General features: G+C 68.5%; 215 protein-coding genes and 3 pseudogenes (2 of these 218 cut by a window edge). 113 read left to right on the forward strand and 105 right to left on the reverse strand.

What is annotated here, in order from left to right:
- The 3 genes from kdoO to AC1RAA_RS03655 all read left to right on the forward strand — a co-directional run.
- Positions 1-178 carry the final stretch of a Kdo hydroxylase KdoO gene (kdoO, locus tag AC1RAA_RS03645; protein WP_492726539.1) on the forward strand. It extends 692 nt beyond the left edge of the window, so only the last 178 of its 870 coding nucleotides appear in the window; its start codon lies beyond the left edge, outside the window; the stop codon is at positions 176-178.
- A gap of 66 nt (positions 179-244) precedes the next feature.
- Positions 245-721 (forward strand): transcription elongation factor GreA, encoded by a 477-nt coding sequence (gene greA / locus AC1RAA_RS03650; protein WP_056518766.1) that lies wholly within the window; start codon positions 245-247, stop codon positions 719-721.
- Between the two features lie 5 nt (positions 722-726).
- Entirely contained in the window at positions 727-1149 is a 423-nt protein-coding gene (locus tag AC1RAA_RS03655) for a DUF4149 domain-containing protein (protein ID WP_159271914.1), read from the forward strand.
- Positions 1150-1183: 34 nt separating this feature from the next.
- Here AC1RAA_RS03655 and AC1RAA_RS03660 read toward each other — a convergent pair whose 3' ends face one another.
- Positions 1184-1903: a glycosyltransferase gene (locus AC1RAA_RS03660; RefSeq protein ID WP_167395020.1), complete on the reverse strand. Its 720-nt coding sequence runs from the start codon at positions 1901-1903 to the stop codon at positions 1184-1186.
- Between the two features lie 41 nt (positions 1904-1944).
- Positions 1945-2424, reverse strand: a complete 480-nt coding sequence (locus AC1RAA_RS03665) for a YhbY family RNA-binding protein (protein ID WP_062471564.1) — start codon at positions 2422-2424, stop codon at positions 1945-1947.
- 33 nt (positions 2425-2457) lie between these two features.
- Between AC1RAA_RS03665 and AC1RAA_RS03670 the strand changes: the two genes are divergently transcribed.
- The 5 genes from AC1RAA_RS03670 (at position 2458) to AC1RAA_RS03690 (ending at position 7962) form a co-directional block, all read left to right on the forward strand.
- Positions 2458-3126: an RlmE family RNA methyltransferase gene (locus AC1RAA_RS03670; protein ID WP_095947720.1), complete on the forward strand. Its 669-nt coding sequence runs from the start codon at positions 2458-2460 to the stop codon at positions 3124-3126.
- Between the two features lie 166 nt (positions 3127-3292).
- Positions 3293-5209 carry an ATP-dependent zinc metalloprotease FtsH gene (gene ftsH / locus AC1RAA_RS03675; RefSeq protein ID WP_062471558.1) on the forward strand — a complete coding sequence of 639 codons (1917 nt, stop codon included), beginning with the start codon at positions 3293-3295 and terminating at the stop codon, positions 5207-5209.
- A 115-nt stretch (positions 5210-5324) separates the two neighbouring features.
- Positions 5325-6137, forward strand: coding sequence for a dihydropteroate synthase (gene folP / locus AC1RAA_RS03680; protein WP_307693724.1), 813 nt, complete (start codon positions 5325-5327; stop codon positions 6135-6137).
- The gene (glmM, locus tag AC1RAA_RS03685; protein ID WP_492726542.1) at positions 6134-7471 is read left to right on the forward strand and encodes a phosphoglucosamine mutase; all 1338 of its coding nucleotides are present in this window, start codon (positions 6134-6136) and stop codon (positions 7469-7471) included. The genes folP and glmM overlap by 4 nt, the downstream gene beginning before the upstream one ends.
- The gene (locus AC1RAA_RS03690; protein ID WP_159271911.1) at positions 7468-7962 is read left to right on the forward strand and encodes a GNAT family N-acetyltransferase; all 495 of its coding nucleotides are present in this window, start codon (positions 7468-7470) and stop codon (positions 7960-7962) included. The genes glmM and AC1RAA_RS03690 overlap by 4 nt, the downstream gene beginning before the upstream one ends.
- Before the next feature lie 103 nt (positions 7963-8065).
- Here AC1RAA_RS03690 and AC1RAA_RS03695 read toward each other — a convergent pair whose 3' ends face one another.
- From AC1RAA_RS03695 to lexA, 9 genes are all read right to left on the reverse strand, one after another.
- Complete coding sequence (locus AC1RAA_RS03695; RefSeq protein ID WP_062471546.1) at positions 8066-9343, reverse strand: acyl-CoA dehydrogenase family protein; 1278 nt, start codon at positions 9341-9343, stop codon at positions 8066-8068.
- Positions 9344-9377: 34 nt separating this feature from the next.
- Complete coding sequence (locus tag AC1RAA_RS03700) at positions 9378-10484, reverse strand: phosphotransferase (protein ID WP_492726545.1); 1107 nt, start codon at positions 10482-10484, stop codon at positions 9378-9380.
- A 12-nt stretch (positions 10485-10496) separates the two neighbouring features.
- A complete protein-coding gene (locus AC1RAA_RS03705) occupies positions 10497-11216 on the reverse strand; it encodes a Crp/Fnr family transcriptional regulator (protein WP_062471540.1) in 720 nt (239 codons plus the stop codon).
- A 60-nt stretch (positions 11217-11276) separates the two neighbouring features.
- Positions 11277-12056, reverse strand: coding sequence for an oxepin-CoA hydrolase, alternative type (locus tag AC1RAA_RS03710; RefSeq protein WP_062471537.1), 780 nt, complete (start codon positions 12054-12056; stop codon positions 11277-11279).
- Positions 12057-12082: 26 nt separating this feature from the next.
- Positions 12083-13603 carry a 3-hydroxyacyl-CoA dehydrogenase gene (locus AC1RAA_RS03715; protein ID WP_492726547.1) on the reverse strand — a complete coding sequence of 507 codons (1521 nt, stop codon included), beginning with the start codon at positions 13601-13603 and terminating at the stop codon, positions 12083-12085.
- A gap of 133 nt (positions 13604-13736) precedes the next feature.
- Positions 13737-14897, reverse strand: coding sequence for an MFS transporter (locus tag AC1RAA_RS03720; protein WP_492726549.1), 1161 nt, complete (start codon positions 14895-14897; stop codon positions 13737-13739).
- A gap of 4 nt (positions 14898-14901) precedes the next feature.
- Positions 14902-15909: a D-2-hydroxyacid dehydrogenase family protein gene (locus AC1RAA_RS03725; RefSeq protein WP_062471528.1), complete on the reverse strand. Its 1008-nt coding sequence runs from the start codon at positions 15907-15909 to the stop codon at positions 14902-14904.
- A 158-nt stretch (positions 15910-16067) separates the two neighbouring features.
- Positions 16068-16451, reverse strand: coding sequence for a hypothetical protein (locus tag AC1RAA_RS03730; protein WP_492726551.1), 384 nt, complete (start codon positions 16449-16451; stop codon positions 16068-16070).
- 143 nt (positions 16452-16594) lie between these two features.
- Positions 16595-17278, reverse strand: a complete 684-nt coding sequence (gene lexA, locus AC1RAA_RS03735; protein ID WP_056581233.1) for a transcriptional repressor LexA — start codon at positions 17276-17278, stop codon at positions 16595-16597.
- 73 nt (positions 17279-17351) lie between these two features.
- Between lexA and AC1RAA_RS03740 the strand changes: the two genes are divergently transcribed.
- On the forward strand, positions 17352-18338 hold the full coding sequence (locus AC1RAA_RS03740) for an asparaginase (protein WP_492726553.1): 987 nt from the start codon (positions 17352-17354) through the stop codon (positions 18336-18338).
- Positions 18339-18368: 30 nt separating this feature from the next.
- Here AC1RAA_RS03740 and adk read toward each other — a convergent pair whose 3' ends face one another.
- From adk to AC1RAA_RS03770, 6 genes are all read right to left on the reverse strand, one after another.
- Positions 18369-19025 (reverse strand): adenylate kinase, encoded by a 657-nt coding sequence (adk, locus tag AC1RAA_RS03745; RefSeq protein ID WP_062471515.1) that lies wholly within the window; start codon positions 19023-19025, stop codon positions 18369-18371.
- A gap of 135 nt (positions 19026-19160) precedes the next feature.
- Complete coding sequence (gene kdsB, locus AC1RAA_RS03750) at positions 19161-19934, reverse strand: 3-deoxy-manno-octulosonate cytidylyltransferase (protein ID WP_070060548.1); 774 nt, start codon at positions 19932-19934, stop codon at positions 19161-19163.
- Positions 19931-20113 carry a Trm112 family protein gene (locus tag AC1RAA_RS03755; RefSeq protein WP_013541700.1) on the reverse strand — a complete coding sequence of 61 codons (183 nt, stop codon included), beginning with the start codon at positions 20111-20113 and terminating at the stop codon, positions 19931-19933. Before AC1RAA_RS03755 ends, kdsB begins: the two co-directional genes overlap by 4 nt.
- Positions 20094-21089 carry a tetraacyldisaccharide 4'-kinase gene (gene lpxK, locus AC1RAA_RS03760; RefSeq protein WP_492726555.1) on the reverse strand — a complete coding sequence of 332 codons (996 nt, stop codon included), beginning with the start codon at positions 21087-21089 and terminating at the stop codon, positions 20094-20096. Before lpxK ends, AC1RAA_RS03755 begins: the two co-directional genes overlap by 20 nt.
- Entirely contained in the window at positions 21090-21515 is a 426-nt protein-coding gene (locus AC1RAA_RS03765) for an ExbD/TolR family protein (protein WP_062471507.1), read from the reverse strand.
- A gap of 145 nt (positions 21516-21660) precedes the next feature.
- Positions 21661-22293, reverse strand: coding sequence for a MotA/TolQ/ExbB proton channel family protein (locus AC1RAA_RS03770; protein WP_492726558.1), 633 nt, complete (start codon positions 22291-22293; stop codon positions 21661-21663).
- Positions 22294-22605: 312 nt separating this feature from the next.
- Here AC1RAA_RS03770 and xseA point away from each other — a divergent pair, with 312 nt between their 5' ends.
- Positions 22606-23919: an exodeoxyribonuclease VII large subunit gene (gene xseA / locus AC1RAA_RS03775; RefSeq protein ID WP_492726560.1), complete on the forward strand. Its 1314-nt coding sequence runs from the start codon at positions 22606-22608 to the stop codon at positions 23917-23919.
- Positions 23920-23969: 50 nt separating this feature from the next.
- A complete protein-coding gene (locus AC1RAA_RS03780) occupies positions 23970-24551 on the forward strand; it encodes a superoxide dismutase (RefSeq protein WP_095745206.1) in 582 nt (193 codons plus the stop codon).
- Positions 24552-24620: 69 nt separating this feature from the next.
- Here AC1RAA_RS03780 and AC1RAA_RS03785 read toward each other — a convergent pair whose 3' ends face one another.
- The 3 genes from AC1RAA_RS03785 to AC1RAA_RS03795 form a co-directional block, all read right to left on the reverse strand.
- Complete coding sequence (locus tag AC1RAA_RS03785; RefSeq protein ID WP_082548869.1) at positions 24621-25091, reverse strand: DUF192 domain-containing protein; 471 nt, start codon at positions 25089-25091, stop codon at positions 24621-24623.
- Positions 25092-25182: 91 nt separating this feature from the next.
- The gene (locus tag AC1RAA_RS03790; RefSeq protein ID WP_070060553.1) at positions 25183-25371 is read right to left on the reverse strand and encodes a hypothetical protein; all 189 of its coding nucleotides are present in this window, start codon (positions 25369-25371) and stop codon (positions 25183-25185) included.
- Between the two features lie 152 nt (positions 25372-25523).
- Complete coding sequence (locus tag AC1RAA_RS03795) at positions 25524-25862, reverse strand: hypothetical protein (protein ID WP_062471494.1); 339 nt, start codon at positions 25860-25862, stop codon at positions 25524-25526.
- A gap of 219 nt (positions 25863-26081) precedes the next feature.
- Here AC1RAA_RS03795 and icd point away from each other — a divergent pair, with 219 nt between their 5' ends.
- From icd to AC1RAA_RS03840, 9 genes are all read left to right on the forward strand, one after another.
- Positions 26082-27341, forward strand: coding sequence for an NADP-dependent isocitrate dehydrogenase (gene icd, locus AC1RAA_RS03800; protein ID WP_062471491.1), 1260 nt, complete (start codon positions 26082-26084; stop codon positions 27339-27341).
- A gap of 203 nt (positions 27342-27544) precedes the next feature.
- Complete coding sequence (gene tssL, locus AC1RAA_RS03805; protein WP_492726563.1) at positions 27545-28498, forward strand: type VI secretion system protein TssL, long form; 954 nt, start codon at positions 27545-27547, stop codon at positions 28496-28498.
- A 142-nt stretch (positions 28499-28640) separates the two neighbouring features.
- A complete protein-coding gene (locus tag AC1RAA_RS03810) occupies positions 28641-28841 on the forward strand; it encodes a hypothetical protein (protein WP_492726565.1) in 201 nt (66 codons plus the stop codon).
- Between the two features lie 140 nt (positions 28842-28981).
- Positions 28982-29341 carry an ATP-dependent Clp protease adapter ClpS gene (clpS, locus tag AC1RAA_RS03815; RefSeq protein ID WP_062471456.1) on the forward strand — a complete coding sequence of 120 codons (360 nt, stop codon included), beginning with the start codon at positions 28982-28984 and terminating at the stop codon, positions 29339-29341.
- Positions 29342-29408: 67 nt separating this feature from the next.
- Positions 29409-31730 (forward strand): ATP-dependent Clp protease ATP-binding subunit ClpA, encoded by a 2322-nt coding sequence (gene clpA / locus AC1RAA_RS03820; RefSeq protein ID WP_062471453.1) that lies wholly within the window; start codon positions 29409-29411, stop codon positions 31728-31730.
- Between the two features lie 100 nt (positions 31731-31830).
- Entirely contained in the window at positions 31831-33279 is a 1449-nt protein-coding gene (cls, locus tag AC1RAA_RS03825) for a cardiolipin synthase (RefSeq protein WP_062471451.1), read from the forward strand.
- Positions 33280-34719 (forward strand): exodeoxyribonuclease I, encoded by a 1440-nt coding sequence (gene sbcB, locus AC1RAA_RS03830; protein WP_492726568.1) that lies wholly within the window; start codon positions 33280-33282, stop codon positions 34717-34719.
- Positions 34720-34736: 17 nt separating this feature from the next.
- Positions 34737-35171: a DUF3574 domain-containing protein gene (locus AC1RAA_RS03835; protein ID WP_492726570.1), complete on the forward strand. Its 435-nt coding sequence runs from the start codon at positions 34737-34739 to the stop codon at positions 35169-35171.
- Entirely contained in the window at positions 35158-35709 is a 552-nt protein-coding gene (locus AC1RAA_RS03840) for a GNAT family N-acetyltransferase (protein ID WP_492726573.1), read from the forward strand. The genes AC1RAA_RS03835 and AC1RAA_RS03840 overlap by 14 nt, the downstream gene beginning before the upstream one ends.
- On the opposite strand, the gene AC1RAA_RS03845 is transcribed toward AC1RAA_RS03840, so the two are convergent.
- Together AC1RAA_RS03845 and AC1RAA_RS03850 are read right to left on the reverse strand one after the other, a co-directional pair.
- On the reverse strand, positions 35706-36215 hold the full coding sequence (locus tag AC1RAA_RS03845) for a GNAT family N-acetyltransferase (protein WP_492726576.1): 510 nt from the start codon (positions 36213-36215) through the stop codon (positions 35706-35708). The genes AC1RAA_RS03840 and AC1RAA_RS03845 overlap by 4 nt on opposite strands.
- A 10-nt stretch (positions 36216-36225) precedes the next feature.
- Complete coding sequence (locus AC1RAA_RS03850) at positions 36226-37290, reverse strand: DUF72 domain-containing protein (RefSeq protein WP_492726578.1); 1065 nt, start codon at positions 37288-37290, stop codon at positions 36226-36228.
- 61 nt (positions 37291-37351) lie between these two features.
- Here AC1RAA_RS03850 and AC1RAA_RS03855 point away from each other — a divergent pair, with 61 nt between their 5' ends.
- The 8 genes from AC1RAA_RS03855 (at position 37352) to AC1RAA_RS03890 (ending at position 43804) form a co-directional block, all read left to right on the forward strand.
- Positions 37352-38830, forward strand: coding sequence for a sensor histidine kinase (locus tag AC1RAA_RS03855; protein ID WP_491513772.1), 1479 nt, complete (start codon positions 37352-37354; stop codon positions 38828-38830).
- Positions 38827-39483, forward strand: a complete 657-nt coding sequence (locus tag AC1RAA_RS03860; RefSeq protein WP_095745220.1) for a response regulator transcription factor — start codon at positions 38827-38829, stop codon at positions 39481-39483. Before AC1RAA_RS03855 ends, AC1RAA_RS03860 begins: the two co-directional genes overlap by 4 nt.
- Before the next feature lie 116 nt (positions 39484-39599).
- Complete coding sequence (locus AC1RAA_RS03865) at positions 39600-40100, forward strand: GlcG/HbpS family heme-binding protein (RefSeq protein WP_056581174.1); 501 nt, start codon at positions 39600-39602, stop codon at positions 40098-40100.
- The gene (locus AC1RAA_RS03870; protein WP_492726581.1) at positions 40100-40798 is read left to right on the forward strand and encodes an ankyrin repeat domain-containing protein; all 699 of its coding nucleotides are present in this window, start codon (positions 40100-40102) and stop codon (positions 40796-40798) included. The genes AC1RAA_RS03865 and AC1RAA_RS03870 overlap by 1 nt, the downstream gene beginning before the upstream one ends.
- 65 nt (positions 40799-40863) lie before the next feature.
- Positions 40864-41499, forward strand: a complete 636-nt coding sequence (locus tag AC1RAA_RS03875) for an FMN-binding negative transcriptional regulator (RefSeq protein ID WP_492726585.1) — start codon at positions 40864-40866, stop codon at positions 41497-41499.
- 1 nt (position 41500) lies between these two features.
- On the forward strand, positions 41501-41725 hold the full coding sequence (locus AC1RAA_RS03880) for a hypothetical protein (protein ID WP_062480063.1): 225 nt from the start codon (positions 41501-41503) through the stop codon (positions 41723-41725).
- Positions 41715-42830: a tRNA adenosine(34) deaminase TadA gene (gene tadA / locus AC1RAA_RS03885; protein WP_492726588.1), complete on the forward strand. Its 1116-nt coding sequence runs from the start codon at positions 41715-41717 to the stop codon at positions 42828-42830. The genes AC1RAA_RS03880 and tadA overlap by 11 nt, the downstream gene beginning before the upstream one ends.
- A complete protein-coding gene (locus tag AC1RAA_RS03890; protein ID WP_492728316.1) occupies positions 42815-43804 on the forward strand; it encodes an LD-carboxypeptidase in 990 nt (329 codons plus the stop codon). The genes tadA and AC1RAA_RS03890 overlap by 16 nt, the downstream gene beginning before the upstream one ends.
- A 52-nt stretch (positions 43805-43856) precedes the next feature.
- Here the strand turns inward: AC1RAA_RS03890 and AC1RAA_RS03895 are convergent, their stop codons facing one another.
- Positions 43857-44192 (reverse strand): hypothetical protein, encoded by a 336-nt coding sequence (locus AC1RAA_RS03895; protein WP_062480058.1) that lies wholly within the window; start codon positions 44190-44192, stop codon positions 43857-43859.
- Positions 44193-44523: 331 nt separating this feature from the next.
- Here AC1RAA_RS03895 and AC1RAA_RS03900 point away from each other — a divergent pair, with 331 nt between their 5' ends.
- The 3 genes from AC1RAA_RS03900 to AC1RAA_RS03910 all read left to right on the forward strand — a co-directional run bounded on the left by AC1RAA_RS03900 (position 44524) and on the right by AC1RAA_RS03910 (position 46360).
- The gene (locus tag AC1RAA_RS03900) at positions 44524-45471 is read left to right on the forward strand and encodes an adenylate/guanylate cyclase domain-containing protein (RefSeq protein WP_062480056.1); all 948 of its coding nucleotides are present in this window, start codon (positions 44524-44526) and stop codon (positions 45469-45471) included.
- A gap of 122 nt (positions 45472-45593) precedes the next feature.
- Entirely contained in the window at positions 45594-45944 is a 351-nt protein-coding gene (locus AC1RAA_RS03905) for a hypothetical protein (RefSeq protein WP_492726589.1), read from the forward strand.
- Between the two features lie 185 nt (positions 45945-46129).
- Positions 46130-46360 (forward strand): hypothetical protein, encoded by a 231-nt coding sequence (locus AC1RAA_RS03910; RefSeq protein ID WP_070060568.1) that lies wholly within the window; start codon positions 46130-46132, stop codon positions 46358-46360.
- A gap of 19 nt (positions 46361-46379) precedes the next feature.
- Here the strand turns inward: AC1RAA_RS03910 and AC1RAA_RS03915 are convergent, their stop codons facing one another.
- The 5 genes from AC1RAA_RS03915 to AC1RAA_RS03935 all read right to left on the reverse strand — a co-directional run bounded on the left by AC1RAA_RS03915 (position 46380) and on the right by AC1RAA_RS03935 (position 53024).
- Positions 46380-46733, reverse strand: coding sequence for a response regulator (locus tag AC1RAA_RS03915; protein WP_454900534.1), 354 nt, complete (start codon positions 46731-46733; stop codon positions 46380-46382).
- A gap of 91 nt (positions 46734-46824) precedes the next feature.
- The gene (locus AC1RAA_RS03920; protein ID WP_492726592.1) at positions 46825-48045 is read right to left on the reverse strand and encodes a hybrid sensor histidine kinase/response regulator; all 1221 of its coding nucleotides are present in this window, start codon (positions 48043-48045) and stop codon (positions 46825-46827) included.
- Positions 48035-48649, reverse strand: coding sequence for a chemotaxis protein CheB (locus tag AC1RAA_RS03925; RefSeq protein WP_062480044.1), 615 nt, complete (start codon positions 48647-48649; stop codon positions 48035-48037). Before AC1RAA_RS03925 ends, AC1RAA_RS03920 begins: the two co-directional genes overlap by 11 nt.
- The gene (locus AC1RAA_RS03930) at positions 48646-49476 is read right to left on the reverse strand and encodes a CheR family methyltransferase (RefSeq protein WP_062480071.1); all 831 of its coding nucleotides are present in this window, start codon (positions 49474-49476) and stop codon (positions 48646-48648) included. Before AC1RAA_RS03930 ends, AC1RAA_RS03925 begins: the two co-directional genes overlap by 4 nt.
- A gap of 47 nt (positions 49477-49523) precedes the next feature.
- On the reverse strand, positions 49524-53024 hold the full coding sequence (locus tag AC1RAA_RS03935; RefSeq protein ID WP_492726594.1) for a response regulator: 3501 nt from the start codon (positions 53022-53024) through the stop codon (positions 49524-49526).
- 141 nt (positions 53025-53165) lie between these two features.
- On the opposite strand from AC1RAA_RS03935, the gene AC1RAA_RS03940 reads away from it, so the two are divergent.
- The 6 genes from AC1RAA_RS03940 to bioD all read left to right on the forward strand — a co-directional run bounded on the left by AC1RAA_RS03940 (position 53166) and on the right by bioD (position 60192).
- Positions 53166-55505, forward strand: coding sequence for an ATP-dependent DNA helicase (locus tag AC1RAA_RS03940; protein WP_492726596.1), 2340 nt, complete (start codon positions 53166-53168; stop codon positions 55503-55505).
- A complete protein-coding gene (locus AC1RAA_RS03945) occupies positions 55483-56103 on the forward strand; it encodes an alpha-ketoglutarate-dependent dioxygenase AlkB (protein ID WP_492726598.1) in 621 nt (206 codons plus the stop codon). The genes AC1RAA_RS03940 and AC1RAA_RS03945 overlap by 23 nt, the downstream gene beginning before the upstream one ends.
- A gap of 83 nt (positions 56104-56186) precedes the next feature.
- Positions 56187-56498 (forward strand): plasmid stabilization protein, encoded by a 312-nt coding sequence (locus tag AC1RAA_RS03950; protein WP_492726600.1) that lies wholly within the window; start codon positions 56187-56189, stop codon positions 56496-56498.
- 298 nt (positions 56499-56796) lie between these two features.
- Positions 56797-58221: an adenosylmethionine--8-amino-7-oxononanoate transaminase gene (locus tag AC1RAA_RS03955; protein ID WP_492726602.1), complete on the forward strand. Its 1425-nt coding sequence runs from the start codon at positions 56797-56799 to the stop codon at positions 58219-58221.
- The gene (gene bioF, locus AC1RAA_RS03960) at positions 58205-59437 is read left to right on the forward strand and encodes an 8-amino-7-oxononanoate synthase (protein ID WP_492726604.1); all 1233 of its coding nucleotides are present in this window, start codon (positions 58205-58207) and stop codon (positions 59435-59437) included. The genes AC1RAA_RS03955 and bioF overlap by 17 nt, the downstream gene beginning before the upstream one ends.
- Positions 59434-60192 carry a dethiobiotin synthase gene (gene bioD, locus AC1RAA_RS03965; protein ID WP_492726606.1) on the forward strand — a complete coding sequence of 253 codons (759 nt, stop codon included), beginning with the start codon at positions 59434-59436 and terminating at the stop codon, positions 60190-60192. Before bioF ends, bioD begins: the two co-directional genes overlap by 4 nt.
- Here bioD and AC1RAA_RS03970 read toward each other — a convergent pair.
- Positions 60175-61227, reverse strand: a complete 1053-nt coding sequence (locus tag AC1RAA_RS03970) for an aldo/keto reductase (protein ID WP_492726608.1) — start codon at positions 61225-61227, stop codon at positions 60175-60177. The genes bioD and AC1RAA_RS03970 overlap by 18 nt on opposite strands.
- Positions 61228-61463: 236 nt before the next feature.
- On the opposite strand from AC1RAA_RS03970, the gene AC1RAA_RS03975 reads away from it, so the two are divergent.
- Positions 61464-62447 (forward strand): AraC family transcriptional regulator, encoded by a 984-nt coding sequence (locus AC1RAA_RS03975; RefSeq protein ID WP_492726610.1) that lies wholly within the window; start codon positions 61464-61466, stop codon positions 62445-62447.
- A gap of 159 nt (positions 62448-62606) precedes the next feature.
- Positions 62607-63836 carry an SAM-dependent methyltransferase gene (locus tag AC1RAA_RS03980; protein ID WP_070060579.1) on the forward strand — a complete coding sequence of 410 codons (1230 nt, stop codon included), beginning with the start codon at positions 62607-62609 and terminating at the stop codon, positions 63834-63836.
- A 21-nt stretch (positions 63837-63857) separates the two neighbouring features.
- On the opposite strand, the gene AC1RAA_RS03985 is transcribed toward AC1RAA_RS03980, so the two are convergent.
- Positions 63858-64064, reverse strand: a complete 207-nt coding sequence (locus AC1RAA_RS03985) for a dodecin (protein WP_062482179.1) — start codon at positions 64062-64064, stop codon at positions 63858-63860.
- A 176-nt stretch (positions 64065-64240) separates the two neighbouring features.
- Between AC1RAA_RS03985 and AC1RAA_RS03990 the strand changes: the two genes are divergently transcribed.
- The 15 genes from AC1RAA_RS03990 (at position 64241) to AC1RAA_RS04060 (ending at position 81329) form a co-directional block, all read left to right on the forward strand.
- Entirely contained in the window at positions 64241-64441 is a 201-nt protein-coding gene (locus AC1RAA_RS03990; RefSeq protein ID WP_492726612.1) for a hypothetical protein, read from the forward strand.
- 115 nt (positions 64442-64556) lie between these two features.
- Positions 64557-65564 carry an LLM class flavin-dependent oxidoreductase gene (locus AC1RAA_RS03995; RefSeq protein ID WP_492726614.1) on the forward strand — a complete coding sequence of 336 codons (1008 nt, stop codon included), beginning with the start codon at positions 64557-64559 and terminating at the stop codon, positions 65562-65564.
- A gap of 40 nt (positions 65565-65604) precedes the next feature.
- A complete protein-coding gene (locus AC1RAA_RS04000; RefSeq protein WP_492726616.1) occupies positions 65605-66945 on the forward strand; it encodes an LLM class flavin-dependent oxidoreductase in 1341 nt (446 codons plus the stop codon).
- Positions 66945-68165: a M20 aminoacylase family protein gene (locus AC1RAA_RS04005; protein ID WP_492726618.1), complete on the forward strand. Its 1221-nt coding sequence runs from the start codon at positions 66945-66947 to the stop codon at positions 68163-68165. Before AC1RAA_RS04000 ends, AC1RAA_RS04005 begins: the two co-directional genes overlap by 1 nt.
- Entirely contained in the window at positions 68162-68698 is a 537-nt protein-coding gene (locus AC1RAA_RS04010) for a GNAT family N-acetyltransferase (protein WP_492726620.1), read from the forward strand. Before AC1RAA_RS04005 ends, AC1RAA_RS04010 begins: the two co-directional genes overlap by 4 nt.
- A complete protein-coding gene (locus AC1RAA_RS04015; RefSeq protein WP_492726622.1) occupies positions 68695-70509 on the forward strand; it encodes an amino acid ABC transporter permease/ATP-binding protein in 1815 nt (604 codons plus the stop codon). The genes AC1RAA_RS04010 and AC1RAA_RS04015 overlap by 4 nt, the downstream gene beginning before the upstream one ends.
- 38 nt (positions 70510-70547) lie before the next feature.
- Complete coding sequence (locus tag AC1RAA_RS04020) at positions 70548-71471, forward strand: ABC transporter substrate-binding protein (RefSeq protein WP_492726625.1); 924 nt, start codon at positions 70548-70550, stop codon at positions 71469-71471.
- 12 nt (positions 71472-71483) lie between these two features.
- Positions 71484-72410, forward strand: a complete 927-nt coding sequence (locus tag AC1RAA_RS04025) for an ABC transporter substrate-binding protein (protein ID WP_492726627.1) — start codon at positions 71484-71486, stop codon at positions 72408-72410.
- Positions 72411-72429: 19 nt separating this feature from the next.
- The gene (locus tag AC1RAA_RS04030) at positions 72430-73473 is read left to right on the forward strand and encodes an LLM class flavin-dependent oxidoreductase (RefSeq protein WP_492726630.1); all 1044 of its coding nucleotides are present in this window, start codon (positions 72430-72432) and stop codon (positions 73471-73473) included.
- Positions 73474-73592: 119 nt separating this feature from the next.
- On the forward strand, positions 73593-74543 hold the full coding sequence (locus tag AC1RAA_RS04035; RefSeq protein WP_492726632.1) for a sulfurtransferase: 951 nt from the start codon (positions 73593-73595) through the stop codon (positions 74541-74543).
- Positions 74544-74670: 127 nt separating this feature from the next.
- Entirely contained in the window at positions 74671-75882 is a 1212-nt protein-coding gene (locus AC1RAA_RS04040; protein WP_492726634.1) for a YeeE/YedE family protein, read from the forward strand.
- 165 nt (positions 75883-76047) lie between these two features.
- Positions 76048-77637, forward strand: coding sequence for an ABC transporter substrate-binding protein (locus tag AC1RAA_RS04045; protein ID WP_492726636.1), 1590 nt, complete (start codon positions 76048-76050; stop codon positions 77635-77637).
- Positions 77638-77644: 7 nt separating this feature from the next.
- A complete protein-coding gene (locus AC1RAA_RS04050; RefSeq protein ID WP_070060589.1) occupies positions 77645-78610 on the forward strand; it encodes an ABC transporter permease in 966 nt (321 codons plus the stop codon).
- A 20-nt stretch (positions 78611-78630) separates the two neighbouring features.
- Positions 78631-79572, forward strand: a complete 942-nt coding sequence (locus AC1RAA_RS04055; protein ID WP_492685633.1) for an ABC transporter permease — start codon at positions 78631-78633, stop codon at positions 79570-79572.
- Entirely contained in the window at positions 79569-81329 is a 1761-nt protein-coding gene (locus tag AC1RAA_RS04060) for a dipeptide ABC transporter ATP-binding protein (protein WP_492726638.1), read from the forward strand. Before AC1RAA_RS04055 ends, AC1RAA_RS04060 begins: the two co-directional genes overlap by 4 nt.
- Positions 81330-81336: 7 nt before the next feature.
- Here AC1RAA_RS04060 and AC1RAA_RS04065 read toward each other — a convergent pair whose 3' ends face one another.
- From AC1RAA_RS04065 to AC1RAA_RS04075, 3 genes are read right to left on the reverse strand one after another with little or no spacing between them, the layout of a single operon-like run.
- Complete coding sequence (locus AC1RAA_RS04065; protein ID WP_492726641.1) at positions 81337-83235, reverse strand: esterase/lipase family protein; 1899 nt, start codon at positions 83233-83235, stop codon at positions 81337-81339.
- Positions 83232-84245: an Lnb N-terminal periplasmic domain-containing protein gene (locus AC1RAA_RS04070; RefSeq protein ID WP_492726643.1), complete on the reverse strand. Its 1014-nt coding sequence runs from the start codon at positions 84243-84245 to the stop codon at positions 83232-83234. The genes AC1RAA_RS04065 and AC1RAA_RS04070 overlap by 4 nt, the downstream gene beginning before the upstream one ends.
- A gap of 60 nt (positions 84246-84305) precedes the next feature.
- Positions 84306-86999: a bifunctional acetate--CoA ligase family protein/GNAT family N-acetyltransferase gene (locus AC1RAA_RS04075; RefSeq protein WP_062472839.1), complete on the reverse strand. Its 2694-nt coding sequence runs from the start codon at positions 86997-86999 to the stop codon at positions 84306-84308.
- Positions 87000-87318: 319 nt separating this feature from the next.
- On the opposite strand from AC1RAA_RS04075, the gene AC1RAA_RS04080 reads away from it, so the two are divergent.
- On the forward strand, positions 87319-88680 hold the full coding sequence (locus tag AC1RAA_RS04080) for a homoserine dehydrogenase (RefSeq protein WP_492726645.1): 1362 nt from the start codon (positions 87319-87321) through the stop codon (positions 88678-88680).
- A gap of 6 nt (positions 88681-88686) precedes the next feature.
- Here the strand turns inward: AC1RAA_RS04080 and AC1RAA_RS04085 are convergent, their stop codons facing one another.
- From AC1RAA_RS04085 to AC1RAA_RS04100, 4 genes are read right to left on the reverse strand one after another with little or no spacing between them, the layout of a single operon-like run.
- A complete protein-coding gene (locus AC1RAA_RS04085; RefSeq protein ID WP_492726647.1) occupies positions 88687-89394 on the reverse strand; it encodes an MOSC domain-containing protein in 708 nt (235 codons plus the stop codon).
- Positions 89391-90083 (reverse strand): glutamine amidotransferase, encoded by a 693-nt coding sequence (locus tag AC1RAA_RS04090; RefSeq protein WP_492726649.1) that lies wholly within the window; start codon positions 90081-90083, stop codon positions 89391-89393. The genes AC1RAA_RS04085 and AC1RAA_RS04090 overlap by 4 nt, the downstream gene beginning before the upstream one ends.
- A gap of 22 nt (positions 90084-90105) precedes the next feature.
- Entirely contained in the window at positions 90106-90657 is a 552-nt protein-coding gene (locus tag AC1RAA_RS04095; protein WP_492726651.1) for a redoxin family protein, read from the reverse strand.
- Between the two features lies 1 nt (position 90658).
- Positions 90659-91207 carry a carboxymuconolactone decarboxylase family protein gene (locus AC1RAA_RS04100; protein WP_492726653.1) on the reverse strand — a complete coding sequence of 183 codons (549 nt, stop codon included), beginning with the start codon at positions 91205-91207 and terminating at the stop codon, positions 90659-90661.
- Positions 91208-91302: 95 nt separating this feature from the next.
- Here AC1RAA_RS04100 and AC1RAA_RS04105 point away from each other — a divergent pair, with 95 nt between their 5' ends.
- Positions 91303-92187 (forward strand): AraC family transcriptional regulator, encoded by an 885-nt coding sequence (locus AC1RAA_RS04105; protein WP_492726654.1) that lies wholly within the window; start codon positions 91303-91305, stop codon positions 92185-92187.
- A 4-nt stretch (positions 92188-92191) separates the two neighbouring features.
- Here AC1RAA_RS04105 and AC1RAA_RS04110 read toward each other — a convergent pair whose 3' ends face one another.
- The gene (locus AC1RAA_RS04110) at positions 92192-93379 is read right to left on the reverse strand and encodes a M20 aminoacylase family protein (RefSeq protein WP_492726656.1); all 1188 of its coding nucleotides are present in this window, start codon (positions 93377-93379) and stop codon (positions 92192-92194) included.
- Positions 93376-94374, reverse strand: a complete 999-nt coding sequence (locus AC1RAA_RS04115) for a tripartite tricarboxylate transporter substrate binding protein (protein ID WP_095947658.1) — start codon at positions 94372-94374, stop codon at positions 93376-93378. Before AC1RAA_RS04115 ends, AC1RAA_RS04110 begins: the two co-directional genes overlap by 4 nt.
- Positions 94375-94505: 131 nt before the next feature.
- Between AC1RAA_RS04115 and AC1RAA_RS04120 the strand changes: the two genes are divergently transcribed.
- On the forward strand, positions 94506-95393 hold the full coding sequence (locus AC1RAA_RS04120; protein ID WP_095745258.1) for a LysR family transcriptional regulator: 888 nt from the start codon (positions 94506-94508) through the stop codon (positions 95391-95393).
- Between the two features lie 12 nt (positions 95394-95405).
- Here the strand turns inward: AC1RAA_RS04120 and AC1RAA_RS04125 are convergent, their stop codons facing one another.
- Positions 95406-97724: an ATP-binding protein gene (locus tag AC1RAA_RS04125; RefSeq protein ID WP_492726659.1), complete on the reverse strand. Its 2319-nt coding sequence runs from the start codon at positions 97722-97724 to the stop codon at positions 95406-95408.
- 50 nt (positions 97725-97774) lie between these two features.
- Positions 97775-98452: a response regulator gene (locus AC1RAA_RS04130; RefSeq protein ID WP_492726661.1), complete on the reverse strand. Its 678-nt coding sequence runs from the start codon at positions 98450-98452 to the stop codon at positions 97775-97777.
- Between the two features lie 351 nt (positions 98453-98803).
- On the opposite strand from AC1RAA_RS04130, the gene AC1RAA_RS04135 reads away from it, so the two are divergent.
- The 8 genes and pseudogenes from AC1RAA_RS04135 to AC1RAA_RS04170 all read left to right on the forward strand — a co-directional run bounded on the left by AC1RAA_RS04135 (position 98804) and on the right by AC1RAA_RS04170 (position 104992).
- Positions 98804-99523: a DUF1120 domain-containing protein gene (locus tag AC1RAA_RS04135; RefSeq protein WP_492726663.1), complete on the forward strand. Its 720-nt coding sequence runs from the start codon at positions 98804-98806 to the stop codon at positions 99521-99523.
- 101 nt (positions 99524-99624) lie between these two features.
- A complete protein-coding gene (locus tag AC1RAA_RS04140) occupies positions 99625-100320 on the forward strand; it encodes a DUF1120 domain-containing protein (RefSeq protein WP_492726665.1) in 696 nt (231 codons plus the stop codon).
- A 274-nt stretch (positions 100321-100594) separates the two neighbouring features.
- Positions 100595-101311 (forward strand): fimbria/pilus chaperone family protein, encoded by a 717-nt coding sequence (locus tag AC1RAA_RS04145; protein ID WP_492726667.1) that lies wholly within the window; start codon positions 100595-100597, stop codon positions 101309-101311.
- Between the two features lie 107 nt (positions 101312-101418).
- Positions 101419-102758: pseudogene (locus tag AC1RAA_RS04150) on the forward strand (fimbria/pilus outer membrane usher protein); the annotation flags it as partial.
- A pseudogene (locus AC1RAA_RS04155) lies at positions 102645-103118 on the forward strand (fimbria/pilus outer membrane usher protein); the annotation flags it as partial. The pseudogenes AC1RAA_RS04150 and AC1RAA_RS04155, both read left to right, overlap by 114 nt.
- Before the next feature lie 3 nt (positions 103119-103121).
- Positions 103122-103463 (forward strand): FimD/PapC C-terminal domain-containing protein, encoded by a 342-nt coding sequence (locus tag AC1RAA_RS04160; RefSeq protein ID WP_492728317.1) that lies wholly within the window; start codon positions 103122-103124, stop codon positions 103461-103463.
- Positions 103460-104032, forward strand: a complete 573-nt coding sequence (locus tag AC1RAA_RS04165) for a DUF1120 domain-containing protein (RefSeq protein ID WP_492726669.1) — start codon at positions 103460-103462, stop codon at positions 104030-104032. The genes AC1RAA_RS04160 and AC1RAA_RS04165 overlap by 4 nt, the downstream gene beginning before the upstream one ends.
- A gap of 87 nt (positions 104033-104119) precedes the next feature.
- Positions 104120-104992 (forward strand): winged helix-turn-helix transcriptional regulator, encoded by an 873-nt coding sequence (locus tag AC1RAA_RS04170; RefSeq protein ID WP_492726671.1) that lies wholly within the window; start codon positions 104120-104122, stop codon positions 104990-104992.
- A gap of 16 nt (positions 104993-105008) precedes the next feature.
- Here AC1RAA_RS04170 and AC1RAA_RS04175 read toward each other — a convergent pair whose 3' ends face one another.
- A complete protein-coding gene (locus AC1RAA_RS04175; RefSeq protein ID WP_062472868.1) occupies positions 105009-105971 on the reverse strand; it encodes a LysR family transcriptional regulator in 963 nt (320 codons plus the stop codon).
- Positions 105972-106169: 198 nt separating this feature from the next.
- On the opposite strand from AC1RAA_RS04175, the gene AC1RAA_RS04180 reads away from it, so the two are divergent.
- The 8 genes from AC1RAA_RS04180 (at position 106170) to AC1RAA_RS04215 (ending at position 112522) form a co-directional block, all read left to right on the forward strand.
- Positions 106170-107501 (forward strand): MFS transporter, encoded by a 1332-nt coding sequence (locus AC1RAA_RS04180; protein ID WP_070060608.1) that lies wholly within the window; start codon positions 106170-106172, stop codon positions 107499-107501.
- A gap of 50 nt (positions 107502-107551) precedes the next feature.
- Complete coding sequence (uraD, locus tag AC1RAA_RS04185; protein ID WP_095947650.1) at positions 107552-108106, forward strand: 2-oxo-4-hydroxy-4-carboxy-5-ureidoimidazoline decarboxylase; 555 nt, start codon at positions 107552-107554, stop codon at positions 108104-108106.
- Positions 108099-108614 carry a hydroxyisourate hydrolase gene (locus AC1RAA_RS04190; RefSeq protein ID WP_492726673.1) on the forward strand — a complete coding sequence of 172 codons (516 nt, stop codon included), beginning with the start codon at positions 108099-108101 and terminating at the stop codon, positions 108612-108614. The genes uraD and AC1RAA_RS04190 overlap by 8 nt, the downstream gene beginning before the upstream one ends.
- Positions 108615-108662: 48 nt before the next feature.
- Complete coding sequence (gene uraH, locus AC1RAA_RS04195) at positions 108663-108998, forward strand: hydroxyisourate hydrolase (RefSeq protein WP_062472877.1); 336 nt, start codon at positions 108663-108665, stop codon at positions 108996-108998.
- Between the two features lie 19 nt (positions 108999-109017).
- On the forward strand, positions 109018-109509 hold the full coding sequence (locus tag AC1RAA_RS04200) for a nucleoside deaminase (protein ID WP_492726676.1): 492 nt from the start codon (positions 109018-109020) through the stop codon (positions 109507-109509).
- A 100-nt stretch (positions 109510-109609) separates the two neighbouring features.
- Complete coding sequence (locus AC1RAA_RS04205) at positions 109610-110221, forward strand: TetR/AcrR family transcriptional regulator (protein WP_157755062.1); 612 nt, start codon at positions 109610-109612, stop codon at positions 110219-110221.
- 53 nt (positions 110222-110274) lie between these two features.
- The gene (locus AC1RAA_RS04210) at positions 110275-110724 is read left to right on the forward strand and encodes a nuclear transport factor 2 family protein (RefSeq protein ID WP_492726678.1); all 450 of its coding nucleotides are present in this window, start codon (positions 110275-110277) and stop codon (positions 110722-110724) included.
- A 100-nt stretch (positions 110725-110824) separates the two neighbouring features.
- Positions 110825-112522, forward strand: coding sequence for a long-chain fatty acid--CoA ligase (locus AC1RAA_RS04215; RefSeq protein ID WP_492726680.1), 1698 nt, complete (start codon positions 110825-110827; stop codon positions 112520-112522).
- Here AC1RAA_RS04215 and AC1RAA_RS04220 read toward each other — a convergent pair.
- Complete coding sequence (locus AC1RAA_RS04220) at positions 112514-113452, reverse strand: LysR family transcriptional regulator (protein ID WP_492726682.1); 939 nt, start codon at positions 113450-113452, stop codon at positions 112514-112516. The two genes, AC1RAA_RS04215 and AC1RAA_RS04220, sit on opposite strands and share 9 nt — an antisense overlap.
- A gap of 130 nt (positions 113453-113582) precedes the next feature.
- Between AC1RAA_RS04220 and AC1RAA_RS04225 the strand changes: the two genes are divergently transcribed.
- Positions 113583-113990, forward strand: a complete 408-nt coding sequence (locus AC1RAA_RS04225) for a RidA family protein (RefSeq protein WP_492726684.1) — start codon at positions 113583-113585, stop codon at positions 113988-113990.
- A gap of 208 nt (positions 113991-114198) precedes the next feature.
- Here AC1RAA_RS04225 and AC1RAA_RS04230 read toward each other — a convergent pair whose 3' ends face one another.
- The 6 genes from AC1RAA_RS04230 to mltG all read right to left on the reverse strand — a co-directional run bounded on the left by AC1RAA_RS04230 (position 114199) and on the right by mltG (position 118869).
- Positions 114199-114879, reverse strand: coding sequence for an ankyrin repeat domain-containing protein (locus AC1RAA_RS04230; protein ID WP_095745272.1), 681 nt, complete (start codon positions 114877-114879; stop codon positions 114199-114201).
- Positions 114876-115682 (reverse strand): TatD family hydrolase, encoded by an 807-nt coding sequence (locus AC1RAA_RS04235; protein ID WP_492726685.1) that lies wholly within the window; start codon positions 115680-115682, stop codon positions 114876-114878. Before AC1RAA_RS04235 ends, AC1RAA_RS04230 begins: the two co-directional genes overlap by 4 nt.
- Positions 115683-115767: 85 nt before the next feature.
- Complete coding sequence (locus AC1RAA_RS04240; RefSeq protein WP_062472893.1) at positions 115768-116151, reverse strand: PilZ domain-containing protein; 384 nt, start codon at positions 116149-116151, stop codon at positions 115768-115770.
- Positions 116148-117170: a DNA polymerase III delta subunit-related protein gene (locus tag AC1RAA_RS04245; RefSeq protein WP_095947640.1), complete on the reverse strand. Its 1023-nt coding sequence runs from the start codon at positions 117168-117170 to the stop codon at positions 116148-116150. The genes AC1RAA_RS04240 and AC1RAA_RS04245 overlap by 4 nt, the downstream gene beginning before the upstream one ends.
- On the reverse strand, positions 117167-117838 hold the full coding sequence (tmk, locus tag AC1RAA_RS04250; RefSeq protein ID WP_492728319.1) for a dTMP kinase: 672 nt from the start codon (positions 117836-117838) through the stop codon (positions 117167-117169). The genes AC1RAA_RS04245 and tmk overlap by 4 nt, the downstream gene beginning before the upstream one ends.
- Positions 117839-117843: 5 nt before the next feature.
- Positions 117844-118869 (reverse strand): endolytic transglycosylase MltG, encoded by a 1026-nt coding sequence (gene mltG, locus AC1RAA_RS04255; protein ID WP_492726687.1) that lies wholly within the window; start codon positions 118867-118869, stop codon positions 117844-117846.
- 138 nt (positions 118870-119007) lie between these two features.
- Between mltG and ygfZ the strand changes: the two genes are divergently transcribed.
- Entirely contained in the window at positions 119008-119934 is a 927-nt protein-coding gene (gene ygfZ, locus AC1RAA_RS04260; RefSeq protein ID WP_492726690.1) for a CAF17-like 4Fe-4S cluster assembly/insertion protein YgfZ, read from the forward strand.
- Between the two features lie 146 nt (positions 119935-120080).
- Complete coding sequence (locus tag AC1RAA_RS04265; RefSeq protein WP_492728321.1) at positions 120081-121010, forward strand: hypothetical protein; 930 nt, start codon at positions 120081-120083, stop codon at positions 121008-121010.
- 15 nt (positions 121011-121025) lie between these two features.
- Here the strand turns inward: AC1RAA_RS04265 and AC1RAA_RS04270 are convergent, their stop codons facing one another.
- The 3 genes from AC1RAA_RS04270 to AC1RAA_RS04280 are packed head-to-tail and all read right to left on the reverse strand — an operon-like array spanning position 121026 to position 123744.
- Positions 121026-121910, reverse strand: a complete 885-nt coding sequence (locus AC1RAA_RS04270; protein WP_492726692.1) for a YbgC/FadM family acyl-CoA thioesterase — start codon at positions 121908-121910, stop codon at positions 121026-121028.
- Complete coding sequence (locus tag AC1RAA_RS04275) at positions 121907-122821, reverse strand: alpha/beta hydrolase (RefSeq protein ID WP_492728323.1); 915 nt, start codon at positions 122819-122821, stop codon at positions 121907-121909. The genes AC1RAA_RS04270 and AC1RAA_RS04275 overlap by 4 nt, the downstream gene beginning before the upstream one ends.
- A gap of 50 nt (positions 122822-122871) precedes the next feature.
- Positions 122872-123744 carry a 2-keto-4-pentenoate hydratase gene (locus tag AC1RAA_RS04280; RefSeq protein WP_492726694.1) on the reverse strand — a complete coding sequence of 291 codons (873 nt, stop codon included), beginning with the start codon at positions 123742-123744 and terminating at the stop codon, positions 122872-122874.
- 63 nt (positions 123745-123807) lie between these two features.
- On the opposite strand from AC1RAA_RS04280, the gene gbd reads away from it, so the two are divergent.
- The 7 genes from gbd (at position 123808) to AC1RAA_RS04315 (ending at position 132800) form a co-directional block, all read left to right on the forward strand.
- Positions 123808-124944: a 4-hydroxybutyrate dehydrogenase gene (gene gbd / locus AC1RAA_RS04285; protein WP_070060622.1), complete on the forward strand. Its 1137-nt coding sequence runs from the start codon at positions 123808-123810 to the stop codon at positions 124942-124944.
- Between the two features lie 176 nt (positions 124945-125120).
- On the forward strand, positions 125121-127463 hold the full coding sequence (locus AC1RAA_RS04290; protein WP_492726697.1) for a type VI secretion system Vgr family protein: 2343 nt from the start codon (positions 125121-125123) through the stop codon (positions 127461-127463).
- Between the two features lie 24 nt (positions 127464-127487).
- On the forward strand, positions 127488-127925 hold the full coding sequence (locus tag AC1RAA_RS04295) for a hypothetical protein (RefSeq protein ID WP_492726699.1): 438 nt from the start codon (positions 127488-127490) through the stop codon (positions 127923-127925).
- A 6-nt stretch (positions 127926-127931) separates the two neighbouring features.
- Positions 127932-130589: a DUF2169 family type VI secretion system accessory protein gene (locus AC1RAA_RS04300; RefSeq protein WP_492726703.1), complete on the forward strand. Its 2658-nt coding sequence runs from the start codon at positions 127932-127934 to the stop codon at positions 130587-130589.
- On the forward strand, positions 130586-131710 hold the full coding sequence (locus AC1RAA_RS04305; RefSeq protein ID WP_492726707.1) for a pentapeptide repeat-containing protein: 1125 nt from the start codon (positions 130586-130588) through the stop codon (positions 131708-131710). Before AC1RAA_RS04300 ends, AC1RAA_RS04305 begins: the two co-directional genes overlap by 4 nt.
- Positions 131707-132393, forward strand: coding sequence for a DUF3540 domain-containing protein (locus AC1RAA_RS04310; protein ID WP_492726709.1), 687 nt, complete (start codon positions 131707-131709; stop codon positions 132391-132393). The genes AC1RAA_RS04305 and AC1RAA_RS04310 overlap by 4 nt, the downstream gene beginning before the upstream one ends.
- Positions 132394-132413: 20 nt before the next feature.
- Complete coding sequence (locus AC1RAA_RS04315) at positions 132414-132800, forward strand: DUF4150 domain-containing protein (protein WP_056580973.1); 387 nt, start codon at positions 132414-132416, stop codon at positions 132798-132800.
- 15 nt (positions 132801-132815) lie between these two features.
- Here AC1RAA_RS04315 and AC1RAA_RS04320 read toward each other — a convergent pair whose 3' ends face one another.
- The 5 genes from AC1RAA_RS04320 to AC1RAA_RS04340 all read right to left on the reverse strand — a co-directional run bounded on the left by AC1RAA_RS04320 (position 132816) and on the right by AC1RAA_RS04340 (position 139270).
- The gene (locus AC1RAA_RS04320) at positions 132816-133802 is read right to left on the reverse strand and encodes a tripartite tricarboxylate transporter substrate binding protein (RefSeq protein WP_159272713.1); all 987 of its coding nucleotides are present in this window, start codon (positions 133800-133802) and stop codon (positions 132816-132818) included.
- 95 nt (positions 133803-133897) lie between these two features.
- Entirely contained in the window at positions 133898-134974 is a 1077-nt protein-coding gene (locus AC1RAA_RS04325; RefSeq protein ID WP_492726711.1) for a phospholipase, read from the reverse strand.
- A 40-nt stretch (positions 134975-135014) separates the two neighbouring features.
- Positions 135015-137390, reverse strand: coding sequence for a Tex family protein (locus AC1RAA_RS04330; protein WP_070060629.1), 2376 nt, complete (start codon positions 137388-137390; stop codon positions 135015-135017).
- A gap of 79 nt (positions 137391-137469) precedes the next feature.
- The gene (locus AC1RAA_RS04335) at positions 137470-138384 is read right to left on the reverse strand and encodes a sensor histidine kinase (RefSeq protein ID WP_492726713.1); all 915 of its coding nucleotides are present in this window, start codon (positions 138382-138384) and stop codon (positions 137470-137472) included.
- Between the two features lie 91 nt (positions 138385-138475).
- Positions 138476-139270 carry a LuxR C-terminal-related transcriptional regulator gene (locus AC1RAA_RS04340; protein ID WP_062472928.1) on the reverse strand — a complete coding sequence of 265 codons (795 nt, stop codon included), beginning with the start codon at positions 139268-139270 and terminating at the stop codon, positions 138476-138478.
- A 379-nt stretch (positions 139271-139649) separates the two neighbouring features.
- Between AC1RAA_RS04340 and AC1RAA_RS04345 the strand changes: the two genes are divergently transcribed.
- The 8 genes from AC1RAA_RS04345 (at position 139650) to AC1RAA_RS04380 (ending at position 145350) form a co-directional block, all read left to right on the forward strand.
- A complete protein-coding gene (locus tag AC1RAA_RS04345; RefSeq protein WP_492726716.1) occupies positions 139650-140342 on the forward strand; it encodes a hypothetical protein in 693 nt (230 codons plus the stop codon).
- A gap of 78 nt (positions 140343-140420) precedes the next feature.
- Positions 140421-141455 (forward strand): hypothetical protein, encoded by a 1035-nt coding sequence (locus AC1RAA_RS04350; protein ID WP_492726717.1) that lies wholly within the window; start codon positions 140421-140423, stop codon positions 141453-141455.
- A gap of 23 nt (positions 141456-141478) precedes the next feature.
- Positions 141479-141817 carry a hypothetical protein gene (locus AC1RAA_RS04355; RefSeq protein WP_062480212.1) on the forward strand — a complete coding sequence of 113 codons (339 nt, stop codon included), beginning with the start codon at positions 141479-141481 and terminating at the stop codon, positions 141815-141817.
- Between the two features lie 93 nt (positions 141818-141910).
- Complete coding sequence (locus AC1RAA_RS04360; protein WP_095745288.1) at positions 141911-142420, forward strand: hypothetical protein; 510 nt, start codon at positions 141911-141913, stop codon at positions 142418-142420.
- A 56-nt stretch (positions 142421-142476) separates the two neighbouring features.
- Positions 142477-142839 carry a GIY-YIG nuclease family protein gene (locus AC1RAA_RS04365; RefSeq protein WP_492726718.1) on the forward strand — a complete coding sequence of 121 codons (363 nt, stop codon included), beginning with the start codon at positions 142477-142479 and terminating at the stop codon, positions 142837-142839.
- Positions 142836-143276, forward strand: coding sequence for a MarR family winged helix-turn-helix transcriptional regulator (locus AC1RAA_RS04370; RefSeq protein ID WP_492726719.1), 441 nt, complete (start codon positions 142836-142838; stop codon positions 143274-143276). Before AC1RAA_RS04365 ends, AC1RAA_RS04370 begins: the two co-directional genes overlap by 4 nt.
- Before the next feature lie 68 nt (positions 143277-143344).
- Complete coding sequence (locus AC1RAA_RS04375) at positions 143345-143917, forward strand: DUF2239 family protein (protein WP_070060635.1); 573 nt, start codon at positions 143345-143347, stop codon at positions 143915-143917.
- Complete coding sequence (locus AC1RAA_RS04380) at positions 143914-145350, forward strand: MATE family efflux transporter (RefSeq protein ID WP_492726721.1); 1437 nt, start codon at positions 143914-143916, stop codon at positions 145348-145350. Before AC1RAA_RS04375 ends, AC1RAA_RS04380 begins: the two co-directional genes overlap by 4 nt.
- 18 nt (positions 145351-145368) lie before the next feature.
- On the opposite strand, the gene AC1RAA_RS04385 is transcribed toward AC1RAA_RS04380, so the two are convergent.
- Entirely contained in the window at positions 145369-145845 is a 477-nt protein-coding gene (locus AC1RAA_RS04385; RefSeq protein WP_095947618.1) for a VOC family protein, read from the reverse strand.
- Between the two features lie 285 nt (positions 145846-146130).
- On the opposite strand from AC1RAA_RS04385, the gene AC1RAA_RS04390 reads away from it, so the two are divergent.
- Positions 146131-147327: a serine hydrolase domain-containing protein gene (locus tag AC1RAA_RS04390; protein WP_492728325.1), complete on the forward strand. Its 1197-nt coding sequence runs from the start codon at positions 146131-146133 to the stop codon at positions 147325-147327.
- A 1-nt stretch (position 147328) separates the two neighbouring features.
- Here AC1RAA_RS04390 and AC1RAA_RS04395 read toward each other — a convergent pair whose 3' ends face one another.
- The 14 genes from AC1RAA_RS04395 to AC1RAA_RS04460 form a co-directional block, all read right to left on the reverse strand.
- Complete coding sequence (locus AC1RAA_RS04395; RefSeq protein ID WP_492726724.1) at positions 147329-149719, reverse strand: TonB-dependent siderophore receptor; 2391 nt, start codon at positions 149717-149719, stop codon at positions 147329-147331.
- A 127-nt stretch (positions 149720-149846) separates the two neighbouring features.
- Positions 149847-150863: a FecR family protein gene (locus AC1RAA_RS04400; protein ID WP_492726727.1), complete on the reverse strand. Its 1017-nt coding sequence runs from the start codon at positions 150861-150863 to the stop codon at positions 149847-149849.
- 69 nt (positions 150864-150932) lie between these two features.
- Entirely contained in the window at positions 150933-151442 is a 510-nt protein-coding gene (locus AC1RAA_RS04405; RefSeq protein WP_492726730.1) for an RNA polymerase sigma factor, read from the reverse strand.
- Between the two features lie 211 nt (positions 151443-151653).
- Complete coding sequence (locus AC1RAA_RS04410) at positions 151654-153090, reverse strand: PAN domain-containing protein (protein ID WP_492726733.1); 1437 nt, start codon at positions 153088-153090, stop codon at positions 151654-151656.
- Between the two features lie 173 nt (positions 153091-153263).
- On the reverse strand, positions 153264-154748 hold the full coding sequence (locus AC1RAA_RS04415) for a flavin-containing monooxygenase (protein ID WP_492726736.1): 1485 nt from the start codon (positions 154746-154748) through the stop codon (positions 153264-153266).
- Positions 154749-154767: 19 nt separating this feature from the next.
- Complete coding sequence (locus tag AC1RAA_RS04420; protein WP_492726738.1) at positions 154768-156378, reverse strand: MFS transporter; 1611 nt, start codon at positions 156376-156378, stop codon at positions 154768-154770.
- Positions 156379-156440: 62 nt separating this feature from the next.
- Positions 156441-157070: a PqiC family protein gene (locus AC1RAA_RS04425; RefSeq protein WP_062480234.1), complete on the reverse strand. Its 630-nt coding sequence runs from the start codon at positions 157068-157070 to the stop codon at positions 156441-156443.
- Positions 157067-158728: a PqiB family protein gene (locus AC1RAA_RS04430; protein ID WP_070060642.1), complete on the reverse strand. Its 1662-nt coding sequence runs from the start codon at positions 158726-158728 to the stop codon at positions 157067-157069. Before AC1RAA_RS04430 ends, AC1RAA_RS04425 begins: the two co-directional genes overlap by 4 nt.
- A complete protein-coding gene (locus tag AC1RAA_RS04435; protein WP_062480247.1) occupies positions 158725-159462 on the reverse strand; it encodes a paraquat-inducible protein A in 738 nt (245 codons plus the stop codon). Before AC1RAA_RS04435 ends, AC1RAA_RS04430 begins: the two co-directional genes overlap by 4 nt.
- Positions 159463-159464: 2 nt before the next feature.
- Positions 159465-160109: a paraquat-inducible protein A gene (locus AC1RAA_RS04440; RefSeq protein WP_062480238.1), complete on the reverse strand. Its 645-nt coding sequence runs from the start codon at positions 160107-160109 to the stop codon at positions 159465-159467.
- A 20-nt stretch (positions 160110-160129) separates the two neighbouring features.
- Positions 160130-161560, reverse strand: coding sequence for an MFS transporter (locus AC1RAA_RS04445; RefSeq protein WP_492726741.1), 1431 nt, complete (start codon positions 161558-161560; stop codon positions 160130-160132).
- Between the two features lies 1 nt (position 161561).
- On the reverse strand, positions 161562-162779 hold the full coding sequence (locus tag AC1RAA_RS04450) for a multidrug effflux MFS transporter (RefSeq protein ID WP_167395025.1): 1218 nt from the start codon (positions 162777-162779) through the stop codon (positions 161562-161564).
- 99 nt (positions 162780-162878) lie between these two features.
- Positions 162879-163490: a pyridoxamine 5'-phosphate oxidase family protein gene (locus AC1RAA_RS04455; protein ID WP_492726745.1), complete on the reverse strand. Its 612-nt coding sequence runs from the start codon at positions 163488-163490 to the stop codon at positions 162879-162881.
- Positions 163487-164590, reverse strand: a complete 1104-nt coding sequence (locus tag AC1RAA_RS04460; RefSeq protein ID WP_492726747.1) for an MFS transporter — start codon at positions 164588-164590, stop codon at positions 163487-163489. Before AC1RAA_RS04460 ends, AC1RAA_RS04455 begins: the two co-directional genes overlap by 4 nt.
- Before the next feature lie 150 nt (positions 164591-164740).
- On the opposite strand from AC1RAA_RS04460, the gene AC1RAA_RS04465 reads away from it, so the two are divergent.
- Together AC1RAA_RS04465 and AC1RAA_RS04470 are read left to right on the forward strand one after the other, a co-directional pair.
- Entirely contained in the window at positions 164741-165625 is an 885-nt protein-coding gene (locus tag AC1RAA_RS04465; RefSeq protein WP_492726749.1) for a LysR substrate-binding domain-containing protein, read from the forward strand.
- 78 nt (positions 165626-165703) lie between these two features.
- Positions 165704-166924, forward strand: coding sequence for an MFS transporter (locus tag AC1RAA_RS04470; protein ID WP_492726752.1), 1221 nt, complete (start codon positions 165704-165706; stop codon positions 166922-166924).
- Between the two features lie 10 nt (positions 166925-166934).
- Here the strand turns inward: AC1RAA_RS04470 and AC1RAA_RS04475 are convergent, their stop codons facing one another.
- A complete protein-coding gene (locus AC1RAA_RS04475; RefSeq protein ID WP_492726754.1) occupies positions 166935-167492 on the reverse strand; it encodes a methylated-DNA--[protein]-cysteine S-methyltransferase in 558 nt (185 codons plus the stop codon).
- Between the two features lie 252 nt (positions 167493-167744).
- On the opposite strand from AC1RAA_RS04475, the pseudogene AC1RAA_RS04480 reads away from it, so the two are divergent.
- The 5 genes and pseudogenes from AC1RAA_RS04480 to AC1RAA_RS04500 form a co-directional block, all read left to right on the forward strand.
- Positions 167745-168221: pseudogene (locus AC1RAA_RS04480) on the forward strand (GspH/FimT family pseudopilin); the annotation flags it as partial.
- Between the two features lie 121 nt (positions 168222-168342).
- Entirely contained in the window at positions 168343-169056 is a 714-nt protein-coding gene (locus AC1RAA_RS04485) for a PilW family protein (RefSeq protein WP_492726756.1), read from the forward strand.
- Positions 169053-169661, forward strand: coding sequence for a pilus assembly PilX family protein (locus AC1RAA_RS04490; RefSeq protein ID WP_492726758.1), 609 nt, complete (start codon positions 169053-169055; stop codon positions 169659-169661). The genes AC1RAA_RS04485 and AC1RAA_RS04490 overlap by 4 nt, the downstream gene beginning before the upstream one ends.
- Positions 169662-169665: 4 nt before the next feature.
- Positions 169666-170169 (forward strand): type IV pilin protein, encoded by a 504-nt coding sequence (locus AC1RAA_RS04495; protein ID WP_492726760.1) that lies wholly within the window; start codon positions 169666-169668, stop codon positions 170167-170169.
- Positions 170170-170218: 49 nt separating this feature from the next.
- Positions 170219-174067 carry a pilus assembly protein gene (locus AC1RAA_RS04500; RefSeq protein ID WP_492726762.1) on the forward strand — a complete coding sequence of 1283 codons (3849 nt, stop codon included), beginning with the start codon at positions 170219-170221 and terminating at the stop codon, positions 174065-174067.
- Between the two features lie 27 nt (positions 174068-174094).
- On the opposite strand, the gene AC1RAA_RS04505 is transcribed toward AC1RAA_RS04500, so the two are convergent.
- A complete protein-coding gene (locus AC1RAA_RS04505; protein WP_492726764.1) occupies positions 174095-177151 on the reverse strand; it encodes an FAD-binding and (Fe-S)-binding domain-containing protein in 3057 nt (1018 codons plus the stop codon).
- 9 nt (positions 177152-177160) lie between these two features.
- Entirely contained in the window at positions 177161-177874 is a 714-nt protein-coding gene (locus AC1RAA_RS04510) for a GntR family transcriptional regulator (protein WP_492726766.1), read from the reverse strand.
- A 121-nt stretch (positions 177875-177995) separates the two neighbouring features.
- On the opposite strand from AC1RAA_RS04510, the gene AC1RAA_RS04515 reads away from it, so the two are divergent.
- The 3 genes from AC1RAA_RS04515 (at position 177996) to AC1RAA_RS04525 (ending at position 181424) form a co-directional block, all read left to right on the forward strand.
- Positions 177996-179240 (forward strand): pyridoxal-phosphate-dependent aminotransferase family protein, encoded by a 1245-nt coding sequence (locus AC1RAA_RS04515; protein ID WP_062471396.1) that lies wholly within the window; start codon positions 177996-177998, stop codon positions 179238-179240.
- A 130-nt stretch (positions 179241-179370) separates the two neighbouring features.
- Positions 179371-180348: a Bug family tripartite tricarboxylate transporter substrate binding protein gene (locus AC1RAA_RS04520; RefSeq protein ID WP_070060655.1), complete on the forward strand. Its 978-nt coding sequence runs from the start codon at positions 179371-179373 to the stop codon at positions 180346-180348.
- A gap of 311 nt (positions 180349-180659) precedes the next feature.
- The gene (locus AC1RAA_RS04525) at positions 180660-181424 is read left to right on the forward strand and encodes a fumarylacetoacetate hydrolase family protein (RefSeq protein WP_492726769.1); all 765 of its coding nucleotides are present in this window, start codon (positions 180660-180662) and stop codon (positions 181422-181424) included.
- Here the strand turns inward: AC1RAA_RS04525 and AC1RAA_RS04530 are convergent.
- On the reverse strand, positions 181373-182335 hold the full coding sequence (locus AC1RAA_RS04530; protein ID WP_492726772.1) for a LysR family transcriptional regulator: 963 nt from the start codon (positions 182333-182335) through the stop codon (positions 181373-181375). The genes AC1RAA_RS04525 and AC1RAA_RS04530 overlap by 52 nt on opposite strands.
- Before the next feature lie 90 nt (positions 182336-182425).
- Here AC1RAA_RS04530 and AC1RAA_RS04535 point away from each other — a divergent pair, with 90 nt between their 5' ends.
- Positions 182426-183622 (forward strand): MFS transporter, encoded by a 1197-nt coding sequence (locus tag AC1RAA_RS04535; protein WP_492726774.1) that lies wholly within the window; start codon positions 182426-182428, stop codon positions 183620-183622.
- Here the strand turns inward: AC1RAA_RS04535 and AC1RAA_RS04540 are convergent.
- Positions 183586-184425, reverse strand: a complete 840-nt coding sequence (locus AC1RAA_RS04540; protein WP_492726776.1) for a dienelactone hydrolase family protein — start codon at positions 184423-184425, stop codon at positions 183586-183588. The genes AC1RAA_RS04535 and AC1RAA_RS04540 overlap by 37 nt on opposite strands.
- A 156-nt stretch (positions 184426-184581) precedes the next feature.
- On the opposite strand from AC1RAA_RS04540, the gene AC1RAA_RS04545 reads away from it, so the two are divergent.
- Positions 184582-185562, forward strand: coding sequence for a GlxA family transcriptional regulator (locus tag AC1RAA_RS04545; RefSeq protein ID WP_492726778.1), 981 nt, complete (start codon positions 184582-184584; stop codon positions 185560-185562).
- A 27-nt stretch (positions 185563-185589) separates the two neighbouring features.
- Positions 185590-186117, forward strand: a complete 528-nt coding sequence (locus AC1RAA_RS04550; RefSeq protein ID WP_492726780.1) for a GNAT family N-acetyltransferase — start codon at positions 185590-185592, stop codon at positions 186115-186117.
- A gap of 12 nt (positions 186118-186129) precedes the next feature.
- Here the strand turns inward: AC1RAA_RS04550 and AC1RAA_RS04555 are convergent, their stop codons facing one another.
- Positions 186130-186771: an ABC transporter ATP-binding protein gene (locus AC1RAA_RS04555; RefSeq protein WP_492726782.1), complete on the reverse strand. Its 642-nt coding sequence runs from the start codon at positions 186769-186771 to the stop codon at positions 186130-186132.
- A 50-nt stretch (positions 186772-186821) separates the two neighbouring features.
- Positions 186822-187727, reverse strand: coding sequence for a LysR substrate-binding domain-containing protein (locus tag AC1RAA_RS04560; protein WP_492726784.1), 906 nt, complete (start codon positions 187725-187727; stop codon positions 186822-186824).
- Between the two features lie 134 nt (positions 187728-187861).
- Here AC1RAA_RS04560 and AC1RAA_RS04565 point away from each other — a divergent pair, with 134 nt between their 5' ends.
- Positions 187862-188548, forward strand: coding sequence for an FMN-dependent NADH-azoreductase (locus AC1RAA_RS04565; RefSeq protein ID WP_492726786.1), 687 nt, complete (start codon positions 187862-187864; stop codon positions 188546-188548).
- Positions 188549-188581: 33 nt separating this feature from the next.
- Here the strand turns inward: AC1RAA_RS04565 and AC1RAA_RS04570 are convergent, their stop codons facing one another.
- The 22 genes from AC1RAA_RS04570 to AC1RAA_RS04675 all read right to left on the reverse strand — a co-directional run bounded on the left by AC1RAA_RS04570 (position 188582) and on the right by AC1RAA_RS04675 (position 214324).
- Positions 188582-189487 (reverse strand): SDR family oxidoreductase, encoded by a 906-nt coding sequence (locus AC1RAA_RS04570; protein WP_062471360.1) that lies wholly within the window; start codon positions 189485-189487, stop codon positions 188582-188584.
- 109 nt (positions 189488-189596) lie between these two features.
- On the reverse strand, positions 189597-190535 hold the full coding sequence (locus tag AC1RAA_RS04575) for a glutathione S-transferase family protein (protein ID WP_492726788.1): 939 nt from the start codon (positions 190533-190535) through the stop codon (positions 189597-189599).
- A 32-nt stretch (positions 190536-190567) separates the two neighbouring features.
- Positions 190568-192208 carry an isovaleryl-CoA dehydrogenase gene (locus tag AC1RAA_RS04580; RefSeq protein ID WP_492726790.1) on the reverse strand — a complete coding sequence of 547 codons (1641 nt, stop codon included), beginning with the start codon at positions 192206-192208 and terminating at the stop codon, positions 190568-190570.
- A 96-nt stretch (positions 192209-192304) separates the two neighbouring features.
- On the reverse strand, positions 192305-193321 hold the full coding sequence (locus AC1RAA_RS04585; protein ID WP_492726792.1) for an NADP-dependent oxidoreductase: 1017 nt from the start codon (positions 193319-193321) through the stop codon (positions 192305-192307).
- Between the two features lie 24 nt (positions 193322-193345).
- On the reverse strand, positions 193346-193816 hold the full coding sequence (locus tag AC1RAA_RS04590) for a PaaI family thioesterase (protein WP_082817985.1): 471 nt from the start codon (positions 193814-193816) through the stop codon (positions 193346-193348).
- 1 nt (position 193817) lies between these two features.
- Positions 193818-194618: an SDR family oxidoreductase gene (locus tag AC1RAA_RS04595; protein WP_095745325.1), complete on the reverse strand. Its 801-nt coding sequence runs from the start codon at positions 194616-194618 to the stop codon at positions 193818-193820.
- Between the two features lie 70 nt (positions 194619-194688).
- Entirely contained in the window at positions 194689-196086 is a 1398-nt protein-coding gene (locus AC1RAA_RS04600) for a DUF2252 domain-containing protein (RefSeq protein ID WP_492726794.1), read from the reverse strand.
- On the reverse strand, positions 196076-196378 hold the full coding sequence (locus tag AC1RAA_RS04605; protein WP_062471343.1) for a Dabb family protein: 303 nt from the start codon (positions 196376-196378) through the stop codon (positions 196076-196078). The genes AC1RAA_RS04600 and AC1RAA_RS04605 overlap by 11 nt, the downstream gene beginning before the upstream one ends.
- A 21-nt stretch (positions 196379-196399) precedes the next feature.
- On the reverse strand, positions 196400-196639 hold the full coding sequence (locus AC1RAA_RS04610) for a hypothetical protein (protein ID WP_492726796.1): 240 nt from the start codon (positions 196637-196639) through the stop codon (positions 196400-196402).
- A gap of 2 nt (positions 196640-196641) precedes the next feature.
- Complete coding sequence (locus AC1RAA_RS04615; protein WP_492726798.1) at positions 196642-198495, reverse strand: acyl-CoA dehydrogenase; 1854 nt, start codon at positions 198493-198495, stop codon at positions 196642-196644.
- Positions 198496-198513: 18 nt separating this feature from the next.
- Entirely contained in the window at positions 198514-198993 is a 480-nt protein-coding gene (locus AC1RAA_RS04620) for a PaaI family thioesterase (RefSeq protein WP_492726800.1), read from the reverse strand.
- A 2-nt stretch (positions 198994-198995) separates the two neighbouring features.
- Positions 198996-200171, reverse strand: a complete 1176-nt coding sequence (locus AC1RAA_RS04625) for an acetyl-CoA C-acyltransferase (RefSeq protein ID WP_062471327.1) — start codon at positions 200169-200171, stop codon at positions 198996-198998.
- Positions 200172-200220: 49 nt separating this feature from the next.
- Entirely contained in the window at positions 200221-201699 is a 1479-nt protein-coding gene (locus tag AC1RAA_RS04630) for a M20 family peptidase (RefSeq protein WP_492726802.1), read from the reverse strand.
- Positions 201700-201724: 25 nt separating this feature from the next.
- The gene (locus AC1RAA_RS04635) at positions 201725-203827 is read right to left on the reverse strand and encodes a 3-hydroxyacyl-CoA dehydrogenase NAD-binding domain-containing protein (RefSeq protein WP_095745330.1); all 2103 of its coding nucleotides are present in this window, start codon (positions 203825-203827) and stop codon (positions 201725-201727) included.
- A gap of 237 nt (positions 203828-204064) precedes the next feature.
- Positions 204065-204760 carry an ABC transporter ATP-binding protein gene (locus AC1RAA_RS04640; RefSeq protein ID WP_062471318.1) on the reverse strand — a complete coding sequence of 232 codons (696 nt, stop codon included), beginning with the start codon at positions 204758-204760 and terminating at the stop codon, positions 204065-204067.
- A gap of 1 nt (position 204761) precedes the next feature.
- Positions 204762-205538: an ABC transporter ATP-binding protein gene (locus AC1RAA_RS04645; protein WP_492726804.1), complete on the reverse strand. Its 777-nt coding sequence runs from the start codon at positions 205536-205538 to the stop codon at positions 204762-204764.
- Positions 205539-206864 carry a branched-chain amino acid ABC transporter permease gene (locus AC1RAA_RS04650; protein WP_492726806.1) on the reverse strand — a complete coding sequence of 442 codons (1326 nt, stop codon included), beginning with the start codon at positions 206862-206864 and terminating at the stop codon, positions 205539-205541.
- Positions 206865-206868: 4 nt separating this feature from the next.
- Complete coding sequence (locus tag AC1RAA_RS04655) at positions 206869-207822, reverse strand: branched-chain amino acid ABC transporter permease (RefSeq protein ID WP_095745331.1); 954 nt, start codon at positions 207820-207822, stop codon at positions 206869-206871.
- 83 nt (positions 207823-207905) lie between these two features.
- Entirely contained in the window at positions 207906-209147 is a 1242-nt protein-coding gene (locus AC1RAA_RS04660) for a branched-chain amino acid ABC transporter substrate-binding protein (protein WP_062471306.1), read from the reverse strand.
- A 201-nt stretch (positions 209148-209348) separates the two neighbouring features.
- On the reverse strand, positions 209349-210578 hold the full coding sequence (locus AC1RAA_RS04665) for a branched-chain amino acid ABC transporter substrate-binding protein (protein ID WP_062471303.1): 1230 nt from the start codon (positions 210576-210578) through the stop codon (positions 209349-209351).
- Between the two features lie 140 nt (positions 210579-210718).
- Positions 210719-212362: a 3-(methylthio)propionyl-CoA ligase gene (locus AC1RAA_RS04670; protein ID WP_492726808.1), complete on the reverse strand. Its 1644-nt coding sequence runs from the start codon at positions 212360-212362 to the stop codon at positions 210719-210721.
- A gap of 117 nt (positions 212363-212479) precedes the next feature.
- Positions 212480-214324, reverse strand: coding sequence for a carboxylesterase/lipase family protein (locus AC1RAA_RS04675; protein ID WP_492726810.1), 1845 nt, complete (start codon positions 214322-214324; stop codon positions 212480-212482).
- 149 nt (positions 214325-214473) lie between these two features.
- On the opposite strand from AC1RAA_RS04675, the gene AC1RAA_RS04680 reads away from it, so the two are divergent.
- The 6 genes from AC1RAA_RS04680 to AC1RAA_RS04705 all read left to right on the forward strand — a co-directional run bounded on the left by AC1RAA_RS04680 (position 214474) and on the right by AC1RAA_RS04705 (position 219262).
- Positions 214474-215565 carry an AraC family transcriptional regulator gene (locus AC1RAA_RS04680; RefSeq protein WP_492728327.1) on the forward strand — a complete coding sequence of 364 codons (1092 nt, stop codon included), beginning with the start codon at positions 214474-214476 and terminating at the stop codon, positions 215563-215565.
- A 73-nt stretch (positions 215566-215638) separates the two neighbouring features.
- The gene (locus AC1RAA_RS04685; protein WP_492726812.1) at positions 215639-217120 is read left to right on the forward strand and encodes a protein adenylyltransferase SelO; all 1482 of its coding nucleotides are present in this window, start codon (positions 215639-215641) and stop codon (positions 217118-217120) included.
- Complete coding sequence (gene msrB / locus AC1RAA_RS04690; RefSeq protein ID WP_070060682.1) at positions 217117-217530, forward strand: peptide-methionine (R)-S-oxide reductase MsrB; 414 nt, start codon at positions 217117-217119, stop codon at positions 217528-217530. The genes AC1RAA_RS04685 and msrB overlap by 4 nt, the downstream gene beginning before the upstream one ends.
- On the forward strand, positions 217527-218066 hold the full coding sequence (locus AC1RAA_RS04695; RefSeq protein WP_062471286.1) for a septation protein A: 540 nt from the start codon (positions 217527-217529) through the stop codon (positions 218064-218066). The genes msrB and AC1RAA_RS04695 overlap by 4 nt, the downstream gene beginning before the upstream one ends.
- Positions 218063-218347 carry a BolA family protein gene (locus tag AC1RAA_RS04700; protein ID WP_492726814.1) on the forward strand — a complete coding sequence of 95 codons (285 nt, stop codon included), beginning with the start codon at positions 218063-218065 and terminating at the stop codon, positions 218345-218347. Before AC1RAA_RS04695 ends, AC1RAA_RS04700 begins: the two co-directional genes overlap by 4 nt.
- A gap of 129 nt (positions 218348-218476) precedes the next feature.
- Positions 218477-219262 (forward strand): peptidylprolyl isomerase, encoded by a 786-nt coding sequence (locus tag AC1RAA_RS04705; protein ID WP_062471282.1) that lies wholly within the window; start codon positions 218477-218479, stop codon positions 219260-219262.
- A gap of 49 nt (positions 219263-219311) precedes the next feature.
- On the opposite strand, the gene AC1RAA_RS04710 is transcribed toward AC1RAA_RS04705, so the two are convergent.
- The 3 genes from AC1RAA_RS04710 to AC1RAA_RS04720 are packed head-to-tail and all read right to left on the reverse strand — an operon-like array spanning position 219312 to position 222397.
- Positions 219312-220298, reverse strand: a complete 987-nt coding sequence (locus tag AC1RAA_RS04710; RefSeq protein ID WP_070060683.1) for a Bug family tripartite tricarboxylate transporter substrate binding protein — start codon at positions 220296-220298, stop codon at positions 219312-219314.
- Between the two features lie 37 nt (positions 220299-220335).
- Positions 220336-221694, reverse strand: coding sequence for an amidase (locus tag AC1RAA_RS04715; protein WP_492726816.1), 1359 nt, complete (start codon positions 221692-221694; stop codon positions 220336-220338).
- Between the two features lie 16 nt (positions 221695-221710).
- Complete coding sequence (locus AC1RAA_RS04720; protein WP_492726818.1) at positions 221711-222397, reverse strand: DUF2848 domain-containing protein; 687 nt, start codon at positions 222395-222397, stop codon at positions 221711-221713.
- Positions 222398-222520: 123 nt separating this feature from the next.
- Here AC1RAA_RS04720 and AC1RAA_RS04725 point away from each other — a divergent pair, with 123 nt between their 5' ends.
- The gene (locus AC1RAA_RS04725) at positions 222521-223204 is read left to right on the forward strand and encodes a GntR family transcriptional regulator (RefSeq protein ID WP_492726820.1); all 684 of its coding nucleotides are present in this window, start codon (positions 222521-222523) and stop codon (positions 223202-223204) included.
- Between the two features lie 111 nt (positions 223205-223315).
- Here the strand turns inward: AC1RAA_RS04725 and purL are convergent, their stop codons facing one another.
- Positions 223316-226499 carry the 3' portion of a phosphoribosylformylglycinamidine synthase gene (gene purL / locus AC1RAA_RS04730; RefSeq protein ID WP_492726822.1) on the reverse strand. The gene runs 785 nt beyond the window's last position, so only the last 3184 of its 3969 coding nucleotides appear in the window; its start codon lies off the right edge, out of view — the gene reads right to left on this strand; the stop codon is at positions 223316-223318.

Consider the following 226499-nt stretch of genomic DNA (forward strand, 5'->3'; position numbering starts at 1 on the left):
GGCGAAATTCCCGCCGGGTTCGGTGTGGGTGTGCTTCTCGGACCAGACCTCGCACGCCGTGATGGCGGGCCAGTACATGCTCGAGCAGACCCTTCATCTGGCCGCATCGAAGCAATACAATCCCGAATCGAGCCCGCTCGCCATCCTGAGCCGGCTGACCGGACGCACACTCGTCTGATCAATTCCCTCAATCGACCGCCGAACGGCAGCGTTCGGCGGTTTCGCTTTATGGAGAACCAACAACATGGCCACCATTCCGATCACCAAGCGCGGCGCTGAAAAACTGCGCGCCGAACTGCACCAGCTCAAGACGGTCGACCGTCCCTGGGTCATCAACGCCATTTCCGAGGCGCGTGCCCAGGGCGACCTGAGCGAAAACGCCGAATACGAAGTCGCCAAGGACCGCCAGGGCTTCATCGAAGGGCGCATCCAGGAAGTCGAAGGCAAGCTCTCGGCCGCGCAGATCATCGACCCGAGCGAGCTCGATGCCGGCGGCAAGGTGGTGTTCGGCTCGACCGTCGAACTCGAAGAAGAAGAGTCGGGCGATGCCGTCAAGTACCAGATCGTGGGCGAAGACGAAGCCGACCTGAAGCTCGGCCTGATCAACATCTCCAGCCCGATCGCACGCGCGCTGATCGGCAAGGAAGAGGGCGACACGGCCGAAGTGCAGGCGCCGGGTGGCCTCAAGCGCTACGAGATCGTGGCGGTCCGCTACCTCTGAGTCGGATGAAAGACCGCGTCGCGCTGATGCTGGCGGCCCTCTGGTGGGGCAGTCTCAGCACCATCGGTTTCCTGGTGGTGCCGATGCTCTTCGCCCGGCTCGGCAACCCGGCGGTGGCGGGCAATTTCGCGGCCCAGCTGTTCGAGGCGCAAAGCTGGATCGCCATCGGCTGCGGGCTGATCCTGCTGATCCATTTCCGCCAGAAGGCCGATGATGGCATGACCAAGCCGGTGTTGACGGCCATCTTCCTGGTGCTGGCGGCGCTGCTGCTGGCGCTGTTGCAGCAGTACGCCGTGGCGCCGCGCATCGTGGCGCGCGACAACCTCAAGCTGTGGCACGCCGTGGGCACGGGCATGTATTTCGTTCAGTGGGTGTGCGCCGGCACGTTGCTGTGGCGCATGGGCGGCGCCGTTCGGGCGCCACGCTGAACCGGGGCGGCGACACGCATCGCCGCCTCCGGCTTTACTCTTTCCAGTGCTTGGCGACCCAGCTCGCCGGCCGGATGTAGCGGAAGGCGCGGTTGCGCCGTCCCGCCAACGCATCGGGCGGGTTGCACTCGCCGTGGAACACCATCACACGGGCGCCTTCGGGCACGAAGGGCTCTTCCCAGTAGTTGGTCGGCCAGGTCGGGATGCCGTGGTACTTGAAGCTCGGGCACCAGGCCGCCGGCCAGTAGGCCAGCTTGCCCTGCTTGTGCAGCACGTCCGACAGGTAGGCCTGTTCGTTGCGGTATTCGGCCTGCACCTTGTCCATGTTGGCGCGGAAGTACGCCAGCACGTCGGCATGGGCGCCCAGCTCGAAGCGGTAGACCGATGAATTGCCCGTGATCCGCTCGCGCCGCCAGGGGCGGGCGTAGTCGTGAATGATCAGGAATTCGCCGGGTTGCTCGAAGAAGGCGTCCAGGCTGCCGACGATCACCACGTCGACGTCCAGGAAGAGGGCGGTGCCGCGCAGGCCGTGCAGGTCCTGCTCGAAGGTCGTGAGCTTCTTCCAGGCGCCGTCACGCTGGCCCGGGGCCAGCTGGAGGTTGAGCGGCGGAATCGGCAGGCACGTCACTTCGGGGCGGATGCCGTTGCCATCGTCGGTCAGGCAAACGAACTTGAAGTCGCCGCTGAGGTGGCGGCGCACCATGGCGTAGAGCCGGTTGACGTACTCGGGGCCGTACTTGGTGCCCCACTTCATGCAGAGGATATGGCGCTGGGCGCCTTGCGCTGCCACCAAGTTCAGTCCGCCTGGTTGCGTTTCTTGGCCGACAGCGGGCGCTTGGCCTTGGCGCGCTTGATGGTGCCGCCAGGGGTGAGGCGCTGGTTGCCGAGCACGCGCAGGGTCTTGATTTCGGGGCGCTGGCCGCCACGCTTGCTGTACTTGACGATCTTGACGTCGCGCGGGCCGGGCATGCGGTCTTCGTCGATGACGCGCTCTTTTTCGGGCTTCGGACGCCACAGCACGAGCAGCTTGCCGATGTGCTGGATTGGGGCGGCGTCGAGCTCGTCGGCGAGCTCCTGGAGCATGGCGTCGCGGGCGAGGCGGTCGTCGGAGAAGACGCGCACCTTGATCAGGCCATGGGCCTTCAAGGCCGCGTCGGCCTCCTTTTTCACGGCAGGGGTGAGCCCGTCTCCACCGACCATGACGATCGGATCCAGGTGGTGAGCTTCGGCGCGGTGCACCTTGCGCTCGGCAGGGGTAAGTTGAATGGCGGGCATCCCCGTATTATCGACGCGTACACGAACACCCTCATGAGCACTAAAGCCAAAAGCAAAAAAGTCAACAAGGCGTGGCTTCACGACCACATCAACGACCCCTACGTGAAGCTCGCGACCAGAGAGGGCTACCGCGCCCGCGCGGCTTACAAGCTCAAGGAAATCGACGAGTCGCTCGGGCTGGTCAAGCCCGGCCAGCTGGTGGTCGACCTCGGCTCGACCCCGGGCGCCTGGAGCCAGTACCTGCGGCGGCGCATGTCGCCCGGCGGGGCGGCGGTCGGCGATCTCAACGGCACCATCATTTCGCTCGACCTGCTGCCGATGGAGCCGATCGAGGGCGTGACCTTCCTGCAGGGCGATTTCCGCGAAGACGCGCTGCTGGCGCAGCTCCTCGCGGTGCTGGACGGCCGCAAGGCCGACCTGGTGGTGTCCGACATGGCACCCAACCTGTCGGGCATCCACTCGGCGGACGCCGCCCGGGTGGCGCACCTGATCGAGCTGGCCATCGACTTCGCCCAGCACCACATGAAGCCCGAAGGGGCATTGGTGGCCAAGGTCTTCCACGGCAGCGGGTACGACGAATTGGTCAAGATGTTCAAGGCCAATTTCCGCGTCGTGAAGCCGCTCAAGCCCAAGGCATCGCGCGACAAATCGGCCGAGACCTTCCTCATCGGCAGGGGATTGAAGGCGCTCGATACGCATTGATACCTTGCCGTGGGGTGCCCTCCAGGGGCGCAAACCCTTGTCAGCCTATGGCTGCTATAGGGAAATGTCCGCTTTTCGCAGCTTGAAAAGCCTAAAATGGGGCGCAATTGCGTACCCTCAGCGCGTATTTCATATTCCCGTCACGCGCTTTCGACTGGAGCTTCGTTTGAACAATCAGTGGTTTTCCAAAGTTGCCGTATGGCTCGTCATTGCCATGGTGTTGTTCACTGTGTTCAAGCAGTTCGACACCCGCGGTGGCGTCGGCTCGGGAACGGTGAGCTATTCCGAGTTCCTGGACCAGGTCCGCAACAACCAGATCAAGAGCGCCATCATTCCTGAAGGCGCCGGCGGCGGCGAGATCGTCGCTGTCACCAACGACGATCGCAAGATCCGCACGACCGCCACGGTCCTCGACCGCGGCCTCGTGGGCGACCTGATCGACCACAACGTCAAGTTCGACGTCAAGCCGCGCGAAGAGGGCTCGCTCCTCATGACCCTGCTGGTCAGCTGGGGCCCGATGCTGCTGCTGATCGGCGTGTGGATCTACTTCATGCGCCAGATGCAGGGCGGCGGCAAGGGCGGGGCGTTCAGCTTCGGCAAGAGCAAGGCCCGCATGATGGACGAGAACAACAACACGGTCACTTTCGCCGACGTCGCAGGCTGCGACGAGGCCAAGGAAGAAGTCCGTGAAGTCGTCGACTTCCTCAAAGACCCGCAACGCTTCCAGAAGCTCGGCGGTCGCATTCCGCGCGGCCTGCTGCTGGTCGGCCCTCCGGGCACCGGCAAGACGCTGCTGGCCAAGTCGATCGCCGGCGAAGCCAAGGTGCCGTTCTTCTCGATCTCGGGTTCCGACTTCGTTGAAATGTTCGTCGGCGTGGGTGCGGCCCGCGTGCGCGACATGTTCGAGAACGCCAAGAAGAACGCGCCCTGCATCATCTTCATCGACGAAATCGATGCGGTGGGTCGCCAGCGCGGCGCCGGTCTCGGCGGCGGCAATGACGAGCGCGAGCAGACCCTCAACCAGATGCTGGTCGAGATGGACGGCTTCGAAACCAACCTCGGCGTGATCGTGGTGGCTGCCACCAACCGCCCCGACATCCTCGACGCCGCGCTGCTGCGTCCGGGCCGTTTCGACCGTCAGGTGTACGTCACGCTGCCCGACATCCGCGGCCGCGAGCAGATCCTGGCCGTCCACATGCGCAAGGTCCCGCTGGGCCAGGACGTGAACCCGAGCGTCATCGCCCGCGGCACGCCCGGCATGTCGGGTGCCGACCTGGCCAACCTGTGCAACGAAGCCGCCCTGATGGCCGCCCGCCGCAATGCGCGCGTGGTCGAGATGCAGGACTTCGAGAAGGCCAAGGACAAGATCTTCATGGGCCCCGAGCGCAAGAGCATGGTCATGCCCGAGGAAGAGCGCCGCAACACGGCCTACCACGAGTCCGGCCACGCCCTCATCGGCAAGCTGCTGCCCAAGTGCGACCCGGTCCACAAGGTCACGATCATTCCGCGTGGCCGCGCCCTCGGCGTGACCATGAGCCTGCCGTCGCAGGACCGCTACAGCTACGACCGCGAGTACATGCTGAACCAGATCAGCATGCTGTTCGGTGGCCGCATCGCCGAAGAAGTGTTCATGCACCAGATGACCACCGGCGCCAGCAACGACTTCGAGCGCGCGACCTCCATCGCCCGTGACATGGTCACGCGCTACGGCATGACCGACGCGCTGGGCCCGATGGTCTATGCCGAGAACGAAGGCGAAGTGTTCCTGGGCCGCTCGGTCACCAAGACCACGAACATGAGCGAACAGACCATGGAAAAGGTCGACGGCGAGGTGCGCCGCATCATCGACGAGCAGTACGCCCTGGCGCGCCGCCTGATCGAAGAGAACAGCGACAAGATGCACGCCATGGCCAAGGCGCTGCTCGAATGGGAAACCATCGACAGCGAACAGCTCGACGACATCATGGCCGGCCGCGCACCGCGCCCGCCCAAGGACTGGACGCCGCGCATCCCGCCTTCGGGCAGCGGCGGCAGTGGTGGCACGCCGGCCGTCAATCCTGACCCGGCGCCGACCGCCGCTTGAGGTGAGCTTGAAATCAAGCAACAACGGGGCCCCTGGCCCCGTTTTCCATGGTGAGCCAGATGCTGCGGTTTGGCAGACCTCGCGTTTCAGGATTGACCTCGCGCAGCCGCGCGTGATGGGCATCGTCAACGTCACGCCCGATTCCTTCTCCGACGGCGGCGCGCACGCGTCGACCGAGACTGCGCTGAAGCACTGCGAGCAACTGCTGAAGGAGGGCGCCGACATCCTCGACATCGGCGGCGAATCGACCCGCCCCGGCAGTCCCGCCGTGCCGCTGGACGCCGAGCTGGCGCGCGTGCTGCCCGTGGTGCGCGAGGCCGTGAAGCTGAACGTGCCGCTGTCGATCGACACCTACAAGCCCGAGGTGATGCGCGCCGTGCTCGACCTGGGCGCGGACATCGTCAACGACATCTGGGCCCTGCGCCAACCCGGCGCGCGCGATGCCGTGGCGGCGCACCCGACCTGCGGCATCTGCCTGATGCACATGCACCGCGACCCGCAGACCATGCAGACGCTGCCGATGCAGGGCGACGTGATTCCCGAGGTGCTGGCTTTCTGGGACGCGCAACTGGCGCCCCTGACAGCGCTGGGCATCGACCCCGCGCGCATCACGCTCGATCCGGGCGTCGGTTTCGGCAAGAGCGTGGCGCAGAACTTCGCGCTCCTCGGTCGGCAGCGGGAATTGTTGGCAACCGGTTACCCCTTGTTGCTAGGTTGGTCCCGCAAGTCCTCCATCGGGGCCGTCACCGGCATCGACAATGCATCCGGGCGTACCGTGCCCAGCGTGGCAGCCGCCGTGCTGGCCGTGGACCGGGGTGCGGCGGTCGTGCGGGTGCACGACGTTCGCGACACCGTCGCCGCCCTCGCCGTATGGCGTGCCATGCGCGCGGAAGCACCGCAAGAACACCTTCAAAGAGCAACAACATGACCCGTAAGTATTTCGGCACCGACGGCATCCGCGGCACGGTCGGCCAATCGCCCATCACCCCCGATTTCGTGCTGCGCCTCGCGCACGCCGTGGGCCGCGTCCTCAAGAAAACCCAGGCCCGTCCCACGGTGCTGATCGGCAAGGACACCCGCATCTCGGGCTACATGCTCGAGTCGGCGCTCGAGTCGGGCTTCAACTCCGCCGGCGTCGACGTGGTGCTGCTCGGCCCGCTGCCCACGCCGGGCGTGGCCTACCTCACGCGCGCCCAGCGCGCCAGCCTGGGTGTGGTGATCAGCGCCAGCCACAACGCCTTTCCCGACAACGGCATCAAGTTCTTCAGCGCGCAGGGCACCAAGCTCGACGACGCCTGGGAGCTGGCTGTCGAGGCCGCGCTCGAAGAGGAACCCGTCTGGGTGGATTCGGCCAACCTGGGCAAGGCCCGCCGCCTCAACGACGCGGACGGCCGCTACATCGAGTTCTGCAAAAGCACCTTCGCCAACGACCTGTCGCTGCGCGGCATGAAGCTGGTGGTCGATGCCGCCCACGGCGCGGCCTACCAGGTGGCGCCGAACGTGTTCCACGAACTGGGCGCGGACGTCACCAGCATCGGCTGTGCGCCCGACGGGCTCAACATCAACAAGGGTTTCGGTGCCACGCATCCCGAGGCATTGGTTGCCACGGTGACGGCGCAGAAGGCGGACTACGGCATTGCGCTGGACGGCGACGCCGACCGGCTGCAGCTGGTCGACGCCAGCGGCCGCCTGTTCAACGGCGACGAGCTGCTGTACCTGATGGTGGCCGAGCGCATCGCGCGCGGCGAGAAGCCGGCGGGCGTGGTCGGCACGCTCATGACCAACAAGGCCGTCGAGATGGCCCTGCGCGCACAAGACATCGAGTTCGTGCGCGCCAAGGTCGGCGACCGCTACGTGCTCGAAGAACTCGACAAGCGCGGCTGGCTGCTCGGCGGCGAGGGCTCGGGCCACCTGCTGGCACTTGACCGCCACACCACGGGCGACGGCATCGTCAGTGCGCTGCAGGTGCTGCAGGCCTGCGTGCGCAGCGGCAAGACGGTGGCGCAGCTGCTCGAAGGCGTGACGCTGTTCCCGCAGACGCTGATCAACGTGCGCCTCACACCCGACCAGGACTGGAAGAGCAACGCAGCGCTCGCCAGCGAAACGAAGCGCATCGAAGCCGAGCTGGGCGATGCGGGCCGCGTGCTGATCCGTGCGAGTGGCACCGAGCCGCTGGTGCGCGTGATGGTCGAGGCGCGCGATCCGAAGCAGTCGCAGTCCTGCGCCGAGCGCCTCGCGGCCACGCTCAAGCCTGCCGCATGACGACGGCGGGCCGCATCGAAATCCGCCTGGCCGACTACCGCGATCCGCTGCAGGCGGCGGCCGTGGTCGAGCTGCTCGACAGCTACGCGCGCGACCCGGCCGGTGGCGGCACGCCGTTGCCCGCGTCGGTGCGCGAGGGCCTGCCTGCCGCGCTGGCGGCGCGGCCGCAGGCGTTCAGCGTGCTCGCCTACGACGGCGACACGCCCGTGGGTCTCATCAACTGCATCGAAGGCTTTTCGACCTTCGCCTGCCAACCGCTGGTCAATGTGCATGACGTGGTCGTGCGCGCCAGCCACCGCGGCCAGCGCGTGGCGCAGCAGATGTTCGTGCAGGTCGAGCAGGAAGCCCGGCGTCGCGGCGCCTGCAAGCTCACGCTCGAGGTGCTGTCGGGCAATGCGCCCGCGCTGCGCAGCTACGAGCGCGAAGGCTTCGTCAGCTACCAGCTCGATCCGGAATTCGGCCACGCCGTCTTCCTGCAGAAGAAGCTCTGACCGAACCAGGCCAATGAAAATGCCGCCGACGCGCAAGGCGTGGGCGGCATGGCCGGAACAGAAAGAGAAGGGCGCGGCGATCGCGCCCTTTCTTTTGTCTGGATCAGAAGCGCGTGACAGGCGCGTCGGCGGTAGCGCCCGACTTGTCGGCAGCGTACTTGCCCAGCTCCCACTTGGCGATCGCGTTGCGGTGCACTTCGTCCGGGCCGTCGGCAAAGCGCAGCGTGCGCGCCTGCGCATAGGCCGAGGCCAGCGGGAAGTCGTCGCACATGCCGCCGCCGCCGTGGACCTGCATGGCCCAGTCGATGACCTGGCAGGCCATGGTGGGCGCCACCACCTTGATCATGGCGATCTCGGTGCGCGCGACCTTGTTGCCGGCCACGTCCATCAGCCAGGCGGCCTTGAGCGTGAGCAGGCGGGCCATGTCGATCTTGCAGCGCGCTTCGGCGATGCGTTCCTGCGTGACGGTCTGCGAGGCGACGGTCTTGCCAAAGGCCACGCGCGACGAGGCGCGCTTGCACATCAGCTCGAGCGCACGCTCGGCCAGGCCGATCAGGCGCATGCAGTGGTGGATGCGTCCGGGGCCAAGGCGACCCTGGGCGATCTCGAAGCCGCGGCCTTCGCCCAGCAGGATGTTGCCCACCGGCACGCGCACGTTCTCGAAGTACATCTCGACGTGGCCGTGCGGCGCGTCGTCGTAGCCCATCACGTTCAGCGGGCGCACGATGCGGATGCCCTTGGCATCGGCCGGCACGATGACCATGCTCTGCTGCGAGTGCTTGGGCGCTTCGGGGTCGGTCTTGCCCATGGTGACGAACACGGCGCAGCGCGGATCGGCGGCACCGGAGATCCACCACTTGTGGCCGTTGATGACGTACTCGTCGCCCTGGCGCTCGATGCGGGTGGCGATGTTGGTGGCGTCGCTGGAGGCGACGTCGGGTTCGGTCATCGCGAAGGCCGAGCGGATCTGGCCTTCGAGCAGCGGCTTGAGCCAGCGCGCCTTGATCTCTTCCGAGCCGTAGCGGGCGATGGTTTCCATGTTGCCGGTGTCGGGCGCCGAGCAGTTGAAGGCTTCGGAGGCCCATGGCACCCGGCCCATGATCTCGGCCAGCGGGGCGTATTCCTGATTGGTCAGGCCCGCACCCTCATAGCCCGAGGCCGAGGCGCTGTCGACCGGCAGGAACAGGTTCCACAGGCCTTGTGCCTTGGCCTTGGCCTTGAGCTTCTCGACGGTCTGCAGGGCGCTCCAGCGCTTGCCGGCGACCGTGTTGGCGGCCAGTTCGGCGCTGTACTCGGCTTCGGCCGGGTAGATGTGGTCTTCCATGAAGGCGAGAACGCGCTTCTGAAGCTCCTTGGTTTTGGCCGAATATTCGAAATCCATGCTGTCTCCTGGTGGGGTTAAGGGGGAGGGCTGGCTATGCCTTTTGGGCAAATTGCCAGGCCATCTCGGCCATCGGCCGTGCGCCACGGGCGGACGCCACGGCTTGCTCGCTCGATGCGGTACCGGCTTCGACGCGTTTCGCAATGCCCTGCAGGATGGCGGCCATGCGAAACAGGTTGTAGGCCTGGTAGAAATTCCAGTCGGGCGCCAGCGCCTCGGGCGTGCTGATGCGCGTGCGCTCGCAATAGCGGGCGATGTATTCGCTCTCGGTGGGAATGCCCAGCGCCGCCACGTCCACGCCGCCGATGCCGCGGCCGGTGGTGGGGGGCATGTGCCACGACATGCAGTGGTAGCTGAAGTCGGCCAGTGGGTGGCCCAGCGTGGAGAGTTCCCAGTCGAGCACCGCGATGATGCGCGGCTCGGTGGCATGGAACATCACGTTGTCCAGGCGGTAGTCGCCATGCACGATCGAGACCTTGCTCTCGTCGCGTGCGCTCGCCGGCATGTGGGCGGGCAGCCAGTCGATCAGGCGCTCCATGGCCTCGATGGGCTGCGACAGTTCACCGGCGCCGTCGGCTGAGGCCTTGTACTGCTTGCTCCAGCGGCCGATCTGGCGCTCGAAGTAGTTGCCGGGCTTGCCGTAGTCGCCCAGGCCGCGGGCGGTGAAGTCGACCGTGTGCAGCGCCGCGATGACGCGGTTCATTTCGTCGTAGTAGGCCGCGCGTTCGGCGTTGCTGAAGCCGGGCAGCGACTGGTCCCACAGCACGCGGCCCTGCATGAACTCCATGATGTAGAAGGCGCGGCCGATGATGGACTCGTCTTCGCACAGGCAGTACATGCGCGGCACGGGCACGTCGGTGCCCTGCAGGCCGCGCATGACCTTGTATTCGCGCTCGACCGCATGGGCCGAGGGCAGCAGCTTGGCGACCGGGCCGGGCTTGGCGCGCATCACGTAGCTCTGCGTGGGCGTGACGAGCTTGTAGGTCGGGTTGGACTGACCGCCCTTGAACATCTCGACCGTCAGCGGACCGTGGAAGCCCTCGAGGTTCTTTTCGAGCCAGGCCGCAAGCGCGTCCACGTCGAAGGTGTGCTGTTGGGACACCGCGCGGGTGCCGATGAAACTGGAGAAGTCCTGGCTCATGTCGAATCTTTTTTAGTTGTCTGCTTCAGAGATGTGCATCAGCGCCGAGCGGTCCAGCACGACCAGTCCGGCCGGCTCGATCCGGATGGTGCCCTCGCGCTCCATCGTCTTGAGTTCCTGGTTGACCCGCTGGCGCGAGGCGCCGAGCAGCTGCGCGAGTTCTTCCTGCGCCAGTTGCAGGCCGATGCGCGTCTGGCTGCCGTCGTCCAGGTTGGGCACACCGTAGCTGCGCACCAGGTGGATGAGCTGCTTGGCCAGGCGTGCGCGCAAGGGCAGGGTGTTGAGGTCTTCCACCAGCCCGAACAGCGTGCGGATGCGGCGCGCCTGCAGCCGCATCAGCGCTTCGTACAACTCGACGTGCGTGGCCAGGATCTTCTGGAAATCGGCCCGCGCCACGCACAGCACGGTGGTGTCGCCGTGCGAGTACGTGTCGTGCGTGCGCCGCTCCCCGTCGAACATCGCCACGTCGCCGAACCAGATGCCCGGCTCGACGTAGGTCAGCGTCACCTGCTTGCCCGACACCGCGGTCGAGCTCACGCGCAACGCCCCCTTGGCACAGGCGATCCAGTGCTCGGGCGGGTCGCCGCGCGCGGCGAGCAGGTCGCCGTCCTTGTAGCGTTTGACAAAGGCGCATCGGAGGATGTCGTGCCGTAGCGATGGAGATAGGGAAGAAAACCAGCGACCACTGTTGATCGCTTCACGTTCTTCGATGGTAAGAATGGGGTCGTCCATGGTCTGTCCTCTCGGCGACTGAAAAGCTGTGGGGTGTCTCGGGAGCGACGCCGTCAGGCGTCACTCGTAACGTGGCGGTGTCTTGTCGAGGAACGCGGCAATGCCGATGCCCGCGTTCGCGTGGTGCAGGTTGCGCACGAAATGATCGCGCTCCTGCGATAGCTGCGACGCCAGTGTGGCGCCGCGCGCGTCGCTCAGCAGCTCCTTGATGCTGGCCAGCGAGTTCGGTGCGCGCGCGTTCAGGCGGGTGGCCAGGGCCAGCGCGCCGGCCAGCGCCTGTCCGCTGTCGGTGAGCTCGTTGACGAGGCCGAAGGCATGCAGGCGCGCGGCCTCGATGCGCTCGCCGTTCATCAGCCATTCGCTCGCCAGCTGGCGCGGCAGCGCCTGCCCGAGGTGCCAGCTGAGGCCGCCGTCGGGCGACAGCGCCACATTGCTGTACGAGGCCGCGAACACGGCGTCGCGCGCGGCCACGACGAAGTCGCAGGCCAGCGCGAGCGAGAAGCCGGCGCCGGCCGCCGCACCCTCGACAGCCGCGATGACCGGCTTGGGAAAGGTGCGGATCGAGTCGATCCAGTTGTGCAGGCCCTCGATGCTCTCGGCCTGCACGGAGCGGTCGAGCTGGCGGTTGGCCAGCAGTCGCTGCAGCGAGCCGCCGGCGCAGAACCACGCGCCTTCGCCCACGATGACGACGCTGCGGATCTCGTCGCTGCTCTCGGCGCCGTTCAGCGCCTCGATGCCGGCGGCATAGATCTCGGGGCCCAGTGCATTGCGCTGGGTCGGGTTGACGATGGTCAGCACCATGGTGCTGCCTTCGCTGGTGCTCTTGAGTTCGGCGGTCATGGCGTGTGTGCCTGTTCGTTCGTTATTTATTCTTCTTCGTGCAGCAGGCTCAGGCCCAGCGCGCCGCGGCGGCGCAACCACGGGCTCGGGCGATAGCGCGGGTCGCCATACACGGTCTGCAGGTTGAACAGCACCTCGAGCATGTTGGTCGGTCCGTAGAGGTTGCCCATGGCGAGCGGGCCGCGCGGATAGCCCAGGCCCAATTGCACGGCGGTCTCGAGGTCGGCCGGCGTGCACACGCGCTGCTGGCACATGTCGGCGGCGATGTTGACGATGGCGCCGATCACGCGCTGCGTGACGAAGCCGCCGCTATCGCGGATCACGCTCACGGCCTTGCCGTCGCGCGCGAAGAGGGCGTGCGCGGCGTCGCGCACGTCGCGGCGCGTGGCCGGGTTGGTGGCGAGCACGCGGCGCTTGGTGGCGGCGTCGTCGATCAGCATGTCGATGCCGACGGTGCGCGTGGCGTCCAGCCGCTCGACCGCCGCGACCGTCGTCACGTCGAAGCCCAGCGGCGCGACCAGGATGATCGACTGCGGTGCGGGAGCGCTGCCGCTGTCGATCTGCGCACCCAGCGTGTTCACCAGGCGCAGCAGTTCGGCGCGGCGCGCGGCACGCGGCGACACCCAGACCGCGGGCGTGCCTTCGATCACCGGCGCCGGCGCCTCGGGCGTCTGCTGCATCACGCCGTCTTCATAGCGGTAGAAGCCTTCGCCGGTCTTGCGGCCGAGTGCGCCAGCGGCCAGGCGCTGCGCGGTGATCACGCTCGGGCGGAAGCGCGGCTCTTCGAAGTACTGATGGTAGATCGACTCCATCACCGGGTGCGACACGTCGAGCGCCGTGAGGTCGAGCAGCTCGAAGGGGCCGAGGCGAAAGCCCGCCTGGTCCTTCAGGATGCGGTCGATTGTCGCGAAGTCGGTCACGCCTTCGCCGACGATGCGCAGCGCCTCGGTGCCGTAGCCGCGGCCCGCGTGGTTGACGATGAAGCCGGGCGTGTCCTGCGCCTGCACGGCGCTGTGGCCCATCTGCGTGGCGTAGCCGGCCAGCTTCTGGCAGACCTCGGGCGAGGTCTTGAAGCCCGCCACCACCTCGACCACCTTCATCAGCGGCACGGGATTGAAGAAGTGGAAGCCCGCGAAGCGCGCAGGGTGCTGCAGGCCGGCCGCGATGGCCGTGACCGACAGCGACGAGGTGTTGGTGACCAGCGTGGCGGTGGGCGCGACCACGTCCTCGAGCTCGCGAAACAGCGTGCGCTTGACCTCGAGGTTCTCGACCACGGCCTCGACCACGAGGTCGCAGCCTGCGAGCGCCTGCATGCCGTTGACCGCCTTCACGCGTGCCACGTAGGCGTCGCGCGTGGGGGCGTCGATCTTGCCTTTCTCGTGCAGCTTGTTCCATTGGGCGGCGAGGGCTTCGCGGCCGCGCTCGGCGGCGCCTGCGAAGCTGTCGAGCAGCAGCACTTCGCTGCCGGCCTGGGCGGCGATCTGCGCGATGCCGCGCCCCATGGCGCCGGCGCCGATCACGCCGATTCGGGGGTAGTTCACTGTCATGGGATCAAGGTTCTCATGGGTTGGTGGGTGTCCGGGGCGGCCGCGTCGGCGCGGGTGCGCGACACGGACGAAAGCTCCGATTTTGCAATCTCGCGGGAGGCCCGCGCCCCGGGTGTTACGCGGGGCATCGGAATCAGGCCGGGCGGCGGCTGCGGTCGATGGCGATGCTCAGGCCCATGGCCAGCAGCATCAGTGCAAAACCGACCCGGCTCATCCACTCGGTGGCGTCGTTCGCCAGCAGCCAGCCGCCGAGCGCCGCGCCCAGGGCCTGGCCGATGTAGATGCCCGAGCTGTTGAGCGCCACCGAACCCGGCGCCAGGGCAGGCGCCAGCCCCACGAGGCGCGCCTGCTGCGAGGAGTTGGTGGCGAAGCAGCCCAGGCCCCAGGGCACGAGCACCACCGCCAGCCACGCCAGCGTGCTGGCCAGCGGCCACAGCAGCAGGCTCAGCGCGATCAGCCCGGTCGTCAACAGCACCATGCGCCCGGCGCCGACGCGATCGATGTAGCGGCTCACCACCATGTTGCCCAACAGGCCGAAGGCGCCGAACAGCGCCCACATCAGGCTCAGCGTGTTGGCATCGGCGCCGAAGCCCTGCTTGAGCAGCGGGCCGAAATAGCTGAACAGCACGAACTGGCCGACGCCCTGCAGCGCCGTGACCGACACGATGCCCATCAGCACCGGGCTGCGCAGCACGCGCGACCAGGCGGCGGCCGTGAGCGCGGCGGGCCGGATGCCGCTGGGCAGTGTGAGCCAGACCGAGGCCGCGCTCACCACGCTGAGCGCCGCGCTGGCCATGAAGGCCATGCGCCAGCCCAGGTGGCCGCCGATCAGCGCGCCGATCGGCAGGCCCAGCACCGAGGCCACCGACCAGCCGAGAAAGACGAAGGTGACGGCGCGCCCGCGCTGCTCGGGCGGCACCAGCATGCCGGCGCAGGCCGCGGCCTGGGGCGTGAAGATGGCGGGCGCGATCACCGTCAGCATGCGCACCGGCAGCAGCGCGCCGAAGCTGGGCACGAGCGCCGCGACCACGTGCCACGCGGCGTACCAGAGCAGGGTGAGGGCCAGCAGCTTGCGGCGGTCCCAGCCGGCGACCGCGGCGGCCAGCAGCGGGGCGCCCAGGCACATCACGAAGGCGGCCGCGCTGATCAGCTGGCCTGCGGTGGCGACCTTGATGGCCAGCGAGGCGCTGATCTCATTGAGGGTGCCGGGCACGACCATCACGCCCGTGCCGATCACGAAATTGCCGGCCAGCAGCGCCCAGAGCGCGCCTCGCTGCGGCGCGGGCCGGCTCATGCGTTCACCGCCGGACCTGCAGCGCGCCGGGGTTCACGATGTTCGTGGGGTTGCCCTTGATGAAGCTCACGACGTTGTCGAACGCCTGGCCGAAGTAGCTTTCGTAGCTTTCCTGCTCGACGTAGCCGATGTGCGGCGTGCAGATGCAGTTCTCCAGGCGCAGCAGCGCATGGCCCTGCAACGGCGGTTCGCTCTCGAACACGTCGATGGCCGCCAGCCCGGGGCGGCCGCGGTTGAGGGCGGCCAAGAGGGCATCGGCTTCGACCAGCTCGGCGCGCGAGGTGTTGACGAACAGCGCCGTCGGCTTCATGCGCGAGAGGTCTTCGAGCTTGACGAGGCCCTGGGTGTCCTCGTTGAGCCGCAGATGCACCGACAGCACGTCGGCGGCGGCAAAGAATTCGTGGCGGTTCTGTGCCACCTGGAAGCCGTCGGAGCGCGCCTTGGCGCAGCTGGCCTCGCGGCCCCAGATCACGACCTGCATGCCGAAGGCCTGCCCGTAGCGGGCCACCAGCTGGCCGATGCGGCCGTAGCCCCAGATGCACAGCGTCTTGCCCTTGAGCACCGAGCCCACGCCGAAATTCGGCGGCATCGATGCCGACTTGAGGCCCGACTGCTGCCAGGCCCCGTGCTTGAGGTTGCTGATGTACTGCGGCAGGCGGCGCATGGCCGCCATGATCAGCGCCCAGGTGAGTTCGGCGGGCGCCTGCGGCGAGCCCGAGCCCTCGGCCACCGCCACACCGCGTTCGGTGCAGGCCGTGACGTCGATGTGGCCGCCGACGCGCCCGGTCTGGGAAATCAGCTTGAGCTTGGGCAGCTTCTCGATGAGCTGGCGGGAGATCTGGCTGCGCTCGCGGATGAGCACGATGACGTCCGCATCCTTGAGGCGAACCGACAGCTGACCGATGCCCTTGACCGTGTTGGTGTAGACCTTGGCGGCGTAAGCGTCCAGCTTGGCAGCGCACTGCAGCTTGCGCACGGCGTCCTGGTAGTCGTCGAGGATCACAATGTTCATGGCATGCCATTGTGCCTCGCAGCATCGGCACGTCGCACGTGTGAACGTTTGGATACCCCATGCCAGATGGCGCCCGGGAGGCCTGTTTCAGACCATTGGGGGTGAATCCGCCATGCGCGTGCGGGGCGCGCAGGCACGGCGGGTTCGTTCGCACCTTCTCAGTGCAGGTGGCTGGGGCGGTGCGTGCCGCTCCCGGTTTCTGCAGCTTCGAGTGCGGCGAGCCGGTCGAGTTCGGCACACACGTCGGCCATGCGGCCGGAAATCACGACCCGGTTGGCGCAGCCGCGCTGCGTGCCTTGGCGGTCGACCACGCGGACCACGCGCAGCGGACGGGCGGGCGCTGCGGCGGCGGATGGCGAACTGGCAGGTGCGGAGCCGCCAGCGGGGCGCGCCGTGCAGACCGGGCGAATGGCCACGTAGCGCAAGCCGGCCGCTGCGTCGCCGCTCTCACCATTCGAAGGGCGGCGGGCGGGCATCCAGCGGGTGGCCAGCGATTGCAGGGGCGACCAGAGGTCGGCGATGGCGAGGAGGGCGATTCCCATGTGAACTCCAAAAAAGTATGAGGTTGAACACAGGCAGGATTTCTTGAATCGGCCACGACAGGGTGATGGCGACTTCGCGCCATACGCCCGCCACCTGTCGCGGCCGGATGAGGTGCTGCTGCGTGTGGGCAGCAGGCCCGGGGCTACATCAGCATCGTGTTGCGGATGAGGCCGACCGCGAGGCCTTCGATTTCGAAGGGCTCGCCGGGCTGGACGATGATGGTCGGGTAGTCGGGGTTCTCGGCGTGCAGCTCGATCACCTGCTTGTTGCGCTTCAGGCGCTTCACGGTGACTTCTTCGCCGAGGCGCGCCACCACGATCTGGCCGTTGCGCGCTTCCTTCGTGGCCTGCACGGCGAGCAGGTCGCCGTCCATGATGCCGGCGTCGCGCATCGACATGCCGCGCACCTTGAGCAGATAGTCGGGTTGGCGCTGGAAGAGCGTGTTCTCGACGTAGTAGGTCTGGTCGACGTGCTCTTGCGCGAGGATGGGCGAACCCGCCGCGACGCGGCCGATGAGCGGCAGCGCGAGCTGGGCCATGCCGGGCAGCGAAAGCGAGAACTGGTTGCCTTCGCGGTGGCGCGTTTCGTGGAGCGAGCGCAGCGCATCGCCCTTGAGGCGGATGCCGCGCGAGGTGCCGCTGACCAGTTCGATGACGCCCTTGCGGGCCAGGGCCTGCAGGTGCTCCTCGGCGGCATTGGCCGACTTGAAGCCCAGCTCGTTGGCGATTTCGGCGCGCGTCGGCGGCGCACCGGTGCGTGCGATGGCGGCCTGGATCAGGTCCAGGATCTGCTGCTGGCGGGCGGTAAGCTTCACTGCGAACTGCATAGTGGTTTCCTTGCGGCACTGGCTAGATATCCAGTACCTGTATTTTTAACCAGTTTTCAAAAGTTGACAAGCCATGACTCATTCCTCTTCGTCCGAGACGCGCCGCGTGGTCGTGCTGGGCACCGGCGGCACCATTGCCGGCAAGGCCGCCAGCAGCGGCGACAACATCGGCTACACCGCCGGGCAGGTGGGGGTGGCGGACCTGCTGGGCGGCATCGAGGCGCCGGCCGGCGTGGCGCTGGTGGCGGAGCAGGTCGCGCAGCTCGACAGCAAGGACATGGACGCCGACACCTGGCGCCAGCTGGCCGCGCGCTGCGCACACTGGCTGGCGCAGCCTGATGTGGCCGGCATCGTGATCACGCACGGCACCGACACGCTGGAAGAGACCGCCTTCTTCCTGCACGCCGTGCTCGCGCCGGCCAAGCCGGTGGTGCTGACCTGCGCGATGCGCCCGGCGACGGCCCTGTCGCCTGACGGTCCGCAGAATGTCCGCGACGCACTCGCTGTGGCCTCGACGCCCGGCGCGCAGGGCGTGACGGTGGTGTGTGCGGGCGCGATCCACAGCGGCCTCGATGTGCAGAAGGTGCACACCTACCGCCTTGATGCCTTCGCGTCGGGCGATGCGGGGCCGGTCGGCTATGTGGAAGAGGGCGAAGTGCGGCGCGTGCGTGCGTGGCCGCAGGGGGCGCCGTTCGATGCGGCGCGGCTGGAGGCGGTGTTGAAGCCGTGGCCCCGCGTCGAGATCGTCATGAGCCACGCGGGCGCGAGCGGTGCGATCGTGGAGGCGTTGCTGCTCCCGTCGGCTGAGCCCTTGCGCGGGCTGGTCGTGGCCACGACCGGCAATGGCACCGTGCACCACGCGCTGGAAGCCGCAGCGCTGAAGGCGCAGGGCGGTGGCTTGGTGGTGTTGCGTGCCACACGCTGCGCGAACGGACGCATCCTGCCGAAACCCGGCGACGGGCTGCGGGACGCAGGCGCACTCACGCCGGTGAAGGCGCGGGTCGCGCTGGTGCTGGAACTTTTGGGAGTGGCCGCCCTGCCGGAGGCGGAGGGCGGCTAGGAGAAAGAGGCTGACGAATCAGCCGCTGAATCAGCTGTTCAGTGCGGCAAGCGCGCGCTGTGTGATCTCGTCGACCGTGCCCACGCCCTGGATGGCGCGGTACTTCGGCGCGGCGGCCGGGTCGGTCTTGGCCCAGGCCGAGTAGTAGTCGACCAGCGGACGGGTCTGCTGGCTGTAGACGTCGAGCCGCTTGCGCACGGTCTCTTCCTTGTCGTCTTCGCGCTGGATCAGCTCTTCGCCCGTCACGTCGTCCTTGCCTTCCACCTTCGGCGGATTGAACTTGACGTGGTAGGTGCGGCCCGATGCCGGGTGTGAGCGACGACCGCTCATGCGTTCGATGATGTCACCGAAGGGCACGTCGATCTCGAGCACGTAGTCGAGCTTCACGCCGGCCGCCTTCATGGCGTCGGCCTGCGGAATGGTGCGTGGGAAGCCGTCGAACAGGAAGCCGCCGTTGCAGTCGGGCTGCGCGATGCGTTCCTTCACGAGGTTGATGATCAGGTCGTCGCTGACCAGTGCACCCGAATCCATGATCGTCTTGGCCTGCAGCCCGAGGGGGGTGCCTGCCTTGACCGCGGCGCGCAACATGTCGCCGGTCGAGATTTGGGGAATGCCGTATTTCTGGCAGATGAAGGTCGCTTGCGTGCCTTTGCCTGCTCCGGGCGCGCCCAGCAAAATAAGTCTCATGGTGTCCTCGGAAGGTTCTTAGATTTTGTGTCGCGCCCCATGCGCGCCCTCAGGCGCGCCGAGGCGGAATTGCATCGAGGATAGCATGCGTCCCCGTGACAAATTGCCGCCGTCTCCCTCGGGGCGGCCTGCAGCTCACGCAGGAGAGCCGGCCGCGAAGACGGCGCGCACGCGCGCCAGGTCTTCGGGCGTGTCGATCCCGGGGCCCGGTGCCACATCGCTCACATGCACCGCGATGCGGTGTCCGTGCCACAGCGCGCGCAACTGTTCGAGCGCCTCGGTGGCTTCGACAGGGGCGGGTGACAGCAATGGAAATTGCCGCACGAAGCCTGCGCGATAGCCGTAGATGCCGATGTGGCGCAGCGGCGCGGGGCTGGGCAGCACCGACGGCGCCGCACCGCCCGACGAGCCGTCGCGCCACCAGGGGATCGGTGCGCGGCTGAAGTACAGCGCATGGCCCTGTGCATCGAGCACGGCCTTCACCACGTTCGGGTTCATGAAGTCGGCCAGCGAGTCGATCGCGTGGACGGCGGTGCTCATCGCGGCCTGCGGACGCGCGGCCAGCGTGGCAGCAACGGCGTCGATCAGCGCGGGGTCGATCAGCGGCTCGTCGCCCTGCACGTTGACGACGATCGCGTCACCGTCGAGCCCGAGCTGTTCGCAGGCTTCGGCCAGCCGGTCGGTGCCGCTGGGGTGGTCCTGGCGGGTGAGCAGGGCCTCGACGCCGTGCGCCTTGCAGGCGTCGATGATGGAAGCGTCATCACCGGCTACCACCACGCGAAGGGCGCCGGACTGGCGGGCACGTTGCGCCACGCGCACGACCATCGGCAGTCCGGCGATGTCGGCCAGCGGTTTGTTGGGAAGTCGCGTCGAAGCCAGCCGGGCCGGCACCAGAACGGTGAAGCTCACAGGCCCAGCTCTTCGTCGGACAGCGTGCGGGCCTCGTTCTCGAGCAGCACCGGGATGCCGTCGCGCACCGGGTAGGCCAGGCGGGCGCTGCGTGAGCAGAGTTCCTGCTTCTCGGCGTTCCAGGTCAGCGGGCCCTTGGTGACGGGGCAGACGAGCAGTTCAAGCAGCTTGGTATCCATCGAGCGATGATAGCTTCGCGTCGAGGGCGGCGAAGAACACCGGCGAGGGTTCGAAGTGCAGCGGCACGGCGAGCGCGTCGGGCACCTGCTGCCAGAGCTTGACGGCGTCTTTTTCCGTGCAGACGAGGGGCAGGGCGGGACCGGCTGGTCGTTGCCAGCCGCTGAAATCGTGGTGGTCAGGCAGCGCGAGGGTGTCTGCGAGCGTCAGGCCGCGAGCACGCAGCATCGTGAAGAAGGCCTCCGGCCGCGCGATGGCGGCGAGCGCGATCAGGGGCTGGCCGGCGAGCGTGTCGAGCTGGATGCGCCGGCCGTCCTTCGCGAGGGCGTACGGCGCCAGTTCGCGGGTGGCGGTGTAGCCATCGGCGAAGGCGGGCCGCTCGCCGCTGTGCAGCAGCAGGTCGCAGCGACGCGGCCACGGCTCGCGCAGGGGGCCGGCGGGCAGCAGCCAGCCGTTGCCGACACCGCGGTCGTCGAACACGCAGATCTCGATGTCGCGCGCCAGCGCCAGGTGTTGCAGGCCGTCGTCGCTGACGATGACCTGCGTGGCCGGGTGCCGTTCGAGCAGGGCGCGTGCGGCCTCGATGCGCTGCCGGGCCACGAAGACCGGCGCGCCAGTGGCATGGTGGATCAACGCGGGTTCGTCGCCGACGTCCTGCGGATCGCTGTCGGCCTGGACTTCACGGCAGTCGTCGGTGCGGCGGCCGTAGCCCCGTGACACCACGCCCACCCGCAGGCCACGCGCCTGAAGGTGGCGCACGACGGCCATCACGACCGGTGTCTTGCCGGCTCCACCCGCGATCACATTGCCGACCACGATCACGGGTACCGGCACGCGTCCGGTTTTCTGCCAGCCCCATCGATAGAAGGCGCGCCGCAACGCGAAGAGGGCGCCGTAGACCTGCGACAGCGGCCACAGCAGGCAGGCCAGCGCACCGCGGCGCAGCCAGGCATCCTGCAGCCGCGCGCCGGTCGACACTCAGTGACCGGCCTGGGCCGTCGACTGGGCGGCGAAGGTGATCTGCATCAGGCCGGCACGGCGTGCGGCCTCCATCACCGTCACCACGGCCTGGTGCGGGCTGGCTGCGTCGGCGCTGATGATCACGACGCTGTCCTTGCCGCCGGTGGCGGCGGCGCCGAGCGCGGCGGCCACGGTGTCGACGCTGCGGTCCGCCAGCGGCGACTTGTTGATCACGTAGCGGCCGTCAGCCGACACCGCCACGATCACCTCTTTCGGGTAGTCGCGCTGCGCGTCGACGTCCGCCGTCGGCAGCCGCAGCTGCATCTCGGTGAACTTGCTGTAGGTGGTCGACAGCATCAGGAAGATCAGCACGACCAGCAGCACGTCGATGAACGGGATCAGGTTGATCTCCGGCTCGTCGCGCGCGCCGTGGCGAAACTGCATGCGGCCCCGAGTCATAGGCTCACCCCCAGGCTGCGCGCACTTCGTGTCGCTACGCCAACCCCCTTCCGGGGGCGACACCTGCGGCCCGGCGAAGCCGGTTCCGCGGTGTCCCTGGTGTGGCGGCCGTCGGTTGCTGCGATGGCCGTCATTTGCGAAGTGCGTTCAAGTGGCGCGCGAAGCGCTCGCCCGAGAGTTCGAGGTTCAGCAGGTACTCGTCGACGCGGCTGCGGAAGTAGCGCCAGAAGATCAGCGTGGGAATGGCCACGATCAGGCCGAAGGCCGTGTTGTACAGCGCGATCGAGATGCCGTGCGCCAGCTGCGCCGGGTTGCCTGAACTGACCGCACCGCTGCCGGGCGACTGCGAGCCGAAGATCTCGATCATGCCGATCACCGTGCCCAGCAGGCCGAGCAGCGGCGCGGCCGAGGCGATGGTGGCCAGCGCCGGCAGGTAGCGCTCCAGCTTGTGCGCCACGGTGCGGCCCGAGGCCTCCATGGCGGCGCGCAGGTCTTCTTCGGTGCAGCGCGGGTTGGCGTTCAGCGCGCGCAGGCCGGCGGCCAGCACCTGGCCGAGCATCGAGTTGCTTTCCAGTTTGGTCACGACATCCGGGCCGGGAACCGCGCCGCGCGACACGGTGATGGTCTCGTCCAGCAGCTTCGGCGGCAGGACCTTGACGGTCTTGAGGCTGGTGAAACGTTCAATGACCAGCGCGAGTGCGATGACCGAACAGGCGAGCAATGGCCAGATTGGCCAGCCCGCGGCAACAATGATGGAAAACAAGAAAATCCTCCGGCCCGTAGACTGCAAATGCGCGGCGATTATCCACCGAGCCACCATCGGCTCGCGGCTTGTTTGCGTGTCGGCAAGGACGCACAGATTCTGTGGATAACTTTGTGATTAACCCATCGCGCAATGTCTCCGAACCCGCATGGGACGGGCTTTCCGTTAGATCGATTGAATTTTGAGCAGCACTTTTTTAAATGAAATCAACAGCTTGCACGAGAACTCGTGCATCTGTTCCACCATACCCCTCCAAAGTGGGGGGCGCGACGCCCGTTGTGGAAGAGTGGCGCTCGGCGGCGGAGGGGCGCGATGAGCTTCAGGGAGCCGAATGCCGCGCCCGGGCCGCGCGTGTGGGCCGTGGGCGCGCTGTGCCGCGCGGTGGCCGATGCGCTCGATGCGCGCTTCAACCCGGTCTCGGTGCGCGGGGAAATTTCGGGTTTCTCGCGCGCATCGAGCGGTCATTGCTATTTCTCGCTCAAGGACGAATCCGGCCAGCTGCGCTGCGCGATGTTCCGTCGCGCGGCGAGTCTGCTCGACTTCACGCCGCGCGACGGCGACCAGGTCGAAGTGCGCGGCCGGCTGGCGGTGTACGAACCGCGCGGCGATCTGCAACTAGTGGTCGAAAGCCTGCGGCGCGCGGGGCAGGGCGCGCTGTTCGAGCAGTTCCTGCTGCGCAAGGCGCGCCTCGAAGCCGAGGGCCTGTTCGATCCGGCGCGCAAGCGGGCGCTGCCGTCCATGCCACGCGCCGTGGGCGTCGTCACCTCGCTAGGCGCTGCGGCGCTGCATGACGTCGTGACCGCGCTGCGGCGGCGCGTGCCACATATTCCCGTGGTGCTGGCGCCGTCGGCAGTGCAGGGCGCCAACGCGCCGGCCGAACTGGTGCGCGCCTTGCAGTCGCTCTACATGCTGGAGCCGGCTGTCGACGTGATCTTGCTGGTGCGCGGTGGCGGCTCCATCGAGGACCTCTGGGCCTTCAACGACGAAACGCTGGCGCGCACCATCGTGCAGAGTCCTGTGCCGGTGATCAGCGGCGTGGGGCACGAAACCGATTTCACCATCGCCGATTTCTGCGCCGACCTGCGCGCACCGACGCCGACGGCTGCCGCCGAACTCGTCAGCGCGCCGCGCGACCTGTGGCTCGGCGCGCTCGACCTGCTTGACGAACGGCTCGGCGATGCGCTGGGCGGGCGGCTCGACGTGCTCGGCCAACGGCTGGACCAGGCGGCCGCGCGGCTGGGCCGCCCCTCGGGCCTGGTCGCGCGCCAGCAGTTGCGGCTGGCGCACCACGCGCAGCGGCTGCACTACGCGGTGCTGTCGCGCCGGGAGCGATTGGCGCAGGTGCCGCAGGCCATCGCCACCGATTTCTCCGCGAAGTTCGCGCGCTCGCTGACGCAGCGGCGCGAGCGGCTCGAACGCGTGGCCCTGCGCCTGCGGCTGCTCGACCCGGCCCTGGTGTTGCAGCGCGGCTATGCCTTGCTGACCGACGGCGAAGGCCGCGCGGTCGTCAGCGCAGGCAGCCTGCAGGCCGGCGATGCCGTCGTCGCGCGCCTTTCCGATGGCTCGGTCGACCTGACCGTGACGCCCGGCGGCGCAACGGGAACACGTCTGACGCCGTCCCCCTGATTACTTCCTAGAATCCTTCATTCCCCACAACCAACCCACGAGAAAAAACCATGGAACATGTGCTCCCACCCCTGCCGTACGCCATCGACGCACTGGCTCCCGAGTATTCGAAGGAAACGCTCGAGTACCACCACGGCAAGCACCACAACGCCTACGTGGTGAACCTGAACAACCTGCAAAAGGGCACCGAGTTCGAAGCGATGACGCTCGAAGAGATCGTCAAGAAGTCCAGCGGCGGCATCTACAACAACGCCGCCCAGATCTGGAACCACACCTTCTTCTGGAACTGCATGAAGCCCCAAGGCGGCGGCGCCCCCACCGGCGCGCTGGCCAAGGCCATCGACGCCAAGTGGGGCAGCTACGACGCCTTCAAGGAAGCCTTCGTGAAGTCGGCCGTGGGCAACTTCGGCTCGGGCTGGACCTGGCTGGTGAAGAAGGCCGACGGCTCGGTGGACATCGTGAACACCGGCGCAGCCGGCACGCCGCTGACCACCGCCGACACGGCGCTGCTGACGGTGGACGTGTGGGAACACGCGTACTACATCGACTACCGCAACCTGCGCCCGAAGTTCGTCGAGACCTTCCTGGCCAAGCTGGCCAACTGGGACTTCGCGGCGAAGAACTTCGGCTGAAGCCGGACCTGGCGCTCGCTATGAAAAAAGCCGACCTGCGGGTCGGCTTTTTTACGGGCGCTCAATTGCTCAGCGCTTGGCGGCAGAGAAGAGCTCGCCGCCGAGCTTGGCACCCTTCTTGATGTTCTTCTTGGCGAACCAGCCCTGGTTCATCTCGAGCACGTAGCGCACCGGCTCTTCGGAGCAATGCGAGTTCTCGGTCATCGGCTGCATGTCGACCAGGTTGACGATGCGGCCGTCGTCGGCCACGAAGGCGGCGGTCAGCGGCAACAGGGTGTTGCGCATCCAGAAGCACTGCGTGGCCGGCTGCTCGAAGACGAAGATCATGCCCTCGGCCTGCGGCATCGTCTTGCGGAACATCAGGCCGATCTCGCGTTCGCGGGGCGATTGCGCCACTTGCGCATCGATCTTGTAGAGGCCGACCGACAACTGCGTGCGTGCCAGATCGGTTTGGGGTTGCGGTTGGATTTGCTGCTGCGCGTGGGCCGGCGCCAGGAAGGACGCGGACACCAGAAGCAGCGCGGCGAGACGCTGAAACATCGGATGACTCTTTCGGGGCGGCGACACACGAGGTCGGCCCGTGACCAATAAAAATGCCCGCTGAAGCGGGCATTGCCGGGAGCTTGAAAGCTTACACCTTCTTGGCGGCGGCCGCGTGGGCCTTGGAGACGTGGCGCACCTTGTGCTTCTTGACCGTGTGCTTGGCCTTGGCCTTGTGGACGGCGGGAGCGGCCGGCGCTGCGGGAGCGGGTTCGGCGGCTTGGGCGAATGCACCGGCTGCGAAGAGGCCGGCGACCAGGGCTGCGATCAGCTTGTTCATGAGAAATCCTTTGAGATTGTTGATATGGATCACCTCCCTGCGGAAGGCCTCCATTCAACGGACCTCAAGAACCCCGGTTGACAGTGGTTGAACAAAACTGCGAACGAAAAAAAGCGCTCTGGAGAGCGCTTTTCTTAGGGGGACAGACCGGCTTACTTGGCGCCGGGCATGTCAGGCGTGCCGCCTTGGGTGGCCTTGCGCTTCACGCTGCCGTCCTTGTTGCGGCGACGATCGTCGCGGGTCTTGGCGCGCTTTTCGCCAGCAACGCCAGCCTTGTCGGCACCGAAGGCGCCGCCTTCAGGCGTCTTGGCGATGTCGCCAGCAGCGGGAGCCACTTGACCAGCGGGCTTGGCTTCCTTCTTGGCTTCAGCGCGAGCTTGCGGCTTGCTGTTGGTCGCGTTGCCTTGTTCGGGCGTGGTACCGGCCGGGTTCTGGGCGTACGCGCCAGCGGCGAACAGGCCAGCGATCATGACTGCGAGAAGTTTGCTCATTGATGATTCCTCTATCGAGAATTGGTTGGAAACGCCTCCCGGCGAGCAGAAGGTCAGCCAGTAACGGGCTCTATCGCCCTACGGTTGACAATTGTCCGCTGATGGGTTGCGTCTAAAATGTACAGCGATTTGTTAGCGCGCTGTACAGCGATTCTCCCTCGCTGTCTGAATTCGCAGACAGTCGTTCGAATTACGTCACTCCCGGAGTCAAGCCCCCTCATGTCCAGCTATCAGCACATCAAAGTCCCGACCGAAGGCCAGAAGATCACGGTCAACGCTGACAATTCGCTCAATGTGCCCGATCAGCCGATCATTCCGTTCATCGAAGGCGACGGCACCGGGCTGGACATCACGCCGGTGATGCTCAAGGTGGTGGACGCCGCAGTGGCCAAGGCCTACGGCGGCAAGAAGAAGATCCACTGGATGGAGGTCTACGCCGGCGAGAAGTCGACCAAGGTCTACGGCCCCGACGTCTGGCTCCCCGAGGAAACCCTGCATGCAGTGCGCGACTACGTGGTGTCCATCAAGGGCCCGCTGACCACGCCCGTCGGCGGCGGCATCCGCTCGCTGAACGTGGCGCTGCGCCAGGAGCTCGACCTGTACGTCTGCCTGCGGCCCATCCAGTACTTCGAGGGCGTGCCCAGTCCGGTGCGCGAGCCGCACAAGACCAACATGGTCATCTTCCGCGAGAACTCGGAAGACATCTACGCCGGCATCGAGTTCGAAGCCGAAAGCGACAAGGCCAAGAAGCTCATCAAGTTCCTGCAGGACGAGATGGGCGTCAAGAAGATCCGCTTCCCCAACACCTCGGGCATCGGCGTCAAGCCCGTCTCGCGCGAAGGCACCGAGCGCCTCGTGCGCAAGGCCTTCCAGTACGCGATCGACAACGACAAGCCGAGCGTGACCCTGGTCCACAAGGGCAACATCATGAAGTTCACCGAAGGTGGCTTCCGTGACTGGGGCTACAACCTGGCCGCCAAGGAATTCGGCGCCGAGCTGATCGACGGCGGCCCGTGGATGAAGTTCAAGAACCCCAAGACGGGCAAGGAAATCACCGTCAAGGACAGCATCGCCGACGCGTTCCTGCAGCAGATCCTGCTGCGCCCCGCCGAATACAGCGTGATTGCCACGCTGAACCTCAACGGCGACTACGTGTCCGACGCACTGGCCGCACAGGTCGGCGGCATCGGCATCGCACCGGGCGCGAACCTGAGCGACACCGTCGCCATGTTCGAAGCCACCCACGGCACGGCCCCCAAGTACGCCGGCAAGGACTATGTGAACCCGGGTTCCGAGATCCTGTCCGCCGAAATGATGCTGCGCCACATGGGCTGGACCGAAGCGGCCGACCTGATCATCAGCTCGATGGAAAAATCGATCGCCAGCAAGAAGGTCACCTATGACTTCGCGCGCCTGATGGACGGCGCGACGCAAGTGAGCTGCTCTGGTTTCGGTCAGGTCATGATCGACAACATGTAATTGCGATCGCTGACGTCGAGAAACGTCAGACCCTTATCAAGCCCTCGAGCTTCCGAAAGGAGTCGAGGGTTTTTTCTTGCCTGTCGCCCTCGCGATATCGTTAGTGAATTACCTCCTTTGTGCTCTGAACGTAAGGAGAGGCGGGCAAACATCACAGATCAATAGGCTCCGTCTTTCGTTTAACCATTGGTAGAAACTGTGCTGTGTTTGCCTCGCAGCGAGCCGCCAGAATCGCGCCCATTCCAAGAAGCATAGGGGGCGCGAAGTGGGGAAAAAGAACACAGGAATCTGCCCGGCAACAGGGGGCCTCGCAGACGACTCGATCGAACAGGGCGTGCACGTTGCACGGCAGATCGCGCAATGACGATCTCTCGGCGAGCGCTGTCCCGAGCGACTTGTCGCCGCATTGGAAGGGTGTGGGGGCTGGCAAGTTTCGCTTGCTGCGCAGTGTGCCGGTGTGGGTGACCGGCTCGGTGCTGACGCTGATCCTGTTCGGCCTGTTTGCCTGGTACAAGTACCAGCTGTTGCAGTCGAGCGCTGATCTGCAGCAGCGCATTGCCGCCATCGGCCGGCTGCGTCCCCCGCCGGCGCCTCCCGTCAAGCCGCTGCGCCTGAAGGAATTGCTGGCGAGCGAAATCGAGCGAGAAACGGTGAGCGTGGACGAAGACGAGCGCCGCAGCATCGTCACCTTCAAGGGCGACGAGATGTTCGTCCCCGGTCAGGCGCGCCTCAGTGCACGGATTCTCCCCGTGCTGGCGAAGGTGGCCGACGAGATCAACCAGGTCTCCGGCACGGTTCAGATCACCGGCCATTCGGACAACCAGCCGATTCGCACGCGCGAGTTTCCCGACAACCAGGTCCTGAGCGAGAAGCGGGCACAGGCCGTGGCCGAAGTGTTGACCGGCAAGGGCGTCGTGCCATCGCGCATCCAGACCGAAGGGCGCGGCGCCACGGTTCCCATCGCAGACAGCACCACCGCTGCGGGACGTGCCCGCAACCGGCGCGTCGACATCATGGTCACGCAGGGCACAGGCGCCAACGCCAGCGCGGGTCCGGTGAAGCAGCCTGGCGATCCGCGCCGAGTTGGCGCTGCTCGGGCAGCAGCAGACCGCACATCAGAAAGCGCAACGCTTGGCACTGGCGCGGTGGCAGGCTGAGCAAGATGCGCGGCGGCTGGCTGAATGGCAGGCGTTGTCGCCAGCGCTCCCTACGTGGCCGGGCAGAAGAGGAGGGCCGGTTGCGCCGCCCGTTGCACCGTCACCCCCGCAGCGGCCGAGACCAGTGCCACCAGTACCGGCCTTGCACGAGGATTCGGAGCTGCAGAACTCGCCGGTCCCGCTCGCGCTGCCCGTAGCCGTTCACAAGGAAGCAGAATCGGCACCCGAGCGCGAACTCACCGACGAAGAAATCGACGCCTTGCCGCCCGATCTGCCGGTTCCGACCCGGGTGCCGGGCCGGAAATTGCCGGCGCCCAAAGGTCCCGTTCTGCGCAATCTGTAAAAAAGACCGGCAACCTGCCGGTTTTTTTACGTCCGTCTTCGTGCTGTCGTACACGAGGCATGCCTCTTGATTTGTCGAATAGGCGTCACCAAGTCTGTTGGCGTCGGCACGGTGCTTGCACGCTCTATAGAATCTTTTTCATGGCAACGAGAATTCCCAAAACTCCCAGCACCCCACCGGCGCAGAAACCGGCGGGCGACGACGGAGATTCGGTCGTTCTGGAGCGCCGCCCGCAAAAAACGGCGCCGCCCCAGATGTACCAGGTCGTCATGCTGAACGACGACTACACGCCGATGGAGTTCGTGATCGTCATCCTGCAGGAATACTTCAGCAAGGACCGAGAAACGGCGACCCAGATCATGCTCAAGATCCACCTCGATGGCCGGGGTGTCTGTGGGGTTTATTCCCGCGACATGGCGGCCACCAAGGTCAATCAGGTGATGGAGGCCGCGCAGCAGGCAGGGCACCCGCTGCAATGTGTCAGCGAACCGGTCGCGTGAACCAGTTGAATTGCACGCGCTCCAACCCATCTGAGAACTTATTTACAGCAAGGCAAAAGGAAATCACATGATTGCCCAGGAACTGGAAGTCAGCTTGCACATGGCCTTCGTCGAGGCCCGGCAGCAACGCCACGAGTTCATCACCGTGGAACATCTGCTGCTCGCTTTGCTGGACAACCCGAGCGCCGCGGAAGTTCTGCGCGCCTGCTCGGCGAACGTCGACGACCTGCGGGCGTCGCTCACCAACTTCATCAAGGACAACACGCCCCAAGTGGCGGGTACCGATGATGTCGACACCCAGCCCACCCTGGGTTTCCAGCGCGTGATCCAGCGCGCCATCATGCATGTGCAGTCCACCGGCAACGGCAAGAAGGAAGTCACCGGCGCCAATGTGCTGGTCGCGATCTTCGGCGAGAAGGATTCGCACGCCGTGTACTACCTGCACCAGCAGGGCGTCACCCGCCTGGACGTGGTCAATTTCATTGCCCACGGCATCAAGAAGAGCGATCCGCCGGAAGCCGTCAAGGGCAGCGGCGAAGCGCCTCAAGGTGAAGGCGAAGAGGGGGGCGGCGAACGCAACGAGAAGGCCTCGCCGCTTGAGCAGTTCACGCAAAACCTCAACCAGCTGGCCAAGGACGGCAAGATCGATCCGCTGATCGGCCGCGAATACGAGGTCGAGCGCGTCATCCAGATCCTGTGCCGCCGGCGCAAGAACAACCCGCTGCTCGTGGGCGAGGCCGGCGTGGGCAAGACCGCGATCGCGGAAGGCCTGGCATGGCGCATCACCCAGGGCGACGTGCCCGAGATCCTCGCCGAGGCGCAGGTCTACTCGCTCGACATGGGCGCGCTGCTGGCCGGCACCAAGTACCGCGGTGACTTCGAACAGCGCCTGAAGGGCGTGCTCAAGTCGCTCAAGGACAAGCCGAACGCCATCCTGTTCATCGATGAAATCCACACCCTGATCGGTGCGGGTGCAGCCTCGGGCGGCACGCTCGATGCGTCGAACCTGCTCAAGCCGGCGCTCTCCAGCGGCCAGCTCAAGTGCATCGGCGCCACCACCTTCACGGAATACCGCGGCATTTTCGAGAAGGACGCGGCCCTGTCGCGTCGTTTCCAGAAGGTCGACGTGGTCGAGCCGTCGGTGCAGGAAACCGTCGACATCCTCAAGGGCCTGAAGTCGCGCTTCGAGGAACACCATGGCGTGAAGTACGCCGTGGCGGCCCTGCAGGCTGCGGCCGAGCTCAGCGCCAAGTACATCAATGACCGTCACCTGCCCGACAAGGCGATCGACGTCATCGACGAGGCCGGTGCTGCGCAACGCATCCTGCCGCCGAGCAAGCGCAAGAAGACCATCAGCAAGACCGAAGTCGAGGAAATCGTCGCGAAGATCGCGCGCATTCCCCCGGCCAACGTCAGCAACGACGACCGCAGCAAGCTGCAGACGATCGAGCGCGACCTCAAGAGCGTGGTGTTCGGCCAGGACAAGGCACTCGAAGTGCTGGCCTCCGCGGTCAAGATGGCGCGTTCGGGCCTGGGCAAGGGCGACAAGCCGATCGGCTCGTTCCTGTTCTCCGGCCCCACGGGCGTCGGCAAGACCGAAGCCGCGAAGCAGCTGGCCTACATCATGGGCATCGAGCTGATCCGCTTCGACATGTCGGAGTACATGGAGCGTCACGCGGTGAGCCGCCTGATCGGCGCGCCTCCGGGCTACGTCGGTTTCGACCAGGGCGGTCTGCTGACCGAGGCTGTCACGAAGAAGCCGCACGCGGTGCTGCTGCTCGACGAAATCGAGAAGGCGCACCCGGACATCTTCAACGTGCTGCTGCAGGTCATGGACCACGGCACGCTGACCGACAACAACGGGCGCAAGGCCGACTTCCGCAACGTCATCATCATCATGACGACGAACGCGGGTGCCGAGACCATGAACAAGGCGACCATCGGCTTCACGAACGCGCGGCAGGCCGGCGACGAAATGGGCGACATCAAGCGCCTGTTCACGCCTGAATTCCGCAACCGTCTGGACGCCATCGTCAACTTCAAGGCGCTCGACGAACAGGTCATCCTGCGCGTGGTCGACAAGTTCCTGCTGCAACTGGAAACCCAGCTCAGCGAGAAGAAGGTCGAGGTCACCTTCACCGACAAGCTGCGCAAGCACCTGGCGAAGAAGGGCTTCGATCCGCTGATGGGCGCACGCCCGATGCAGCGCCTGATCCAGGACACGATCCGTCGTGCGCTGGCCGACGAGCTGCTGTTCGGTCGCCTGACCGACGGCGGTCGCCTCGAAGTCGACCTCGACGAGAAGGACGAAGTGCTGCTCGACATCCAGCCGATCCCGAAGAAGGAAGGCAAGTCGAAGCCTGAAGCCGAGGAAGCCGCCACGGGCTGATCCCGCCTCTCTAAGGAACGAAGTCAAAGGCCGGTAGCATTCGCTGCTGGCCTTTTTCTTTGGGCCGGCCGAAAACACTCCGCCTTCAACCGCTCTTGCCTTGATCCTCCCCGAACTCAGCCACGAATGGAAAACCGGCCTCTCCCTGGCGTGGAGCGGCTACATCGCCGTGCTGTCGATCTGGATCGTGATGCAAAAGCGCGCGCCGGTGTCCACCATGAGCTGGATCCTGTCGCTGGCGCTGCTGCCGTTCGCGGGCTTCATCGTCTATTACTTCCTGGGGCCGCAGCGGCTGCGCAAGCAGCGGCTCAAGCGCCTGCGCAACCGCGCGAACGCCCATGCACAGGCGGATTTGGCGCGGCTGCGTGACGCCTCGCAGCATGCGCCGCCGGCGCTGCAGCAGATGGCCCGACTGGGCACCGCCGCCTGCGGCCTGCCGGTGTCGAGCGCCACGGGCGTCGAGCTGCTCTCGGGCGGCGCGCGCACCTTCGATGCGATCTTCGAGGCCGTGCGCGCGGCACGTGACCACATCCACCTCGAGTACTACATCTTCGAGCCCGACCGCATCGGCACCGCGCTGCGCGACCTGCTGGTCGAGCGCGCACAGGCCGGCGTGCGGGTGCGCCTGCTGCTCGACGCGCTCGGCTCCAAGCGCATAGGCCGCAAGTTCATGGCGCCGATGCACGCGGCGGGTGTGGAGGTGGCGCTGTTCCACGACACCAAGATCGGCCGGCGCCTGCGCCCCGTGACCAACTACCGCACCCACCGCAAGATCGTGGTGTGCGACGGCCGCGTGGGCTTCACGGGCGGCGTGAACATCACCGACGAAGAAGATAAGCGCACCAACCCCAAGGACGCGTACCACGACGTGCATGTGCGCATCGAAGGCAGCGCCGTGCGCTGGCTGCAGACCACCTTCCTCGAGGACTGGAGCTACGCCACCGGCGAAAAGCAGCACCGCTCCGACGCCGTGCTGGACGCGCTGCTGCCCCAGGTGGAGGCGGGCGACATCCCGGTGCAGATCGTCACCAGCGGCCCCGACAACGCCTTCGAGGCCATCCACCGCATGCACGTCGAGGCCATCCATTCGGCCACGCGCCGGGCCTGGCTCACCACGCCGTACTTCGTGCCGGGCGAGCCCGCGCTGATGGCGCTGACCAGCGCGGCGCTGCGCGGCGTCGACGTGCGGCTGCTCGTGCCGCGCCGCAGCGACTCGGCCATCGTGAGCGCCGCCGCGCGTTCGTACTTCGACGAGCTGATCGCCGCGGGCGTCAAGATCTGGGAGTACAAGGAACGCATGCTGCACTCCAAGACACTGGTGGTCGACGACCATTGCGCGATGATCGGCACCGCCAATTTCGACAACCGCAGCTTCCGGCTCAACTTCGAGGTCTGCGCCGTGGTCTACGGACCCGCGCTGACCCAGCCGCTGGCGGCGCAGTTCGAAACCGACCTGCACAGCTCCGGCGCGGTGCGCGCCCACCGCCCGCAGACTTTCTGGCGCCGCCTCGGCGATGCCATTGCGCGACTGTTTTCTCCCTTGCTCTGAATGAACCACACCTTTCTCTGGCACGACTACGAAACCTTCGGCGCCGTGCCGCGCCGCGACCGTCCTTCGCAGTTTGCGGCCATCCGCACCGACGCCGAGCTCAACGAGGTCGGCGAGCCGCTGATGATCTACTGCAAGCCCGCGCCGGACTACCTGCCCAGCCCCGAGGCCTGCCTCATCACCGGCATCACGCCGCAGGTCTGCCTGGAGCGCGGCATTCCCGAGCACGAGTTCGCGGCGCACATCGAGCAGGCCTTCTCGCAGCCCGGCACCATCGGCGTGGGCTACAACACCATCCGCTTCGACGACGAGGTCACGCGCTTCCTGTTCTGGCGCAACCTCATCGACCCGTACGCGCGCGAATGGCAGAACGACTGCGGCCGTTGGGACCTGCTCGACGTGGTGCGGCTGACCTACGCGCTGCGCCCCGACGGCATCGAGTGGCCGAAGAAGGAAGACGGCAAGCCCAGCTTCAAGCTCGAAGACCTGGCGCGCGCCAACGGCCTGCTGCACGAGTCGGCGCACGATGCGCTGTCCGACGTGCGCGCCACCATCGCGCTGGCGCGGCTCATCCGCGATAAGCAGCCCAAGCTGTTCGACTTCGCCTTCGGCCTGCACAAGAAGGACCGCGTGGCGATGGAGCTCGGCCTGCCCGCGATGCGTGAGACCGCCAAGCCCTTCCTGCATGTGTCGGGCATGTTCCCGGTCGAGCGCGGCTGCCTGGCCGTGATGTGGCCGCTGGCCAGCCACCCGACCAACAAGAACGAACTGCTGGCCTGGGACCTGTCGCAAGACCCGAGCGAGCTGCGCGACCTCGACGCCGAGACGCTGCGCCTGCGCCTGTTCACGCGAACTGCCGACCTGCCCGACGGCATGACGCGGCTGCCGATGAAGAGCGTGCACCTGAACAAGTCGCCGATGGTGGTCGGCAACCTGCGCACGCTGGCACCGGCCATGGCCGAGCGCTGGGGCGTCGACATGGACACCGCCATGCGCCACGCCGCCATCGCGCGCGACCTGCCCGACATGAGCGCCATCTGGTCGCAGGTTTTTTCCCGCCCGAAGGAGGCGACGCCCGATGTCGATGAAGACCTCTACGGCGGCTTTGTCGGCAACGGCGATCGCCGTCGCCTGAACCAGCTGCGCGGCCTGTCGCCCGAGGGGCTCGCCAAGGAGCGCGTGGCCTTCGACGACGGGCGGCTCGAAGAGATCCTCTTCCGCTACCGCGCACGCAACTGGCCCGAATCGCTGAACGAGGAAGAAGCCGAGCGCTGGGAAGCGCTGCGCGTGGCGCGCCTGTTCAAGGGCGAGGGCGGGGCGCGCACCATCGAGGCGCTGTTCAGCGAAGTCGATGCGCTGTCCGAGAACGCCGACGAGCGCGGCGAGGAAATCCTGGGCGCGCTGTACGAGTACGCCGAGTCGATCGCGCCCGAGGCCTGAACGACCGAGGGGCCGGCATGAACCGCGTCGTACGCCCCAGGCTGTCTCGCGCAGGCATGGCGGGTGCGCTGGCCGCTGCGGTGCTTGCAGGTTGCGCCGCAGGGCCGTCCGGCCACTGCGCCGCGGGCTTCGACGCCTTCGAGCGCGACACCCTCTATTTCGGCCGCGCCATCCCCACGGGCGGCCAGGTGTCCGACGCCGACTGGGCCGACTTTCTCGACACCCGTGTCACGTCGGCCTTTCCGCAAGGCTTCACCGTGCTCGACGCCGCCGGCCAGTGGCGCGGTGCGTCGGGGCAGGTGGTGCGCGAGCCCTCGAAGCTGGTCGTGCTGCTGCACCCGCGCGACGCCAAGGCCGAAGCGGCCATCGCCGCGTTGATCGACACCTACCGCCAGCGCTTCGCGCAAGAGGCGGTGTTGCAGGAAAGGCAGTCCGTCTGTGCCCGTTTCTGAAGCCGCTCCCACCGTTCGCCGCCTGGTTCCCGCCGACGCCACGGCCTACAGTGCGCTGATGCTCGACGCCTACGCGCGGCATCCCGAGGCGTTCACCTCCACGGTCGAGGAGCGCGCCAGCCTGCCGCCGGCCTGGTGGGAGACCCGCCTGCGCACGGACGCCGACGCGGCCGAGGTGGTGTACGGCGCCCTCGATGCCACCGGCGCGCTGATCGGTGCGGCGGGGCTGGGTCGCGAATCGCGGCAGCGCACGCGGCACAAGGCGACCTTGTTCGGCATGGTGGTGGCGGAATCGGCACGGCGCGCGGGCGCCGGGCGACAACTCGTGCGGGCCTTGCTCGCGCATGCACGCACGCTCGACGGCGTGCGCGTGGTGCAGCTGACGGTGACCGAAGGCAATCGCCCGGCGCAGGCGCTGTACGAGCGCTGCGGCTTCCAGGTATTTGGCGTCGAGCCGATGGCCACCGTGCTCGATGGCGCGTTCTCGTCGAAGGTCCACATGTGGTGCGACCTCGACGCGACACCGTCTTCGACTTAGTCGCCGCGCTCGCGCACCATCAGCAGCGCGGGCCCGTCGGGCGTGACCACTTCGCCGAGCGCGCGGAAGCCGGCCTTGGCGTAGCTGCGGATCGCGCGGGCGTTGCGCGGCGATGGATCGGTCTGGATGCGCGTCACGGCCGGGTCGGCGAGCAGCTGGTCCGTGAAGGCGCGCACCATCGCGCTGCCGAGCCCGCGATTCAACTGGTCCGCCTGCGCGAGGAATTGGTCGATGCCGCGCGCACCCGGGTCGCGTTCGTCTTCCCACCAGCCGTCGCCCGAACCCATCACGACGTACGACTGGATGAATCCCAAGGGCTGCCCGTCGCGCAATGCGATGTAGCCGCGGTCGGGCGAGTCGGGCGCCAGCATCGGCGTGAAGTCGGCCTCGACCTCGGCGAGCGTCGGCACCGGCGTCCACCACTCGGCCACATGCGGGCGGCACAGCCAGTCGTGGAGCATCGCGAAATCCGTGGATTGCAGGGGCCGGAACGAGATCGAATGCATGGCGGGCGTTCTAGCGGGAGGTCCGGTCGACGATGTCCTGCGCCAGCGAGGCGATGGTCAGCGGCGCGCAGCCTTCGGCGTTGTTGCTCACGGTGACGAAGGCGTTCTGCCCGGCGCCCGTGGTGCCGGCGATCACCTTGGCCAGCGCGGCGCGAGTTTCGGGGTCGGGGTCGAGCACCTTGTCGAAGGGGCCGTAGAGCTTCTCGGCGTCTTCATAACCGAAGCGGCCGTGGCGGCGGTGCAGGTTCCATCGGCACACCAGCGGCCCGGGCCACAGGGCGCGCAGCATCGGCAGCTGGTCTTCGATGGGCGGCATCTTCGCGTGCAGGCCCATGCAGAAGGTCGCGCCCACGCTGCGCAGCATGTCGGCGAAGGCGGGGCACAGCAACTGCGGGTCGCGCACCTCGACGGCGAGCACGGCGTCGGGTGCGGTCGGCTTCAGGTCGGGCATCGCGGCCAGCATGGCGCCGATGCGCGCGATCAGCGCGGGCTGGTCGGCCAGCAGATGCGCGGGGATCGGGCTCAGCTGGAACACCAGCGCGCCGATGCGGTGGCCCAGCCCGTCGAGCGCCGGCTGCACGAACTCCTGCAGCGCGATCTCGTGGCTCAGGAACACCGGGTTGGCCTGCGTGCCGCGGCCGCTTTCGTCGCGCACGGTGGCGTCGGTGACAAGGCTCGGGGCCTTCACGACGAAGCGGAAGTCGTCCGGCACCATGGCCGCGTAGCGCGCGTACTGGCTGGCGGTGAGGGCGCGGTAGAAGTTGCGGTCCAGGCTCACCGTGCGCAGCAGCGGATGCTGCGCGAGCGCCGACAGGCCGTTCTTCGAGAGCACGGTTTCGGCGTAGTCGCCGTCCCAGATCAGGCCGGCCCAGCCCGGGTAGCTCCACGACGAGGTGCCCAGGCGCAGCTGCGGCGGCAACTCGGCGGCGAGGGCGACCAGGGCCGCGTCGGGTGCCACCGGCTTCACGGTGGCGCCGCGCGGCTTCTTCGGCGAAGGCGTCGGCGCGTCGGCCGCTTCAACCGGGCGCGGAAGTTCGGGGAGGTCGGAAAAGAGGGAGTCCTGCACGTCAGCCATGTCTGGGTCGGCATTTTCGGCCAAGCGGGGAGGCCCGTCGGCGCCGGGCACAATCCGCGCCATGACACAGTGGTTGCGTACGCGGGGCGGTTGGTGGCTGGCTTGGGTGGTGCTCACGGCCGCCGGCGCCGTGTGGTTCGCACGCGCCGAGCTGACCCGGCTCCAGCAGGATTTCGAGACCGACGCGCGCATTGCGCACCGCCTCATGAGCCAGCAGGTGGTGCAGTACGACGCCGTGCTGGCCACGCTCGCGCTGCTGGAGCCCAACGCCGGCGCCGACTACCCCGAGCGGCGCCTGCCGTCGGTGTACTCGTCGATCCTGCGCGTGCAGCGGCGCGCGGCCGACGAGCCTTGGCCCGATGCCGAGCACGCCGACGCGCTGGCCGCGGCAGAGGCCCGTTCGCGCGCCGAGCGCCGCGCCGACCTCGCCGTGCTCGACCTCGCGCATGGCCGCTACCAGCTCGTGATCGGCTCGGAGCCGCTGAGCTACGCGCTCGAGATCGACCTCGTCGGCTCGGTGCCCTGGCGCGACTGGCCGATGAACCCGCAGCGCAGTCCCGTGCGACTGGTCCTGCAGCGCGACGGCCAGCAACTGGTGTTGCAGCACGGCCAATCGGCCGCGCATGGCTGGCGCTACAGCCTGAGCAAGGAACTGGCGTCGCCGAGCCAGCCTTTCGAGCTGGTGGCCGAGCGCCAGGTCGGCTGGGCCGAGCTGCCGTGGCGCACCATCGGCGGCTGGGCGGTGGCGATGGCGCTGCTGCTGGCGGGCCTGTGGGCCGCGCAGCGCCAGCGCATCGCGCGGCGCCGCGCCGAAGAGCTTCTGCGGCTGGGCCAGGTGGCGCGCCTCAATGCGCTGGGCGAGCTGTCGGCCGGGCTGGCGCACGAGCTCAACCAGCCGCTCACGGCCGTGCTGGCCAACGCCCAGGCCGCGCGCCGCCTGCTCGACGACGACCCGCCCGACCTCGCCACCGCGCGCGACGCGATGGGGCAGGCCGTCGAACAGGCCCGCCGTGCCTCGGGCGTGGTCGGCCGCCTGCGCCGCGTGATCGAACGCCCCGAAGCCGGTGGCGACGTGAAGCCGCTGGTGCTGCAGGAGGTGGTGCGCAGCGCCATGCACCTGCTGGCGCCCGAGTTCGCGCGCCACGGCGTGGCGGCCCAGTTCGACGCCAGCGCGCAGGCGCCCGTGCGCGTGCAGGCCGAGGCCGTGGCGCTGGAGCAGATCGTGCACAACCTGCTGATGAACGCGATGCAGGCGCTGGACCTCGTGCCCGCGGCCGAGCGGCGCCTCGTGGTCTCGGTCGGTCGCAACGGCGAGGAGGGCGTGCTGACCGTCACCGACAACGGCCGCGGCATCGCGCCCGAGGCGCTGCCGCGCCTGTTCGAACCTTTCTTCAGCACGCGCGAAGGCGGCCTGGGCCTCGGCCTGAGCCTGAGCGAAACGCTGGCCAGCGGCATGGGCGGCAGCCTGAGCGCCGCCAATGCCTCGCCGCGCGGTGCGCGCTTCACCTTGCTGCTGCCGCTGGTGGCACCTTCGACATGACCACGCCAACCACCGCCGACCAGCCGCAATCGCCCCTGATCCACCTGATCGACGACGACCAGGCCGTGCGCGACAGCCTGTCGCTGCTGATCGGCACCGTCGGCCTGCGCGTGCAGGGCTGGGCCGATCCGCAGGCCTTCATCGACGGCTTCGACCGCGCGAGCGTCGGCGCCATCGTGCTCGATGTGCGCATGCCCGGCATCAGCGGTCTCACGGTGCTCGACCGGCTGGTGGCGCAGGGCGTCGACCAGCCCGTGATCATGCTGACCGGCCACGGCACGGTCGAGATGTGCCGCCGCGCCTTCAAGGCCGGCGCGGCCGAGTTCCTGGAGAAGCCGGTGGACGACGAGCAGCTGCTCGAAGCCCTGCAGCAGGCCGTGCGCCAGCATGTGCGCACGCGCGAGCGCTCGCAGGCCGACAACGCCGCGCGCGAGCGGGTGGCGCAGCTGTCGGAGCGCGAGCGCGAGGTGCTGGCCTTCATCGTGCAGGGGCTCACCAACAAGGAGATCGCGCGCGTGCTGGCGCTGTCGCCGCGCACCGTCGAGACCCACCGCGCCAACCTGTTCGCCAAGCTCGATTGCGACTCGCTGGCGCAGCTGATCCGGCGCTACGCCGTGCTGGCGTCGGATGCGGGAGAAGAGGGCGCTCCGTAGAACTACGGAGTGCCGGGCGTAGCCGTACGAATGGTTGCAGCGGACCGTATTTTTTACAGTGACACCGTGGTCGGCACAGGCCGGCACGAACCCTCTCATCACTGGAGAAACAACACATGCAATCGATCATCCGCGTTGGCGGCCTCGCCGTTCTGCTCGCTGCTTCCGTCGCCCAGGCCCAGACGCCGGCCCCCGCTGTTCGCACCGAGAAGAACATCTCGCTCGCGCTGGCCAACCAGATCGCCGCAGAAACCGTGGCCGCCTGCGCCGCCAACGGCTACAACGTGGCCGCCACCGTGGTCGACCGCGCCGGCACCGTGCGTGCCGTGCAGCGCGCCGACAACGCCGGCCCGCACACGCTGTCGTCGAGCGAACGCAAGGCCTGGACCTCGGCTTCGGCCAAGAGCCCCACGCAAGCCATGATGGAAGGCGCTCAGAAGAACCCCGGCGCCGCCAACCTCGTGTACCTGCCGGGCTTCCTGCTGCTGGGCGGCGGCGTGCCGATCAAGTCGGGCAACGAAGTGATCGGCGCCGTGGGCGTGGGCGGTGCGCCCGGCGGCCACCTCGACGAGCAGTGCGCCAACGCCGCGCTCGAGAAGGTCAAGGGCCAGCTCTGATGATGGCGCGCGGTCTCTGGTCGGCGGTGCTCGCCGCCGCGATCGGCTGGAGCGCCGCGCCCGGCGCGGCGGCCCAGGTGCCGCCGCTGGCCGCCGAGGTGCTGGCCTACGAGGGTCTGCATCGCGCGGCCTGGCACGGCGATCTGCCGAAGCTCAAGAGCCTGATCGCCTCCGGCGCCAGCCTCGATGCGCGCGACGCGCGCGGCCGCACGCCGCTGCAGGTCGCCACCTATGCACGCCAGCGCGACGCCGTGACGCTGCTCGCCAAGGCGGGCGCGAACATCGACCTGCTCGAAGACGACCGCTACGACGCCGTGACCATCGCGTCCGTGGCCGACGACGTGACCACGCTCACGCTGCTGCTGCAACTGGGCGCCAAGCCCGGGCAGGTCACCAGCCGCTACGACGGCACCGCATTGATCGCCGCCGCGCACCTGGGGCACGACGAGGTCGTGCGCCGGCTGGTCGCGGCCGGTGCGCCGCTGGACCACGTGAACAACCTGCACTGGACGGCGGTGATCGAGTCGATCGTGCTCGGCGACGGTGGCGCACGCCACCAGCGCACGCTGGCCGCGCTGATCGCCGGCGGCGCCAACCTGCAACTGGCCGACCGCCAGGGCCTCACGCCGCTGCAGCTCGCAAAGGCGCGCGGCTACACCGCGATGGTGAAGCAGCTCGAAGCGGCACGCGCCAAGTAGCCTGCTGCACCGCAAGCCGGGGGCGACTCGGGGACAATCGGACCTCCCCACGAGGAATCCGCCCCATGTACATGCCTCCGCAGTTCAACGCCAAGGACCCGGCCGTCGCGCTGGGCCTGATGCGCGACCACCCCTTTGCCAACCTGATCTCGAACGACGACGAGGGCCTGCCTTTCGTCACGCACCTGCCCATCGTGGCCGAGCAGCGCGAGGGCGATGCGCTGGTGCTGCTGGGGCACTGCGCCAAGCCCAACCCGCACTGGCGCTACCTGCAGGCGCGGCCGCGCGCGGTGGTGGTGTTCCAGGGGCCGCACGCTTACCTGTCGCCCTCGGTCTATCCCGACCTGGCGCGGGTGCCGACGTGGAACTACCTCGCGGTCCATTGCACCGTCGAAGCCCGGCTCGTCGAGACGCCCGAGGCCAAGGACGCGCTGCTCAAGAAGCTCATCGGCGACCACGAGCCGGCCTACGCCCAGCAGTGGAAGGATCTCGGCGAGGAGTTCCAGCACAAGATGCTGGCCGGCATCATGGGCTTCGAGCTGCACGTGACGGCGCTGCAATGCAAGATCAAGCTCAACCAGCACCGGCCCGAATCGCACGCGGCCATGCGCGAGGTCTACCGCGCCGGCTCGGCCGACGAGCAGGCGCTGGCCGTGTGGATGGACCGGCTCGGCATGGCCGCCGCACCGGAGGTGCGCTGACATGCGGATGTTCGGTTTGATCGGCCTCGTGCTCGCGCTGGTGGTCGTCGGGCTGCTGGCGAAGCAGCAGCTGTCGCGCACCGCCATCGCCAAACAACCGGCCGCACCTGGCGCATCCGCTCCGGCGGCCGTCGATGCACGCACGCAGGCGCAGCAGGTCCAGCAACAGGTCAAGGACGCCCTCGACGCCGCGGCTCAGGCCCGCAAGATGCCCGATGACAACTGAGCCGGCCGCATCGACATCGGACGCGCACTGGATGGCGCTCGCGCTGCAGGAAGCGCAGCGCGCGGCCGACGCGGGCGAGGTGCCCGTGGGCGCGGTGCTGGTGAAGGACGGCCAGGTCATCGCGACCGGCCGCAACACGCCCGTGGCGCAGCACGACCCGAGCGCGCACGCCGAGATCAACGCACTGCGCGCCGGTGCCGCCGCGCTCGGCAACTACCGGCTCGACGGCTGCGAGCTGTTCGTCACGCTCGAGCCCTGCGCGATGTGCGCGGGCGCCATGCTGCATTCGCGGTTGGCGCGCGTGGTGTTCGGCGCCGCCGACCCCAAGACCGGCGCCGCGGGCTCGGTGCTCGATCTCTTCGCCGAGCCGAAGCTGAACCATCACACGCGCGTGCAGGGCGGCGTGCTGGCCGACGACTGCAGTGCGCTGCTGCAGCGCTTCTTCCAGCAACGCCGCAGCGCCGCGCGCGCGCAGGCCGAGCCGCTGCGCGACGACGCCTTGCGCACGCCTGCCGAACGCTTTGCCGCGCTCACCGATTTCGGCTTCGCGCCGCATCACGCGCAGGACCTGCCGATCCAGCAGGGCTGGCGCCTGCACTGGATCGACGAGACCGGCCCGGCCGGCAGCGATGGCCGCGTGGCCGATTGCCTGTGCCTGCATGGCCCGGGCGAATGGGGCTACTTCTTCCGCCATCTTGTCGGCACGCCCGGCCTGCGCACGCTGGTGCCCGACCTGATCGGTTTCGGCAAGAGCGACAAGCCCAAGCGCGAAGCCACGCACCGGCTCGAATGGCACCGCGACGTGCTGCTGGCGTGGCTCGACCAGGTGCATCCCGAACCGCTCGCGCTGGTGCACAGCGCGGCGGGCGGCGAACTGGCCGCGCTGCTGCAAACGTCGGCACCGGGCCGCTTCACCGCAACGCTCGCCGCACCCGACAGCGGCGTGCGCGCCAAGGACGCCTGGCGCGCGCCGTTCCCCGATCGGGGCTACGAGGCCGCGCTGCGTGCGCTCGGTCCGCGTGCCGCATCGGGCGGACCCACGGCCACGCAGGCCGCCACCCTGGCCCGGCAGATCCGGGACGCAATGGGATACTCGACGACGTGACGTCCAAACATATCTACATCTATTCCCCCTCCAGTGCCATCCGCGACAAGGCCGCCTTCCGGCGCGGCGTGGCGCGGCTGAAGGCCCTGGGCCATGAAGTCGAAGTCGATGAAGCCGCGCTCTTGGCGCACCAGCGTTTCGCGGGCGACGACGCCACCCGGCTCGCCGCCATCTCGCGCGCGGCCGCCAGCGGCGCCGATGTGGCGCTGATCGCGCGCGGCGGCTACGGCCTCACGCGCATCCTCGACGCGCTGCCGTACAAGGCGCTGGCCAAGGCCATCGACAAGGGCACCGAGTTCGTCGGCTGCAGCGACTTCACGGCCCTGCAGAACGCACTGCTGGCCAAGAACGGCGCCGTCACCTGGTCGGGCCCTGCGGTCGGCGAAGACTTCGGCGCCGAAGGCGGCGCCGACGACATCATGGAAGCCTGCTTCGACGACCTGTTGAGCGGGCAGGGCGAAGGCACCGGCTGGCGCATGCCGGTGCGCGACGCCGAGCTCAAGGTCAAGCCGATCGAAGACGCCGTGCTCTGGGGCGGCAACCTCTGCGTGCTGACCAGCCTGTTGGGCACGCCGTACTTCCCGGTGGTCGACAAGGGCGTGCTCTTCATCGAGGACACCAACGAGCACCCGTACCGCATCGAACGCATGCTCGACCAGCTGAAGCTCGCGGGTGTGCTGGCGCGCCAGAAGGCCGTCGTGTTCGGCCAGTTCACGGGCGTGCGCAACATCGCCGGCTACGACCGCGGCTTCGGCATGAACACGGTGATCGACCGGCTGCGTTCAAGCCTGAAGAAGGTGCAGGTGATTGCCGGCCTGCCGTTCGGGCATGTGCAGACCAAGGTGTTGCTGCCGGTGGGTGCGAAGGTGGCGCTGGCCGCCGAGGGGCGCGACGTGTTCCTGGTGTGGGGCCATCGGCATGGGCACCATGACCATGATCACCACGGTCACGACCATCACGGCCACGACCATTGAGCCAGAACGCAGGCGGCCACCGGTGCCGCTGCGATGCCGGCCGATCAGAACATCACTGGTTGGTGAAACGCTGATGGACGCGCGGGCCCATCGAGCCGGGCAGGCCGCCCTTGAACATGCTGTTGATTTCTTTCATCTGGCGCCGCGCGGCCGATTCGCCGTCGATGGCGCTCAGCGCGACCATCACGTCCTGGCGCAGGTACCAGAGGGTCTCGACATCGACCGCAAAGCGCACGCGTTGGCTGACGCGCTGGATCGACTGGCCGCCGCGGCCCTGGAGCACCGACAGCATCGCCGTGCGGATGCGCCCGAGCTGACTTTCCGCAACCTGCCGCGAGCCCAGGCCGGGTACGTTCAGGAGCTGAAAAAGGCGGCGAAAGAGCAGCATGTCACGAAAAGCGTATTGCCGGGAGCTGAGACGGTCGCTACCTTAAGCCTCAGTTCGCCGGGACACAAGATGTGAAACACCGTTTCTTGTTTGCAAACAACAAGCTTTAGCGGTCTCTTTTGTTGTCATTTGAATTTTGAGCGCAAAAGTATTAAAAAACTTTGGCATTCATCTGCACGATGCGCCAAGCTGGCCCAGTCGATGCAGCGTCAACAAGAAGCTTCTGCGGATCGTTCCTTGCATGTGAAGGCGCATGTCGGGGAAACTTCTCGCAGGAGCGGCGAAAGGTCCAGAGCAACATAACCAGCGCTTGCCGCCAAGAAAAAACAGTATGGGTGTCAATTCCACAGTCGTTTTCGCGGACTTGACCGGAAGTACCAGGGTCTTCGAGGCCATGGGGAATGCACGTGCCACCGAGACCGTGACGCGGCTGACCCAATGGATCGGACGCGTGTGCGAGGCCCACGGCGGCCGGGTCGTGAAATCGCTGGGCGATGGCGTGTTCGCCATCTTCACCAGCGGCGCCGCCGCCACGCACGCGGTCATCGAGCTGCAGCGCTACCACCAGAAACGCCTGGCCGGCTGGCCTGTGCCGCTGCGCATGGCGCTGCAGATCGGCGTGGCCAGCGGCGACGTGGTCGAGGTCGAGGGCGACTGCTTCGGCGACGCCGTCAACCTGGCCTCGCGCCTGAGCGACCTGGCCGGGCCGGGCCAGATCTGGGTCACCGAGGCGGTGATCCAGCAACTGCACGAAGGCGCCGTGCAGCACCGCGACCTCGGGCCGATCAGCATCCGCGGGCGCACCGAGATGTCGATCGTCCACCGCATCGACTGGCAGGAAGACCTGACCAGCTTCCTCACCGTGCCGGCCGCGCTGCTGCCGGCGCGCCTGCCCGATTCCACCTTCGGCCGCATCGAACTCGCATGGCTCGATGTGCGCTCCATGTTCCGCATCGACCAGCTGCCCATCCACCTGGGCCGCGTGGGCGACGCGCAGTTCGTGGTCAACGACCCGCGCGTGTCGCGGCTGCATGCGCGCATCGAGGAGCGGCAGGGCAGTTGTGTGCTGATCGACGTCAGCACCTACGGCACCTGGGTGCGCTTCCATGGCAACGGCGGGCCGAGCCACGAGATCGCGCTGCGGCGCGACGAGTGCGTGCTGCACGGCCGCGGCGAGATCGGCCTGGGCGCGCCGCTGAGCGATTTCAGCGCGCCGACCATCGCCTTCAACACCACGGGCGATGACGTGATGCTGTCGCGCCGGGCCATCGTGAACTGAAGGCCGACTGGGAACCCCGTTCACGTTTGGCAACCAGCTGGTGCGCTGCGAGGTGCACCACGCAGGGACATGTGGCGTTGCAGGACCACGCCGGCGCCGTTCGCGCCAGGCCTGGAGCCACCATGCATTCCCCAAGTGATTCTTCTGTTTTCAGATGGGCCGCCGTCGCCGCGATCGCGGCCGGCGCGCTGCTCGCCACGGGTGCCGCCAGCGCGCGCACGAGCTGGTCGGTGCAGATCGGCACGCCCGGCGCGGTCTATGCGCCGCCGTACTACGTGCCGCCGCCCGTCTATGCGTACCCGGCCCCGATCTACTACGAACCGCCACCGCCGCGGGCCTACTACCGTCCGCCGCCGCCCGTGTACTACCGGCCGGCCCCGATCTACGTCCCGCCGCGCGGGCGCCTGTACTACGGTCCCGGCTATCCCTACCGTGCGCCGAACGATGACGACGAGGATGACGACCGCGATTGACCGGCGATCCGCAAGCTTGCAGGCATGCCAATTCTTGGCGTGAACTCTGACGAAAACGTCACATTCAGTCACATTTGTAAGATCAAAGAATTCATTTCATGCCTGCGAGAGGGTTGAGGCCCGGGGCATGACACTTGCCTTGCATCGTTCAACAGGCGCGCAGAGTGCCGAAGGAGCGACAAAAAATGCAGACCAGCGTTCGGCCTTTCACCGATGTCGAGGCCGCCATTGCGGCGGTGGAGGCCCTGGACGGCGAACTCCGTAAGTTCGAGCTGGCCGTGGGGGACAACCTCCAGGACAGCATCGGCCTGCAGATGGCGCAGATCACCGACCGTGCGCTCGCACGCGGCTGGGAACCCAGCGGCTTCATCCAGAAGGAAGGTTTTCGCCTCTACCGCTACCGCGCGATGCGCTGAAGGGCGATAGAAGGCCGGGTCAGCTGGGCGCGAGGATGCGCTCGAGCGCCCCGATGTCGATGGGCTTTTGCAGGTGGTGGTCGAACAGCACCTCGCCCGGCGCCGCATTCGCCGCGTCCCGTTCCGAAAAACCAGAAATCGCCACCAGCAGCCGCGGCGTGCCTTCGGCAGCCGTGGCACGCAGCCGCCGCGCCACCTCGGTGCCCGGGAAATCGGGCAGGGTAAGGTCGATCAGCGCCGCATCGAAGCGCTCGCCGGCCGCTGCGTCCAGCGCCTGTTGCGCCGTGTAGGTGCAGCGGGCAGTGTGATCCTGCAGCGTCAGCAGCTCCCGCAGCAGGTCGGCCGCGGCCTCGTTGTCGTCGACGATCAGCACATTCACAGTTGTTTTCTCTCGGCATCCATTGATTGCGATCCCGCAGTATCGACGCTGCGCCTACCGGAATCCGTAACAGAGGCCTTGTTTGTTACTTCCCGCTGTCGGCCGAGGCGGGCGGTGGCTGCTGCAGCGGCAGCTCGACGAAAAAGCGCGCGCCGTGGCCCGGCGTGCTCTCCACGCCGATGCGGCCCGCGTGCAGGCTCACGATCTTGTGCGTGATGTACAGCCCCAGGCCCAGGCCGGCCGCGTGCTTGCGGCTGACGTCGGTGCGTTCGAACTGCTCGAAGATGCGCTGGTGGTCCTCGGGCGAGATGCCAATGCCCTGATCGCGCACGCTCACGACCGCCTGGTCGCCATCCTGGCGCACCGTCATCTCGACCGGCTTGCCGCCGCCGTAGCGCAGCGCGTTGGTCAGCAGGTTGGTCAGCACCTGTTCGATGCGGAACTCGTCCCACACGCCGCGCAGCGCCGGGGGCGCGTCCAGGCTGATGGTGCAGCCCGCGGCCTCGGCCTGGTGGCGCAGGTTGTCGACCACGGCGCGGGCCAGCTCGGCCAGGTCGACCGGCTTGGTCTGGATCGACAGCGCGTCGCGCCGCAGCCGCGTCACGTCGAGCATGTCGTCGATGAGCCGCACCATGTTGCGGATCTGGCGCTGGTCGCGCTCGATCATGGTGGGCAGCTTCTCGGGCGAGAAGCTGTCGAGCTTGCCCTTGGACAGGTGCAGCTGCCGCAACTGCGCCTCCAGGTAGAGCGTGTTCAGCGGCGTGCGCAGCTCGTGCGACACCATCGACATGAAGTCGTCGCGCATGCGCACCGCGCGCTCCAGCTCGCGCTGCGTGTGCTGCAGCTGCTGCACCAGCTCTTCCTGCTTGCGGTGCGCGGCGGCCAGCGATTCCATTTCGTGGCGCAGCGCCTTGCGGTGCTGGTGCAGGTCGACGAACACGCTCACCTTGCTGACCACCGCATGCGGATCGAGCGGCTTGTGCAGGAAGTCGACCGCGCCGCTTTCGTAGCCCTGGAAGGCGTAGTTCATCTCGCGCCCGGCGGCGCTCACGAAGATGATCGGGATGTGCCGCGTGCGCTCGGTGCCGCGCATCAGCTCGGCCAGCTCGAAGCCGTTCATGCCGGGCATCTGCACGTCGACGATGGCGAGCGCGAATTCGTGCTCCAGCAGCAGCGCCAGCGCGGCCTCGGCCGAACCGGCGCGGTACACCAGCCGCCCGGGCGCGCGAATCAGCGCCTCGAGCGCCAGCAGGTTCTCGGGCAGGTCGTCGACGATCAGCAGCTTGCTTTCGACCTCAATGGGCATGGGCGGGCTCCAGTAGCTGCAGCAGGATGCGCAGGTCGCGCAGCCGAAGCACGTGGTCGGGGGCGTGGCGCGCAATGGCGGCGAGGGGCATGGTGGGAACCAGGGCTTCTTTCGGGTCTTGCACGGCGGTGAGTCCGCCGGCGCGGTGGATGCGCAGCAGGCCTTCGGCGCCGTCCTCGTTGGCGCCGGTCATGAGAAAGCCGGCCACCGAGGGCCCGTAGGCATCGGCGGCCGAGGCCATGAGCACGTCGATGGACGGGCGCGAGAACAGCACGGGCGGCTCGCAGCTCAATGAAAAGCGGCGCCCGCGCTCGATCGACAGGTGGTAGCCCGGCGGCGCGAAGTACAGGCAGCCGTCCACCAGCGGCATCTTGTCGAGCGCCTCGTGCACGGGAATCGGCAGGCGCTGCGCGAAGATCTCGGCCAGGTGGCTCTCGTGCGATTCGGGCAGGTGCAGCACCACCGCCATCGGAATGCGCCAGTTGGCCGGCAGGCCGTCGAGCACCGCGCTGAGCGCGTCGATGCCGCCGGCCGAGGCGCCGAGCACCACGGCTTCGACGCGGCGAACCGGAAACGGACGGTGCTGCGTGCCGGCGCGCTTCATGCGACCTTGCGGTAGATGCGCTCGGCGCGCGCGTGGGCGTCGAAGCGGTCGGCGTAGCCCGAGAAGTCGATGCTCTCCTTCGAGCCCAGGCCGAGAAAACCGCGATGCGACAGCGACTCATGGAACAGCCCGAGCGCGCGGTCCTGCAGCTGGCGGTTGAAGTAGATCAGCACGTTGCGGCACGACACCAGTTGCGTCTCGGCGAACACGCTGTCGGTGGCCAGGCTGTGGTCGGCAAAGATCACGTCGGCGCACAGCGAGGGGTCGAAGCGCGCGGCCTCGTAGGCGGCCGTGTAGTAGTCGGAGAACGCGCTCAGGCCGCCCGCGCGCTGGTAGTTGGCCGTGTAGCCGCGGATGGCCTCGAGCGGAAAGATGCCCTGGCGCGCCTTCTCGAGCGAGGCCGGGTTGATGTCGGTGGCGTAGATCTGCGTGCGCTCGAGCAGGCCTTCCTCGCGCAGCAGGATGGCCAGCGAGAACACCTCTTCGCCCGTGCTGCAGCCCGCGACCCACACCTTGACCGACGGGTAGGTGTGCAGGATCGGCACCACGTGCCGGCGCAGCGCCAGGAAGTAGGCCGGGTCGCGGAACATCTCGCTCACCGGAATGGTCAGGAACTGCAGCAGCTGGCCGAACAGCGCCGCGTCGCGCAGCACGCGGTCTTGCAGCGCCGAGATGCTGGGCAGCTCGAGCTGCTCCAGCGCATACAGCACGCGGCGCTTCTGCGAGGCCGTGGTGTAGTTGCGGAAGTCGTAGCTGTACTTGAGGTAGATGGCCTCCATCAGCAGGCGCAGCTCGATCTCGGTGTCGCTCAGCGGCTGGGGCTGCATGGGGGCGGTGGCCGGGTTCTGAAGCGCGGCGGGGAGGGGCTTGCGGGTCACAGGCGCTCCATCTTCGGCATCCACACGCGCAACAGCGAGAACAGGCGCTCCAGGTCGACCGGCTTGGCCAGGTAGTCGCTGGCGCCGGCGGCCAGGCATTGATCGCGGTCGTCCTTCATGGCCTTGGCGGTGATGGCGATCACCGGCATCTTCGCGAAGCGCGGGTCGGCGCGCAGGCGGCGCGTGGCTTCCAGGCCGTCCATCTCCGGCATCATCACGTCCATCAGCACGAGGTCGATCTCGCTGACCTGGTCCAGCCGCTCCAGCGCCTCGCGGCCGTTGCGCCCGATCTCGACGGTGGCGCCGCGCTGCTCCAGCGCGCTGGTGAGCGCGAAGATGTTGCGCACGTCGTCGTCCACCAGGAGGATGGTGCGGCCCTCGAAGATGCGGTCGCGCCCGCGCGCCGTCTTCAGCATGCCCTGGCGTTCGCTGGACAGCGAGGCCTCCACCTTGTGCAGGAACAGCGTCACCTCGTCGAGCAGACGTTCGGGCGAGCGCGCGCCCTTGATGATGATCGAGCGCGAGTAGCGCTGCAGCTCGGTTTCTTCGTCGCGCGTGAGGTTGCGCCCGGTGTAGACGATGACCGGCGGGAACGACACGATCTCTTCCGCCGCCATGGCCTTGAGCAGCTCGCTGCCCTGCATGTCGGGCAGCCGCAGGTCGGTGATCATGCAGTCGAACACGCGCGTGCGCAGCAGCGCCAGCGCTTCCTCGCCGGAGCCGACCGCGACGATCTCGATGTCGTCGTCGCCGATCAGCCGGATCACGCTCTCGCGCTGCAAGGCGTCGTCTTCCACCAGCAGCACGACCTTGACCTTCTGCGTGAGCTTTTCTTCCAGCCGGCCGAACACCTTGGTCAGCTCTTCGCGCGTGGCCGGCTTCAGCGCGAAGCCGATGGCGCCCATGTGCAGCGCGGCGGCCTGCGCGTTGTCGGCGGCCGAGACCACGTGGATCGGGATGTGGCGCGTGTGCGGCGAGTCCTTGAGCTTTTGCAGCACGTCCAGGCCGGTGCTGTCGGGCAGGCGCATGTCCAGCAGGATCGCGTCGGGCACGAACTGCGTGGCCAGCTCGAAGCCGTCGGCTGCGCCGTGCGCCACCAGGCAGCGGTAGCCCAGCTCGTGCGCCAGGTCGTACAGGATGTGGGCGAACTGCGGCTCGTCCTCGATGACCAGCACGCGGCGCACCTGGTCGCGCGGAATCGAGCGGTCGTCCGCGAAGCGCGGGGCCGGCACCACGGGCGCCGGGGCAGGGGGCGCGAGCGGCGGTGGCGACAGCACGGCGGGCGCATGCGAGGGCGAGGCGCTCGACACCGAACGCAGCGTGCCCACCGGCACGGCCGGCGCCGGCATCGTCTGCGGCGCGCGCGGCGGCAGCTGCAGCGTGAAGGTGCTGCCCTGGCCGGCTTCGCTCTTCACCGTCAGCGAGCCGCCCAGCAGTTGCGTGAGGTCGCGCGAGATCGACAGGCCCAGCCCCGTGCCGCCGTAGCGCCGGCTGGTGGTGCCGTCGGCCTGGCGAAAGGCCTCGAAGATCAGCTCGTGCTGCTGCGGATCGATGCCGATGCCCGAGTCGTGCACCGCAAAGGCCGCGCCGCCGTCGGCCGTGGCCGACACCGTGAGTGCCACTTCACCGCGCTCGGTGAACTTGATCGCGTTCGACAGCAGGTTCTTGAGGATCTGTTCCACGCGCTGCCGGTCGGTGACCAGCAGGGCCGGCGCGTCGGGCCGCAGCTCCAGGCGGAACTCCAGGTTCTTGTCGGTCGCGAGCGGGCGGAAGGTGCTTTCCAGGCTCTGGGCCAGCTTGTCGAGCGGCACCTCCTCGGGCACCAGTTCGAGCTTGCCGGCCTCGACCTTGGCGATGTCCAGGATGTCGTTGATCAGCACCAGCAGATCGTTGCCCGAGGCGTAGATCGATTCCGCGAACTTCACCTGCTCCAGCGACAGGTTGCCCTGCGGGTTGTCGCCCAGCAGCTTGGCCAGGATGAGCGCACTGTTCAGCGGCGTGCGCAGTTCGTGCGACATGTTCGCCAGGAACTCCGACTTGTAGCGGCTGGCGCGCTGCAGCTCGTCGGCGCGGTCTTCCAGGTCGCGCTGCACGCGGCGCAGGGCGGTGTTGCGCTGGTCGAGCGCTTCGGTGCGTTCCGACAGCTGGCTGTTGGTCTGCTCCAGCTCGGCCTGCTGGTTCTCCAGCATGGCCTGCGAGGCACGCAGGGCGCGCGACTGTTCTTCGAGCTCTTCATTGGCGGTGCGCAGCTCTTCCTGCTGCACCTGCAGTTCCTCGTTGAGCTGCTGCGTTTCGGCCAGCACGTCCTGCAATTGCTCGCGGTAGCGCGCCGCCGCCAGCGAGGTGCCGATGTCGTCGGCCACGAGGTCGAACAGCTGCTCGCTGCGCGCGTCGGGCGTGCCCGGCAGGCCGAGTTCGAGCACGCCGTTGACGGCGCCATCGGCCGCCACCGGCAGCAGCAGCACGGCCTTGGGCGTCATCTCGCCGAGGCCGGAATTCACCTTCAGGTAATCGGCCTGCACCGGATCGATCAGCATGCGGCGCTGCTCGGCTGCCGCCTGGCCGACCAGGCTTTCGGTGGGGGAGAACACCTGCGGCGAGGCTTCGGCCTCGCTGGAGAAACCGTAGCTCGCGGCGCGGCGCAGCGGGCCGTGGCGCTCGCGCACATAGAGCGCGCCGACCGAGCTGCCGAGGTGGCGCGAGAAGAACGCCAGGATCTTGCGGCCCATGTCCGGCGCGCTGAGTTCGCCGACCAGCTCGCCCACCAGCTCGGTCTGCGCATTGCGCAGCCAGGCCTCCTGCGACAGCCGCTCGGCGTGCGCCGCCTGTTCGCCCAGCACCACGTCGTAGCTGTCGGACAGGCGCATCAGCTGCCGGCGACCGAAGAACGCCACCAGGCCCGAGTACACCAGCGTGAAGAGAAGGAACAGCCCGACCACCCACCAGCTGGTGCGGTTGGCCTCGGTGTTGCGCTGGAAGCGCAGCGTCTGCTCGGTGTCCATGAAGGCCGTGAACTCGGCGCGCAGGTCGTCGGTCAGGCGCTTGCCGCGGCCCAGCCGGACGGTGGCCTGCGGATCGACGCCGTTGCGCCGCGCCTCGATCATTTCCCGCGCGAAGCTCAGCCACGACTCCTGCAAGCCGACGATGCGGTCGACACGCTCCACCTGCTGGCGGTTGTCCGACACCTGGCGGCGCAGCGCGTCGGTGTCGGCCTTCAGGCGCGGCAGGGCGGACTGGTAGGGCTCGAGAAAGCTCTCCTCGCCGGTGATCAGGAAGCCGCGCATGCCCGTTTCCATGTCGATGGAACGGCGTTGCAGTTCGCTGGCGGCGCGCGTGACCTGGTCGGTGTGCTCGACCCAGCTCAGGCTCGTCAGCAGATACAGGATCAGCGCGACGAACGCCACGGCGCCGATCAGTCCGCCCAGCAGCGGCAGCTTGAGGTTGCGGCTGAGCAGGCGGTCGAATTCGACGGGGTCGATCGCGGAGGGAGTTTTCATGAATGCATTTGTAAGCAAAACTTGTCAAGTCTTGCCGAAAAAGATCATTTGACCTGTCGGAGAAGGCCTCGATACCGATTTGTGTGACGTATTGCCGCATTCGGCGCTCGCTATACTGTGATTTCATCCAGTATCGGCAGCATGCCTTCCGACCTCCATTCCGCTCCGTCAGCCGCCGTTTCGGCGGCGCACGTCGTGTCCGTCAAGGCCCTGTGCGCCTTCGGCGCGAAGGCGGGCGATCTCGACCTGCGCTTCGTGCCCGCGCCCAGCGCGCTCGAAGGCATGGCCGGCCACGCGCTGGTGCAGGCCCGGCGCGGCGGCGACTACCAGAGCGAGGTGCCGCTGGCCACCACCTGCGGCACGCTGCGCGTGCGCGGCCGGGCCGACGGCTACGACCCGGCGCAGGCGCGGGTGGAAGAAATCAAGACCTTCCGCGGCGATTTCGAGGCCATCCGCGCCAACCACCGCGCGCTGCACTGGGCCCAGGTGCGCTGCTACGGCTGGATGCTGTGCGAGCAGGAAGGGCACGAGCAGCTGACCGTCGCGCTGGTCTACCTCGACCTGGCCAGCGGCGACGAGACGGTGCTCGAAGAGCAGCACACGCGCGACACGCTGCGCACGCACTTCGAGACCCTGTGCGCCTGCTACAGCGACTGGGCGCAACGCGAGGCCGCGCACCGCGGCGCGCTCGACGACGCGCTGGCGCGGCTGGAGTTTCCCCACGCCGACTTTCGCACCGGCCAGCGCGAACTGGCCGAGGCGGTCTACCGCGCCGCCGTGGGCGGGCGCTGCCTGCTGGCGCAGGCGCCCACGGGCATCGGCAAGACGCTGGCCACGCTCTTTCCGCTGCTCAAGGCGCGCGCGGCGCACAAGCTCGACAAGGTGTTCTTCCTCACCGCGAAGACCTCCGGCCGGCCCGTGGCGCTCGACGCCTTGCGCGTGCTGGGGCAGGGCGGCGCGCACCGGCCGCGCGTGCTCGAACTCGCGGCCCGCGAGAAGGTCTGCGAGTACCCCGACCGCGCCTGCCACGGCGAGGCCTGCCCGCTGGCGCGCGGCTTCTACGACCGCCTGCCGGCCGCGCGCGCCGAGGCCGCGCAGGTGAGCTGGCTCGACCGCGAAGCGCTGCGGCGGGTCGCGCTCGCGCACGAGGTGTGCCCCTATTTCCTGGCGCAGGAAATGACGCACTGGAGCGACGTCGTCGTCGGCGACTACAACTACTACTTCGACGGCAGCGCCTTCCTCTTCGCCAGCATGAAGGACGCGAACTGGCGCGTGGCCGTGCTGGTCGACGAGGCCCACAACCTGCTGGAGCGCGCACGCGGCATGTACACCGCCAGGCTCGAAGGCGCGGCGCTGGAAGAAGCGCACCGCGCAGCGCCCGCCGCCGTGCGCGGCCCGCTGGCGCGGCTGTTCCGCGAATGGGACACGCTGCAGCAGGCGCAGACCGCCGGCTACGACACCGCCGACGAGATCCCCGAGCGCTTTTTACGCACGCTGCAGGCCGCCAACACCGCGATGGCCGAACACTTCGCCGCCACGCCCGATGCGGCGCAGGGGCCGCTGCAGCGCTTCTTCTTCGACGCACTGCACTTCGCGCGGCTGGCCGAGGTCTTCGACGACCACTCGGTGTTCGAGCGCACGCTGGGCGCCACGCAGGAACAGCGTGGCCTGGCCATCCGCAACCTCGTGCCCGGGCCGTTTCTCGAAGGTCGCTTCGCGGACGCGGTGTCGGTCACCTGCTTCTCGGGCACGCTCGCGCCGTTCGCGTTCTACCGCGATGCGCTCGGCCTGCCCGAAGACACGGCGCTGCTCGACGTCGAATCGCCGTTTCGCGGCCAGCAGCTGCGCGTCGAGGTGGCGACCGGCGTCTCCACGCGCTTTCGCGACCGCGCCGGCTCGCTGCGCCATGTGACGGACATCATCGGCGCGCAGTTCGAACGCCTGCCCGGCAACTACCTGGCCTTCTTCAGCAGCTTCGACTACCTGGACAAGGCCTGCGCCGCGTTCTCGCTGCGCCACCCCGGCGTGCCCGTCTGGACGCAGACGCGCGGCATGCGCGAAACCGACCGCCACGATTTCGTCGCGCGCTTCGAAGAGGGCGGACAGGGCATCGGCTTCGCCGTGCTCGGCGGTGCCTTCGGCGAAGGCATCGACCTGCCGGGCAGCCGGCTCATCGGCGCCTTCGTCGCCAGCCTGGGGCTGCCGCAATACAACGAACTCAACGAGATCACGCGCGAGCGCATGCAGTCGCGCTTCGGCAAGGGCTACGAGTACACCTACCTCTACCCGGGCCTGCAGAAGGTGGTGCAGGCCGCCGGCCGCGTGATCCGCACCGAGGCCGACACGGGCGTGCTGCACCTGCTCGACGACCGCTTCGCGCGCGCCGAGATCCGCGAGCTGCTGCCGCGCTGGTGGCATGTGCAGCTGGCCGGGGAGGCCGGGCAGGCCGGGGAAAACGATGCGCGCCACCCGACGCCTTGAGCACGCCGGCCAGCCCGACCTGTTCGGCGAGGCGCCCGTGGCGGCCATCGAGGGCCTGCGCTACGAAGCCGGGTTCCTGTCGCGCGACGAGGAGGCCGGCCTGCTGCGCATCGTGCAGGGCCTGCCGCTGAAGGAGATGCGCTACAAGGAATACACGGCGCGCCGGCGCGGCACCAGCTTCGGCGGCAGCTACGACTTCGACACCAACCGCCTCAAGCCCGGCGCGCCGCTGCCCGAGGCGCTGCACCCGCTGCGCGCGAAGGCCGCCGCCTGGGCCGGCCTGGCGCCCGAAGACCTCACCCACGTGCTGATCGCCGAGTACCGCCCCGGCACGCCGCTGGGCTGGCACCGCGACGTGCCCGACTTCGAGGACATCGTCGGCGTCTCGCTGTGCGGCGACGCGGTGATGCAGTTCCGGCCGTATGTGCCTGGCGCGCCCGCGTCGGGGCCGGCCGCGCTCGAATTCCTCATCGAGCCGCGCTCCGTGTACCTGCTGCGCGGACCGGCGCGCTGGGCCTGGCAGCACGCCATCGCACCGACCGAGGCGCTGCGCTACTCGATCACCTTGCGCACCCGCTCGCGCGCCAGACTGCGCTGACGCGCAGCGCCTGCCTCTTCCGACCCACGGCACAAGGCGATGGGCCAGCATGGGAAGCGTCTCAACCTGAAGGAGCGATGCACATGCCACGAGGCGACAAGTCGTCCTACACGGACAAGCAGAAACGCAGGGCCGAGCACATCGAGGCAGGCTACGAGCACCGCGGCGTGGCCAAGGGCGAGGCCGAGCGCCGCGCCTGGGCCACGGTGAATGCCGAGAGCGGCGGCGGCAAGAAGAGCGGCTCGGGCCGCGGCAAGACCGAGAACCATGGCCCCTCGCGCAAGGGCGGCCGCCTGGGTGGCGCCGCCGCGGCGAACCGCACCGCCGCCGAACGCTCGGCGTCCGCGAGGAAGGGCGCCGCCAGGCGCAAGCGCAACGCCGAGAAGCGCGGCTGAGGCTGGTTGCGAATACCAGCCATATCGGCTGTCCGAAAAGCGAAGTCCACCCACCGCGCACCCTGAAAAGCGGACATTCCTTCGCCATCTGTGACGGCAGCCGGACAACTTGCATCGGCCCCGCGCCGGCGCGGCCCCGCACGAAGTCGCCAGCTTGCGCGACGTTGGCCGGAACGCACGCGCTACACCGCCCAACCTCGGTCATTCCGCCTTCTTTTCGCACGCGTTCCGGGCGTTTGCCGGGGCGCGTTCGCGTCGATACGATCCGCCGCCTTGCCCTCCAGAAAGGAACGCGCGGGTGCCTCCCTCGAACGTTTTCTCCCCCACGACCGCGCCAGTCGCCGCAGGTGCCGATGCCGGTGCCAACGCGGACTGGCAGCAGCGCAGCCGCCGCCATGTCTGGCACCCCTGCACCCAGAGCATCCGCCTCGACGTGGCGCCGCCGCTGCCCATCGCGCGCGGCGAGGGCGTCTGGCTGACCGACCACGAAGGCCGGCGCTACCTCGACGCCACCAGCTCGTGGTGGGTCAACCTGTTCGGCCATGCACACCCGGCGATCAACGCCGCACTGAAGGCGCAGCTGGACACGCTGCCGCACGTGATGCTCGCGGGCTGCACGCACGCGCCGGCGGTCGAGCTGGCCGAGCGGCTGGCGGCGCTCACGGGCGATGCGCTGGGTCATTGCTTCTATGCCTCCGACGGCGCCTCGGCCGTGGAGATCGCGCTCAAGATGAGCTTCCACGCCTGGCGCAACGCGGGCCGCGCCGGCAAGCGCCGCTTCGTCGCGCTGCGCGGCGGCTACCACGGCGAGACGCTGGGCGCGCTGCACGTCACCGACGTGCCCGTGTTCCGCGACGCCTATGCACCGCTGCTCGCCAGCGCGCACCTCGTGGCCTCGCCCGACGCGCGCGCCGCGCGGCCCGGCGAAGACGCCGCCGCCGTGGCGAACCGCGCCGCCGACGAGCTCGAGGCGCTCCTGGCCGCGCAGCACGACAGCATCGCCGCCGTGATCGTCGAGCCGCTGGTGCAGTGCGCCACCGGCATGGCGATGCACGACCCGGCCTACCTGCGCCGCGTGCGCGCGCTGTGCGACTGCTTCGGCGTGCACCTGATCGCCGACGAGATCGCGGTCGGCTGCGGGCGCACCGGCACCTTCTTCGCCTGCGAGCAGGCCGGCATCTGGCCCGACTTCCTGTGCCTGTCGAAGGGCATCAGCGGCGGCTACCTGCCGCTGGCGCTGGTGATGACGCGCGAGGCCATCTACCAGAGCTTCGTCGACGACGACGCCGCGCGCAGCTTCCTGCATTCGCATTCCTACACCGGCAACGCGCTGGCCTGCCGCGCGGCGCTCGCCACGCTCGATCTGTTCGAGCAGGAAGACGCGCTGAACCGCAACCTCTCGCGGTCCGCGCGCCTGCTGGCGCGGCTGCGCGAAGGGCTGGCCGGCCAAGCGATCGACCACCTGCGCCAGCGCGGAATGATCACGGCCTTCGACGTGCGCGAGCCCGGTGTGCGCTTCGCCGAGCGCTTCCACCTCGCGGCGCGCGACCACGGCCTGCTGATGCGGCCCATCGGCGCCACCGTGTACCTGATGCCGCCGTACGCCATTGCGGACGGCGAGATCGATCAACTGGTGGACGGCACGCTCGCGACGCTCGAAGCCGTCACCACCGCATCCGGCGCCGTCGCCGAAGAAGGAGCCCGCGATGCTGCGCTTGCTTGAACGCCTGCAGGACGAGATCACCGCGCTCGACGCGCGCTCGCTGCGCCGCCGCCGGCAGATCGCCGAGACCGCCTGCGCGCCCGAGCAGATCCTCACGCTGGCCGGCGCCGCCGCGCCGCGCACCATGCTCGGCTTCAGCAGCAACGACTACCTGGGCCTGGCCGCGCACCCCGCGCTGGCCGAGGCGCTGGCCGAAGGCGCGGCGCGCTACGGCACGGGCAGCGGCGGCTCGCACCTCATCCTGGGCCACTCGCGCGCCCATGCGCAGCTCGAGGAGCGGCTGGGCGAATGGATGGCGCCGCACATTCCCGATGCGCGCAGCCTGTTCTTCTGCACCGGCTACATGGCCAACCTGGCGGTGCTGTCGGCGCTGGGCGACGGCGAGGCGGTGATCTTCTCGGAGACGCTGAACCACGCCTCGCTGATCGACGGCGCGCGGCTGGCCCGTGCCCGCGTGGAACGCTACCCGCACTGCGACCTGCAGGCGCTCGACGCGCAACTGGCGGCCTGCGACGCGCCGGTCAAGATCATCGTGAGCGACGCCGTCTTCAGCATGGACGGCCACATCGCCCCGGTCGCGGGCCTGCTGGCGCTGGCTGAGCAGCACGACGCCTGGCTGGTGATCGACGACGCGCACGGCTTCGGCGTGCTCGGCGCCACCGGGCGCGGCGCGCTGCAGGCGCTGGCGCTGCGCTCGGAGCGGCTGGTGCTGATCGGCACGCTGGGCAAGGCGGCCGGCGTGTCGGGCGCCTTCGTGGCGGCGCACCGCACGGTGATCGACTTCCTGGTGCAGCGCGCGCGGCCCTACATCTTCACCACGGCAGCGCCGCCAGCGGTGGCGCATGCGCTGCTCACCAGCCTCGCGCTCATCGAGGGCGAGGAGGGCATGCGCCGCCGCGCCCAGCTGCGCGCCCGCATCACCCAGCTGCGCAACGGCCTCAGGCAGGTGCTGCCGGCCGACGGCAGCGCCTGGCTGGCCGATTCGCCGACCGCGATCCAGCCGCTCATCGTGGGCGATAACGCGCGTGCCATGCAGACCATGGAACGGCTCGACGCACACGGCCTGCGCGTGGGCGCGATCCGTCCGCCCACGGTGCCCGCCGGCACCGCGCGGCTGCGCATCGCGCTGTCGGCCAGCCACACCGAGGCCGACGTGGCGCGGCTCATCGGCGCGCTCGGCGAGGCCCTGGCCGAACCGTGGCCGGAGGCGGCATGACGACGGCGGCAACAGCGACACAGCGCCGCTGGTTCGTTACCGGCACCGACACCGGCGTGGGCAAGACGCTGGTGAGCAGCGCCATGCTCGCGCTGCTGGCCGCCTCGGGCCTGCGTGCGGTGGGCATGAAGCCGGTGGCGGCGGGGCTCGATGCCATCGACGGCGAATGGCGCAACGAAGACGTCGAGCGCCTGCAGGCGGCCGGCAACGTCGACGCGCCGCTGGCCTGGCGCTGCCCCTATGTGCTGAAGGCGCCGATGTCGCCGCACCTGGCGGCGCGGGAAGAGGGCGTGCAGGTCGCGCTGCCCGTGCTGCTCGATGCCTTCGAGCGGCTGTCGGCGCAGGCCGATGCGGTGGTGGTGGAAGGCGTGGGCGGCTTCTGCGTGCCGCTGGGCGACGACCTCGACACCGCCGACCTCGCGGTGGCGTTGGGCCTGCCCGTGATCCTCGTGGTCGGGCTGCGGCTGGGCTGCCTCAACCATGCGCTGCTCACCGCCGAGGCGATCCGCGCGCGCGGGCTGGTGCTGGCCGGCTGGGTCGCGAGCGTGGTCGAGCCGCAGATGCTTTCGCCCGAAGGCAACCTGCAGACGCTGCGCGCCCGGCTCGGTGCGCCGCTGCTGGGCGTGGTGCCGCACCTGGCCGCGCCCTCGGCGGCGCGCGCCGCCGAACACCTCGACCTGCGCGCGCTGCGGGCCAGCGCGGCCCATGCCGCGCGTCGCACCGAGGCCCCGCTCGTGTCAGCCGCGACGGCCTGAATCGGCCAGCCGCTGGGCGCGCACGCCGCCCTGACGCGCCAGCATCCAGCCCGGGTACTCGGGCGCCAGCGCGCTGGCCTTGTCGATCGCCGCGAGCTCGTCGGCCGTGAGCCGCACCTCGGTGGCGGCGATGTTGTCGTCCAGCTGGTCGATGCGCTTGGCGCCGACGATCACGCTGGTCACCACCGGCTGGTGCAGCAACCAGGCCAGCGCGATCTGCGCCACCGACACGCCGCGCGGCTCGGCGAACTGGCGCATGAGGTCGATGCAGTCGTAGGCGCGTTCCACGTTCACCGGCGGAAAGTCGAAGCTCGCGCGGCGGCTGCCTTGCGCGGTGGCGGTGTGGCGGTCGACCTTGCCGCTGAGCAGGCCGCCGGCCAGCGGGCTCCAGACCATCAGGCCGAGCTGTTCGCTGCGCAGCATCGGCACCAGCTCGCGCTCCAGGTCGCGCCCGGCCACGGTGTAGTAGGCCTGCAGCGACTCGAAGCGCGCCAGCCGGTCGCGCTCGGCGATGCCCAGCGCCTTGGCGATCTGCCACGCGGCCCAGTTCGACACGCCCACGTAGCGCACGTGGCCCTGGCGCACGAGGTCGTCGAGCGCGCGCACCGTTTCCTCGATGGGCGTGATCGGGTCGATGCCGTGGATCTGGTACAGGTCGATGTGGTCCAGCTGCAGCCGCTTCAGGCTGGCCTTCACGCCGTCCATGATGTGGTAGCGCGAGGCGCCGGCCGAGTTCACGCCCTTGCTGCCGGTTTCGCCCAGCACCTTGGTGGCGACCACCACACGGTCGCGCGGCACCTTCAGGTTCTTCAGCGCCTGGCCGGTGATGGTTTCGGACAGGCCCTCGGAGTACACGTCGGCCGTGTCGATGAAGTTGATGCCGGCGTCGAGCGAGCGGGCGATGAGGCCTTCGGCCTCGCCTTGCTGCAGCTGGCCGATGTGGTCCCAGATGCCCGGCGCGCCGCCGAAGGTCATCGTGCCGAGGCAGAGTTCGGAAACCAGGAGGCCGGTGCGGCCGAATTGGCGGTATTGCATCGAAAGTTGTCCTTTGGGTGGGGAGGGGCCGTCCGGCCTGACGGGTGGCCGGCGGTTGCGAAAAAGTATCCCGCCGGCGCGCCCCGGCGGGCGAGCGCGTTTCTGCAAAGTCTTTGCCTATTTCTCCAGACCTCGTGCGCAGGCCGTGCGAAGGAGAGGATGCGACGCTAAGCTGCGGGCAGCCCAATCCTCCATGGCTGCTACCGCGGCCGCTCTCCTTTGTCAGAGGCCTACCCATGTCTGATGAAACCCCCGACACCGCCACCGTCCTCGCCATGCCGATGCCGCTGGAACCCGAACTCGATGCCGCCCGCGAAAAGCTGGTGCAGCTCATCCGTCACATCACGCGCGGGCAGGACGGCACGGTCGAATGCGCCGTGCCCGGCCTGCAGGTGCACTGCATCAGCAAGCCCGACGGCCCCAAGCACGGCTTCGCGACGCCGGCGCTGGGCCTCATCGCGCAGGGCTCCAAGCGGATCATCGTGGGCGACGACATCTACGTGTACGACCCCATGAACTACCTCGTCACCTCGGTCGACCTGCCGGTGTGCGGCCAGGTGTGCGTGACCAGCGAGAACGAGCCCTACCTGGGCGTGCGGCTGGAGCTGGCGCTCGATGAAATCGGCGACCTCATCGGCGACGAAAAGCTGCCGGCCAAGGCCAACGCGCCGGCCTCGCGCGGCATGTACGTCAACCGCATCGCCATGCCGGTGCTGGAGCCCGTGCTGCGTCTGCTGCGGCTGCTCGACACGCCCGAAGACATTCCGATCATGGCGCCGCTCATCAAGCGCGAGATCATGTACCGCCTGCTGGTGAACGGCGAGGGCGCGCGACTGCGCCAGATCGCGCTGCACGACAGCCACACGCAGCGCATCGCGAAAGCCATCAGCGCGCTGCGCACCAACTACGCGCAGTCGCTGCGCGTGGAAGACATGGCGCGCGCGGTGCACATGAGCGTGTCGTCGTTCCACCACCACTTCAAGGCCGTGACGGCGATGAGCCCGCTGCAGTACCAGAAGCAGCTGCGCCTGCAGGAGGCGCGCCGCCAGATGCTGATCGCCGGCACCGACGTGGCCAGCGCCGCGCACAACGTGGGCTACGAAAGCCCCTCGCAGTTCGCGCGCGAGTACGGTCGCATGTTCGGCGCGCCGCCGCTGCGCGACAAGCGCCGCTGGCTCGGCGAGGCCGGCAACGACGCGACTTCGATGGAAGCCGCGTAGGCCCGGGGCCCCGCGCGAGGGGTCTTTCAACATAGCACCTGCCGCGATTTCTTGCGTCGTCGTGGAAATGCAGGTTTCGCAAATTCTCGCTATCGTTTTGTTCGCTGCAGCACCCGTCCGCCCGTGGAGGCGGGACTACTCAACAACTCGGAGAGATGCATGCTTTGGGAAAAGAAGCTGGCGCAGTGGAGCGCCGCGGTCCGCGCACGGGCCAACCTGCCCGCGCGGCTCACCTTGTGGGACGGCCAGTCCTACGACTTCGGTGACTTCAGCGGGCCGGCGGTCACGCTGCACGTGAAATCGCCCGCGGCGCTGTCGCTGATGCTGCAGCCCACGCTCGACAACCTGGGCGAGGCCTATGTCAAGAGCAAGATCGACATCGAAGGCAAGCTCAGCGACGTGATCGACATCGCCTACGGCCTGGCGAAGACCTCACTCGACAAGCCCGGCGGCGCGCTGCAAAGCATGGCCCGCTACTTCGCGCACACCAAGTCGTCGGACAAGAAATCGATCGAGTACCACTACGACGTGTCCAACGCGTTCTACCAACTCTGGCTCGACGCGAACATGGTCTATTCGTGCGCCTACTTCGAGAACGGCGACGAAGACCTGGCCACCGCGCAGCTGAAGAAAATAGATCACATCCTCACCAAGATCGAACTCCAGCCCGGGCAGACGCTGCTCGACATCGGCTGCGGTTGGGGCGCACTGGTCATTCGTGCGGCGCAGAAGTTCGGCGCGCGCTGCGTCGGCGTCACGCTGTCGCAGAACCAGTTCGACCTCGCGACCGAACGCGTGAAGGCCGCCGGCCTGCAAGACCGCATCGAGATCCGCCTGCAGGACTACCGCGACGTGACCGGCCAGTTCGACCGCATCACCAGCGTCGGCATGTTCGAGCATGTGGGCCGCAAGAACCTGCCCGAGTACTTCAAGCGCGTGCAACAGCTGCTGGCCGACGACGGCATCGTCATGAACCACGGCATCACCTCGTCCGACCCCGAGGGCGGCGGCGTGTCGTACGGTGGCGGCGACTTCATCGACCGCTACGTGTTCCCCAACGGCGAGCTGCCGCACATCAGCCTGGCGCTGCAGGCCATGCAGCAGGGCGGGCTCGAGGCTTTCGACGTGGAGAACCTGCGCCGCCACTACGCACAGACGCTGCGTCACTGGAGCGACGCCTACGAGGCCCGTGCCGACGAGGCGCGTGCGCTCGTCGACGAAGAGAAGTTCCGCATCTGGCGCATCTACCTCGCGGGCTGCGCCTACGCCTTCGAGAACGACGACGTGGCGATCTACCAGATCGTCGGGCGCAAGGCGGGCAGGGCGGCAAGCACGCTCCCGTGGTCGCGCCGCTATATTTACGACGGCACCTCGGCGCTGCGCGCCTGACCCGTCAAGGCCGCGTTGCGGCTACTCGAGCGTGAAGCCGATCTTCACCGTCACCTGCCAGTGCGCGACCTTGCCGTCGACCACATGGCCGCGCGTCTCGGTGACGGTGAACCACTGGATGTTGCGCACCGTCTCGTGCGCCTTCGCGATGGCGGTCTGCACCGCGTCCTCGATGCTGGTCTTGGACGAGCCCGTCAGCTCGAGCGACTTGTAGACATGGTTCGACATGGCGGCTGCTCCTTGGGTGGTTGCGTGCCCATCGTAGCCAGTGCACGGGGGGCGGGGCAACACCTTTGGGCGCGCGGATGCGATGCAAACCGCATCAGGACATTCGCAATCCGTCGTTGGCAACGGCGGATGCGCTTCGCAGAATCGGCGGCATCGAACCAGGGAAACCGCCCGCCATGCCACTGCACACCGTCGCCTCTTCATCCCCGGCCGCACAGGCCCGCCACGTCCTCGCGCTGACCGCCATCGCCTGGTGCATTGCAACGCCGTCGCCGCATGAAGTGGCACGCCGCGCACCGCATGGCCACGTGCCGCTGCGCGTGCGCAGGAGGCTGCACGCCACGGCGGTGGCGGCGCTGTTGCCCTATGCCTGGTGAGCCGCGCGACCCCGCAGATTCCAGATATCGATAGAGGAATTCAGCGCAAACGGCCCGCGTGATGGCTCGCAGAATTTGAAGCACACCCGCTTCCACTGCGCCATCGCCGAACACCGTGTCCTACTCGCTCTCCCTGCTCGACAAGAGCCTGATCCCCGAAGGTGCCGACGCCGCGCAGGCGTTCCAGCACACCATCGCGCTGGCCCGGCGCGCCGAACGGCTGGGCTACCGCCGCTACTGGCTGGCCGAGCACCACGGCAACCGCACCTACGCGGGTTCGGCGCCCGAGGTGCTGGCCTCGCACCTGCTGGCCAAGACCTCGCGCATCCGCATCGGCACCGGCGGCGTCATGCTGCAGCACTACAGCCCGTTCAAGGTCGCGGAGACCTTCAAGGTGCTGGCCTCGCTGGCGCCGGGCCGTGTCGACCTGGGCATCGGCAAGGCGCCGGGCGGCCTGCCGCTGACCAGCAAGGCGCTGCAATCGCTGCACGATCCGGCGAAGGCGAAGGCCCTCGATTTCGAAGCGCGCCTGCGCGAGCTCGATGCCTTCCTGCACGACGGCGTGCCCGCCGACCATGTGCTGGCCGGCGCCGTGGCCACGCCGTTCCCGCCGGTGGCGCCGCAGCGCGTGCTGCTCGGCGGCAGCCCCGAGAGTGCGCTGCTCGCGGCGCGGCTGGGCTGGCAGTTCGTCTATGCGGGCCACTTCAACGGCGACCCCGTGAACATCGGGCAATCGATCGACGCCTACCGCGGCGCAACCGGCCGCGCGCCGCTGCTCGCGCTGTTCGCCTTCGCCGCCGAGACGCACGACGAGGCCGCCGAGCGCGTGGGCGCGTTGCGCAGCTTCCGCGTGACCTTGCCCACGGGCCAGAGCGTGAACCTGCCCAGCCTCGAAGCCGCCGCCGAGTTCGCGCGGCAGGCCGGCGCCAGCGACTACCGCACCGAGGAGCGCCGCCCGCATGTCATCGCCGGCACCGGCGACGAGGTGCGCGACGCGCTCGAGGCCCTCAGCGCACGCCACGGCATCGAGGAGTTCGTGATCGACATCCCGGTGGCGGACTTCGGCGCGCGCGCCACGGCGGTCGAGCTGCTGGCGCAGGCCCGCGAGCCCGCACTGGCCTGAGCTCCTTCTTCCTTCCTTTCCCATCACAAGAACGATCGTCATGAGCAACATCCAGTTCGGCGTCATGCTGCAAGGGGCCGGCAGCCACATGAATGCGTGGAAGCATCCGGGCGGCCCGGCCGATGCCAGCGTCAACCTCGACTTCTTCATCCGCAGCGCGCAGAAGGCCGAGGCCGCGGGCATCGCCTTCGCGTTCGTGGCCGACGGGCTCTACATCAACGAGAAGTCGATCCCGCACTTCCTCAACCGCTTCGAGCCGATCTCGATCCTGTCGGCGCTGGCCGCCGTCACCACGAAGATCGGCCTGGCGGGCACCATCTCCAGCTCGTACAGCGACCCGTTCACGGTGGCGCGGCAGTTCGCCTCGCTCGACCTCATCAGCGGCGGGCGCGCGGGCTGGAACGTGGTGACCACGCCGCTGGAAGGCAGCGCGAAGAACTACAGCCGCGCCCACCCCGAGCACGCGCTGCGCTACGAGATCGCCGACGAGTACCTGGCCGTGACGCAGGGCCTGTGGGACAGCTGGGACGACGACGCCTTCGTGCGCGACCGCGAGAGTGGCCAGTTCTTCGACCGCGACAAGCTGCACACGCTGGACCACAAGGGCCGCTTCTTCCAGGTGGCGGGGCCGCTGAACATCCAGCGCTCGCCGCAGGGCCAGCCGGTGATTTTCCAGGCCGGCTCGTCGGACGCGGGCATCGGCCTGGCGGGCAAGTACGCCGACGCGGTGTTCACCCATTCGCCCTCGCTCGAAGACACGCGCGCCTTCCTCAAGCAGGTGAAGGCCAGCGCCGTGGCGCAGGGGCGGCAGGCCGATGACGTGAAGATCTTCCCAGGCATCGGCCCGGTGGTGGCGGCCACGGAAGCCGAGGCCGAGGCCAAGTACCTCGCCATCCGCGCACTGCTGACGGTCGAGGAGGCCTTGGCCTACCTGGGCCGCTTCTTCGACCACCACGACTTCAGCCAGTACCCACTGGATGCGCCGTTCCCCGAGCTGGGCGAGATCGGCCGCAACAGCTTCCGCTCGACCACCGACCGCATCAAGGCGAATGCAAAAGCCAAGGGCCAGACGCTGCGCGAGGTGGCGCTCGAAGTCGCCACGCCGCGCACGCAGTTCGTGGGCACGGGCGAGCGCATCGCCGACGAGATCATCCGCTGGGTGGACGAGGGCGCGGCCGACGGCTTCATCCTCGGTTTTCCGGTGCTGGGGCAGGGCCTGGACGACTTCATCGAGTTCGTGATTCCTGCGCTGGAGGCGCGCGGTCGCTACCAGCGCACGCTGCCCGGCCAGACCCTGCGCGACCACCTGGGCCTGCCGCGCAAGGCGAGCCGCCATGCCGCGCCGCAGGGCGGCGCCACCGCCGAGCGCAAGGCCGCCTGATGGGCGCCGCGCTGCCACGACCGGCCCTCAAGGACATCCACCGCGTCGAATCGACCATTGCCGGCTACGGCGACGAATTCATTGCGCTGCGGCGCGACATCCACCAGCACCCCGAGCTGTCGTTCAAGGAGCACCGCACCTCGGCCGTCGTGGCCGAGCGGCTCGCGGCCTGGGGCTACGAGGTCACGACCGGCCTGGCCGGCACCGGCGTGGTGGGCACGCTGCGGCGCGGACCGGGGCGCAGCCTCGGCATCCGCGCCGACATGGACGCGCTGCCGATCCAGGAAGCCACGGGCCTGCCGTACGCAAGCGAGAACGCGGGCGTGATGCATGCCTGCGGCCACGACGGCCACACGGCGATCCTGCTCGCGGCGGCGCGCTTCCTGGCCGAGGCGGGCAGCTTTCGCGGCACGCTGCACCTGATCTTCCAGCCCGCCGAAGAACTTGGCGCGGGTGCCAAGAAGATGATCGACGAGGGCCTGTTCACGCGCTTCCCGTGCGACGCCGTCTTCGGCCTGCACAACTGGCCCGGCGTCAGCACGGGACATGTGGGCTGCGTCACCGGGCCCGCGATGGCGGCCATCGACCAGGCCCACATCACGGTGCGCGGCAAGGGCGGCCACGGCGCGCAGCCGCACGAGACGGTCGACCCCGTGGTGGCGAGCGCGCACCTGATCGCAGCATTGCAGACCGTGGTGTCGCGCAACGTCGATCCGCTGGACATGGGCGTGATCACGGTGGGCTCCATCCACGGCGGCGAGGCCTCCAACGTGATTCCGAACACGGTCGAGCTCAAGCTCACGGCACGCTCGTTCAAGCCCGAAGTGCGCGCACTGCTGGCACAGCGCATTCCCGCCTTGGCACGGGCGCAGGCCGAGAGCTTCGGCGCGCAGGCTGAGGTGGACTACCGGCCGGGCTTTCCGCCGGTGGTCAACCACGCGGAAGAAACCGCCTTCGCGCGCGCCGTGGCGCTGGACACCTTCGGCGCGCAGCGGGTCGACCCGGCCTTCCGTCCGCGCACCGCCAGCGAAGACTTCGCCTACATGCTGCAGGCGCGTCCCGGCAGCTACGTGTTCTTCGGCAACGGCGAAAGCGCCTCGCTGCACAGCCCGCGCTACGACTTCAACGACGCGATCCTCGCGCCCGCGGCCGTGTATTGGGCCCGGCTGGCCGAGCGCTTTCTTTCCGCCGACGGCGACTTGCAGGAAACCACCCCATGAGCGAACAGTTTGTCTACACCACGCCGCTGGACCCGCTGGCCCGGCCGTTGATCGAAGGGCTCACCTTCGAGTACGACAGCCGCTACGGCGACGTGCTGCGCGAACCCGGCGCGCCGCGCGAGATCGACCGCTACCCACCCGAGGTGTTTGCGCCGCCGCACGGCAACTTCGTGCTGCTGCTGCGCGACGGCATCGCCATCGGCGGCGGCGCCTTCATGCGCCACGACGAGCGCACCGCCGAACTCAAGCGCGTGTGGACGCACGGCGCGCTGCGCCGCCAGGGCCTGGCCAGCCGCGTGCTGGCCGAGCTGGAGGCGCAGGTGCTGCGCCAGGGCTACGAGCGCATCTACCTCACGACGGGCTTTCGCCAGCCCGAGGCCGTGGGCCTGTACCGCAGCCACGGCTACACGGCGCTCTTTACCGACGACGCCGACCCCGAGACGCCGCGCAAGCTGCCGTTCGAGAAGCACCTGGCGCAGTGGGCCACGCAAGGCCGCGTGGGTACGGCGCTGAGCGGGGCGGTGTCGCGATGAACACGACCACCGTGCTCGACGCCGGTCCGGAGCCTCGTACCCCCACGGCACCCCTGCGCCGCAGCGATGCAGCACCGCCCGCCAAGGGCGACTACTCGCACTTTCGCATCGTGCCCGCAACCTACCCGGCGCGCACCGTCGGCACCGTCTTCGCGGTGGCGGTGATCGGCCTCGTGCTGCATTCGGTGCTCACCAACCCGCGCTGGGGCTGGCCGGTGTTCGCGCAGTGGTTCTTCTCGGAGCCGGTGCTGGCCGGCCTGGGCCGCACGCTGCTGCTCACGGCGCTGGGCGCGGTGCTGGGCTTCTTCTTCGGCACGGGGCTGGCGCTGGCGCGGGTGTCGCGCTCGCCGCTGCTGGCGCGGCTGGCCTGGGTGTTCACCTGGCTCTTCCGTTCGGTGCCGGTGATCGTGCTGCTCTTGATCATCAACAACCTGGGCTACCTGTACGAGACCGTGTCGCTGGGCGTGCCGTTCACCGACCTCACATTCTTCTCGTACCCGACCACGCAGCTCATCAGCCCCTTCGTGGCGGCGCTGCTGGGACTCACGCTGAACCAGGCGGCCTTCGCTTCGGAGATCGTGCGCGGGGGCATCCTGTCGGTGGACCAGGGGCAGCTTGAAGCAGCCGCCGCGCTGGGTCTTTCGCGCCGGCGCCAGGCTTCGCGCATCGTGCTGCCGCAGGCCATGCGCAGCATCCTGCCCACGGCCTTCAACGACATCATCGGGCTGGCCAAGGGCACCTCGAACCTCTACATCCTGGCGCTGCCCGAGCTGTTCTACACGATCCAGATCATCTACCGGCGCAACCTGGAAGTGATTCCGCTGCTCATGGTGGCGACCGTGTGGTACCTCGTGATCCTCACCGTGCTGTCGGTGGCGCAGCACTACATCGAGCGGCATTTCTCGCGCGGGGCGTTGCGCCATGCGCCGCGCTCGTGGCTGAGCGGCGTGGTGCACGGGCTGTGGGCGCGGGGCAGGGCGCCGGTGGTGCCCGTGTCGGCACCGGCGCCGGCCCCCGCGCAGGTGCCGCGCTGGAACGGCTCGCGCGCCCCCGGCGGCGAGGTGACGATCCACGGCGTGTCCAAGCGCTTCGGCGCGCTGCAGGTGCTCGACGACGTGACCTTCACCGCGCCGCGCGGCAGCGTCACCGTGATCCTCGGCCCCTCGGGTTCGGGCAAGTCGACGCTGCTGCGCACCATCAATCACCTGGAGCGCGTGGACGACGGCTTCATTGCCATCGACGGCGAACTCATCGGCTACCGGCGCGACGCCGACACGCTGTACGAGCTGCACGAGAAGGACATCCTCACGCGCCGCGTCGACGTGGGCATGGTGTTCCAGAACTTCAATCTGTTCCCGCACCTCACGGTGCTGGAGAACATCGTCGAGGCGCCGCAGTCGGTGCGCGGCCTGCCGCGCGCCGAGGCCGAGGCGCTGGCCACCGACCTGCTGGCCCGCGTCGGCCTGGCCGACCGCAAGGACGCCTACCCGCGCCAGCTCTCGGGCGGCCAGCAGCAGCGCGTGGCCATTGCGCGGGCGCTGGCGCTCAAGCCCAAGGTGCTGCTGTTCGACGAGCCCACCTCGGCGCTCGACCCCGAGCTGGTGGGCGAGGTGCTCGCGGTGATCGAGGAGCTCGCGAGCTCCGGCACCACGCTGGTCATCGTGACGCACGAGATCGGCTTTGCCCGCGAGGTGGCCGACACCGTGGTCTTCATGGAGCAGGGCCGCATCCTCGAGACCGGCACGCCCGAGCAGGTGTTCAACGCACCGAGGCACCCGCGCACGGCCGAGTTTCTGGCCAAGGTGCTCTGAGTTTTTCTCGTTTCCCATTTTTCAAACCGACCGCTTTCATGACCCATCGACGCCATCTCCTGACTGTTCTTCTTGCGGCCTTGCTGCCCCTGGCCGCCACGGCCCAGACCGCCCCGGCGCCCGACCTGAGCCCCGAGCAGCCGGGCCGCCCGCGCGCGCAGAAGATCGACGAGGCCGTGCGGCTCGCGAAGGACTTCAAGTTCCTCAAGGAAGGCGTGCTCGTCGTGGGCACCACCACCGGCCGGCTGCCGTTCGCGGCCTACGCCACCGACACCAAGACGCCCGTGGGCAACGCGCCCGACATCGCGCAGCTCGTGGCCGACAGCCTGGGGCGCAAGCTGGAGCTGGTGTCCACCGCCTGGGCCGACTGGCCGCTGGGCCTGCAGTCGGGCAAGTTCGACGTGGTGGTGTCCAACGTGACCGTGACCGAGGAGCGCAAGGAGAAGTTCGACTTCTCGACCTACCGCAACGACCAGCTCGGCATCTACGTCAAGTCGGACAGCAAGCTCGGCGCCATCAAGGAGCCCAAGGACATCGCGGGCCTGAAGCTCATCGTGACGGCCAGCACGAACCAGGAGCAGATCCTGCTGCGCTGGAACAAGCAGAACCTGGCCGCCGGCCTGAAGCCCATCGAGATCCAGTACTACGACGACGATGTGGTGCAGCGCCTGGCCATCCAGTCGGGCCGTGCCGATGCCTACGTGGGCCCCAACGCCATCGCCGCCTACGAGGCGCGCGACGGCAAGACCCGGCTCGCGGGCCTGGTGTCGGGCGGCTGGCCGCTCAACGCCGAGATCGCCGTCACCTCGCGCAAGGGCTCGGGCATTGCCGAGGCCGTGACGCTCGCGCTCAACACGCAGATCAAGAACGGCAACTACGGCAAGGCGCTGTCGCGCTGGAACCTGGCGTCCGAGGCCATCGAGGTGGCGCGCACCAACCCGCCCGGCCTGCCGAAGAACTGAGGGGAGGGGACCATGTCGCTCAAGAAGACACTGGGGGCGCTGGCCGCCCTCGGGCTGATGGCGTTCGCGCCGGCGCACGCCGCCGACGCCTTCGACTTCAGCCCCGAGCAGAAGGGCCGCCTGCACACCGGCAAGGACGCCGAGGCCGTCAACGCCATTCCACCGAGCTTCAAGTTCGTGAAGGAGGGCGTGCTGACCATTGCCATCGCGCCGTTCGCGCCGCCGATCTCCACCTATGCCACCGACGCGAAGACGGTGGTGGGCTTCGACCCCGACTTTGCCCACCTCATCGCCGAGGCGTTGGGCCTGAAGCTGGAGCTGCGGCCCGTCGCCTGGGCCGACTGGCCGCTGGGCCTGAGCTCGGGCAAGTACGACGCCGTGATCTCCAACGTGGGCGTGACCGAGCAACGCAAGGAGAAGTTCGACTTCTCGACCTACCGGCTCGGGCTGCACGGCTTCTACGTGCGCACCGACAGCGCCATCCAGTCGATCAAGGAGCCGAAGGACGTGGCGGGCCTGAAGCTCACGACCGGTGCGGGCACCAACCAGGAGCGCATCCTGCTCGAATGGGACCGGCAGAACGTGGCGGCGGGCCTGAAGCCGGTGTCGATCCAGTACTACGACGACGATGTGACACGCTGGCTGGCGGTGACGACGAAGCGCGTCGACGCCAACTTCAACCCCAACGCACCGCAGGCCTACGAGGCTGCGAAGAACGGGCAGCTGCGGCTGGCCGGCACCGTGAACGCGGGCTGGCCGCTGAAGTCGGACGTGGCCGTGGCCACGCGCAAGGGCAGCGGGCTGGCCGTGGCGCTCACCACCGCGGCCAATGGCCTGATCCGCAACGGCACCTACGCCAAGGCACTCGCGCGCTGGCGCCTGGCCGAAGAGGCGCTGCCGAAATCGGAGGTCAACCCGCCGGGGTTGCCGAAGTTCTGACCCTGCGAGCGACACGACCATGACCATCCATCACATCGGTTTTCTCACGCCCGGCAACTACGACGAGGCCGACCCGCACGCGGGCCTCGAGGCCGCGCTGCGGCTCTTTGAATTCGGCGAGCGGCGCGGCTTCGACAGCGCCTGGGTGCGCCAGCGCCACCTGGAGCGCGCCGTGTCGTCGGCACCGACCTTCCTGGCCGCCGCCACGCAGCGCACGCGCCGCATCGAACTCGGCGCGGCCGTGATCCAGATGGGCTACGAAAACCCGTTCCGGCTCGCCGAAGACCTGGCCACCGTCGACGTGCTCTCGCGCGGGCGCCTGCAGGTGGGCCTGAGCGCGGGCGCGCCGCCGCACGGCGCCTTGCTGGGCGGTCGCTTCCAGGACGCACCGCCGGCCACGGTCGACTTCACGCACAAGCGCGTGGCGCGGCTGCGGGCCAACCTCGAAGACGTGCTGCTGGGCGACGAGGACACGGTGGTCGAATCGGCCGGCGGGCGCGTGCGTCCGCGTGTGCAGCCCTATGCGCCCGGCCTCGTCGGGCGGCTCTGGTACGGCGGCGGGTCGCTGCGCTCGGCCGAATGGGCGGGGCGCAACGGCTTTCACCTGCTGCTGGGCAATGTGCTCACGGGCGAGACCACCGACGACTTCCTCGAGGCGCAGACCGGCCTGGTCGAGCGCTACCGCGCCAGTGAAGTGCCGGGCGCGCGGCGCGGGCGGATCGCGCTGGGCCGCGTGATCGTGCCGCTCGACGGCGCCGATGCGGCCACGCGGCGGCGCTACCGCGCGTTCGCAGCGAGCCGCGTCGAACGCACGCTGTCGCCACAGGGCGAGCGCCGCACGCTGTTCGCCGGCGACCTCGTGGGCAGCGTCGACGAGATCCTCGAGCACCTGCACCGCGACCCGGTGCTGCCGCTGGTGAGCGAACTGCGCGTGGAGCTGCCCTACAACTTCGACAGCGAGGCCTACGAACAGATCCTGGACGACCTGGCGGTGCGCATCGCGCCCGAACTGGGCTGGCGCGTGCGCGCCGAACTCCCTCACAAGGAAGTCGCACTCGCCTGAGCCTCAGACGCTTTGCGCATGCGCTTATCGCAAACGCTTCGTTGGTGATCGCGCGTGGCCTGCCTAGAGTTCGCTCTGATCTGTTTCTGATGTCTTCCATTCAACACAAGGAGTCCCGCATGTCGATCTTCAGCAGATGGTGGCGCGCCGCGTCCCTCGCCACGCTGACCTTCCTGGCCACCGCACCGTCGGCCTTCGCGCAGGCCTCGGCCGACGGCAGCGGCCCGCTGGTCTCCACCGACTGGCTCGGGAAGAACCTGCGCAACCCGAAGCTGCGCGTGATCGAGGTCAGCGTGAACCCGGGCCTGTACGAGCGCGGCCACATTCCGGGCGCGGTGAATTTCTCGTGGCACAACGACCTCAACGACCGCGTGCGCCGCGACATCGTGAGCCAGGCGGAATTCGAGAAGCTGCTGTCGGCGGCCGGTGTCGACAAGGACACCACCGTGATCCTCTACGGCGACACCAACAACTGGTTCGCCGCCTGGGGTGCCTGGGTGTTCGACCAGTACGGCGTGCAGAACGTGAAGCTGCTCGACGGCGGGCGCAAGAAGTGGGAGGCCGAGAACCGCGTGCTCGACAACCGCGCGCCCGAACACGTCGCCACGCGTTTCAAGGTGACGCAGCCCAACCCACAGCTGCGCGCGCGGCTGGCCGACGTGCTGGCCGTGGCCGAGGGCCGCTCCGACGCGAAGCTGGTCGACATCCGTTCGGCCGACGAATACAGCGGCAAGATCTTCGCGCCGGCGGGCGCCGCCGAGCTGGCGGTGCGCGCGGGCCACGTGCCCGGCGCGGCCAATGTGCCCTGGGGCCGCGCGGTGAACGAAGACGGCACCTTCAAGTCGGCCGCCGAGCTGAAGGCGATCTACGCGGCCGTGGGCATCGACGGCAGCAAGCCGGCCATCACCTACTGCCGCATCGGCGAGCGCTCGAGCCACACCTGGTTCGCGCTGCACAAGATCCTGGGCTACAAGAACGTGCGCAACTACGACGGCTCGTGGACCGAGTACGGCAACGCCGTCGGCGTGCCGGTCAACAACCCGGCCGGCACGGTGTGGGCGTCCAAATGATTGAGTTGAGGTGAGATGAGTTCGAGGTGAGTCGGCGTTGGAGGGACCTCGCGGCCTCTCTGATGAGCGACATTGGGCGAGCCCTCGGGCTCGCTTTTTTTTGGACCCAAGAAAGAGGGACCGGGGCATGTCCGCTTCGTCAATCCATGCGGCGCCTGCGCCGCTTTCTCGCACAGGCCTGGCCGCTGCGGTCGTGGTGTTGCTGCTGGTCGGCGCCGGCGTGCACCTGCTGGGCGAGCGCAGCGGCGGCCGTGCGCTGGCGTTCGCGCTCGGGCTGGGCGCGGTGCTCGGCGTGGTGCTGCAGCGCTCGCGTTTCTGCTTCTACTGCCATGCGCGCGACTACTTCGAAGGCGGCGATGCACGCGGCCTGCTGGCCATCGTGGCCGCGCTGGCGGTCGGCACCGTGGGCATGCACGTCGTCATGACGGGCTGGCTGCCCGTGCCCCAGCCCGGGCGATTGCCGCCCGATGCGCACATCGGGCCGGTCAGCGGCGCGCTGGTGCTCGCGGGGCTGGCCTTCGGCGCGGGCATGGTGGTGTCGGGCTCGTGCATCAGCGCGCACTGGTACCGGCTGGGCGAAGGCTCGCCGACTGCGCCGTTCGCGCTGCTCGGTGCCGGTGCGGGGTTCCTGCTGGGGTTCAGCAGCTGGAACTGGCTCTACAGCGCCACCATCGCCACAGCGCCCGTGGTGTGGTTGCCGCACCACCTGGGCTATGCGGGCTCGGCCGCGCTGCAGTTGGTGGTGCTCGCGGCGTTGAGCGCCTGGCTCTGGCGCAAGCTGCCGGCGGGCGAGGCTGCATTGCCCGCACCGCGCAGCTTCATCGACGCGGCGCGCCGCCTGCTGCACGGGCGTTGGCCGTATGCGTGGGGCGGCCTCGCAGTCGGCGCGATCGCTGTGATCGTGGTGCTGCGGCTGCGTCCGCTGGGTGTGACTGCCGCGCTGGGCAGCGTCGCGCGCGACCTCGGCAACGCGCACAGCCTGCTGCCTCAGCGCCTGGACGGGCTCGACGGCTTCGGCGGCTGCGTCACGGCGGTGGTCGAAAGCCTCTGGCAGACGCCCAACGCGCTGCTGGTCGGCGGCCTCGTCGCGGGCGCGCTGGCCGCGGCGCTCGCGAGCGGGCAGTTCAGGCCCGCGTGGCCGAGCGTGGGGCAGGTCGTGCGTGGCCTCGGCGGCGGCGTGCTGCTGGGGTGGGGCGCGATGACCGGGCTGGGCTGCACGGTCGGCAATCTGCTGTCGGGCACGATGGCCGGCGCGCTGTCGGGCTGGGTGTTCGGTGCGAGCGTGCTGCTGGCGGTGTGGGGCGGGCTGCGGCTGAAGCGGCTGGCGGCGAGGGCGTAGCGCCCTGTTCATCGCTACGCTGCAGACACCGCATTTCCATATGCGGAGTCCTTCTTTCGGGACCGCGCGGGGCAGGGCACAGTCCCTCACGCACAGGCACAGGACGATGCCGCCCCGCGCGGCCGTCCGCCTGTCTTCTCTTCCAAAGAACACCCGAGGGATTCCATGTTCCGACCACTCCTGACCGCGGCCCTGCTGGCCGCCGGCCTGCTGCAGGCGCCTGTTGCCGCCGCCGAAACCGTGCGCTGGGCGCGCAGCGCCGACCCCGCCACGCTCGACCCGCACGCGGTCAACACCGGCACCAACTTCGGGCTGCTGCACCAGATCTACGAACCGCTGATCCTGCGCGGCGCCGACAGCAAGCTGCAGCCCGCGCTCGCCACCTCGTGGAAGCTCACGGCCGATCCAACGGTGTGGGAGTTCAAGCTGCGCCCCGGCGTCAAGTTCCACGACGGCGCGCTGCTCACGGCCGACGACGTGGTGTTCTCGCTGCAGCGCGCACAGGCGCCGAGCTCGGCGCTCAAGTCGCTGCTGTCGTCGGTGGCCGAAGTGAAGAAGGTCGATCCGCTCACGGTGCAGGTCAAGACCAAGGGCCCGAACCTGATCTTCCCGAACAACCTCACGAACCTCTTCATCCTCAACGAGGCCTGGGCCAAGGCGAACAAGGCCGAGCAGTCGCAGGACGTGGCCAGCAAGACCGAGAACTTCGCCACCCGCAACGAGAGCGGCACCGGCCCCTACGTGCTGGCCTCGCGCGAGGTCGATGCGCGCACGGTGCTCAAGCAGTTTCCGCAGTACTGGGGCCGCGGCCAGTTTCCGCTGGACGTGACCGAGCTGGTCTACGTGCCGATCAAGTCGCCCGCCACGCGCGTGGCCGCGCTGCTGTCGGGCGAGGTCGATTTCGTGCAGGACCTGCCCGCGCAGGACGTGGGCCGGCTCAAGGCCGACAAACGCCTGCGCGTGACCGAAGGGCCCGAGAACCGTTCGATCTTCCTGGGCCTGAACGTGGGCGCGAAGGAACTCAAGTACGCCGACGTGAAGGGCAAGAACCCGCTGGCCGACCCGAAGGTGCGCGAGGCCATCGGCCTGGCGATCGACCGCGACGCGATCAAGGCGGCGGTGATGCGCGGGCTGTCGAACCCCTCGGGCATCATCGCGCCGCCGTTCGTGCACGGCTACGAGAAGGGCTTCGCGGCCTACCCGAAGGCCAATGCCGCGCAGGCGAAAAAACTGCTGGCCGAGGCCGGCTACCCGAACGGCTTTGCGATCACGCTGCACACGCCGAACGACCGCTACGTGAACGACGAGGCCATCAGCACGGCGGTGTCGGGCTTCCTCGGACGCATCGGCATCAAGACCACGGTGGCGGCGCGCCCGATCGCGCTGCACAGCACCGCCATCAACTCGGCCGACACCGACTTCTACCTGTTCGGCTGGGGCGTGCCGACCTACGACTCGGCCTACATCTTCGATTACCTGGTGCACACGCGCGGCAAGGACGGCCGCGGCCCGACCAACGCCACCGGCTACAGCAACGCCGAGGTCGACGCGCAGATCGCGTCGCTGGCCGCCGAGAGCGACAAGGCGAAACGCGACGCCACCATCAAAAGCATCTGGCAGACGGTGCAGAAGGAGCGCATCTACATCGCGCTGCACGACCAGGTGCTCAACTTCGCCTCGACCCCGAAGCTGGACATTCCGGTCAGCCCCGACGGCAGCGTGTTCTTCAAGAACGTGAAGGTGGCGAAGCCCTGAGCACATCATGTGGGTTCATCTCTTGCGCCGGCTCGGCCAGTCCGTGCTGGTGCTGCTGGCGGTGTCGTTCGTGTCCTTCCTGGTGTTCCGCCACATCGGCGACCCGACCATCAGCCTGCTCGGCGAAGACGCCACGCTGGAAGAGCGCGCCGCGCTGACGGCCGAGCTGGGCTTCGACCGCCCGGTGCCGGTGCAGTACCTGCGCTACGTGGGCCATGCGCTGCAAGGCGACCTGGGCGTGTCGTACCGGCTCAAGCGACCGGTGGTCGAGCTCATCGCCGAGCGGCTGCCGGCCACGCTGGAGTTGGCGCTGGTGGCGGCCGTGCTGGCGGTGGCGGGTGGCGTGGCGCTGGGCGTGTACACCGCGATCCGGCGCGACAGCGTGGCCAGCCGCGCGGTCATGGCGGTGTCGCTGGTCGGCGTGTCGCTGCCCACCTTCCTGATCGGCATCGGGCTCATCTACCTGTTCGCGGTCGAGCTGCGCTGGCTGCCCTCGTTCGGACGCGGCGACACGGTGCAGCTGGGCGGCTGGAGCACCGGGCTGCTCACGGCCTCGGGCTGGGCCTCGCTGCTGATGCCCGCGCTGACGCTGGGCCTGTACAAGCTGACGCTGATCATGCGGCTGGTGCGCGCCGAGATGCTGGAAGTGCTGCGCGCCGACTACATCCGCTTCGGCCGCGCACGCGGGCTGCGCGAGCGCGACCTGAACTACGGCCACGCGCTGCGCAACACGCTGATCCCGGTGATCACCATCACGGGGCTGCAGATCGGTTCGCTGGTGGCCTTTGCCATCGTCACCGAGACGGTGTTCCAGTGGCCGGGCGTGGGGCTGCTGTTCATCACGTCGATTCAGGGGGTGGACGTGCCGGTGGTGGCGGCCTACCTGCTGCTGATCGCGCTGCTGTACGTGGCGATCAATTTCATCGTCGACCTGCTGTACGTGCTGGTCGATCCGCGCCTGCGACGCGCCTGACTCCTTTCTTGCTTTTCCGAATGACGTTTCCTTCCCCGACCGGTGCCCCCGCGCCGCGCCGCTGGCGCAACGCCGAGTCGCCCGTGCTGCGCGCCTTCGCACGCTCGCGCACCGTGCAACTGGCGGCCTTCGTGCTGCTGCTGGTCGCGCTGGCCTCGCTGTTCGCACCGTGGATCGCGCGGCAAGACCCGTTCGACCCGGCCGTGCTCGACCTGATCGACGCCTTCACGCCGCCGGGGCAGCAGGGCGCCTCGGGCGCGTTCTACCCGCTGGGCGCCGACGACCAGGGGCGCGACGTGTTCTCGGCCATCCTCTACGGGCTGCGCATGTCGCTGCTCGTGGGCGTGAGCGCGGTCGGGTTGTCGCTGGTCATCGGCGTGCCGCTCGGGCTGGCGGCCGGCTACGCGGGCGGCTGGTTCGACACGCTGGTGATGCGCGTGGCCGATGTGCAGCTGACCTTTCCGGTGCTGCTGGTGGCGCTCTTGATCTTCGGCATTGCGCGCGGCCTGCTGCCCGAGGGCTACCGTGACGACATGGCGGTGTACGTGATCGTGGCGGCCATCGGGCTGTCGGAATGGGTGCAGTACGCGCGCACAGTGCGCGGCGCCGTCATGCTCGAGAAGCACAAGGACTACGTGGCCGCCGCGCAGATCATCGGCCGTTCGCGCACCGGCATCCTGGTGCGGCACATCCTGCCGAACCTGCTGGCGCCGGTGCTGGTGATTGCCACCATCAGTTTCGCGCTGGCCATCGTGGCGGAGTCGACGCTGTCGTACCTGGGCGTGGGGCTGCCGCCCACGCAGCCGTCGCTGGGCACGCTGATCCGCATCGGGCAGGGCTTTCTGTTCTCGGGCGAGTGGTGGATCCTGCTGTTTCCGGCGCTGGTGCTGCTGGCGCTGGCGCTGTCGGTCAACCTGGCGGGCGACTGGCTGCGCGACGCCTTGAACCCGAGGCTGCAATGAGCGCGCGCGACCCATCGCCAGAACCCAATCGCGAAACGCCTGTGCTGCGGGTGCGCGGGCTCGACGTGGCCTTCGACACGCACCGGGGCACGGTGCAGGTGCTGGGCGGCGTCTCCTTCGAGATCGCGCCGGGAGAAATCCTGGGCGTGGTCGGCGAATCGGGCGCGGGCAAGTCGATGGTCGGCGCGGCCGTCATCGGGCTGGTGCCGCCGCCGGGGCGCATCGCGGGCGGCACGGTCGAGCTGCACGGCGAGCGCATCGACACGCTGCGCGGCGAGGACATGCGCCGCGTGCGCGGGCGCCGCATCGGCAGCGTGTTCCAGGACCCGCTGACCAGCCTGAACCCGGTCTACCCGATCGGTAGGCACCTCATCGAAACCATCCGCACGCACCTGCCCGTGAGCGAGCAAGAGGCGCGCCGGCGCGCGCTGGCACTGCTGGCCGACGTGGAGATTCCCGAGCCCGAAAGCCGCATCGACCAGTACCCGCACCAGTTCTCGGGCGGCATGCGCCAGCGCGTGGCGATTGCGCTCGCGCTGTGCGCCGAGCCGCAACTGCTGATTGCCGACGAGCCCACCACTGCGCTCGACGTGTCGGTGCAGGCGCAGGTGATCCGCGTGTTCCGGCGCGTCTGCCGCGAGCGCGGCACGGCGGCGATGCTCATCACGCACGACATGGGCGTGATCGCCGAGGCGGCCGACCGCGTGATGGTGATGTACCAGGGCCGCGTGCTCGAGACCGGTCCGGTGCGCCGGGTGCTCGACCACCCGCGCGAGCCGTACACGCGCGCACTGATGGCCGCGATTCCCTCGGTGCACGACAGGCTGCATCGGCTGCCGGTGCCGGAGATCGGCGCGGACATCGCCGTGGCCGCCGCGTTGCCGCCCGCGCAGGCCGAGACCGCGGCGGCGCCGGCCGACGGCGCGCCGCTGATCCGCGTGCAGGGCCTGTCGCGCGAATTCGATCTTTCGGCCGGCTGGCTCGTGCGCACACTCGCACGCCAGCCGAAGAAGGTGCTGCACGCGGTCGACGGCGTGAGCTTCGACATCGCGCGCGGAAGCACCTTCGGGCTGGTCGGCGAGTCGGGCTCGGGCAAGTCGACCGTGGCGCGCATGATCGCGGGCCTCACACGGCCCACGGCCGGCACGGTGCATTTCGACGGCATCGACCGCTGGGGCGACGCCGCGCAGACGGCCGCGCTGCGGCGGCGCTTCCAGATGATCTTCCAGGACCCGCATGCCAGTCTCAACCCGCGCTGGCGCGTGGACCGGCTCATCGCCGAGCCGGTCGAAGTGCTGGGCCTGGCCGCCAGCGCCGACGAAACCGCCGAGCGCGTGGCCCAGGCGCTGCGCCGCGTGCGCATGTCGCCCGACGACGGGCGGCGTTACCCGCACCAGTTCTCGGGTGGCCAGCGTCAGCGCATCGCCATTGCACGGGCCCTGGCCAGCCAGCCCGAGTTCATCGTCTGCGACGAACCGACCTCGTCGCTCGACGTGTCGGTGCAGGCCCAGGTGCTGAACCTCATGCGCGACCTGCAGGACGAGTTCGGCCTGACCTACCTGCTGATCAGCCACAACCTCGCGGTGATCCGCCACATGTGCGACGACGTGGGTGTGATGCAGCGCGGGCGCCTGGTGGAGCAGGGCAGTGCGGGCGAAGTGCTCGATGCGCCGAAGCACGCGTACACGCGGGCGCTGATGGCGGCGGTGCCGGACATGCGGCACGCACCGGCCGCGGCCGTGCTCGCTACGGCCTGAAGTGCCCTCAGGGCACGCGCTGCAGCTGTTCGCGCAGGATGCGCCGGATCTCCAGGATCGCGAGCGGGTGCTCCTGCACGCTGTGCGCCGACGGAATCACCAGCTCCGACACCGCGCCGTCGAGGTGCGCGCTGGTGTAGGGCACGATGCCGTCGCTCGACTCGGCCAGCGGCAGGCCCGGCGTGTCGTTGCCGATGATCGAGTGGTAGCGCACCTTCGGACTCAGCGGCAACCCGGACGACAGGCGCACGAAGGCATCGCGGTCGCTGAGGTTGTCGATGCTGTTGGGAATGCGCAGCGGGCCCATGTCCTGCGAGCTGGGCGCCACGCGCATCAGCTCGCGCGAGATGTCGTTGAGCTGGCCCAGCATGGCCACCGGCAGTGTGATGAGGTTGGCCACCCAGCGCGAGATGCGCTTGTTGGCGAACGAGGTGCCGCGGTGTGGCGACGCGATGAAGATCGCATCGCTGACCTGGGGCAGCGGCTCGAAGCGCAGGTAGGGCCCCAGCCCTTCCTCGATGCGGCGGCGCTGGGCGGCCGGCATGGGGTAGCCCTCGCGCAGCGCGTCCCACAGCACGTCGCCCGACGACGACACCAAGAGGCGCGACAGCACGCCACCCATGCTGTGGCCGATGAGCGTGACATTGCGCGAAGCCTCGGCGCGGCCTTGCGGATCGAAGTGCGCGAGGGTCTGCGTGATGGCTTCGCGGATGGCCAGGTTGTTCAGCGGCAGCGGCGCGTTGGTCGGGTAGTACACCTGCCAGATCTGGTAGCGGCGGCGCAGCGTCTCGTCGCCGAGCACTTCGTTCGCCACGTTGATCCAGGCCTCGGGGCTGCTGGCCAGGCCGTGCAGCATGACGATGGTGCGGCGCTTCGGGTCGTAGGGCTGCATCAGGTAGATGTGCGGCCGGGTCAGGCCCTCGGCGCCGCCGAACAGGCTGCGCAGCGCCTGCAGCGCGAAGTCGGAACGCGCCAGCCACAGGCCGTAGCCCGAGGTGAAGTTGGCGGCCAGCGGAATCTCCTCGCCGGCCAGCCGGATCGTGCTGGTGCGGTAAGGGTCGAACACGGCGATGCGCAGCGTGCGCGTGGCCAGCACGTCCTGCAAGGTGGCGCCGTCGAACTGCAGCAGCGCGGTGAGGGCGGGGAAGGGCGTTTCGCTGAAGGGCGGGGCGTCTTCGTCGGCCTGCGCCGCGGTGGGGCGGTCATCGCCCGCGGCGACCAATTCGGCGCCGAAGCCGTCGCGGCGGTAGATGTTGCGCAGGCCCGAGAAGGTCAGCGAGGCGGCGGGAATCAGCTCTTTGGGCGGGGGCGCGTCGGGTGCGAGCTGCAGCGCCGACAGGTCGGCGTCGATGCGCCAGCCGCTCACCTGCGGAATGGCGGCCACCGACATGTCGCTCTTGCGGTAGCGGCTGAACAGGCCGGTGATGGCGCGCTGCACGGCGTAGTTGTAGTAGTCGCGCACCTGCGTCTGGCGGTCTTCGAAGGCGCGGTCGCGCGGCTTGCGCGCCGTGTGGAACAGGTAGGCGTAGGCGTGGCGCGCGGTTTCCAGCCAGGCCTCGATGGCCTCGGGTGCCATGGGCTGCGCGGCCGAGCCACCGTCGCCGCCCGCCAGCGCGAGCTGCAGCCACACCTCGGACAGCGCCGACATGCGTTGCTCGTCGCTCAGGCCGGCGGAGGTGGCGAGGTTCTGGCGGCAGGCGCGGCCGTCCTTGCGGCACTGGTCGGCGTCGGAGCCGATGACGCGCAGCACCTCTTGTGCGGAGCTGCTGAGCTGGCCGGTGGTGAGCACGTCGCCGCGCCGCTGCGCCAGGTAGTCGGCCGGCGAGATGGTGCCGACCGTGACGCCCGCGCAGCCGGTGAGCAGCGACAGCGCCAGCAGCAGGGCGGGGAAGCCAATGCGCTTCATGGCGCCACGCCCGGCAGGCCGTTGCGGATGGCCTGCGAGAAGTTCACGCCGGGCTGCTTGTCCGTGGCGATGGCCCGGTCAGTGATGCGGCCGCCAGCGCGCAGCGCCTCCATGCTCAGGCCGGGCGTCAGGCCGCCCACGTCGTGCAGGTACTCGGGCAGGTAGCCCGAGGCCAGCAGGCGGTAGTCCATCGGCAGGCCGGGCACGACGTGCCGGGCGAGGCTGTAGACGATGGTCGTGCAGTTGGCGGTGAGCGTGTTGTAGAAGCTCGGCGCGCGCGCCAGCGCATTGGCCTCGCCGACGTAGCCCAGGAACAGCGAACGCATCTCGGCCTGCGGCAGGCGCACGCGGTACATGTAGACGTCTTCGCCGCGCACGTTGGTGCGTACGCGCAGGATGTCGTGCTCGTCGGCGGCCACGAGGCTGTTCTCGAACTGCTTGAAGAAACCGCCCACGGACGAGAAGCTCTCGCCGCGCTCCTTGCGGATCTCGATGGAAAAAGTGACGAACTGGCCGTCGTCGAAACCGAAGGACACCAGCGTGTGGGCGATGGCCGGGCCGGTCCAGTACGACAGCGACACGTCGACCGAGCGCAGGCGGTCCAGGTCGTAGCGGCGCGTGTCCCAGCGCACGGTGTAGTCGGTGTCGCTGCGCCAGTCGAAGTTGCGCACGTTCTCCATCGTGACCACACTGCCCTCGACGCGCGGCTTCAGGTGGCGCGCCACGTCGTCGGCCCATTCGCGATGCTGCGAGGGCGCGATGGTGCCCCACCACTCGAGCAGCACGACGAAGCCGATGGCGTAGGCCAGCAGCGAGCGGCCGGCCTTGCCGCGCCACAGCAGCACGATCGCCGCCAGGCCGAAGAGGCCCCACAGCACCATCGCGCCGACCTTGACCGGCAGCGTCGCGGGCAGCTGGTACCAGAGGGCCGCGCAGGCCCAGGCGGCCGACAGCAAAACGGCGAAGCTCACCAGCAGACGGCCGAGGGAGCGCAGGAGGATTCGGAGCATGAAGAAACGCGGAGGTGGAGGGCGGCCGATTCTCGTCGAGTTGCAGCCGCCGCCGTCGGGCTACAGCGGGTAGGTCACGAGCTTGAAGTCCGGGTCCTCGGGGAAGGACTTCACCGAGAAGCCCAGCCGCCGCACCAGCTTGAGCATGTCGGGGTTGCCGGCCAGCACCAGCCCGTCCATTTCCGAGAGGCCGCGGTCACGCGCCACGTCGATGATGCTTTCCATCAGGCGCGAGCCGATGCCCTTGCCGCTGAACTCGTCGGCCACCACGAGCGAGAACTCGCAGCTGGTCTGGTCGGGGTTGGTGATGTAGCGCGACACGCCCACGATGCGTTCGCTCTCGAGGATGCTGCCATCGGGCGCGGTGCTGCGTTCCATCACGGTGGCGACCAGCGCCATCTCGCGGTCGTAGTCGATGAGCGTGAAGCGCGACAGCATCGACGGCGGCAGCTCGTGGAAGCGCGAGACGAAGCGGAACCAGCGGCTTTCGGGCGACAGGCCCTGCACCAGCGCCTGCAGCATCTGCGCGTCGTTCGGGTGCACCGGCCGCACGACGTACGCGCCGCCACCGGGCAGCGGCCATTCGCGCCGGTAGCGCGCGGGGTACGGCATGATGGCCAGGTGCTGGTAGCCGTTGCCCACCGGGCCCGCCACGGCCTGCGTGCTGCTGTCGACCACGATGCGCGCATCGACCGACACCGCGCCGTGCTCGTCCACGATGATGGGGTTGATGTCCATCTCGCGCAGCTCGGGCAGCTCGCACACCATTTCGGACACGCGCAGCAGCACGTCCTCGATGGCCTCCATGTTCACGGCGTTGGCGCCGCGCCATTCGCCCAGCGTCTCGGCCACGCGCGAGCGCTCGATGAGGTGGCGCGCCAGGAACTGGTTCAGCGGCGGCAGCTCCATCGCGCGGTCGTTCATGAGCTCGATCATGGTGCCGCCGGCGCCGAAGACGATCACCGGGCCGAAGGGCTGGTCGGTGACCAGGCCCACGTAGATTTCGCGCCCGCGCCGCGCGCGCACCATCTTCTGCACGGTCACGCCGTTGATGCGGGCGTCGGGCGCCAGGCGCGCCACGCGCTCCATCATCTCCAGGTAGGTGTCGCGCGCGCTGGTGCCGTTCATCACGTTCAGCGCCACGCCCTCGACGTCGGACTTGTGCGAGATGTCGGGCGAGTCGATCTTCAGCGCCACCGGAAAGCCCAGCTGCGTGGCGATCATCATGGCTTCGTTGGCGCTGCGCGCGAGCAGGGTGCGCGTGATCGGGATGTGGAAGCACGACAGCAGCGACTTCGACTCCATCTCGGTCAGCACCTTGCGCCGCTCGGCCAGCACGCTCTCGATGAGCAGGCGCGCGCCGTCGATGTCGGGCTTGGCCAGCGCCGACAGCGGCGGCGGTGTCTGCTGCAGCAGCTGCTGGTTCTGGTAGAAGGCCGCGATGTTGCCGAAGGCGCCCACGGCCGCCTCGGGCGTGCGAAAGCTCGGGATGGTGGCCTCGGCCAGCACGGCCCGCGCATTGCCCACCGACGCATCGCCCATCCAGCACGACAAGAGCGGCTTGGGCATGGGGCGCGGAATGTCGGCCAGCGCACGCGCGGTGGCGGCCGCGTCGACGCCGGCCTTGGGCGAGAAGATGGCGAGCACGCCGTCGATCTGGCTGTCGGCCGAGGCGGTGTCGATGGCGGCGCGAAAGTGCGCGGGCGTGGCGTCTTCCGACAGGTCGATGAGGTCGGTGAGCGACGCCAGCGCCGGCAGCGACGGCTGCAGCGACCGCTGCGCGGGCGCCGAGAGGCGGCCCAGGTCCAGGCCGATCTCGTTGATCCAGTCGGCCGCGAGCACGCCGGGGCCGCCGCCGTTGGTGACCACGGCCAGCCGCTTGCCCACCGGCCGGTAGCGCGAGGCCAGGCACTTGGCGGCCGAGAACAGCTCGACGAAGGAGCGCACCCGCACCGCGCCTGCACGGCGCAAGGCGGCGTCGAACACATCGTCGCTGCCCACGATGGCCGCGCTGTGCGTCTGCGCGGCCTCGTTGCCGGCCGGCTTGCGGCCCGCCTTGAGCACCACCACCGGCTTGGCGTGCGAGGCCGAGCGCAGCGCGCTCATGAAGCGGCGCGCGTCGGCAATGCCTTCGAGGTACACGATGATGCTGTGCGTGCTCGAATCGTTGGCCAGGAAGTCGAGCACCTGCGGAATGTCGACCGAGGTGTGCGGCCCGAGCGACACCACGCTCGAAAAGCCCACGCCGTTCTGCCGTGCCCAGTCGAGCATCGAGGCCGTGAGCGCCCCCGACTGCGACACCAGCGCCAGCGGCCCGGTGCGCGCGAGCGGGCCGGCCACGCTGGCGTTCAGGTGCAGCGGCGGGCGCTGGAAGCCCAGCGAATTCGGGCCCAGCAGGTGCACGCCTTCGCGGCGCGCGATCTTGCGCCACTGCGCGGCCTGCTCGGCAGCGATGCCGGTGGAGATGACCACCGCGGCCTTGCAGCCGATGCGGCCTGCGATCTCGAGGGCAGCCGCCACGTCGTGCGGCGCCAGCGCGATCAGCGCCAGGTCGGCATGCGTCTGCGCCAGCTCTTCGAGCGTGCCCTGGGTGCGCACGTCCAGAAAGCGCAGCGTGCCGTCGAAGCGGTCGGCCCGGAAGGCCTCGCGCAGCGTGCGGCCCAGGGCGGTCTGGCCCCCCGGATCGCTGGGCTGGCCGACGAAGGCCACGATCGACGCCGGGGCGAACAGGGGGGTCAGGAAATGCTTGTCCATGCCCTAGTTTGCCCGGATCGGGGCGTGCCGCAAGCACCGCGTGTACACTCGCCGGCTCATGTCGTGCCTTTCACTTTCCCCCGTTGCAGCATCCAGCGCCGCCGTTGTCGGCCGCACGATGCCGTTCGCCGCCTGCGTGCGAACGAGCGACGCAGTGAATGCACGAATGATTACCACCATGACCGCCGCGGCCCCCTGAGCACGCGCAGGGTGGCCGCTCCGGCAGCCACCTGGTGTCTCTTCTCCCGAATGAACGAAACCCAGCTGGCAGCTGGGTTTTTTTGTTTTTGTCCTGTTCGTTCGTTGTTTGGAGAAGCCCATGTACCGCGATCCCGTCTCGTCCTTTCTGCCCCAGCCCAGCCATCCTGCGGCCATTCGCCCCCTGCGCGTCGGCATGATCGGCATCGGCACCGTGGGCGCGGGCACCTTCCGCGTGCTGGCCCGCAACCAGGACCTCATCACCGCCCGCGCCGGGCGCGGCATCGAGGTGACGGTGGTGGCGGCGCGCAACCTCGCGCGCGCCCAGGGCATCGTGGGCGAGGGCGTGGCGCTCACGGCCGACCCGATGCAGGTGGCCACCGATCCCGATGTCGACGTGGTGGTCGAGGTGGCCGGCGGCACCGGCCCGGCGCGCGACTGGGTGCTGGCGGCCATTGCGCACGGCAAGCACGTGGTCACGGCCAACAAGGCGCTGCTGGCCGTGCACGGCACCGAGATCTTCGCCGCCGCCAGCGCGCACGGCGTGGCCGTGATGTACGAGGGTGCGGTGGCGGTGAGCATCCCCATCGTGAAAGCGCTGCGCGAGGGCCTCACGGCCAACCGCATCGAATGGGTGGCGGGCATCGTCAACGGCACCACCAACTTCATCCTGAGCAAGATGCGCGACGAGGGCCTGGACTTCGGCGACGCGCTCGCGCAGGCCCAGGCGCTGGGCTATGCCGAGGCCGATCCGGCCTTCGACATCGAGGGCGTCGACGCCGCCCACAAGACCGCGCTGCTGGCCGCCAACGCCTTCGGCATGCCGGTGCGCTTTGCCGATGCGCAGGTCGAAGGCATCACCGCGCTGCAGCGCCTGGACGTGGCCTGCGCCGAGCAGCTGGGCTTTCGCGTCAAGCTGCTCGGCGTGGCGCGCCGACGTGAAGAAGGCGTGGAGCTGCGCGTGCAGCCCGCGCTGGTGCCGGCGACGCACCTGCTCGCGCAGGTGAACGGCTCGATGAACGGCATCATGGTCAAGGCCGACGCGGCAGGCGTCACGATGTACTACGGCGCGGGCGCCGGCTCGGAGCAGACCGCCTCGGCCGTGATCGCCGACCTGGTCGACGTGGCGCGCCTGGACGGCACCCACGCCGGCCAGCGCGTGCCGCACACCGGGTTCCATGCGCATGCGGTGCGCGAACTGCCGGTGCTGCCGCGCGCGGCCGTGCGCAGCGCGCACTACCTGCGCGTGCCAGTGCAGGCGGCGACCGACATCGCGGCCGTGGCCGAGCTGCTGGCCGCGCAGCGGCTGCCGGTGCGGCAACTGGTGCTGGCGAACGGGCCGGCGGAGGCGGCGCCGCAGGTGCTGGTGATCACCGAATCGGCGCTGCAAAGCGCGGTCGATCTTGCGCTGCATGCGTTGCAAGCGAGCCCGGTCGTGGCTGGGCCTGTGATCGCGTTGCGCGTGGAAACGCTGGACGACTGAAGACGCTCAGGCATCGGTGTCGGGTGCGCGCAATCGCGGCTCCCAGTCTTCGACGCGCTCCGCATCCACCCGCTTGCGAAAGGTGGCGCGCCAGCGCTCGGCCAGGGCGGGCAGGGCGGCGGCCTGTTCCCATTCGGGGGCGAAGCGCGCGTCGCGCGAGAACAGCAGCGCGATGAGGCGCGACAGCGGCCAGTCCGGGTGCGGACGTTCCACGCGCGTGGCCATCGCGCCGGCCCGCACCCAGCCGGGTTCGAGCACGCGGTAGTACCAGCCCGTGCAGCCGCGCGCCTGCATCTCGCGCGCCATGCCGGGCCTGCCGAAGTGCGCATCGAGCTTCCAGCAGGGCTGCCGGCCCTGCGACACCTGCACTCGCGCGTCGCCGAGCTGCACGACGTCGCCGATGCACACGGTCGATTCGTCCCAGCCTGTGGTCGAGATGTTCTCGCCGAAGGCGCCCGCGTGCGCCAGCAGTTCGGTGCGCTGGCCGCCCGCCGCCCAGCCCGCGTAGTGCTCGCGCGGGTAGTGGTGCACGGCCTTCTCGACACCGCCGTGGATGCGCAGGTCGGCCTGCGCGTCGCCCTGCAGGCCGGTGGTCGACAGCCACAGTGCATCGGCCGTCGGCGTCTTGCGGATGCCGCTGCGTGTGCGGCCGTCGGGCAGCAAGGCCACGGGGCCGACCAGCAGCGCGTCGATGGGCAGGGCGGGTTGCGTCATGCGAGCTGAGCCAGCCATGCGGTCAGCATGCGCGTCGCGGCATCGGAGCGCAGGTCGGCCAACTCGGCGCTGCGGGCGCGCAGCGCGGGGATGTCGATGCCGGCCGTGGCCAGTTCGTGGTGGTGCCCGATGAGCCAGGGCTCGATGCGCGCGGGGTCGGCCTCGGGGTGGAACTGCAGCGCGAGCGCATGGCGGCCGTGGCTGAAGGCCTGGTGCGGCGTGCGCGCGGTGCTTGCCAGAAGTTCGGCGCCGAGCGGCAGGTCGAAGGTGTCGCCGTGCCAGTGCAGCACGGGTTCGCCGTCCAGCGCTGCAAGGCACGAGGCCCGGCCCGCCGCGCTCAGGTCGACCGGCGCCCAGCCGATCTCCGTGTGCCCCGACGGGTACACGCGCGCGCCGAGCGCACGGGCCATGAGCTGCGCACCCAGGCACAGGCCCAGCGTGGGTCGCTGCAGCGCCAGCCGTTCGCGCAGGCCGGCGATCGCTTCGGCGAGCCAGGGGTAGGTCGCCGTGTCGTACGCCCCGATGGGGCCGCCGAGCACCACGACGAGGTCGGCGTGGCGCCACTCGTCGGCGCTGAGCGCGAACGGGCCCGCTTGCCGGTAGTCGATGGCGTGGCCGGCCCGGGTGAGCACGTTGGCGAAGCGCCCGAGGTCTTCGAAGGCGAGGTGTTGCAGGGCGATGCATGGCATGCGGCGAGTGTCCTTTCTTCGTTCAGGCGCGGCAGGCGGTGTCGTCGCACGGGCCGTCTGGCGATGCATCGTCTGCAGGTTGTGCAATGAGGTGCGCAGGGGCCTCTTCAGCCGCGAGCTGCCCGATGGCGGCGCCCAGTGCCATGTCGTCGAGCAGGCCGAAGTGGCTCATGCGCAGGCGCCCCTGCCGGTCGACCAGCACCGTGCTCGGCGTGCCCTGCCATTGGTAGTCGCGCATCGTGGCGGGAATGCCGCCGGTGGGCGAGGGCTGGTCGATGCCGATGGGAAAGCCCAGCCGGTACTCGCGCACGAAGGCGTCGAGCGCGGCGGGCGTCATGACGTCGTGGTGCTCGAACACCGAGTGCAGGCCGATCACCGCGACGTCTTTCGCGGCGAACAGTTTCTGAGTCTTCTTCGCCTGCGGCAAGGCGTGCGACACGCAGGCCGGGCACAGCATCTGGAACGCGTGCAGCACCACGACCCGGCCGCGCAGCGACGCGAGCGTGACGGGCGCATCGGTGTTGAGCCACTGCGCGACCTGCAGCTCGGGCGCCTCGGGGCGCGGCCAGGTCATGTCAGGCCGCCTCGGTGCGCAGCTTCACCTGCGGGAAATCCACCGGCACCTGGAACGCCACGTTCACGTAGTTGGTGAACAGGTTCAGCGCGACGTGGGCCAGGATCTCGACGATGTGCCGGTCGTCGAAGCCCACGGCGCGCAGGGCCTGCACGTCGGCGTCGCTGACCTGGCCGCGTGCATCGACGAGCTTGAGCGCAAAGCGCAGCGCCGCCGCCGTGCGCGGGTCGGCCGATTCGCCGGCCTGCGCGGCCGCCATGTCGGCGGCCGACACGCCCGCCTTGCGGCCCAGCGCGGTGTGGGCCGCGAGGCAGTAGTGGCAGGCGTTGCGGTCGGCCACGGCCACGGCGATCTGCTCGCCGAGCTGCGCCGGAATGACGCCGCCGCCGAGTGCGCCGAACGATCCCCAGAGGCTGCGCAGCGCCGCGGGCGAGTTGGCGACGGCGCGGAACATGTTGGGCGTGGCGCCGAAGGCACCGTGGATGTCGGCGAGCAAGGACTGGGCGTCGCCGGTGGCGGCGGTGTCGGTGACGAGGTTGACGCGGGGCATGAAGACTTCCTTTCGGTGATGACGATGGAGGCAGTGTCTTCCCGGAATCCGTATGATTTGAACGCTTTCATCCATTCAACATACCTTTTCGTCCAATGCCGAGCGCACCACCGCCGCCGCCCATCGACAGGCTCTCGTCCCTGCTCGAACGCTTCCGTGTCCGGGCCCACCTGTTCCACACGGGGCCGCTGTGCAGCGTGACGCACTTCGCGGCGAAGGAAGGGCGCAGCTTCCTGCATGTGATGCGGCGCGGCGAGATGGTGGTCACGCATTCGGCGCCGTCGGTGCGTTCGGCCGGCGTGCCGCGCAAGCTGGTCGTGAAAGAGCCCAGCCTGCTGTTCTACCCGCGCCCGCTGGCGCACGACTTCCACAACGCGCCCACCGAAGGTTCGGACTTCGTCTGCGCCACGGTCGACTTCGACGGCGGCGAGGCGCACCCGCTGGTGCGTGCCTTGCCGCCGCTGGTGCGGCTGCCGCTGCATGCGGTCGACGGCCTCGAAGCTTCGCTGGCGCTGCTGTTCGCGGAAACCGGGCGCGTGCTGTGCGGGCACCGCCTGCTGGCCGACCGGCTGTTCGAGGTGGTGCTGATCCAGCTGCTGCGCTGGCTGCTCGACCATCCGCAGGAGAGCGGCGTTCCCGCCGGCCTGCTGACGGGCCTGGGCGATCCGCAGCTGGCGCGCGTGCTGGTCGCGCTGCACGAGCGCCCGGGCGAGCCGTGGCCGCTCGAACAGATGGCGACGGAGGCCGGCATGTCGCGCAGCGCGTTCGCGGCGCGCTTCAAGTCGGTGGTGGGCGCGACGCCCGCCGACTACCTCGCGCAGTGGCGCCTGACGATCGCCCAGGCCGAGCTGCGCACGGGCGCGTCGGTCAAGGCGATTGCCGACAGCCTTGGCTACGCGAACGCTTCGGCGCTGTCGCGTCTGTTCGCGCAGAAGGTGGGCGTGTCGCCGCGCGAATGGCTCGCGCGGCAGTCGGCTTGAGCGCTCAACCCTCTGCGCGCAGAAAGCGCTCGGTCAGCAGCACCCAGTAGGCGCCGCCCACGGCAACGTTGCTGTCGTTGAAGTCGTAACCCGGGTTGTGGACCATGCAGGCGCCGTGCGCGTCGCCGTCGCCATTGCCGATGAGCAGGTAGCAGCCGGGCACGCGCTCCAGCATGAAGGCGAAGTCTTCGCTGCCCGGCAGCGGCGGCGTCTGCCAGGTGACCTGCGCCGCGCCCACGAGTTCTTCGGCGACGGTGCGCGCGAAGGCGGTCTCTTCGGGCGTGTTGACCAGCACCGCGTAGCCGGGCCGCCAGTCGATCTGCGCCTGCACGCCGAAGCTCTCGGCCTGCGCGGCCACCAGCGCCTTGATGCGGGTTTCGATCTTCTTGCGCACCTCGCGGTCGAGGGCGCGCACGCTCAGTTCGAGCACGGCGCCTTGCGGAATCACGTTGTTGGCCTTGCCCGCGTGGATGGCGCCCACCGTGACCACCGCCATCTGCAGCGGATCGATGTTGCGCGAGACCACGCTCTGCAGCGCCATCACGATGCTGGCCGCGGCCACGATGGGGTCGGCCGCGCGGTGCGGCATGGCACCGTGGCCGCCCACGCCGGTGAGGGTGATGGTGGCGTAGTCGGACGAGGCCATGGCCGGGCCTTCGCGCATCGCCAGCCGGCCCTGCGCCATGCCGGGCATGTTGTGCATCGCGAAGATGGCGTCGCAGGGGTAGCGCTCGAACAGGCCGTCGTCGATCATGCGCACCGCGCCGCCGCCGCCTTCCTCCGCGGGCTGGAAGATCAGGTTCAGCGTGCCGTCGAAGCGCCCGCGTTCGGCCAGGTGCTGCGCCGCCGCCAGCAGCATCGCCGTGTGGCCGTCGTGGCCGCAGGCGTGCATCACGCCCGTGTGCGCGCTGGCGTAGGCCAGGCCCGTGGCCTCGTCGATGGGCAGGGCGTCCATGTCGGCGCGCAGGCCGAGGCGGCGCGTGCCGCTGCCGCGCACCAGCCGGCCCACCACGCCGGTGCCGCCCACATGGCGCTCGACGGTGTAGCCCCAGGCTTCGAGCTTTTCGGCCACCAGTGCCGAGGTGCGGTGCTCGTCGAAGCCGAGCTCGGGGTGCTGGTGGATGTCGCGGCGGATACCGATGAAGGTGTCGGCGCTGGCGTGCAGGTCGTTCAGGAGGGCGGTGGTGCTCATTGGGGTTCCAGTCGGATGGACTTGGCGATGTCGCGGTAGCGCGCGGTTTCGGCTTCGTAGAACTTCGCCGATTCGGCCAGCGTCGTCTGCGGCGAGGCCAGCTGCGTCTGGGCGGCGAGCTGCTCGCGCACGCTCGTTTCCTTCAGCGCCGCGCCGACGGCCTGGTGCAGCTTCTGCACCACGTCCTCGGGCGTGTTCTTGCGCACGAAGAAGCCGCTCCAGGTCTTGTAGTTGACGTTCTTCAGCTCCTTGCCTTCGCTGGCGGTGGGCACGTTCTTCAGCAGCTCCGAGCGCTGCCCGCCGAGCTGGCCGAGGATCTTCAGCCGGCCCTGGTCGGCCAGCGCACCCATGGCGGCGCTGTAGACCAGCACGGCAAAGTCGACCTGGCCGCCGCCGATGTCCTGCAGCAGCGGCGCATTGCCCTTGTAGGGCGCGTGCATGAGCTTTACGCCGGTGTCCAGCTGCACCTTCTCGAGGATCAGGTGGTAGAGCGAGCCGATGCCCACGCTGCCGTACGACAGCGGCTTGTCGGGCGACTTGCGCGCCAGCGCGATGAGTTCGTCGACGCTGTTGGCCGGCAGGTCCTTGCGGGCGACGAAGACCATCACCGCCTCGGCGACCGGGTGCACCATGCGGAAGTCTTCAGCCTTGAGCTTCACGGCCGCATTGGCCAGCGGCGCAAGGATGATCTCGTTGGGCGAGCCCTGGAAGAGGTAGTAGCCGTCGGCCGGCGCGGCCAGCACCTTCTGCGCGGCCATGGCGCCGCTCACGCCGCCCAGGTTCTCCACGACCACCTGCTGGCCCAGTGCCTTGCCCAGCGGCACGGTGAAGATGCGCGCGGTGGCGTCCGAGGGGCCGCCGGCCGGGTAGGGAACCATCAGGTTCACGGGCTTGGCGGGAAAGCCGTCGGCGCGGGCGGGGCCCGCGGCCAGCAGCATCAGCCCGCAGCCGAGCAGCAGCGCGGATCGGAAGAGCGAAGTCGTCGTCAAAGTCATGTCTCCTGGGGTGGTGCCGGCTCGTGGGGCCGGATGCAGGGGAATGCTAGGAGCGGCCCGACGCAACGTCCAATGCATTGTTGGCTGCATTAGCATGAGTCCAATGCATTCTTGAAAACGAGGTTTTCGCCATGACGCTGGTTCAACTGAGGCACCTGATTTCGCTGGCCCACACGGGCTCGTTCAGCCAGTCGGCGCAGGCGCTGCACCTGACGCAGCCCGCGCTCAGCCGCAGCGTGCGTGCGCTCGAGGACGAGCTGGGCATGCCGCTGTTCGACCGCATCGGCCGGCGCAACGAGCTCACGGTCTTCGGGCGCGAGGTGCTGGAGCGCGCGCGGCTTTTGGTGTCGGAGGCCGAGGCGCTGCGCGACCGCGGCCGGCAGATGCGCGAAGGCGAGGGCGGCACCGTGCGCATCGGGCTGGGCTCGGGGCCGGGCGCGCTGCTGATGACGCCCTTTTTGCTGCACATGGCGACGCACCACCCGGCCGTGCGCACCGTGATCGCGCGCGGCAGCACCGACCTGCTGGCGCAGGCGCTGCGCGAGCGTAGCCTCGATGCGCTGGTGGTCGATGCGCGCGCGCTCAAGCCCGCGCCCGACCTGGTGCTGACCCACGTGTACGAGCTGCGCGGCGCCTTCCTGTGCCGCCGCGGCCATCCGCTCACACGGCTGCGCAAGGGCGTGAGTTTCGAGGCGGTGCAGCGCTACCCGATCGCCTCGACGCCGCTGAGCGACGAGGTGGCGCGCGGGTTGGTCGAAACCTACGGCCCGCAGGCGCATCCTGCCAACTGCGTGACCCTGCAGTGCGAGGAGCTGCCCAGCATCGCCGACGTGGTGCGCCAGAGCGACACGGTGCTGCTCGCGGTGCACGAGTCGGCACCCGACCTGGTCGAGTTGCGGATGGAGCCGCCGATGCGCGGCACGGCGCGCTTCGGGCTGGTGACGTTGCGCCAGCGCACCGAGGCGCCGGCGCTGGCGATTCTTCGGCGGCTGATGAAGGAGCGGATGGCGGGGGCGTAGGGCGCCGTCTGCTCAGGACGCCGCGTGCGCCGACAGCGCAAGCTGCAGTTCGTCCAGCAGGTCCGCCACGCGCATGTGATCCGAAGCGGTTTCGCCGCAGGCGATTTCCTCCAACGCATCGGCGGGCGCTGCCACGGCCGCAGCGTCGACCATCAAGGCCGCGCCCCTGATCCGGTGGGCATGGTGCGCCGCACTCGCGGTGTCGCCCGCAGCGAACGCCCGACGCAGTGCCGCAAGGTCTTCCGCCATGGCCTCGTGAAACTGCGGCGGCAAGGCCGTGTCGGGACGTTGCGGCGACGACGGCGCCCCGCCCAGCCAGAGCTGCAGCATGCTCGACAGTTCGTCCAGGCGCAGCGGTTTCTTGAGCACGCCGTCCATCCCGCTTTCCATGCATTCGTCGAGGTGCGCCGAGTCGGTCGCCGCCGAGATCGCGATCACGGGCAGATGGCTGACGCCTGCCTCTCGCTCGCTCTCTCGGAGGCGGCGCGTCGCCTCGTAGCCGCTCATCCCGGGCATGTGGCAGTCCATGAGCACGAGCGCAAAAGGATGCGGCGGCGCGAGCGCGGCCAGTGCCGCCGCGCCGTCGGCTTCGATCCGGGCGTCGTAGCCCAGCATGCGCAGTTGCTCCGCGATGATGAACTGGTTGCCCGGATGGTCCTCCACGACCAGCACGGTGGCCGCAGGGCCGGAAGGCGGCCTGCCATGCGCCGCAGCGGCATCCTTGGACAGTTCTTGTGGGGCCGATACAAGCCGCACCGGCAAGGCGAACTCGACCGAGGTGCCCGCACCGAGGCGGCTGGTCAACCGGATCTCGCCGCCCATCAACTCGACCAGCTCCTTGCAGATGGTCAGCCCCAGCCCGGTGCCGCCGAAGCGCCGCGTGGTGGAGTTGTCGGCCTGCGAATAGGCATCGAAGAGGGTGGCCTGCTGCGAGGGCGCAATGCCGATGCCGGTGTCGCTCACCGTGACCGTCAGCAGGCCGTTCATGTCGCCATCGTCCAGAAGCTCCAGCGTCACGTCGATGCGCCCGCGCTCGGTGAACTTCACGGCATTGCCCAGCAGGTTGAGCAGCACCTGCCGCAAGCGTGTCGGGTCGATCAGCACCTGCCGAACCGACGGGTTGTGCGTGCGCACCGATATGACCAGCGGCTTGTCCTGCGCGTTCACGCGCGCCACATGCGCCACCTTCTGCGCCAGCGCGTCGACGTCGGTGGGCACCAGTTCCAGCGCGAGGCGCCGGGCGTCTAGCTTGGAGAGGTCGAGCACATCGTCCAGCAGCGACAGCAGGGCTTCGGCGGCCGCCGAAGCGGTGCGCGTGAAGCGCTTCTGGCGCGCATCCATCGGCGTGTGCGCCAGCATCTCGATGGAGGCCAGCACTGCGTTCATGGGCGTGCGGATCTCGTGGCTCATGACCGCCAGGAAGTTCGACTTGGTGCGCTCGCTCTTCTGTGCGGCGCGCTGCGCCACGCGGGCGCGCCAGGCGAACCAGCCGAGCAGCACGACGCCGCCGAGCAGCAGCAACAGCTGCGGCAGGCGGTAGCGCACGATCGACAGCAGCGAGGGCTCGCCGAAGTCGGTCTGTTCCAGCCACCGGTCGTTCATCTGGCCCGTCTCCGCCGCCGAGAGGCTGGCGAGCGACTTCTCCACGATGGAATGCAGCAGCGGCAGGTCGGCGCGAACGCCCATCTGGGCCACGTATAGGAGATCGCCGATCGTGCCGGAGATGCTCAGCTGACGCGCATGCCTGCGGCGCATCATGGGCAGGAACACCGCGTCGGAGCCGATGGCGGCGTAGGCCTCGCCGGTGATCACCGCGTCGAGGCTTTCCATCGGCTCGCTGGTGGGCAGCACGCGCACGCCGGGGTAGCGCTCGGCGAAGACATGGGCGTAGGTGCCTCCGCCGCGCACGGCCGCCACCTTGCCGTCCAGGTCCTTCATGTGCAGGACGAAGGGGGCGTCAGTGCGCGTGACGATGATCGTCTGCGCCACGAAGAAGGGATCGGTCAGGCGCAGCCGGGCGCCGACCTCGCGCGTGGTGCGGTCGGCGCTGGCGTTCGGGAACATGTCGACCTTGCCGTCGAGGAAGGCCTGCTGGGCTTCCTGCCAGTCGTGGGTGGCGTGCAGCTCGAAGCGCAGGCCCGACTTGCGCGCGACCGCGTCGAGGTACTCCGCGATCAATCCCTTGTAGCGGCCATGCTCGATGGACTCCAGCGGGCTCAGCCGCGTGTCGGCGGCGTAGCGCACGACGGGGTTGGCCTTCATCCAGCGCTGTTCCTCGTCGGTGAAGAGGGGCTGCGCCTGCGCCCAGGCGGGGCCGGCGGGGAGGGCCATCGCGCCGCACATCGTCCACCGGGCCGCTCGCCCGAGAGCGCGCCAGGGATTCATGTCTTGTCCAGCTGGTGGCGGATCTTGAACAGCTCGTTGTCCGTGCGGATGCCCAGCTTGCGGAACGCCGCGTGTTTCTGCGTGCTGATGGTGTTCACGTTGCGGGAGAACTTGGTGGCGATCTGCGTGACCGACAGGCCCTCCAGGCAGCAGCGCAGCACCTCGCGCTCGCGCGGGGACAACTGGGGATGCTTCGTGAGCGCCTCGGCGTCGGTGTGGTGCGACGCGGCCTCGGAAAGGGTGGCGATGTCCGCCGCCATGTCGGGATGCAGGTGGATGCGGCCCTTGCTCACCGTGCGCACGGCCGCCACGAGCTCGTCCAGTTCCTGGTTCTTGCCGACATAGCCGCGCGCGCCGGCTTTCAACGCCAGTGCCACGGTGGCCGCGCTGTAGTGCGCGGAGATGACGATCGTCCGGCTGCGCGGATGCCGGACCTTCAGCGCCCGCAGGAGGTTGAGCCCGTCGATGTCCGAAGGCCCGAGCGAGAAATCCACGAGCACGACATCGGCCGCCACGGTGGCCAGGGCATCGAGCAGTTCGCGGCTGGTGGCATGGCTGCCGACCACCGACAGGTCGGGCTCGTCCGCCAATCTTGCGATCAGGCCATGCCGGACGACCGCGTGGTCGTCGAGCAGCATCAGGCGAAGCGGCTGCGCGGTGAGGTGGTGTGCCATCAGGACCTCCCAGTGGGCGGATCGTAGGTTGCTCGCTCCCGCGCCGACACCATCACAACGAGGGGATGCGCGAGCGCACGCCGCGCAAGCCCGCGCCGCCCCGGCGCTCGAATTTTCGAACGATCTCTAAGTCGTCCCCCCGATTTTTCGTTGCATTTCTATATCGGGAAAAGCACCCAAAAAGAACAATTCATCGGAACAAAACACGCCGCCGCTCACACGCTTTCCGTGCGCACTTCCAAGGGCGTTCGCTGCAAGAGGCACAAGGCCCTTGCGACGCGAAACCCGACGCATCGGCGGTTGGATTGGGTTCGTTGCGATGCAGTCCAACGCATCGTTTCGAGGCCATGGGTGGGTTTCAACGAATCCTTCGTTGAACCTTTTTTTGAAGTTCTTGAGGAAATACCAATGAAGAAAATTGCAACCCTTGCCGCTGTCACCTGCGCGGCTGCCGTGATGTTCGTGCCCGGCCAGGCGAGCGCCGAAAGCGCTGAACTGCGGATTGCCGGCATCATCATTCCGGCCGCGTGCACGCCCGTTTTCACCGGCGGTGGCGTGGTCGACTACGGCAACATTCCCGCCAGCTCGCTGAACCCGACGGCCCAGACCACGCTCGCGGACAAGTCGACCCAACTGACGCTGACCTGCGATTCGCCCGCGCTGTTCGGCTTCAAGGTGATCGACGAACGCGCTGCGACGGCGGTCGCCGCGTTGGAAACCATTCCGGGGTATGCCACGAACGCGAAGTTCGGCCTGGGCGCCGTGGATGGCAAGAACATCGGCGCCTATTCGTTGCAGATCACGAAAGAGACGGCCGATCAAGGCAGCACCAAACACATCAACAGCGTCGACGGCGGGGCCACCTGGTCGGACTTTGCGGGCGGCATGACCGGCGACGGCGGCACGCTCGTTGCGTTCGCCGCCAGTGCCACGGGAACGGTGCCAGGCGCCCACACCGCCATCACGGCCGACATCCGTGTGGTGACCGCCATCGACAAGGGCAGCAACCTGCCACTGACCCAGAAGATTCCGCTGGATGGCCTGTCGACGTTCGAACTCGTCTACCTGTAAGCAGCGACTGGCGAACAGCCCGCCGATTCATTTCCGCTCTTGTTTCTTCTGCCGCCAGGGGCAGCGTTGCGGGGCCTTGGCGGGTGTCAACGAATCCTTCGTTGAAATCCTTTTTTGAATTTCTTGAAGAAATATTTATGAAGAAAATTGCAACTCTCGCCGCCGTCGCCAGCGTGGTCGGCGTGATGTTCGTCCCCGGCCAGGCGAGCGCCGAAAGCGCCGAACTCCGGATCGCCGGCACGATCACGCCGACTGCTTGCGCGCTCGTTTTCACAGGCGGTGGCGTGGTCGACTACGGCAAGATTCCCGCCCGTTCGCTGAGCCCGACGGCCCAGACCAATCTCCCGGAGAAATCGATCCAACTTGGCATGACCTGCGAAGCGCCTGTGCTGTTCGGCTTCAGGACGATCGACGAACGCGCAGGAACCGCGGTCACTTCGCTTCAAACGGGTGCGGCGGAGCCGGAAACGAAGTTCGGCTTGGGCACTTCGGATGGCCAGAAGATTGGCGCCTATTCGATGCAGATTGTGGGTGCGACCGCCGATGGAGGAGTCGCGAAACCCATTTTTAGCGCGAACGGCGGCGCCACCTGGGGAAACCTCAACACTGGCGGCCTGATGACTGATGGGCGCAGACTCATCGCATTCGTCAACAACGGGGGATCGGGGCCGAATGCTCACAAGTCTGCCACGACGGACATCCGTGTGACGACCGCCATCGACAAGGGCAGCAACCTGCCGTTGACCCACGCGATCCCGCTGGATGGCCTGTCGACGTTCGAACTCGTCTATCTGTAAGCCACACGGCTGTATCGGGCGGTCCTTCCGCCCGATACGGGGTTGTGCCGGGCAGGGCGCCTGGCGCAATCCTTTCCGGGACATCCCGTTCTCGAGCCCGCTGCGGCATTGAGGACCCTTCGGCATCGCGTCGGACCGATCGGGATCGACGCGGTGCCACCCCTGGTGCCACGGCTGGCGAACAGCCCGTCGGTCCCTCCCCACTTTTGATTCTTCTCGAAAGCGCCCCTTTCGAGACGGCGGACGCGCTCGTCCGACCACAGGAAAGAGAACCGTGAACTTCATCCCCGCCAGATTTGTTTTCGCACTGTCCGCCTCGACCGCATGGATCGCTGGCCTTGCCCCGCTGCCGCTGCATGCCGCGGGCATGCTGCCGGAGACCTCGGTCGTCATCGTCAACGAGAGCGATGGCGAAGCCAGCATCAACGTCAAGAACACGGACGCCAAGCCGGCGCTCATGTTCACATCACTGACGGGCATTCCCGGGGACGACGACACCCTGCTGATCGTGACCCCGCCGGTCGCCCGGGTCGAGCCGGGTGAGACGCAGTTGGTGCGTTTTCTGCTGCAGACCAAGGAGCCGCTGAAGACGCAACGCCTGCGGCGCGTGATCTTCGAAGGCATCCCGCCGAAGAACACGGAACCGGGCCTGCGCGTGACCATGAACGTGCGCCAGAACCTGCCGGTGCTGATCCACCCCAAGGGCCTGGCCAAGGACGACCAGCCATGGAAGCGACTGAAGTGGTCGGTCGGGACCGGCACGCTGCGCGTCGTGAACGACAGCCCGTACGTGGTGCGCATGGCCACCGAGGTCCAGTTGCTGCCGTCGACCGCGACGGTCGAATTGCCACGCCCCTATGTGCTGCCCGGTGAGACGGTGGAAGTGCCCCTGCCGGCCGCTGCGAAGGGGGCCGCCACGGTGCGGATGGTGCCTGCGACGGTGTATGGCTTCACCGTGGCCCGCTACGACGTCAGGCTCGCGGCGCACTGACGATGGCTGGGTTGTCCTACCGCACCGCGGCCCCGGCGGCCGCCCATCGGCCGCGCGGGCGCGCCCCGGGCCGAGTTCACCGCCGCTCGCCGGTGGCTGCGGCCGCCATGGGCGGGCGCACGAAAGGCGCTTCGGTCGGCCTGCCGGCGGCGCTCTGCGTGCTGCTGGTGTCTCCCTCGGCCTTTGCCCTGGCCGGCGAGGAGCGCGCCGACGCCATCGAGCAGTTCATCAAGGAAAAACAGGTCGCCGGCTTCGATCAGGACGTGCTCAAGCAGCGCGGCATCGACCCGAAGCTGGCGGACTACTTCCGCCGCGAAGCCCGCTTTCGCGCCGGGACGAGCGTGGTGACGCTGTTCGTCAACGGCGAGCGGCGCGGGCTGGTGCCTGCCACCTTCGATGCGGACGGCCGCCTGTGCTTCGACGAAACGCTGCGGGACAAGGCCGGCCTCGTCGCGGGCCGCACGGCGAACGACGCCGCTGCGGGCGCCACGGCCTGCGACGAATTCCAGCGCCAGTTCCCCAGCACCATCGTCGAGCTGCGCCCCGGCAGGGACGAGGTCCGCCTCCTCGTGCCGACCGACGCGTTCCGGGCCCGCGAGCGGGCCGACACCTTCAGCAGCGGCGGCGTCGCCGGCCTGCTGAACTACGACCTGCTGACGATGGACAGCCGCCATGCCGGCGGCACCAGCAGCTTCCATTCGCTGGGCACCGAGGCCGGCCTGAACGTCGGCGACTGGATCTTTCGCAGCCGCCAGAGCTACACATCGAACAACGGCAAGGAGAAGCTCCAGCACCTGTATGCCTACGGCCAGAAGACGCTGACCGGCTTGGGCTCGACGGTGCAGGGCGGCCAGATCACCATCGCCAGCTCGATCTTCCCGGGCGATCCGATCCTGGGCGTGCAGATCGTCCCGGAAGAAGCCCTGCGCGCCGACGCACGCGACAACGGCGCGGTGGTCGAAGGCATCGCCCACACGCAGGCCCGCGTCGAGGTGCGGCAGAACCAGGCGCTCATCTATTCGACGGTCGTTCCGCCGGGGCCGTTTTCGCTCACGGGCCTGCCGCTGCTCAGCGGCGCGAGCGACCTGGAAGTCACGGTCATCGAGGCCGACGGCTCACGCCGGCCGTTCACCGTGCCAGCGGCCGCCCTGGGCGCGACCGCGCTTCGCACGACGGCGGGCTACTCGTTCGCGGTCGGACGCTACCGCCCGTATGGCCACGGTGAGCGGCAAGACAAGCCATGGGTGGCGACGGGCACCGGCACCTGGGCGCTCGACAAGCGCACGCACCTGACGGCGGGTGCCATGGCGGCCTCGCGCTACCAGGCCGCGGCATGGGCCGTGAATCGCATGGTGGTGCCGGGCACGATGGCGGGGTTTCGCCAGGCCGTGTCCAACGCCACAGGGGCGGGCGTGCGCGGCACGCAGGTCAACGCGTCGCTGAGCCGCGTGATCTCGCCCGCCTTGTCGGCGTCGATGAGCGCCACGCAACAGACCCGGGGCTTTCGCGACCTGGCGGACACGGTCAAGCCACCCTGGGCTTCTCGCGCAACGGCGCGAGCACCACCTACAGCGGACAGCTGCAGGGCGGCATCGTCGCCCACAAGGACGGCGTCACGTTCTCGCCGTACCCCGTGCAGGACACCTTCGGCATCGTCTCGGTGGGGGGCGTGTCCGGCGTCCGGATCGGCACGCCGCAAGGCCCGGTGTGGACCGATGCCTGGGGGCGCGCGGTGGCCCCGCAGCTGTTCCCGTACCACACGAGCCGGCTGGAGATCGCGACCCGGTCGCTGCCCCGGAACGTCGACCTGGTGAACGGCTACCAGGAGCTCGATGCGGGTCGCGGATCGGTGAACCACATCCGCTTCGGCGTGGTCAACGCCCGCCGGGTGCTGCTGAAAGCCATCGGCCCCTCAGGGCAGGCGCTCGAGAAGGGTTGGGCAGTGGTCGACGGCGACAACCAGTACGTCACCTCGGTGGTCGACGGCGGGCAGGTCTTTCTGCCCGACGTGCGCGATGGCGCGGACCTGCGGGTCACGCTGTCGAACGGCGGCAGTTGCAGGCTCGCGTTTTCGCTGCCGGAAAAGCCGGACGCCACCGCCTACTTTGAATCGGCCGATGCGACCTGCACGGCCATGGAAGCACACCAATGATCACGATGAAAAACCTGCGCCGAATGGGCGCGACGTTCGGCATGGCACTTGCCGCGCTGGCAGCAATGCCGGCGCATGCACAAGCCTCGGCACGCTGCGACACGCAACTGAGCGAGTCGCTCGTCGACTACGGACGGATGACCCGCGCACAGCTGCTGGAGCGCCAGCCCGACCCCGCCCGGGCCTCGCTGGGCAAGCGCCTCGTGACGCTCGCGGCGGTGTGCGCCGAACGCACGGCGATGGCGCTGTCGTTCCAGGGCGCGGCAGCGGACGACACGGGTTTCCGGTTCGCCGGGAACGGTCGCTTCACCCTGCGGATCGTGCAGGCGCAACTCGACGGCAAGCCGGTTCGCCTGGCCGCATCGCATGCGGATGCCACGGGCGCGGCCCCCTCGTCGCTCCTTCGGCCCGGCGACCGGATGTCACCCATGGACGGCGCAGGCTTGGCCCAGGGCCAACGCCTCACGGTGCAGCTCGAGATCGAGCCCTTCGTGGGCGCCGCCGCCACGCGCGTGGGTGCCGAGAGCACCTGGGAAGGCGCGGGGCGTTTCGAAGTTCTGGGCCGTTAGCCCGTCGTCCAGAGCGCAGGCCACCCCGTCGGCTCGCCCACAAGGCGATTCGACATCCGATCCATCCATCCACCTCTGGAGTGATCCTTGAAGCAGAGTCATTGCACTGTCCACACCGCCACCCCCTCCACGCTGCTGCTGCCCATCACGTGGGGCGAGACCGCGTGCGCCACCATTGCGGTGATCGACCCGGAACTCCGGCCCCGACAGCAGATGGGGCGGGCCATCCGCAGGCTCGGCCATTGGCCGCTGGTCTTCACCAGTGCATTGGAATTGATGCAGGCGTGCCGTTACCTCCACCTTCGCTTCGACGCCGTGGTCGTGGCCTGCCCGGTGGACGCCGGCGCCGCGGGCGCACTGATCGCCCAGGTGCGGGAGCAGGTGGGCCCGGAGTGCCCCTTGGTCCTGAGCGGCGGCAAGCGTGGCCTGCGTGAACTGGCGGTCCTGCATGCACGCGAATCCGACCACGTGGAGGTGGCGCCGTCTTCGTTCGAAGAGGCGTACCTCCTGATGCGGTGCTTCCTGCAGTGGCACCGGGCACGGGTGGCGGGCCAGTTCGTCGAGTGGGGGGCATTCCGCTTCGACCTGTCCGCGGACAGCGCGCAGGTGGCCGGCATCCGGGTCGAATTGACGCCCAATGAGTTCGACCTGGCCATCGTGCTGTTCAGGAACGTCGATCAGGTCCTGACCCATCACGCACTGCGCGCGCTGGTCTGGGACAGCGGCCATCGCTGCGGCTCCGGGGTGCTCTCCACGAACGTGTGCGGCCTGCGGCGCAAGCTCGGCCTGGGCGCCGGACGCCATGGGTTGGAACTGCAGGCGGTCCCGGGGCAGGGCTACCGGCTGAGCACCACGGCCAGCGCGCCGGAAGAGAACAGGCGCCGGCAGCGGGAACCCGTCCGAAGGGCAGGGGAACGCGCGTGGGGGAGCGCAGCCGCTGCGCCGGGTTCGGCCGCCTGAGCGAAAGGCAATCAGCCTAGGCGCTTGCTGGTGCGGCAGCTTCCGCCGCATCGGGCCGCGCCAACCCCGACGCCACCGCCGCCAGGATGCCGCGCAGCCAGCGGTGCGCCGGCTCGTGCTGCGAGCGGTCGTGCCACAGCTGGTAGAAGCGCATGCGCGGAAAGCCCTGCGGCGCGGGCACCGCCACCAGCGGCAGCGTGTGCACGAACTGCATCGCGAAATGGCGCGCGGTGGTGAAGACCAGGTCGGTGCCCACCAGCAGGTGCGGCGCCACGGTGAAGTAGGGCACGGCAATGCAGGCCTCGCGCGTCTGGCGCAAGGTGGCCAGGTGCGTCTCGACCACGCCGCGCTGCGACGCCGCATACGGCGTGGGCACCACGTGGCGCGCGGCGATGTAGCGCTCCATCGTCATGGCGCCCTTGGCGGCCAGCGGGTTGTTCTTGCCCATGAGGCACATCAGGTCGTCTTCGAGCAGCAGCGACAGGTGCAGCCGGTCGGGCGGCTGCGGCCAGTTGCCGATGACGATGTCGAGCTCGCCCTGGGCCAGCGCGCGCTCGTAGTCGTAGGTGACGCTCAGCGGGTGCACCACCAGCCGCGCGTGCGGCGCCTCGGCGCGGAACCGCGTGGTCACGTCGGCCAGGAAGCTCATCGCCAGGTAGTCGGGCAGCGCGAGGTGGAAGGTCATTGCGCTGGAGGCGGGCTCGAACTGCTCCGGGCCCGAGAGCATGCGGTCGATTTCGAGCAGCGCGCCGCGCGCGCGGTCGCGCAGCTGCAGCGCCCGCTCGGTGGGCACCATGCCGCTGCGCTCGCGCACCAGGATGGGGTCGGCGAACACCTCGCGCAACCGGCGCAGGGCGGTGCTGATGGCGGGCTGGGTCTGGTTCATGCGCACGGCCACCCGGGAGACGCTGCGTTCGGCCACCAGGGCGACCAGCACGCGCAGCAGGTAGGTGTCGACGGGGGCGTGGGAGCGTGACATGGCGGCAGGGCGGAGAAAAGAGGCGTTGCCGGCGGCAGCACCATCATGGCAAACCGTTATGTCGCACATTCTAGAGAGCGTGATCCGGGGCCGCGATATCTGCCTACAGTTCGCCACCAGCGGGAACGGCAGCCGCAAGCGGGCCCACAGAAGGTCCCAGGCGGCGCGTCCCGTCCACACCTAGAAATGGAGACAACCATGAGCATGGACGCCACGATGGCGCCGGTCCGGGAACACACCGCCACGGCGGAACTGGACGGCATCTACCGCAAGATCATCTTCCGCCTGATTCCCTTCCTGATGCTGCTGTGGGTGCTGGCCTGGATCGACCGGGTCAACATCGGCTTCATCAAGCTGACGATGCTGGACGACCTGAAGTGGAGCGAAGCGGCCTACGGGCTGGGCGCGGGCATCTTCTTCCTGGGCTACTTCTTCTTCGAGGTGCCCAGCAACCTGCTGCTGCAGAAGATCGGCGCCAAGAAGACCATCATGCGCATCACGATCGGCTGGGGCCTGACTTCGATCGCCACGATGTTCGTGAAGAGCACCGAGATGTTCTACCTGCTGCGCTTCCTGCTGGGCGTGTTCGAGGCGGGCTTCTACCCCGGCATCATCCTGTACCTGACCTACTGGTTCCCCGACAGCCGGCGCGCCAAGGCCTTCGGCATGTTCATGTCGGCCTCGGCCTTCGCGGGCGTGATCGGCGGGCCGCTGGCCGGCACCATCATGAACAACATGCATGGCGTGAACGGCTGGGCCGGCTGGCAGTGGGTGCTGCTGCTCGAGGGCATTCCCTCGGTGCTGGCCGGCATCGCCACCTACTTCTACCTGACCGACCGGCCCGAGCAGGCCCACTGGCTCACGGCGCGTGAACGCCAGCTGGTGCACGACGACCTGGAACGCGACCGCAAGACGCTGGGCCACCGCGAACACAGCATGCTGGCCTCGCTGAAGAACGGCAAGTTCTGGCTGCTGATCCTGATCTTCTTCTGCATCATCGCGGCCAACTCGTCGCTCACCTTCTACGGCCCGACGCTGGTGAAAGAGATCGGTTTCACCAACCCGCTGACCGTGGGCTGGATCATGGCCGGCGCCTACCTGTGCGGCGCGGCCGGCATGATCTGGAACGGCTTCCACTCCGACCGCCACCAGGAGTCGCGCTACCACTGCGCGCTGGCCGCGGCGCTGGGGTCGGGTGCCTTGCTGGTGGTGGCGCTGTTCCTGCGCCAGAGCCCGGCCCTGGTGCTGGCGGGCCTCACGCTGGCCATCGTCGGCACCATGAGCGCGATCCCCGTGTTCTGGCAGATGCCCAACCGCTTCCTGGCCGGCACCGCGGCCGCCGGCGGCGTGGCGCTGATCAACTCGATCGCCAACCTCGCGGGCTTCGGCGCGCCGTGGATGCTGGGCCTCATCAAGACCGCCACCGGCAGCCTGGCGCCGGGCCTGTATGTGGTCGCGGCGGTCGAGATCTGCGCCACCGTGCTGATCCTGCTGTTCGTGCCGCGCCTGCACAAGACGCCCGCGCGCTGATTCCTTCCACCCCTTCGTCCGACTGTCTGAATACAAAGGAGATGCTCTCCATGCCTTCCCACGCCCATCGTTTCGATCTCCAGGCGCTCAACGCCATGGACTGCGACGCGTTCGTCGCCGCACTCGGGCCGACTTTCGAGAACTCGCCCTGGGTCGCACGCTCGGCCTGGTCGCTAAGGCCCTTCGCCACCATCGACGCGCTGCACGAAGCCATGCTCGACGTGGTGCGTCGCGCACCCGACGCCCAGCAGCTGGCGTTCCTCTGCGGCCACCCCGAGCTGGCGGGCCGCGAAGCCCAGGCCGGCACGATGACCGCCGAATCGGTCGGCGAGCAGGGCAGTGCGGGCCTGAACGCCCTGAGCCGCGAAGAGATGGCCGAGATCCAGCGGCTGAACCGCGTGTACCGCGAGCGGCACGGCTTTCCTTTCATCATCGCGGTGCGGCGCAGCACCAAGGGCCAGATCTTCGAGGCGCTGCGCAGCCGCGCCGCCGAGTCCACCGAAGCCGAGCGCCGCGCAGCGCTGACGCAGATCGGCCTCATCACCCGCGGGCGCATCGACACGCTGCTGGGTGCGTCCACCTCCCAAGGAGCGGTCCATGCCTGAGAAAGAAATTTCCCTGCCCGCACGCCGTCGCTTCGCGCTGTCGGGCCTCGCGCTCGGCGCCGCGGCCCTGGCGCCCCATGGTGCTGTTGCGCAAACAACGGCCGCACCCGCCGGCCCGGCCCAGGCCAGCGGCCCCATCGTGCTGCACGGCGTGAGTCCGCGCTTGACCGTGCATGCGCTCGACACCTTCCACGGCGCCGCGGCGACCGGGCTGCGCATCGACTTCTCGGTGCGCGAGGGCGACGGCTTCAAGCTGCTGCGCACCGTGACCATGAACGGCAACGGCCGCTCCGACGAGCCGCTGCTGATCGGCGACGGCTACCGCGCCGGCGACTACGAGTTGCTGCTGCACGTGGACGAGTACTTTGCGCGCAAGCAGTCGCGCCTGCCTACGCCGCCGTTCCTGTCGAAGCTGCCGGTGCGCATCCGCGTGGCCAACGTGGCCGAGCGCATCCACCTGCCGATCCAGTTCGGCCCGTGGAGCTACACCTACTCGCGCGGCAGCTGACCAAGCAGGCCCCGTTCGTTCCCATCGTCTGCAAGGAGTTTTCTTCGTATGACCGGTATCACCACCCACGTGCTCGACATCACCACCGGCCGCCCGCTCGTCGGGCTGAAGGTCGACCTCTACGACGTGGCGACCACGCCGCCGACGCGCCTGAACAGCACGCGCACCAACGCCGACGGCCGCACCGACGCGCCCATGCTGGCCGCTGCCTCGGCGCGCACCGGACAGTTCGAGCTGCAGTTCCACGTCGGGGACCACTTCAAGGCGGCCGATGCGCTGTCCGACGTGGTGCCCGTGCGCTTCGCCATCGCCGACGCCGCGCAGCACTACCACGTGCCGATGCTGTGCGCCCCCTGGTTTTTTTCCACCTATCGCGGCAGCTGACCGCGGGAGCTTTTCCTGAATGACCACATCCCATGACCCCCACGCAGGCGCGTACCTGCTCGACTCCATCCGCCTCGCCATGGGCAACATCCGCGAACGCAAGACCTGGCCCTTCGGCGCCGTGATCGCGCGCGACGGCAAGGTGATTGCCACCGCCGTCAACGAGGTGGACGCCCTGTGCGACCCCTCGGCCCACGCCGAGATGCAGGCCGTGCGCGCCGCCGCCAAGGCCCTGAAGAGCACCGACCTGTCGGGCTGCACCGTGTACGCCAGCGGCTACCCGTGCTCGATGTGCCTGACGGCGATGTACCTGTCGGGCGTGAAGGAGGTCTTCTACGCCTACTCGAACGAAGACGGCGACCCCTTCGACCTGTCGGCCGCGCGCGGCTACGTCGAGATCGCCCGGCCGCTGGAGCAGCGCGAGATGAAGCTGCATTCGCTGCCGGTGCGCGATGAGGCCGATGAGGACTTGTACGAAGCCTGGAGCAAGGTGGCGCAGCCGGCGGGTTGAGCCAGAGACAGCGCTGCGCCCGGGCCTGCCGGGCCGATGCTGCGTGCCATACTGCCCGCGTGTTCACGTGGCGCAGCAGCCATCGAGGAGAAAGACGCACATGGTCCAGCAGGCCAAGCGCAGCGCAACCACCGTCGGGGCCATCCTCGCCTCGGCGCGACAGCTGTTCATCGAGCGGGGGTTCGCGGCCGTCAGCATCGACGACATCGCGGCCGGCGCGGGGATCGCCAAGGGCGGCCTGTATCACCACTTTCGCGCCAAGCACGACGTCTTCGAAGCCGTGCTCGATGCGGTGCAGGCCGAGCTTGCTGCGGAACTCGGCACGCGCATCCAGCGCATCGAAGGGCACCGTTCGCCCCACACCATCGCGACCAACCTGCGCATCTACCTCGAAGCGGCCACGCAGGAAGGCCTGCGCCAACTGATCCTGGTCGACGGGCCCGTGGTGCTCGGCTGGGAGCGCTGGCGCGGCATCGACGATCGCCACTTCATGGACTCGATCCGCACCGGGCTCGTGGCCATCATGCCGGCGGGCACGCCACCCGAAGAGATCGAGGCCGCCACGCGGCTCATCGCCGGCGCGGTGGCTGAAGCCGCACTGGCCTGTGGGGCGGCGCAAGACCCGATGGCCGCGGTGCAGTTGCACTGCCGGTTGCTCGAAACCATGCTGTGCGGGCTGCAGCAACACGGGTCGGATTCGCACCCGGATTGACAAACCGACTTTGAGTCGGTAAATTTTCTCCATCGCATCCGACGGAGACAGACATGGCGTTTCCTGGCAAGACCGATCCCGCCGACCCCGCCCTGGGGACCGAAGCGTTGTTCGCGCGCTACCACGTCGGATGGGAAACACGCGACCCCGACCGCATCGCGTCGCTGCATTCCGAAGACACGACCTACTGGCTGCGCGATGGCTCCGCGCCGGTGCGCGGGCGCGAGGCGCTGCGCCAGTACTGCGTCGGCGTGTTCGCCCGCTATCCCTTCAGTTTCGAGCTGCGGCGCAGCCTGTTCGGCGCGCGGCACTGGGTGCTGGAGTGGGTGATGGTGCTGCCGCTGAAGGACACGGCAGGGCAGCCGTTCACCGCGCGCGTCGAGATGCTCGACGTCGTCGACGTCAACGATGCCGGCGAGGTGACGCGCAAGGACGTCTACATGAACGGCGCCCAGTCGCAGGCCGCCTTTGCACGCGCGGGCATCGCGCCCGGCCAGCCGTAGCCGTCTCGTTCTTGAAGCATCGCTCCCGCTTCCGGCTTGTCGGAAGCGGGCAGGGCGCAGCCACGCCCAACGATCGGTTACCACCCACCAGGAGCACGCCATGCACACCCGCCCGCATCACACGTTCTGGCCCCGACGCCTGCCTCGCGCCTTGCACGCGGCACGCACGCCGCTCTGGGACAACCTCGCGGTCAATGCCCGCCGCTTTCCCGACAAGGCTGCGCTCATCTTCATGGGCCGCACGCTGAGCTATGCGCAGCTGTGGGCCGCCGTCGAGCGCCTGTCGGCCGGCCTGCATGCGCTGGGCGTGCGCCCCGGCGACCGCGTGCTACTGGCGATGCAGAACTGCCCGCAGCTGGTGATCGCGCATTTCGCGATCCTGCGCGCGGATGCCGTGGTGGTGCCGGTCAACCCGATGAACCGCGCCGAGGAGCTGAAGCACTTCATCGTGGACCCCGATGCGCAGGTGGCGATCGCGACGGCGGACCTCGCGGTCGAGCTCGCGAAAGCCAGCGACGCCTTGCCGCAGGCGCAGCAACTGCGCCACCTCGTCGTGACGCAGTTCACCGATGCCTTCGACCCGGCCGCGCTGTCGGAACAGGACATGCCGGCAGCCTGGGAGCCATGGCTGCTGCCGCGACGCGAACTGCCGACGCTGGCCGGCGGTACGGTGCATGCGTGGACCGACTGCCTGGCCTGCGAAGAAGCACCGCCCGTGGCCCGCGCCGATGCGGACGCACTGGCCCTGTTGCCCTACACCAGCGGCACGACCGGCCTGCCCAAGGGCTGCATGCTCAGCCACGCGAACGCGATGCACAACGCAATGGCCATCAACGCCTGGGGCAACGTGACGCCACAAAGCATCCACCTCGTGGCCGTGCCGATGTTCCACATCACCGGCATGGTCGGTGTCATGCATGCGGCGATGCAGGTGGGTGCCACGGCCGTGCTGATGCCGCGCTGGGACCGCGAGCTGGCGGGCCGGCTGATCGCCACGCACCAGGTCACGCATTGGGCCAACATCCCGACCATGGTCATCGACCTCTTGGCCAGCCCGAACGTCGCGCGCTTCGACCTGTCGAGCTTGGTCGCCATCGGCGGCGGCGGGGCGGCGATGCCGCAGGCGGTCGCGCAGCGGCTGTTCGAGCAGTACGGCCTGCGCTACGTCGAGGCCTACGGCCTCACCGAAACTGCCGCGCCCTCGCACTACAACCCGCCCGATGCGCCCAAGCTGCAGTGCCTGGGCATCCCGTTCATGAGCACCGACGCGCGCGTGATCGACCCCGACACGGGCTGCGAGGTCGCACCGGGTGCGCAGGGCGAGATCGTGATCCACGGGCCGCAGGTCTTCGCGGGCTACTGGAAGCGGCCGGCGGACACCGAGGCCGCCTTCGTCGAGATCGACGGCAAGCGCTTCTTCCGCTCCGGCGACATGGGGCATGTGGACGGGGAGGGCTACTTCTTCGTCACCGACCGCCTCAAGCGGATGATCAACGCGAGCGGCTTCAAGGTCTGGCCGGCCGAGGTGGAAGCGCTGATGTTCCGCCACCCGGCGATCCAGGAGGCCTGCGTGATCGCGACCCGGGACGCCTACCGCGGCGAATCGGTCAAGGCGCTGGTGGTGCTCAAGCCTGCGCAAGCGCCGGTGAGCGCGCAGGACATCATCGACTGGTGCGCCGCGAACATGGCGGCGTACAAGGCGCCGCGCGTGGTGCAGTTCGTCGACACGCTGCCCAAGAGCGGCAGCGGCAAGGTGATGTGGCGGGCGTTGCAGGAAGCAGAGGCTGCGTCAACGTGAATCCGGCGGGCCCGGGCGAACGACGACCGGCGCATGCTGCGCCATGAGCCCGGCGACCCATTCGATGAACGCGCGCAGCTTGGCGCTCACATGCCGGTTCGGCGCGAACGCCACGTACAGCGGCATCGGATCGAGCTGCCAGTCTTCGAACAGCGGCACCAGTTCGCCGCGTGCCCGGTGCGGCGCGGCCATGTAGTCCGGCAGCCAGAGGATGCCCAGGCCCGCCAGCCCGGCCGTGAGGTAGGCATTGCCATCGTCGACCGAGAGCACGTAGCGGCCCTGCACGTCGACGCGCTCGCCGCCGCGGCGCATGGCGTACGGAAAGGTCTTGCCGTGGCGCGACCACAGGAAGCCGACGATGCGGTGGTGCGTGTCTTCCAGCTCGCGCGGATGTGTTGGCGCGCCGGCCAGCTCGAGATAGCTCGGTGCTGCATAAACCCCGAGCTGCAGGTCGCCCACGCGACGGGCCATGAGCGAGGGGTCGGTGAGCTCGCCGCCGCGCACGACGCAATCGACGTTCTCGCCGATCACATCGACCATGCGGTCGCTCACGCCCATGTCGAGCTGGATGTCGGGGTAGCGCGCATGGAAGGCCGGCAGCGCGGGCACCAGGATCATGCGCGCCAGCGGGCTGGGCACGTCCACCCGCAGGCGGCCGCGGGGCAGGGCGGCGGCACTCGACAGGCTGGTCTCGGCATCGTCCAGGTCGGCCAGCAACCGCACCGCACGCTCGTAGTACGCCGCGCCATCGGCCGTGACGTTCACCTTGCGCGTCGTGCGATGGAGCAACTTCACACGCAGCCGCGCCTCCAGCTGCTGCACCAACTGCGTCACGCTGGTCTTGCTCATGTGCAGCGTGTCGGCGGCCTTGGTGAAGCTGCCGGCTTCCACCACGCGGGTGAAGGCCTGCATTGCATCGAAACGGTCCATGGGAGGGCTCCTGCGCGGCGATTGTTTGGGATCTGCAAACAGTGATTGTTGGCTTTGCCCGTTTATCGATGGCGCATGGCTTCCTAAAGTCCCTGCATCGTCCTCACTCACCGCAGAAAGAAAGCAGCCCATGGCCTCACGCGACGTCGTTTTTCCACCCGGGCGCCAGGCGCTCTATGAGCGCAACCGCTATTCGCCGGCCGTCCGATCCAACGGCTTCCTGTTCGTGTCCGGGCAGGTCGGCAGCCGCGAAGACGGCTCGCCGGAACCTGAACTGGAAGCGCAGGTGCGGCGCGCGTTCGACAACCTGAACGCCATCCTGAAAGCCGCGGGCTGCACCTTCGACGACGTGGTCGACGTGACGGTCTTCATCGTCGATCCAGAATCGAACTTCGAAACGATCTGGAAGCTGGTGCCCGAGTACTGGGGCGAAGCGCCGCACCCGACGCTGACCGGGATCGGCGTGACGTGGCTCTATGGCTTCCAGTTCGAGATCAAGGTGATTGCGAAGCTGCCGGATGGGAGCATGCTGAGCTGATCCGACTCTGGGCTACTTCGCTCTGGCCTGAAATGAGGGGCTGGGCGAAGTGCGAAGGCCGGAAGGGCATTGGGCTCGGGTCGAGGACTGCCCAGGTTCTCAGGTTCACCGCGGCAAGCGTTCCGCACGCACACAAGTCATTTTACATAATGCACATTGTGTTGATTTCAGATGGACCATCCCAGCCGCATTCAACCCATCCAGCCGCTCACCACTTCCCATCCTTCGGCACCGCCTTCACCCCATTCGCCTTCGCATCCCCAGCCGCCTTGATCAGCTCCGCAGACTCCGCTCGATTCGCTTTCACCGCGAAATCGACGGCAGTCATGCCAAGCTGGTTCTTCATCGCCGTGTCCGCGCCTTCGGCCAACAGCAGCTTCACGGCATCGTTCGATCCGTACATCGCGGCCATCATCAGCGGCGTCGTGCCGTTGGGCGACTGGGCGTCGATGAAGGCGTGGTTCTCGAGCAGCAGCTTCATGATCGACAGCTGCCCACTGCTGGCGGCGTAATGCAGCGGTGCCCAGCCGGTCTTGTTGACGGCAGCGTCGCGCTTGAGCAGTTGCACCACCAGGTCCTGCTGGCCCTTGATCGACGCCAGCATGAGCGGCGTCTCGTCCTTGGCATTGGCCAGATCGACGTTGAGCTGCGGCGACTCCATCAGCACCTGGATGACCTTCGGCGACGGCTCGCGCAGCGCGAGCATCAAACCGGTCTGGCCGTGTTCGTCGCGCGTGTTCGGGTCGAAACCGCGGTTCAGCAGGGTGCGCACACCGCTGGCGTTGTCGCCGCGCACGGCACGGAAAAAGTCTTCGAACGAACCGGCATGCGCTGCAAAAGATGCAGCCATGACAACAAGATATATCGACTTCTTAAAGTAGTTTTTCATGAATTGACTTCCCTGAACAATGTTTCGAAGTTGTCGCTTGTCGCCTTGGCGATGTCCTCTACGGGCATTTGTCGCAGTTCGGCGATCTGCTGTGCCACGAAGGGCACGTACGACGGATTGTTGGTCTTGCCGCGGTACGGCACGGGCGCGAGGTAGGGGCTGTCGGTCTCGATCAGCATGCGGTCCAGCGGCACGAAGGCCGCCACGTCGCGCAGGTCCTGGGCTTTCTTGAAAGTCAGGATGCCCGAAAAGGAGATGTAGAAACCCAGGTCGAGCGCGGCGCGCGCCACCTCGGCGGTTTCGGTGAAGCAATGGAACACGCCGCCGGCCGCCCTGCCCGCGCCGTCTTCGCCCTCCTCCTTGAGGATCGCCAGCGTGTCGGCCGAGGCGTCACGCGTGTGGATGATGAGCGGCTTGCGGGTCTGCTGCGCGGCGCGGATGTGCACGCGGAAGCGGTCGCGTTGCCACTCCATGTCGGCGATGCTGCGGCCGCCCTTGCGCTCTTCCATCTGGTAGTAGTCGAGGCCGGTTTCGCCGATCGCCACGACACGCGGGCGCGCCGACAGGCGCACCAGGTCTTCCACGGTGGGCTCGGCGATGTCCTCGTTGTCGGGGTGCACGCCCACGCTGGCCCAGAAGTTGTCGTAGCTGGCGGCCAGGGCCTGCACGTCGTCGAATTCCTCGAGCTTGGTGCAGATGCACAGCGCCCGGTCGACCTTGGCGGCGGCCATGGCAGCGCGGATCTGGGGCATCTGGTCCGCGAATTCGGGAAAGGTCAGGTGGCAGTGGGAGTCGGTGAACATCGGAAAGGATGAAGTGCGGCGCGCCTGTGGGAGATCGCGCCGTGTCCGGAGTTCCGCGTCACGGGGACGGCGGCGGAGAAAGAACTCAGATGGTCTGGGTCGGGCGGTCGGAGGCCATGGAGCCACCGAGCGCGGCTTCGATGCGCGCCTTCAGCTGGCGCGACTTCTCGTCCGAGGGAAAGCGCACACCGACGCCCGGCGCCCGGTTGCCGGCGGCGCGGGCCGGCGTGATCCAGGCGACCTTGCCAGCCACCGGATAGCGCTGCGGGTCTTCGGGCAGCGTGAGCAGCACGTAGACGTCGTCGCCCAGCCGGTATTCGCGCGTGGTCGGAATGAAGATGCCGCCCTCGGCAAACAGCGGGATGTAGGCCGCGTAGAGCGCGCCCTTTTCCTTGATGGCGAGCTGGATGACGCTCGGCCGGGCGGGCGTGGCAGACGAAGCGGCGGCGGGAGCGACAGGTTGGTTCATGGGCGGCGAGCGGCAGAGTTTAGGGTGCTTCGCGCCTCGCTCACAAGCGCTTCGAGCATGAGGCCGGCGTTGAACGGGTGCTCGGCGGTCCGCGCGGCGGCGGCGAGCGACTTCGACCAGCGCGCCAGCGCCAGCTTGTGCGGGGCCGGTGGCAGGTCGGCCGCATCGAAGAAACGGGGTTCGGCGCCGTGGCCCACGGCCATCAGGTCGTGGCAGAGCTTTTGCAGCGAGACGACGGCCTGGGCCGGCGCCTGGTCGGCCAGCGCGCCCACGTCGCCACGCGACACGGCCTTGGGCAGCAGCGACCACGCCTTGGGCGACTGGCCCGAGCGCGCCAGCCGCAGCGCATCGCTGGGCCGTCCGCCCGCGGCACGCAGCAACTGCGCGGCGTCGGCGGCGGGCACGTCCTGCGCCACCAGCCAGGCCTCGGCCTCGGCGGTTTCGGGCCATGGCAGCGTGAAGCCCAGGCAGCGGCTGCGGATGGTCGGCAGCAGCTGCCACGCGGCTTCGCTGGCGAGCACGAAGCGCACGTCGCCGACGGGTTCCTCGAGCGTCTTGAGCAGCGCGTTGGCCGTGATGGTGTTCATGCGCTCGGCCGGGTACACGAGCACGACCTTGCCGCGGCCGCGCGCGCTGGTGCGCTGGGCAAAGCCGACCGCGTCGCGCATGGCTTCGACGCGGATCTCGCGGCTGGCCTTGCGCTTCTTGTCGTCGATGTCGGACTGCGCCTTTTCGTCGAGCGGCCAGCCCAGTTCCTGCATCGCGACCTCGGGCATCAGCACGCACAGGTCAGCGTGGGTGCGGACCTCGATGGCGTGGCAGCTCGCGCAGTGGCCGCAGGCGGCACCGCCCTCCTCCACCGGCTGTTCGCACAGCCAGGCGGCGGCGAGCGCCAGGGCGAGTTCGTACTGGCCGATGCCCGACGGGCCTTGCAGCAGCCAGGCATGGCCGCGCTGGCGCAGCAGTTCGGCCAAGGGCTGGCGCAGCCACGGGGTCAGCGTGTTCACCGGTTCGCTCATCGCGTGGCTCCCTGCACCGGCGACAGCACGCCGCGCGCCACCAGCGCCGCGTCGATCTGCTGCCAGACCTGGTCGCGGGCCTGGCTCGCGTCGATGCGCACGAAGCGCGACGCATCGGCAGCGGCGCGGGCCGCATAGCCCTGCGCCACGCGGCGGAAGAACTCGACGGGCTGGGCCTCGAACTTGTCGGGCACGCGCGCGCCGGCCAGGCGTTGGGCGGCGATCTCGGGGGCGAGGTCGAACCACACGGTCACTTGGGGTTGCAGCAGTTGCGACGCAGGCAGACCGGCCCGACCCGCCTGCACCCACTGTTCGAGCGTCGACAGCACGGCGGTGTCGAAGCCACGCCCCGCGCCCTGGTAGGCGAAGGTGGCGTCGGTGAAACGGTCGCACAGCACGACCTCGCCGCGCGCCAGCGCCGGTTCGATGACTTGGGCGATGTGGTCGCAGCGCGCCGCGAACACCAGCAGCGATTCGGTCAGCGGGTTCATCGGCTGTTCGAGCACCAGCCCGCGCAGCGTCTCGGCCAGCGGCGTGCCGCCGGGTTCGCGCGTGCGCACCACGGTGCGGCCCTGTGCCTTGAAGCGGGCTTCCAGCGCGTCGAGGTGGCTCGACTTGCCCGCGCCGTCGATGCCTTCCAGCGTCAGAAACAGACCGCCATTGCTGATCGAACTCATTGGGTCGCCTTGGGTTGGGAGCTGCTGCCACCGCCTCGCTGGTAGCGGTTGACCGCGCGGTTGTGGTCATCGAGCGAGCTGCTGAACTGGCTCGTGCCGTCGCCGCGCGAGACGAAGTACAGCGACTTGCTCTGCGCCGGCTGCACGGCCGCCAGCAGCGCGGCCTTGCCGGGCATGGCGATCGGCGTGGGCGGCAGGCCGCCGCGGGTGTAGGTGTTCCAGGGCGTGTCGGTCTGCAGGTCGCGCTTGCGCAGGTTGCCGTCGAAGGCGGTGCCCATGCCGTAGATCACGGTCGGGTCGGTCTGCAGCGGCATGCCGATGCGCAGCCGGTTGGTGAAGACGGCGGCAATCTCCGCGCGGTCGTTGGCCTTGCCTGTCTCCTTTTCGACAATGCTGGCCAGAATAAGCGCCTCGTCGGCCGATTTGAGCGGCAGATCGGCCGCGCGCGCTGCCCAGGCGGCCTCGAGCTTCTTGTCCATGGCCCGCATGGCGCGCTGCAGCAGCGCGATGTCGGTCGAGCCCTTCGAGTAGGTGTACGTGTCCGGGAAGAAGCGGCCTTCGGGGTGCAGGCCCGGCTTGCCCAGCGCGGCCATCAACGCGTCTTCGCTCATGCCCACGCTTTCGGGCTTGAGCTGCTCGGACTTGGCGAGCGCGGCGCGCACCTGGCGGATGTTCCAGCCTTCGACCAGCACCACGCTGCGCGTGGCTTCCTCGCCGCGCACCAGGACGTTGAGCAGCAGTTTGGGCGTGACACCGCGTTCCAGTTCGTAACTGCCGGCGCGCATCTGGCGGTCTTGCCCCGAGACGCGGAACCACAGGTACAGCAGCTGAGGCTGCACGTCGACACCGGTGTCGGCCACGGCCTGCGCGATGCCGCGCGGCGTGGTGCCGGGCTCCACCGACAGGTCGACGCTGGGCGTCGGCAACTTGAGCGGCTGGTGCACCCACCAGAGACCGGCGCCGCCGAGCGCCAGGACGGCCAGGGCCACGAGCAGGAAGAGCGTGAGGAAGAAGCTGCGCACGAATCCGAGGAAAAGACGGAGGAAGAAAAAGGGCTGGCAAGCAGATGGACACCGACCCGCGGGAACGGCCGGCCCCGTCGCTGCGACGGGGAATCCCTGCCGCCCCGAAGGAACAGGCACGGCCATGATAATTCAGCGATGACCACAGTCGTTCTCAACGGGGTGAGCACCCTTCCCCACCTCGGCGTGATCCGCGCCGAAGGCCCCGATGCCGCCAGCTTCCTGCACGGCCAGCTCACGCAGGATTTCTCGCTGCTCGGCGCCACCGAAGCCCGCCTGGCGGCGCTTTGCACGGCCAAGGGCCGCGTGATCGCCAGCTTCATCGGCATCCGCCCGCAACCTGAACTCATCCTGCTGGTGTGCAGCCGCGACATCCTGGCGGCCACGCTCAAGCGCCTGTCGATGTACGTGCTGCGCGCCAAGGTCAAGCTGACCGACGCCACCGAGCAGTTCGCGCTGCACGGCGTGGCCGGCACCGCCCTGACCGCCAACGGCCTCGACGCGGCCCTGCCGCCCGGTCGCCGCACGGCCATCGGCGAAGACATCAGCGTGGTGTCGCTGTACCCGGCCGACGGCGTGCCGCGCGCGCTGTGGATCGCGCCGGCCGACCAGAAGGCGCCCGTGGGCCCCACGCTCGACGTCGCCCTGTGGCCCTGGAGCGAGGTGCGCAGCGGCATCGTCACGCTGACCACGCCGGTGATCGAGGCCTTCGTGCCGCAGATGATCAATTACGAGTCGGTGGGCGGCGTGAACTTCAAGAAGGGCTGCTACCCCGGCCAGGAAATCGTGGCGCGCAGCCAGTTCCGCGGCACGCTCAAGCGCCGCACCTACCTCGCGCAGACCGACGCGCCGCTGGCCGCGGGCCAGGAGGTGTTCGCAGCCAACGACGCCGAACAGCCCGTGGGCACCGTGGCGCAGGCCGCGCCCGCGCCCGATGGCGGCTGGTCGGCGCTCATCTCCATCCAGATCGCCGCACTCGAGGCCGGCGGCCTGCACGCGGGGGCGCCGGGCGGACCGGCGCTGTCGGTCGAGCCGCTGCCCTATCCGCTGCTCGAAGACATCTGATTTCCCCTGCGTCCCTGCCTTCTTTCCGGGGGCGCTTGGCGCTGTCTCACCGACAGCGCCATTTTTTTGCGCGACGCTTAACCCCGTTCGCGAGGCCCCGCCGTAGAAGCCTGCATCGATCCACTCCTGGCAAGGAAGCCACCATGATGCAGCGCAGACTTCTCCTCACCACCGTCCTGGCCCTGACCGCGCTGTCGGCGGGGGCGGAAAGCCCGATGCGGCCGTACCCCTCCGGCGCCAGCCGCATCGGCGGCCTGATGAACATCAGCATCGTCGACCGCACGAGCGGCGCCGAGCTGCCGATCTACCGCCACCGCGGCGAGTACTGGGTGGCCGGCCGCCCCGGCGCACGCTATGCGATCCGGGCGCGCAACGCGATGGGCGAACGCATCATGGCCGTGATGTCGGTGGACGGCGTCAACGTCGTCACGGGCGAAACCGCCGGCGTCGGCCAGAACGGCTACGTGTTCGGCCCGCGCGAGCGCAGCGATATCGCGGGCTGGCGCAAGAGCGATTCGCAGATCGCGGCCTTCGAGTTCGCCGCCGCCGGCAATTCCTACGCGAGCCGCACGGGCCGCCCCGACGACGTGGGCGTGATCGGCGTCGCGATGTTCCGCGAGCGCCGACCGGAACCGCCGCCGCCGGTCGTGACGCCCTATCCGTCGCGCGACGAGTACAGCGGCGGCAACAGCAATCGCGAACGGCGCAGCGAGGCGCCGCCGGCACCGTCGTCAATGGGCGATGCGCGCGCCAAGGCGGCCCCACCCGCCGGCAACGCCGGCAATGCCGACATGGCCGCCGAGTCGTCGGCCAGCGCCATGGCCCGCCAGTCGGCGCCCAGCCCGAGCCTGGGCACGGCCCACGGACGGCGCGAGACCTCGTACGTCGGCAAGACGACCTTCGAGCGCGCCAACTCGCAGCCCGACGAGGTGATCCGCATCCGCTACGACAGCCGCGAGAACCTGGTCGCCGCGGGCGTCATTCCGGTGCCGCAGCGCTGGCCGCGCCCGTCGGGTCCGTCGCCGTTCCCGGGCTCGGACCCCGGCTACGTGCCGGACCCGCCGGCCCGCTATTGATTGAAGGCGCTGCGCTCAGCGCAGCGCGCGCCGCATCTCGATGTGCGCGATGCCGGCTTCCTCGAAAGGCTGGCCGTGCACCACGTAGCCGAGCCGCGCATAGAAACGCTCGGCGCTGCGCTGCGCATTGAGCGCCACTTCGCGGTCGCCGCGTGCGCGGGCTGCCTCTTCGAGCGCCTGCACCACGGCCGCGCCGTGGCCGCCGCTGCGCAAGGTGCGGTGCACCGCCATGCGGCCGATGTGCGAGACACCGTCCTCGGCGGGCAGCAGCCGGCCGGTGCCGATGACCTGGCCGAGCCGGTTGCGCGCCACCGCGTGCAGCACGACGGCATCGTGCGCGTCCCACTCCAGCTCCTTGGGAATGTTCTGTTCCTCGATGAACACGGCGCGGCGCAGCGCGCTCGCCCCTTCGCCGAGCGTGGCCCAGTCGCCGGTCTCGACGGTGCGCATCGGCTCGCCGGCCTCGAAGGCCGTCAGCGTCTCGCGCAGGGCCGCGGGCACGGGCTTCGAGGTCTGCGTGGCCGGGTCGGCGAACACGTAGACGAGCTCGCAGCCCACCAGGAACTCGTCCTGGCGGAACAGACCGCCCTGGAAAATGATCGACGAGTTGCCGATGCGCGCGCACTTCATGCCCACGTCGATCACGTCGTCCATGCGGGCCGAGGCGCGGAAGTCGATGGTCGCCTTGCGCACGTACAGGTCGCCGCCCAGCGAATGCATCGCCTCTTCGTACGGCAGCGCCATCGCGCGCCAGTAGTCGGCGATGGCGGTGTCGAAGTACATCAGGTAGTGCGCGTTGAAGACGATCTTCTGCATGTCCACCTCGGCCCAGCGCACGCGCAGGCGATGGAAGTAATGGAAGTCCTCGCGGCGGACCGGGGTGTTGTTGTTCTCGCTCATGGGTTCAATGCCTCTTTCAGTGCGCGGGCCGCGTCGTTCTGCGCCTGCAGCGCTTCGGGAATCGCCCGGCCCATCTTGATGAATTCGTGGATCACGCCACGGTAGATTTCCAGGTCGACCGCCACGCCCGCGGCGCGCAGCTTGTCGGCGTAGGCGATGCCTTCGTCCACCACCGGGTCGGCCTCGGCCAGCCCGATCCAGGCCGGCGCCACATCGTCGACGTCGTCGGCCAGCAAGGGCGCAAAACGCCAGTCGTCGCGGTCGGCGGGCGTGTTCACGTACTGGGCGAAGAAGAAGTCGATCATGGCCTTGGTCAGCAGCGGGCCATCGACATGGCGTCGGTGCGACTCGGTGTCCTGGTGCGCGGCCATGCCGGGGTAGATGAGCAACTGCAGCGCCACCGGCAGGCCGGCATCGCGCGCCAGGATGGCGCACACGGCCGCCAGCGTGCCGCCTGCGCTGTCGCCACCCACCGCCAGGCGCGTGCCGTCGAGACCGAGGCTGGCACCTTGCGTGGCGATGAACTGGAAGGCGTCCCAGGCGTCGTTCGACGCGGTCGGAAACTTGTGCGCGGGCGCGAGCCGGTAGTCGACCGACACCACCGCGCAGCCGCTTTTCTGGCTGAGCACGCGGCACAGCGTGTCGTGCGTGCGGATGTTGCCGACCGTGAAGCCGCCGCCGTGGAAGTACACGAGCACCGGCAGCACCTCGGCCGACGGTGCGTACAGCCGCGCGGGCATCGCGTGGCCGTCGCGCGCGGCGATGTGGAAGTCTTCGATGCGTGCCAGTTCGGGCTTGGGCACCTCGAGCACGCCCGCGCCCTTTTCATACGAGGCCTTGGCTTCGTCGGGCGTGAGCTGGTCGAGCGGCGGATGGCCCGCGCGCGCCATGCGCTCGACCACGCCGGCCATCTTCGGGGTGAGTGCGGGTTGCGCGAGGCGGTTCGCTGTCGTGGTCGTGCTCACTTGAAAGACACCACCACCGGTTGCATGCGCGACAGCCCTTCGTAGCTCACCACCACCGTCTGCCCGGCCTTGGGCGGCAGCAGCGGCGAGAACGAGCCCAGGCTGATCAGGTCGCCCGGCTTCAGCGCGATGCCTTCCTTGGCCAGCGCGCCGGCCAGCCACACCACGGCATTGAGCGGGTGCTCGAGGATGTCCGATCCCTTGCCGGTCGCCAGCTCCTTGCCCTGCCCGTCCTTCATGACCACGCGCATGTCGCGCAGGCTTTCGAGCATCCAGGACTGGCCGTCGGCCGTGGCCGGCACATCGACCGGCAGCCCGCGCACGCCGAGCCGCGCACCGACGTTGATGGCGGCCACGCCCGGGCCGTTGAGCTTCGAGGGCGTCTGCACCGCGAGGTCGGGCAGCTCGATGAAGGGAATGAGCTGGTCGATGTTGGCCAGCACCTCGGCCGGCGTCTTCGCCTTGTGGATGTCGGCGCTCTTCACGCGCACCAGCATGTCGGCTTCGAACAGCGGCCGCGCGCCGAAGGCCGCATCGACCACCGCGCCGCTGTCCAGCAGCATGCGCTGGTAGAGCACGCCCCACACGGGCTGGTCGTAGTTGAAGCGCTTCTGCACCGCGGGGTTGGTCAGGCCCGCCTTGTAGCCGACCACGTTACCGAGGTTGCGCGCATGCAGCACGTTGAGCTTGGCGCGTGTGCAGGCGGCGTCGGCCTCGCTGAGGTTCTCGATGTCGGCGGCGGGCGTGCGCGCTGCCTGCGCGGCGGCGAAGTCGGCCACCTGGGTGTCACTGAGGCAGGCGGCCTGGGCCGAGGCGGCCAGCAGCGCTGAGCCCAGTGCGACAGACGCAAGGGTTTTGTTGGTGGGCAAGAATGTCCCCTCTTGTTAGATTCGAACGGTCAGCAATCGTACTGCCCTCGGGCGTTCCCCCTCATGGCCCTCATCCAATACCTCACCCAGATCCAGTTCGAATTCGGCGCCATCCAGCTCCTGTCGAGCGAGTGCGCGCGCATCGGCATCAACCGCCCTCTGATCGTCACCGACGCCGGTGTGCGCGCGGCCGGCGTGCTGCAGAAGGCGCTCGACGCCATCGCCGATCTCGAGGTCTCGGTGTTCGACCAGACGCCCTCCAACCCGACCGAGGCCGCCGTGCGCGCCGCCGTCGAGCTGTACCGCAGCGGCCGCTGCGACGGCCTCATCGCCGTGGGCGGCGGCTCGGCCATCGACTGCGCCAAGGGCGTGGCCATCGCGGCCACGCACGACGGCCCGCTCAAGACCTACGCCACCATCGAAGGCGGCTCGCCCAAGATCACCGAGCGCGCGGTGCCGCTCATTGCCGTGCCCACCACCAGCGGCACCGGCAGCGAGGTGGCGCGCGGCGCCATCGTCATCGTCGACGACCACCGCAAGCTGGGCTTTCACAGCTGGTTCCTGATGCCCAAGGCCGCCATCTGCGACCCCGAGCTCACGCTCGGCCTGCCGCCGCGGCTCACGGCCGCCACCGGCATGGACGCCATCGCGCACTGCATGGAAACCTTCATGTCGGCCGCCTTCAACCCGCCGGCCGACGGCATCGGTCTCGACGGCCTGGAGCGCGCCTGGGGCCACATCGAGCGCGCGACGAAAGACGGCAGCGACCGCGAGGCGCGCCTGAACCTCATGAGCGCGTCGATGCAGGGCGCCATGGCCTTCCAGAAGGGCCTGGGTTGCGTGCACTCGCTGAGCCACAGCCTGGGCGGCGTCGATCCGCGCCTGCACCACGGCACGCTCAATGCCCTCTTCCTGCCGGCGGTGATCCACTTCAATTCGGGTGCAGAGTCGGTGCAGAAGGAACAGCGCCTGCAGCGCATGGCACAGGCCATGCACCTGGACTCGGCCGGCGACCTCGGCCATGCGATCCGCGACATGAACGCGCGCCTGGGCCTGCCCAAGGGCCTGGCCGAAGTGGGCGTGACGCCCGCGATGTTCGAGCAGATCATCGACGGCGCCATGGCCGACCACTGCCACAAGACCAACCCGCGGCTGGCCACGCGCGACGACTACAAGGCGATGCTCGAAGCGTCGATGTAAAACCTTTGCGTCACTCCTGCTGCGCAGGCGTGCATCCGCTTTCACAAAAGGCCGTTTCGACGGCCTTTTTGCATGGGGCGCGTCATGGATGTGACACGCGGCGTTTTCATACTGGCCTGGCTCCATCTGCAGAGGCTTCGCATCCGTGAAAGCCCGAGGGGTCAGGGAAGTGTCGAATGCCGCGTACCGTCCAAGTCCATACCGTCCTGAGCGCCGAGCAGCTCAAGTTCCGCGCGATGCGGGGAAACGAAGGACTCTCGCAACTCTTCGAGTTCGAGGTCGACATGGTCAGCACCAGCTTCAACCTCGACCTGAAGCGCCTGCTCGGCACCTCGCTCACGCTGGCCATTGCCGACGACGGCGCAACGCGCCACCTCAACGGCACCGTGGTGCGCTTCGAGCTGGTCGGCCGGGCCAACGAAACTGGCCGCCACTACATCTACCGCGCGCTCGTGCAGCCGTGGCTGTGGTACCTCACGCGCACCACCGACTGCCGCATCTTCCAGAACCAGAGCGTGCCGGAGGTGCTCGACGCGGTGCTGGGCAAGTACGGCTTCCAGTTCGAGAAGCGCCTCACCGGCAGCTACCGTCCGTGGGAGTACTGCGTGCAGTACCAGGAGAGCGACTTCGCCTTCGTGAGCCGCCTCATGGAGCACGAAGGCATCGCCTATCACTTCGAGCACGGCAACGGCTCGCACCTGCTGGTGCTGGCCGACGACACGGGCGGCTACCACCCGCTGCCGGGCCACGCGCGCATTCCCTACCGCCCGCGCGACCGCGTGGTGAATGCGCTGGAGCCCTGCATCGACCGCTGGCGCGTGGCCGAGCAGATCACCTCGGGACGCGTGATGCTCGACGACTTCGACTTCAAAAAGTCGCGCGCCTCGCTGCAGAGCGTGCAGCAGGACCCCAAGGGCCACGACCACGCGACCTACGAAGTCTATGAATGGCTCGGCGGCTACAGCGAGCACCAGCAAGGCGACGCCTACGCGAAGATTCGCCTGCAGGAGCTGCAGTGCGCGCACGAGCTGGCCTCGGGCCACACCAACGTGGTGGGCATGGCGCCGGGCCACCTGTTCGAGATGACGCACTGCCCGCGCGAGGCCGACAACCGCGAGTACCTCGTCACCGGAACGCGCTACGACCTGCGCGAGCCCGAGTACTCGACCGGCGGCAGCAGCGAATCGGTGTGCGAGTTCGACTTCACCGTGCTGCCCTCGGCCGTGCCCTTCCGACCCGCGCGCACCACGCCGCGCCCGCGCACCAACGGCCCGCAGACCGCCACCGTGGTCGGCCCCGAGGAGATCTGGACCGACCGCTTCGGCCGCGTGAAGCTGCAGTTCCGCTGGGACCGCTACGGCCAGTCGGACGAGAACAGCTCGTGCTGGGTGCGCGTGTCGAGCAACTGGGCCGGCGCCAACTACGGCACCATGCACATGCCGCGCGTGGGCCAGGAAGTGATCGTCGATTTCATCGGCGGCCAGCCCGACCGCCCCATCATCACCGGCCGCGTCTACAACAGCGACCAGATGCCGCCGTGGGAGCTTCCCGCCAATGCCACGGCCAGCGGCATCCTCACGCGCTCCAGCACCGGCGGCGCGGCCAACCAGGCCAACATGCTGCGCTTCGAGGACCGCGCGGGCGCCGAGCAGATCCTGCTGCACGCCGAGCGCAACCTCGACGTCGAAGTGGAAGCCGACGAGACCCACACCACCGACGGCACCCGCACCACCCTCATCAAGGGCCACGAGTCGGCCACCTACCAGGACGGCGAGACGCGCGACATCACGGCCGGTGCGACGGAAACCATCACCGGCGGCGACACGCGCGACGTGACGGGCGGTTTCAGCGAAACCGTGAGCGGCGGCGTGACGCAGCGCATCACGGGCGGCAAGACGCGCACGCTCAGCGGCGGGCTGAACGACACCATTTCCGGCGGCGTGACGCTCGCCATCAGCGGTGGCTTCCACGGCACCATCGACGGGCAGGAAATCCGCTTCGTGAGCGCGGGCCGCAACGACACCATCAACACGTCGAACACCGTGCATGTGAACGGCCCGTCGAACACCACGGTGACGGGACCCACGGTCCACACCTCGCCGGACGTGACCTTCAACACCACGAACCACATCCACAACACGACGCAGCACGTGATCAACACCAACGTCTACAACACGACGTCCAAGGTCTACAAGAACATCACGAACGACTACACGAACAACTCGAAGACCTACATCAACAACTACGCCAAGAGCAACGACTGGCGCTGGTACCGCGCGGGTGGCGTGGGGGCGCGTTTTTCGGCGGTCGGGCTGGCGCTCGACCTGTGGGGACTGCGCCAGCAGAACTACATCCTCAACTCGCAGTTCTCGGGCATACGGCTCGACGTGGCGGTGTTCCGCTCGCAGAACTCGGCGACCGAGATCGAGGGGAAGATGCTCAAGGTCGCGAACATCGGCATGAAGATCGCCAGCGGCGGCCTGGCCTTCGCCGCCAAGGCGATGACCGTCAAGGTCTGAGCCGCCGAATCGATCGCATCGCCAATGCCCATCTGGGAACAGGTCCTCTGGAGCGTCTTCGCCGTGATGATGGGCGGGGCGTTGCTGGCCGGCGTCGCGGTGGTCGTCACGGCCACGCGCGAACAGCGAAAGTACACGCAGGAGCGGCGCATCGGCGAGCGCCTGGGCCTTGCCGGCGTGGCCACGCATGGCGTGGTGGCGCAGGTGCGGCGCTCCGAGCACCAGCTCACCAGCCCGGGCAGCCATGGCCAGTGCATGGTCGCGCTCGAATTCACGCTGCAGATGCCGCCGTCGTCCCCGGTGCCGAGCGTGGTGCTGCGCACGCTGGTCGACGAGTTGCTGCTGCCCCGCCTCGCGGTGCCGGGCGCGACCCTGCACCTGGTCCAGGACCCGGCGCACCCCGACGTGGTGGCGGTCGACCGGCAGCGCACGCCGCTCGAAGTGGCACCCGCACGGAGCTGACCCCCCTTGAAAACCGTCAAGCCGCTGCGGCTGAGTGTCATCACACGCCCCTTCCTGCGGGGCCGCCAGCAACGCCTGGGCGTCACGCTGATGGGCATGGTGTCGATGGACGCCGCGCCCGTGCTGCTGCCCGAGCCGGAGTTCTGGAAGATCGCCGCCGAAGAGCTCGGCCCCACGGGCGCCATCGACCTGGGCATTCCGAAGGTCCACGCCGAGTTCCTGGTCACGGGCCACGCCTACACGCAGCACCAGGACGACAAGACCGCCTGTGCCGTTGCGATGCGCGTGGGCGAGCTTTCTCGACAGCTGCTGGTGTTCGGCGACCGCTTCTGGCTCGACGGCCGCGCCACCGCACCGCAGCCCTTCGACTCGATGCGGCTCGACGCCACGCGCGCCTATGGCGGCCCCGGCTTTGCCGAGAACCCGCAGGGCATCGGCCACGCCCACGAGTCGGTCAACGGCCTGCAGGTGCAGCGCCTGCCGAACATCGAAGACCCGCAGCAGCGCATCGACCGCCCCGAGCGCGAGACCGAGCCCGCCGGCTGCGGCCCGATCGAGCTGACCCGGCCCAGCCGCATGCGACTGATCGGCCGGCAGTACGACGGCCACTGGCGCGAGCACCTGTTCCCCGGTTTTTCGGAGGACATGGACTGGCGCTTCTTCAACGCCGCGCCGCCGCAGCAGCGCTGGCCTGCGCGCGACCACATCCCCGGCGGCACGCCCTACGAGATCTGGCACATGCACCCCACGCAGCCGGTGCAGCGCGGGTGCCTGCCCGATTGGCGTGCACGCGCCTTCATCGCGCGTCGAAGCGGTCGCGGTCGCGAGCCCGAGCAGTTCGACGAAGTGCCCATGCGTCTCACCACGGCGTGGTTCTTTCCGCACCGCGGGCAGGTGGCGCTGATCCACCACGGCGAGATCGACATCGTGGAAGACGACGCCGACGACGTGACCCACGTGATGCCCGCCATCGAAGACGCGGGCGATGCACCGCGCCCGCTGGCGCACTACTTCGCCCTCCTCCAGCGCCGCTGCGACCCCGAGACCGGCGCGCTGCATGCCGCCCGCGACGACGAACTGCTGCCCGCGCAGGCCATCGGCCCGTGGCTCGACACGCTGGACGACGGCGACGAATCCGCATTGGTGCGCAACATGCGCGAGCGCGGCGACCGGTTGCGCGCGGACATGATGCAGAAGGCGCGCGAGGCCGGCCACGATCCGCGCCTGCTGCGCGAACGGCCGCTGCCCGAGCCATTCCGCAAAAGGCCGACGCTCGCCGAGCTGCCGGAGTTCGTCGAACGCACGCGGCGCTTCACGCAGGACCAGCGCAAAGCGCTCGAAGACGGCCGGCGTGAGCTCGAACGCGCGGGGCAACTCAACGCGGCCGAGTCGCGCCAGGTCGGTTTCGACTCGGCCGCGCTGATGGCCGGCGTCGACCGCACCACGACCAAGGGCCCGCCCGCCTTCGATGCGCAGACCGTGCTGCAGGGCATGTTCGGCATCGCCGCCGCCACGGGCACGTCCGCGCTGCCGCCCGCGCAGCAGCAGGCCTTCGCGGAGGTGGTCGAGAAAGGCCAGCGCGGGCTGATCGACATGTACCGGATGGGCGCGCAGCACCAGTCGCCCGCCGACGTGCTCAACGGCGAACGCGCCGCCGAAGCACGCCGGCGCGTGCAGGACGCGATGACCACCACGCGCGATCTCTCGGAGATGGACCTCACCGGCGCCGACCTGTCGGGCATGGACCTGCGCGGCGCGCGCCTGCACCGCACGCTGCTCGAACACGCGAACCTCGAAGGCGCCCGGCTCGACGGCGCGGATGCCACCGAGGCCGTGCTCGTGCGCGCGCGCCTCACGCGGGCCTCGCTCGCAGGCTGCGTGCTGGCCCGCGCGAACCTCAGCCTGGCCCATTGCGTCCACACCGTGTTCACCGGCGCGCAGCTGCACCACACCACGCTCGAGCAGACGCACTTCGAGCACTGCGACTTCTCGCAGGCCTCGCTGGAGCACCTGACCGTGCTCGGCCTGCAGGTCGAACACTGCCGTTTCGATGCAGCGCGCCTTTCCTACGTGACCTTCCTCGAACAGACCCGCCTGCAGGACTGCAGCTTTCGCAACGCCGCGCTCCACAAGGTCGGCCTGATCTCGTGCGTCGCCGAGCGGCTCGACTTCAGCGAGGCCAGGCTCGAAGCCTGCGCCTGGGCCCACACGCCGGGCGACACCGGCATCGTCTTTCGCGGCGCCACCCTGCACACCACCTGCTTCGTCGGCACCAGCAGCCTGCGCACCATGGACTTCGAAGACGCCACGCTGGTGCAATGCGGCCTGCGCGAGATGCCGCTGGACGGCGCGCGCTTCGTGCGTGCCACGCTCGACACCTGCGACCTGTCGGCCTGCAGCCTCACGGGCGCTGACCTCAGCGGCTGCGATGCGCCCGAAAGCCTCTTCATCCGTGCCGACTTCACGCAGGCCTCGCTGCGCGGCGCCAACCTCATGCATGCCAGCCTGCAGAAAGCCCGCCTGGTCCGCACCGACCTGCGCGAGGCCAACCTGTTCCGCGCCGACGTCTCGCAGACCCTGATCGACGGCGTGACCGACACGCACGGCGCGCACCTCGAACAGGCCAAGACCCTCCCGCGCCGCGCCGCGGACCCGGTGCGATGACGCCGGCCGAGCTGGCAGCGAAGATCCGCGGCGGCGACCACATCCAGGACCAGGACTTCCAGGGCATGGACTTCGACGGCATGGACCTGCGCGGCGGCAGCTTCGGCGCCTGCGATTTCCGCCGCGCCCACCTTCGCGGTGCGCAGCTGGGCGAATCGGTGTTCGACAGCTGCCGCTTCGACGACGCAGTGCTCGACACCGCCGACCTGCAGCACGCCGCCTTCCACCGCTGCGCCCTGCCCCGCGCGCGCCTGCGGTCTGCAGCGATGGCCCACGCGGTCTTCTCCGAGGTCGACCTGAGCGGCGCCGACATGAGCGCGGCGCAGGCGGGCCAGGCCACCTTTCACCAGAGCACGCTCGACGGCGCGGGCTTCGGGCGTGCGGACCTCACGAAGTCGGTGTTCGGCGAATGCCGCCTCGACGGCACGCGCTTCGACGACACGGCGCTGAACACCACCGTCTTCTACCGCGCGGCGCTGCGCGGCACGCACTTCAAGGGCGCGAGCTTCCACAACGTGATCTTCGGCGAGGCCGATCTCGCGGGGCAGGACTTCTTGGCGCAGTCGTTCCATCTGTGCCAGTTCATCGATGCCGACCTCACGGGCTGCAACTTCGCCGGCGCGCGATTGAGCCAGTGCAACTTCAAGGGCGCGAAGCTCGAAGGCGCGGTGCTGTCGAGCGTGCAGGCGCCGCAGTGCCTGTTCCCCGAAGCCGATCTGCGCCGGGTGGATGCGCGCGGCGGGCATTTCGACCAGAGCCTGTGGGTCGGCGCCCGGCTCGACGACGTCGACCTGTCGGACGCGCGGCTCGAACAGTGCGTGTTCCACCGCGCAAGCTGCCGCCGCACCGCGTTCGCCCGCAGCCACCTCGTGTACGCGGATTTCTCCTACGCCGACCTCGGCGATGCCGACCTGCGCGGCGCCACCTTCCACCGCACCCAGATGCACCGGGCGATCGAAACCGGCGTGCGGTGGAGCGACCGCCTCGGCGTGCTCGACAGCGACCCGGCGCTGTTCGAGGCCGAGCGCTTTTCCGCCGCCCGTGCGAGCCGCCCGCAACGCGCCGGCCGCGACACCTTCGGCCGGCCGCTGCCGCCCGATCCACAGGACACCCCGCCATGAATCACCGAGTCTTTCGCGAACCTGTTTCGCCGCCATCGGAGACGCCCGAGACCGAGATGCACGCACTGCTGCGCAAGCCGCTGCCTGCGGTCGCCGCGCCGGCCTGGACCGGCAGTGCGCTCGGCACCGTCGTGCAATCGCTGCCCGACGGCCGCTTCGTCGTCGAACCACAGCCGGGCGGTGCGCCCTGGCACTGCCCGCGCGCCGCGAGCTGCCTGCTGCAGCCCGCCGTGGGCGACGTCGTGCTCGTGGCCGGGCCGCAGCGCGAGCAGCTGTTCCTGATCGCCGTCGTCACGCAGGCCGACCCCAGCCAGTCGCAGTTCGTGGCCGAGGGCGACCTCACGATCCGCTCGCGGCGCGGCGGCATCGCGCTGCAGGCGTCCACGTTCGCGCTTCAGGCCGACAAGGCGAGCGTCGACATCACCGACATGGCCTACCGCGGCGCCGAAGTGCGCGTGACCACGCTGGTCGCCCGCTTCGTGGGCCGCACGCTCGAGACCGTGCTCGACCGCCTGAGCCTGCTCACGCGCTCGAGCTTTCGCCTCACCGAAGAGGTCGAGCAGGTGCGTGCGGGCCAGATCGACATGCAGGCCTCGGAAAGCCTGCGCCTGCACGCCAAGAACACCTTCGTCACCAGCCAGGCGCTGGTGAAGGTCGACGCCGAACAGATCCACATGGGTTGATACCGAAAGGAGCCTGAACCATGTTCGCCAACGCACAGATGATGGGAATGGACCTCGCGTTTCCCGATGTCTGCAAGACACCGCCCGCGCTGCCCGTGCCCTACCCCAACATCGCGCTCGGGCCCACGGCCCTGCCCAACGCCTGGAACATCCTGTACGGCGGCACGCCCGTGCACAACATGGCGACCACCACGCCGATCACCAACGGCGACAACGCCGGCGTGCTGATGGGCGTGGTGTCGCAGACGGTGATGGGGCCGTCGCGCCACATCACCGGCGCCTTCACGGTGCTGCTCAAGGGCACGCCCTGCACGCGCATGACCAGCCTGGCGGTGCAGAACCGCTGCAACATCGTGGGCATGCGCATCGTGCCCAGCCAGTTCAAGGTGCTGGTGCTGGCCCCCTGAAACAGCGCTGGAGGCTCAGTCGAGCTTGACGCCCGCCGTGCGGATCACCTTGCCCCACTTGGTGGTCTCGGACGCAATGAACGCGTCGAACTCCTCCGGCGTGCTGCCCGCCGGGAAGGTGCCCATGGCATCGAGCTTGGCGCGCGTCTCGTCGCTCTTGATGATGCGCGCCACCTCCTCCGACATGCGCTTGACGATCTCGCGCGGCGTGCCCGCCGGTGCCAGCATGCCGGCCCAGGTGCTGCCGGTGAAGCCCGCGAAGCCCTGCTCGATGAAGGTGGGCACGTCGGGCACGGCCGGCAGGCGCTTGTCGCCGGCCACGCCGATCAGCCGCACCTTGCCGGCCTTGCCCTGGTTGATGAGGCCCGTGGGCGCGTCGAAGAACAGCTGGATCTGCCCGCCCATCAGGTCGGTCAGCGCAGGCACCGCGCCACGGTACGGGATGTGGATCATGTAGGTCTGCGTGAGCGACTTCCACAGCTCGCTCGTGAGGTGCGCAGCCGAGCCGTTGCCCGAGGAGCCGAAGCTCACCTTGCCGGGGTGCTTGCGTGCGTAGTCGATGAGCTCGCGCGCGGTCTTGAACGGCGCGTCGTTGTTGACCGCTGCGAGCAATGGCGACACCCCCATCAGCGACACGCCCACGAGGTCCTTGCGCGGGTCGTAGGGCAGCTTGGGGTACAGCGTGGTGTTGGCCGTGTAGGCCGCGATGACGACGCCGAAGGTGCTGCCGTCGGGCGCGGCCTTGGCCACGGCATCGACGCCGATCAGGCTGTTGGCGCCGGGCTTGTTGTCGATCACCACCGGCTGGCCCAGGCGCGTCTGCAGGCCTGCCTGCACCAGCCGCGCCATCTGGTCGGTGAAGCCGCCCGGCGTGTAGGGCACGACGATGCGGATCGGCTTGCTCGGCCAGGCGCTCTGCGCGAAAGACGGTGCGGCCAGGCTGGCAGCGGCGGCCGCGGTGGCAAGAGAAAAACGGCGGCGGGAGAGCGTGGCGTGCGGCATGGTCGGGAACCCTTCGGATGGCATGGATCGGACCATTCTCGAAGCGCCCTCCTGCGCCGGCGCTCAGGGTTTGTCCCCGACGGGACAAGGTGGGCTCAGAGCGGCAGGATGTCGCGCGAGCGCCCGTCGTCGCCGAGCCAGGCTTCGAACTCGTCCGACAGGCGCGTCGCCTCGCGCGTGGCTTGACCCCAGGCCGCGATGCGGGTCTGCGCGTCGTTCGCGAAGCGGATGAAGTCCTTGCGGTCGGGCAGCTTGCCGTGCGGTAGCGTCTTCACCCATTCGGGATTCGGCGCCAGCACCACCATGCGGTCGAGAAAGCGCGTCGACTTGTGGCGCCAGCGCAGCCCCTTGTCGAGCCAGCCCGGCACCACGGCCTGCTGGAAGTGCGGGTACAGCACGATGCCTTCGTCGGCCGGCTGGTAGTCCAGGTGCAGGTGGTAGTCGGTGATGCCGCCGTCCCAGTAGGCGCCGCGCGGCGCGCCCGGAATGTCGTGCACCGCCGCCAGCAGGAACGGAATGGAGCACGAGGCCTGCAGCACGCGATTGAAGTTGGCCTCGCTCAGCGCGTGCTGGCGCGTGCGGAAGTCGGTCGTGCCGAAAGGCAAGGCCGCGCCGGGCGTGGAGAACACGCAGCGCTCCAGCCAGGCGCCCAGGCTCTTGCGATGCAGGCTGTTGCTCGCAAAGGCGCCCAGGTAGCCGACCGGCGTGCGCGCCCTGCCCTCACGCCCCAGGATGTGGCGCCCGCGCGAGGTCACCACATGCAGCCGGTAGCGCGCATGGCCCAGCACCTCGCCGATGCGTCCGCCGTAGAAGGTGTCGAGGCTTTCCGCGAAGCGTTCGCTGAGCTGGTGCGGACTGAGCCGCTTCTGGCCCGGTGGCACCTCGAACTGCTGGCGCACGTAGTCGTGCTCGAAGCGCCCGAAGGCCGCCTCCGGGTCCGACAGGCAGGCCGTCGCCAGCCGCCACGCGCCGATCGACGCACCCACCAGGTCCACCGGCTGGCTCGACTGCGTGAGCCAGCGCCCGAAGATGAAGCGATCGAGCGGCCCGAGGATCAGCCCCTTGGGCCCGCCCGCCGCGCCGGGGATGGTGCGCACGTCCTGCGGGCGCAGGCCGTGCTGCTCGATGTGCTGGCGGGCCGCGGGGCCGGCGTAGATGCGCAGGGCTTTCATGCCGACGGTGATTGCAAGAAACGTGCGGTCCGTGGGCTGCTTACTTGCGCAACCCCTGCAACTTGGCAAACGCACTCGCCATCTGCCCCGCCGGCTGCGGCGAGTTGTCGCGCCGGCCTTGTTGCTGCTGGCCGCGTCCTGCCCCTTCGAAGCGGTTGTCGCGCGGACCGTCGCGGCGTGCGGGGGCGGCGTCGAGCTTCATCGACAGGCCGATGCGCTTGCGGGCCACGTCGACTTCCATCACCTTGACCTTGACGATGTCGCCGGTCTTGACGACTTCGCGGGCGTCGTTGACGAACTTGTGGCTGAGCTGGCTCACGTGGACCAGGCCGTCCTGGTGCACGCCCAGGTCGACAAAGGCACCGAACTGGGCCACGTTGCTCACGGTGCCCTCGAGGATCATGCCCTCGGTGAGGTCGGAGATGTCGTCCACGCCGTCGTTGAAGCGCGCCACCTTGAAGTCGGGACGCGGGTCGCGGCCGGGCTTCTCGAGTTCGCCCAGGATGTCCTTGACCGTGATGACGCCGAACTTCTCGTTGGCGAACAGCTCGGGCTTGAGGGTCTTGAGCATGTCGGCGCGGCCCATCAGCTCGGCGATGGGCTTGCCGGTCTTGACGATGATCTGCTCGACCAGCGGATACGTTTCGGGGTGCACGCCGGTGATGTCCAGCGGGTCGGCGCCGTCGCGGATGCGCAGGAAGCCGGCGCTCTGCTCGAAGGCCTTGGGGCCGAAGCCGGTCACGTCGAGCAGCTGCTTGCGGGTAGAGAACGCACCGTTGGCCTCGCGCCAGCGCACCACGGCCTTGGCCACGCTGGCCGACAGGCCGGACACGCGGCTGAGCAGCGGCACGCTGGCGGTGTTCAGGTCGACGCCCACCGAGTTCACGCAGTCTTCGACCACGGCCTGCAGGGTGCGCGCGAGTTCGCTCTGGTTCACGTCGTGCTGGTACTGGCCCACGCCGATGCTCTTGGGGTCGATCTTCACGAGCTCGGCCAGCGGGTCCTGCAGGCGGCGCGCAATGGAGGCGGCGCCGCGCAGGCTCACGTCGACATCGGGCATTTCCTGCGAGGCGAATTCGCTGGCGGAATACACGGAGGCGCCGGCTTCGCTGACCACGACCTTGTCGACCGTCATTTCGGGCGCACCGGCCTGCGCGGCCATCTTGGCCAGCAGCTTGATGAGGTCGCCGGCCAGCTTGTCGGTTTCGCGGCTGGCGGTGCCGTTGCCGATGGCGATGAGGTTGACTCCGTGCTTGGCGCACAGCTTGCCCAGCGTGTGCAGCGAGCCTTCCCAGTCCTTGCGCGGCTCGTGCGGGAACACGGTGGCGGTCTCGACCAGCTTGCCGGTCGAATCGACCACGGCCACCTTCACGCCGGTGCGGATGCCGGGGTCCAGGCCCATCACGACGCGGCGGCCGGCGGGCGCGGCCAGCAGCAGGTCGCGCAGGTTGTCGGCGAACACCTTGATGGCGACCTTTTCGGCGTCTTCGCGCAGGCGGGTGAACAGGTCGCGCTCGGTCGACAGGGCCAGCTTCACGCGCCAGGTCCAGGCCACGCACTTGCGCAGCAGGTCGTCGGCCGGACGGGCCGCGTGGCTCCAGCCCAGATGCAGCGCGATCTTGCCTTCGGCGATGCTGGGCTTGCCCGGCTCGGGCTCGACGGGCAGCACGAGCTTGGCGTCGAGCACCTCGAGCGCGCGGCCGCGGAACACGGCCAGCGCGCGGTGCGAGGGCACGCGGCCGATGGGTTCGTCGTAGTCGAAGTAGTCGCGGAACTTGGCGATGTCGGCGTTGTTCTCGTCCTTGCCGGCCATCAGGGTGGACTTGAGCAGGCCTTCGTTCCAGAGCCATTCGCGCAGGCGCTGCACCAGCACGGCGTCTTCGGCCCAGCGCTCGGACAGGATGTCGCGCACGCCGTCGAGCACGAGGGGCACGGTGGAGAAATCGGGGCCCGGCTTGCCGTCGTCCAGCGTGGTGGCGGGCTGCAGGAAGGCCTTGGCCTCGACGGCCGGGTCGAGCGTGGGGTCGGCCAGCAGCTTGTCGGCCAGCGGCTCGATGCCGAATTCGCGGGCGATCTGGCCCTTGGTGCGGCGCTTCTGCTTGAACGGCAGGTACAGGTCTTCGAGTTCCTGCTTGGTGGGCGCGAATTCGATCGCGGCGCGCAGCTCGGGGGTCAGCTTGCCCTGCTCGTCGATGGCCTTGAGCACCGCCACGCGGCGGTCTTCGAGTTCGCGCAGGTAAGACAGCCGGGCTTCCAGTTCGCGCAGCTGGATGTCGTCGAGGCCGCCCGTGACTTCCTTGCGATAGCGGGCAATGAACGGAACCGTGGCGCCTTCGTCGAGCAGTTCGACGGCGGCCTTCACCTGGTGCTCGCCGACCTTGATTTCAACGGCGAGCTGGCGAATGATTTTCTGCATGTCTTGAGCGCGTCCCTGGCAAAGCGCGGAAGTTTGCCATAGGCGACGAGGCCGTCCGCCGGGCACCGGTGCGGGATGGTTACAACGTGCTCTCGGCCGGCGCCGCGACCGCCGACTGCGGCAGCACTTCGCCGGGCATCACGAGCCGGATGCGCAGCCCGTGCGGCGCTGCGTCCATGACGGCCAGCTCGCCATGCAGCGCGTCGGCGCGCTCGCGCATGCTGCGCAGGCCCTTGCCGCCCGGTTCGCCGGCCGCCGCATCCAGGCCGCGGCCGTCGTCGAGCACTTCGAGCACCAGGCCGTGCGAGCGTTCGCGCGGGCCGAAGCGCACTTCCACGCGGGTCGCCTGCGAATGGCGCAGCACGTTCGACAAGGCCTCCTGCGCGATGCGGCACAGCTGCATCGCGGCCTCGGGCGACAGCGGCGGCGCCAGCACCACGTCCTGCACGTTCCACACGAGCGTGATGCCGAGCCGGTCGAACGCCGGTTGCAGCCGGTAACGCAAGTGGCCCAGGCGCTCACCGATGCTGGTGTCGGCCTGGTCGTCGAGGGAGTCGACCGTCAGCTGCAGCTCCAGCAGGCAGGCCTGCAGGGCCATCGACAGCTCGCGGGCGTCGGCCGAGCGCGGGTCGTAGCTGGCCATGAGCGCCACCAGCCGCGAGCCGACGCCGTCATGCAGGTCGCTGGCGATGCGGCGGCGCTCGGCGAGCACGGCCTGCGCCTGGCGGTAGCGCACGAGGCGGCGCCGCGTGAAATACCAGGTGGCCACGATCATGCAGAGCACAGCGACGTTCACCCCCTGCAGGGCCCAGAAGGCGGCCGGCACCTCGGTACCCAGTGTGGTGATCGCCGAGGTCGCGCGGATCACCTGCCCTACCACCGGCGTCAGGTGCAGCGCAAACGCGAGCCCCACCCACAGCAGCATCCGCTGGCGCGAGGCACGCGGCCACAGCCAGATCAGGAGCACACACCAGGCGGCGATCGAAAGCCACACGAACTGGTCCTCCAGGAAATACGGCGGGAGCGGGGGCGCGGGCGCGCGCATGGGTGGCTCCGCTGCGAACGCGGCGCGCCCGAAGCGCGCCCTAGAGCAGCCCCCGGTGCGAGGCGAAACTCACGGCCTGCGCGCGGGTATGGGCGTGCAGCTTGCGGTAGATGTTCTTGACGTGCGCGTTAACCGTCTGGGCACTGATGGTGAGCTGCAGCGCGATCTCTTCCGTCACATATCCCGTGGCTACAAGTCGCAACACTTCGCGCTCCCTTGCCGACAGGGTCGCCTTGCTGTCCGGCGGGCGCACCGGGCTCGGATTGGCGCGCTGGTGGTCCAGGTGAACGAGCAGCCGGCGCGCCAGCCGGGGGGTGATGGCGGCCCCGCCATTCACCACCTGCAACACGGCCTGGGCATAGCTCTGGAACCAGGCGTTCTTCACCAGGTAACCCGAGGCGCCGAGCTCGAAGGCGTGCAGCACCTGGGGCTCGTCTTCCAGCGCGGAAATGACGATGATTTCGGCCGCGCTGCGGTGTTTCTTGGCCTCTTCGATGAGCTCGAATCCGCTGCCGTCTCCGAGACGGATGTCGACCATGAGCACATCGAATTCATGCTGCATCAAGAGGCGCCTTCCCTCGCGCAGGGAGCCGGCCTGGCCTTCGAGCTGGATGCGCAGATCGCCCAGCAGTTCCTGGGCGATGACACGGCGGACAAAGGGGTCGTCGTCGACGAGCAGGACACGAACAGGCTTGGTTTCCTGGCCCGTGAGGTAGTCCGGCCACGGCAGGGTATCCGCCGAGGGAGCCAGCAGCCCACCGAACTGGCCGGGATTGGAGAATTTCCTAGCGCCACCACCGACATCGGTCAATGAAATGTCGAGATCGTTTTCCATTTAAGCCCCCTTGTCACAGATAAAAGTCGCGACTTCGTGAACAAAAGTTAATCGATTTCTACTCTTTTTCCGGCTATCGGCTTTTTTGATTACCTTGGTTTCTTTCGGTTGCAATATTGCCAGATTGTGAACCAAAGTGATAGTTCCCACGAGGGGAACAGGGCCTAGAACCGGCTCTCTGCCAACGCCCAAAACGCCCTCGGACATTGCTTTCGCCATAGCCTTGCACTACCCAGCCTGAGGCATTTTTCGATCCCTTCCCCCCGCTGAAACTGCATCCCGGTCGCAACGGAATCCATTCAATCCGTGCTCGCTGACCGTCGCTGATGGCCGGATTCCCCGGCGATCGGGTTCGTTTCAACACTATCGAGGAAGCATCATGAAGAAGACTCTTATCGCCATGGCAGTGGTTCTCGTGGCTGGCATCGGGACCGCAACCGGCAGCAGCGTGGCGCTCGCCGTCACCAACACCACGACCGGTTCCTCCAGCTCGGCAGGCTCGGTCGCCGCCAGCTCCGGAACGGGCAGCGCACTGAGCTACAACGCAGCCAGCTCCACCTCGTCGGCCACGGCCAACGCGGCGGGCGGCGCAGCAGGCAATGCCTTCCTGCGCGTCGGCGGCGCCACCGCCAACGGCTCGGCCACCACGCAAGGACGCGTGACCAGCGTGGCAGCAACGACCGGCAACGGCGTGGCTGCAGGCGGTGCGAATGCACAGGCCAATGCGACCTCGAGCGCCAATGCGAACTACGCCGGCGGCGGCGCCAACCCCGTGAGCGGCTCTGCAGGCGGCGCAGCCGGCTCCACCACCAACAACACCGCAGCCACCGCTGCAGGTCCTGGCGGCGGTCTGGCCGTGGTGACGCGCACCTCGGGCACGACGGCCGGCTTCAGCGCCAATTCGGGCGCGGTCAACGGCATCGTCAACGGCACGACGACCTCGGCCACGTCGGGCTCGACCGGCGGCTCCACGGGCGTCATCAACTTCGCCGTGGGCAACGCAGCGGGCTTCAGCAACGGTGGCGGCACCGCCGGTGGCGCGATCTCCGGCGCAACGGCCAACGCTCCCTGAGCGATCCGGACCATCGGTTGTTGGACCAGAAACGGGGAGGGGCACGCCCCTCCCCTGCTTCCCAAAGGAGTCGAAAAAATGAAAACATTGATTGCCCTGACCTTGCTGGGCCTGTCCGCCGGCGCCTTGGCGCAGACCACGGCGGGTGGCGCCAACAACCAGTCGCAGAGTTCAGCCACCACCAACGCCCAGGGCAACACCCAGGCGGTGAACTTCAACAGCTCCGCCCCCTCGGAAGTCACCTCCCGGGCCACGGTGGACAGCAACAGCACACAGAACATCAACAACACGGGCGCGACGACCAGCACCGTCGACTACCGTGGCAGCTACACCGTCAAGAACGTGCCCTCCGTGAGCGGCCCGAACCTGACGACCAGCAACGACACCTGCATGGGCAGCACCAGCGCCAGCGCCAACGGCGCAGGGGTCGGGCTGAGCTTCGGCACCACCTGGACGGACGAACACTGCAAGCGCCTGAAGATGAGCCGCGAACTCTGGAACAAGGGCATGAAGGCAGCGTCGCTGGCCATGGACTGCATGGACCCGGCGGCCCAGGCGGCCCTGGAGATGACCGGCTCGAAGTGCCCGCAGTCGATGACCGCCGAAGAACGCGTGAGCGCGTTCGGACCGCAGGCCTCGTCGGCCGGCGCGCCCGTGGCGGCACGTCCGGCGGCGCCGGTAGCACCCGTGGCCGCGGCTCCAGCACCTGCGCCGGCCCCCGTGGCGGTGGCCGTGCCCCAGCCGGTGGCGCCCGTGGCACCTGCGGCGCCTGTCGCGTTGGCCCCGGCGCCCGCGCCGGTCGTGGCGGTGCAGCAGCCCGCCGCACCGGCCACGCTGGTCGAGGCGATGCCCATGGCAGCCCCGGCGCAGGATCAGCCGGCGCCGCAACCCGCACCGGCCGCGACCGCCGTCCCGGTGTTCGCGCCGGAGGTGGCACCGGCCCCCGTGGCCGCAGCGCCCGCCGAGGAAGCCGCGGCACCTGCGGCGGAGCCGGCACCGGTCATGGCGAGCGCCGTGGCCCCGCAGCCGGACATCCTGGAAGCGCGCATCACGCGCCGCCTGCCGGCTGACCCGGCCGACGAGGTGGCTTCGGCACCGGCCGACGCGCAATGAGGTCGGCTCTGGAGTCCATCACCATGAACACCAGGACCGTTCCTCTCTGGCTGGCCGCCTGTTGCGTGGCGACGGCGTCGGTCGCCGCCACGCCGATCATCCGCATCGAGCGGATGCCCATGGGCAGCGGCCTGCAGAACGCCAGCGGCACGGAAAACGCCGAGCCGGTGGGCGACTACGGCGTCTGGCACGTGCCGCAGTACATGCCGGGGTTCCCGACCTCGGCCACCATCTGGCCGCGCGTCGTGATCATCCAGTGCAACGTCACGCGGTGCAGCGGCTACGAAGTGACGCCCGAACTGGGCCGGGGCGAGTACCTGTTCTTCCGGCCCGCGGAAGACAGCAGCGTCGGCCGCAAATAGAGACAGGCGCGCAGACGCAGCTTTTTCGCACGATGCGCCGCCGGGTCCGCAAGGTCCCGGCGGCGCGCGGCCGTGTGCGTATACCCTTCGCGCATGCACAACCCCCTCGTGCGCGCCTTGCGCGCCCTGTTTCGCGCCGTTGCCACCACGATCCTCGTGCCGGTGCTGCTGTTCGAGGAATGGGGCTGGGCCCCGCTCGCGGCATTGGTCGCGCGGCTTGCACGGCTGCCCTTCTGGGCGCGGCTCGAGAACCTGCTGCGCGCGCTGCCGCCCTGGGGCGCGCTGCTGGCGTTCTTCGTGCCGATGCTGCTGCTCTTTCCGGTGAAGCTGCTGGCGCTGTTCCTGTTCGGCCGCGGCCACGCGTTCAGCGGCATGGCCGTGCTGCTGCTGGCCAAGCTCGCGGGCACGGCCGTGGTCGCGCGGATCTTCCAGCTGGTCGAGGGCTCGCTGATGCGGCTGGCCTGGTTCGCCCGCTGGTACCCGCGCTGGAAAGGCTGGAAAGACCAGGTGCTGACACGGGTGCGCGAAAGCCGCCCCTGGCGGATCGTGCGTGCGGTGCACCGGCGGGTGCTGCGCGGCTGGCACCGGCTGCGCGCCGAGTGAATCTATTTTTACCCGGGTGTATTGTGTTTTATATTTTGCCCGGGTAATATTTGGAGATGAATCCATCTCCCCACACCAGGCGTACCCTGGTCAAGCAATACAAGGACAGCGTGCGCCCCGCCGGCGTCTTCGTCATCCGCAACCTGACGGACGGCCGCGTCTACGTGGCCGGCAGCCTCGACGTCGAAGGCGCCATGAACCGCGCCCGCTTCGAGCTGAACCTGCGCTCGCACCGCAACAAGGCATTGCAGCGCGACTGGGTGGCGTATGGCACGACGCACTTCGGTTTCGAGGTGATCGATCGGGTGAAGGAGCGCGACGACCCCGCCTTCGACCGCGCGGCGGAGCTGGAAAAGCTGCTGGAGCTCTGGCGCGAGGAACTCCAGTGCACCACTGACAAGGGCTACAACACGCCATGAGCACCGACGCACTGGGTTTTTGCCTCGACCTCGGCCGCGCCCACGCCAGCCTGAGCCTGAAACTCAACGAGGACCTGGGCGCCTTCCACGGACTGGACTACGACGACTTCACCCTGCTCCACCTGTTGCTGCGGGGCGGCAGCGGCGCCATGCCGATGGCCGAGCTCGCGCACACGCTGGGGTTGCCAATGTCGGCGCTCATCCGCAAGATGGTGCTGCTCGAAAAGACCGGCCTGGCCGAGCGCACGACGGGACCCGATGACGACCCCCGGCGCCATGCGAATATTCGCAGCGGCGGAAAGAAGTTGATGCAAGCCGCCATCACCACCGTCGAAGCGATCTGCGTCGATGCCGTGAAATCGCTGGACCCGCAACGCCTGCCAGACCTGCATGCCGCGCTGCGGGTGCTGTGCGATCACGACACGCCGCACGCCTGAACCGTCCTGCGGGTAGATTACGAACCTCGTTTCGTTCCGCCCGGATCGACAACCCAAAAAGAATTTGCATGTCACCCGACGAACTACCGACCACATTCACTGCGTTTGCCGGCTTCCAGCGCGTCGCCGCCGGCACCAAGGCCCAGGTGCTCACGCAACTGCGCGAGCGCGGCGACGCCGCCACCTGCCTCGTGTTCGACGACCAGACCGGCGAGCAGCTCGATGTCGACCTGCGCGACCCGAAAGCCATCGAGACCTCCGCGCTCGAAGCCGAGAAACACGAAGACGCGCCGCGCGGCGTCGGCCGTCCGCGCCTGGGCGTGGTGGCGCGCGAAGTCACGCTGCTGCCGCGCCACTGGGACTGGCTCGGCCGCCAGCCGGGCGGCGCCTCGGTGGCGCTGCGCAAGCTGGTGGACGACGCACGCCACGTGCACGCCGACCGCGACACGGTGCGCGCCGCGCGTGAAGCCACCTACCGCTTCATGACCGCCATCGCAGGCAACCTGCCCGGCTTCGAGGAAGCCACGCGCGCGTTGTTCGCGGGCGAGCATCAGCGCTTCAGCGACCTCGTGGAACCCTGGCCCACCGACCTGCGCGTGCACCTGCACAAGCTGTCGGCCGGTGGCTGGGGTGCTGCATGAGCGCGGCGCCCGACAGCAGCACCACCACCACCAGCCCCGGCAACCCGAGCGGACTGCGCGGCGTGCCCGTGGCGCCGGTGGGTGCGCCGCGTCCGCTGTGGAAGGTGTTCCTGTTCTTCCTGGCGCCGATGTTGCTCAGCAACATCCTGCAGTCGCTCTCCGGCACCATCAACAACATCTACGTCGGGCAGATGCTCGGCGTGAGCGCGCTGGCGGCGGTGTCGAGCTTCTTCCCGGTGATGTTCTTCTTCATCGCCTTCATCATCGGCCTGGGCGCGGGCGCCTCGGTGCTCATCGGCCAGGCCTGGGGCGCGCGCGACGCGGCCAAGGCCAAGGCGGTGGCGGGCACCACGCTCACGGTGGGCCTGCTGCTGGGCCTGGCGATCGCGGTGTTCGGGGGCCTGTTCACCACGCCGATGCTGGCCATGCTGGGCACGCCGCCCGACGTGCTGGCCGACTCCACGCGCTACGCCCGCATCATGCTGATCGCGATGCCCGGCGTGTTCCTGTTCCTGCTGGCCACCGCCATGCTGCGCGGCGTGGGCGACACCATCACGCCGCTGCTGACGCTGGTGATTTCCACGGCCATCGGCCTGGTGGTCACGCCCGCGCTCATCCGTGGCTGGGGCGGGTTGCCGCAGCTCGGCGTGGCGGCCGGTGCGTGGGCCTCGGTGCTGTCGTTCGCGGTCGCGACGACGTGGCTGGGCTTCCGGCTGCGCCAGAAAAAGAGCCCGCTCGCGCCCGACGCGGAGTTCGTGCGCTGCCTGCGCATCCAGCCGCAGCTGTTGAAGGCGGTGCTGAAGATCGGCGTGCCCACCGGCGTGCAGATGATCGTGGTGGCACTGGCCGAAGTGGTGCTGCTGTCGATGGTCAACAGCTACGGCTCCAACGCCACGGCCGCCTACGGCGCGGTGAACCAGGTGGTGGCCTACGTGCAGTTCCCGGCCATCTCGATCGCCATCACCACGTCGATCCTCGGCGCGCAGGCCATCGGCGCGGGCCGCGCCAACCGGCTGGGTGCCATCGTGCAGACCGCGCTGGGCATGAACCTCGTGCTCACGGGCGGGCTGGTGCTGCTGGGCTATTTATTCTCGCGTCCGCTGATGGGCTTCTTCATCACCAGCGCACCGGTGATCGAGATCGCGCAGAACCTGCTGCACATCATGCTGTGGAGCCTGGTGCTGTTCGGCATGGCCTCGGCGATCTCGGGGATCATGCGCGCCAGCGGCTCGGTGCTCGTGCCGACGCTCATCTCGATCGTCTGCATCCTGGGCGTCGAAGTGCCGGTGGCCTGGCTCATGAGCCGCCACTTCGGCATGGGCCTGGACGGGATCTGGGTTGCCTACCCGGTCACCTTCGGCGCGATGCTGCTGCTGCAGACCGCGTACTACCGCCTGGTGTGGCGCAAGAAGCCGATCGGCCGGCTGGTCTGATCAGTGCCTCGGCGGGGGTCACTCCCCGTCGAAGGCCTTCTTCACAGTGGCGATGTCGAGCTTGATCATCTTCATCATGGCCGCCATCGCGCGGGCCGCCTTGGCTGCGTCCTTGTCCTGGAACATGCGGATGAGCGGCATCGGCGTGACCTGCCACGACACGCCGAAGCGGTCGGTGAGCCAGCCGCACTGCACCGGCTGGCCGCCGCCCTCGAGCAGCTTGTCCCAGTAGTAGTCGACCTCCTCCTGCGTCTCGCAGGTCACGATGAGCGAGATGGCCGGCGTGATCTTGTATTCGGGCCCGCCGTTGAGCACCATGAACGACTGCCCGTCGAGCTCGAAGGTCGCCGTGAGCAGCTTGCCCTTCTTGGCGGGATTCACATCGCCCCAGAGCAGCGTGTCGGTGAGGCGCGACTTCGGAAAGATGGCGGTGTAGAAGTTGACCGCATCCTCTCCGTTGCCGTCGAACCAGAGGCAGGGAATGATCTTCTGCATGGAATCTCCTTGGATTGAATGATGAACTGAAGGGTTCAGTATCAAAGCCGAAGCGGCGCATTGTCAACCTGCGCCGCGGCTGTCAGTGGGAAGTTCGCAGGCCGGGCCGCGGGCCACAATGGGCCGGTCCTTCGCTTCGGAACTGCCATGTTCGCCCCTTCCAGAACCCGCCTTGGCGCCCCCGCTTTGCTGAGCGCCGCGCTCGCCGCCCTGGCGGTGTCGGCCGGCGCGGCCGATGCCACCTACCCCGATGCCGCCGCCAGCGACCCCGCCAGGCTCGGCTGGATGACCGGCTCGCCGCCGCCGCCCGACCGCACGCTGCGCTTCGACGACGGCAGCTATTTCCGGTTTCCGGCGATGCGCTGGAGCGTGTCGAATTTCCGCCAGCTGATGCCGACCGTGAACGTGTCGCGCGGGCTCGGTGCGCCGTCCGCCCTGCCCCAGGCCTTGCGCAAGGACATCGACACGCTCAGCTTCACGCCGCTCGACGCGAAGACGCCCATGACCTGGGACGCCTCGCTGGCCGCCACCTACACCGACGGCATCCTCGTGCTGCACCGCGGGCGCGTGGTCTACGAGCGCTACTTCGGCGTGCTGAAAGACGACGGCCAGCACGGCGCCATGTCGGTCACCAAGTCGGTGGTCGGCACGCTGGGCGCGATGCTGGTGGCCGAAGGCACGCTCGACGCCAACAAGCCGGTGGCCCACTACGTGCCCGAGCTCGCGACCTCGGCCTTCGGCAACGCCACCGTGCGCCAGGTGCTCGACATGACCACGGGCCTGAAATTCAGCGAGGACTACGCCGACCCGAAGGCCGAGGTCTGGGCCCATGCGCAGGCCGGCAACCCGCTGCCCAAGCCGAAGGACTACACCGGCCCGCGCAGCTACTACGAGTTCCTGCAGACCGTGCAGCCCGAGGGACGGCACGGCGAAGGCTTCGGCTACAAGACCGTCAACTCCGACGTGCTGGGCTGGGTGATCGCGCGCGCCACCGGCCGCACCGTGGCGCAACTGCTGTCGGAGCGCATCTGGCGCCACCTGGGCGCCGAGCAGGACGCCTACTTCACTGTCGACTCCATCGGCACGCCCTTCGCGGGCGGCGGCCTGAACACCGGCCTGCGCGACCTCGCGCGCTTCGGCGAGATGCTGCGCAACGACGGCCGCGTGAAAGGCCGGCAGGTCGTGCCCAAGGCGGCCGTCGAAGACATCCGCCGCGGCGGCGACAAGGCGGCCTTCACCAAAGGCGGCTACCCCCTGCTGCAGGGCTGGAGCTACCGCAACATGTGGTGGGTGACGCACAACGACCACGGTGCCTACATGGCGCGCGGCGTGCACGGCCAGCGCATCTACATCGACCCGAAGGCCGAGATGGTGATCGTGCGCTACGCCTCGCACCCGATCGCGGGCAATGCCGCGAACGACCCGGTGACGCTGCCGGCCTTCGAGGCGCTGGGGCGGCACCTGTTGGCACAGCGTCGCTGACCTACCAGCGGTAGGTCGCCGTGGCCGTCGCCGTGCGCGGGTAGCCGTAGTAGCAGTTGCGGTAACCGCAGTTCGCGAAGTACGTCTTGTTGGTCAGGTTGCGCAGGTTCAGTGCCAGGCTCCAGCGGTCGATGTCGTAGCCGAGCATGGCGTCGAACACCGTCGAGGCCGGCACCTTGCTCGGCCACGCGGCCTCGCCGTCGCCATAGTTCGAGCCCGTGTAGCGCGCGCCCAGGCCCACCTTCACGCCGCCGGCGAAGCGGTAGTCCGCCCACACCGACAGCCGGTGGCGCGGCACGGCCGTGGCCTGCTTGCCGATCTCGCTCGTGTTGGCGCTGGCCGTGACGATGGCCCGCGGCGTGTAGCTGTACGACGCCGTGAGGTTCAGGCGCGAAGCGATCTCGGCCGTGGCCTCGAGCTCCAGGCCGCGCACCGAGATCTCGCCCGTCTGCTTGGGCATGAACTCGCCGTCGTAGCTGATGTAGTTCTTGCGCCGCAGGTCGAAGATGGCGGCGCTGTACATCGCCTTGCTGCCCTTGGGCTGGTAGCGCACGCCGGCCTCGTATTGCTTGCCGCTTTCGGGCTTGAACGGGTCGCCCGACGCCGGGTCGATGGTGGCCGTGGGCGCGAACGACTCCGAGTAGCTCAGGTACGGCGCCCAGCCGCTCGGGTGCAGGTAGACCAGGCCGGCCCGGCTGGTGAACTTGTGGTCGCGCATGCGCTGGCGCGAGCCGTCGAGGCGGCTGTCCACGGTGCTGTCGGCGGTGTCGTAGCGCCCGCCCAGCGTCAGCGTCCAGCGCTCGCCCCACTTGATCTGGTCCTGCAGGTAGACGCCGGTCTGCGCGAGCCGCGTGATGCCATCGAAGTACGGTGCGGGCCGTTCGATCGGCCCGCCGTACACCGGCGCATAGATGTTCAGCGGCGAGGCGCTGCCGCCGCTGAAGGTGACCTGGTCGATGCGCGTGCGCTGGTAGTCCAGCCCGACCAGCACCTTGTGCTGCGTCTCGCCCAGGCGGAAATCGGCCTGCAGCTGGTTGTCCAGCGCCAGGGCGCCGATGTTCTCGCGGCTGCCGAACACGCTGCGCGACATCTGCTGGAAGTTGAGCGGGTCGTTCGGCACGTCGGGGTTCAATGCCATGAAGCCCTTCAGCTGCGTGCCCGTGTAGTCGAGCTTCTGGTGCGCGTAGCGCGCGTTCTGCCGCACCGTGAAAGTGTCGTTGATGCGGTGCTCGAACTGGTAGCCGACCATCTGCTGGTCCTGGTCGAAGCGGTCGAAGCCGGGCTCGCCGACGAACAGTTTCGAGGGAATGGTGGTGCCGATCGCGGTCGGATCGAGCGAGCCGACCTGCGGCCGCGCGCGCGTGTAGACCCCGCCGCGCGTGCGCGAAAACTGCGACAGCAAGGTGAGCGTGGTGTCGCCCGACGGCTTCCAGGTGAGCGCGGGCGCGATGTACATGCGGTCGTCGGCCTCCTTGCCCGCCGGCAGTTGCGCGTCGCGCACGAGGCCGGTGATGCGGTACAGCAGCTTGCCGTCGGCGTCGAGCGCGCCCGAGAAATCACCCGCCACCTGCTTGCGGGCGTGGTCGCCCACCTGCAGCTGCAGCTCGCGCACGGGCTCCGCCGTGGGGCGCTTGCTGACCACGTTCACCACCCCGCCGGGGCCGCTCATGCCGTACAGCACCGACGACGGGCCGCGCAGCAGCTCGATGCGCTCGGCGCCGTAGTTCTCGGTGCGCCACACGCCCCAGGTGCTGTTGTTGCGCAGCGGCAGGCCATCGAGATAGAAGCCCGGCGAATAAGCGTCGAAACCGCGCAGCGAGATCCAGTCGTAGCGCGAATCGGCGCCGTAGGTGGTGGTCGACACGCCCGGCGTGTAGCCCAGCGCGTCCTTGAGGTTGGTGGCGCCGATGGCCTCGATGCGGTCGGCCGTGATCACCGAGATCGACTGCGGCGTCTCGATGATCGGCGTGTCGGTCTTGGTGGCGGTGGCGCTGCGCTTGGCCACGTAGCCCTGCACCCGGCCCGTGGCGCTTTCCTCGCCGTCGGCCACGACGGTCACCGCCGGCAGCGTGGAGGTGCCGCCCGTGGCGGGCGCGGTCTTGATGACCGCCGCATTGCCTTCCATCGTGGCCGCCAGGCCGCTGCCGGCCAGCAAACGGTCGAGTGCCTGCCGGGCCGTCAGGCTGCCCGAGATGGCGGGGGCGGTCTTGCCCGCGACCAGGCTCTGCTGCACGACAAGCTGGATGCGGGTCTGCCGCGCCCAGTCGTTCAGCGCCTCGGCCAGCGGCTGGGCCGCGATGCGGATCGGCTGGGGCGCGCCCTGCGCCCGGGCCATCAGGGGCGCGTTCGCCAGGGCCAGTGCAACGGCCAGGGCCAGCGGCGCGGGTGTCATCTTTGTTCTCAAGCGCTTCGTCATCGAACGTCTTCCAGGTAGTGAATGCAAATGGTTCCTATCTGGGCTGACGCACGAGCCGGCGGAATCCCCGTAGTGCCGGCGAGAAATTCTTGATTCTTTTGTTTCAGGGGGCCGGCAGGATTTCCGCGATCGGGCCGGTGTCCTTCAGCCGCACCGGCAAGGCGCTGGCCAGGGCGCGCCGCAGCGTGCGCGCGTCCCGCGGGTCGAAGGTGCCGCTCAGGCGCAGGGCCGCCACGGCAGGGTCGTTCACCACCAGGCCGGTGCTGCCGTAGCGCTCCAGCTCGGCCAACGCGCGCGCCAGCGGCGTGTCGACGAAGCTCAGGCGGTGCTCGCGCCAGGGCGCGATGCCGTCGCGCGGCACGGCCGAGACGGCGGAGAACCGGCCCTGCGCATCGCTTTCCACCTGGCGGCCGGCGGTCAGGAAGACTTCGCTCGTCGCATCCGGCGCCCGGCGCACCACGCGCACCTTGCCCTCTTCCACCGACACCCGCGTGCCGTCGGCGCCCGGCATGCCGGGGGTGTGGCGCACGGCGAAGCGCGTGCCGACCACCCGCACGCGCAGTGGACCGGCCAGCACGTCGAAGGGGCGTTTCGCATCGGACTGCACGGCGAACACCGCCTGCCCGTCGATCAGCGTCACCTCGCGGCGGTCGCGGAACAGGCGCACTTCGAGGCGGGTGGCGGTGTCCAGCCGCAGCCGGGAACCGTCGGGCAGCGGCGCCTCGAGCTGCTGCCCGCGTCGGGTGGCGAAGGCCTGTTCGAACACGGGCTGGGCTTGCAGGTGGCGCCAGCCGAGGTAGCCGGCGCCGACCGCCATGCCGGAAACGCCCAGCACAACCGCCGGTTTCAGGAAGCCGCGGCGCGTGGGTGCGGCGGGCGCGCGGCCTTCGAAGCCGCTGCGCCAGCTCGCGACCGTCTCGGGCGCGATCGCGTCGAAGGCGCGCCAGCGCGACTCCCATTCGCGGAATGCCTCGCCATGGCGCGCATCGGCGCCGAGCCAGGCCTGGAACGCGCGCTCGTCGGACGCGCTCCAGTGCGCGCGCTGGCGGCGGACGAACCAGTCCAGCACGTCCTGTCGCAGGCGCAGAGCTTCTTCGGACGGTGGCGACGTGAGGGTCATGACGTGGGGATCGTTCTTATGGGGGTAGACGCACGAGCGTGGTCAAACCCTGTAATGGGGCGTCTCATCTCACTCTGAACCACGGGTCCGCTCCAGGCACGCCCAGCACGCCTCCATCGCAATACGCAACTGCATCTCGACCGTCCGCACCGAAATGCCCATGCGCGCAGCCACCTCGGCATACGAGAGGCCATCGAACTTGTAGAGCACGAAGGCTTCGCGGCAGCGCGGAGGCAGCCGATCGATGGTCTCGACCATGGCCGCCATGCCCTGGCTGGACGACAGGATGGCGTCGGGCTCGAAGGTGGGCGGGCCGATGCAGTCGTCGGCGTCGGGCGGTACGTCATCGGGCGCCGCCGTGTCGCCGCCCGCGCGCACGCTGGTGCGGCGGTGGTGGTCGGTGACGAGGTTGCGGGCCGTGCGGTACAGCAGCGCGCGCGGATCGCGCACCACGCTGCCGGTGCGCTGCGCCTCGTACACCCGCACGTAGCTCTCCTGCGCCAGGTCGGCCGCGGTGGCGCGGTCGGGAACCTTGCGGGACAGAAAGCTCAGCAGCTCGCGGTAATAGCGTTCGAACACGGGCGCACCACAGCCGGGAAGGGTTGGTCGAAGTCCAGGGGCAGGTTGGCTTCGACACGGCGTGGCTACCTGAGAGATTCAGAACAAAAGAAAACGCGAGATTATGTGCGGGTTCAACCCGCCGATCGCCGAAGGGTAGGCATTTCGCCTGCCGCGCACGGCATGCGCGCGGGCTACCCTCCCCTTCGGCCCCGTCCGGACTCGCCTGCCCTCAGTTCCCGCACGCCGGGTGCTTCTGCCCTTCGGTGGTGTTCGGCAGGCCCAGGAAGTCCAGGATGTGCGGCGTCGTGCCGTCCACCTGCGTCAACGCGGTACCCCCGAGGTTGCCCAGGCAGTAGCTGGGCTTGAGCGGGTTCTGGTGGTTGTTGTTCAGGATCAGCAGCGTGCTGCGCTCGGCCGCCGTCTGCCCGCCGTGGCTGCTGCCGGTGCCGCCGTGGTCGGAGGTGACGACGATCAGCCATTCCTCGTTCGCGTAGTTCGGCCGCGACGTGAGCGCCGTGAGCACCTGCTGGATCTGCTGGTCTTCGCCGGCGATCTTGCCCTGGTAGTAGGCATTGAGCGGGTCGTAGCTCGGCGCGTGGACGTCGACGTTGTGCAGGTAGTAGAAGATCGCCGTCGGCGGGTGCTTCCAGCTCAGCCAGCCCTTCACGGCATCGGTGGCCTGCTGCGAGTTCTTGGCTGCGTTGGCGACCACGAAGTCGGCCAGCGCGGGGCGCAGGTTGTGGGTGATGTTGAACCAGTCGCCCACCACCGCCGTCGTGGCCGTTGGCCAGGCCGCCTTGATCTGGTCGAACACGTGCGTCTTCTTCAGCGGCAAGGTGGTGGTGTTCGAGGTCACGCCGTGCTTGTCGGCCCAGAAGCCGGTGAACACCGACGACCAGCCGGGCCCGCTCACGGTCGCCTGCTTGGTGCCGCCCGCCAGCACGTTGCCGTGGAAGGCGCCGCCGGCGATCAGCGCCGACATCGCGGGCGTCTGCACGCAGCCCGCGCACTGGATGGCGTCGCCGCGCAGGCCGTCGATGCCGATCAGCAGGATGTGCTTGTTGCCGGGCACGGGGTTGGGAACGCCCTCGCCCGCGATCAGCGAATAGTGGTCGTAGGGGTTGCCGACGTAGTCGGTCTTCAGGCCGCCGATGTCGCTGGCGCGCTTGTCGCTCAGGTCGCAGCGCTGGTTGGTCTTGTGGTAGTCGAAGGACTTGCACCACGACGAGCGGCTCGCGTCGGTGCAGGCGTTGGCGCAGTCGGCGGGCGTCACGGACTGCAGGGCCTCGGTGTTGTAGCCGCTGATGGCCGCATTGGGCGTGCGCGCGAAAGGCTTCAGCGGATCGGGCTTGAGGCTGTAGTGGTCATAGGGGTTGCCGGGGTAGTCGGTCTTCAGCCCGCCCACGTCGGCGGCGCGCTTGTCGCTCAGGTCGCAGCTCTGGGCGGCCTTGTTGTAGTCGAACGAGACGCACCAGGCGCCGCGTGGCGCGCCCAGGCAGGCCGACGCGCACATCTCGGGCGTGGACTGCGTCAGGTTCTCGATGTTGTTGCCGGAGATGGCTGCGTTCGGCGTGGCCGCGAAAGCGTCCAGCGAGGCAGCGCTTGCATGTCCTGCCAGCGCTGCGAACAGCAGGCCCGCCAGGGATGCACGGATCGATGACTTCATGAGGTCTCCTCATCACAGGGTCGTGGGGTGATTCCCGGGTGCCGCCTCGCCGTTTTTTCAGTGCGAGTGCAACGCCGGGCGGAGTAAATCACCGCCGCCTGCCATCGATCCAATTCAAAAATCTTCGATGTTGTATTGAGCAGAGCTATACATCGCAGCGTCACGCAACGCGGTCAAGCCGCGCGATTCGAGAACGCCATCACGCCATCGTCCACGCGCCCGAGGCGCAGCAGGAGGATGTCGCGCAGGTAGTTCTGGTGCAGCTTCCAAGGCGTGTGCGCGCCCTGCTTGGGAAACTTGTCGAGCGAGCGCTGCACGTAGCCCGAGCTGAAATCGATCCACGGTTCGGGCGACAGGTCGGGGCCCGGGTTGTGCGGCGTGCATTGCCGCCAGCCGTGCTTGTGCATGTGGTTCAGCAGCCGGCAGACGTAGGCGCAGGTCAGGTCGCACTTGAGCGTCCACGAGGCGTTGGTGTAGCCGAAGGACGAGGCGAGGTTGGGCACGTCGCTGTACATCATGCCCTTGTAGTTGAAGGTCGCTGCGGGGTCGACGCGGCGACCGTCCACGCTCAGTTCGATGCCGCCGAGCACCTGCAACTCGAGGCCGGTGGCGGTGACGACGATGTCGGCCTCGAGCACGCGGCCCGACTTCAGCCGCAAGCCTTCGGGCGTGAAGGTGTCGACGTGGTCCGTGACCATCGACGCGCGCCCCGCGTTGAGCGCCGCGAACAGGTCGCCGTCGGGCACGAGGCACAGGCGCTGGTCCCACGGGTTGTAGCGCGGCGTGAAGTGCGTGGCGACGTCGTAGCCGGGCCCGAGCGCGTGGCGCACGCCGCCCAGCAGCATGCGCCTGACGCGCGCCGGCTTGCGCCGTGCGAGCCGGAAGAACAGCATGCCGAGCGTCACGTTCTTCCAGCGCGTGAGGCGGTACGCGGCCATCGCCGGCAGCAGGCGCCGCAGGCGGTTGGCAATGGGGTCTTCGGCCGGGCGCGCCACCACGTAGGTCGGCGAGCGCTGCAGCAGCGTGACGTGCGCGGCGGTCTTCGCCATCGCAGGCACCAGCGTCATCGCGGTCGCGCCGCTGCCGATCACGACCACGCGCCGGCCGCTGTGGTCCAGGTCGGCGGGCCAGTGCTGCGGATGGACGATGCGGCCTTGGAAGTCGGCCATGCCGGCGAAGTCGGGCGTGTAGCCCGCCTCGTAGCGGTAGTAGCCGCTGCACAGGAAGAGGAAGTTGCAGCGCCACTGCACGGGCTGCTTGTCGGGGCCCTGCGCCACATCGACCGTCCAGCAGGCGTCGGCGCTCGACCAGGCGGCGCGCACCACGCGGTGCTGGTAGTGGATCTTGTCGTCGATGCCGTGCTGGCGCGCGGTGTCGCGCACGTACTGCAGGATCGACGGGCCGTCGGCGATCGCCTTGGCCTGCGTCCATGGGCGGAACACGTAGCCCAGCGTGTACATGTCGGAGTCGGAACGCACGCCCGGGTAGCGGAACAGGTCCCAGGTGCCGCCGCTGCGTTCGCGCCCTTCGAGGATCGCGTAGCTGCGGCCCGGGCACTGCGCCTGCAGGTGGCAGGCGGCGCCGATGCCGGACAGGCCGGCACCGACGATCAGGACATCGACGTGCGGCGGCGCGACGGCCGGTTGTGCTGCTTCCATCGGTGATTTGTCTCCTGTCTCATGGCTTGTTGTTGTCTGGCTTTTCCACGGGCGTGCGGCGGATCATCAGCCAGGCGCTGACCGCGCTCAGCACGGCCAGGCCGGCGCTCAGCAGCATCACCCAACGAAAGCCCGCGACGAAGGATTCGGCCACGGCGCGCTTCACGGCAGCAACGGTGGCCGCATCGGCGCCCGGCGGTGCGCCGGCCGCAGCCAATCGATCGCGCTCGGCCGCAAGAAAAGATCGCACCTCGTCCGACGCGCCCATCGCCTGCAGCCGCTCGGCCAGCGCCGCGTCGAAGGCCCAGGCCATGATGGCGCCGAACACCGCAATCGCCAGCACCGCCGCCGCGCGCGACACCGCGTTGTTCACGCCCGAGGCCACGCCCGCGAGGTCGGGCCCCACGGCGTTCATGACCGTGGTGGTGAGCGGCGCGACTGTCACCGTCATGCCGAAACCCAGCACCACCACGGCGGGCAGGAAACCGCTCCAGTAGCTCGCACCCACGCCCGGCAGCGCGAACAGCGCAAAGCCCACGGCCGCGATGGCCGGCCCGATGACCAGCGGCAGGCGCGGCCCGAAGCGGTCGACCAGCTGCCCGGCCCAGCCCGAGAGCGCGAACATCAGGAAGATGAACGGCAGCAGCGCCGCGCCTGCCACCGTGGCCGAGTAGCCCTGCACCTGGATCAGGTTGAGCGGAAAGAAATACAGCCCGCCGCCCAACGCCGCATACAGCAGCAGCGTCAGCAGGTTGGCGCCGCTGAAGTTGCCGATGCGCAGCAGCGACAGCGGCAGCATCGGCGTGCGCGCCCGGCGTTCGGCGATGACGAAGCCGACACTGCCCACGACACCGCTCACCAGCGCCGCGAGCACGGCCGGCGAACGCCAGCCCTGCGTCGGCGCTTCGATGAAGGCATAGACGATGCCGCCCAGCCCGGCGGTCGCGAGCAGCGCGCCCCACAGGTCGAGCCCACCGCGCGCCGCGGCGCCTTTGCTCTCGGGCACGTGGCGGCGCACGATCCACAGCACCAGCAGCGCCATCGGCACGTTGATGAGAAAGGCCCAGATCCACGAGAAGTGATCGACCAGGAAGCCGCCCAGCACCGGCCCCACCGCCGCCGTGATGCCGCTGAAGCCCGACCAGGTGCCGATGGCCTTGCCGCGTTCCTTCTCGGGAAACGAGGCGCTGATGAGCGCCAGGCTGCCCGGCACCAGCAGCGCGCCGCCGATGCCTTGAATCGCGCGTGCGGCGATGAGCTGCTGCACGTCGGCCGCGAGCGCGCAGCCCACCGACGACAGCGCGAAGACGACGACACCGATAGCGAAGATGCGCCGCCGCCCGTAGTGGTCACCGAGCGCGCCGCCCACCAGCAGCAGCGCCGCGAGCAGCAAGGCGTACGACTCGACCACCCATTGCGCCTGGAAGGCCGTGGCATGCAGATCGGCCTGGATGGCAGGCAAGGCGACGTTGACCACGGTGCCGTCGATGAAGGCCATGCTCGAGCCGACGATGGCCGCGGCGAGCACCCAGGGCTTGGAGGCTTCGGGGCAGGCGCCCTCTTCCGTGGGTGGATTCGCCCCATGCAGGATCAGCGTGTCGTCGCAGGGCGCCTTGCCGATCTGTGCCATGGGGCCTCCGTTCTAGCGGATGGTGGCGTGGTGCCTTCCCCCGTCGGGGAAAGGTGAAAGCCTCAGGTCGCGCACGCCGTCGCGCCCGGGTTCGTCCGCGCCGCGTTCACGCTGCGCGCCATGGCCGCCGCCGCCGCGGCCGTCACGCGCTGCGCGCCCTGCGCCAGCGCGTCCATGCCGCCGCCGGTGGCTTCGCCCGCGTCGAGCCGGCACACCAGCGTGCGCGCCTCGTCGGAGCGGCGCAAGGTCCAGGTGAAGCCGGCGTCCACGCGCCCGCCGTCCACCATCTCGAACTGGCGCACCTGCACCGCCACGCGCCACACGGGCTGCGAGGTCTGGCGGCCGCCCTGCGTGACGTCGAGCGCGCCGAGTCGGCTGGCGATGCCGCTGCCGAGTGCGTCGCGCAATTCGTTCTCGAAGGACGAGGCCCAGCGGTGCTGCTCGAGCACGTCGACCTGCACGCCGCCGGTCGGGCGGCGCACCACCATCTGCGGGCGCGCCAGCCGCTCGGGCACGGCCACGGGCGCGAGCTCGATGTACAGCGGCGCGGCGGCATCGGGAGTGCGCGGCGCCGCGTCGGTGAGCGCGGGCGGGCTGGCCAGCGTGTAGTAGCTGTCGGGCTTGCTCGCGCAGCCTGCCAGCACCAGCAATGCGGCGGCGCCCGCGAGCGCGAAGGTCGTCGTCGTCTTCATTTCTTGTCGTCCGGTTTGCCGCGCAGCAGGGATTCGGGATGGCGTTCGAGGTAGTCGGTCAGCACGCGCACCGAACCGGCGGCGCGCGTCAGCTCGCGCAGGGTCTGGCGCATGTCCTGCTGCAGCGGCGAGTCGTCGGCCAGCGTGCGTTCGGCCGAGTTGACGGTCTTGCGCACGTCCTTCATGGCGGCGGCCAGCTCGGGCGTCACGTCGCTGTTGATGCGGCTGACGGTCTGCTCGGTGCTGGTGAGCGTCTTGTTGAGCGTGGCCAGCGTGGTGCGCAGGTCGGTGGCGATCTGCTCGTAGGGCACCTTGTTGAGCTTGGTCGCGATTTCCTGCACCTGCGACTGGATTTCGTCCAGGCCGTTGGCGATGGTCGGCAGCTCGATCGGGCTCTTCGACAGGTCGATCTTCGCGGGCGGCGCCTTCGGGAAGAAGTCGAGCGCCACGTAGACCTGGCCGGTCAGCAGGTTGCCGTTGCGCAGTTGGGCGCGCAGGCCCTTCTCGGCCAGGAAGCGCAGCCGTTCCTGCTGCGTCGCGCGCGACTCCGTGGCTTGCGCACCGGCACCACTCTCGCGGCGGCGCAGGCGGTCGGGGTAGATCTGCACCAGCACCGGCATGCGGAACTCGCGCTCGGCGCGGTCGAACTCGACGCCGATGGATTTCACCTCGCCCAGCACCACGCCGCGGAAGTCGACCGGCGCGCCCGGCGTGAGGCCGCGCAGCGACTGGTTGAAGTACATCAGCAGCGTCTGCGAGGGGCCGTCGGGCTCCTTCATGGCGGCGCTTTCGTCCTGCGCCAACACGAAGGCGGTGTTCTCCTTGGCCAGCGGGCCCATGGCGTCGTCGGGCGCCTGGAAGGCGATGCCGCCGAGCAGGATGGTGGCCAGCGACTGGGTGCGCAGCGTGAAGCCGCTGGCGCTGAGCTGCGCGTCGATGCCGCTGGCCTGCCAGAAGCGCGTGTTCATGCCGACGAACTTGTCGTACGGCGCGTTCACGAACACCCGCAGCGTGACGCCGCGGCCGTCGCCGTCGAGCTCGTAGGCCGCGACCTGCCCGACCTTGATGCGCCGGAAGTACACGGGCGAACCGACATCGAGCGAGCCCACGTCGCGCGCCCGCAGCAAGAACTGCTGGCCCGAGTCGCCGCGCGTGACGATGGGCGGGGCTTCGAGGCCGGTGAACTCGCCCGCGGTTTCCTTCTCGACACCCGCGTCGGCGCCGATGTAGGCGCCCGACAGCAGCGTGCCCAGTCCCGAGATGCCCGAGGTGTCCAGCCGCGGCCGCACCACCCAGAAGCGCGAGTCGGCCGAGGTGAAGCCCTCGGCGTCCTTGTTGAGCTGCACCAGCACGCGCACGTGCGAGCGGTCGCGCGCCAGCCGCAGGCTCTGCACCAGGCCGATCTGCACGTCCTTGTATTTCACGGCGGTCTTGCCGGCTTCGAGGCCCTCGGCCGTCTTGAAGGTGAGCACGATCTCGGGGCCGCGCTCCATGAGGATGCGGGCCACCAGCGTCACGCCGACCAGCGCGGCGACGATGGGAATCAGCCAGATCAGCGAGGGCAGCCATTCGCGGCGGCGCGCCACTTTCGGCTTCGGCAGCGCGGGCGGGGCCGACGCTGCCGGACGGTCTTGCGGTTGCGTGTCTTCTTCACTCATGCGATTTTTTCTTCCCTGCTTTCAATGTGTCGTTCGTCCGTGTCTGCTTGCGGCACCGGGCCGTCCCACGTCAGGCGCGGGTCGAAGCTCAGCGAGGCCAGCATGGTCAGCACCACCACCGCGCCGAAGGCCGCAATGCCCACGCCGGCGGTGATGACCGCGAAGCCCTGGATCTGCACCAGCCCGGTCAGCAGCGACACCACGAACACGTCGAGCATCGACCAGCGTCCGATGATCTCGATGATGTGATACAGCTTGGCCCGCTCGCGCCGGCGCCAATTGCTGCGCCGCTGCGCCAGCACCACAAGCAAGAGCAGTACCGCCAGCTTGAACAGCGGCACCAGGAAGCTGGCGATGAACACGATCGCCGCCAGCCCCCAGGCGCCCGACACCCAGAAGTAGATGACACCGCTCAGGATGGTGTCGTACTGCGCGCCGAACAGCGTGCGCGTGATCATCACCGGCAGCAGGTTGGCCGGGATGTACATGATGCAGGCCGCGATCAGGAAGGCCCAGGTGCGGTTCAGGCTCTGCGGCTTGCGCGTGTGCAGGTGCGTGCCGCAGCGGGCGCAGGCGTCGCCATCTTCGGCATCGCGCCAGACGGCGGTGCAGTGCGTGCAGACGTGCAGGCCGAGCGCGGCGGCCGTCGGCACCGGGTTCTCGTGGTCGTGCTCGTCGTCGGCCTGCGCCTCCCAGGGGCGTGCCGAGGCCAGGCGGGCGGGCAGCCCGCGCATGTTCATGCGCGCACCTCCGGCGCGGCTGCATCCTCTTCATCGGCTTTGCGGAAGGTCATCTCCCAGAACGCGCCTGGGTTGAACGACAGCACGGCCGTGAGCGTCACGGTGAGCGCCACGAAGGCCCACAGCGCGGGCCCCGGCACCACCGTTGCCATGCTCGACAGCTTGACGATCGCCACCAGCACGCCGAGCAGGAAGACCTCGATCATTCCCCAGGGCCGCAGCGACTGCATCATGCGCACCAGCACCGCGAAGCCCCAGGGCCGGTGCGCGCGGGCCAGCGGCACCAGCAGGTAGGCCAGGATGCACAGCTGCAGCAGCGGAAACAGGATGGTCGTGGCCAGCACCAGCAGCGCCACCGGCGACATGCCCTCGGCGCTCAGCACCACCACCGCGCCGGCCAGCGTGGTCTGGCTGCGCAGGCCCTGCAGCTCGATCTCGACGATGGGAAACAGGTTGGCGATGGCGAACATGATCAGGCTCGCGACCGTCAGCGGCAGGATGCGCCGCTGCTGCGCGCCCGGGTGCCGGTCGAGCTCGGTGCCGCAGCGCGGGCACTCGGCCACGTCGCGCGGCGCCAGCGGCGTGCGGGCGTAGACCGCGTCGCAGCCCGGACAGACCACGGTGTCAGGTACTTCCTTCATGAGGCCGTACCCTACCTTATTCAGGCATGCGGACTTGTCGTCTTCAGCCGCAGACTGCTGAAAACCGCCGCCACCGCCGCGCAGCCCGCCGCCAGCACCAGCGCCACCACCGGGCCATGCCCGCCGTGCGGGCTCCAGACGCTGAACACCGCCGCCAGCACCACGGCCCCCAGCGTCTGTCCCGTGAGCCGCGCCGTGCCCAGCATGCCGCTGGCCGCACCACTTCGGTGCGCGGGCGGTGAACTCACGATGGTGTGGTTGTTGGGCGACTGGAACAGGCCGAAGCCCAGGCCGCACAGCGCCATGCGCCAGGCGATGTCGGCATTGCCCGGGTGCGCCGGCAGCGCCGCCAGCAGCGCCAGGCCCGTGGCCAGCAGGCCCAGGCCGATGCCGCCCAGCAGCCCGTCGGGGTAGCGGCCGATGAGCCGACCGGCGATGGGCGCCATCACCACGATGGCCAGCGGCCACGCCGTGATCAGCAGGCCGGCCTCGATGTGGCTGCGGCCGTACACGTCGAGCAGCAAAAACGGCAGCGCGATGTAGGCCAGCATCTGCGCGCAGAACGCCGCCACCGAGGTGCCCATCGACAGCGCGAACACCGGGATGCGCAGCAGGTCGATGGGAAAGAGCGGCACCGCCTGCGTGCGCTGGCGCCGCAGGTAGACGAAGCCCACCGCCAGCCCGGCGCCTAGCGTGGCCCAGGCCGACCACGGCGTGCCCGTGGCCTGCACCCCGCCCTCGCGCACGCCCAGATGGTCCACGCCGAGGAAGACCAGCGAGAACATCAGCACGTTGAGCGTCACGTCGATCGGCGAGAAGCGCGCGCCGGCAGCCGGCGCCGAGCGGTTGAACGGCAGCGCCCGCAGGCCCAGCGCGAAGGTGACGATGCCCAGCGGCACGTTGATGGCAAAGAGCCACGGCCACGACGCCACCGACAAGATCGCCGCCGCCACCGAAGGCCCGGCCACCGACGAGGTGGCGACCACCAGCGAATTGATGGCCATGCCCCGCCCCAGCTGCGCCGAGGGGAACGTGAGCCGCACCAGCGCCGCGTTGACGCTCATGATCCCCGCCGCGCCCAGCCCTTGCAGGGCGCGCGACGCGATCAGCGTGGCGAGCGAGTTGGCGAAGGTCGCGGCCAGCGACGACACGGTGAACACCGCCATGCCCACCAGGTACACGCGCCGGTAGCCCACGAGGTCGCCCAGCGACGCCAGCGGCAGCAGCATCACCAGCGTGGCGATCTGGTAGGCGTTGACCACCCAGATGGCCTGCGCCGGCGTGGCCTGCAGCTCGCGCGCGATGCCGGGCAGCGCGAGGTTGACGATGGTGCCGTCGAGCACCGACACCGTGAGCCCGAGGATGATGACCAGCATCGCCCAGCCGCGCGCGGGCGCGGCCAGGCCGTCGAGGGGAAGCGGCTTGGCGTCGCTTGCTGTGGCGACCGTCATGTCAGGCCTCCTGCGCCCTGCCCCCGGTCGGCTCGGAGCGCACACCGCCGAGCGTGAGCCAGGTCAGCACCAGCGCGATGAGCGCACCGGCCGCCATGCCCGCCACCATCGGCAGCGGACGGCCGTTGGAGAACAGGCCCACCACCGCCATCGCGAGCGCGCCGGTCAGCATCTGCAGCGTGCCCAGCAGCGCCGAGGCCGTGCCGGCGATGGCGCCGTGCATCTCGAGCGCCAGCACGCCGGTGGTCGGGATCACCAGGCCCATGAAGCCCGAGGCGATGAAGTACAGGACGATCAGCACCCACAGGTTGTCGCCGCCCATCGCGAAGTACACGAACATGGCGACCATCGCCACGCCGCAGCAGGCCACGCCGAACTTGACGAGGTTGACCAGCCCGTAGCGCTCGCCCAGCGAACCCGTGAACTGCGAGGCCGCGATGAAGGCCGCCGCATTCACGCCGAAGGCCACGCTGTACATCGCGGGCGACAGGCCGTAGTGGTCGATCATCACGAACGACGAATTGGCCAGGTAAGTGAAGAAGCCCGCCATCGCGAAGCTGCCGATGAACACCAGCCCGAGGTAGTGCCAGTCGCGCAGCAGCAGCCAGTAGGCCGACAGCGCGCTGCCCAGGCTGCTTTCGACGCGCTCGGAGGCCGGGCGTGTTTCGTCGAGCAGCTTGACCATCATGGCCAGGCCCGCCACCGCGGCGATGGTGACGGCCCAGAACACGCCGCGCCAGCCGGTGAAGGCGATGACCAGGCTGCCCGCGAGCGGCGCCAGGATCGGCGACACGCTGAACACCAGCATCAGCAGCGACATCAGCCGCGCGGCGTCGGTGCCGGTGTGCAGGTCGCGCACCACGGCGCGCGGAATCGCCATGCCGGCGGCCGCGCCCAGGCCCTGTACGAAGCGCAGCGCGATCAGGGTCTGGATGTCGGTCGCCAGCGCACAGCCCACGCTGGCCAGCGCGAACAGCACCAGCCCGGCGTACAGCGGCGGCTTGCGCCCGACCATGTCGGAGATCGGGCCGTAGAGCAACTGGCCCGCGCCGAGCGACAGGAAGAAGGCGGTGAGGCTCATCTGCACCGCGCCGATGTCCGCATGCAGGCTCTGCCCGATGGCGGGCAAGGCCGGGAGGTACATGTCGATCGCGAAAGGCCCGATGGCGGAGAGCAGGCCCAACAACAGGGCCATTTTGAAGAACGGAGAAGAACGCATTGGGTCGATTGTGGCGAAGGCTCGCAATCGGTGCAGGCGTGGGGTCGGCGGCTTTCGCCGCTAGTGCATTCGTTCTACCGGGCGGTACGCAGTGCCTCTTCAGTACAGCGTGGCCTGCTGGCGCGCCGGCAGTTCGCGGTCGTAGGTGGCGCCGTCGAAGGCCGCATCGGTCAGCGCCGAAAGGATGGCGCCCGGCGTCGGCACCGTGCGCGGCGCGTCCTGCGCCACCGGCGCCCAAAGCTTGGAGCGCTGGATGGCGCGGGCGCACTGGAAGAACACGGTCTCGACGGCGACCTCGATCACGCACTGCGGCGCACGCCCTTCCACCGCGAAGCGCGCCAGCAGCTCGGGCGCCACGCTGATGCGCGCGCGCCCGTTCACGCGCAGCGTCTCGCCCACGCCCGGAATAAGGAACAGCAAGGCCACGCGCGGGTCGGCCACGATGTTGCGCAGGCTGTCGATGCGGTTGTTGCCGCGCCGCTCGGGCAACAGCAAGGTCCTCTCGTCCTGCACCGCGACGAAGCCCGGGGCGTCGCCGCGCGGCGAGGCGTCGAGCCCGCCGGGCCCGGTGGTCCCGAGCACCGCGAACGGCGATGCGGCGATCAGCGCCTGGTAGCTCGGGTGCAGGTACGGCACCTCTTTCTTGAGCGAGGCCTCGCCCGGCTGGCCGAACAGGGCTTCGAGTTGGGCGACGGTGTCGATGGTGGTCATGGGGCGATGTTCTCCTGGATCGGGGTGGGTGGCGAGGCGCGCCGGACGCAGGCCAGCGCCGCCACCGCCAGCAACAGCGCGGCGCTGCCGTAGATCCACGGTGGCGATGCGATGGGCAGCAGCACGCCGGCCAGCAAGGGCCCGGCGCCCGCGCCGATGTCGCGCCAGACCGCGCGGGCCGCGAGCGCCCGCACGCGCTCCGGCCCGGGCGTGCGCCGCGCCACGATGGGCGGCAGGAGCGGCAGTTGCAGCGCGCGCAGCACCACGATCAGCGCCGCGCAGCTCCACAGCCAGCCCAGGCCGAAGCCCACGAGCGCGAGCGACGTCACCAGCGACAGGCTCACGAGCAGGCGCTCGGCGCCGAAGTGCTCCGCCATGCGCCCGCCCACCGGCCCGAGGAAGATTTCCGCAAGGTAGCGCAGCGCCATCAGCACGCCGGCCACGATCACCGCGCCGCCCGGCAGCAGGTCCTTGCCGAGGTACGACAGGCCCACGATGAAGAGGCCGTCGAGCGCCAGCCCTTCCATGAACGACCAGCCGTCCAGCGCGTTCGGCCGCGAGAAGCGCCGCGTCGGCGCGGCACTGTGGTGCGGCTTCGACGGCAGCCGCCGCGTGACGAACAGCGCGAGCAACGACACCACCGCCAGCACGCCGAAGATCGCGCGCGGCCCGACCGTGTACGCCAGCAGCGCACCGAGCGGCAGCGCCAGCACCGGCCCGGTCGCGATGAAGGCGCGCGAACGCCCGCTGCGCCGCGCGGCACCGAGCGGGTCGGCCGTGGCCAGGGCCTGTGTCGACAAATTGAGCGCCGCGAAGCACAGGCCCCAGGTCAGCCGCAGCGGCAGCAGCGCCCAGAAACCCGAGAGCGTGGCATAGCCCAGCCCGCAGCAGGCGGCGGCCACCACGGCCAGCGTGCAGCTCGCCCGGTCGCCGTGGCGTGCGTAGAAACGCGCGACCCAGCCGTAGCCCGCGATACGCACCAGCCGGTTCGCCGCCAGCAGCAGACCGACCTCGGCCAGCGAGACGCCGAACTGCGACGCGTACATGGGCAGCAGCAGGTAGAGCACCACGTCGGCCGGCAACGACAGGCCAAGTGCCATGGCGGCGTGGCGGGAATCCAGGTCGGTGGAACGGACGGGAACGGCGGGAGAAAGCGGTGGTGCGGCGGACATCGAGCCCGTATCGTGCCCGCTCGCGACGCCCGCCGACAAACGACATTCCCGCGCGGCATGCGTGAGAAAATCGCACGCATGCCGCTTCGCGAACCGCCCCTCCATGCCGTGCGCGCCTTCGTGGCGGCGGCCCGCCACCTGAGCTTCACGCGTGCCGCGGTCGAGCTGCACGTGACGCACAGCGCGGTGAGCCGGCAGATCAAAAGCCTCGAGGCCTGCTTGGGCGTGGCGCTGTTCGAGCGCCGCATCCGGCAGGTCACGCTGACGCCCGAAGGCCAGCAGTTCTTCGCGGAGACCGAGCCCGCGCTCGCGCAGATCCACGCAGCGGCCCGCGCGCTGCAGCTGCAGGGCCCGGCGCGCGCGGTGCGCATCAACGTGCGGCCGTCGTTCGCGGTGCGCTGGCTCATTCCCCGGCTGCCGTCGTTCGTGGAACGCCATCCCGATATCGAGCCGCAGGTCGTCACCAGCACCGTCATGCCCGAGCAAGCCACGGACAGCTTCGACATCGCCGTGCGCCGCGGCCTCGAGGGCTGGCCGTTGTCGATCCAGGTGCGCCCTTTCCTTGAAGACGAAGTGCTGGTGGTCGGCGCGCCGGCGCTGTTCAAGGCGCAGCCGCTGCCCGACCTGCGCGCCCTCGCCTCGCATGTGCTGCTGTCGGCGCGCACGCGCAAGGACGATTGGGACGACTGGAAGAAGCAGGTTGGCGCACCGCGCGCGCGGCCGGCCGGTCGGCTGCAGTTCGATCACCTGCACTTCGTGCTGCAGGCCGCGGTCGACGGGCTGGGCATCGCGCTCGCGCCGACCTCGCTGGTGGCGCACGACCTGGCCTCGGGGCGGCTGCAATCGCCGCTGCCTGGGTTACGGATGACGCTGGAGCGCTACTACTACGGCCTCGCACCCGATGCGGCGCCCGAGGCGGTGTGCGTGGCCGAGTGGTTCGAGCAGATGAACGTGGGCTGCTGAGGCTTCCACGTCCGTAAACGGCCAGCGGCAGAGGGGCGCGGACCCGAGGATGCGGTCTTTCTCTTCGCGTGCCACCCCATGCCCTCGCCTCTACCCCGTTCTTTCTCCCACCTTGCCTGGGCCAATCTGGCGGCGCAGTCCGCCGAACAACTGAGTCTCGCGGCCGTGCCGCTGGTGGCCGTGCTCGCGCTCGGCGCCGGGCCGGGTGAGATCGGCTTCCTGGCGGCGGTGCAGACGCTGCCCTTCCTGCTGGTCTCGCTGCCGATGGGCCTGCTCGCGGACCGCATGTCGCGCCGTCGCCTGATGGTGTGGGCCGAGGGTCTGCGCGCGGTGTCGCTGCTGGCCTTGCTCGGCATGGTGCTGTCGTCCACGCTGGGCATCGGCGGGCTGGCTGTGCTCGGGTTCCTCGGTGCGGTCGGCACGGTGGGGTTCAGCGTCGCGGCGCCCGCGCTGGTGCCTGCCCTCGTGCCGCGCGACGCGCTGGCGCGCGCCAACGGGCGGCTGGAGCTGGCGCGCAGTGCCGCCTTCACGGCCGGGCCCGCGCTCGCGGGCGCACTGGTCGCGTGGGCTGGTGCGTCGTCGGCCTTCGTGCTGGCGGCGGTGCTGTCGGTGGCGGCCGTGGGCCTGTTGTTGCGCCTGAACGAAGCGCCCCGCCCCGCGACCCCGTCGCGCCATCCGCTGCGCGACGTGCACGATGGCGCGCGCTTCGTCTGGCAGCACGCTTTCCTGCGGCCGATGCTGATGACCGGCGCGGTCTTCAACATCTCGTGGTTCGTGCTGCAGGCGGGCTATGTGCCCTATGCCGTGCGCGTGCTGGGCCTCGGCGCGCAGGCCGTGGGCTTCACGCTCGCGATGTACGGCGCAGGCATGGTGGTCGGTGCGCTGCTGACCTCGCGCGTGACGGCGCGGCTGCCGTTCGGTCGCGCGATCCAGGTCGGGCCGGCGGTGGCGGTCGCTGCCGCCGCGACGATGGCGGCCACGCTCGTCGTGCCGACCGCCTCGCTGGCCGCGCTCTCGTTCTTCCTGTTCGGCGCGGGGCCGATGGTCTGGGTCATCACCTCGACCACGCTACGCCAGAGCGTGACGGCCTCGGCGATGCTGGGCCGCGTGTCGGCGGTGTTCCTCACGGTGAACGCGGGGGCGCGCCCCGTGGGCGCGGCGCTCGGCGGCCTGGTGGGCGCCTTGTGGGGCGAGCCGGCCTGCCTGCTGCTGGCGCTCGCGGGCTTCGTGCTGCAGGCCGCGATCATCTTCGGTTCGCGCATCGCAGGACTGCAGCAGTTGCCCGTGCCGGCGGCCTGAACGTTCAGGCTCAGAACAGCGAGCGCGTCCCGCTCGGCGTGGCGCCTTCGATGTCGAGCATGCGCAGCTTGGTCAGCGCGCCGCCTCCCGCAGAGAAGCCACCGGGCTTGTTGCCCGCGGCCAGTACGCGGTGGCACGGCACGACCGGCGCGAAGGGGTTGTGGCCCATCGCCTGGCCGACCGCGCGCGACAGGCCCTTGTCGCCGAGTTCTTCGGCCACCTCGCCGTAGGTGCGCGTCTGCCCCGGCGGAATGCGCCGCGCGATCGCATAGACGCGCTGATAGAACTCGGACACGCCGCGCATGTCGAGCTCGATGTCGCACAGGTCGTCGGTCGCGCCTTCGAGCAGCGCCTGCACACCCGCGATGGCGTGCTGCGCGCGCTGCGACGGTGGGGCTTCCTCCAGATCAGGAAAGCGCCGGCGCATGCGCGCACGCGTCGCGGCCTCGCCCCGCTCTTCAGGCAGTTGCACACCGACCAGCCCCTGCGGCCCCCAGGCCAGCGCGCAGACGCCGATGGCGGTCGGGAACAAGGCAAAGCCGGATTCGGAAGGGGATGCGGCAGTCATCGAGGCATTGTGATTCAAGGTTGAAAAACGGCGCGCGGACATGGGCGCGAAGACCTCTTCCGCAGAAGAGCAAAAGTACCAGCCAAACACCCCGAAATACCGGACTTTCACTCGGCGCTTCGAGGCATTTCCGCTCATCCTTTCGAACGCACCGAATGTCGGCAAGCCGTTGTCGGACATGTGCATCGCCCCCTAGTCTCGCGCCCAGAAGTTGTCGGCTGAAATTCCAAAACAACAGGGAGACACATGCACATGAGGCGACGCGATTCTTCGCGGCCGGCGCGGCTGCGCGACCAGCGCGGACTGACCGCCATCGAGCTGATGGTCACGCTGGCGATCCTCGCGATCCTGATTGGCATCGCGGCGCCTTCGATGACGCGCTTCATCGTGCAATGGAGGCTGTCCAACACGGTCAACGCCGTGACCGGCTCGCTGCGCACCGCACGCACCGAAGCCATCGCCCGCGCAAGACCCGTCGTCGTCTGCCAATTGCGCGCAGGCACCGCGGTCGAGTGCGAAACCGGCTCGGGCGGCAACGATTTCGCGGCCGGCTGGATCGTCTTCGCCAAGAACGACCGCGACGCCGACTTCGCCTATTCCGAGTCGACAGACGAGGTGCTGTTGCGGCAAGACGCACTGCCCGGCATCGCGAAGATTGCCCTGGGCAAAGCCGGCCGCCTCGTCTTCCTGCCCAACGGACTGGTGAGTTCGGGAAGCAACAGCATCACGGTCGAGGCCCCCGGTTTCGAAGCAGCCAGTACCACCCCATGGGCACGCAGGACGCTGTGCATCAGCAAGCCCGGGCGCATCCGCTACGCCGCGGAGGGTGGGCAACTACGCCGGCCCCGCCGTGCGCGGATGCACCGGCGGATTCACCGACGCCGCAGCCGCCTTCGACAAGCTGTCGTGCACAGGCAAGGGCAGCGACGCCATCGCCATCCGCTACGAAGCCACCACCGACAACACCATGCCCACGGGCACCGACGCCAAGCTGGCGACGAACTGCCTGGGCAACGGCATCAACGCGCTCACGCCATCGCAGGTGAGCCCGCCTCCCACGCCTGCCCCCGGCGCGCCCCCACCCGCCAACTACGCACTGGCTGACAACCGCTATCTGGTGACAGACGCGAGCACGGCGCCGATGCTGTCCTGCCGCGGGATGGAAAAGCGCGACGCCGTCAACGCCATCGGCCCCTCGCAGCCGCTGCTGGCCAACGTCGAGAGCATGCGCATTCTCTATGGCGTGGCCAGCCGTCCCAGCATCGAGCTGGCGGCCACTTACGACCCGCTGCGGCACCAGATCGTCAAGTACCTGGATGCCGCGGGTGTCGATGCCCTGCCCGGCAGCGGCGTCCTGGCCGATCTCGCCGAAGACCGCTGGAGCCGCGTGCTGAGCGTGCGCGTGTGCCTGCAGATGCGCAGCGACCGGCCGGTGCGCGACGTGCCCGACGGTGGCCTTGCCTACAAGCGATGCGACAACACCGACCGCACCGGCACCGATGGCTACCTGCGCAGGACCTTCACCACCACGGTGCTGCTGCGCAACCGCCTGATCACCCCATGAACACGAAGCCATCCCCTCTTCCGCGCCGCATCGCCGGCCGTGCGTACGAACGCGGCGTCGTGCTGATCGTCACGCTGATCCTGGTCGTGATCCTGTCGCTGGTCGGCACCTTCGCGATCCGCAATGCCACGCAGAGCGAGCGCAGCGTGAACGGCATCCGTTCGACCGAGGTCGCGCGCGAAGCCGCCGAGACCGCGCTGCGCTTTTGCGAACAGGTGGCCATCTTCGACGGTGACGACAAGGACTACACCGACTACGCCTCCGTCGGCATGCGCGCCCGGATCATCACGACCCCCATCGGCTCGGAGTTCGACGAAACCGCGGCATGGCGCAAGAAGGCCAGCTGGGTGGGCAACAACGCGATCGTCGTTCCGAAGGCCTATGTCAACAAGAAGCCCACCGGCACCACGGTCGACGCCACGCCCCTGGAGATCGAACCGCGCTGCCTCATCCAGAAGATCGCCACCACCTCGACGCCCAGTCTGACCGGCTACCTGATCACCGCCCGGGGCTTTGCCAACAACGCCAGGTTCGAGAAGTCGACCGGCATCGCCACCCAAGGCGCCGAAGCGTGGCTGCAGTCCGTGCTGACGCGCGACAAATGACTTCATGACCTTCATCGCCATGACACACCTGTCCCCCGGTTCCTTGCACTCCCGCCGCGGCTTCACGCTGATCGAAGTCATGGTCGTCGTCGCGATCGTCGCCATCCTGGCCGCCATCGCGCTGCCGAACTACCAGGAGCACGTGCGCCGCTCCAAGCGCGCCGAAGCCCAGGGCATCCTGATGGAGGCCGCGCAGTTCATGCAGCGCTACTACTCGGCGAACGACCGCTACACCACTGCCGCGGGCGATGCCGGCGAGGAGACCGAGCAGAAGAAAGGTGCAGAGAGCCTGTTGCCCAAGGCCTTGCAGCAGTCGCCGAAGTCCGGCGCCGCCAACTACACCATCGCCGTCTTCGCGCGCGACACCCCACCCAGCTTCATCCTCAAGGCTACCCGCACCGGCAGCATGACCGGCGATCGGTGCGGCACGCTGACCTTGAGCGGCCTGGGTGTGAAGGACATGGATGACGAGGTCACGGGGCTGCTGACGAAAGAGTGCTGGAGATGAATCTCGCACGCCTTATCAGCGCCCCACTTTCAACCGCAGGGAAAACCGCATGACCGCCACGCGCCCGTTTCTTGTTCAGGTACCCGCCAGGGCCGCACGCACGCTGCGAACCTTCGTCAGTCTCGCTGCCGCGTGGGGCGCGGCGCTTCTTCCCGTTGGCGACGCGCTGGCTGCCACGACGCCGAGCCAGGCCCCGCTGTACAACGCCGTGCCGGGCGCCAAGCCCAACCTGATGTTCGTGCTGGACAACTCCGGGTCGATGGCTTTCGAGTACCCCGAAAGTTATTCGATGCTATCCAACTGCCCAGACGCCAGCTGCAATTACGCATGGTTTCGAATGCGTTCAAGCGACGTCAATGGGCAGTATTACAACCCATCTATCACCTATTCCCCCCGAATGGAGCCCACGGGAGAGTTAAAGAAAAACCCCTTGGAATTTATTGACAATCAGCTATCAAAAAAATTTTCCTATACAGCACTCGATTACGTGGTTCTTGAAAAGCAAGGGCATTTTTTGCCTTGGCACAAGACCTATTCGAAGGGCGAAGTAGAGAGCGGCGCAAAATTCAGTTACGTTCAGTGTAAAAGCAGCAACTGCTCAGAATTTGAAAAAATAGACATTAATTATCCGTCTTTAGGCAAGCTTATCGTCCCCAACGGAACGAAACGCACAGACTGCGAACAAGACGCCAATGGCACGACTTGCACTCAAGAGAATGAAAGAATAAACATTCTGAACTGGTATTACTGGTATCGGACCCGTGCACTCGCAGTCACAACGGCGGTTGGACAGGCCATGCAAAGCTATGACAACAAATTTCGGGTGGGATACAGTCAATACAATTTGACTGACAAGGAGAAAAACATCAGTGCTCCTGCAACGAGCATTGTGCGCGGCGTTCGTTATTTCAAGGACGAGAAAACAGACACCCAAAAAAAATGGAAAACTCAATTTTACGATTGGTTGTACAACGTTATTCCTGCCAACGAAACACCAAGCCACAACGCGCTCTGGCTTGCCGCCAACCATTACTCCGGAGGGGATAGATCAATTCACGGAAACCCTTGGAAAAATGATCCGACAAGTACAGAAGATACCGACGGGACACGCGACTTGAGTTGCAGGCGCGCCTACTCCATCGTGTTGTCGGATGGTGCGTGGAGCAATGGAACCACGAAAGATGCGGGTTCGAAATACGCAAGCATCAGAGGATCAGAAGTTTTCGACGGCCAACCATCGGGGAACGAAACAAGACTGCAATACGACCCAGACGGAGCCGCCAATCGCGACGACCTCGATCCGGTCAAGAAGTCGACCGCCAGAAACCTGTACATCCCGTACAGCAACGACGGCGTCGGCGGCAGCAACGGCTTCGCCGACCTGACCGCCCGCTATTTCTGGCACACGGATTTCTCCAAGACACTGGCCAACAACGTCCCTCCCATCGAGGGACAGCGCAATCCCACGTTCTGGCAGAACATGACCACCTTCACCATCGGCTGGGGTTTGACGCCGTCCGGGGAGTCGGCCACAAGAGCAGGCCTGCGGTGGGATCAAATCGAGAGCTACAACAATGTGTGGCTCGCGGGCGGTTCAGCAACGAAACCCACGTGGCCGACCGGCGACCTGAACGTAGGCGACAGGGCTGCGGACAAAGCCCGGCGCATCGACGACTTCATCCGCGCTGGCTTTACCGGTGGCGGCCGCGCCTACAGTGTGTATTCGGGCGACGATGTACGCCGAGCCCTCGACAACGCCTTGAGCAGCATGGTGGGTTCCGGCAACGACGCCGGCGTGGCGGTATCGGGCAACAGCAACGAGTTCCAGACGCTGGCGGGCCAGTACAAATACACCACTGAGTACCAGACTGCAGACAACAGCGGCGACATCAAGGCCTTCGAGTTGGATGCCGATGGCGGCTACCTATCCAAAGAGCCGGGGAAGCCGAAACCGGTCTGGTCGGCCAATGCCAAGATGCCGGCTGCGAAAGATCGAGCGATCTTCACCCTGTCGAACTACGATCCCTACACGTTCGGCAGCGGGCTGCGCACGGCGCTGACCTACAACACGAGACTGGACAAGCTGCCGTCCGATTTCCAGACGCTATTGAATGCCGACAAGCGGCAGGCCACGGATGAGAGCTTCGTGCGCTACCTGCTCGGAGACAACGCGCAAAAGGATGTCGGCGGCACGGTCTACCGGTTGCGCAAGCAGCCGATCGGCGCCTCGGTCAACTCGCCACCGGTGTTCGTGGGCGGGCGTTTCGACATGGGCTATGGCCCTGCCAGCTCGGTCGACGGCAAGGGCGCCGACTATGCCCAGTACAAGACGCTCAAGACCACACTGCCCCCCAGCATTTTTGCGGCCACGAACAACGGCAAGGTCCATGTGCTGAGTGCCGCCAAAGACGCTCCCGCGGCCGGCATCGAACTCGCTGCATTCATGCCCAAGGGCGCGATGGCTTCGCAGATCGATCTCGCCAACCCGAATTTCCGCTTTCGCTACACGCTCGATGGTCCGTTGGTCGAGCAGGACGTGTACGGGAAAACAGGTCAGAGCCTGGCCGGCGCAAAGAAAACCTGGCACCAGTTGGTGCTTGGCACAGGAGGGCGCGCAGGCCCTTTCATGTACGGGCTGGAGTCGCCTTTGGACACTGCCAACAGAAAGCCGACCGAGAACCACTTTCTCTGGGAGGTGAACAACCAGCACAAGGACTACGCCGACCTTGCCTACGTGACCAACAATCCCGTCGCGGGTCAACTGGACGACGGCACCTGGGTCATGCTGACTGGCAGCGGCCACTACCCGGAAGCCGGCAGGCAGATCGGGCTGTACGTGGTGGAGGCGTTGACCGGCAAGCTCAAGAAATTCATTCAACTCCCCAAGGGCTTTGGCAGTGATGCGCCCGGTGGCAACCGCGGTCTGGGCGGCGTAGTTGCAGTGCGGGACGCCACGCGCCGCATCGTGGCGGCCTACGCTGGAGATGCCAACGGCAACTTGTGGCGCTTCGAACTGCGCAGCGCGAAGCTCGGTACGGCCGCACAGCTGCTGTTCACCACACAGGGTGGCAAGACGCAACCGATCTACGCTGCACCGGCCTGGCAGGTTCACCCTGGCGACGGAAGCACCTGCACATACAGCGCCACCACGCAGTGCGGTGCCATCGTTGTGGTGGGCACGGGCATCCTGCTCGATGAGGAAGACCTCGCGACACCCGCGTCGAAGCAGGCCATCTACGGCGTCTGGGACCAGACGCCGATCGGCGGCGACGCGCAGCCGAACGCTCGCAAGGTCGAGCTTGCCGAACTCGTGGAACAGACCGTCGATCTGAAATCGGCAAAGAAAGGACAGCGCATCGAGGCTGACAAGGACTTCTACCAGGTCAGTGCCAATCCCGTGGATTGGAAGAATCAGAAGGGATGGCAGTTGAAGCTCGGTGCGATCCCCTACGACGGCGCCATGCCGGATGGCGAGCGCGTGGTCGGCGACCTCGCCAACCTGGGCAGCAGCGTGATCGTCTCGTCCTTCCTGCCGGAGGACAAGAAACAGGGCATCGAGTCCTGCACGGCCACGGGCAGCCTGCCCAACATCATCTACGTGCTCGACGCCCTCACCGGCAAGAACAAGAACTCCTTCGACGTGGATAGCAACGGCAGCTTCGACGCGTACTCGGTCGTCTCGATCCCCACCGGCGGCTTCACGCGCGGCAACGTGAACTCGCGGAACATGGTCGGCCAGCCCAACGAAGGCCAGCCGGACGGCAAGCCCAGGAGCAGCTGCACCAACGAAACCGGCTTTCTCACCGGCGTGGGCGGCACGCAGAAAGCCGGTGACGGCTGTCCGGACTCCCGCACCTGGCGCCGCAGCTGGCGCCAGGTGGTCTCGCCACCCTTCTGAGTTCCGAAAGAGAAAGCCGCAGCCGCCTCAGAGCATCATGTGCCGCGCCAGCAGCACCGCCACATGCACCGCCTCGCGCTGCGCGCCGTCGCCGATCTGGTGCCTGCAACTCGTGCCGTCCGCCACCACGATCGCATCGGGCCTCGCGCGGATGGCGGGCAGCAGGCTCGCCTCGGCCATCTGCATCGACACCTCGAAGTGGCTCGCCTCGTAGCCGAAGCTGCCGGCCATGCCGCAGCATGAGCTCTCGATCAGCTCGGGCTCGGCGCCCGGAATCAGCTTCAGCACGTCCATGATCGGGCTCACAGCGCCGAAGGCCTTCTGGTGGCAGTGGCCGTGCAGCAGGATCGGTGCGGTGGCCGGCTTCAGCGCGAGTTCGAAGCGGCCGGCCTTGCGTTCGCGGGCGATGAACTCTTCGAACAGCAGCGCCTGCTTCGCGACGGTCTGCGCCTTGTCGCCGAAGCCCATCACCAGCGTTTCGTCGCGCAGCGTGAGCAGGCACGAGGGCTCGAGCCCGACGATGGGAACACCCGCCTGCGCCAGCGGCAGCAACGCGTCGATCAGCGCCCCGGCGCGCATCTTGGCCTCGTCCACCATGCCGCTGGCCAGGAAGGTCCGGCCGCAGCAGTGGTGCCCGCCGCCCTTCTCCACTGTGTGCAGCGCATAGCCCGCGGCATGCAGCACGCGCGCGGCCGCAAAGACGTTCTCGCTTTCGAAGGTGCCGTTGAAGGTGTCGACGAACAGCACGGCGACCTTCTCGCCGCGCGCTGCCGCAGCCAGCACCGACGCCTGATCGGAAAACAGGCCGGCCGCCACCGCGTCCTTCGCACGCCAGAAGGTGTCGGTGCGCCATTCGGGCAATGAGCGCTTCGCCGAAAAGCCCAGCATCTTCTCGCCCAGCCATGCCGCCCCCGGCACGCGGTTGCGCAGGTTCAGCAGCCACGGCATTCGGCTGGCGCGGTGCGCGTAGTCGGGCATGTAGGCGACCAGCTTGTCCTTCAGCGTGTGGCCGTGGCGCTTCTTGTAGTGGTCGAGAAACTCGACCTTCATCTTCGCCATGTCGACGCCGGTCGGGCAATCGCGCTTGCAGCCCTTGCAGCCCACGCACAGGTCCATGGTCTCGTGCATGGCCTCGCTGGTGAAGGCGTCGGCGCCGAGCTGGCCCGACAGCGCCAGGCGCAGCGTGTTGGCGCGCCCGCGCGTCAGGTGCTGCTCGTCGCGCGTCACGCGGTAGCTGGGGCACATGGTGCCGGCGTCGAACTTGCGGCAGTGGCCGTTGTTGTTGCACATCTCCACGGCCTTGGCGAGGCCGCCGGTGCTGTCGCCGCCGGTGCCGGGCGCGGTGGTGACCTCGGTCACGGGGTCGGCATTGACGTTCCAGCCCGACCAGTCGAGCACGGGCTTCAATTCGATGCGGCGGTACGGCTTTGGCGCGGTGGGCGGCGCGAAGCGGAACAGCGCGCCATCGTCCATGCGCGGCGGGTCGATGATCTTGCCGGGGTTGAACAGCCCGATCGGGTCGAGCTGCTGCTTGATCGCGCGAAAAGCCTCGTTGATTGCCGGCCCGAACTGCCATTCGATCCACTCGCCGCGGCACAGGCCGTCGCCGTGCTCGCCGCTGAACGCGCCCTTGTACTTGCGCACCAGCGCGCTGGCTTCTTCCGCGATGGCGCGCATCTTGGCCGCGCCGTCGGCGCGCATGTCGAGAATCGGCCGCACATGCAGCGTGCCGACCGAGGCATGCGCGTACCAGGTGCCGCGGCTGCCGTATTTCGCGAACACCTCGGTCAGCGCGTCGGTGTACTCGGCCAGGTGTTCGAGCGGCACCGCGCAGTCTTCGATGAAGCTCACCGGTTTGCCGTCGCCCTTGAGGCTCATCATGATGTTGAGGCCGGCCTTGCGCACCTCCCACAGGTTCTTCTGGCGGCCGTCGTCGGGCATCTCGACCACGCTGCCGGGCAGGCCGAGGTCGCCCATCAACTCGACCAGTCGCTTCAGTTGCGGCAGCAGCGCGGCCTTGTCGGCGCCCGAGAACTCGACCAGCAGGATGGCGGCGGGCTTGCCGATCAGCGCCGTTTCCACGGTCGGCTTGAAGGCGGGGTTGGCCAGGCTCAGCTCGATCATCGTGCGGTCGACCAGCTCCACCGCCGTCGGCCCGAGCTTCACGATGTGCTGCGCCGCATCCATGGCCGCATGGAAGGTCGGGAAGTTCACGATGCCCAGCACCTTGGCGCGCGGCAGCGGCGCCAGCTTGAGCTTCAGGCTGCGCGTGTAGGCCAGCGTGCCTTCGGCGCCGATGAGCAGGTGCGCGAGGTTCACGCTGCCGTCGGCCGTGTACGGCTTCTCGCTCTGGTTGTCGAAGATGTCGAGGTTGTAGCCCGCCACGCGGCGCATCACCTTGGGCCAGTGCTGTGCCATGGCGTCGCGGTGCGCTTGCGCCAGTCCGTGCACGAACTGCGCAATGCCCGCCGCGCGTGCGCCCAGTTGGCCCAGCGGCCCGAACTCGACCAGCTCGCCGCTCGACAGCCACGCGCTCGCGCCCAGCACGTTGTGCACCATGTTCCCGTAGGCGATCGAGCGCGAGCCGCAGGAGTTGTTGCCCGCCATGCCGCCCAGCGTGGCCTGCGCGCTGGTCGACACGTCGACCGGGTACCAGAGCCCATGCGGCTTGAGCTGCGCGTTCAGGTGGTCGAGCACCAGGCCCGGTTCGACCGTCGCGGTGCCCTCTTCCACGTTCACCTCGAGCACCTTGCGAAAGTGCTTGCTGTTGTCGATCACCAGCGCCGCGCCCGTGGTCTGGCCGCACTGGCTGGTGCCGCCGCCGCGCGCCAGCACCGGCACCTTCAGGTCGCGCGCGATGTCGATGGCGGTGGCGATGTCGCGTTCGTTCGTGGGCACGAAGGCGCCGACCGGCGTGATCTGGTAGATCGACGCGTCGGTGGCGTAGCGCCCGCGCGAGCCGTCGTCGAACAGCACCTCGCCCTGCGTGTCGGTGCGCAGCCGGCGCGCCAACAGTTCGCAGGTGTCGTTGGGCGGAAGGACGGTTCCGGCTGGCTGCATGTGGCTGGCGGGGTCGATGCGCATGATGGGTGCTTAACTCGCGTTGTTGCTCTTGGTCTTGCTCTTGGCAGTGGGATAGATCTGCCCGGCGCGCAGCAGCTCCAGCACGGTGTCGCGCTTGCGCAGCACGTGCGCCGTGAGCACCTTGCGCATGGCCTGCGCGTCGCGCGCGGCCAGCGCTTGCACCATCTGCTCGTGCTCTTCGACCGCGTGCTTCCACTTGGTCTCGTCCTGGTTGGTGCGAAAGCGCAGCGACTGCACGCGGGCGTTGATCGAGCGGTAGGTGTTCGACAGCACCGGGTTCGCTGCCGCGTCGTTGATGGCCGTGTGGATGCGCGCGTTCAGGCGGTAGTAGCCCGACAGGTCGCGCCGCGCGAAGCAGGCCATCATTTCGTAGTGCAGCGCGCGCACCTCGGCCAGTTCCTCGTCGGTGATGCGCTTGGCAGCCAGCTCGCCCGACATGCCCTCGAGCATCGCCAGCACCTCGAAGGTGTTGAGCACGTCGGCCTCGGTGAGCTTCACCGCCACCGCGCCGCGGTTGGGCAGCAGGTCGACCAGCCCCTCGGCCGCCAGCAACTTGATGGCCTCGCGCAGCGGCGTGCGCGACACGTTCAGCTGCAGGCACAGCTCGCGTTCGTTGAGCTTGGCGCCGGGCGCGATGCGCCCCTCCACCAGCATGGTGCGCAGGCGCGACGCCACCTGGTCATGCAAGGCCAGCCTGGAGATTTCGATGATTTCAGCGGTCATGTGAGGTTCCCTTGTCTGCATTTTGAATGCAAAAAATAGCCGATACAACCAAGGTTGATAGGTATAAACCAGCATACATAAATGCATTTTGAATGCAAAACTGAGCACACAAGGAGAGCCCATGCTGCAACTCGACATCCACCCCACCGGCCGTCACTTCCTCCAGATTCCCGGCCCCAGCCCGGTCCCCGACCGCATCCTGCGGGCCATGAGCCTGCCCACCATCGACCATCGCGGGCCCGAGTTCGGCACGCTGGGCCTGAAGGTGCTCGGCGGTATCAAGGAGATCTTCAAGACGAAGCACCCGGTCGCCATCTACCCCGCGTCGGGCACCGGTGCATGGGAAGCCGCGCTCGCCAACACGCTCAGTCCCGGCGACCACGTGCTCATGTACGAGACCGGCCACTTCGCCTCGCTGTGGCAGAAGATGGCCACGCGCCTGGGCCTGTCGACCGAGTTCCTGGCCTACACCGGCACCGACGCCCACCTGCCGAACGCCCCCAGCTGGCGCCGCGGCGTGCAGGCCGAGCTCATCGAGGCGCGCCTGCGCAAGGACACCGAGAAGAAGATCAAGGCTGTGTGCGTGGTGCACAACGAGACCTCGACCGGCGTCACCTCCGACATCGCCTCGGTGCGCAAGGCCATCGACGCGGCGGGCCACCCTGCGCTGCTCATGGTCGACAGCATCTCGGGCCTGGCCAGCGCCGACTACCGCCATGACGAATGGGGTGTCGACGTCTGCGTGAGCGGCTCGCAGAAGGGCCTGATGCTGCCGCCCGGCATCAGCTTCAACGCCCTCTCGCCCCGTGCACTCGAAGTCTCGAAGCACGCCAAGCTGCCCAAGGCCTTCTGGGCCTGGGACGAGATCGTCGAGATGAACAAGGACGGCTACTGGCCCTACACGCCCAACACCAACCTGCTGTACGGCCTCTCGGAATCGCTGGACATGATCCTTGGCGAAGGCCTGGACAACGTGTTCGCGCGCCACCAGCGCTGGGCCGCCGGCGTGCGCGCCGCGGTCAACACCTGGGGCCTGCCGATCCAGTGCGCCGACCCGTCCGTGTACTCGCCCGTGCTCACCGGCGTGATCACGCCCGAGGGCGTCGATGCCGACGCCGTGCGCCGCCTCATCCACCAGCGCTTCGACCTGTCATTGGGCACCGGCCTGGGCAAGCTCAAGGGCCGCATGTTCCGCATGGGCCACCTGGGCGACAGCAACGACCTCACGCTCGTGGCCATGGTCGCGGGTGTCGAGATGGGCATGAAGCTCAGCGGCATCAAGCTGGCGGGCAGCGGCGTGCAGGCGGCGATGGACTACTTCGCGAGCCACCAGGCTGCACCGGTCGGCCTGCAAAAAGCAGCCTGAACCCGGCGCACGCCAACCCACACGGGCCGCAGCGCATCGCTCGAACGATGCGGCGGTCCACCACCCTGCCGGGCCCGCGCAAGCGGCTCCCGGCACGCATCGGATTCCCCAACCGACGGAGACAAAGAAGATGCAAAGACGTTCCCTGATCCAGGCCGCCGCCGGCGCGGCCGCCACGCTGGGCGTGCCCCGGCTGTTCGCGCAGGAGTGGCCCACGGGCCCCGTGCGCATCGTGGTGGGCTTTCCACCCGGCGGCGGCACCGACGCGCTCGCGCGCGTGGTCGCGCAGAAGCTCACGACGATGTGGGGCCAGCAGGTCATCGTCGAGAACAAGGCCGGCGTCGCCGGCGTGCTCGCGGCCGACTACGTGGCGCAGCAGCCCAGCGACGGCAGCACCCTGCTCATGGCCCACATCAACAGCCACGCGCTCGCCCCCAGCCTGCAGCCCAAGCTGCGCTACAACGTGGAGCGCGACTTCGTGCCGATCGTGCTCGTGGGCGTCACGCCCAACCTGCTCATCGCCAACCCAGGCCAGAAGGCCCTCAGCGTGAAAGACATCGTCGCCGCCTGCAAGGCTGCCCCCGGCACCGTGAGCTTCGGCTCCGCCGGCGCGGGCTCGGCCCAGCATCTGGCGCTGGAGATGTTCAAGCTGCAGGGCGGCGTCGATGCGCTGCACGTGCCGTACAAGGGCAGCGGCCCGCTGCTGGCCGACCTGATGGGCGGGCAAATTCAATACAGCTTCGAGACCATGACTGCCGCCACGCCGCACGTGAAGAACGGCCGCGTGCTGGCTGTGGCGCAGACGCGCACCAAGCGCGCCAAGGGCCATCCGAACGTGCCGACGATGCAGGAGCAAGGCTTCGCAGGTTTCGAAGCGACCACCTGGTACGGCCTGGCCGGCCCCGGCAAGCTGCCCCCGGCCATCGCGCAGAAAGTGAACCGCGACGTCAACACCGTGCTCGCGATGCCCGATGTGCAGGAACGGCTCGACACCTACGGCGCGGAAGACGGCGGCGGTTCGCAGGACAAGTTCAAGCAGTTCATCAGCACCGAGATCGCCAAGTGGGCGAAGGTCGTCAAGGACGGCAAGGTGCAGGTCGAGACTTGACGGGTGTTTTAGCGCTCTTGTTCAGGGCGACGCTCACGCCGACGGGGCACCTTGCTCCGCGAATGTCCCCCGGGCTTCGCCCTCCTCCTTGATTTCGCTGCGCAAGGCACCCCATCGGCGTGAGCGAGTTCAGAGCGGTCGTTGATCGGCCGCACACCAACAGCGCGTCCATGTGCCCAGGACACCGGGTGCTTCCCGCGAAATCAAGGAGGAGGCCGCAGGCCGGGGGACATTCGCGGAGGGAAGTACCCGGTGGCCTGGGCACGCGCCCTGAACAAACGAACCCAAGAGAAACTGAGAAGATCCCAAAAATGACGCCTGACCAAAAAGCCCTCACCGAAGCCCTCATCGCCGCACGCCAGGCCAACCGCACGCTCGACGCCACGCCCTGGACTGACGCCCTGCCAGACGCAACGCAAGCCTACGAAGTGCAAGACGCCGTAGCCGCAGCCCTCGGCTGGTTCAACGGCGTCCCGAAGACCTGGAAGTCCGGCGGCGGCTCCCGCAGCGCCACCCTCACGCATGCCCCGCTGCCCCCACATGGCGTGCGCCAGAGCCCCGCCAACTTCAGCGACCTCACCTTCCACACCCCCGGCATCGAAGCCGAGATTGCGTTGCGACTCGGCCAGGACGTCACACCCGCCCAAGCCGCCGCACTCGACCACGACAACTCGGCAGCCCTCATCGACGCCATGGCCGTCTCCGTGGAAATCGTCGATGCGCGTTGGCAAGACCTGGCCGCCACACCCGCCCTGTTGCGCTTGGCCGATTCGCAAGTCCACGGCGCACTCGTGCTCGGCGAGTGGCAACCGTACACCGCCGTCGACTGGGCCTCGCAGCGTTGCGAAACGAAGATCGGCGACGCAGAAACGGTCGTGCGCGAAGGCACGCATCCGCTGGCCGACCCGGCCTGGCTGCTGCCGATCTGGCTGCGCCACCTCACGCGCCACGGCCAGACCGTGCCCGCCGGTACCGTCGTCACCACCGGCTCGTGGGTCGGCGTGCTGCCCTGCCGCCGCGGCGATCAGGTGACGGCCGAATTCCCCGGCATCGGCGCCGTGCGCTTGAGCGTGTAACGCCCGCCGCCCACGCCCGAACACGCCACCAGGAAGTCGAGCACCGCCCGCACCCGCGCGGGCAGCGTGCCGGCCTTGCCGATGTACACCGCGTGGATCGGCTCGATCTCGCCCGGGTTGAACTCCTCGAGCAGCGGCACCAGCCGGCCGGCATCGATGTCGTGCTGGATGTGATACAGCGACAAGCGCGCCACGCCCGCACCCGCAATCGCCAGCTGCCGCAGCGTCTCGCCGTCGCCTGCGCGCACCGGCCCCGCCACCGACAGCATCACCATGCGGCCATCGACACGCAACGGCCAGTCGGGCGTGTTGCGCCGGTAGCTCCAGCCCAGCCGGTTGTGCGCCTCCAGCTCCTGCGGCGTGCGCGGCGTGCCGTACGTCGCCAGGTAGTCCGGCGCGGCCACGATGGCCTGGCTCGTTTCGCCCAGGCGCCGCGCCACCAGGTCGGACGACGGCAACTGGCCCCAACGGATCGCGATGTCGGCGCGCTCGTCCATCAGGTCGACGATGCGGTCGGTCAGCGCAATGTCGAGCGTGATCTGCGGATGCATCTCGAGCAGGCGCGGCACCAGCGGCACCAGCTTGTGGTGCCCGAAGGACACGCTGGCGTTGATGCTCACCCGCCCGCGCGGCGCCGCACCGGCCGCGGCGCAACGCTCCGCCTCGTCCATGTCGGCCAGCACGCGCGTGCTGCGCTCATAAAAATGCAGCCCCTCGGGCGTGAGCTGCAGCTTGCGCGTGGAACGGTGCACCAGCTGGATGCCCAGGCGCAGCTCGAGCCGCGCCACCAGCTTGCTGACGGCCGAGGGCGTCATGTCCAGCAGCCGCGCCGCCGCCGAGAAACCGCCCGCCTCCACCACCTGCACGAAGGCCTCCATTTCGCCGGAGCGGTTGACGTCGATGCGCGGCATGGCCTTCCTTTGCTGTGACTTGAATTCACAAGTGCATGTACTGGCGGCATTCTAGTCATCGAGGCCGATCGTCCGCACAGTACAGGCATCATGCCCATCGCTCTCCTTGCCCTCACCGCCGGTGCCTTCGGAATAGGCACCACCGAATTCGTCATCATGGGCCTGCTCATGCAGGTGTCGACGGACCTTCACGTCTCCATCACGGCCGCCGGCCTGCTGATCTCGGGCTACGCGCTCGGTGTCGCGGTCGGCGCGCCCGTGCTCACCATCGCCACCCGCAAGCTGCCGCGCAAGACCGTGCTGCTCGCGCTGATGGCGATCTTCACGCTCGGCAACCTCGCCTGTGCGCTCGCGCCCAACTACGAAATGCTGATGGCCGCGCGCGTCATCACCTCGCTGGCGCACGGCACCTTCTTCGGCGTCGGCTCGGTGGTCGCCACCGGCCTCGTGGCGCCCGAGCGCCGCGCCTCGGCCATCGCGATCATGTTCACCGGCCTCACCGCCGCCACGCTGCTGGGCGTGCCGGCCGGCGCATGGCTGGGCCTGCAACTGGGCTGGCGCTCGACCTTCTGGGCGGTGACCCTGATCGGCGTGCTGGCCTTCGTGGTGCTCGCGGCCTTCGTGCCCCGCATGAAGGGCGAAGCCAAGCCGGCACCGCTGCGCGAAGAGCTGGCCGTGCTCGCCCGCCCGCAGGTGCTGCTGGGCCTGGCGATGACGGTGCTCGGCTTTGCCGGCGTGTTCGTGGTCTACACCTACATCCAGCCGCTGCTGACGCAGGTCACCGGCCTGTCGGAATCGGCCGTGTCGCCGGTCCTGTTGGTGTTCGGCGGCGGCCTGGCCGTCGGCAACATCCTGGGCGGCAAGCTGGCCGACCGCGCGCCGATGGCCGCCGTGCTCGGCACGCTGGTGGCGCTGGCCGTGGTGCTCGGTGCGATGCAGTTCACCATCGGCACGCCGTTCACCGCCGTGGTGTTCGTCGGCCTGCTCGGCGTGGCCTCGTTCGCCACCGTGGCGCCGATGCAGCTGCGCGTGCTCGAGAAGGCCTCGGGCGCGGGCCAGAACCTCGCCTCGAGCCTGAACATCGCGGCCTTCAACCTCGGCAACGCGCTGGGTGCCTGGGTCGGCGGCGTGACCATCGACCACGGCCCGGGGCTGCGTGCGCTGGGCTGGGTGGCCGCACTGCTCACGCTCGTGGGCCTGGCGATCGCGCTGTGGAGCCGCGCGCTCGACCGCCGCGCCCAGAAGACCGGTCAGCTGCCGGCCGACGGCGCCTCGGCACGGGCCTGATCCTGCACTCCAAGGCGGCGCGCGAAGAACGAAAGGATCTCGTCGCGCGCCGCAATCGTCGGCTGGCCGGCCTCGTCGATCAGGTGCGCCGTCACCACGCTGTGCGGGCTCGCCACCACCTGAGAGAAGAACGACGGCAGGTCGCGCGTGTTGGCCGCGCTGTCGGGCAGCACGCGGGCCACGAAGCGATCGCCCAATGCGTCCGCATACGCCGCGAAACGCTGGGCCCGGCAGAAGCGGTCGCCCTCGAAGCGGTAGGCCATCACGGTCAGGTCCTCGCGCTCCAGGCGCTGGCGCACCTGGGCGATCTCTTCCGTCGAGATCTCGATGCCGCCGGGGTTGTCCAGCGGCAGCGACGGCTGCGACAGCACGGGCGCCAGCACGGCGGGCTCCAGCATCATGGTGAGCGCGAAGTTGCCGGTGAAGCACATGCCGATGGCGCCCACGCCCGGCCCACCGCACTCCGCATGCGCCAGCCGCGCGAGCGCGCGCAGCCACTGCGTCACCGGACTCGAGGCGTTGCCCGCGAAGGCGCGGAACTCGGCGCTCACGCAGGCGCGCTGGAACACGGCCTTGCCCTCCTCCGCATCCGGCACCGCGCCGTCGCGCCCGAACATCGACGGCATGTAGACCGTGAAGCCGGCGTCTCGCACCCAGCGGGCGAAACGCGCCACGTGTGGGCTGATGCCGGGCATCTCGGTCATCACGATCACGGCCGGGCCGGTGCCGGCCACGTAGACCGCCTTGGTGGCACCGTCGAGCGTGATCTCGCGGCGGGTGAAGTCGTCGAGCGGGTCAGTCATGGCAAGGCCTCCCGGATGTACGGGTGAGCACAGTGAGGAACGAGGGCAAGGATGTGGGACACGAAAGCACTTTCGGTGTTGCGACGATGCCCATTGCACCCCAGCACGCACTAGACTGCCAGTGTCCATTCAGACGCCTATCGGGCGTTTTCTGCCATGCACGATTTCACCGTTCTCGTTCTTCCGGGCAGCTTCGCCACCAGCACCGCCGTCACGCTCGACGTGCTGGCGGCCGCCGCCACGCTCGCACCGCGCCACCAGATGCCCCGCCCCACCTGGCGCGTGGTGTCGCCCGATGGCGGCAGCGTGCCGCTGAGCAACGGCCTGCGGATCGACACCCTCGCCATGCCCCGCCGCGCGCGCGCCGACGGCTCGACATGGATCGTGCCCGGCCTCGGCGTCGACAAACCGGCCGACCTCGCACTGCGCCTGACCGACGACCACGCCCGCGCCGCCATCGATGCGGTGCGGCGCCATGCCGCACGCGGCGGCGCGGTCGCGGCCTCGTGCTCAGCCGTGTTCCTGCTGCAGGCGGCCGGCCTGCTGGCGCAGCGCCGCGTCACCACCTCGTGGTGGCTGGCGCCCGAGCTGCGTCGGCTCGAACCGGCCTGCCATGTCGATGCCGACCGCATGGTCTGCGCCGACGGGCCGGTGAGCACGGCGGGCGCGGCCTTTGCGCAGTCGGACCTCATGCTGCACCTGCTGCGCACGCGCTTCGGCCCCGCGCTGGCCGAGGCCGTGAGCAAGGTGCTGCTGATCGACGGCCGCCAGGCGCAGGCCCCGTTCGTCGTGCCCTCGATGCTGTCCAACGGCAACGAGCTGGTCGCGCGCCTCACGCGGCGCATCGAGGCCGCGCTGCCCACGCCGCCGAGCGTGGCCGCGCTGGCCGAAGAGTTCGCCATGTCGCAGCGCACGCTGGCCCGCCGCGTGCGTGCCGCCACCGGGCTGGGGGCGCTGGCGCTGGTGCAGAGCGTGCGGCTGAACCGCGCGCGCCTGCTCATCGAGAGCAGCCGCATGACCATCGAGCAGGTCGCGGCGCAGGTCGGCTACGAGGACGCCACGGCGCTGCGGCGACTGATGCGCAAGTCGGCCGGTGCGCCGCCGAGCCGGTTTCGGTCGGCGCTGCAGTCGGCGTGAGGCGCTTGTCGCAGAATGCGCCGCACCATGAACCGTCCGCCTGTCACCCTTCGCCCCGCCACCGCAGCCGACGCGCACACGCTCGCCGCGCTGGCGATTCAGGTCTGGCTCGACACCTACGCCACCGACGGCGTGAACGACGTGCTCGGGCGCTACGTGCTGTCGACCTTCACGCCGGCAGCGTTCGCTGCGTGGTCGGAATCGCCTCAGGTTGCGCTGCGCGTGGCCCAGGTCGGCGACCAGCTCGTGGGCTATGCGCTGCTGCAGTTCGGTGCCGCGCAGCCGCTGGTGCCGGGCTGCGACACCGAGCTGCGCACGCTCTACGTGCAGTCACCGTTCCAGCGCAGCGGTGTCGGGTCGATGCTGCTGCGCGAAGCCCGCGACGCCGCCCACGCACGCACGGGCAGCGACGGCCTGTGGCTCGCGGTGTACGCGAAGAACCCGCGCGCCGTCGCGTTCTACGAAAAGCAAGGCTTGGTCGCGATGGGGCTCACGCAGTTTATGCTCGGCGGAAAGCCGCACGGCAACCACGTGATGGCCACGCCGCCCCGTTGAGCGCGCAGCTGATCAACCCAGCGGCAGCTCGATGCACGCCGCCAGCGGCACCTCCGTGACGCGCTCGCTGCTCGCCACGACCACCGCCCGCCCCGGCTGCGCAACGCGCCGTTCGATGGCCCGCCACAGGCCGTGGATCGAACGCGCATCGAGCGCGCCCACCGGGTCGTCGAGCAGCACCACGGGCCGTCCCGATGCGAGTGCGGCGGCCAGCCCGACCTTGCGGCGTGAACCGGTCGACAGCATGAACATCTGCTTTTCCAGGTGCGGCGTGAGCGAGAACGCGTCGACGAGGCGCTGCCACTCGGCCTTGTCGAACCCCGCATCGCCCTCGCCCAGCAAGGCCGTGCAGGCCTGCACGCTGAGCGCGTCGAAGGCTTCCGACGCCGGCTCGCAGAAGAAGACCTGGCGCCGGTAGGCCGTGGGCTCGGCGTCGAGCGCCACGCCGGCCGCGCGCAGTTGCCCGGCCGACGCGGGCTGCTGCCCCGCCAGCACGCGCAGCAAGGTCGACTTGCCGCTGCCGGTGTCGCCGTACAGCAGCGTGACGCCCTCGCCGATGGCGGCGGACCAACCATCGGCCAACGCCGGCTGGTCGGGGTACGCGAAGCGCAGGTTCTGGATCTGCAGAAGGGAAGAAGTCGAGGAAGTTCGCATGAGAAGGGGGAACGAAACGGCGATGAACGCGATTGTGTCGCTGCCGTGATTCAGACCCTGCCGGCGTCCAGCGGCGACAGCCCTTTCACCCACTCGAACACCGCCGCCACGTTCGGATCGTCGCGCCGCGCCTGCGGGCACACGAGGTAGAACGGCGACCCTTGCAACACCGGCCCGAAGGGCTGCACCAGGTTGCCCGCGCGCAGTTCGTCCGCGATGAGCGCCAAGCCCATCAGCGCCACGCCCTGCCCCTGCAGCGCGGCCGAGACGGTGTGGGTCTCGTCGGAGAACACGGGGCCGGCCGTCACGTCCAGGCCGGGCACCTGCGCCACGTGCTGCCATGCGGCCCAGGTGCCGGGCTGGGTCTTGCTGTTCGGCACCGCGAAATGCAGCAACGTGTGCTTCACGAGGTCGGCCGGGCGGCGCAGCTTGAGCGCGGGGCTGCAGGCCGGCGCGAAGACGGTGTCGAACAGCTTCTCGGCCACGAGGCCCGGCCACTGGCCCTTGCCGTAGCGGATGGCGACGTCGGCCGTGAGGCCGTCCAGCGGCACGGCGTCGTGCGAGGCGTGGATGCGCAGGTCGAGCCGCGGGTGCGCCGCGCGCAGCGCCCCCACGCGCGGCAGCAGCCAGCGCGCGGCCACGGCAGGCGTGGTCGACAGCGTGATCGCGCTGCGCTCGGGCGGCGCCCGCAGGCGCGCCACGGCCTGCGCCATGGCTGCGAACGAATCGCTCAGCACCGCCTGCAGCTCGCGGCCCTGCGGCGTCAGCACGAGCTGGCGCGGCTGGCGCACGAACAGCGCCACGCCCAGCGACTCTTCGAGCTGGCGCACCTGGTGGCTGATGGCCGTGGGCGTGACCGACAGCTCGTTCGCCGCGAGCTTGGCGCTGCAATGGCGCGCGGCGGCCTCGAAGGCGCGCAGCGAGGCCAGCGGAGGCAGGGAATGCAGGAGGGCCATGGCGTGCTGATAGATGAATTGAGTTTTCTGAAGCGAGAAAAATTCGTCGTTTGTCCGGCCACGGATGCTTCGATAGATTGGGAACTGTGTCAAGCAGACAGCTGAATTCCCTTCATCCAACCGAGGACCACGCCATGACCACCACCACCCTGCTCCACATCGATGCCAGCCCCCGTTCCGGCCGTTCGGGCGCCGTCGTCCACGGCTCGCATTCGCGCCGCCTGAGCCACCACTTCGTCAGCACCTGGCAGGCGGCCCGCCCGCAGGACGAGGTGATCTACCGCGACTTCGGCATCGCGCCGCCGCAGGCGGTCACCGGCGACTGGATCCACAGCGCCTACACGCCCGCCGAAGCGCGCGAACCCTGGATGCACGAGGTGCTGGCCGAGAGCGACACCTTCATTGCCGAGCTGCGCCGCGCCGACGTGATCGTGATGGGCACGCCCATGTACAACTACAGCGCTCCGGCCACCGTGAAGGCGTGGATCGACAACATCGTGCGCGTCGGCGAGACCTTCGACATGGACCCGAGCCTGGACGACCCCTACGTGCCGCTGCTGGCCGAGCGCCCGCGCCGCACCGTGCTGCTCACCGCGCACGGCAGCAGCGGCTTCGGGCCCGGCGGCATGCAGGCGCATCTGAATTTCCTGGTGCCGGGGATGAAGGCCGCGTTGGGCCTGGTCGGGCTGCGCGAGGTGCACGACATCGCGGTCGAGCACGCGGAAGACCGGGGCGACCTGCTGGAGCGTTCGATGGCCGAGGCGCTGTCGGGCATCGAGCAATTGGTGCGCGACCTGCAGACGAAGGTGCAGGCCGGCTGAAGGCGGCCCGCGAGGGGCCGCCTCAGGAAGGGATCAGGCGGAACGCAGCTGCTCGCGCAGCTTTTGCCCGATCTCGGGGCGCTCGAGGAACGGATCGGCCGGGTTGGTGATCGACACGATGTTCTCCATGCGGCTCTTTACGTTGCCCAGCGCCTTGGGGTGGCTGAACACGTAGAACTGGTTGTCGCTGATGGCCTCGAACACCTTGTGCGCCACCTCGGCGGCCGTGATCTTGCCGCTGCTCACCGCCTTGTTGCTCATGGCCTGGCCGATGAGCTGGCTCTTGGTGAGCTCGGTGTCCTTCGGTGCGTTCGGACGGTTGCGCTCGCTGCTCGTGATGCCGGTGGGCACGAAGTACGGGCACAGCAGGCTGGCGCCGATCTGGTCGGTGACCAGGTTCAGGTCCTGGTACATGGTTTCGGTCAGGCTCACGACGGCGGCCTTGGCCGCGTTGTAGATGCCCATGTTGGGCGGCGTGAGCAGGCCGGCCATGCTGGCGGTGTTGGTGATGTGGCCGCGGTAGCTCGGGTCCTTGGCGGCGGCCTCGAGCATCATCGGCGTGAACAGGCGCACGCCGTGGATCACGCCCCACAGGTCAACGCCCAGCACCCATTCCCAGTCGGCGACGGTGTTTTCCCACACCAGGCCGCCGGCGCCCACGCCGGCGTTGTTGAACACGAAGTGCGGCGCGCCGAAGCGCTCCTTGACGGCGGCGGCCAGCGCTTCCATCTGGGCCGCGTCGGACACGTCGACCTTGCGCGCCAGCACCTGGACGCCCAGGGCTTCCATTTCTGCCTTGGCCTTGTCGAGTGCGTCCTGCTGCACGTCGACCAGCACGAGGTTCATGCCGCGGGCGGCGCCGATGCGCGCGCATTCGAGGCCGAAGCCCGAGCCTGCGCCGGTGAGTACGGCGGTCTTGCCCTTGAAGTCCTGGATCATTTGCCGGTGTCCTTGTCTCTGACGTTGAAGCGGAAGCCGCTATTGAAATACGGAACGCGCGCCGGCGCAGTCACGAAGGTGCCCCGACCCGCGCCCGCACCGGGCGTTTTCAGGCCTCTGCTTTCTTCAACACATACCCGATGCGCGGAAAGTGCACATGCACCGTGCCCGTGCGCTCGCCGCTGCGCTCCAGCGTGTAGTGGGTGCGCGTGGCGGCCACCAGCGTGCCCGCCGTCTCCTCGAGGCCGAAGCTCTCGGCGCGAATGGTGACGGCGCTGCCCAGCGCAATGCCGTGGTCGTCCTGGAAGGTGCTGTCGGTCAGCAGCGTGTGCGGCGTGGCGGCCTTGGCGACGGCGATGGCCTCGTCGCTCGAAAACTTCGACGAGGTGCCGTGGCCGATGGCCGCCATGCGGTCCATCCAGTCGAGCACCGCGGGCGTCAGGTCGAGGATGCCCTTCACCGCCTCGATGCGGCGCGTGTACCAGAGCGGGTGGTAGGCCGAGAAGTCGGCAATGCTGGGCACTTCGCCCAGCAGGAAGGGCTTGTCGTCGAGCATGTCCGACAGGCGGCGCAGGTACGACTTGTAGGCACTGGTGGCGTCGGCCGGGCGCAGGCGCGTCATGTTGCCGGCGCTCATCTTGCCGCGGTCTTCGCCGAAGGCCTTGATGGCTTCGGGCGGGGCCTTGGCGAATACTTCGGCGGCGCCTTTGGGCTGCAGGCTCCAGGCCATCGCGGCCCAGAACAGCGAGGTGTCGGCCCACTGCGCGAGGATGCGCGACATGCCCTTCTCGGGCTGCGGGTAGAGCGTGGGCTCGGGCTGCAGGTGCTCCAGCACGTCGGCGATGAGCGCGCTGTCGCAGTACATGTCGGCGCCGATCTGCAGGAACGGCGTCTTGCGGTAGCCGCCGGTGAGCACTTCCACATCGGGCTTGGGCATGATCGGCGGAATGAAGACCGACTTCCACGGCAGCTTCTTCGCGCCGAGGATCGTGCGCACCTTTTCCGAGAACGGCGAGGTGGTGTAGTGGTGAAGGATGAGGTCGGCCATGGTGTCTTTCGTGGAGGTGTTCTTGTGGGTGGTCAGCGCGGCTGCGCCCGCTGGATGATCGAATCGAAATCGGTGCCCGCGCCCAGCGTGCCGAAGGCCTGGCCCCAGTCGCCGCCCAGGCGTGAGGCGCAGAAGGCATCGGCCACGGCGGCGGGCGCGGTCTGCACCAGCAAGGCGGCCTGCACGGCCAGCGCCACGTCCTGCGCGAGGCGGCGTGCCTCGGTCTCGGAGGCCATGGCCTCGATGCGCGCGGGCAAGGCGTCGGCCAGGCGGTCGAGGGCGACCTGCTGGCCGCGCGCGGGGGCCAGTTCGTGCGCCAGCGCGGCCACGGCGTCGCCCTTGCGCAGGCCGCGCAGCAGGTCGAGCGCCATGATGTTGCCGGCGCCCTCCCAGATGGAGTTGAGCGGCATCTCGCGGTAGATGCGCGCGAGGATGCCCTCGCCGCCCTCTTCCACGTAGCCGTTGCCGCCCAGGCACTCCATGGCCTCCTGCGCGAAGTGGCTGCCGCGCTTGCAGATCCAGAACTTGGCGACCGGCGTGAGCAGGCGCGCCATCAGGCGCTCGTGTTCGTCGCTTTGCTGGTCGAAAGCGCGGGCCAGACGAATGGCCAGTGCGGTGGCGGCTTCGCTTTCGAGCGCGAGGTCAGCCAGCACGTTCTTCATGAGCGGCTGTTCGACCAGCGGCTTGCCGAAGGCCTGGCGCTGCGCCGTGTGGTTCAGCGCGATGCCCAATGCCTGGCGCATGAGGCCGCTGGTGCCGAGCGAGCAGTCGAGCCGCGTCATCGTGCCCATCTCGAGGATCTGCGGAATGCCGCGGCCCTCCTCGCCCACCAGCCAGGCGCTGGCGCCATGGAACTCGACCTCGGAGCTGGCGTTGGCCTTGTTGCCGAGCTTGTCCTTCAGGCGCTGGATGTGGATGGCATTGCGCGAACCATCGGGCAGCACGCGCGGCAGGAAGAAGCACGACAGCCCGGCCGGCGCCTGCGCGAGGATGAGGAAGGCATCGCACATCGGCGCCGAGAAGAACCACTTGTGGCCGGTGATCGCGTAGCGCTCGCCCCAGGCGTCGCTGCCGTCGCGCACGGCCTGCGTGGTGTTGGCCCGCACGTCGGAGCCGCCCTGCTTCTCGGTCATGCCCATGCCCATGGTCACGCCGGGCTTGTCGTTCAAGGGCTTGAGCGCGGGGTCGTACCAGAGGCTGGCGAGCTTCGGGCCCCACTCGGCATGCACGCCCGCGTTGCCGCGCAAGGCGGGCGTGACGGCGTAGGTCATCGAGATCGGGCACAGGATGGACGGCTCCAGCTCGGTGAAGAGCATGAAGCCCGCCGCGCGCAGCACGTGCGGCGAAGCCGACGTGCCGGTCCACGGCGTGCCGTGCAGGCCCGCGCCGACCGCGGCGGTCATCAACGCGTGGTAGCTCGGATGGAACTCCACCTCGTCGATGCGACGGCCGAAGCGGTCGTGCGTGTGGAGTTCGGGCGTGTGGATGTTGGCCAGCCGCGCATGCGCCTGCATGGCGGCCGAGCCCAGGGTGGCGCCCAGCTCGTGCAGCTGCGTGGTCTGCAGCGTGGGCGCGTTGAACTTCAGCGCATCGCGCAGGGGGCGGTGGGTGTCGAAGAGGTTGTAGTCGACCAGCGGCGTGGGCTGGTTGAAGACCTCGTGCGTCGGGTTCATTCGCATACCTCCATGCTTCGCATTGCGGTGCACGCTTGCTTGGGGCGGCCCGGCGCGGCGCGTATGACCGGCCTCCTTGCCGTGCGTTTCAAGCCATCAAATGAGCTTCACCAGTTGCTTGCCGAAATTCTTGCCCTTGAGCAAACCCAGGAAGGCCTCAGGGGCAGCTTCGATGCCCTGTGCAATCGACTCGCGCGGCTTGAGCTTGCCCGTGCCCACCAGCGTGCCGAGTTCGGTCAGCGCCTCGGGCCACACTTCCATGTGCTCGCTGACGATGAAGCCCTCGATCTTCAGGCGGTTGATGAGGATCAGCGCCGGGTTCGCCAGCGGCAGCGGCTGGCCGTCGTAGCCCGCGATCATTCCGCACAGCGCCACGCGCGCGAAGGCGTTGGTGCGCAGCAGCACAGCGTCGAAGATGTAGCCGCCGACGTTCTCGAAGTAGCCGTCGATGCCGTTCGGGCAGGCTTCCTTGAGCGCGGTGCTCATGGTCTTCACGTCGGGGTGCTGGCGGTAGTCGATGCAGGCGTCGAAGCCGAGCTCGTCGGTCACGTACTTGCACTTGTCGGGGCCGCCCGCGATGCCGACCACGCGGCAGCCGCGCGCCTTGGCCAGCGCGCCGAAGGCGCTGCCCACGGCGCCGCTGGCGGCGGTGATGACCACGGTTTCACCGGCCTTGGGCGCGATGATCTTCACGAGGCCATACCAGGCCGTCACGCCGGGCATGCCCACGGCGCCGAGGTAGTGCGACAGCGGCACGTGCGTGGTGTCGACCTTCTTCAGCGCGCCGGGCTGCGAGGCATCGACCACGCTGTACTCCTGCCAGCCGCCGAAGCCGACGACCTTGTCGCCCACGGCGTACTTGGGGTGCTTGCTCTCGACCACTTCGCCGACCGTGCCGCCCTGGAACACCTGGCCCACGGGTTGCGGCTGCGCGTAGCTCTTCGCGTCGTTCATGCGCCCACGCATGTACGGATCGAGGCTCATGTAGTGGTGGCGCACCAGCACCTGGTTGTCGGCGAGCGCGGGCGTCTCGACAGTCACCAGCTTGAAGTTGCTGGCCGTGGCTTCGCCCTCGGGGCGGTTGTCGAGGTGGATCTGCTTGTTGGTGGGCATGAAAGTCTCCGGGGAAATGGGGTGTCAGTCGGTGGATGGCGGACGCATCGCGTTCGCGCTCGCGGGGCCGGTCGGCAGCCGGCGCTTCACGTACTTGAAGGTGCCGGTGGCATGGGCGCACACGCGCTCCTGCTCGTCGTAGATCTTGGCCTCGGTGAAGGCCAGCGTCGCGGTGCGATGCAGCAGCGTGCCGCGTGCGTGCAGCGGGCCGACCGACGGTTGCATGAAGCTGGTCTTCATCTCGATGGTGACCACGCCGGTCTCGGGCGCCACGCTGCGCGCAGCGGCCGCCATGGCGATGTCGAGCAGCGTCATGCAGGCGCCGCCGTGCGTCACGTCGAAAGTGTTCAGGTGCTCGGGCTTGGCGGTGTAGATGATCTCGGACTGGCCGTCCTCGAACTTCGTGAGCTCGAAGCCGAGGTGGCGCGCGAACGGGATCTGGCTCGTGTACGAGCGGATGTTGATGTCGCTGGACTTTTCAGGCGAATCGGACATGTCAGGCCGCACCCAGCACCACGCTCACGCCCCCATCGACCGCGACCCACTGGCCGGTGATGTGCTTGCCGGCGTCGCTCGCGTACAGCAGCGTCAGGCCCTTCAGGTCTTCGTCGTCGCCCAGGCGGCCCAGCGGTGCCGAGGCGGCCATGTGCTCTTCGCCCAGGGTCTTGATCAGGCCGGCCGCCATCTTCGTCATGAAGAAGCCCGGGCAGATCGCGTTGACGTTGATGTTGTACTTGCCCCATTCGGCGGCCAGCGTCTTCGTGAAACCGATCACCGCGGTCTTCGAGGTGTTGTAGGCCAGCGTCTGCATGCCGGGCGGGTTGCCGTTCAGGCCTGCGATCGAGGCGATGTTGATGATGCGCCCGCGCTTCTTCGGGATCATGTAGCCGTTGGCAACCTGCTGCGCGAGGATGAAGTAGCCGCGCACGTTGAGGTTCATCACCTTGTCCCAGGCCTCGACCGGGTGGCTCTCGGCGGGCGAACCCCAGCTGGCGCCGGCGTTGTTGATGAGGATGTCGACGCCGCCCATGCGCTGCAGGGTCTCGTCGGCCAGGCGGCGGGTGTCTTCTTCCTTGGAGCAGTCGGCGGCGATCCAGCGCGCGTCGATGCCGGCGGCCTGCAGCTCGGCGGCGGCCTGTTCCAGGTCGTCGGCCTTGCGCGAGCTGAGCATGATCTTCGCGCCGGCTTCGCCCAGCGCATGGGCCATCTGCAGGCCCAGGCCGCGCGAGCCGCCGGTGATGAGCGCCGTCTGACCCGTGAGGTCGAACAGCTGTTGGGTGGTGCGGGGCTTCGTCATGTCGGTGTCTCCGGTGTGGATGATGAAAGAAGAGGGTTGCGTTGGCGCTGGAGGCGGTGGCTTCGGGCCGTCAGGACGCGGTGTCGTCCGCCTCGACGGCGGCGGCCTTGCCGGCGGCCACGGCTTTTTTCAGCCGGCGCCAGTCGGCCTGGTTCACGTCGGCATAGCCTTCCGCGAAATCGGCGAGCGCCGTATTGAAGCTCCTGGAGCGCCCCAGGTAGCCGTCGATGGCCCAGGCGTCGCCGCCCTTGGCATGCGCGCGGGCCAGGCTGTAGCCGCAGGCTTCGGCGAACTCGAGCAGGTCGACCGGCTTGAAGTCCTCGAGCTTGTAGGAGGCCTTCATGTCGCGCAGCTGCCGCACGTAGAAGCCGCGCCCGCCCGGTCCCTGGGCCCAGCCCAGGAAGACGTCGCTGGCGGCCTGTGCCAGCCGCTGGCCCTGCACCACGCGCTGGCCCGGCGACGTCGTGCCCGGTGCCGCGCCCAGCGGGGCTTCGAGCACCGACTCGCCGGCCTCCTTGCACTGCAGGAACAGCGGGTGCGCGCGGTCGGCCACGAGCAGCAGCAGGAAGCAGCGCCGGCCGACCGAGCCGACGCCGGGCGTGAGCACCGCGACGTCGTGCAGCTCGTAGCGGTCGAACAGCCGCTGGCGCTCGGGCGGCAGGCTGGCGCGGTACTGCGCCAGGAAGGCCGGCAGTCCGGCGCGGAAGCGCTTGATTTCACGCGCCGTCGCGCGGGCGTCGTGGTACACGAACGGCGGCTGGTCGCGGATCATGAGGCGGCCGTCGACCGTCTCGGTCGCGCTGTCGGCGAACACGCGCGAGGTGCTGCGGCGCGCCTTCTTGATGACCGCGAGCTCGGTCGCGTCTTCGGCGCCGAGCTTCAGCAGGGTTTGCGACGTGAGCCGCGCGTACCAGGCCTCCAGCGTGTCCATGCGCGCGAAGGCCCGCATGCGGTCGCGGTAGGCCTCGGCCAGCTGCTGCACGGCCTCGCGCCCGATGCGCGGCTTGAAACCCCGGTCGCGCGCGGCCACCACGAACGAGGTGGCCAGCCGGCGCACGTCCCAGTCGAAGGGCCCTTGCAGGGTTTCGTCGAAATCGTTGATGTCGAAGACCAGCGCGCGCTCGGGGCTGGCAAAGAAGCCGAAGTTCGCGAGGTGCGCATCGCCGCACAGTTGCGTCGCGATGCCGCTGTGCGGCAGCCTGGCGAGGTCGTTCGCCATCAGGCTGGCGGCGCCGCGGTAAAACGTGAAGGGGCTGACCAGCATGCGGCCGTGGCGCACCGGCACCAGCTCGGGCACGCGGCCGCGGTTGGACGCCTTCAGCCAGCCGAGCGGATCGCGGTCGCCCGCGTCGGGCCGGGGCACCTGCGCCCACTGGCCGAGCGCACAGCGCGTGCGCTGTGCACGGCCGAACGCCCGCCGCTCGGCCGGTGAGGCCGTGGCGTCGGGCGCGTGGGGTTCAGAGCTCATAGTCCATGCACTGGCGGGCTTCGCGCACGGCGCCGATGAAGGGCTTGAGCGCCACGTGCTGCGGATGGTCCGCATAGGCCGCCAGCGCGGCGGCGTCGGTGAATTCCGAGTTGAGGATCAGGTCGTAGGTGGCCTCGAGCCCGGGCTGGGCAATGACCACCTCGAAACGGTGCGTGCCGGGCGAGAGCGTCGCGCAGGCATCGAGCAGCGCCTTGGCCTTGAGCAGGTTGGTCGCCTTGTCGGCGCCCTCGGCGTGCTCCTTGAACTTCCACATCACGATGTGCTTGAGCATGGTCGGTCCTTGCCTTGTTTCTTACTTGAGCCGCGAACGCACGTAGATGAGCACGACGCCCACCGCGGCGACCACGACGCCGGGCAAGGCCATCGACCAGCCCAGCGCGGGCTCGGTGCGGCCCGTGGCGATGCCCAGGATCACGAGGAACAGGCCGCCGTAGATCAGGATCCAGATCCACTTCTCGAGCCGCGCATGCGGCTTGGGTGGTTTCGGCGGTTGGGCGGCGGGCGGGGGTGAGTTCGGGGCGGCGTTGGCCATTGTCAGAAAGCGTCCTCGGGCAAAGCGGTACAGGTCGGGTCACGGGTTTCGACCACCTGGAGCCAGGCACCGATTTTCGGCAGCTCGTAGTGGAAGAAATAGTCCGTGGCGCCGATCTTGCCAGCTGTTACCGCCCTCGCCTTCTGCGCGTCGATTTCCAGGGCCCGCAGGGCCACGTCGAGCCAGATCCAGGCCAGCACCGTGTGGCCGAAGGCCTGCATGTAGGGCACGGCGTTGGCCAGCGCGTCGGCCGGGTCGCCGGTGGACCAGGCGGCCTCCGTGGCGCTGCCGATGCGCTGCAGCGCAGCGCCCAGCGCCTTGGCGTGCGGCGCCAGCGCCGGCACCTTGGCGGCGCGGCCGATGGTCTCGGTGACGCGGCCGGCCAGCAGCTGCAGGCCGCGGCCCTTTTCCATCAGCACCTTGCGGCCCAGCAGGTCGGCCGCCTGGATGCCGTGCGTGCCCTCGTGGATCATGTTCAGGCGGTTGTCGCGCCAGTACTGCTCCACCGGGAAATCGCGCGTGTAGCCGTAGCCGCCGTGCACCTGGATCGCCAGCGAATTGGCCTCCAGGCACCACTCGCTGGGCCAGCTCTTGGCGATGGGCGTGAGCACCTCCAGCAGCAGGCGGGCGTCGTCGGCCTGCGCGGCGTCGCCGGTCTTCTGCGTGTCGACCAGGCGGGCGCAGTACAGCTCCAGCGCCAGCGCGCCCTCGCAGTACGCCTTCTGGGCGAGCAGCATGCGGCGCACGTCGGCGTGCTCGATGATGCGCACCTGCGGCGCGGCCGAGTCCTTGGCCACGGCGGCGCCGGCGGCTTCGGGCTTCTTCACCAGCCGGCCCTGCGGGCGGCTCTTGGCGTAGTCGAGCGAGGCGTAGTAGCCGGCCATGCCGAGCATGGTGGCGGCGGTGCCGACGCCGATGCGGGCCTCGTTCATCATGTGGAACATGCAGTGCAGGCCCTTGCCGGGCGCGCCGACCAGGTAGCCCACCGCGCCGGCCTTGCCGCCGACCGGGTACTTGCCCTCGCCGAAGTTCAGCAGCGTGTTGGTGGTGCCGCGCCAGCCGAGCTTGTGGTTCAGGCCGGCCAGCGCCACGTCGTTGCGCTCGCCGGTGAGTTCGCCCTGCGTGTCCACCATGCGCTTGGGCACGATGAACAGCGAAATGCCGCGCGTGCCGGGAATGAGCTTGCCGTTCTCGTCGGGGATCTTGGCCAGCACGATGTGCACGATGTTCTCGGTCAGCTCATGGTCGCCCGCCGAGATCCACATCTTGTTGCCCGTGAGGCGGTAGCGCGGGCCCAGCGGATCGTTCTGGTAGTCGGCGCCATCGGGCACGGCGCGCGTGGCCACGTCGCTCAGCGACGAACCGGCCTGGGGTTCCGACAGGCACATGGTGCCCGCCCAGCGGCCCGAGAATTCATTCTTGGCGAACACCTCTTTCTGCTTCTCGGTGCCGTGCACCATGAGCAGGTTGGCGTTGCCGCTGGTGAGCATGTTCGAGCCGATGCTCACCGAGGCCATCGCGAAGAAGCTGTTGGCCGCCGCCTGCACCGTGTAGGGCAGCTGCATGCCGCCGATGTCGTAGTCCTGTGCGGCACTCAACATGCCGGACTCGACGAAGGCCTTGTGCGCGTCGTGCGTGGCCTGCGGCAGGATGACTTTCTCGCCGTCGAAATGCGGCTCCTGCGTGTCGACGGTGCGGTTGAACGGCGCGTACTTTTCGCGCGCGATGCGCTCGCAGGTGTCGAGCACGGCGTCGAAGGTCTCGCGCGAGTGGTCGGCAAAACGCTCGCTCTGATTGAGCTTCTCGGCGTCGAGCCAGTCGTAGAGCAGAAAGTCGAGGGTGGGACGCAGGCTCATGGTGATGTCTTCTTCAGGCTACGACTTCGCGGGCGACGAAGTCTTCTTCGAGGAATCGGGCAGCTTGGCGATGGTGCCCTGCGCCAGCGCGCAGAGCTTCTCGGTGCCGTCGTCGGCCACCGCCACCACCTCGCAGGTGCACACGGCCTGCGAGCTGCCGGTGTGCACGGCCCGGGCGCGCGCAATCAGCCGCTGGCCGATGGCGGGCCGCACGTAGTTGATCTTGAATTCGGAGGTCACGACCGGCACGCGCAAGGCGCTGCCGCCGGCAAAGGTCAGCGCGTTGTCGGCCATGTAGCTCACGATGCCGCCATGGGCGAAACCGTGCTGCTGCTTCAGCTGCGCGGTAAGCGGCAGCTGGAGCTCGGCATGGCCCGGCGCGAGTGCGTGCAGCTCGGCGCCGATCAGCACGCTGAAGGGCTGCGCGGCCAGCACGCTGCGCCCGTAGGCCAGAACGGCTTCGGGCGAGACCTCCTGGTCATTGCCCAAGCCGGACATGGTTACAGGACCTCGAACACGCCCGCGGCGCCCATGCCGCCGCCGATGCACATCGTGACCACGACCTTCTTGGCGCCGCGGCGCTTGCCTTCGATGAGCGCGTGGCCCGTGAGGCGCTGGCCGCTCACGCCGTAGGGGTGACCCACGGCGATGGCGCCGCCGTTCACGTTCAGGCGGTCGCCCGGAATGCCCAGCTTGTCGCGGCAGTAGATGACCTGCACGGCGAAGGCTTCGTTCAGCTCCCACAGGTCGATGTCGTTGACCGTGAGGCCCAGGCGCTTGAGCACCTTGGGGATGGCGAAGACCGGGCCGATGCCCATTTCGTCGGGCTCGCAGCCGGCCACGGCGAAGCCGAGGAAGCGGCCCAGGGGCTTCAGGCCCTTCTGCTGGGCGTACTTCTCGTCGACCACCACGCAGGCGCCGCCGCCGTCGGAGAACTGGCTGGCGTTGCCGGCCGAGATCAGGCCACCGGGCATGGCCGAGCGGATGCCGCTGATGCCTTCCTTGGTGGTGCCGGGGCGGATGCCTTCGTCGTTCTCGATCGTGACTTCCTTGGTGCGCAGGCCCATCACGGGGTCGGCCACGCCGGCCAGCACGGTGATGGGGGCGATCTCGTCCTTGAACTTGCCGGCTTCGAGCGCGGCGGTGGCGCGCTGCTGGCTCTGCGCGCCGTACTCGTCCATGGCGTCGCGGCCGATGTTGTAACGCTTGGCGACCTGCTCGGCGGTCTGCAGCATGTTCCAGTAGATCTCGGGTTTGTGCTTCACGAGCCACGGGTCGGCCAGCATGTGCGTGTTGGCTTCGTTCTGCACGCACGAGATGCTCTCGACGCCGCCGGCCACGTAGACGTCGCCCTCGCCCGCGATGATGCGCTGGGCGGCGGTGGCGATGGTCTGCAGGCCCGACGAGCAGAAACGGTTGATGGTCATGCCCGAGGTGGTGACCGGCAGGCCGGCGCGCAGGGCGATCTGGCGCGCGATGTTGGAGCCGGTGGCGCCTTCGGGCGTGGCGCAACCCATGATGACGTCGTCGACCGAAGCCGGGTCGATGCCGGCGCGCTGCACCGCGTGCTGCACGGCATGGCCGCCCAGCGTGGCGCCGTGGGTCATGTTGAAGGCACCCTTCCAGCTCTTCGCGAGCGGCGTGCGGGCGGTGGAAACGATGACGGCGCTGGTCATGGTGAGGTCCTTTGAAGATGGAAGGGAAAAGAGGGAAAAGACGGGGTCGTCATTGCGCCGGCGCGGCCGCGTGGGTGTTGCGCAGGAGCTGGTGATAGAAGCCGATCATCTCGCCGTAGTTCGAGATGGCCAGGCGTTCGTTGTTGCCATGGAAGCGCGCCAGGTCCTCGCTCTTCACCCGGAACGGCGAGAAGCGGAAGACGGCATCGCTCACGAGGCTGAAGTGGCGGGAATCGGTGGCGGCGGTCATGAGGCCGGGCGCCACCACGGCGTCGGGGAAGCTCTGGCGCACGGCCTGCTGGATCGCGCGGTAGCCGGTGCTGTCGGTGGGCGACACCGGCGAGGGCTCCGAGTTGCCGGGGTACGGCTTGATCTTGATGTCGTCGTCGCCCAGCGCCTTGCGCAGATGCGCCTCGACGCTGGCCAGCGTGTCGCCGGGCAGCACGCGGAAGTTGACAGCGGCCTCGGCACGGCCGGGCAGCACGTTGTCCTTGTTGCCGGCACGCACGATGGTCAGCGCGGTGGTCGTGCGCAGCATGGCGTTGCTGCTCGGGCTCTTCTCGAGCTGGCCGCGCACCAGCGGCTCGGTGAGCCACAGGTTCGACAGCATGACGCGGTTGACGCCGCCCATCTCGGGCGCGAGCGCACCGAACATCTGGCCCGCCACGCCCTGAATGCCGCCGGGCATCGGCGTTGCTTCGAGCCGCGCGAGCGCGGCGCTCATGCGGCCGATGGCGCTTTTTTGCGGCGGCATCGACGAGTGGCCGGGCGCGGTATCGAGCGAGAGGAAGAAGGTGCCGTAGCCCTTCTCCGCCAAGCCGATGAGCGCTGCGGGCTTGCTCAGCCCGGGCAGCACGCCGTCGAGCACGAGCAGGCCTTCGTCGAGCACCCAGTCGAGCTTCACGCCGCGCGACTTGAGCAGTTCGGCGATGGGCTGCGCGCCGCGCAGGCCGCTCACCTCTTCGTCGTCACCCATCACGAGGTAGACCGTCTGCTTCGGCTGGAAGCCGCTGCCGATGAGCAGCTCGATGGCTTCCATCTGCGCAAACAGGTTGCCCTTGTTGTCGAGGGTGCCGCGGCCCCAGACGAAGCCGTCCTTGATCTCGCCCGCGAAGGGATCGACCGACCAGGCCTTTTCGGTGCCGGGCGCGATGGGCACCATGTCCTGGTGCGCCATGAGCGCGATGGGCTTGGCCTGCGCGTCGGTGCCGGTCCAGGTGTAGAGCAAGGCCTTCTGGCCCACCACTTCCTTCTTGAGGGTGGCGTGGACCTTCGGGTACTGCTGCGCCAGGTAGGCGTGCAGCTTGTCGAACTCGGCCAGGTTGGCGGCCGGGTCGTCCAGGCTCGACACCGTGCGGATCGGAATCGCGCCGGCCAGCCGCTTCGCAGCGGCCTGCAGGTCGATCTCGAGCTTCGGTGCGGGGGCCACCGCGAGTTGCTGCGATGGCGTGGTCCAGGTCTTGACCGCCACGGCCGCCACCAGTGCCAGGAGCACCAGCAGCAGCCCGAGGAAGATGCGTTTCAACATGGGCGGTCTTGATCCTGGGTCAGTCTCAGCTGAAGGACTTGCCTTCGGCCACCAGCTTCTGGATCAGCGGTGCGGGCTGCCAGAACTCGGCGTCGTCGCGCGGGTTCTGCGCAAAGCGCTTCATCGTCTCGGCCACGTTGTACAGGCCGACCTGCGAGGCATAGTGCATCGGGCCACCGCGGTAGATCGGGAAACCGTAGCCGGTGAGGTACACCATGTCGATGTCGCCCGACTTGGAGGCAATGCCGTCTTCCAGGATGTGCGCGCCTTCGTTGACGAGGGCGAACACCAGGCGCTGCACGATTTCCGTGTCGGAGATCTTGCGCGGCGTGATGCCCAGTTCCTTACGGTGGTCCTCGATCATCTTGTTGACGAGTTCCGACGGAATGGCGTCGCGCTTGCCGGCCTGGTAGTCGTACCACCCTGCCCCGGTCTTCTGGCCGAAGCGGCCCAACTCGCACAGCTTGTCGGCCGTGCGGCTGTACTTCATGTCGGCGCGCTCGACGGCGCGGCGCTTGCGGATCGCCCAGCCGATGTCGTTGCCGGCCAGGTCGCCCATGCGGAACGGGCCCATGGCGAAGCCGAACTTCTCGATGGCCTTGTCGACCTGCTGCGGCGTGGCGCCTTCGTCCAGCAGGAAGCCGGCCTGGCGGCTGTACTGCTCGATCATGCGGTTGCCGATGAAGCCGTCGCACACGCCCGACACGACGGAGGTCTTCTTGATCTTCTTGCCGATGGCCATCACGGTGGCCAGCACGTCCTTGGACGTGGCCTTGCCGCGCACCACTTCGAGCAGCTTCATCACGTTGGCCGGGCTGAAGAAGTGCATGCCGACCACGTCTTGCGGACGGTCGGTGAACGAGGCGATCTTGTCGACGTCGAGCGTCGAGGTGTTCGAGGCCAGGATGGCGCCCTTCTTGGCGACGCGGTCGAGTTCCTTGAAGACCTTTTCCTTGACGCCGATTTCTTCGAACACCGCTTCGATGATGAGGTCGGCGTCCTTCAGGTCGTCGTAGCTCAGCGTGGTGCTCAGAAGCGCCATGCGCTGCTCGTACTTGTCCTGCTTGAGCTTGCCCTTCTTGACCTGGGCTTCGTAGTTCTTCTTGATGGTGGCAATGCCGCGATCGAGCGCCTCTTGCTTCATCTCGAGGATCTTGACGGGGATGCCCGCGTTCAGGAAGTTCATCGAGATGCCGCCGCCCATGGTGCCGGCGCCGATGACGCCCACGGCCTTGATCTCGCGCTTGGGCGTGTCTTCGGGCACGTCGGGAATCTTGCTCGCGGCGCGCTCGGCCATGAACAGGTGGCGCAGGGCCAGCGATTCGGGCGTGAACATCAGCGCGGTGAAAAGACGGCGCTCTTCGGCCATGCCGTCGTCGAACTTCATCTTGGTCGCGGCCTGCACGGCGTCGACGCACTTCAGCGGCGCGGGGTAGTTCTTCGACATGCCGCCGACCATGTTCTTGGCGAACTGGAAGTAGGCATCGCCTTGCGGATGCTTGCACGGCAGGTTGCGCACCAGCGGCAGCTCGCCGCCCTTGGCAGCGACCGACTTGGCGAACTCGACGGCTTCGTCGAACACCGATTCGGCCGAGGCGGCCAGCTTGTCGAACAGCTTCTGGCCCGGCAGGCTGGCGAGCAGTTCGCTCTTCACCGGCTCGCCGCTGACGATCATGTTCAGGGCGGTTTCCACGCCGATCACGCGCGGCAGGCGCTGCGTGCCACCGGCGCCCGGCAGCAGACCGAGCTTGACTTCAGGCAGTGCCACGCTGGTGCCCGGTGCGGCCACGCGGTAGTGGCAGCCCAGGGCCAGCTCGAGGCCGCCGCCCATGCACACGGAGTGGATGGCTGCGACGATGGGCTTGGGCGAGGCTTCGAGCGAGAGGATCACGCTCAGCAGGTTGGGCTCTTGCAGCGCCTTGGGCGTGCCGAATTCCTTGATGTCCGCACCGCCCGAGAACGCCTTGCCGGCGCCGGTGATGACGATGGCCTTGACGGCGCTGTCGGCATTGGCCTTGGACAGGCCGTCGGTGATGCCGATGCGTGTCGAGAAGCCGAGACCGTTGACCGGCGGGTTGGTCAGGGTGATCACGGCGACATCGCCGAGCACTTTGTATTCAGCCGTCATGCTGCATTCCTTGGTGTGTGAAGAAAAAGAAGAAAAAGCACGAGTGTTCTTTTTCGAAGATTCTAGGCGTTTTGCGTGGCCGAACAATGGCACGCAGTCGCTGTCGGGACAAGGGCCTCAAGAGAGAGCCGGACTTTCCAGGAACACCGCGGAACCGGCTTTGCCGGGCCGCAGGTGTTGCCCCCTGCAAGGGGGAAGGCGCGCGCGACACGAAGTGCGCGAAGCCTGGGGGTTTGCTTAAACCTCCAGCCACTCCCTGCGGGTGGTGCCGTCGGCGCGCAGGCTGTCGGGCGTCCCGTCGAACACGATGCTGCCGTGGCCCATGACGAGCGCGCGGTCGGAAATCTGCATCGCGATGGTGAGCTTCTGCTCGATGAGGAGCACCGAGATGCCCTTGTCCTTCAGCGTGCGCAGGTACTGCCCCACCAGCTCGACGATCTTGGGCGCGAGGCCCTCGGTGGGCTCGTCGATGATGATGAGGTCGGGGTCGCCCATCAGCGTGCGGCACAGCGTGAGCATCTGCTGCTCGCCGCCCGAGAGCACGCCGGCCTCGGTGTGCTGGCGCTCCTTCAGGCGCGGGAACATGCCGTACATGTCGTCGAAGGACCAGCGGCTGCCCTTGCCCGAGCCCTTCTGCCCCAGGAGCAGGTTCTGGTGCACCGTGAGCTTGGGGAAGATGTCGCGGTTCTCGGGCACGTAGCCGATGCCCATGTGCGCGATCTCGTAGGCCTTGCGACGCAGGATGTCGCCGCCCTTCCACTGCAGCGTGCCCTCGGCATGCACCAGGCCCATGATGGCCTTGGCGGTGGTCGAGCGGCCCGAACCGTTGCGGCCCAGCAGGGCCACGATCTCGCCCGGGCGGACGTCGAAGGAAACGCCATGCAGCACATGGCTCTTGCCGTAGTAGGCGTGGATGTCGTGAAGCTTCAGCATGTCAGTGTCCCGCCCCTTGTGCATCGGCCACGGAAGAACCCAGGTAGGCCTCCTGCACGCGTGCATTGGCGCGCACGGCAGCCGGCGCGTCGAAGGCGATGACTTCGCCGTAGACCACCACGGCGATCTTGTCGGCCAGCCCGAAGACCACGCCCATGTCGTGCTCCACCGTCAACAGCGTCTTGCCGACGGTGACGTGCTTGATGAGCGAGATGAAGTGCGAGGTCTCGGTCTTGCTCATGCCGGCCGTGGGCTCGTCCAGCAGGATGACGCCAGCGCCGCCGGCGATCGTCACGCCGATCTCGAGCGCGCGCTGCTCGGCATAGGTGAGGTTCACCGCATGCACGTCGCGCTTGCGCTCCAGGCCGATCTGCTTGATGAGCTCTTCGGTGCGCGCGTTGGCATCGTCCAGGTTCGAGAGAAAGCGCAGGAAGGTGTACTTGTAGCCCAGGCTCCACAGCACGCCGCAGCGCAGGTTCTCGAAGACGCTGAGCTTCGGGAAGATGTTGGTGATCTGGAAGCTGCGCGACAGCCCCAGGCGGTTGATTTCATAGGGCTTCTTGCCGTCGATGCGCTGCCCGTTGAGCAGCACCTCGCCGCTGGTGGGCGTGAGCCGCCCGCTGATCAGGTTGAACAGCGTCGACTTGCCCGCGCCGTTCGGCCCGATCACGGCGATGCGTTCGCCGGCCTTCACCGCCAGGTCCACGCCGCGGATGATTTCGGTCTTGCCGAAATTCTTGCGCAGCGCCTTCAGTTCCAATGCGTATTGCGCGCTCATTTACGCCGCCTCCCGACGTTTGATTTCTGCTTCGATCTCTTCCTGCGCCTGGCCCCAGACCCGCACGAAGTGGCGCCGTGCCACCTCGAGCAGGCCCAGGCCGACGGCCAGGATCGCGATGGCGCCCAGCCAGCTGGTCACGCCCGCCGTGTTCAGCATGGTGCCGAAGAACTTCAGGTCCGGGCCCATCGCCGCGTTGAGCTGGATGTGATAGATCATCTCGATCAGCGCGGCAGCACCGACCACCACCGGCACCAGGGCCACGGCGAGCGCGGCGTACAGGCCCCAGAAGCGGTTGAACTTGCCGAACTTGGCCACGCGCAGGTTCATCATGACCAGGCTGGCGATGCCGCCGGGGGCGAACATCACCATGAACACGAACACCAGGCCGAAGTACAGCTGCCAGGCCTTGGAGAGCTCCGACAGCAGGATCGAGGCGAACACCAGCAGCACCGCACCGATGATCGGGCCGAAGAAGAACACCGCGCCGCCCAGGAAGGTGAACAGCAGGTAGCCGCCCGAGCGGATGGCGTTCAGGCTGTCGGCCGCGTTCACGATCTCGAAGTTGATCGAGGCCAGGCCGCCGCCGATGCCGGCGAAGAAGCCCGCGATGATGAACGCGAAGTAGCGCACGCGCTGCGTGTTGTAGCCGATGAACTCCACGCGCTCCGGGTTGTCGCGCACCGCATTCAGCATGCGGCCCAGCGGCGTGCCGGTGAAGGCATACATCAGGGCGGTGCACACGAAGCAGTACGCGGCGATCAGGTAGTACACCTGGATCTGCGGACCGAAGGTGAAGCCGAAGAAGCTCGGGCCGTACACGCGGTCGGTGGTGATGCCGCCCTCGCCGCCGAAGAAGCTGGGGAACATCAGCGCCATCGAGGCCACGAGCTCGCCGATGCCCATGGTGATCATGGCGAAGGTGGTGCCCGACTTCTTGGTGGTCACGAAGCCCAGCAGGATGGCGAAGAACATCCCCGCCAGACCGCCTACGAGCGGAATGAGCACCAGCGGAATGGTCGGGCCGCCCTTGGTCGCCATGTTCATCGCGTGGATGGCGATGAACGAGCCCAGGCCGGTGTAGACGGCATGGCCGAAGCTCAGCATGCCGCCCTGCCCCAGCAGGATGTTGTAGCTCAGGCAGATGATGATCAGGTAGCCCATCTGCGAGAGCATCGTCAGCGCCAGGCTGCTCTTGAACAGCATCGGCGAGATGATCAGCACCAGGGCGAACAGCGCCCAGACCAGGTAGCGCCCGATGTTCCAGGGCTTGAAGCGGTAGTACCGCGTCGGGGTCGTCGGTGAAGTGGTGGTTGCGGTGGTCATGGTGTCAGTCCTCCCGGGTGCCCAGAAGACCCTTCGGGCGGAAGATGAGGATCAGCACGAGGAACAGGTACGGCAGGATCGGTGCGACCTGCGAGATGGTGAGCTTGAGCAGCTCGTAGCCGAAGGTCTGGTCGCTCACGGCCACGCCCAGGGCCTGCAGCGCGGTGGCCAGCGAGTGGTCCAGCGCAACGGCGAAGGTCTGGATGATGCCGATCAGCAGCGACGCCAGGAAGGCGCCGGCCAGCGAGCCCATGCCGCCGACCACCACCACCACGAAGATGATGGTGCCGACCGAACCGGCCATGGCTGGCTCCGTGACGTAGGTGTTGCCGCCGATCACGCCCGCCAGGCCGGCCAGCGCGGCGCCGCCGCCGAACACCAGCATGAACACGCGCGGCACGTTGTGGCCCAGCGCCTCGACCATGTCGGGGTGCTTCAGCGCCGCCTGGATCACCAGGCCGATGCGGGTGCGCGTGAGCAGCAGCCACACGGACACCAGCATGAGCATCGCCACCAGCATGATGAACGAGCGCGACTTGGGGAACTGCGTGCCGTACAGCGAGAACAGCGGGCCCTGCAGCGCCTCGGGCAGGCCGTAGGGCACCGTGGAGCGACCCCAGACCAGCTGGACCAGCTCGAGGATGAGGTACGAAAGACCGAAGGTCACCAGCAGCTCGGGCACGTGGCCGAACTTATGGACCCGGCGCAGGCTGTAGCGTTCGAAGGCCGCGCCCAATGCACCCACCAGCAGCGGCGAGAGAAAGAGCGCGGGCCAGAAGCCGACGATGCCTGACAGGGTGTAGGCGAAATAGGCGCCCAGCATGTAGAAGCTGGCGTGTGCAAAGTTGAGCACACCCATCATGCTGAAGATCAGCGTAAGGCCAGAGCTCAGCATGAACAACAGCAGGCCGTAGCTGACGCCGTTGAGCAGTGAGATGACGAAGAATTCGACGTTCATCGGTCTTCCGTGTCGGTTGAAAAAGAAAGAGGCCCGAGTGTTGAAGTCGGGCCTCGACCGGTCAGGGGGCGATCAGCAGGCGATCAGGAGGCGCCGCCGGGTCGCTTCATCTGGCACGAGGTGGGCGTGCTCGAGACGTAGGGCTCGTAGTACTTGACCGGTGCCAGCGTGTAGCCGGTGTTCTCCGGGCTGTACGGGCTCTTGGCGTCGGCCTTCTGCCAGCGCGTGATCCACAGGCCCTGCTGCAGCTGGTGGTCGGACTTGCGCATCTCGACGTCGCCGTTGAAGCTCTTGAACTTCATGCCTTCCATGGCGGCCGCCACCTTCACGGGGTCGGTCGACTTGGTGCGCACGAAGGCTTCGGCGAGCATCGCGTACACGGTGTACGGCGAGGTCGTGTACAGGTCTTCGTTGAAGCGCTTCTTGAACTCGTTCATCATCGGCGCGATCGGGCCCGGCGCGTTGTAGTGGCTGTAGCCCACCATATAGACCTTGCCGTCCGAGGCCGCGCCCATGGCGGTCGGCGTGCCGTTGGTCACGGCGTAGTAGGTGTAGAACTTGACGTTCAGGCCTGCGTCGTTGGCCGACTTGATGAGCAGCGCGAGGTCGGAACCCCAGTTGCCGGTGATGACGGTGTCGGCGCCCGAGGCCTTGATCTTGGCGATGTAGGGCGCGAAGTCGCGCACCTGGGCCAGCGGGTGCAGGTCGTCGCCGACGATCTGCACGTCGGGGCGCTTGGTCTTGAGGTTGTCCTTGGCGTACTTCGCGACCTGCTGGCCGTGCGAGTAGTTCTGGTTGATCAGGTACACCTTCTTGATGTCGGCCTGGTCCTTCATGAAGGTGGTCAGGGCTTCCATCTTCATGGAGGTGTCGGCGTCGAGGCGGAAGTGCCAGTAGCTGCACTTGCTGTTGGTCAGGTCGGGATCGACGGCCGCGTAGTTGAAGTACACGACTTCCTTGCCCGGGTTGCGGGCGTTGTGCTTTTCGAGCGCGTCCATGATGGCCAGCGCCGGGCCGGAGCCGTTGCCCTGCACCACGTAGCGCGCGCCCTGGTCCATGGCCGAGCGCAGCGCGGCGGTGGTTTCCTGCGGGCTGAGCTTGTTGTCGATGCCGATGACCTCGAACTTCACGCCGGCCACGTTCTTCTTGTTGAATTCTTCGGCCAGGAACTGGAAGGTCTTGAGCTGGTTGGTACCGACGGCCGCCATCAGGCCCGACAACGGGTCCAGCCACGCGATCTTGACGGTCTCACCCTTCTGGGCAAGGGCACCGGTGGCACTTGCCGCGAGCACGGCGGCGGTAGCGATCTTCAGAGCGAACTTCAATCTATATCTCCTGGTCAAACCGATATCAAAAACGCTGCACAAGCGTACAAGTCTTTGCCACCCCACCCCTCAGGGAATGCCCGTAAGGAAGGGGCTGCAAAGGCACGTATCTATCGCGCAGGCGACAGTGCATTTCCTTCTTTTGCTACCCGGCGGTAGGTATCTTCTACCGATGGGTAGGAAATGCGTTCACAAAGACGCCTAGGGGCGCTTCATCTGGCAGGTCGTGGGCGTGCTCGCCACATACGACTCGTAATACTTCACGGGGACGTTGGTGTAGCCGGTGTTCTCGGCGTCGTAGGGGTACTTGGCGCTGGCCTTCTCCCAGCGCGAGATGTACAGGCCCTGCTGCAGCTGGTGGTCGGCCTTGCGCATCTCGACCTCGCCGTTGAAGCTCTTGATCTTCATGCCTTCGAGCGCCGCAGCCACCTTGACGGGGTCGGTCGACTTGGTCTGCACGAACGCGGCATCGAGCAAGGCGAAGGTGTGATAGATCGAGGACTGCGTCAGGTCGTCGTTCATCTTCTTCTTGTAGCCGGTCAGCAGCCGCTGGATTTCGCCGCCCATGTTGTAGTGGGCATAGGCCACGGTGTAGACCTTGCCTGCCGAGGTGGCGCCCATGGCCGTGGGCGTGCCGGCGCCCGGTGCGTAGTACGTGAGGAACTTGACGTCCAGCCCCGAGTCGTTGGCTGCCTTGATGAGCAGCGAGAGGTCGGAACCCCAGTTGCCGGTGATGACCGTGTCGGCGCCCGAGGCCTTGATCTTGGCGATGTACGGCGAGAAATCGCGCACCTGCGCGAGCGGGTGCAGGTCGTCGCCCACGATCTGGATGTCGGGGCGCTTGGTCTTGAGGTTGTCCTTGGCGAACTTGGACACCTGCTGGCCGTGGGAGTAGTTCTGGCCCAGGATGTAGACCTTCTTGATGTCGGCCTGGTCCTTCATCCAGGTGGTCAGCGCTTCCATCTTCATGGAGGTGTCGGCATCGAGGCGGAAGTGCCAGTAGCTGCACTTGCTGTTGGTCAGGTCGGGATCGACCGCCGCATAGTTCAGGTACAGCAGTTCCTTGCCGGGATTGCGCGCATTGTTCTTCTCGACGGCGTCGATGATCGCGAGCGCCGGGCCCGAGCCGTTGCCCTGGGTGATGTAGCGCGCGCCCTGGTCCTGCGCCGAGCGCAGCGCCGCGGTGGTCTCCTGCGGGCTCAGCTTGTTGTCGATCGCGATGATCTCGAACTTCACGCCCGACGCATTCTTCTTGTTGAACTCGTCAGCCAGGTACTGGGTCGTCTTGAGCTGATTGGTGCCCACGGCCGCCATCAGACCCGACAGCGGGTCCAGCCAGGCGATCTTGACGGTTTCGCCCTTCTGGGCGAACGACGCTGAAACACTCACCAACATGGCGCAGGCGGCCACTGACTTGATACCGAAGTGCATGAAGAGTCTCCTGGTTGAAAGGCGGGACGCCAGCGTACAAGCGCCCTTTTCTTCGCCGCACAGGGAATGCCCGGAAGGAAAGCCGCCGGGGCGGCCTTCCTATCGCGTGCGCGACAGTGCGGGTGGGCTTTGGCCGTGCTTCAGAGGCCCGGCAGCTTGTAGTCCTTGAGCAGTTCGCGAAGCTTGGTCTTGAGGATCTTGCCGGTGGCGCCGATCGGAATGGCCTCGACGAACACCACGTCGTCGGGGATCTGCCACTTGGCGGTCTTGCCCTCGTAGAACTTCAGCAGCTCCTCGCGGGTGACTTCGGCGCCGGGCTTCTTCACGACGGCGATGATCGGGCGCTCGTCCCACTTGGGGTGGAACACGCCGATGCAGGCCGCCATGGCGATGGCCGGGTGCGCGACAGCGATGTTCTCGATGTCGATGGAGCTGATCCACTCGCCGCCGGACTTGATCACGTCCTTGCTGCGGTCGGTGATCTGCAGGTAGCCCTCGGCGTCGATGGTGGCCACGTCGCCGGTGGGGAACCAGCCCCGGCCTGCAGCGTCGGCGACCAGCGGGTTGCCGCCCTCGCCCTTGTAGTACTCCTTGACGACCCAGGGGCCCTTGACCAACAGGTCGCCGTAGGCCTTGCCGTCCCAGGGCAACTCGTCGCCGTTGCCGTCGACGATCTTCATGTCGACGCCGAAGATGGCGCGGCCCTGCTTCATGCGGATCTGCAGCTGCGCATCGGCGGGCAGCGACAGGTGCTTGTTCTTCAGCGTGCACAGCGTGCCCAGCGGGCTCATCTCGGTCATGCCCCAGGCATGCAGCACCTCGACGTTGTAGTTCTCCTGGAACGCCGTGATCATGGCCGGCGGGCAGGCCGAACCACCGATGACGGTGCGGTTGAGCTTGCTGAACTTCAGGCCATTGGTCTGCATGTGGCCCAGCATCATCTGCCACACGGTGGGCACGCCCGCCGCGAAGGTCACGCCTTCGGACTCGATGAGTTCGTACACCGACTTGCCGTCGAGCGAGGGGCCCGGGAACACGAGCTTGCAGCCCACCAGCGCGGCCGAGTACGGAATGCCCCAGGCGTTGACGTGGAACATCGGCACCACCGGCAGCACCGAGTCTTGCGCCGAGATGCGCATGACATCGGGCAGCGCGGCAGCGTAGGCATGCAGCATGGTCGAGCGGTGGCTGTACAGCGCGGCCTTCGGGTTGCCCGTGGTGCCGCTCGTGTAGCACATGCTCGAGGCCGAGTTCTCGTCGAAGGTAGGCCAGTCGTACGCGGTGGGCTGCGCGCCCATCCAGGCCTCGTAGCTCACGAGATTGGGCACACCGCTGTCGGCCGGCAGCTTGTCGGCGTCACACAGTGCAACCCATTTCCGGATCGTGGGACAACGCGCATGCACCGCTTGCACCAGCGGCAGGAAGCTCAGGTCGAAGCACAGGATCTGGTCTTCGGCATGGTTGGCGATCCACGCGATCTGGTCGGGATGCAGGCGCGGGTTGATGGTGTGCAGCACGCGGCCGCTGCCGCTCACGCCGTAGTACAGCTCCAGGTGGCGGTAGCCGTTCCAGGCCAGGGTGGCGATGCGGTCGCTGAACAGCAGTTGCTCGCCATCCAGCGCATTGGCCACCTGCCTGGCGCGCGATGCGATGTCGCTCCAGGTGCAACGGTGGATATCGCCCTCGACACGGCGCGAGACGATCTCGCCGTCGCCGTTGTGTCGCTCGACGAACTCGATCAGCGACGAGATCAAAAGCGGTTGGTCTTGCATCAAACCCAGCATCTACGGACTCCTATGTGAAATGACTTCAAAAAGCGTTGCGAACGAGAGATTCACGCAAGCTTCGGCCACTTGCACAATGACACAAACCCGCACTGCATGATTGAACGAAGCGGCTCTTCAAGGGACGTTCACCGGCGTGATCTTGGCCGCCGTTGGCGTGGCATCCAGCAGCATCTGCGAAGGCCACGTTCCCCAGGTTGCACCGAGTTCGGGCGTGTTCGGATCGCCGTTGCGCATGAAGGCCCCGACGCTGGCCATGACGGCCTTCGACAGCGCCACGCGCCCCTTCTCGTTGGCCTTGCCGCCCATCACGTTGCTCAGCAGCGAACCCTCGAAGTTGCCGAACACGAACGGCAGGTCGAAGGCGTGCGCAGCGCCGTACACGTCGTTCCACGGCGCGGCCTCCTGCGACCAGTCGAGGCGGTAGTGCCAGATGTTCGACTGGCGCGTCTTCATGGTGTTGAGCAGGTTGTCGCGGTTGGCGCCGAACAGGCCCTTCGTGACGATGTCGGTCGCTGCGTTGTAGCCCGTGCCGGGAGTACCTACCGGAAGGTAGGATGCGTCGATGATTTCGTTCACCGTGAGCGTGGGGGCGGCGTCCGGATTGAAGTTGAACATCATCGAGAAGCGTGCGTCGTCCTTGACGATCCAGCCCGCCTTCAGGCCCGGGATGCCCAGCGATCCCAGCAGCGACGCAAAGAGCTTGCCTTCGTCGCGCGTGTTGCCCGCGAGCATGGGCACCTTGACGTACTTGTCGGCCGCGATGGCGCCGATCGGGTCGGCCGGCAGCACCGTGCCGTCGGGAATGGGCGCAACGGAACCCTGCCCGGCGGCAGTGACCTTGGTCAGCAGCGCCCCACCCTCCTGCGCACGCAGGTACTCGGCGATCTGCGCCGGCGAGCGCGTGCCGATGTACACCTTGGCCGCCGCTTCATCGGCCACGGTGCCGTCGGCGACCAGCAGCTTTTCGAGGATCGTCTGGCCCTGCGTCAACGAGGCCGAAGCCGGCTGCAGCGTCGGCAGCGTCCCGGGCGGCAGATTGGTCTTGAGCGAAATGCCGCCGCTCATCTCGAAGGCCTTGTGGAACAGGCCCTTGGCCATCGGCGAGGTCATCACCGCCAGCAGGTTGGTCGCGCCGGCCGACTCGCCCGACAGCGTGACGTTGCCCGGGTCGCCGCCGAAGTTGGCGACGTTGCCCTGGATGAAGCGCAGTGCCGCCATGTTGTCCAGCAGCGCGAAGTTGCCCGAGTCGTCGCCCGCGCTGCCGCCCGGCCGCAGCTGCGGCATGTTCAGGAAGCCCAGAATGCCCAGCCGGTAGCTGGCGGTGATGACCACCGCATTGGTGGCCTTGGCCAGCGCCGCGCCGTCGTACAGCGGATCGGCTGTGTAACCCGAAATGTTGCTGCCGCCATGGATGAACAGCAGCACCGGCAGGTTCTTCTCGGTGGTGGCCGGACGCCAGATGTTGACGAACAGGCAGTCTTCGCTGCCGACCGGCTTGCCCAGGTTGGTGCCGATGGTGGCGTCGTAGGTGTTGCTGGTGCCGGGGCTGAAGATCCGGCCGATCTGCAGGCAGGCGTTGCCGAAGGCCTTGGCCGGGCGGATGCCGGTCCAGGCTTCGGGCTCGACCGGTGCGCGCCAGCGCAGCGCGCCGACCGGCGGCTGGGCGAACGGAACACCCTTCCAGGACCAGGTGCCATTCTTGGCGCCGTCGTCCGTGCCCTCGACCTTGCCGGCCGTGGTCTGGCGCACCATCGGGCCGTCGACGGCGGGTGCCGGAGCGGGCGCGGGTGCCGGAGCCGGTGCAGGCGGCAGCACGGGAAAGGCGGTCGCCCCCGACGAACCGCCGCCGCAGGCCGCAAGCGCCGCCGCGGTGGCCAGCGTGGCCACCGTTGCAATGGCGCGCGCCATCGCCGTCTGTCCTGCCGCACCCTGGTCTTGTGCTGTTGTCGTTGTCTTCATGTTTTGTCTCCACACCGGGTTAATCGGAATTCCTGGCTCGGCGCGCGGCACCCATACTCCGGGCCGCCGTGCACTGGAAAAATTCTAGGAACCGGCTCCGTTTTCACCGCTATCGCAAGCGAGCCAATCGAATGACTTCAGAAGCCTCCCTGCCGCGCCATTCGCGCCGGCCGTCGCGCCGCCCCGGCTGTCCGCAGCCCGAGCTGCGCACCAGCTCGGCCGCATGGCTGGAGGGGGTGCTGTCGATGTTCGAGGCCGAGGGGCTGAACGTGCCCACGCTGCTGAGCGATGCCGGCTTCGACCCCGACTCGCTGCACCGCCAGAACGCGCGCATCCCGGTCGACGAGATCTCCGTGCTGTGGCAGGTGGCCGTGGCGCACGCCGGTCGGCCCACGCTGGGCCTGGACCGCGACCTGGCCGCCACGCACAGCAAGCTGGGCACGGTGGGCCACGCCATGGCCTGCAGCCCCACCCTGGGCGCGGCGCTGACGCGGCTCACGCGCTACATGGCCGTGATCTCCGACGCCACCGCCTTCTCACTGCAGTCCGACGCGCGCGGCTGCTGGATGGTCATGGAGCACACCGGCGGCAGCCTGCCGATTCCGCGCCAGCGCGTCGAGTACGCCCTGCTGACCGTGCTCATGCAGTGCCAGTGGCTCACGCGGCGCGAGCTGCAGCCGCTGGCCATGGAATTCGTCTACCCGCCGCCGACCAACGACCGGCTGCACCGCGAGGCCTTCGGCTGCGAGATCCGCTTCAACGCGCCCGCCAACCGCGTGCTGCTGTCGTCGGCCGACATGACCATGCCGCTGCCCACCCACCACCCGGCGCTGGGCGAGATGCAGGAGCACCTGCTCGACGACCAGCTCAACCTGCTGGGCCAGACCACCACCGCCAGCCTGGTGTGCGCCGAGATCGCGCGCCGGCTGCAGCACGGCGAGCCGCGCCGCCAGGACGTGGCCTCGGGCCTGGGCTTGGCTGACCGCACGCTGCAGCGCCGCTTGCAGGAGGAGTCGGTGTCGTTCCAGGCGCTGCTCGACCGCACCCGCCGCGAACTCGCCAGGCAGTACCTGGCCGAACAGCGCCACACGCTCGCGGACGTGGCCGACCGGCTGGGCTTCGTGGACGTCAGCAACTTCTTTCGCGCCTGCAAGCGCTGGTTCGGCCTGCCGCCGGCCCAGTACCGCGCCAGCCTCGCCCTCGACGGCGCCGGGGCCCTGCGCGGCGCGCTGCTGAACTGAGCGGCGGCGCCCGCCCCACGCGCCCGATGGCCTCCGCGGCCAGGGGTTTCGCGCGCTGCCGGACAATCCGGGCATGAGCTTGTTAGCCGAAGACACCCCGGTCGCCGACCTGGGCCTGCGCTGGAAGCCCGGCTTCTCGACGCTGGGCCCCGCTTTTTTCACCGAACTGCGCCCCACGCCGCTGCCCGATCCGTACTGGGTCGGCCACAGCGACGCTGTGGCCCGCGAGCTGGGCCTGCCGCCCGGCTGGCGCGAGTCGGACGCCACGCTCGCCGCGCTCACCGGCAGCCTGCCGGTCGCCGGCACGCGGCCTTTCGCCACGGTCTACAGCGGCCACCAGTTCGGCGTCTGGGCCGGGCAACTGGGCGACGGACGCGCGGTCCTGCTCGGCGAGACCGAGGGCGGGCTCGAGGTGCAGCTCAAGGGCGCGGGGCGCACGCCCTACTCGCGCGGCGGCGACGGCCGCGCCGTGCTGCGTTCGAGCATCCGCGAGTTCCTGTGCAGCGAGGCCATGCACGGCCTGGGTATTCCGACCACGCGCGCGCTGTGCGTGACGGGCTCGGACGCCCGCGTGCGCCGCGAAGAGCTGGAAAGCGCCGCCGTCGTGACCCGCGTGGCGCCGAGCTTCATCCGCTTCGGCCACTTCGAGCACTTCGCCGCCAACCAGCGCGAAGACGAGCTGCGCGCGCTGGCCGACTACGTCATCGACCGCTACTACCCCGAGTGCCGCGCCACCGCGCGCTTCAACGGCAATGCCTACGCCGCCTTCCTCGAGGCCGTGAGCGAGCGCACCGCCGCCCTGCTCGCCCAGTGGCAGGCCGTTGGCTTTTGCCACGGGGTGATGAACACCGACAACATGAGCATCCTCGGGCTCACCATCGACTACGGGCCGTTCCAGTTCCTCGACGGCTTCGACCCGCGCCACATCTGCAACCACAGCGACACCCAGGGCCGCTATGCCTTCAACCAGCAGCCCAACGTCGCCTACTGGAACCTGTTCTGCCTGGCGCAGGCGCTGCTGCCGCTGATCGGCGACCAGGAAATCGCCGTGGCCGCGCTGGAGTCGTACAAGACCGTGTTCCCGAACGCCTTCGAAGACCGCATGCGCGCCAAGCTGGGCCTGGCCACGCCCGCCGAGGGCGACCGCGCGCTGATCGAGGGCGTGCTCAAGCTGATGGCGACCGAGAAGGTCGACCACACCATCTTCTGGCGCCGCCTGTCGAATCACATGGCCGACGGCAACGTCGAGCCGGTGCGCGACCTGTTCCTCGACCGCGCCGGCTTCGATGCCTGGCTGCTCTCTTTTTCGGAGCGCCATGCACAATCGCAGCGTGCCGAAGCGGCAAAATTGATGCTGCAGTCGAACCCCAAGTTCGTGCTGCGGAACCACCTGGGCCAGCAGGCCATCGAAGCCAGTCAGCAAAAGGACCACGCGGGTGTGGCAACCTTGCTGACGCTGCTCCAAACCCCATGTGAAGAACACCCCGGTGCCGACGACTACGCCGGCTTCCCGCCCGACTGGGCCTCCACGATCGAAATCAGCTGCTCCTCATGACCACGCCCGTACAGAAAACCGACGCCGAATGGAAAGCCCTGCTCGCTGAGAAGGGCGCCGAACCCGCCGCCTTCGAGGTGACGCGCCACGCCGCCACCGAACGTCCCTTCACCGGCAAGTACGAAGCCCACTGGGACGACGGCACCTACCACTGCATCTGCTGCGGCGCCAAGCTGTTCGAGGCCGCCACCAAGTTCGACGCCGGCTGCGGCTGGCCCAGCTTCTCCGAAGAAGCCGTGCCCGGCGCCATCCGCAACATCGTCGACCGCTCGCACGGCATGGTGCGCACCGAGAACGTGTGCGCCAATTGCGGCGCCCACCTGGGCCACGTGTTCCCCGACGGCCCCACCGAAACCGGCCTGCGCTACTGCATGAACTCGGCGTCGCTCGACTTCCAGAAGAAGAAATGAAACTGCTCCTCGACTTCTTCCCGATCCTGCTGTTCTTCGGCGCCTACAAGTTCGCCGACATCTACACCGCCACCGGCGTGCTGATGGCCGCCACCGTGGTGCAGATGGCCGTCATCTACGCCATGGAACGCAAGCTGCAGGCGATGCAGAAGGCCACGCTGGTGCTGATCCTCTTGTTCGGCACGCTCACGCTGGTGCTGCACGACGACCGCTTCATCAAGTGGAAGCCGACGGTGCTGTACGGCGCCATGGCCGTCGCGCTGGCGGTGGCGCTGTGGGCGCTGAAGAAGAACTTCCTGAAGATGCTGCTGGGCGCACAGCTCGAGTTGCCCGAGCGCATCTGGGGCCGGCTCAACGTGGCGTGGATCGGTTACTGCCTCTTCATGGCGCTCATCAACGGCTACGTGGCGGCCTACTTCACGACCGAGGCCTGGGTCAACTTCAAGCTCTGGGGCTATGTGTTCCCGATCGTCTTCCTGGTGGCGCAGGGCCTGTACATCGCGCCGCACCTCAAGGAAGACAAGCCGACCGCATGACCACCACCACCACGACCTTCCCCCTGCCCACCGTGGCCGCGCTCGAGGCGGCGCTGCGCGCCTCGCTTACGCCCACGCAGCTCGAAGTGATCGACGAAAGCGCCTCCCACGCGGGCCATGCGGGCGCCAACGCCGAGGGCTACGGCACGCATTTCCGGGTGCGCATCGCCTCCCCGCTGTTCGACGGAAAGCCCCGCGTGGCGCGGCATCGGCTTGTGTATGATGCCCTCCAAGTTTTTATCGCACAGGGTCTGCACGCCATCGCCATCGAGGTGCTCTGAGTCGTCCAATCGGTTGCTTGCCGCGTTCGCCGCGGCCGCCCACCCTCTCCTTCTTTTCTCCTGATTCCTGCTTTCTTTCCCGCGCCTTTTCCTACACGCGCATTTCCTCTCCAGCCTGATATTCATTTCATGAAAAAACACATCTTGCAGGCCGTTGCGGCCGCAGCGCTGATCGGTGCACTCCCCCTGTCGGCCCTGGCGCAGAACGCAGCCATCGTCAACGGCAAGCCGGTGCCCAAGGCCCGCATGGACGTCCTAGCCCAGCAGCTGGCGGCAGCCGGCCGTCCGGTGACGCCCGAGATGCAAAGCCAGCTGCGCGAGGAAATCGTGGCGCGCGAAGTGTTCATGCAGGAAGCGCAAAAGCAAGGCCTGGACGCCACCGAGGACTACAAGAACCAGCTCGAACTCGCCCGCCAGGCCATCCTGATCCGCGCGCTGTTCGAGAACTACCGCAAGACCAACGCGGTGTCCGACGCCGACGTGAAGGCCGAGTACGACAAGTTCGTGGCAGCCAACGGCGGCAAGGAATTCAAGGCCCGTCACATCCTGGTCGAGACCGAAGACCAGGCCAAGAAGATCATGGCCGACCTGAAGAAGGGCGCCAAGTTCGAAGACATCGCCAAGAAGCAGAGCAAGGACCCGGGTTCGGGCGCCAACGGCGGCGACCTCGACTGGGCCAACCCCGCCAGCTTCGTGCCCGAGTTCTCGGAAGCGATGATCAAGCTCAAGAAGGGCGAGACCACCCCTGCCCCGGTCAAGACCCAGTTCGGCTACCACATCATCCGCGTCGACGACATCCGCCAGGCCCAACTGCCGAAGCTGGAAGAAGTGAAGCCGCAGATCACGCAGCAGCTGCAGCAGCAGCGCCTGCAGAAGTACCAGGAAGACCTGCGCGCGAAGGCCAAGGTCGAGTAAGCCTTCGGCCCATCGCCCAAGAAAAAGCCCCGCAGTCGCGGGGCTTTTTTCATTGCGGCGTGATGTTGAAGTCTTTGACGAACCGGGCGTAGTCGTTCGACTCCTTGCGCACGAAACTTGTGAAGTCCGCCGTCGAGCCGCCGATGACTTCCAGGCTGAGGTCGGTGAACTGCTTCTGCGTGTCGGCGTTCTTGAGCAGCGCCTGCACCTGCTCGTTGAGCTTGGCGATGACCGGTGCCGGCGTTCCGGCCGGCGCCACCAGCCCGACCCAGCCCATGAACCGGTAGCCCGGCACGCCGGACTCGGCCACCGTCGGCACGTCGGGCAAGGTCGAAACGCGCTTGTCGCCCGTGACCGCCAGCGCCTTCAGCTTGCCGCTCTTGGCATAAGGCACGGCGGTCGGCGAGGTTTCGAACATCATGTCGATCTGGCCGCCGACCAGGTCGGACAGCGCGGGCGCCCCGCCCTTGTAGGCCACGTTGAGCAGATCGGTGCCGGTCATCTGCATGAAGCGGCGCGCGGCCACGTCTTGCGGGCCGCCCACGCCCGAAGTGCCGACGCTGAGCTTGCCGGGGTTGGCCTTGGCATAGGCCACCAGCTCGCCGACGTTCTTGAACGTCCACTTGGGATTCATGATGAGCACGTTGGGCTGGTCGGCCACGCGGATCACGGGCGCCAGGTCCTTGATCGGGTCATAGGGCAGCTTCGCGAACATGTGCCCGTTGGAGGCCAGGCCGGTGTGCACCATCAGCAAGGTGTAGCCGTCCTTCGGGGCCTTGGCGACGTAGTCCATGCCGATGTTGCCGCTGGCGCCGGGACGGTTGTCCACCAGCACGGGCTGGCCCAACGCCGTCGAGAGCTTCTGGCCGACCAGGCGCGCCGTCATGTCGATGCTGCCGCCCGGCGGGAACGGCACGACCATGCGGATCGGCTTGGAGGGGTAAGCCTCTTGCGCGTGGGTGACGGGGACGACGCACGCCAGGCCGGCGGCGAGACAGACAAGCGAGGCGAGCGGGAAACGGAAGCGCTGGGTCATGAGGTTCTCCGGAGTTTCTTGAGGGTGGGCAGACGGGTCAATCGGCGGTGGCGCGCAGGGTGCGTTCGATGTCGGCGGCCCACGCGAGCAGCGCGGCGTCGCGCATCGGCAGGCCAGCAAGGCTCAGGCCCACGGGCGCTTCGCCGGCCGCGTGGCAGGGCAATGAGATGGCGCAGCCGTCCATGAAGTTGACGATGGAGGGGTTGCGCAGCATCGCGGCGTTGACGGCGACGTACTGCGCCTCGTCGGCGTCGAGCGCCTCGATGCGCGGCGCCACCAGCGGCACGGTCGGCATGAGCCAGCCATCGAACTCGCCCAGGCGCACCGCCACGCGGCGCTGCCAGTCGGCCCGCTGCGCCTGCAGCGCGAGGTAGGCGCGCGCCGTGAAGTCCTTGCCGCGCAGGATGCGGCTGAGTACGCGCGGGTCGTAGCCGCTGCCGCTGCGTTCGATCAGTTCGGCGTGCCACGCCCATGACTCGGCGGCGCTGAAGCCGCCTGCGGCGTTGATGGCGGCGAGCTCATCGAACTCGGGCAGCGCCAATTCGACCAGTTCCACGCCGGCGGCCGAGAGGCGCTGCAGCGCACGCTGGAACGTGGCGGCGACGTGCGCGTCCATGCCGTCCTGCACCAAGGTGCTCGGCACCGCGAAGCGCGCCTGACGCAGGCGCAGCGCACGGGGCGCCTCGGACACGCCAGAGAGCACCGCCTCCATCGCCACGCAACCGGCCACGTCGAGCGCCATCACCCCGACCGCATCGAGGCTGTGCGACAGCGGCACGAGCCCGGTGCCGGGCATGCGACGCGCCGTCGGCTTGAAGCCGGTGATGCCGCACAGCGCCGCCGGAATGCGCGCCGAGCCGCCGGTGTCGCTGCCGACGCTCGCGACGCACATGCCGTCGGCCACAGCCACGGCCGCGCCCGAGGACGAGCCGCCGGGAATGCGTCGCTCGCCGCGCTGCCACGGATTGGCCGGCGTCCCGTAGTGCGGATTGAGGCCGAGGCCGGAGTACGCGAACTCGGTCATGTTGGTCTTGCCGACCAGCACCGCGCCGGCCGCCAGCAGGCGCCGCACGGCCTCGGCGTCGTGCGTGGCAGGCGGCGCGTCGCGCAGCACGACGGAACCGGCGGTCGTCGTTTCGCCGGCCACGTCGAACAGGTCCTTGACCGAAACCGGCAGGCCTTCGAGCGGCGAACGCACGACGCCGGCTTCGCGCAGGCTGTCGGAGGCGCGCGCCAGGTGCTGGGCGCGGTCTGCCAGCACGCGCGTGAAGGTGCGCGCGCCTTCGCCGGCGGGATCGGCGATGCGTTGCAGCGCCGATGCGGTCAGCGCGACGGAGGTGGTGCGGCCTGTTGCCAGGTCGGCGCGGGCGGCTTCGAGGGAGATCGCGGCGGACATGTGCGGTCCTCGTGCGTCAGGCGACGACGGGCAGCGAGACCGCGCGGTACTCGTGCGCGATGCGACGGCTCGTGTGTTCGTCCACCAGCTCCATGCGAAAGCGCGCGGCCGGGCGGATGCCGCCGATGGCGCCGACCGTGCCGCAGGTCATCGCGAAGCCGTCGGTCGGTTCGCCGTCGGCCTCGGCGCAGCGCGCCAGCAGATCGGCCGGCGGGCGCAGCGCGGCCAACGTGCCTTCCTGGTACAGACGCCATTCACCGCCCTCCTCGATCCAGGAGCGCAGCACCAGCGTGTCCCAGCGCTCCTGCACGTCGGCCAGCCGCCAGGCGCTGCGCGCCACGGGCTTCACGCAGATCTGCTTGGACAGCGCCACGCTGTGCGCTTCCAGCGCGCGGTCGGTGTGGTCCGAGCCGATCGAGACGAAGAACTCGCCCCCGTGCAGGAACAGCAGCGGCTCGACCTCGCCCGAGGTGTCGGCCCCCACCACCTGCACGACGTCGGCCTGGCTCAGCTGCTGGGTGGCCACCCGGTAGAACAGCGGCACAGTGCTGGGCGCGGGCACGCCCAGCTCGGCGAGTTCCTCGATGTGGTGCTCGATGGCGGCGGTGTCGCGCCCGGTCCAGCCGGCGATCACGAGGTGCCGGGCCTCGAAGCTCAGCGTTTGCGGGACATTCCCCTCGGGAAGTTCGAAAGACAGTTTCATGGGTGGCAGCTCGATTGAAGTTTCAGTGAAATTTCACAGCGATATTACAGTGAGTCCACAGAAACTTCAAAGGGATTTCCCGCAGGTACCATCGGGGAACTCCACCATGACCCTCCCGCCCCGATGAACGCAGCCACGCCCGCCCGCAAAGCCCCCGTCCGGCGGCCCGAAGCAGCCATCTCCCTCAACGAAACCGCCTACCTGCGTCTGAAGGAAGCCCTGGTGACCCTGGCCTACAAGCCTGGGGAATACCTCAACACCGCCCAGGTGATGGACCGGCTGGGCGTGGGCCGCACGCCGGTGAACCAGGCGCTGCACCGCCTGTCGGCCGAGGGCCTGGTCCGCATCATTCCGCGCAAGGGCGCGATGGCTTCGCCGCTGTCGATCAACGACGCGCTGGAGCTGATCGAGGTCCGGCTGGTGAACGAGGTGCTGTGCATGCGCCTGGCCGCGGCGGCCATCACCGAGGCCGAGCTGGCCGAGCTGCAGGCCATCGCCGAGCAGTTCGAAGCCGCGGCGCAGCGGCGCGATGCGATGTCGGTCATGAACCTCGACCGCCTCTTCCACGAAAAGATCGCGGCGGCGGCGCGCAACGCGATGCTGCAGGACATCCTGAGCGTGCTGCACGCGCGCTCGCAGCGCTTCTGGGCGATCTCACTGGCGGCCGAAGGGCACCTCGCCGAGGTGATCGAAGAGCACCGCACCATCGTCGCCACGCTGCAGCGGCATGACGCCGATGCAGCGGCCGAAGCGGCGAAGACGCATGTGCTGTCGTTCAAGGCGTCGATGCTGAACAGCCAGCGCTGATTGCTGGCGCCTCAGGCGCGTCCTCCATGAAAAATGCCCTCCAGGCCCGAGCCTGGAGGGCATTTCTTATTGACCTGATTCAGGCCGCTCGCACGGCCTGAGGACGCCCGATCAACCCACCCACTTGCGCGCGTTGCGCCAGATCTGCATCCACGGGCTCAGTTCGCTCTTGTCGCCCGAGGTCCAGCTCATCTGGATGTTGCGGAACACGCGCTCCGGGTGCGGCATCACGGCGGTGAAGCGGCCGTCCGGCGTGGTCACCGAGGTCAGGCCGCCCGCGCTGCCGTTCGGGTTGAACGGGTACTGCTCGGTCGGCTGGCCGTGGTTGTCCACGAAGCGCATCGCGCCGATGGCCTTGGCGGCGTCGCCGCGGTGCTTGAAGTTGGCATAGCCCTCGCCGTGCGCCACCGCGATCGGCAGGCGGCTGCCGGCCATGCCCGCGAAGAAGATGCTGGGCGACTCGAGCACCTCGACCATCGACAGACGCGCCTCGAAACGTTCGCTCTGGTTGGTGGTGAAGCGCGGCCAGGCCTCGGCGCCCGGAATGATGTCGGCCAGCTCGGCGAACATCTGGCAGCCGTTGCACACGCCCAGGCCGAAGGTGTCGGCGCGACCGAAGAAGGTCTTGAACTGCTCGGCCAGTTTCGGGTTGAAGGTGATGCTGCGCGCCCAGCCGATGCCGGCGCCCAGCGTGTCGCCATAGCTGAAGCCGCCGCAGGCAACCACGCCCTTGAACGCGGCCAGGTCCGCCCTGCCCGTCTGCAGGTCGGTCATGTGGACGTCGAAGGCCTCGAAGCCGGCTTCGGTGAAGGCATAGGCCATCTCGACGTGCGAATTGACCCCCTGCTCGCGCAGGATCGCGACCTTGGGGCGCGACTGCAGGATGGCCGGTGCCACCGGGGCGTTCGGCAGGAACACGTGCATGCCCGGGTCGTTCGGCACGCCGGCCGCGGCGTGTTCGGCATCGGCGCAGGCGGGGTTGTCGCGCTCGCGGGCGATCTTCCAGCTGACCGAATCCCAGACCTGGTGCAGGTCGTGCAGGCTCGCGCTGAACACCGACTTGGCATCGCGCCAGATTTCGAGCTTGCCCTTGCCGGCGTCCATGGCCGAGCTCGCGGGGCGGGTCTTGCCGACGAAGTGGCTGTGCGTGCTCAGGCCGTGGGCGCGCAGCACCTGCATGACGTCGTTGCGCTCGGCGGTGCGCACCTGCAGCACCATGCCCAGCTCTTCGTTGAACAGCGCCTTGAGCGTGAGCTCTTCGCGGCGCGCGCTGACCTGCTGCGCCCAGTTCTTGGCGTCGCCGGTTTCCATGCGGCTGTCGGAAATGCCGTCGCCTTCGGTGACCAGCATGTCGACGTTCAGCGCCACGCCGACATGGCCGGCAAAGGCCATTTCGCAGGCGGTGGCGAACAGGCCGCCGTCGCTGCGGTCGTGCATCGCGAGGATCTTGCCGTCGGCGCGCAGTGCGTTCACGGCGTTGACCAACGCGACCAGCTGTGCCGGGTCGTCGAGGTCGGGCACGGTGTCGCCGCTCTGGTTCAGCGTCTGCGACAGGATGCTGCCGGCCATGCGGTGCTGGCCACGGCCGAGGTCGATGAGCACCAGCGTGGTGTCGTCTTCGGTCGCGTCGAGCTGCGGCGTGAGCGTGCCGCGCACGTCGGCCAGCGAGGCGAAGGCGGTGACGATCAGGCTGACCGGCGACGTGACCTTCTTGGCTTCGCCGTTGTCCTTCCACTGCGTGCGCATCGACAGCGAATCCTTGCCGACCGGAATCGACACGCCCAGCGCCGGGCACAGCTCCAGGCCCACGGCCTTGACGGTTTCGTACAGCGCGGCGTCTTCGCCGGGTTCGCCGCAGGCCGCCATCCAGTTGGCGGACAGCTTGACGCGCGAGAGTTCGATCGGTGCGGCCAGTAGGTTGGTGATGGCCTCGGCCACGGCCATGCGGCCCGAGGCCGGCGCGTCGAGCGCGGCCAGCGGCGTGCGCTCGCCCATGCTCATGGCTTCGCCGGCGAAACCCTTGTAGTCGGCCAGCGTCACGGCGCAGTCGGCCACGGGCACCTGCCACGGGCCGACCATCTGGTCGCGATGCGTCAGGCCGCCCACGCTGCGGTCGCCGATGGTGATGAGGAAGCGCTTCGAGGCCACGGTCGGGTGTGCGAGCACGTCGATGGCGGCCTTCTGCAGGTCGACGCCCGTGAGGTCGAGCGGCTTGAAGCTGCGGGCGACGGTCTTCACGTCACGGTGCATCTTGGGCGGCTTGCCCAGCAGCACGTCCATGGGCATGTCGACCGGCTGCACAGCCGCGCCTTCGTCGGCCACCAGCAGCTGGCGCTCTTCGGTCGCCACGCCGACCACCGAGAACGGGCAGCGCTCGCGCTCGCAGAAGGCCTTGAACTGTTCGAGCGATTCGGGCGCGATGGCCAGCACGTAGCGCTCCTGGCTTTCGTTGCACCAGATTTCCTTGGGCGCCATGCCCGACTCTTCGAGCGGCACGGCACGCAGGTCGAAGCGCGCGCCGCGGCCGGCGTCGTTGGTCAGCTCGGGGAAGGCATTGCTCAGGCCGCCGGCGCCCACGTCGTGGATCGCCAGGATCGGGTTGGCCGCGCCCTGCTGCCAGCAGTGGTTGATGACCTCCTGCGCGCGGCGTTCGATTTCGGGGTTGCCGCGCTGCACCGAGTCGAAGTCGAGCTCGGCTGCGTTGGCGCCGGTCGCCATCGAGCTGGCGGCGCTGCCGCCCATGCCGATGCGCATGCCGGGGCCGCCGAGCTGGATCAGCAGCGAACCGGCCGGGAACAGGATCTTCTTGGTCTGCGTGGCGTCGATGCTGCCCAGGCCGCCCGCGATCATGATGGGCTTGTGGTAGCCGCGCTGCACGGTGTCGAGGTCGCTCGTCACCGCCTGCTCGTACTCGCGGAAGTAGCCCAGCAGGTTGGGACGACCGAATTCGTTGTTGAACGCGGCGCCGCCCAGCGGGCCCTCGGTCATGATCTGCAGCGGGCTGGCGATGTGCTCGGGCTTGCCGTAGTGGCCCTCTTCCGGCCATAGCTTCGAGACCGTGAAGCCGGTCAGGCCCGCCTTGGGCTTGGAGCCGCGGCCGGTGGCGCCTTCGTCGCGGATTTCGCCGCCCGCGCCGGTCGAGGCGCCGGGGAACGGCGAAATCGCGGTCGGATGGTTGTGCGTCTCGACCTTCATCAGCACATGGCTCAGGGCGCTATCTTTTTGATAGCTCTGCGAGCCATTCGCCGGAATGAAGCGTTCGATGGTCGCGCCCTCCATCACCGAGGCGTTGTCC

The sequence above is a fragment of the Variovorax sp. GW823-FHT04F07 genome (assembly GCF_058795995.1).

Coding starts and splice junctions, on each gene's coding strand:
- uraH (WP_062472877.1), top strand. CDS start 108,663: ATGACCGGTATCACCACCCACGTGCTCGACATCACCACCGGCCGCCCG.
- AC1RAA_RS03910 (WP_070060568.1), top strand. CDS start 46,130: ATGCAGACCAGCGTTCGGCCTTTCACCGATGTCGAGGCCGCCATTGCG.
- AC1RAA_RS04655 (WP_095745331.1), bottom strand. CDS start 207,822: ATGAACGTCGAATTCTTCGTCATCTCACTGCTCAACGGCGTCAGCTAC.
- AC1RAA_RS04110 (WP_492726656.1), bottom strand. CDS start 93,379: ATGAGCACCACCGCCCTCCTGAACGACCTGCACGCCAGCGCCGACACC.
- AC1RAA_RS04345 (WP_492726716.1), top strand. CDS start 139,650: ATGAAGAAGACTCTTATCGCCATGGCAGTGGTTCTCGTGGCTGGCATC.
- AC1RAA_RS04535 (WP_492726774.1), top strand. CDS start 182,426: ATGCCCATCGCTCTCCTTGCCCTCACCGCCGGTGCCTTCGGAATAGGC.
- AC1RAA_RS03920 (WP_492726592.1), bottom strand. CDS start 48,045: ATGCCCATTGAGGTCGAAAGCAAGCTGCTGATCGTCGACGACCTGCCC.
- AC1RAA_RS04125 (WP_492726659.1), bottom strand. CDS start 97,724: ATGGCCCTCCCCGCCGGCCCCGCCTGGGCGCAGGCGCAGCCCCTCTTC.
- AC1RAA_RS04505 (WP_492726764.1), bottom strand. CDS start 177,151: ATGCGCATCGACCCCGCCAGCCACATGCAGCCAGCCGGAACCGTCCTT.
- AC1RAA_RS04415 (WP_492726736.1), bottom strand. CDS start 154,748: ATGGAAGCAGCACAACCGGCCGTCGCGCCGCCGCACGTCGATGTCCTG.
- AC1RAA_RS04435 (WP_062480247.1), bottom strand. CDS start 159,462: ATGCGCGGGCTGCCCGCCCGCCTGGCCTCGGCACGCCCCTGGGAGGCG.
- AC1RAA_RS04115 (WP_095947658.1), bottom strand. CDS start 94,374: ATGACTTTGACGACGACTTCGCTCTTCCGATCCGCGCTGCTGCTCGGC.
- AC1RAA_RS04630 (WP_492726802.1), bottom strand. CDS start 201,699: ATGTTGAAACGCATCTTCCTCGGGCTGCTGCTGGTGCTCCTGGCACTG.
- AC1RAA_RS03980 (WP_070060579.1), top strand. CDS start 62,607: ATGCTTTGGGAAAAGAAGCTGGCGCAGTGGAGCGCCGCGGTCCGCGCA.
- AC1RAA_RS04510 (WP_492726766.1), bottom strand. CDS start 177,874: ATGACCGCTGAAATCATCGAAATCTCCAGGCTGGCCTTGCATGACCAG.
- AC1RAA_RS03895 (WP_062480058.1), bottom strand. CDS start 44,192: ATGCTGCTCTTTCGCCGCCTTTTTCAGCTCCTGAACGTACCCGGCCTG.
- AC1RAA_RS04545 (WP_492726778.1), top strand. CDS start 184,582: ATGCACGATTTCACCGTTCTCGTTCTTCCGGGCAGCTTCGCCACCAGC.
- AC1RAA_RS03710 (WP_062471537.1), bottom strand. CDS start 12,056: ATGACCGCCGAACTCAAGAGCACCAGCGAAGGCAGCACCATGGTGCTG.
- AC1RAA_RS03975 (WP_492726610.1), top strand. CDS start 61,464: ATGTCTGATGAAACCCCCGACACCGCCACCGTCCTCGCCATGCCGATG.
- ygfZ (WP_492726690.1), top strand. CDS start 119,008: ATGACCACAGTCGTTCTCAACGGGGTGAGCACCCTTCCCCACCTCGGC.
- AC1RAA_RS03705 (WP_062471540.1), bottom strand. CDS start 11,216: ATGGACGACCCCATTCTTACCATCGAAGAACGTGAAGCGATCAACAGT.
- AC1RAA_RS04315 (WP_056580973.1), top strand. CDS start 132,414: ATGTTCGCCAACGCACAGATGATGGGAATGGACCTCGCGTTTCCCGAT.
- AC1RAA_RS03985 (WP_062482179.1), bottom strand. CDS start 64,064: ATGTCGAACCATGTCTACAAGTCGCTCGAGCTGACGGGCTCGTCCAAG.
- AC1RAA_RS04445 (WP_492726741.1), bottom strand. CDS start 161,560: ATGACGGTCGCCACAGCAAGCGACGCCAAGCCGCTTCCCCTCGACGGC.
- AC1RAA_RS03935 (WP_492726594.1), bottom strand. CDS start 53,024: ATGAAAACTCCCTCCGCGATCGACCCCGTCGAATTCGACCGCCTGCTC.
- AC1RAA_RS03945 (WP_492726598.1), top strand. CDS start 55,483: ATGCGCGCCACCCGACGCCTTGAGCACGCCGGCCAGCCCGACCTGTTC.
- AC1RAA_RS04355 (WP_062480212.1), top strand. CDS start 141,479: ATGAACACCAGGACCGTTCCTCTCTGGCTGGCCGCCTGTTGCGTGGCG.
- AC1RAA_RS04525 (WP_492726769.1), top strand. CDS start 180,660: ATGACGCCTGACCAAAAAGCCCTCACCGAAGCCCTCATCGCCGCACGC.
- AC1RAA_RS04325 (WP_492726711.1), bottom strand. CDS start 134,974: ATGAAAGCCCTGCGCATCTACGCCGGCCCCGCGGCCCGCCAGCACATC.
- AC1RAA_RS04635 (WP_095745330.1), bottom strand. CDS start 203,827: ATGACGGCTGAATACAAAGTGCTCGGCGATGTCGCCGTGATCACCCTG.
- AC1RAA_RS04695 (WP_062471286.1), top strand. CDS start 217,527: ATGAAACTGCTCCTCGACTTCTTCCCGATCCTGCTGTTCTTCGGCGCC.
- AC1RAA_RS04120 (WP_095745258.1), top strand. CDS start 94,506: ATGACGCTGGTTCAACTGAGGCACCTGATTTCGCTGGCCCACACGGGC.
- AC1RAA_RS04275 (WP_492728323.1), bottom strand. CDS start 122,821: ATGGCCGGCGTGGTCGAGCGCATGGCGCGCGCGGGCCATCCGCCGCTC.
- AC1RAA_RS03860 (WP_095745220.1), top strand. CDS start 38,827: ATGACCACGCCAACCACCGCCGACCAGCCGCAATCGCCCCTGATCCAC.
- AC1RAA_RS04380 (WP_492726721.1), top strand. CDS start 143,914: ATGAGCGCGGCGCCCGACAGCAGCACCACCACCACCAGCCCCGGCAAC.
- AC1RAA_RS04475 (WP_492726754.1), bottom strand. CDS start 167,492: ATGACTGCCGCATCCCCTTCCGAATCCGGCTTTGCCTTGTTCCCGACC.
- AC1RAA_RS04190 (WP_492726673.1), top strand. CDS start 108,099: ATGCCTGAGAAAGAAATTTCCCTGCCCGCACGCCGTCGCTTCGCGCTG.
- AC1RAA_RS04040 (WP_492726634.1), top strand. CDS start 74,671: ATGTCCGCTTCGTCAATCCATGCGGCGCCTGCGCCGCTTTCTCGCACA.
- AC1RAA_RS04425 (WP_062480234.1), bottom strand. CDS start 157,070: ATGAAGACGACGACGACCTTCGCGCTCGCGGGCGCCGCCGCATTGCTG.
- AC1RAA_RS03940 (WP_492726596.1), top strand. CDS start 53,166: ATGCCTTCCGACCTCCATTCCGCTCCGTCAGCCGCCGTTTCGGCGGCG.
- AC1RAA_RS04245 (WP_095947640.1), bottom strand. CDS start 117,170: ATGAGCGAACCGGTGAACACGCTGACCCCGTGGCTGCGCCAGCCCTTG.
- AC1RAA_RS04200 (WP_492726676.1), top strand. CDS start 109,018: ATGACCACATCCCATGACCCCCACGCAGGCGCGTACCTGCTCGACTCC.
- greA (WP_056518766.1), top strand. CDS start 245: ATGGCCACCATTCCGATCACCAAGCGCGGCGCTGAAAAACTGCGCGCC.
- uraD (WP_095947650.1), top strand. CDS start 107,552: ATGCCTTCCCACGCCCATCGTTTCGATCTCCAGGCGCTCAACGCCATG.
- AC1RAA_RS04330 (WP_070060629.1), bottom strand. CDS start 137,390: ATGCAGAAAATCATTCGCCAGCTCGCCGTTGAAATCAAGGTCGGCGAG.
- AC1RAA_RS04700 (WP_492726814.1), top strand. CDS start 218,063: ATGACCACCACCACCACGACCTTCCCCCTGCCCACCGTGGCCGCGCTC.
- AC1RAA_RS04100 (WP_492726653.1), bottom strand. CDS start 91,207: ATGCCCCGCGTCAACCTCGTCACCGACACCGCCGCCACCGGCGACGCC.
- AC1RAA_RS03785 (WP_082548869.1), bottom strand. CDS start 25,091: ATGTTTCAGCGTCTCGCCGCGCTGCTTCTGGTGTCCGCGTCCTTCCTG.
- AC1RAA_RS04605 (WP_062471343.1), bottom strand. CDS start 196,378: ATGCTCAAGCACATCGTGATGTGGAAGTTCAAGGAGCACGCCGAGGGC.
- AC1RAA_RS04055 (WP_492685633.1), top strand. CDS start 78,631: ATGACGTTTCCTTCCCCGACCGGTGCCCCCGCGCCGCGCCGCTGGCGC.
- AC1RAA_RS04295 (WP_492726699.1), top strand. CDS start 127,488: ATGCCCATCTGGGAACAGGTCCTCTGGAGCGTCTTCGCCGTGATGATG.
- AC1RAA_RS04675 (WP_492726810.1), bottom strand. CDS start 214,324: ATGAAGACAACGACAACAGCACAAGACCAGGGTGCGGCAGGACAGACG.
- AC1RAA_RS03990 (WP_492726612.1), top strand. CDS start 64,241: ATGCCACTGCACACCGTCGCCTCTTCATCCCCGGCCGCACAGGCCCGC.
- AC1RAA_RS04360 (WP_095745288.1), top strand. CDS start 141,911: ATGCACAACCCCCTCGTGCGCGCCTTGCGCGCCCTGTTTCGCGCCGTT.
- AC1RAA_RS04455 (WP_492726745.1), bottom strand. CDS start 163,490: ATGACCACCATCGACACCGTCGCCCAACTCGAAGCCCTGTTCGGCCAG.
- AC1RAA_RS03905 (WP_492726589.1), top strand. CDS start 45,594: ATGCATTCCCCAAGTGATTCTTCTGTTTTCAGATGGGCCGCCGTCGCC.
- AC1RAA_RS03790 (WP_070060553.1), bottom strand. CDS start 25,371: ATGAACAAGCTGATCGCAGCCCTGGTCGCCGGCCTCTTCGCAGCCGGT.
- AC1RAA_RS03870 (WP_492726581.1), top strand. CDS start 40,100: ATGATGGCGCGCGGTCTCTGGTCGGCGGTGCTCGCCGCCGCGATCGGC.
- AC1RAA_RS03695 (WP_062471546.1), bottom strand. CDS start 9,343: ATGGATTTCGAATATTCGGCCAAAACCAAGGAGCTTCAGAAGCGCGTT.
- AC1RAA_RS04530 (WP_492726772.1), bottom strand. CDS start 182,335: ATGCCGCGCATCGACGTCAACCGCTCCGGCGAAATGGAGGCCTTCGTG.
- AC1RAA_RS03930 (WP_062480071.1), bottom strand. CDS start 49,476: ATGCAGCCCCAGCCGCTGAGCGACACCGAGATCGAGCTGCGCCTGCTG.
- AC1RAA_RS03850 (WP_492726578.1), bottom strand. CDS start 37,290: ATGGCTGACGTGCAGGACTCCCTCTTTTCCGACCTCCCCGAACTTCCG.
- AC1RAA_RS03950 (WP_492726600.1), top strand. CDS start 56,187: ATGCCACGAGGCGACAAGTCGTCCTACACGGACAAGCAGAAACGCAGG.
- AC1RAA_RS03855 (WP_491513772.1), top strand. CDS start 37,352: ATGACACAGTGGTTGCGTACGCGGGGCGGTTGGTGGCTGGCTTGGGTG.
- AC1RAA_RS04705 (WP_062471282.1), top strand. CDS start 218,477: ATGAAAAAACACATCTTGCAGGCCGTTGCGGCCGCAGCGCTGATCGGT.
- AC1RAA_RS04305 (WP_492726707.1), top strand. CDS start 130,586: ATGACGCCGGCCGAGCTGGCAGCGAAGATCCGCGGCGGCGACCACATC.
- AC1RAA_RS04030 (WP_492726630.1), top strand. CDS start 72,430: ATGACCATCCATCACATCGGTTTTCTCACGCCCGGCAACTACGACGAG.
- AC1RAA_RS04020 (WP_492726625.1), top strand. CDS start 70,548: ATGACCCATCGACGCCATCTCCTGACTGTTCTTCTTGCGGCCTTGCTG.
- AC1RAA_RS04670 (WP_492726808.1), bottom strand. CDS start 212,362: ATGCTGGGTTTGATGCAAGACCAACCGCTTTTGATCTCGTCGCTGATC.
- AC1RAA_RS04035 (WP_492726632.1), top strand. CDS start 73,593: ATGTCGATCTTCAGCAGATGGTGGCGCGCCGCGTCCCTCGCCACGCTG.
- AC1RAA_RS03865 (WP_056581174.1), top strand. CDS start 39,600: ATGCAATCGATCATCCGCGTTGGCGGCCTCGCCGTTCTGCTCGCTGCT.
- AC1RAA_RS04590 (WP_082817985.1), bottom strand. CDS start 193,816: ATGTCCGATTCGCCTGAAAAGTCCAGCGACATCAACATCCGCTCGTAC.
- AC1RAA_RS03665 (WP_062471564.1), bottom strand. CDS start 2,424: ATGCCCGCCATTCAACTTACCCCTGCCGAGCGCAAGGTGCACCGCGCC.
- AC1RAA_RS03755 (WP_013541700.1), bottom strand. CDS start 20,113: ATGGATACCAAGCTGCTTGAACTGCTCGTCTGCCCCGTCACCAAGGGC.
- AC1RAA_RS03880 (WP_062480063.1), top strand. CDS start 41,501: ATGCGGATGTTCGGTTTGATCGGCCTCGTGCTCGCGCTGGTGGTCGTC.
- AC1RAA_RS04710 (WP_070060683.1), bottom strand. CDS start 220,298: ATGACCCAGCGCTTCCGTTTCCCGCTCGCCTCGCTTGTCTGTCTCGCC.
- AC1RAA_RS03795 (WP_062471494.1), bottom strand. CDS start 25,862: ATGAGCAAACTTCTCGCAGTCATGATCGCTGGCCTGTTCGCCGCTGGC.
- AC1RAA_RS04565 (WP_492726786.1), top strand. CDS start 187,862: ATGACCACCACCACCCTGCTCCACATCGATGCCAGCCCCCGTTCCGGC.
- adk (WP_062471515.1), bottom strand. CDS start 19,025: ATGAGACTTATTTTGCTGGGCGCGCCCGGAGCAGGCAAAGGCACGCAA.
- AC1RAA_RS04310 (WP_492726709.1), top strand. CDS start 131,707: ATGAATCACCGAGTCTTTCGCGAACCTGTTTCGCCGCCATCGGAGACG.
- AC1RAA_RS04645 (WP_492726804.1), bottom strand. CDS start 205,538: ATGAGCGCGCAATACGCATTGGAACTGAAGGCGCTGCGCAAGAATTTC.
- AC1RAA_RS04290 (WP_492726697.1), top strand. CDS start 125,121: ATGCCGCGTACCGTCCAAGTCCATACCGTCCTGAGCGCCGAGCAGCTC.
- AC1RAA_RS04625 (WP_062471327.1), bottom strand. CDS start 200,171: ATGACCAGCGCCGTCATCGTTTCCACCGCCCGCACGCCGCTCGCGAAG.
- AC1RAA_RS04555 (WP_492726782.1), bottom strand. CDS start 186,771: ATGCGAACTTCCTCGACTTCTTCCCTTCTGCAGATCCAGAACCTGCGC.
- AC1RAA_RS04225 (WP_492726684.1), top strand. CDS start 113,583: ATGGCCTCACGCGACGTCGTTTTTCCACCCGGGCGCCAGGCGCTCTAT.
- msrB (WP_070060682.1), top strand. CDS start 217,117: ATGACCACGCCCGTACAGAAAACCGACGCCGAATGGAAAGCCCTGCTC.
- AC1RAA_RS04520 (WP_070060655.1), top strand. CDS start 179,371: ATGCAAAGACGTTCCCTGATCCAGGCCGCCGCCGGCGCGGCCGCCACG.
- AC1RAA_RS03655 (WP_159271914.1), top strand. CDS start 727: ATGAAAGACCGCGTCGCGCTGATGCTGGCGGCCCTCTGGTGGGGCAGT.
- AC1RAA_RS04235 (WP_492726685.1), bottom strand. CDS start 115,682: ATGTTCACCGACTCCCACTGCCACCTGACCTTTCCCGAATTCGCGGAC.
- AC1RAA_RS04050 (WP_070060589.1), top strand. CDS start 77,645: ATGTGGGTTCATCTCTTGCGCCGGCTCGGCCAGTCCGTGCTGGTGCTG.
- gbd (WP_070060622.1), top strand. CDS start 123,808: ATGGCCCTCATCCAATACCTCACCCAGATCCAGTTCGAATTCGGCGCC.
- AC1RAA_RS03875 (WP_492726585.1), top strand. CDS start 40,864: ATGTACATGCCTCCGCAGTTCAACGCCAAGGACCCGGCCGTCGCGCTG.
- AC1RAA_RS04465 (WP_492726749.1), top strand. CDS start 164,741: ATGCCGCTTCGCGAACCGCCCCTCCATGCCGTGCGCGCCTTCGTGGCG.
- AC1RAA_RS04585 (WP_492726792.1), bottom strand. CDS start 193,321: ATGCCCACCAACAAGCAGATCCACCTCGACAACCGCCCCGAGGGCGAA.
- AC1RAA_RS04440 (WP_062480238.1), bottom strand. CDS start 160,109: ATGAAGGAAGTACCTGACACCGTGGTCTGTCCGGGCTGCGACGCGGTC.
- AC1RAA_RS04175 (WP_062472868.1), bottom strand. CDS start 105,971: ATGTCACGCTCCCACGCCCCCGTCGACACCTACCTGCTGCGCGTGCTG.
- AC1RAA_RS03900 (WP_062480056.1), top strand. CDS start 44,524: ATGGGTGTCAATTCCACAGTCGTTTTCGCGGACTTGACCGGAAGTACC.
- AC1RAA_RS04580 (WP_492726790.1), bottom strand. CDS start 192,208: ATGAACCCGACGCACGAGGTCTTCAACCAGCCCACGCCGCTGGTCGAC.
- glmM (WP_492726542.1), top strand. CDS start 6,134: ATGACCCGTAAGTATTTCGGCACCGACGGCATCCGCGGCACGGTCGGC.
- folP (WP_307693724.1), top strand. CDS start 5,325: ATGGGCATCGTCAACGTCACGCCCGATTCCTTCTCCGACGGCGGCGCG.
- AC1RAA_RS04085 (WP_492726647.1), bottom strand. CDS start 89,394: ATGACGCAACCCGCCCTGCCCATCGACGCGCTGCTGGTCGGCCCCGTG.
- AC1RAA_RS04320 (WP_159272713.1), bottom strand. CDS start 133,802: ATGCCGCACGCCACGCTCTCCCGCCGCCGTTTTTCTCTTGCCACCGCG.
- AC1RAA_RS04620 (WP_492726800.1), bottom strand. CDS start 198,993: ATGTCCGGCTTGGGCAATGACCAGGAGGTCTCGCCCGAAGCCGTTCTG.
- AC1RAA_RS04220 (WP_492726682.1), bottom strand. CDS start 113,452: ATGGACCGTTTCGATGCAATGCAGGCCTTCACCCGCGTGGTGGAAGCC.
- AC1RAA_RS04430 (WP_070060642.1), bottom strand. CDS start 158,728: ATGAGTGAAGAAGACACGCAACCGCAAGACCGTCCGGCAGCGTCGGCC.
- AC1RAA_RS04685 (WP_492726812.1), top strand. CDS start 215,639: ATGAGCTTGTTAGCCGAAGACACCCCGGTCGCCGACCTGGGCCTGCGC.
- AC1RAA_RS03670 (WP_095947720.1), top strand. CDS start 2,458: ATGAGCACTAAAGCCAAAAGCAAAAAAGTCAACAAGGCGTGGCTTCAC.
- AC1RAA_RS04725 (WP_492726820.1), top strand. CDS start 222,521: ATGAACGCAGCCACGCCCGCCCGCAAAGCCCCCGTCCGGCGGCCCGAA.
- AC1RAA_RS04450 (WP_167395025.1), bottom strand. CDS start 162,779: ATGCGTTCTTCTCCGTTCTTCAAAATGGCCCTGTTGTTGGGCCTGCTC.
- AC1RAA_RS04060 (WP_492726638.1), top strand. CDS start 79,569: ATGAGCGCGCGCGACCCATCGCCAGAACCCAATCGCGAAACGCCTGTG.
- AC1RAA_RS04400 (WP_492726727.1), bottom strand. CDS start 150,863: ATGACCCTCACGTCGCCACCGTCCGAAGAAGCTCTGCGCCTGCGACAG.
- AC1RAA_RS03720 (WP_492726549.1), bottom strand. CDS start 14,897: ATGAGCCGGCCCGCGCCGCAGCGAGGCGCGCTCTGGGCGCTGCTGGCC.
- AC1RAA_RS04350 (WP_492726717.1), top strand. CDS start 140,421: ATGAAAACATTGATTGCCCTGACCTTGCTGGGCCTGTCCGCCGGCGCC.
- AC1RAA_RS04370 (WP_492726719.1), top strand. CDS start 142,836: ATGAGCACCGACGCACTGGGTTTTTGCCTCGACCTCGGCCGCGCCCAC.
- AC1RAA_RS04180 (WP_070060608.1), top strand. CDS start 106,170: ATGAGCATGGACGCCACGATGGCGCCGGTCCGGGAACACACCGCCACG.
- AC1RAA_RS04395 (WP_492726724.1), bottom strand. CDS start 149,719: ATGACACCCGCGCCGCTGGCCCTGGCCGTTGCACTGGCCCTGGCGAAC.
- AC1RAA_RS04650 (WP_492726806.1), bottom strand. CDS start 206,864: ATGACCACCGCAACCACCACTTCACCGACGACCCCGACGCGGTACTAC.
- AC1RAA_RS04230 (WP_095745272.1), bottom strand. CDS start 114,879: ATGAAAAACTACTTTAAGAAGTCGATATATCTTGTTGTCATGGCTGCA.
- AC1RAA_RS04075 (WP_062472839.1), bottom strand. CDS start 86,999: ATGGACAAGCATTTCCTGACCCCCCTGTTCGCCCCGGCGTCGATCGTG.
- AC1RAA_RS04080 (WP_492726645.1), top strand. CDS start 87,319: ATGTACCGCGATCCCGTCTCGTCCTTTCTGCCCCAGCCCAGCCATCCT.
- AC1RAA_RS04460 (WP_492726747.1), bottom strand. CDS start 164,590: ATGGCACTTGGCCTGTCGTTGCCGGCCGACGTGGTGCTCTACCTGCTG.
- AC1RAA_RS04340 (WP_062472928.1), bottom strand. CDS start 139,270: ATGGAAAACGATCTCGACATTTCATTGACCGATGTCGGTGGTGGCGCT.
- icd (WP_062471491.1), top strand. CDS start 26,082: ATGTCCAGCTATCAGCACATCAAAGTCCCGACCGAAGGCCAGAAGATC.
- AC1RAA_RS04515 (WP_062471396.1), top strand. CDS start 177,996: ATGCTGCAACTCGACATCCACCCCACCGGCCGTCACTTCCTCCAGATT.
- AC1RAA_RS04375 (WP_070060635.1), top strand. CDS start 143,345: ATGTCACCCGACGAACTACCGACCACATTCACTGCGTTTGCCGGCTTC.
- AC1RAA_RS04495 (WP_492726760.1), top strand. CDS start 169,666: ATGACCTTCATCGCCATGACACACCTGTCCCCCGGTTCCTTGCACTCC.
- AC1RAA_RS04570 (WP_062471360.1), bottom strand. CDS start 189,487: ATGATCCAGGACTTCAAGGGCAAGACCGCCGTACTCACCGGCGCAGGC.
- AC1RAA_RS03780 (WP_095745206.1), top strand. CDS start 23,970: ATGGAACATGTGCTCCCACCCCTGCCGTACGCCATCGACGCACTGGCT.
- tadA (WP_492726588.1), top strand. CDS start 41,715: ATGACAACTGAGCCGGCCGCATCGACATCGGACGCGCACTGGATGGCG.
- AC1RAA_RS04390 (WP_492728325.1), top strand. CDS start 146,131: ATGACCGGCTCGCCGCCGCCGCCCGACCGCACGCTGCGCTTCGACGAC.
- AC1RAA_RS03700 (WP_492726545.1), bottom strand. CDS start 10,484: ATGAGCCAGGACTTCTCCAGTTTCATCGGCACCCGCGCGGTGTCCCAA.
- AC1RAA_RS04010 (WP_492726620.1), top strand. CDS start 68,162: ATGAGCGAACAGTTTGTCTACACCACGCCGCTGGACCCGCTGGCCCGG.
- AC1RAA_RS04105 (WP_492726654.1), top strand. CDS start 91,303: ATGCCGAGCGCACCACCGCCGCCGCCCATCGACAGGCTCTCGTCCCTG.
- AC1RAA_RS04215 (WP_492726680.1), top strand. CDS start 110,825: ATGCACACCCGCCCGCATCACACGTTCTGGCCCCGACGCCTGCCTCGC.
- AC1RAA_RS03835 (WP_492726570.1), top strand. CDS start 34,737: ATGAACCGCGTCGTACGCCCCAGGCTGTCTCGCGCAGGCATGGCGGGT.
- xseA (WP_492726560.1), top strand. CDS start 22,606: ATGAGCTTCAGGGAGCCGAATGCCGCGCCCGGGCCGCGCGTGTGGGCC.
- AC1RAA_RS04090 (WP_492726649.1), bottom strand. CDS start 90,083: ATGCCATGCATCGCCCTGCAACACCTCGCCTTCGAAGACCTCGGGCGC.
- clpS (WP_062471456.1), top strand. CDS start 28,982: ATGGCAACGAGAATTCCCAAAACTCCCAGCACCCCACCGGCGCAGAAA.
- AC1RAA_RS04365 (WP_492726718.1), top strand. CDS start 142,477: ATGAATCCATCTCCCCACACCAGGCGTACCCTGGTCAAGCAATACAAG.
- AC1RAA_RS03845 (WP_492726576.1), bottom strand. CDS start 36,215: ATGCATTCGATCTCGTTCCGGCCCCTGCAATCCACGGATTTCGCGATG.
- AC1RAA_RS04550 (WP_492726780.1), top strand. CDS start 185,590: ATGAACCGTCCGCCTGTCACCCTTCGCCCCGCCACCGCAGCCGACGCG.
- AC1RAA_RS03690 (WP_159271911.1), top strand. CDS start 7,468: ATGACGACGGCGGGCCGCATCGAAATCCGCCTGGCCGACTACCGCGAT.
- AC1RAA_RS04720 (WP_492726818.1), bottom strand. CDS start 222,397: ATGAAACTGTCTTTCGAACTTCCCGAGGGGAATGTCCCGCAAACGCTG.
- AC1RAA_RS04600 (WP_492726794.1), bottom strand. CDS start 196,086: ATGAGCTCTGAACCCCACGCGCCCGACGCCACGGCCTCACCGGCCGAG.
- AC1RAA_RS04470 (WP_492726752.1), top strand. CDS start 165,704: ATGCCCTCGCCTCTACCCCGTTCTTTCTCCCACCTTGCCTGGGCCAAT.
- AC1RAA_RS04070 (WP_492726643.1), bottom strand. CDS start 84,245: ATGCTCCGAATCCTCCTGCGCTCCCTCGGCCGTCTGCTGGTGAGCTTC.
- sbcB (WP_492726568.1), top strand. CDS start 33,280: ATGAACCACACCTTTCTCTGGCACGACTACGAAACCTTCGGCGCCGTG.
- AC1RAA_RS03740 (WP_492726553.1), top strand. CDS start 17,352: ATGACTCATTCCTCTTCGTCCGAGACGCGCCGCGTGGTCGTGCTGGGC.
- AC1RAA_RS03725 (WP_062471528.1), bottom strand. CDS start 15,909: ATGAACATTGTGATCCTCGACGACTACCAGGACGCCGTGCGCAAGCTG.
- AC1RAA_RS03925 (WP_062480044.1), bottom strand. CDS start 48,649: ATGAAGCGCGCCGGCACGCAGCACCGTCCGTTTCCGGTTCGCCGCGTC.
- AC1RAA_RS04205 (WP_157755062.1), top strand. CDS start 109,610: ATGGTCCAGCAGGCCAAGCGCAGCGCAACCACCGTCGGGGCCATCCTC.
- AC1RAA_RS04270 (WP_492726692.1), bottom strand. CDS start 121,910: ATGAGCGAGAACAACAACACCCCGGTCCGCCGCGAGGACTTCCATTAC.
- lexA (WP_056581233.1), bottom strand. CDS start 17,278: ATGCAGTTCGCAGTGAAGCTTACCGCCCGCCAGCAGCAGATCCTGGAC.
- AC1RAA_RS04420 (WP_492726738.1), bottom strand. CDS start 156,378: ATGGCACAGATCGGCAAGGCGCCCTGCGACGACACGCTGATCCTGCAT.
- AC1RAA_RS04410 (WP_492726733.1), bottom strand. CDS start 153,090: ATGAAGTCATCGATCCGTGCATCCCTGGCGGGCCTGCTGTTCGCAGCG.
- AC1RAA_RS04165 (WP_492726669.1), top strand. CDS start 103,460: ATGATCACGATGAAAAACCTGCGCCGAATGGGCGCGACGTTCGGCATG.
- AC1RAA_RS04025 (WP_492726627.1), top strand. CDS start 71,484: ATGTCGCTCAAGAAGACACTGGGGGCGCTGGCCGCCCTCGGGCTGATG.
- AC1RAA_RS04095 (WP_492726651.1), bottom strand. CDS start 90,657: ATGACCTGGCCGCGCCCCGAGGCGCCCGAGCTGCAGGTCGCGCAGTGG.
- AC1RAA_RS03660 (WP_167395020.1), bottom strand. CDS start 1,903: ATGAAGTGGGGCACCAAGTACGGCCCCGAGTACGTCAACCGGCTCTAC.
- AC1RAA_RS04240 (WP_062472893.1), bottom strand. CDS start 116,151: ATGAACCAACCTGTCGCTCCCGCCGCCGCTTCGTCTGCCACGCCCGCC.
- AC1RAA_RS04000 (WP_492726616.1), top strand. CDS start 65,605: ATGAGCAACATCCAGTTCGGCGTCATGCTGCAAGGGGCCGGCAGCCAC.
- AC1RAA_RS04595 (WP_095745325.1), bottom strand. CDS start 194,618: ATGACGAAGCCCCGCACCACCCAACAGCTGTTCGACCTCACGGGTCAG.
- AC1RAA_RS04265 (WP_492728321.1), top strand. CDS start 120,081: ATGCAGCGCAGACTTCTCCTCACCACCGTCCTGGCCCTGACCGCGCTG.
- AC1RAA_RS04560 (WP_492726784.1), bottom strand. CDS start 187,727: ATGGCCCTCCTGCATTCCCTGCCTCCGCTGGCCTCGCTGCGCGCCTTC.
- AC1RAA_RS04615 (WP_492726798.1), bottom strand. CDS start 198,495: ATGAGCCTGCGTCCCACCCTCGACTTTCTGCTCTACGACTGGCTCGAC.
- AC1RAA_RS04015 (WP_492726622.1), top strand. CDS start 68,695: ATGAACACGACCACCGTGCTCGACGCCGGTCCGGAGCCTCGTACCCCC.
- bioF (WP_492726604.1), top strand. CDS start 58,205: ATGCTGCGCTTGCTTGAACGCCTGCAGGACGAGATCACCGCGCTCGAC.
- AC1RAA_RS04490 (WP_492726758.1), top strand. CDS start 169,053: ATGAACACGAAGCCATCCCCTCTTCCGCGCCGCATCGCCGGCCGTGCG.
- AC1RAA_RS04500 (WP_492726762.1), top strand. CDS start 170,219: ATGACCGCCACGCGCCCGTTTCTTGTTCAGGTACCCGCCAGGGCCGCA.
- AC1RAA_RS04665 (WP_062471303.1), bottom strand. CDS start 210,578: ATGCACTTCGGTATCAAGTCAGTGGCCGCCTGCGCCATGTTGGTGAGT.
- AC1RAA_RS03715 (WP_492726547.1), bottom strand. CDS start 13,603: ATGACAGTGAACTACCCCCGAATCGGCGTGATCGGCGCCGGCGCCATG.
- AC1RAA_RS03730 (WP_492726551.1), bottom strand. CDS start 16,451: ATGGGAATCGCCCTCCTCGCCATCGCCGACCTCTGGTCGCCCCTGCAA.
- AC1RAA_RS04385 (WP_095947618.1), bottom strand. CDS start 145,845: ATGCAGAAGATCATTCCCTGCCTCTGGTTCGACGGCAACGGAGAGGAT.
- AC1RAA_RS04130 (WP_492726661.1), bottom strand. CDS start 98,452: ATGGCACACCACCTCACCGCGCAGCCGCTTCGCCTGATGCTGCTCGAC.
- AC1RAA_RS04640 (WP_062471318.1), bottom strand. CDS start 204,760: ATGCTGAAGCTTCACGACATCCACGCCTACTACGGCAAGAGCCATGTG.
- AC1RAA_RS03970 (WP_492726608.1), bottom strand. CDS start 61,227: ATGCAATACCGCCAATTCGGCCGCACCGGCCTCCTGGTTTCCGAACTC.
- AC1RAA_RS04210 (WP_492726678.1), top strand. CDS start 110,275: ATGGCGTTTCCTGGCAAGACCGATCCCGCCGACCCCGCCCTGGGGACC.
- AC1RAA_RS04045 (WP_492726636.1), top strand. CDS start 76,048: ATGTTCCGACCACTCCTGACCGCGGCCCTGCTGGCCGCCGGCCTGCTG.
- AC1RAA_RS04540 (WP_492726776.1), bottom strand. CDS start 184,425: ATGACTGACCCGCTCGACGACTTCACCCGCCGCGAGATCACGCTCGAC.
- AC1RAA_RS04005 (WP_492726618.1), top strand. CDS start 66,945: ATGGGCGCCGCGCTGCCACGACCGGCCCTCAAGGACATCCACCGCGTC.
- clpA (WP_062471453.1), top strand. CDS start 29,409: ATGATTGCCCAGGAACTGGAAGTCAGCTTGCACATGGCCTTCGTCGAG.
- AC1RAA_RS03765 (WP_062471507.1), bottom strand. CDS start 21,515: ATGCAGTTTCGCCACGGCGCGCGCGACGAGCCGGAGATCAACCTGATC.
- AC1RAA_RS04575 (WP_492726788.1), bottom strand. CDS start 190,535: ATGGCCGACCTCATCCTTCACCACTACACCACCTCGCCGTTCTCGGAA.
- AC1RAA_RS04610 (WP_492726796.1), bottom strand. CDS start 196,639: ATGGCCAACGCCGCCCCGAACTCACCCCCGCCCGCCGCCCAACCGCCG.
- bioD (WP_492726606.1), top strand. CDS start 59,434: ATGACGACGGCGGCAACAGCGACACAGCGCCGCTGGTTCGTTACCGGC.
- AC1RAA_RS04715 (WP_492726816.1), bottom strand. CDS start 221,694: ATGTCCGCCGCGATCTCCCTCGAAGCCGCCCGCGCCGACCTGGCAACA.
- AC1RAA_RS04065 (WP_492726641.1), bottom strand. CDS start 83,235: ATGAAGCGCATTGGCTTCCCCGCCCTGCTGCTGGCGCTGTCGCTGCTC.